Origin of the sequence: Cerasicoccus sp. TK19100, from assembly GCF_027257155.1 — a bacterium.
Taxonomy (GTDB): Bacteria; Verrucomicrobiota; Verrucomicrobiia; order Opitutales; family Cerasicoccaceae; genus Cerasicoccus; species Cerasicoccus fimbriatus.
This window is the reverse complement of record NZ_JAPWDU010000005.1, coordinates 401,658-567,657: the sequence shown is the minus strand read 5'-3', so window position 1 is coordinate 567,657 and position 166,000 is coordinate 401,658. Positions and strand designations below refer to the sequence as shown.

Here is a 166,000-nt window from a genome sequence, read left to right as displayed (position 1 = left end):
CCAGGATGCATTGACAGTTTCGCCACGGGAAGTGGTGCGTTTTTTTTGAGTTACTTGGCGGAAGAGCGCGAACTGGCGCCCAGTGCGCAGGATCAGGCATTTAATGCGTTGTTGTTCTTTTTCCGTCATGTGCGGGGCGAGGAGTCGGTGGACTTCAGCGGGGCCGTGCGCTTTCGCAAGCGCCAGCGGACGCCCACGGTTTTGTCGGTTCAGGAAACCGAGCCCTTGCTGACGGAGCTTTCGGGCGTGTTCGGTTTAATGGCCCGCCAGCAGTATGGCGCCGGGCTGCGGTCGACTGAGTTGATTCGGCTGCGAGTGAAGGATCTCGATTTCGACCGCAGGCAGCTGTGTGTGCGGGCGGGCAAAGGGGATAAGGACCGGGTGAGCGTCCTGCCTCAATTTTGGGCAATGCCTTGCAAGACCAGGTTGAGCGGGTGCGCGCGCGCGCTCATGCCGCGGACGTGGCGGCGGGGTTTACTGGCGCGAGCATGCCGACGGCTTTGGCGCGTAAGTATAGCGGTGCGCGCGCGCAACTGAGCTGGCAGTATGTTTTTCCCGCGAAAGAGCTGGGCACGGATCCCCGTAGCCCGGGCACCAATCCCCTAACCCGCCCTGCTTTCTTCTCAAAACCGCCCCTTTGTCTTCCCGAATTCAGGCGTATGTTTCCCCGGAACGTCTTCGGATGCCTCCCTCTACGCCCCGGGGCGTAGCACCCTTACGTCCGGGGGCGGAGGGAAGTTACGTCCCGGGACGTAGAAGGGTTACGTCCATGGACGTAGCGTGCGACATAGCCGAAGGTTTGGGCTTAGGCAACGGCTTGCTGGGAGGAAGGAGATGCCTGGGTTTGTAACAACATTGGAGCGGGTGCCACGCCCACCGTCACCGTGGTGTTGTCCCGCAGGCGGGAGCGGACTTCGATCTGATACTCGCCGGGCGGCAGGTCGTAGGGTGTTTGGAAGATGACCCATTGCGGCTCGTTGACGACGACTTCGTCCATGCGGATGCCCTGGGCGTGGAACTGCCCCGGTGGAACGAGGAAAACGCCCTCGTCCGGCGCGGCGTGGTTAAACTTGAGTCGTGCGCCGTAGAGCTTGAGGTTCGCCCCGGGCGAGACGGCGGTCGGCTTTCCCTGGCGCGCATTGAACACGGCGATCACGTTCGGGCGCAGCCGGTCCAGCGGACGCTCGACGCGCTCCCAATGCAGTTGGCGATTGATGTCGCGGTTGAGCTTCGGTGCCAGGCGGACGCCGACCTTGACCTGGTGGCGCTTGGGGTCGACGCGATCGTCGTAATCACGGAACAGCCCCTTGATCCCGGGCATAAACTGAGCCAGCCCTTGCAGGTTGACGCGCTCGCCCTGGCGGAGGCTGTCGCGGACTTCTTCTTTCAGCGCCTCCAGCACGGCGGCGACTTCGTGTTCGCGTAGCCCGGTGCGCTGCGCGAGGCGTTGATGCAGACGCTTGCCCTGCACGGTTTTGCCGCCCTCGGCTCGGGCCACAAGGGCGTGCTTCGAGCGGGCGTTCGGGTCGATGGATTGGATGGTTTCCAGGTAATATTTCAGCATGACGACAGTGTGGTTTAGGATTAAAATGTTCAGTGAACATTATTGCCCCATTAACCCCAACAGCAAACACTAATTGTGCGTCAATCGGCAAAGTTCCCGATGCCAAGGCGAACAGCCATTCAACTTTCAAATAATTGCCCCAACGGGGCTACGCATCAATAGCCCAGGGTTGGCTTGAGGCCGCAGAGCGGCTGAACGCCTACCCTGGGAATACAGATACGTAAATTACCTATCCCAACGGGATTGCGCAAAACGACATCTTGCGCAGCCCCGTTGGGGCAGGGAGATAACAGCATCCGGTTTCCCAGCGTAGCGCTTCCCGCAAGCGGTTCGCTTTACCCCCTGGGCTATTGTTGCGCAGCCCCGTTGGGGCAGTGTTTGCAGCAATGAAGATACACAATGAATCAATCTAAGCTGTCATGTTATAACCCCTTGAAGATGAGCACCAAGGGTGCGATCATATACTAGCCTAGGGTCAGCGCAAGTTGCAGAGCGACTGGAGCGCAGCCCTAGGAACTGGGCCATCACAAGTAGTTGGAACCCTGAAAGGGTGGCCTCAACAAGCACCAATGAGGCCGTGCTTTCAGCACTCCAACGACACAATATTGATTATTCCTAGGGCTGCGCTTCGTCGCTACGCAACTCGCTGACCCTAGGCTATGATGAGCCCGCGCCTTTGGCGCTCAAAATGAATGTCCGTTGGCCGTAGAGCACAAATACTCAGACTAATCCCCTGCCCCTATCGAAAGCTCGCGCCTAAGCCCCGTCCGGTGCTTTCTCGATGATCACGGCGTCGTTCGCCGCGCCCTCTGGCGGGAGGATCAACTTCGCGCCCAGCACGTTGCAGTTAAAGAGAACGCGGCCGGCCCAATCTTTCGTGATGTAGGCGTTGCTCCCGGGCTTTTCCAGTGGCGATACGACGACATCGTTCTTCAAGTCAAAGAGCTCCACGTGATGCAGTTCACTGCGCCAGGTATCGATGTCGCCCAAGTCATCATCGGAAGTAAAATGCACGAGGTGCTGCCCGCTCTCCCAATAAATCCAGACCTCATTGATCACGGGTGAAACCGGCGCGAGGTATACTATCTGTGGCTCATCCAGGCGCACGAGATCGGGGCGCTCTTCGCCGACTTCCTCGCGCACTTCATCGCGAATCATCGTGAGCAATTCCTGGTTGGGAAACAGGATGTCGTTACGCGTTTCGTGCAGCCAGTCGAAGACTTCATCGATCGTAAAAACCTGCACGAGGTAGTCCTCATGGTCCCATTCGAGGTCGGGATCGAAGATTACATTGACCACATTAAAACGTTGGTTTTTCACTTCCAGACCCAACTCTTCGATGGAGTAATCGGCCTGCTTTAGCATGACCCGGGTGCGCGCGATCGGGACGATGATTTCGGCAAATCGGCTGTTGTCCGATTCATCCGTTACCGGGTGCAGCTCGCGATAGGCGATGACCACGCTATCGACCGCGTCGAGATCCTCAGCCAGCATCGCGGCATCGATGTGCCAGCGATACAGGTAGCGCAGCAGCGAAAAAAGGTAATCGCGGTCCGGCGCGGTTTCGGGATCGATCCGGGCTTCCAGCTCCACCTCGGGCACCGTGTCGGCGGGTGCCTCGACCAACTCAACAGTCGGCTGGCCCGCCCCGATGCTGACCGTTTGCCCGGCGTCATCGGCAATGGCAGGCGCTGCCAAGAGCAACGCCGAAAGCCAAACCAATGCCGGGCGCATCCTCATTTTTCGACGCGCATTTGCAGGCTGCGTCCGTGGGCATCGAGCTGCTCCATTTCGGCGAACGCCTTGACCACCGGCCAAGCAAGCTGCGCGGCCTTGGGGTTGTATTGCACGATGCTGGTGCGGCGCATGTAGTCCGTCACCTGCATACCACCAAAGAAGCGGCCCGTGCGGTCGGTGGGCAGCGTGTGGCTCGGCCCGGCGGTGAAGTCACCCAACACCGTGGGCGTGTCGCCGCCCAGAAGCATCGCACCGGCGGCGGTAATCTTTTTGGCGAGCACCTTTTGCGTCGCGGGCTTCACGTGGATTTCCAAGTGCTCAGGGGCAATGTAGTTCGCTATCTCGACGGTCTGCTCGACGCTCTTGGTGATCACGCACAAGCCGTGGTTTTTCAGCACACCGAGTGCGGCGTCCTTGTGGGAAAGCGTCTCGGCTTGCTTGGTGATTTCTTCCGCAATCGCGTCGTATTGCTTACGGCTGCCGACCATCAGGTAAACCTTTTCCTTGCCCGTGCCGTGCTCGGCCTGTGCCAACAAGTCGGCGGCAATGTAGGCCGGGTTGGAAGTCGAATCGCCAATGATCAGCACCTCACTCGGGCCAGGTAGCAGGTCCACACCAACTTGGCCAAACAGCGCGCGCTTGGCCTCCATCACGTAGGCGTTGCCAGGGCCGAAAACTTTGTCCACCGCCGGCACGGACTTCGTGCCAATGGCCATCGCGGCGATGGCCTGAACGCCACCGATTTTATAAACTTCGTCCACGCCGCAAAGCTTTAGCGCGGCCAGCAAACCGGGGTTCACCGAGCCGTCTTTTTGTGGCGGCGTGCAAACCACCACCTCCGGGCAACCGGCGAGTTTGGCCAGCACTGCGCTCATGATGACGGTCGACACGAGCGGCACCTGACCACCAGGCACGTAGAGGCCCACACGCTGGATCGGGAAAAACTCCTCGCCTACGGTCGCGCCATGCGGATTCTTAGCGCGCCAGCCTTTGGGCAGCGTCTTCTTGTGGAAATCCTTAACGCACTTAATCGACTCACGAATCGCCTTGCGCTGCGCGGCGGTCAGTGTCTTGGGCGCAGCGTCGAGCTCTTCCTGCTTCACGCGCAGGGTGCGAGGTGTCAGCTTGGCACCGTCAAATTTTTCAGTGTAGCGGAAGACGGCTTTGTTGCCCTCTTTTTCCACATCGGCAATCACCGTGCGGACCGTGGCGGCTACATCTTCGCTGGCGCGAAACGAGGGGCACGCGCGCTTGAGTTGGGTCGCAAAGCCTTTCTGGCCATACTCTAGGATTTTCATGCCCGAAACCTATGAGCATGCTTCCCCCGCGCGCAACCGGTAATTTAAGAAAGCGCTACTTCGGAAAGTCGAAGGCGGTCGGTGGGATCTTCTCGTTGACCTTCACCTGAGTGAACACGACGGAGCGCAGCAGCTTGCCGGTTTCGTCGTAGGTGTCGACGGTCTTGGGGAACTTAATGCCGTTGGCTTCCAAAGATTCTTTTTCCACCATGGTCAGGCCGTCGCTGCTAACGGTCGCAATCAGCTTACCCGTATCCGGCTCAAAATAACGGACGTAATAAAGCTCAAGCGGGTATTGAAACTTGATCTTACGCGCCTTCTTGCCGTTGTATTCGGTAACGCCTTCGTCGATGATTTCGGCACCACGCATGTGCTCAGGACCGGTGAAAAAATTCAGGTTTTCAACCGCGTTGGCCATGAGTCGCTTGACCTGAAGCGGGCGCAGCACCTGGATGACCCGACTGCTTGGGTTGGCGGTGTCCATGCTCATCACATAGCCCTCGAAGCCGTTAACCGCAGTCTGGTTAACTTTGTCTCCGCGGGTTTCCTTTAGCTTCTGGCAGTTCGGCTTTTCAAAAATCAGCTCCAGGTCAGACATCTTTTGGCCCTCGGCAGAGGTCACCTCACCGATGTATTGGATGGACTCGACATTCTCCAAGGCTTTCTCGGGGCCAAGCTGCGCCCGGGCCTTTTTAAGGAAGTCATCCAGCGAGTCTGCCTGCAAGAGGCTGCCGGTAATGAAGAGAAAGGATGCGAGGAGTGTGCGCTGAAATTTCATGTCGTGTATTCTGGTCAACGAGTGCTAAAGGGGCCCAAAGTAAGGGCGATGGCGCAAAAGTGAAGCATCTATTTAGCGCTTCTGCGCAATCCAGAAGCGGGTATCATCTGAGAACTCACGGACCTCGGCGGGTTCCATACAAATTTCGGAGCGCAGCGCGGATACATCCACCCGAAAGCCCGCCTGCTCCAGATCGGCCTGCACCTCGGCCGAATCCGCCGCGTGGATATACATCCAGTAGCCTTCGTCGGCCTCGTAGTAAAGATCGCCAAATTCCTCGATCATCGGGTTTTGCCTACCTTTGACCCACAACTTGTGCTCTTCTTTCCAAAAGCTCTTGCGGCCGTGGCGATTACGATCATGTCCGGTGAAGACAAACCACGAGCCCGGCTTAATAACGCGGGCAATCTCAAACATCGCCCGCTGGCGATTCGAGCGACCGGGGATCTGCATCAGGCCGTTAAAGCCGAAGATAGCGCCGTCGAATTGCTCGTCATCAAAGGGCAAATGGGTGGCATCGGCCTGCTGGAAGGGAACGCCGTATTCGAGCACTTGGTTGATGCGGCGGGCCTCGGCGACCATCTCCGGGCAATAATCCGTGCCGAGCACGTGACGGTAATTCAACTCCCACAGGCCAATGGCAATCCGGCCGGCACCGCAGCCCAGCTCCAGCAGGCTTTGCTCGGGCTGAAAAAGGCGCTGAAAGATCTTTTCCTCGCTATTCCACAGGCCGACGCGCGCCACGGCGCGGGAATAGTGGTCGACCACGGTGGTTTGACGAAAATAGGTCTGGGCTTCGGCGATTTCCATGATGCAAACCCCATGAAATAAGCCGCATCGGCACTCGCTGACAAGCCTGACCATGCAGTTTCCCCAAAGAATTCATCTGGAATAAACACCCCAGGCCGACGTTCTCATAAACATGCAACCTAGAACACTGCCTGCCTTCGCCGCCTTGTCGGCGCTATTGTCCCCGCCCCTTTACGCCCAACCGGCCAGTGAGATTCGCCCCGCGGTCGATGTCACGTTCCAAACGGAAGCCGGCAAATACTATCAACTACAAACCTCGACCAATCTCGCCGGAGACAACTGGGAAGACGTCGGCCTGGCCGTCGAGGGAACCGGCGAGTCCCTTTCGGAGCTCTTTCCGGTAAATGCGCAAAAGCAGTTTTACCGCGTCGTCGAGCTACAGGACCAATGGGCGCTGGTCTGGGCAGACGAATTTGACGGCGACGAGCTGGACCTCTCCAAGTGGGGCAAGGAAGAGAACAACTACGGCGGCGGCAATAACGAGCACCAGCACTACAGCGTGAACGAGAAATACGCCTACGTCGAAGACGGCAAGCTGCACATCGCCGTGTATCGCGACCCCTACACCAGCAACGACGGCAAAACCCAGCCCTACTCCTCCGCCCGCCTGCGCACCCTGCAGCGCGGCGACTGGAAATACGGGCGCTTCGAGTTCAGCGCCAAAGTCCCCGGCGGCGAAGGCATCTGGCCAGCGATTTGGATGATGCCCTCGGAGAATGTTTACGGCATTTGGGCGGCCAGCGGGGAAATTGACATCCTCGAATCCAAGGGCAACTACACCGACCGCACCTACGGCACCATCCACTTCGGCGAGTCCTGGCCCAACAACACCTACACCGGCACAGAATATTACCTGCCCGAAGGCACCTTTGACGACGGCTTCCACACCTACGCCATCGAATGGTGGCCCGACCGCATCGAATGGCATGTGGATGATGTTAAATACCAGACACTTACCAAAGACCAATGGTATAGCGCCGCCGCCCCCGGCTCCGAAACCGCGCCCTTCGACGAGTATTTTCACCTGATCATCAATGTGGCCGTTAATGGCGGATTCTTTAACGGCACCGGCCAAAACGCCAACAATTTGCCCGATTCGGCCTTTCCTCAAGTTTTCGAGGTGGACTACGCCCGGGTTTATCAGTGGGCTGAGTGATGAATTATTGGGATACGCATGAACCTCGACCAACTCAGAGATAGATTAATATTAGCGATACACTCTGACAAATCGGCGGATGACTACTTTAGAACGCATCTGGATGATCCCGAGATGTTACTTTCGCTTTGTGTTATATGCGCGCCATACAACAAATATAGCAATGATTGTCGGATGCAAGCGGCACACTATTTATCTTTGGCCCCAAGCAAACTACTTGGTCAAATCATTCCAGTACTTTGCGTGCTGGTCAGTATTCCAGACGAAGGTGGTGAGGATATGAACGGCAACATTGCTTGTCCCCTACTTACAGCGATTGAACGCGGTAAACCTTTTTTTGAGGGAATCATCTATCATGACCTTGAGGATTTGAAAAAACGATATGCCTGCTAAGGCAACAGCTAGAATTAACCAGGGGCGATGGAAATCCCGCTCTTCCCGATCTTTCTGTTAAAAAACTACGCATTTCTTACAAAAATCCTTGCGTTGGGGCTGTAATCCGCTTTTTTAGGCGGTTTTCCCATTTTCCAAAATGAAAGCAACCATTGAAACTCAAGGCCGCCAATTCATCGTCACCGAAGGTGATGTGATCTTCGTGAACCGTTATAAGGACACGCAAGCTGGCGACACCGTCACCCTCGACAAAGTACTTTGCGTGGGCGAAGGAGCGGAAACCAAGTTTGGCGCACCCTACGTGGACGGCGCCAGCGCTACGGCCACCATCCTCGAAAACAAGCGCGACAAGAAAGTGATTATCCACAAGATGCACCGCCGGATGGGCTACCGCCGCACCCGTGGTCACCGCCAGGAGCTTTCGGTCATCAAGATTGAATCCATCAACGCCTAATACGTCATGGCTCATAAAAAAGGACAAGGAACTTCCAAGAACGGACGCGACAGCGAAAGCAAGCGCCTCGGCATCAAGAAGTTCGGTGGCGAAAAAGTTCGCGCCGGCAACATTCTGATCCGTCAGCGTGGCACTCGCTTCCACCCCGGCACCAACGTCGGCAAGGGCAGAGACTTCACCCTCTTTGCCCTCGAAGACGGCGTCGTCGAGTGGGACAAGCTTCACCGCAAGGTGCAAGTCGTTCCGCACGCTGTCGAAGCCTAAGCGGCTAACGCAGAACGCTTTACAGGCGCCTTTCCATTTCGGAAGGCGCCTTTTTATTGCTCGCCTCAAACGGGCTAATTCGCAGTATCGACAACTGACTCTACGAGCAACATGTCCTTCGACCTGAACGAATTACGCGCCCAGCGCGAAAAAATGCGCGAGCACCTTGCCTGGCTTGACCGCCAGATTGCGCAGTTGGAGGGCCAGCCTGCGCCCACACCGTCTAAGCCAAACGAATCACTCTCTACCCCCGAGCCGACCAAGACCGACACCAAGCCAGAGCCAGCGGTGGCAATTGCCGCGGCTCAATCCGCTCCCCCATCCCCCGCACCTGCCAACGACGCTCCCGAAGCGGTAATCTCCAATGATTTTAAACCCGGCGGGTTTGACGGATCATCGAAGCTTGGTTGCATTTTGGCAGCCATCTTTCTGGCCGGCCTGATCATTTTCCTTCTCTTCGGCCTGCCACAATTGCTCTATCCAGACGCGCCACAATAATTTTCTGACCGCACCTATGCTTCGCCAACTGCGCAACGCCTTCATCGCTGGGCTCGTTATCATTACGCCAATGGGTGTGACGATATTTGTCGTCAACTTCATGCTGACCAAAATTGGCGCGCCCGCTAGCGATGCTATTTTCAAGTTCGTCTCGGAAGACTTCAAGAATCTGCCCGGCATTGACCTGCTGCTCAAAATCGCGGCGATCCTAATCGTCTTGTTCGTGATCACCGTAGTGGGTTTTCTATCGCGGTATTTCATCGGCCGCATTTTTATCAATCTCGGTGAGCGCATGATCGAGGCCCTGCCGTTCATCAATGCCGTTTACAAAACGGTCAAGCAGATCGTCGACACTTTTAGCAAGCAACAGAAGGCCGTGTTTCAAAAGGTCGTGCTGACCGAATACCCACGCAAAGGCGTCTATGTCCTCGGCTTCCTGACGAGCGACGCCAAAGGCGAGGTCCAACACAAGACCGGTGCCGAGGTGGTGAACATCTTCGTACCAACGACGCCCAATCCCACCAGCGGCTTCCTGCTAATGGTGCCCAAGGATGAAATCATTCCAATGGAAATGTCGGTCACCGACGGCATGAAATTGATCGTGTCGGGCGGTGCGGTTTCCCCGCCCTACCCGCTGCCCCAAAGCAAGCACGTCAAGGCTCCGCCCGAGGAGCTAACCACCGAAGAACCTGCCTCCCGCGCCTAGGCCATGCCCGCGCGCGAGCTGCAGACCAGCGGCGTGGTCCTCGCCGCCACCGTTTCCGGCGAACGCTTTCTACGCCTGCACGCCCTCAGCGCCGAGGATGGCCGACTCGTCATCATGTGGCGGCGCTCCAGCAAAACCACTGGTGGCCCGGACATTTTTGACCGCGCGACGTTTCACCTCGAAAGCTCGTCAACGACGGGTGCCTGGTTTCTGAAAGAATACAGCCTGGAGCACCGACATACCGGCATTGCGCGGCGCTACCGCTCACTCCAGCTTGCCACCCGTTTGGGCGAGCTGATCTGGCGCAACCTGCAGCACACCGAATTTTTTGCACCAACCACCCAACTGGCAGTCGATGCGCTCTCGGCCTTTGAGGACTCGCCGCTGCCACACTGCGTTTACCTGAAGTCCCTCTACCGCTACGCCGCCGACGAAGGCTACGCCGTTCGCCAGCAGTGGCTGCGCAACCTGACCAAGAGCGAGCAGGATCGCGCCAAGGAAATCATCGGCAACCCCCTGGCCGAGTTGGAGCCCTGTCGCGAGGAAGTCGCCGCGCAACTCATTGAGAAAATGGAGCGCTGGCTGCGCGCGGACACGGATATTATAGTTCCGTAAAAATCATCATTGGCCGGTTATCCGAGATTGTCGCCGCGTGGTTACGCGTTCATGATTAAGGCCATGAAATTCCTCGTTTCCCTTTTGCTGGCGTTGATGCTCACTGCCATGGCACATGGCCAGGAAGCCGATTCCTACCAGACCAACGACCAACAGGAAGATCAACTGCGCGAGCCCCTGCCGGAGAAATCCGACCCCATCGCCGAGCAGTTATTTGCCACCTCGGTTAAGGCCATGGGCGGACCGGACGCGATTACCTACGACTCACTATCGTCTAAAATCCTCCTAAGCCGAGGCCCCCATCGCGTCAACATGGACTACTACTATAAGCGCCCCAACAAGGCGCTAATGAACGTTTGGAAAAAGGCCGATATCGGCAACGAAATGTTCAAGGTTTCCACGGGCTATGATGGCACCACCGCTTGGACTTTTGATGAATCAGAGGAAAAGCCATTCCCGCAAAAAATCGGCGGCGAGAAGGAAAAAGAAATCAAGGAGATGGCGAGTGCCGACGACCTTCTGCTCACCTACAAGGAGAAGGGCTGCGTCCTCGAATACCTCGGTGCCGTCAACAACCGCAAACAGAAGAACTACCTCGTTAAGCTCTATCACCCCGATGGCAGAACGGAGTATTTTTATTTTCACCCGAAGAATTACCTCATCACCCGCCGCGGCAACAAGCAGATGCAGATGGGCACCCCTGTCAATGTCGACACCTACGTTGTTAAATACGACAAGATCGACAATAAGTGGGTGCCTGTGAAATACGAAATTGCCTACGAAGACGAAGTCGTGATGACGATGGAGTTCTCCAACATCAAGCTCAACCCACCGCTGAATGACGCGATGTTCGAGATGCCCAAAGTTAAGGAAGTCTGGCTAAAGGGAAAAAACGCTCAGTAAAAACGCACCGGCGAGAAGATCAGGTCGATCGTGCTGTCGAAATATTGATCCACGTATTTCCGGACAAAAAGCACGTAAACCAGCGCCCCGAGCGATAGCCACGGGCCAAACGGAATGGCCGAGCCAATGCCGAGCTGTTCTTCTTCTTCGCCTGAAGACTGCTTGTCGGCATCAGTAGCGGAGGACTCTATGGCAGAATCAGATGTCTGGTCACCCTTATCCACTTCCTCATCTTCATCAATGTGTCCCGTCTTGCCTGGACGCACATTTTTGCCAGTGAGCGTGTTAAACATCAACAGTGGCAGTACCACCAGCGAACCGAGTAGTGAACCTCCAAAGATGGCAAATACGGCACCTTTCCAACCAACGAAAGCGCCGATACAACCCATCAGTACGACGTCCCCGTACCCCATCGTGTCTTTTCGCAAAATTTTCCCCGATACTTCGGCAATCCAGACAATCAGACCAGATCCAACCAGCGCTCCGGTCACACTAAGCGCGATACTACGAAGACGCTCGAGCATGATCGGATCGCCGCTGCCGCCCATTTGATGCAGATCTGGGTAAAGTGCGGAAAGCACCACACCGATCATCATTCCCCAGACCGTAAAGGCGTCGTGAAGATATTGCGTATCGTAGTCAATGAATGCGTTGCAGATCATCAGTGCGATGAAGATCCAGATCGCCACCACGACGCCCAGATGCTGGCTGTAAACCAGCCACGCAGTCATGTAAAAGAGCCCCGTCATCGCCTCGATAATCGCATAGCGCACGGAGAACGGCGCACCACAGCAGCGGGCCTTGCCCCGAAGAATGCACCAGCTCAGGATCGGCAGATTGTCATACCACTTGATCGGTGTGTTGCAGGCGTAGCAGTGCGAACCGGGCTTAACCACCGACTTTCCTGCTGGCACGCGGTAGATGACCACGTTGTAAAAGCTACCCCAGCAGGCACCAAAGACAAACGCCCAAAATGCGAAAAACCACGGATACGCGGCGTTGATTGCGTGAAATTCGTCGAGGCTCATGAGATTTATAAAGGAGCAATTACCAACACTTTCCCGCTAGGACAATAGTTGATTGATCCAAGGCTCGGTTGACTGGCGGATTAGTTGCTGCAACTCGGTGTCCATGTAGCGGTAGTCATCCGGGATATCCAGGCACTCAATCGGCGGCAGTTCCCCACCGCGAAACTGCTCACGGATGCGCTGCTTGTGCTCGGGCGCCATGACGAGGATCAAGTCGGCCCAGTCAATATCCACCGTGCTGATCACATGCCGTGCCGACGCACTTACCCCGGCCAACCGCACCTCCAGGCGCGAGTCATTGCGATAAACGGCCTCTGCCGTCGGGCTGCGCCACTGGTTCCGGCTACAGACAAAGAGAATGCGTGGCCTCATGCACGGCGGGGTTCATAGCCCTTGGCGTGACAGGCACCGTCCATCATCGCCTGCGCAGGCACCTGCGCACCGGTCCAGATTTCCAGGCTCCGCACGCCCTGCCACACGAGCATGGACAAGCCGTCCGCATACGCCATCTGGTAATGCTTTGCCGAACGCGCCAAGGCGTTTTCGACGCCATAGGTCATGTCGTAAACTTTCGTCTCCGGTGCAAAGCGGGCCAGATCGATTGGCGCGGGGTCTTCGTCCTTCAGGCCAAGTGAGGTCGCGTTGACAATCACCGCCTGCCGGGGCAATTCCGCAGGCGGCTCGCTGAGGTCGAATCCACGTACGCGCTCGCTGCCGGGGGCCTCTTGCAAGAGCTCGATCAACCCGCCCAAGCGCTCCTGGTTCCGGTTACCGATCCACAGCTCGGCCACGCCCGATTGCAGGCATTGCACTGCGGCTGCCCGGGCCGCTCCGCCAGCACCAAGCAAGATCACCGTTGCGTCCTTTAAGTCCACGCCAAGCTCGCGTCGCAAAGCCTGCTCCATACCGTAGCCGTCGGAGTTATAGCCGGCCCAGCCATTGGCTCGACGATGGAGCGTATTGACCGCGCCGGACAGTTTGGCACCGGGATCGATTTCCACGACAAGATCCACCGCCTGCACCTTGTGCGGGATGGTTAGATTAATCCCCTGAAAGCCCGCCGCGTGCAGTTGCTCCAAAGCGCGGGGCAAAATCTCCGGCGGTGTATCGAACTTGAAATAGCGCCAATCGAGAAAGAGCTGCTGAGTCTGGCCCATCAGGTTGAGCGCGGCATTGTGCATGGCCGGGCTCACGCTGTGGGCGATGGGGCTGCCGAGCACGGCGAGCGCCGTTCCCGGGTAATTCCACTGCTTCAGCTCATCCAGCGAGCGCACGCGATCGGGGTCGTCAAATTGCATGCCGCGAGCATGCCACGCACCCGTGTCTCGACAAGCCCTATTCGTCGTTGAGCCGGTATGCCGCCTCAAACTCGTTCACGTAGTCCGTAAACAGACGCGCCCGTTCGCGATCGCCGCAGCGGTTGTATTGGTTGACCAAATTACGGCAGCAGCGCGCCAGCACCTCGCCCACCGGGCACGGGGCAAAAATCGCGGGCTCGATCTCAATATCGTAGGGCTCGAGCATTTGCTCGATTTCCTCGATCGTCCGGAAAACGCCCCCTTCGAACACGTCGATGTAGAACGGCTCGGAGTCGAGGAAGCACCCCACCATAAAGCGACCGGGAAACGCCACGGGCGACAGCTCCAGATTACAGCGATCCGCCACGAGCAGATACAAAATCGACAAGCTGATCGGGATGCCACGGCGGCGGTCCACCACGTCACTCAGGAAGCTGTTGCGCGGGTCGTAGAAATTATCCGAATCGCCGCAAAAGCCGTATTCGCCAAAGATCACGCGGTTAAGCACGCGGCACTTTTCCCACGCCGTGCTTGGGTGGAGCATCAGCTCGCGGCAGCGGTCGGAAACCTCGGCCAAAAAGCGCTCGTAGTCGGCCATACCCACCTCGGGATTCGACACACGGTCGAGCAGCAAGACACCGGTCTCCAGCTCATAATTAAAGGAACGGATAAAGTCGCGAAAAACGCGCTCGGGCTTGCCGCCGGTCAGTGCGTCGAGCAGGTCACGCGCGGCGCAGCCGATGCTGGCGTCTTCATGGTGGGTGGCCTCGCGCAGCAAGGCAATGCCTGACGGGCCGAGTCGCTCCAGTTCCGCGCGAACAGCGCTGCGGACGGAGCTTGTGGTGTCGTCCAACAGCCCCAGCAACGCGCGTTTTCGCGAAGCCTTGATCGGTGCTGGTTTGTTTTCTTTCACGACTTTCACCATAGGATTTCAGGACGTGTTCGCAACGGAAAAGCATAGCGCAGGCCAACTTGTTTTGCCCGCGCCCAAATTGCCCAGACAGAAAATGCGCGCCGGGCGCTTGGGCTTGACGCCGTCACGAGAGCCACACAACTTTTTCCCATGAGCGATTCCGTCGACCAAGAAATTCTGCAAATTTTCCGCGATTCCGGGGCCCTGCTGGAGGGCCACTTCATCCTCCGCTCGGGCCTGCGCTCGGGCCACTTTTTCCAATGCGCACGCGTGTGTGAGCACATGGATAAAGTAACCCGCCTGGCGGAATTGCTTCTGGAAAAAATCGACGTGAGCAGCTTCGACACCGTCGTCGCCCCCGCAATGGGCGGTCTGGTAATCGGACAGGAAGTCGCCCGTCAGGCTGGCAAGCGTTTCCTCTTCGTAGAGAAGGTCGATGACAAGCTCGCACTGCGCCGCAATTTCAAGATTGCCGACGGTGAGACCATCCTAATCGTCGAAGACGTCATCACCCGCGGTGGCCGAGTCAATGAAGCGCTGGACATCGTCGAGGCCGAAGGCGGCAACGCCGTTGGTGTAGCAGTGCTGGTTGATCGCTCCGAGGGCAAGGCTAGCTTCCGCACACCCCTGACCTCGCTATTGGAATTTTCCTTCCCAACCTATGATCCTGAAAAACTCCCCCCTGAGCTCGCGGCGATTCCGGCGGTCAAGCCGGGGAGTTAAGAGAGGAAAAAGGAAAAAGATTAAAGGAAAAAGTTGGGTTGAAAACTGAAGCCGACTGCGCGACCCTATCAACCTAGAACCTTTAAACTTTAATCTTTTTCCTTTAATCTTCCACCATGCCCATCACCTTCGACCACACTCGTATCCGCGTTAGCGACCTGGAAAAGTCCATCAACTGGTATTGCCTGACCTGCGGCTTTGAAGTGCTCAAGCGCACGGACAAGTCCCCCTCCGGCAATCAGCTCGCGCACCTGCAGATTCCCGGTAGCGCTCACAAGCTGGAGCTGACCTACTCGCCCGATTACAAGGTGGAGTTCCCCGAGGACCTCGTCCACACCTGCATCCGCGTCGACGACATCGTCGAACACTGCGACAAGCTCGAAAAGGCAGGCGTCGAAATCTGGCCCGAAGGCTGGAAGGAGAAGTTTACCTCCGGCGGCAATAAGATGGCCTTCATCACCGACCCCGACGGCTACGAAGTCGAGATTCTCGAGCACTAATTGCCCGTTCGCTGAGCGAAACTTTGCGTCATGCCCTACTCGGCGACTAATCTTCGGCGCATGTCGTGGCTCCCGGCCACATTGCTCCTCGCGTTGATCATCGCCGTGCTGGTTGGCGGTTGGCTGCTCTGGCAGCGGTTCGAGTTTAACCGCGCCTACGAAGCCCACACCGCCGGCCAACACCAGGAAGCCATCCAACGCGCCGATCGCCTGATTGCCTTTGGCTGGCCCAAAGAACGCGCCCGCGAACTGCGCGCGTTGGCCCTCATCAAGCTCTCGCCAGACGACGCCGCGCAAGGCCTCGCCTTTGATGACCAATCAGCCATGCCCGTCAGCGTCGGCATGGAATACCTGCGCAACAGCCAGCAGCGCCGTTCCTACGAGCGCGTCGACGAAGTCTATGACGCGCTTGGCCCGACCCAAGGTGGCGAACCGGACTTCCTCATGCTGCAGGCCGAGATCGAGTTCGCGCGTAACCACCCGGCACGCGCCATGGAAGCCCTGGATCGCCTGCTCACAATCGACCCCAAGCACAACGAAGCCCTGCTGCTCAAGGGCACGTATCTACTCAGCCAGCCCTCACCGCTCAGCGCCGTGCAGGCAAAGTCCATCCTGCGCCGCGCAGCTCAGGGCAATTCACAAACGGCGTTTCACGCCCTCCTCCTGCTTGGCTCGCGCTTCGAAATACCGCTCTTTGAAAACGACCGACAGTGGCTGCTCTCCACCTTGGAGAAGCACCCGCAATCGACACCGATGAGCCAGTTAATCATCGCCACGCAGCAGATACTTCTCGAGCCCGCCAAGCGGGATGCGCTCATCCAAGCCGCCGTACAGGCCAATGGTGCGGAAGCGCCGCAGTTGACGGCCAATTGGCTGCTCAGCATCGGTGCCTACGAACCGCTGATCGCCTTCTTAAACAGCCCGGCTGCGGGCGGTATTCAGTCGGATCAACGCTGGGTCGCCCAGATGCAGGCGCTGCTGCAACAAGGTTCTTTGACCGAGGCTATCCAGTTGGTCGAGCAAGACGAAACCGCGCTCGACGCCCTCCGCCGCGCAACGCTGCTCGCCCACATCGAGGCCAATCAGGCGGCTGGCACGGAACCGAACGACAACTGGCGCCTCGCCTACGCAATGGCCAGCGAGCAGCAAGCATTCGCCGAGCTGCTTTCCCTTGCCAACCTGGCCCAACAAAAGGGCTGGCACAGCATCGCCAAGGACGCCTACCAGACTGCCATTGACGTCGCCCCAACCGATGCCGACAAGAGCCGTGCGCTGACCAATCTCTTCATTGCTCAGGTCAGCGAAGGCCAGACCGGTGAAGGCCTGCAAACGCTTCGCCAATACCTCGCAATCAATCCGGACAGCCACACCATGATCAACAACGCCTGCTACCTGGAGGCCTTGTTGGGCGCACCGAGCCCGGAAAGCATGAGCACGATGCACGACCTCGTCGCGCAAATGCCCAACAGTATTTACCCCTCCACCTATGCCTTCATGCTGTGGAAATCCGGTGACTACGAGGCCGCCGCACGCGAACTAAAAGGGCTGAACCGCCGTTACCTTGCTGTGCCCAGCTGTCGCCTTTCTGCGGCCCTCGTGGCCCTTGAGCAAAATGACGCTACCACCGCCAAAGAGATGCTCCAGCAAGTCGACGCCAAGCGACTTCTACCCGAAGAACTCACCCTTTATCAGGACGCCGTTCAAAAGACATCGGGCTAACCTTCGCCGCTGTTTTGAATGCGGCCGCGGCGTATGGTTTCCTGCTCAAGCGGCAGGGGAAACTCCTGGTCGCCGAGCAAATTCCAATCGCCCATGATCGCGGCGTAGCATAGCGCGAGGTAGGCATTTTGCTCACGCAAACTGACATTAACCGGGATGCTTGAGCCGATCTTTCGAGCCTCAGCTTCCGCACCGGATTGCAGGTAAACGTAAGCCAGCAAAATGTAATTATCCGGCCGGTCCGGGAACCGCGAAACCAGCTCCTCCGCGTAGTAGCGACACAACGGGAGGTCCTGCCCATAGAGCGCCTTCAGGTAGATCACCGGAGCTTGCAGGTAAGGTGCCTTCGACAAGGCTTCGAGCGAAATCTGTGGCAACACCTTGGCCAACGTCTCGCCCTGGCCCTGTTGGTACAGCTCCTGAATGTAGCCGTTGATAATCTGCGGCGCATGCGGATAGTGCCGCATGGACTCCCGGTAAAACTCTGCCCGCCATTGCTCGCCGAGCGCGAACTTTGCAGCGCGTTGCAGGCGGGGCCAATCCGTCACTTCAGAAAACTCCAGCGCACGCACTAAATTTTCCTGAAAGCCATCGGCATCGCCCTCCTTGGCACTCATGACAGACAGCCAAAACGCGCGATTCATCGGCGCAAGTTGTATTGATTGATTTTCACCGGACAGCAGCTCGGCCAGCTTTTCATATTTACCATTGGCCGCGAGCCCTTCGAGATAGAGCTCTGTCAACTGCTCATCACGCGCCATGGCGGACTGCAAATCCGCGTTATCCAGAATCTCGTAAAGACCGAACGCGCTGATGATTTCGTAGGCATCCTCCCAGCTATCTTCACTGCTCCAATCGATCGCGCCATACACGCCCTGCACCGCCTCCTCGCGGCTAATACCGCCGAGCTCATACGCGCGGCAATAGTGCATCGCGACTTCGGTCGGTGTCAGCTTAGGATGGGCTTTGGCCGCAGCTAGCAGGCGGGCTGCATCCATGCCCTCGCCCTCTAGCGGTGCCGGTTTGGCCAACGCCATGCCCAAAATGCCTTGGCTGATCTCATCGTTGCGCTCCAGGTTTTCGTCAATGTATTGGATCAGCTGCGGGCGGTTCTCGGGGTCCACATCCGTCCACATCAATTGCAGCACCAGTTGGTGAACGGCGGGTGATTGATTTCCAGCGGCAAAGGCGTCCTGCGCCAGGTGATAAGCCTCAGCCTCACGCCCCTGCGCCATCAGCAATCGAACGCGCGAATCCACCAGCAGCTCGTGCTCTGGGAACTGCTGTGCGAACATCTGGTAGAAACGCGCGGCCACACGAATCCGGCGGTATAGGCAGGCATTTTCGATCAGCTCGGCCAGCGATTCCGCGTCATAGCCATTGGCCTTGGCAGCCTGCTCACTCCACCAGACAAGCTCCGGGTTGCGCGCCTCTTTGGCCAGCTCGGTGGTCATGGCCAGCAGCTCGGCATTGTCGCGGTTGAGCAGTGCGGCAGCGCGGGCTTTCGTGTAGGCCTCGACAGTCCGGCCATCGTCTTGCAACTGCTTGGCTTCGGCAAAAATAACATCACTGCGGTAGCCCTTGGCGGCCTTGATCCCCCACGGCAAAGATGCCGCGCCGACCAGCCCGCACAAGATCACCAACACACTGATTACGCGCAGCCAAAGTGGCGCAGTGAGCCAGCGGAAAAACAATCCCTGCAAGCGGTTTAGCAGCCAAGCAATCAGGCCACGGTAGCCGTACCAAATCTCCAGGCACGCCTCCTTGAAAGACAGCTGACGCAGGTGGTTCAGCTTGCGAAACAGCCATCGCAGAAAACGCACCGGCGAGGTAACCACTGCCACCACCCATTCGCCAAACTCCTTAAAAGTGAGCTTCGTGCGGTCCTTGGCATTGGCGCGCGCGGCCCAGCGCTCGCGCTTGGCAGTTTTCTTGCGCGCCTCAGCACTCTGCCGCCACTCGTTGTATTCTTTACCTTGATAAGCAGCAAATCCCTTCAGCGAGCGAAAGCGGTTCTTGAGCCGATGGCGCAGAAAATAGCGCACGTCGGCCAGCTTTTCACTAACGAGAAACGAGATGTGCTTAACGAAATTTTTCACCTACGAAAGAGCAGCTAAACGCTTCCGCTGGCCGGTGCAATCGGTTTTCGCTCGGCCAATCAAATTCGCCACTATTCGCGCTCGTAGAGTAGCGGATTCATCGGCGTGTCGATGACCTCGCCGATCCTGGCACCCGGCATCCAGTTGTTCCAATCGCTTTGCTGGTTTTGGTTGCGCGGCTCGGCCAGGCGCATCTCGGAATCCATGTAAATGATCGTCATTACCTCGCGCGGTTGATCAGTGGTATTCGGGCCGGCGCGGTGGAACGTATAGCCGTAGTGGAAGCTAACTTCGCCGAGATCGAACGGACCGCTGTCCACGGGGCGATCCTGTAGCTTCAAATGCCGGTCGATGGCCTTTTCGCTGTCGTCACTGATGACCATGTCGCGGCCAAACTTAATCTCCTGACTGCCCACTGAAAACTCCAGTGGACCCATTTCCTGCGTGATTGCCTTGAGCGGAATCCACGCGGTGACGGTGTTGTTGTTCGAGAGCGGCCAGTAAACCTGGTCCACGTGCCACGGGGTAAAGCCGCCACCGGGCTCCTTGTAAAGTGCCTGATCATGATAAAGCCGCACACCTTTTGTACCGAGCAGCTCCGCAGCAATGCGCGCCAAACGACGTCCGAAGACAAAGTTTTTCACGTCCTCGCTGTGCTTCCACAGATTCATGATTTGCAGGAACGCCTTCGCGTAAGTGTCGCGCGTGGCCATCGGGCGGTCCTCCCGATTGAGCTCTTTCACCTTCTGCGTGATGAGCGGCCCGAAGTGCTCCAGGACCTCCACATCAAGCACGTCCTTAAGCTTGATATAGCCGTCGCGGCGGAACTTTTCAATTTGCCCCGGGGCAAGCGTGAACGGGGCATTAAGGGAGTCGGTCAGCGATGTCGTCTTCATGGGTATTAGTTTTTATAGACGCCATTGTAAGCATTCCTGAACGAATTTACTTTGCCCTATTCACCGAAAACCGATACTTTTTAGACATCAATCTAAACAATCGGACAACTACTTGGAAAATAAAGCAAAGTTCGAGCACATCGTTCATCGGGAGCATGAGTCTTTCCGTTGCTTTGAAATTGCGACTGACCGCTTTCAGCACCCCTACCATTACCACCCGGAAATCGAGCTCACGCTGATTGCCGAGAGCTCCGGCATGCGACTGGTGGGCGACTGCCTGGCCCCGTTTGCCGCCGGTGATCTGTGCCTGCTCGGCAAGAACCTACCGCACCTGTATTACAACTCCCAGCCGACCGATACCCACACCACCGCGCGCGCCTTCGTGTTGCAGTTTCGCCGGGATTGCTGCGGGGGCATCATCGATGCCGCCGTCGAGCTTGCGCCCATCGCCGAGCTAACCGATCGCGCCAATCGAGGCCTGCATTTCAACGGCGTGGCCAGCGCGGCGTTGTTGGAACGTTTTCAGAGCTTGCTCAAGGCCGAGCGCCACGAGCGCATCAGCCAGTTCATTGGAATTCTGGGCCTATTGTCCACGGCCGCCGCCCAGCCACTAACCAGTGTAGGTTATCGCCCCACCCTGCTCGACCATCGCTCTGAACGCATCAACCAGGCCTGCCGCTATATCTTTGAGAATTCTCACCAGGAGCTAAGCCAAGCCGACGTAGCCCGGCACATTGGGCTGTCGACGTCGGCCTTCAGTAAGTTTTTCCAGCGCGCGACCAACCAGAGCTACCAGCAATTTCTAAAGGAAGTCCGCCTCGGCCACGCCAGCCAACTGCTGCTCGAAACCGATTGGAGCGTTGCCGAGATTTCCGAAACCGCCGGCTTCGGCAACCTGTCCAATTTTAACCGCCGCTTCCGACAGCAGTATGGCCTCTCCCCGCGCGAATTTCGCCAACATGCCGAACAAGTCCACGCCACTGCCGGCAGCCCGCAGTTCACCTCTACCGCCACGTGGCGCAAAGATGCCCTCAAGCACCAGCTCGCCGCGATTCGGTCGGGCGGCTGAATGACGAAACCATGCCTTAGCATGAAGGGCAAAGCACGACTCGATCCTCAAGGTGGCGGCCGATATCAAGCAATGGTAGCGCAGGCACGTCCCGCGCCGCACCCCAATGCTGAATGGATATCCAGATGGTTTAAAACAACTCCAATGGGGTGCGGCGCGAGGACGCGCCTGCGCTACCTCAATTGGAAACTCAACTTCAACATTACTAATTCGCTCAACACCTGAGCGTTGACAACGCATAGATCTCCGCTGGCGACAAGGCGCGACGATAGACTGCCAGGCCCGCCATCAGGCCCGTGAAAAAGTTGCCCATCTCGCCGCTACGGTCGACCGCGCCAACGGTGAAATTCGAGCCGGTTGGGCCGCCATCGTGCAGACCACCCGCGAGGCTGTAGGGGTTGAGGCCCGGGCGCACATCCAGCGCGCCGTTGAGCCACGCAAAGCCCTGCGATCCATCGTAGCTCATCGCGACGACCGACCATTCACCACAGCTAACGTGCTGAGTGCCCACCGGGCCATCGATGCAGTATTTGAAGCCCGGTGTCGGGCCGCCGACGTTCGACAAGTGACCGGTCACCTGGTGATGCTCGCGCCAGACGGAAATATTGAGAAACAGGCCATACTGCCGGCCAAGGTTGGTCTCGTTCCACTGCCCGGCAATGAACTCGCAGCCGCCGTGTTTGGTCGGCTCGCGTTTGATCCAGGCGATCACGGTCAACTGCCCCCCTGCCCCGTGAATGTCCAGCATTGGGCAGGCCGCGCGCGGACAGTTCAGCCATTGGCCTTCATCAATCCGCAGCGCCTTACCGCCAAAGGGCGACCCTGCGTCTGCGACTACCGACATCGCATCTGCACCGGGGGTCAGCGTGTAGGCCTCACCCTGGCTAGCCTCGTAGCCGTCGGCAGTTTCATCAAATTGCCAATACGCCGCCAAGCCGGGAAAATCGGCGGGCTGACGCGGGATTAACATGTGTTCGTGGGGAGCTTCAGACATGGCGTTCGATTGGGTTTCCATCGCGATCAGTGTGGCCTAAGGTGTAAAACGGATCGTCATTGGCGAGCATCCATTTCTCCAGCGCGCCCAGCAAGGCACCTTTCACATCGGCATGGCCGGGGTTCGCGGCGAGATTGTTCATTTCGCCGGGGTCGGCGTCGAAGTCGTAAAGTTCCTCTTCGCCACTGAGGTAGCGATTGTATTTGTAACGCTCGCCGACGACGGTGCGAATCGGGTTCACCCACTGCTGCTTGGAGTAATATTGCGCAAAGACAAACTCCCGTGTGGGCGGCTCGCCCTGGCCCGTGAGCAAGGGCAGCAGCGACACGCCATCGACCGCGCCAATCACCGCCCCCGCAACCTCGGCCAGTGTTGGCACGAGGTCCACGTTGACACTTGGGAACGCACACTCGCGGCGGGCCGTTTGCCCGGGAAGCTTGATCATCAGCGGCACCCGCAGCGTGTAGTCATACATGAAGGGGCCTTTGAAAATCAGCCGCTGCTGGGTGTCCTGATCGCCATGATCCGAGGTGAAGACGATCAAGGTATTTTCGGCGCGCCCGGTCTGCTCCAAGGCATCGAGCACCTCGCCGATGCGGCCATCGACCAGCGCCACTTTTTCACGATAGTATTCACGGTAACGCAGCCAGCTCTGCTCAGGCTCATCGACAATGACTTTGCCTTGGTCTTCGCGCATAAATTGGCCCTGCGCCTTGGCGGTCTTCGCGTGGTCTTTGCTCCAGCTCGTAGGCAGCGGCGCTTCGCCGCTTGGCGGCTCATGCATGACCTTGGGAATATGGTAAATATCATGCGGGTCGTTCAGCGAGACATACAGCGCAAAGGGTTTATCCTCCGGAGCCGTTTGCAGGAACTCGACCGAGCGCTGCGTCGTGTTTGGATCGTTAAAGGCCTCCCCCAAGCCCGGCCCATCGGCGACATCCCAACCGGCTTGCGCGATGGCTTCGCTGCCCAGGTGCCACTTGCCAAAGTAGCCGGTATAATAACCAGCTCGTTGCAAGGCAGGCGCGATGGTCTGCATCCTCAGCGGCTCGCCGCCCTTGGCACCGACGTTGCCCATGACGCCGGTCTTCGAGGGATACAGCCCCGTCATGATCGACGACCGGCTGGGCGAGCATTGCGGCGTGGGGCAATACGCACGGCTAAAGACCGTGCTCACCGCAGACAGTCGGTCCAGGTTCGGCGTGCGAAACGTGACATCGCGCTCGCTGATTGCCTGCCAGTGCTGCTGGTCCGTGAAGATGAAGAGAATATTCGGCGGCGGGGGCATCCCTCAAATCAACTGAGCGATTGCTTACCCGTCAACTGCGTATGCACCTTGGGCACATCGCTGCCAGCCTTTCCGGGCAGGACCACCGTCGCCTCCACGCCTGCGGGTAATTCCAGCTCGACGCGCATCGGTTTGCCCGCGCGGTTATCTACCTCCATGTGGATCGGCCCAAATGGTGTGGGGTGCTTGATGCGCGCCCGATGCAGCGCACCCATGCGCGGCTGGATCATCACCTGGCGAAAACCCTTCTTCGGTTGAATGCCCATCAGCCAACGCGGAATGATATTTGCGGGCGCAGCACCCCAGGCGTGGTTCCAGTCGAGGTTGTTCTTATACTTCCAGTCCCAGGCCTCCCAGGTCATCGTGCTGCCAGCCTTAATCATATTCAGCCAGCCGCGATCATGGTCAGCCGTCATCAGCGCCAGAGCCTCATCTGCCCGCCTGGCGCGAAACAATGCCTCCAGCAAAAACTGCGCGCCATAAACGCTGCAAGCCATCCCGCGCGAGGCCACAAAAGCCGCCACACTTTCGACGCGCTCCGGCGGCACCAGATTAAGCGCCAGCATAAACATGTTACTGTGCAAGGAGGCGTGCTCGCTGCCCTCGCCATCAACATAGACACCGCGATCGGCGTCCCACATTTTTTCGTTCAGCGATTTGCGAATCTGAATCTCGCGCTGCGTAAACACCATCATGCCGGACGAGTCGCCAATGACGGCCTCCATGCTCGCCATGGCGCGGCAGGCAGCGGCATGTAATGCATTGACCACGGTGTTAATCGGCAGCATTTCGTGGTTGTCGCGCTCGCCGGTTCCGCCCTCCGTGAAGGAGCCTGGAGGCCAGTCAACGAGATCGCGCAGGCCATGCTCGAAGATGTATTTCTCGTTCCACAGATTGAGCGATCTCTCGAACTCACGGCTGACGTTTTCCGTGCTGATGAGGCCATCCTCACGCTGCAGCGCGATCAGCGTTTTGCGTTTGAGCAGCCCACGGAACTGACGGATCGATTCCTTCTCGCCGGTGTAGCAAAAGTCCTCCCAGGCCATGAGCACCGAGTAGAGCTGCCAGTCCGTTGGCCAGGTGGGGTATTGCAGCAGATACTCGTGCGAGTAGCGCGCCATGGCGTACTCGGCATCCGTGCAATAATGGCCAAGCTGGTTGATGTAGGCATCGCCTTCGTAGGGAATGCGCTCGCGGTCGCCGTCCACATAAACCCCGCAAAAGGTCGTGGCCTTGATCGTGTATTTGCACAGTTCCCAGACGTCATTGAGCCTCTGGTCGGAGCACTCGAAATGCGCGGCGCTGTCGTCAAAGGGGTAATGCGCGGCAAGTTGCTTTACCTGGGTCGCGTCAAAGCCTGGCGCAGCCTCGATCTCCGCATAGCGAAACGGGAAAACTTCGCCCACGTGCGCGGGCATCGGGATCGCGCCTTTGCCGGTGTTGCGCTTGTCGGCAGGGATGACCAACCGCGGGCCGCTGCGGGCCGTGTCGTGCTCGATCCGGCAATAGCGGATGCAGCCCGGTGGCTCACGGTCGATGCGGCCCTGGCCGGTTAATTTCTCACCGAGGTGAACCGTCAAACGACCGGCGTTGTCGGGTAGTTGCAGGCTGGCGAAGGCCGCCTTGCCAAAGTCGAGGAACCAGCAGTTATCGCCCACTTCGCGCACCTCGACAGGGGCGATGGGAGAGACAACAATTGGCTTGGGCTGAACGGTAAACTTGGGGGCACTCATGAGGGTCACGCGATCGCGGAACCCTCAGTCTCGACGACAGGATGCAGTCCAAGCAAGTCCATTTCCAGCGCGGCTTTGTTTGCTGGATCGGTTACGCGGGATGCCGCCTTCTTCGCCTTGGCCAGTGCCTCGACACCGAGGTTGGTCATGCCGGCGAGGAAGTAACCGCGCGCCGCCGACTCCCAGGCATAGCCGAGGTGGAAGTCGTTCAGCTTGTGCTTGCGGGCAGTCTCGATGCCTCTCTGGGCGTATTCGATGGCAGTGCTCGCATCGCCCGCCATGGCATAAACGCGAGAGAGCTGCCAATAGCCCACAGCATCGTTGTTTGGCTTACGCCCGGAGGCGTGCTGCCAATGCCAGAAAGAGGCCTCGGCAAGGCGAATCATTTCGCGTGTTTCATCAGGGGCTCGCTCCTGGAGATGCATGATCTCCCAACAGCGGTTGAAGGCTTCAGCCGCAAAATGGCGGTGAGCTTTCGCAGTCGATAGCTTATCCATAGCAGGGGGAATGTAGGGGTTAGCAGGGTAAGCGTGTGATATGCCATCCGAGCGCATTTGCGTCAAGATTAGCCGTGCCGTTCGCCCGAAAAAAGTAACGTAAACATATGCAGCGAAGCAGGTTAATTGATTAATCCAGCTCTTAAACCCAGGTCATCCGTACCCATTCAGTGCGCCCGCTGTTAACCGAATCGTCACATTCTGGCTCGCGAAATTATCTGGCCAGCGTAAATCGCATACATTATTCCACAGCAGACTCTATAAACTGCTATGATTAAAACGACGCTGACTCTGTCCCTCGCCTTTGCCATCACGCCTTTCATCGCTGCTGCCGATGACGTTGCCGCAATGGATGGCCCCGAGCTCATCGAACAATATGTAGCCACTCAAGCAGTGGACTCCGAGCTCGCCTTCATTGAACTGAAGACCTTTGAAACCGAGACGCCGACCGACGAAATCATAAAGAAGCGTTTCCTGGCCCTTACCGAAAAAACCAGTGACGGCTCCTACGATTATCTGATCCGCATGGTGCGCCCCACCGACGTGGAAGGCGTCAGCGTGTTGACCAACGTCGATGGCGAATCGATTGACCAATACCTGTTCCTGCCCGCCCAAGGCAAACCGCTCAAGCTGAGCACCGCCGGCTCGGGCAACTTCCTCGGGTCGGACTTTGCTTACGAGGACCTCGTTCGCGAAACGCCGGGCAACTACGTTTACACCCGCATGCCCGATGGCGTCGCCCAAGGGGAAATTTGCGCGGTCGTCCAGGCCCGCCCCGCTGAAGACACCGATAGCCAATACGCCTACCGCAACATCTTCCTGGACCCCACGACTTTTGAGGTGCGCAAAATCGAGTTCTACGACGACGAAGGCGACGACCTGCCAGCCAAAGAACTGCAAGCCTACGAATATGAGTCCGTCAACATCGATGGCAAAACCGTGCGCCCACGCTTTGCCGTAATGACCAATCTCGATACCGGCACAATCTCCGTCTTCAAGGTGCTCAAGAGCCGCCTGAACATCGACATCGAAGACCAACTATTCGAAGCCGACAACTTGGCGAACATTACACCCGCGGACGTCGACGGCCTACTGGTCGAGATCGACGCGATTGGCAAGTAGCGCCCCTTAACCCTTGGCGCTCAGGAGCGCTTCGCGGGCTTCGAGGCGGAGTTGCCATTTGCGAAGGCTTTCCTCGCGCTGGGCTAGCTCGTTCTCGGTCTCGTAGTGAGACTGGGCGATCTCCGAAAGCTTGTTTTCGCTCTCTTCGATGTAAGATTCGCGGGTGCGCAATTCCGCCTCGCGCTGATCCAGCTCGGCTTCGCGCCCGCGGATCATCTGCCAGGCTTCATCGGCATCCCGGGCTTCCATGGCGCGCATACGCTCCTGCTCTTTGGCCTCATGCATGCGGCGCTGCTCCTGCGCCACTTGGCGCGTGGCTTCGGCAACCACCCCTTCGCGGGCAGCCTGCTCCAGGGCCAGACACTTTACATAGCCGATGGCGCGCAGGCCGTCCAGAACGAGATCCATGACTTCGTCCAACGAGCAATAGTCAAGATCGGGACCAACGGAAAGAATCGCCTTTTCGCCCATTCGTTTCTTCCCGAATACGACGAGGTAATGCACGGCGGTATTGCCCCAGAGCTCACGAATTCCTTCGTGATGCTCAGGTTTTGATTCACTTAACAGTTCGTATAATGAATACTCACGAAATGCTGATCTCCGTCCTAACATACCATCAAAATTTCAAATAGAAAATAAAGCAGTCTCCTTACCCACCAAGTTGAATCATCCGATTCCAAAGTCGACAGCTTTTCGAGTATACAGCGGACATTTAACGCATTCGGAACATTGCTTTACTGATTGGTTACGAGTAAGTTACGAACGCGTAAAACGAGTATTATCCGAGTGCTGAATAGGGCTGCACGACTTTTCCACTACGGAGAATCTTGTAGAGAAAACGCGGCGCATTGAGTCGGAAAAGTTACGAATGTCAAAGTTCGGTGAAGCACTTCGTTTGTATTGGACTCTGCCGCGACAGGGCGGTTTCGCTTACTCGGATTTATGGGTAAGTTATCTGTCAACGAGAGCCAGATTCTGCGCAAACTTCGGTCCAAGACCGGCATGCGTAGTATGGTCGAGTTGCGTATCGATGGCGCGGTCGCCGCAACCCGGGGAGCACCCGATAGCGACTTAACATCCGCCACCGCAGACTTTGTGCGCATTGGCAAAATGCTCGGGCAAAGCCTGGGCCTGGACCAGATGCAGGACATGCATGTCATCCAACCGAAGGACGCCGTTTCATTCGCCGAATGCAGTGACCGCCGTATCGGCGTGATACACCAGGACTCTCTGGAGCGCCTACTGGATCTCAACAATGGAGCTTAACTACATACGCGACACCATTGGGAAGACCAAGGGGGTCGATGGATACGTGGTGATGGACGTCAACGGTGCCGTCATGTCGCAGGATCTGGGCCCCTACGCCAACCGCATCAAGCGCACGGAGTTCGCTACCTGGATTCTCAATTGTTTTTACGCCATCGACAGTTACTACCCGCAATCCTTTTGCGTATTGCTGCGCTATGCGTCGGGCCACCTCTACCTCACGCGGACCGACAACCGCCTAATCACCGTCATGTGCCGACAAGGCGCGGATATTCTTTCAATCGAAAACGCTTTCAGCAAACACCGACAATCCATGGCTAAATCAGACACTTCCGGAATCGTCCGGGAAAAATCAAAAAAGGGCGAAACCGTCTTTCTTAAAATTAGCGAAACCGGCGAAGGCGCAACCGCGAGCCCCATTCCGCAGAAAAAGTCCGGCCCGCCCGTCGGCGCGATTATCGCCATCGTCATTGTGCTCATTTTGGTGGGTGCCGGCGTCGCGTTCACCCTGGGTGGCGGCAAGGAAGAAACCACGCCAGCGCCCGCGATAGCTGAGGCCAAGCCAGCCTCAGAAACCACACCAGCAGCCGCCCCTGCCAAGCCGACGGAGAAGCAAACAGCCAGCTCTGCCGAGATCACGGAAGCTACGGCAGAAATCGCCCGCGACCGTGCCGAGGCATTGGCCAAAATCGCCAACCAACAAAACGCGGACAACCTGGACGCCATGAATATGGCGCGTGCCCTGGCCAATAAACAATCTGCTCTGCAGGCCTTTAACGCTGGCAATTACGAGCAGGCCAACGAGCTCTGGAATGAGTCCGCCATCTCCTACGGCAAGGCAGCCGTCACCGCGAGCCAAACGAACTTTAATGACGCCATTGCTCAAGCGGGCCTGGAAGACATCCGCAACTACCCGACGCAGCAGTGGATCAACATTGAGAACGAAATCAAGCAGGCGAAACAGGAAGCCGCCAACGGCAACTACAGCACCGCGGTCCAGTCCATCAGCAGCCAGAAGAGCAAAATCCCGCAAATCAAAAGCGACCTGCTCAGCCAATTAAACAGCCTGGCCAGTAAAGCCGCGGACAACAACAACGTCCCGGCAGCGCTTGAGTATTACCAGAAGGTTTTGCAGATCGATCCTGCCAGCACCACGGCGCAGCAATACATTTACCAAAATCGTTTCAAGCCAGGCGAAGTTATGACCAACGCCCTCGGCATGAAGCTCGCCTACGCGCCTCCGGGTAAGTTCAACCGCGGCTCGCCCGAGAACGAAGCCTTCCGCGACAACGACGAAACGCAGACCGCTGTCACCATTACGAAGGGTTACTTCATTGCCACGACCGAAGTCACTCAGGAGCAATGGCAAAAAGTGATGGGCAACCGCGCCAAGCTGGACGGCGTAGACGCCGAGCTGGTAGGAGCGACCCTACCGATGCACAGCATTACCTGGGAGCAGGCCAACGAATTTTGCGAGCGCCTGAGCGCCATGGACAATCAAACCTACCGCCTTCCCACCGAAGCTGAGTGGGAATACGCCGCGCGGGCTGGAACCACCACGCCTTACAACAACGGCTCGAACCGCCTGACCAGCCGCGACGCCAACATCTACGACCCCACCGGTGAAGGCCTGGACGCCATTGCCGCCGTGGGCTCCGTGGGCAACCCCAACGAATGGGGTCTCTATGACATGCACGGCAACGTCGCCGAGTGGACCGCCGACTGGAGCGCGCCCTACCCGGCCGGCCCCCAGACCGACCCGGCTGGCCCATCCGAGACCGAAGGCCGCGTCGATCTGGCCATGAAAATTGTCCGCGGCGGATCCTTTATTGACGACGCCCCCCTGGCCCGCAGCGCCAACCGCAGCGAAGCCTCCCCCGTCGTGAGCACCGAATACATCGGCTTCCGCCCGGTGCTCGTCGTCAGCGATTTGTAACCAGCAAACCCAACGAGAAAAATTCATGAAAAACAATCCGATCACACGCATCGTTCAGACAGCCTTGCTGAGCGCCTTCGGCAGCCTGTTCATCGCCGGTTGCACCGAAAGCACCTCCAATAACTCCTCGGCATCCTCGGCACCTGCTTCCGAGCCGATGCAGACCCAAACCGCCTACGCGACCACCACGTCCACGCCTTCCAAGTCTTACTTCGACGAGTCGGCACCGAGCACCACCGTGCGCACGACCAGCGTGCAGCCCGTGGCACCGGTTTACCCGTCCCTCCCGCATTACGCGCCGGAAGACGCTGTTCGCGGCCGCTTGCGCTCCATCGGTTCGGACACCATGGACGGCATCGTCGCCGACTGGGAAAAGGACTTCAAAAACTACCACCCGGGCATCCGCGTGATTCACGAGGGTAAGGGCTCCTCCACCGCGATTCCTGCTCTAGTTGAAGGCCGTTCGGACTTTGGCCCAATGAGCCGCGCCGTCAAGCCAGCCGAAGCAGAGAAGTTTCAGCAAAAGTTCGGCTATGCGCCGACCTCCATGCCCGTCGCCATTGACGCGCTCGCCGTCTATGTCCACCCGGACAACCCGATCAAGGACCGCGGCCTGTCGATGTCTGAGCTCGATGCGATCTTCTCCTCCACCCGTCGCCGTGGCTACAGTCAGGACATCAAGACTTGGGGTGACCTCGGCCTGACCGGCTCCTGGGCCAACAAGCCGATCAATGTTTACAGCCGCAACAGCGCCTCCGGCACCTACGGCTTCTTCAAGGACGAAGTCCTCAAGAAGGGCGACTTCAAGTCCAGCAATCGTGAGCTGGCCGGCTCCGAAGAAGTGGTTCGCTCCGTGGAAAATGACCCCTACGGCATCGGCTACAGCGGCTTTGGCTACAAGACGCCAAACGTCGCCGTGGCTCCGCTGTCCGACGGCGGTTCCTACGTCGCTGCCAACCAGACCAACGCGGTCAACGGCACCTATCCGCTTTCGCGCAATCTCTTCCTCACCTTCAACCACCGCCCCGGCTCCGAGCCCAAAACGCTGCACGCCGAGTTCATTCGCTACGTTTACAGCGATCAGGGCCAGGACAAAGTCGAGAAGAACGGTTACTTCCCCGTCAGCTCAGCCACGGCGAAAGAGCAACTGGCGTCACTTGGCCTCTAGGCAGGCAAAATACATCACATAAAACAAAAGCGGCCCGGGATTCCTCCGAGCCGCTTTTTTGTAAATCGAATTTCGTTCGAGCGCTTACAAATCGCCGAACAAGCCAGTGCTCAAGGAGCCGTATTTGCGCTCGATGTAACTCTCGATACGCGTCACCGCTTCCTGACCATAAACGGCCTTCACGTCTGCCATCATCTGCTGGCGCAACTGCTTGCACTCGGCGTCGACATCCGCGGGAAAGGTGCGGCCCTCAAAGCTATCGCCGGACAGCTCTTCCACGCGGTTGGCGATCGGGCGCAGCTTCTGGCTAATCGTCATCAGCTTCTGGCTGTCTGGATAAAACGCAGCCAAGTATCCGAGCGTCTCCACAACCGGAACACGGTACTGCACATTGAGCGTGACGCGCTCAGGGGCATTGAAACGATTATCCGCAATTTCAATGCGATCTAATCGACGGCGCTCAAGAAAACCGCCGGATGCCCCGGCAAACAAATCTGCGTTAACTACGATAAGTAGGCTAAAGACGGCAATACGGCATGCTTTATTCATGCGCACACTACACGCCTTAGCCACTTGGGCGTCAAGTCAGATGGAGCAGAGAACGCTCCTTAAGCGTTGTTCTTCTGAGTGTAGAAATTGTTGATTTTGTCCGCCACGTCACGATAGCCGATGTCGTTGGAGTAGATGATCTTGTACTCTGCGATCGCCTTTTCCATGTCACCGTTTTCCTCGTGGGCGCTGGCCAGCTCGTAGATGACTTCCTTCTTGGTTTCATCCATGAGCTTCAGCTCCTTCTTGGCTTCCTCAAACTGCTGAACGGCCATATCGTAAATGCCCTTGGCGGCCATCGAACGGCCAAGCATCATGATCGCCTTCACGCGGACCTTTGGGTTGCGAGTGGCCTTCTGGAACTCACCCATCGCCTTGTCGTAATTGCCCTCTTCGAAGAACAAGAGGCCCAGATCGTAGCGTGCGCCATAATCGTTTGGATACTTCTCCACGATGCGCAAGGCGTTCTCCAGCTTGAACTTGTGCTCCTGGGCCTTGAGCTCGACCAGCTCCGCCTGAATGGCTTCGTTGTCCGGCTCGGCTTCGAGCTTCTGCTCCAGCGCTTCAACTTCGCTGCGCTTGATGGAGAGATTCATGTCGATCTCCATGCGCTCAAGCGTCGGATCACTCGAGCCGGCGGATGTGGTGCGGGCCTTGCGAATGTAATCCAGTGCTTTGGTGTAGTTGCCGATCGTGCGGTAGCCGTTGATTATTTCGCGGTAAAGCGTGAGGTTTTCCGGCTCGGCTTCGAGGAGCTTGAGGTTCTTGCCAACGAGCTTTTCGACCGTGTCTTCGTCGTTAACCACACGGGCCTGCTGCTCCAGCTCGATCGCCTTTTCTTCGTCGGCCAGCTTGTCGCGGAAGCCGCCCTCTTCTTCCCACTTGCCTCGGTCCATCGACTCGGCGACGGATGCACGGCGCACCAGCTCCTGCGCCGCTTCACAGGCGGCATTGGCGTGGAGAATGCGGTCACCGATCAAAATGGCTTCCTTCGGGCGCTTGGCATGGATCAACGCATTGGCGAGCATGATTTGGTTTTCCTCAGTCTTGTCGACTTCGACCAATTTCTCGTAAGCGAAAACTGCGGTTTCCCAAAGCTCCAGCTTCTCGGCAGCCTGGCCTAGCAGACGGTGTCCCAACGGCAGGCTCGGGTTGTCGGTAATGCTCTTCTCGGCCTGTGTCATCACGGCGACCGGGTCTTTTTCGATGCCCTTCTTCGCCTTTTGGGCAAAGGGTGCGCTGGTTACCTTACCGATAAACTTGCTCATACCGCTGGTCTTGCCAGACTTGGCGCGCTCCTGCGCTTGGCGCAAAAGCTTGCGCAGATCCAGGCAGCCGGGGTGGCGTTCCAGAATGTTCATGCAAACCGTGATGACGATCGACGGGTTTTTGCTCAAATTCTTACGGGCGCCTTCGATTTGCTTGCGCAGGCGTGGATCAAGTTGGTTGATGGATTCTTCGGTAAGGGTGTCGCTCATATCGAATAGGTAGAAAATTCTAAAGGTAGACTTATCACCTAGGGCGTCAACTTTCAAACGCCCACGGTGCCGGAATTATTTTGTTACGTTAGCATTATCAGGGGTTTCCGGTATTTCGGGACTGTCTTCTGCCGGGACAACATCCAGCTGATGAGGAGATTTCCCTACGCTCACGCCCAGGTTCGAAATGACCTGCACCGCGTAGTCATCCCAAAACTCAACCATGTGCAGGTCTTTCGCATGCGTGCACTCCACATAGTCCAAGCCATGCGCATCCAGCCAGGCGCGGACCTCGGCAGCGCCCTCTTCGGTGAAGCAGCGCGGCGTTAACACCTTGACCTTGATACGCTTATACTTCACCCAGTCGCGCACGCGGGCCTTCATATCCGGGATCAGCGGGCCGATTTCGCCCTGAATCCCGGCCTCGGTTCGCTCGGCCAATACGCCATCCAGCCCCACGCCGAGCCAGGAGTTGGTGTCGCGCTCGTCGCGGGCATAGACGCGCTCATCTTCGCCCTCTTCGGAATCGTCACCCTGGACTTCCTCCTCGGGCGTTTCCGGCTTGGGATCGCGCTTAAACAGCTGACTGAGCTTGGTTAACATAGCTAAAAAGGTAACAATGACGGCGGCGGCGTCAACTCGTTGAAAAACAACGGCGAATGCCATTTTGGACATCCGCCGTTGAAATTTGTAACGAGAAACGCGCTTACTTGGCCTTGCCCTGGTTGGCGACGGCTTCCATCGCGGCCTTCACCGCTTCCGGATCGCCCAGATAGTAGAACTTCTGGGTCTCGAAGTTTTCATCGAGCTCGAAAACCAGCGGCATGCCCGTAGGGATGTTGACGCCGATAATGTCGTCGTCGGACACCTTGGCAAGGTGCTTGTAAAGGGCGCGGAGGCTGTTGCCGTGCGCGGCGATGACTACGCTCTTGCCAGCGGCGACCTGCGGCTTGATCTCAACTTCCCAGTAAGGCAGGAAGCGCTCCACGGTGTCCTTGAGGCACTCGGTGGCGGGCTTGTCGTCCTTGGGCAGGTCGGCGTATTGCGGCTCGTTGGCCGGGTGGCGCTCGTCGGACTCTTCCAGCGGTGGCGGCGGAATGTCGTAGCTGCGGCGCCAGATCTTGACCTGGTCTTCGCCGTGCTTGGCGGCGGTCTCAGCCTTGTCGAGGCCCTGCAGGGCACCGTAGTGACGCTCGTTCAGGCGCCAGTGCTTGATCACGGGAATGTAATTGAGGCCCATTTCCTCCAGAGCGAGGTTGAGCGTGCGGATCGCGCGGGTGAGCACCGACGTGTAGGCCACGTCGAACTTAAAGCCCTCCTTCTTGAGGACTTCGCCAGCGGCGCGCGCCTGCTTTTCGCCTTCAGCCGTCAGGTTGACGTCCGTCCAGCCCGTGAAGCGGTTTTCCAGATTCCATTGGCTTTCGCCATGGCGCAGCAAAACAATCTTATACATGTCTTGGTCTTGTGTTGTGGTGAATAGGAACGGCCACATTGGCGGGGAACCGCCGAAGGTTAAAGGTTAAAGTTCGGCCAAGCTCCAGCCACCCCCGACAGTAGAAAACATTATGACACCGATCGCCCCGAATGCATCCGGAAAACCACCCGACTCACCTCCCCCGCAAAAATTGCCCCACCGCTATAGAGTGCGGCAGCCCTCTGCCGCTTTAGCATTTTCAACGCAGCTCACGACCTGAAACCAATACCAATCACTGCGAGCCGCAAATCCTCACCCCGCCCGCAAAATCCTAAAGCGCCAGAGGGCTGGCGCACTCCATAAACCTCAACGACACCCAGCATGCAAAAACAGCCAATAAATCAACAACAGCCCCGCATCGATGCTTGCGAAACCACCCCATCCCTGACACATTAAACGCGGTGAAAAGTCGCGCATCCACAGGTAAAAAGAGTAGCCGAAGTATCGCCGACTGTGCGACCAAGCGTCGCCGACTGTAGCTCGAAGTGTCGCCGACACTTCCCCGGAGCGTCGCCGACGCTTCAGTCAGAACAAGTGCGTGTGTTGGTCTGACTCGGGGGCGTAAGTTGGTGTAACACAAGGGCTTGTTTTATGTAACTCCAGGCCGTCATTCTTTCCAAAGCACTACCCGCTTTGCCCTGAATACGGAATCTTGGCACTTGACCAACAAGCCTCTCGGAGAGTGATCGAAAGTTCACACCTTTAGGCTTATCACGTTTTATTGGATTCGTTCAAAAGCGCTTTACTATACGAGTGCGTAAGCCTAACCTCTCGTTCATACGCCAACTTCCTCCAGCAGTGCGTATCTGCTCTCGGCCTATTGTCTCTAAGCAACACAACAACATCATTTTGTTCTGTGACGTTTTCGTCGCTTTAAAAATGCTGTTGGGTAAGAAACGAATGAAAGAAAACCACCACTACTTCCGAATATTCGGTAGCCGCGTGCTTTTCTTCATGTTGGCACCTTGGTTAATCATCTGCATCTTCTTATTTCCTTATATCACCACAGTTAGCACACCCGAAGACAAAACTGCTGCTTATTTAATGGCGGTAGTCTTTTCAGCATGCTGCTTGTCTGGGCTTCTAGTTGGAATTGACTCTAAGCGCTTTGGGAAAGCGATACTCGTTATCACGGTAAGTGTCCCTGCCGCCTACCTATGGTATTTTATCGACACGTTCTTCTTAGAAGGCATGGAGCTTACTCCCAGCCAAAGGAAGTCAGATGCGACTCCTTGGAACGCAATACTGGGATTCTGCGCATTCGGCATCCCATCTATTCTAGCAACAATTGGCATATTGAAAGGAAAGAAATGGAATACAGCTGAAGAACAGCATGGCGAGTATGCATTCTGCACACACTTTTTCATATCATGCTCAACAGAAAGAGAATTCGACGAAACTGATGCGAAAATAGTCGAAGGCATTTGCAAAGAACTAAATGAATTCTTGGTAAGGGAAGAATTTGGAGAAATCCCAGTGGTCGAGTATAACGAAGATCAAATAGAGATTTACATTAATTCGTCAGACGAGTCCCGACTCGAGGGCTATATCTCTCAATCTATAAAGCCTCACAGCAGATTGAAATACGAATTGCGAAAAGACCCAACCAGTCGGTAGTCGCAATTCAGTTACGCGCTCCACTGAATCGAGACACCTTTACGTTCGGCGAATAGTATTGAAAAAAGAGAATTTTCGACGAAACTACCATCATGCCCGTCATATCAATGTTTTACGGTATTATCGTGGCTCTGTATTTCTTCGATACTGGGAAGCATAACCGTCCTCATATCCACGTTAAGTATCAGGGTGAGGAGGCGGTTGTCGGGATTCCCGATGGTGAGATCATCGAAGGCGGCATTCAGAAAAGCCGCATGAAATTAGTTCAGGCATGGATCGAAATTCATCGTGATGAGCTGATGGCCGACTGGGAATTGGCCGTAAACGGACAGGAAGTCTTCAAAATCGAACCACTAAAATAAAATGAATCCACGCGTCACAAAAGTCATCCCTGAAGAGAATTACTGCCTGTTGTTGGAATTCACCAACGGCGAGCGGAGAGAATTCGATGTATCGCCTTACTTAGACAAAGGTATCTTCACTCAGTTGAAAGAGAAATCCTATTTTCAGCAAGCGCGGGTGAGCATGGGAACGGTCGAGTGGCCTAAGGGACAGGATTTTTGCCCCGATACCCTTTTCGAGCAGTCGAGAGTGATTGCCTGATCGGTTGGCCCATCCAGTCGCAGCTATCAACGCATTTCGCTTGCGCAATGGTTTGATTATGGCGTAATTTGCCTGAGTCATGTCTCAGGAATCCCCTGTTACTCCCGGCATGAAGCGCCGGGATTTTTTGAAGTTTGGCCCCGCTGCGGCGGCGGCTTCCATGGGCCTAAGCGCGTCGGCGAATGCCGCGACCGGCACGGCCAGCGCGACCAGCGACACCGCCTCCACCATGTTTAAAAAACGCCCTAACATCGTCTTTGTCTTTAGCGACGAGCATCGCTGGCAGAGCCTCCCCTTCACCGAGATGCCCGAGTGCGTCGCGCCGAATATGACCAAGCTCGCGCAGCAAGGCACGCGCTTTGACAACACCTGCGCGACCTCGCCCGTGTGCACGCCGTTTCGCGGCATTTTGCTGACCGGTCAATGGCCACACCAGAGCGGCTACATCAGCAACGACACCGTCACCCGCACGGACGCTATCGGCGTCAGCACGCCCACCATCGCGCACATGTTTAAGGACGCCGGTTACCAGACGGGCTACGTCGGCAAGTGGCACCTGATGAACGAAACCTGCCAGCACGCCGGCTTCGACACGTTCAAGCATTGGCTTTACGGCGACAACCACTGGGAAACCGAGGTGCGCGACATCCCCTCGGGCGAGGCGTTTAAAACCGTGACCGGCTACAATGCCGTGGGCATGACCGATCAGGCCATCGACTTCGTCAACGAGAACGCGGGCGGCGACAAGCCCTTCATGCTGATGCTCTCGCTCAACCCGCCGCACTGGCGCTGGGACGACTCCCCCGAAGAATTTTACGCGCTCTACCCGGACGACAACCTGCCCTACCGCCCCAACGTCGAGGATAAGCAGCGAAACACGCCCAAGCAGCACGAGTTTTACCGCCACTACCACGGCCACATCAGCGCCGTCGACCGCGAGCTGGGCCGCATGATGGACGCCCTCGACGCCGCCGGCATTGCCGACGACACCATCCTCATTTACACGAGCGACCACGGCAGTTCCTTCGGCTCCAACGGCGTTTACAACAAGGGCAACCCCTACGATGAGGCCGTTCGCGTGCCGTTCATCGTCCGCTGGCCGGGCAAGGTGCCCGCTGGCGCGATTGCCGAGCACAACCTGGGCACCATCGACCTCGTGCCCACACTCTGCGGCCTGGCGGGCTTTGAGGCGCCTGCGCACTGCACTGGGCAGGGCTTCACCAAGGCTTTCCTCGGCCAGCCCGGCGCTCCCGACCCGGAGTCGCAGTTTTTGATAATCAACAACTTCAAGCGCAACTACTACCGCTCGCGGCTCATGGACGATGAGCGCAGCGATTTCAACCCCTTCCGCGCCGTCCGTGGCAAGCGCTACACCTACGCCGTGGACCGCTTTGGCGACTGGTTTCTCTACGACAACAAGGCGGACCCGTTCCAAATGAAGAACCTCGCGAATGATCCGGCTCACGCCAAAATTCGCGACAAGATGGCGGCCGAGCTCGACGCCTGGCTCGCCAAGGCTGAAGACCCCTTTATCGACGAATCCCTGCGCAGTAGCGACTACGGCCAGCGCGTCCGCATCCAGAATGAATACTACTCGCTAGAGGACTCCTTCGGACAGTGGGAGCAGCTGAAAAACGACGCCCTCCAGCCCTACCTGGCCCGCGCCAATGCCGCGCAAAAGCAGCAGTTCGAAGCCCTCGGCAGTGATATCTTCGACCTCAACTGGTTCGGCGAATGGAAGGCGCTCGATTACGAGCTGACCACCAAGCGCCGCAGCACGAATCTCTCGAAAGAGGAGCTGCAGACCAAACAGGATGCGCTAAATTTGCAGACGAACGAAAAGCTCACCGCCGGGGCTGAAAAAATTCTGGCCGCCTAGCTATGCCGCATGCTCCTTCCTTTGCGCGGCACGGCAGCGAAAAGATGATCTACGACATCCGGATGGGGCCGCAGTGCATCCACCATGAGGGCGAGTATTTCGCGGCTTATCAGGCCAATCCCAAGGGCGGCAAAGCGCTGCCGCATATCATCAAGCGTGGCCGCGATGGACAGTGGTCTGAGCCGGTGGTGCTGGGCGATGTGAAGACCTACGATCACCACCTGGCACCGGTCATCTGGCTGGATGCCGAGCTGCGTATCCATGCCCTTTACCATTGCCACATTACGGCGCACGAGTCGGTGCATGTGGTGTCCAAGGCTCCGCTCGACATTACCCAATGGGAGCCCGCGCCGCCGGTCGCCCCGTCGATCAGCTACCCCAGCGTGTTCCCACTGCGCGACGGGCGTGTCCTGCTGTTTCACCGTCCCCTCGGGCACATGGGCTACTGGACTTATCAAGTTTCGAGCGATGGCGGTTTCTCTTGGCGGCATCCGGCGAGGCCGCTGGTTGACTTTGACCGCGATCCGAAAATCCCGGGCGACGACTGGGCGGGCAGTTACCACAGCGCAGCGATCAGCCCGGATGGGCAACGCCTTTGCCTGGCCTTCGTCTACTGGGATGAACGCCTGTGGCCGCACCCACGCTACGGTCGCTCGATGGGGCACCGCAACCGGTGTCACCTCTATTATGCTGAGTTAGAGCTCGCGAGCGGTGAGCTGCGCAACATCGACGGCGAGCTGTTGCCCCGCCCACTCAACCGCAAGCAGGCCGAGCAGTGCCTCGTGTGGGATACGGGCGACCGGCTCACCAATATGCCAGCGATCAGCTTCGACGCCGAGGACAGCCCTTGCCTCGCGGTTCCCCTTTCGGAAAGCAGCCCGCAGGATTGCGCGTTCTGGTTTATCCGGCGCGAGAGTGGACAATGGCGTCGCACGAAAATCACCGACACTAACGATACCTGGAACGCCGCCCATCTGGAGCGCCCGGATGACAAGTCATTCACTGCTTGGCTGGTGGTTAATGACGCGGTGACTGCCCTGCCCTACGGCGGCGGTGAATTGCAGGAATGGCGCTCAGCCGATAAGGGCGAGACGTGGGCACGACAAGCGAGCATCAGCCCGTCTGACAACTACCTTTGCAATAACCCGCGACCCGTAATCGACCGCTTCGGTCAACCGCTGCCGCGCACGCTGCTGTTCTTCGGTTGGCCGGGACCTCACGGCATTTGCCAAGCGCCGGACGGCACGCTGGCCGAAGGCACCTTTACCGGCGAAGCGTTTTTGTGGCGCGAGGGGCAGTGGTTGTAGCCTTTACTCGAACTGCCGACGAAACTCGGCGAACTGCGCTTCCAGCTCGGCAACGCGGGCTTGCAGGGCCTCCAGCTCGGCGCGCAACTCGGAATCATCGGCCGTGGGTTGTGGCTTGGGAGCGGATACTGCTTCAACGGGCTCCTCACCTACCAGTGAAGGCTCGGCGGCTGGTGCCCAAGTGTGTTCGTAGCGGCCTTCTTTCTGGCCGGTTCGACGAGTCTGTAGACGCACCAGCGGGCCGTCTTCAAAGTTGATCAGCCGTTGCAGCGTTTCCTCGACGGCATCGATGGAGGCAAAGCCATACATGCGGTCGCTGCGGCTGCGCAGCTCACCCACGGTTTGCGGTCCACGCAGAAAGAGCAGCGCGAGCAGGGTCAGCTCGTCGGGCTGGAGGTTTAGCTTATCCGTGGCGTCGTGGCGGTATTTGGTTACCCGGGCACCGCTCTGGCGAACGTAGAACACCAGCCCGCGGTCCCGCAAGGCCTCCAGTGCCAGCGTCACCTCGTCTTCATCGTAGTCGACAATGGGATCGCGGCTGGTCTTCTGGTTGCACGCCAGGCGGAGGGCATTGAGCGAAAGTGGATACTGCTCCGGCGTGGTGCGCTCCTTTTCAATGAGGCAGCCGAGCACGCGGAGTTCTTCAGGGCTAAAATCGGGTTCCATCAGCCGATTCGATAGCCATCCACGCCCTGCCCGCAAGCGCGAAAAAAACGAAGCCCTCGCTGATTAGCAAGGGCCTCGAAAAAGGAGATATACGACGAAAGTCTTACTCGCTCGGCTTGGTTTTACGCAGACCGGTTACGCGGTCGCCTTCTTCCCAATGTCCACGGGACTTGAGGATGTCGACACGTTCAAAACGCTTGAGCACGCTGCGCTTACGGAGAGCAGCGGCGGCGCCTTTCTTAAAACTTGGATGCTGAGACATGATTCTCTGTGTGTTGGAATTTGAAAAAACGGCTGATATTTGCGCTTAGCGCCGAACTGGCAAGGAAAAAATGTGCATTATTACTCGAAAAGCCGCTATCAGGACACCTGTCGGTCGGCGGCACGGGGCTTGCCGGAATCCGAGATCAGCTCCTTAAGCGAAACGCGTCCAGGGTGATCATCGGCCATGTCGAGCAAGAGGTCCTGGTATTGCTGCACGATGGGGTCGGCGTCGATGAGAAGGCGCAGGGCCTCGTTATTACCCTTTAACTCAAGGCGGTCTTTAAACGCCGACAGCGTAACGGAATCCACCGGTCGGCCCGGCTGGTAACGCACTGTGTCGTGCTGGCTGTCGGGCTCGACTACGCTAAGCAGCCCCACTTCGATCAAATCAGAAATGGTGTGGTTGAGCGTATTGATCGGCACGCGAATGCGCTCACTAAGCTCGTCTACCGAGAGTGGCGGCTCGCAATTCTCGAAGCGGCGGGCAATGATCGTGTAAACGGCGATGGCGAGCAGCTCGCGCGTGCGACGGCTGTTGTTTTCCCAAGCACGCTGGTGCGTCAGGCGGTTGGCGTTCTGGATCGCATACGTAACTTGCCCCCCCAGCAGCAGAAACAGCCAAAAGATAAACAGCCCAAAGAGCAGCACCGGCAGGATGCCCACCGCGCCAAAGAGACTCTTTTGGCGAACCACAAAACCTATGTAGAGGAAGCCGACGGATTGGTTCAGGTAAAGCAGGCCCGCGACAACCAAAGCCCCCAGGATGGCGGGTTTCCAGTTTACCGTCGCATTGGGCATGAAGCGGATAAACAGCGTCAACAGCAGCACCGTGAGGATGAAAATGAAAACCGGCGTCAGCGCCAAAAAGGATTCCTGGAAGAGATTACCCAAGGGTAAACTGTCGAAGGTTGAGGCGATTTTTCCGTATAAGCCGAACGTCAAGGCCACGGCCACGACCGCGCCCAACGAGATAATCGCCCAGTAAAAGACAAACTGCTGAATCAACGACCTGCCCTGCTTCACGCCCCAGATCGAATTGAAGGTTTTCTCGATGGTTGAGAGCAACTGAATGCTGATAAAGATCAGCATCACCGAGCCTAATATCCCGATCGTGCTGGATCGCGAATTATCGACCAAGTAATCAATGACCGCCTCGATATCGTCCTCCGCCTCTTGTTTTTCGAGCGTCTCGCCCTCGGCAACCTCGCCCGGCTTGGCGTCGTCCTCGGGCACGGTGATCACATTTGTATCCCCAGCCTGATTCGCCGAAGGGACGACGAAATACACCGCCTCGGTGATTTTATCCGCAATCTTGTCGCGCCCGCCATCCGGCATGACGAATCCGGAGATCATGATGCCAATAGCGATCAGCGGTCCCAGCGCGATGAGTGTGTAGTAGCTGAGCGCTGCCGCCTGGCTCGGAATGCGGTTGTTCAGGATGCCATCCCAAGTCAGCGCAAACACGCGCAGAAAGGCAAAAAACTTGGCCTTGTTCGAGCTGTCTTCCAGGTGTCCCGTGTGCCAGATTTCATCACGCACCAAGCCAGGCAACGCGTTAACTTCATCCTGCGCGCGGCGCCACCATGGTTGTGATTTGGACTTATCGCTGTCCATAAAAATTGCGGCCGGGCCGCGACAAATACCCTAGCCTAACACCGTCATTATCGCAACCGTGCCCATGCCAAAGATGCCGATGATGGCGCAGGAAACCATGGTGTAGAGGTTTAGCGTGATCGTGCTCAGCCAGGCGGCAAAAGAGCCCAAGGCAACAGCGATCATCATCGTCGTATCGCCCCATGACCAAAATATATACGTGAAGTAGCCAAGCCCCAGCATCATGCGGAACCGGATTATCGGGAAGGCATCAGTGACCGACAGAATACAACACAGCGTCAAAAACAGGTCCGCAATGCCCACGATCAGTAACGGATGCTTCAGCAGGAGAGCGTAGTCGCCCTCTTCCTGAATCGCGGTAATCGCGCCCACATTTGGCCAGATATCGGTGATTGCAGCCAACAGCATGATGACCGCCAAAACGGGCAAACAAATCGCGGCAGCGCGCTCGGCCTCGCGGTGCTTTTTCTTCAGGTGGCGGGTCTCGTCGGTGTTGCCCTCGGCGGCGGCGAGCATTTCGTCCACTTTCATCGCGGGAAGCAGCTCGTCCTCGCGGTTCAAGGAGGTTTCATCCACTTCCTTGGGGCGCAGGCTGAGCGACTTAGCGGTGGGATTCACGGCTTCGCGAATCTCAGGGCACTCCATCAGGGGCAGCCAATCTTCGCGGTCCTCATCGTAGTAGAGAGTCTCTTCGCTGGCCTTGCCGGCTTCAATCAGATCAGCAATCCGCCCGGGATCATAAGGTCCCTTGGCTTCGTCCGAGCCTGGCTCCTGGATGTAATATTCGCCCATTCTTGCGTGCCGATTTTTCCTAAAACGTGTTACTGAGCAAGCCTAAAGGAATTTCGGCACGAGAGTTTTTTGAGGGTAAAAAGTCCGTAAATCCTTGTCAGCTAGTGCCTTTAACACGAGGCGCAACTGAGTGGGCAACGCCACTCTCTAGCACCGTTCACCGCCCCAATTGAGCTTTTGGCGCAGGATGCTGAAATACGAGTAACCGTGTGGCAGCAAGAGCGGCAGCTCGCGGCGGGAGATGTAAATCTTGAGCGGGAAGCACTCCTCGCCGTCGAAGCGCTGCGCCCCATCGAGGGTGACCTGGGCCTTGGCGTTTTCCATCACACCGACCGTCAGCGCGGTGTCGCGCGTCAGCACGAGGCTGCGGTTGGAGAGACTGTGCGGGCAAATGGGCGTCATGACCAACACCTCGGCACCGGGCATGATGATCGGGCCGCCCGCCGATAAATTATACGCCGTCGAACCCGTTGGCGTGCTGAAGATAAGGCCATCGCTGAAATATTCCGTAACGAGGGTATCTTCGCACCAGACTTGCAGGCCTATCAGGCGACGGCCATCGGCGCTTTTGATCACGGCGTCGTTCAAGGCCAGAGAATGCTGACCGTCGGCCGTCACACAGTGCAGGACAGAGCGCTTCTGGATGTCGAACTTACCATGCAAGACGTCCTGAAACGCCTCGCGAATGGTGTCCGGCGAATACGTGGCCAGAAAGCCCAGCTTGCCTTGGTTGACACCAAATACCGGCACACCGGAGCGCATAGACTCCGGTGCCGCCGATAAAATCGTGCCATCGCCGCCGAGCACGCAACAGGCGTCCGCCGCATCGAGGTAGCCCTCGGCGATCGGGTAATCACTGCTGCGAACCGAATCCACACCGTGCTCTTTGCACACGCCTTGCAGAAAGTCAGCCAGCTCACCAGCAAGCGGCTTCTGACTGTTTACAACGAATGCAATGCGCTTGAGCATGGGAGGTTAATTATGAATGCAGAATTATGAATGATGAAAGGGCAAACCTTTGCGAATGCTTTGTTTCATACTTCATAATTCATACTTCATAATTTGTCTTCTAGACCTTCAGCTTGCTGAGCTGCTTGATGGCGCGGGCGCGCAGGCGCAGACCCTGCAAGCGGATGAAGCCACTGGCGTCGTCCGGATTGTAGTCGCTGGCCACGCCTTCCATCGAAGCGATGTGCTCGTCGTAAAGGGACAGCTCGCTCTTACGGCCTACGGTAGTAATGCTGCCCTTGTAAAGCTTGAGGCGAGCCACGCCGGAGACGTGCTTCTGGCTGTCGTCAAAGAAGGCCTGCAGCGCTTCACGCTCGGGCGCATACCAGAAGCCGTTGTAAACGAGCTCGGCATACTTCGGCACGAGGCTATCGCGCAGGTGCATGAGGTCGCGGTCCATGGTGATGGTCTCCACCTGGCGGTGGCCGTGCATCAGGATCGTGCCACCCGGGGTCTCATAGACGCCACGGCTCTTCATGCCGACAAAACGGTTTTCCACAATATCCACGCGGCCGATGCCGTGCTTGCCCGCGAGCTTGTTCAGCTTCTTGAGGACGCCGGCCGGGGTTAGCTCCTCGCCGTTGACCGCGATGCAGTCGCCGCGCTCGTAGGTGAGCTCGACATACTCAGGTTCATCGGGAGCATCTTCCGGGTCGACGGTCAGTTTGTACATCGACTTGTTGTCCGGCGTGGTCGGGTCGAACCAGGTGTCTTCCAGAATGCCGGCTTCGTAGGAAATGTGCAGGAGGTTGCGGTCCATCGAATACGGCTTCGATGCGCTGGCCTCAACGTTGACATTGTTTTCGCGGCACCACTCGATCATCTCCTTGCGACCCGGGAAAGCCTTGCGGAACACGTCCATGCGCCAAGGGGAAATGATCTTCAGCTCGGGGGCGAGCGCAGCAAAGGTCAGCTCGAAGCGGACCTGGTCATTGCCCTTACCCGTCGCGCCGTGGGCAACGGCGTCGCAACCCTCTTTTTGCGCGATTTCGATCTGCGCCTTGGCGATAAGCGGGCGGGCAATCGAGGTGCCGAGGTAATACTGGCTCTCGTAAATGGCGTTGGCGCGCATCATCGGGTAGATGAAGTCGCTCGCGAACTCGTCCACCAAGTCCAGCGTGTAGTGCGCGGAAGCGCCGGTAGCCTTGGCCTTTTCCTCCAAGCCGTCGAGCTCCTCTTCCTGGCCGACGTCGGCGGCGTAGGTGACGATTTCTGCGTCGTAATGATTCTTGAGCCAGCGAACAAGCACTGACGTGTCGAGACCTCCTGAATATGCGAGAGCGATTTTCATAGCTTTGAAGCTCGCGACTTAAACGTGAGATGCCCTCCCCGCCAAGAATAAACGGCAGGCGTCCCAAAGCTTGCCCATTGAGCGGGCTTCCTCTCCACCCGTCGATCGAGGCTAGAGGCTAATCTTCAACCGGGCGAACAGCGAATCAAGATCCGAAGCGTTAAACTTCGTGCGCACACGCACCTTTTCCGTGCCGTCGCCGTTATTTATAACTTCCACGATTTCGACAAAGGGCTCGCCGCTGAGCCATGCGTCCAATCCGGAAGAGATTTCCACCGAGTAGCCAACCCCTTGACTGGATTGCGGGCGCTGGAACGTAATTTCCAAACGGCCCTCGGCGTCTTCCCTCACACTTACACCCGCGCCATCGGGATGATTCGGGTCGAGCCCCAGGGCAAACTCAACAATGTTTGGTACGCCGTCGCCATCCGGGTCGGCCAACAGCCCTGACTCAGCTGGCGCCCCCGGGAACTCCGCATTACGCCAAGCGGTGATGGCGTCTTCGCCAAAGCTAAAGTTGTCCGACCGCACTTCCCCCTCGAAGAAAACCGGCGTCGGCAAACCATAGGGTTTGGTCAGCGTGGCGAACACATGGCTCACATCGCTAACCTCATAACTGAAGCCGCCGCTGAAGCCAGTTGTCCCCAGATAATCGCCGATAACCAGATAATGGTAGGTACGGCCATCGAGCAGGGACTGCGGCTCGAAGCCCAGTGTGAAGACGTTTGCCATTTCCGGATCAACCGTCGCCAGCGCGCTAATCACCGGCTCGTCGGCACCCGCAATGCCATCCATATTGTAATCGCGCACCAGGCGCAAGTTTGTCAATTGGGTCACGAGGTCCAAACCACCCGTCACGGTAAACGCAATGCCGTAGAGCGAGGAGTCGGCGTTGACCGGGCGAAACTCCAGCGCCATCAGCAACGCGTTTTGCGCGTCGGAATTCAGGGCAATCGAAACGGGATCATTGCCCGATTCGCTGCTCACGAATAGGCCCAACTTGGGGCCATCAAGCGGCGGTGGCGGATTAAAGCGAAAGGAACCCCCAAACTCCGAGGTGTCGCCCGTGGCATCGGAGGTCACCGTGGCGTTGAGGTTGAGATAGGGTGGCGGAAACACAGCCGGGGTAATCGTGAAGCCGCCATCGACGCGGACCACGCCCTCCCCGATCAGCACTTCGCCCTCGTCCGTGTTGGCGTCGGAGAACAATTGCACAACGCTCCCGGCTGGCGCTTCAGTGGTGTTGGTAACCGTGCCATGGAAGGCGCCCGCGCTGTAAGTTATCTCATTAGGCGGGCTGATTTGATTATTGCCGCTGCCAATCAAATCGATGCCGTCTAGCGTGTTGTGCGTGATGCTGTTGTTGAGGATCGACACGCCGACGGTGTCATCCACCTGCACGCCATGAATACCATTGTGCCAAATGTAATTGCCCGTGCTTTTCGTCACCCGCGTGCCGCCCAGTAGAAAAGTCACTTCGCCGCCGACGGTGCTATTGTCCGCGCCGCCAGCAATGCGGATGCCGTTCAAGCCGTTGCCCATCGCTTTGCTGCGAGAGCGGTCCGTGCCGATGATGTTGCTGGCAATGTGAGTATCGCCCGAGCCAGAACCGATCACCAGAATGCCGTTACCAGTGTTATGGGAAATTAGATTGCCGAGCGACGGATCGCGCCCACCGATGGTGTTGCCATTAGAGTCCTTGATCAGGACGCCGTGGCCATCGTTACCTCGGTTTTGCGTCGGGTCGTCGTTCGTGCCGATTAAGTTATTCGCAATGGCGTTATCTCCGCCATCAACCACGATAATGCCGCCCTCTTCTTCACCGCCCTGGCCATTACCGTATAAGAAATTGCTCTGGCTCGCATCACGCCCACCGATCTCCGAGGAGATCTCATTGCGCATGATGATGCCAGCCACGAGGTTATCGTCGATCTGGTTGCCGTGGATGTAATTCTGCTCGCCGTTGACCAGATAAATACCGACCTGATTCTCGCTGATGCGGTTCGAGGTCAACGCGGCCTCGCCAAAGAAAAAGCCTTCGGAATTTTCGATCAGCACGCCGATGCCCTGCGGGGTCTGCGTGAGTGGTGCGGGAGCCGGGGCGCCGGAGATTTCGCTGCCGCTAGCAATGATGTCATTATTGAAGAAATAAGTCCGCCGCTCGTCGGGATTGCCGTCAGCGAATACGACGCCCTTAACCGCAATGCCGGCCTCCGTGTTGTGCATGATCTTGTTGCCCGAGCCGAAATTCTCGTTGCCGAAACGATTGCCCGCGGTCGCCCCCGTGATGAGCACGCCGTATTTATTCGGCTGCGGCGATTGCGGGGCCGTGAAGCCAAGGAACTCAGTCTGCCCGGCGCCAATGTGATTATTGACGAATTCGTTGGGCGGGTCGGCGTGGTCAAACGAAGAGCCCGAGGTGACTTGCCGCCCTTCGATGTAGATGCCCGCCTCGGTGCAATTGCCGATGTAATTCGTCATCTGGTAATGCTCCGGAATGAAGTCGAATTCGTTCTCCGGAAACGGCAGCGCATTGCGCTCGGTGTAGGTGTGCTCCCCGTTGAAGCCAATCAGATTCCCCGTCGGATTGTTGCGCAAATGGATGCCGTATTTCAGCGCACTGAAGCTGTAAAACGGATCAAGCCCGCCGCCATGCACGGTGCCGATATGGCAGCCGACGACCACGTTACTGTGCGCGTCGTCGATGAGGATCCCGGCACCGTTGGGCGCGCTGCCGAGGTGAAGATCGCGCAGCGGCAGGTGGTTGCCGATGATGTTATCCGAAGCGTCATTCATGATCGCGATAGCGTGGCCGCCGTTGATCAAATTCAAAATATTGCCGTTCGAGTCGGTGATAAATTCGTCACCCGTGCTCAGGTGGTTGACCACGTTTCGGCTGGTGCCCTCCCCGCTAATCATCACGCCGCTGCCTTCGTTATTGATGATCAAGCTGCGCTCACCAAAGCCCCACCTGATGGAAGTTTCCTCGCCGATTAAGTTGTTGTTCGCGCCCTCCAGCAGGTGAATGCCGTGCCCGGTATTTTTCAGGCTTTCAACCGCGCCAAACGGGCTCACCGTGTAAACGCCGTCCACGCGGTTGTCTTTACAATTGGCACCTTCGAGGCGGAAGCCGTCACCGTCGTTGCCCGCCGCGGTAATGAACTTCACCAAGTTATTTTCGACATTGAGCAAATGCACGCCGTGGCCGCCGCAATTGGTAATTAAGCCAAAGACCGGCAGCACGTCATCGTTTTCGCCGATCACATTAAATTCCGTCCCCTCGCCTTGCAGCAGGACGCCCCCCATCGCCATGTTGTCGATCTCGCCGGGCAACAGCTGGTTCAACGAGCCTCCTTCAATTAAGATGCCGTAGCCACCGCCGTTCTTAAAACCAACGCCTTCGATCCGGTTCTTGGACGGGAAGAAATCTTCGCCGCTGGAGGAAATGGCCTTCAGGTAAAGGCCGTTGCCAGTGAAGTTCTGAAGCGTGAAATCCTTGAGGAACACATTCGAAACACCGTTTAGCAGCAAGGCGTCGCGCGAGGCCCCCTGCAGGTCGAGCGTCAGCCCGCGCAAGTCCCAGCTGTCGCCGCCAGTCGGGGTCGGCAGATCGTCACCAATGTTGACCACCACGCTGCTCGCCTCGGAAAAAGAAATCGTCGGGTGCATGCCGATATGGTTGCGGAAGGCCGGCCCGACGCCGCCCTCACTGACGAAGTCAGACTCGTATTTGCCGCCCTCCACGCCGTCAGGACGCTGCTGCACGCCGCGGCCCTCGTAAATAATGCGGAAGGCTTCGAGGACCGTGATGTCGCCATCGCCAATGTTATCCGTGGCGTCCAGTTTGGTAATGGCTACCGAGGCCCCCTCCTGCGCGCCCTGTTGATTGGGCAATACGTTGGACACCGCGAAATTCAGCGCGTTCGAAGTCTGGTCCCCCACCCGAATCGCGATGGTATGCGGGCCGTTATCGAGGCCCTCTGGTACGCGCATTAATATGCGTTCGTCGGACGTAATTTGGATCAGTCCGGACAGCTCGGTGGCGGGAGAGCCGTCGAGGATCACCACGAACGGCTGGCCCTTTTCCCCGCGCAAGCTCTCGCCCGTCAACGTGACCAGCTGATTCGCCTGTACTGTGGTCGGCTCCATGCTTTCGAGCACCGGCGGCCCGAGGATGTCGATGTAGCGAAACAGGGCGGGATTGCCCGTCGTCGAGGTCCGGCGACCGTCACCCCGCTCAATGGTCAGCGCCACGCGATCACTCGCGGCCAGCGTCGCCAGCGTGGCGTCATCGATATCGGCGGGCAGGTCGGCGTTGATAAAGTTTTCGCGAATCGCGGTAACCTCCAACGGCACGTCGACTTCCAGCTCGATCTCGGTTTCGGCGGTGACGGTGGTATTCTTGACGATGCTCAGGAAGACCTTCGTTTCCTCGCCTTCGCTGGTGAAGTTGAACCCGCCAATCGCGAGCGGATCGCCCTCGCGCGCCTCCTGTGGAAAGAAGTTGCGAATACGCGGCGCAAAGGGGCTGCCCACGACCAGTATCCCGCGCTCGACCGCCAGCGTCTGCAGCCCGATGACGCCGTTTAAGCGTTCAAGCGCCTGGAGGCCGGAAGAAAGTTTACCAAGGACATCGAGCCCGCTGGCGGCAGACTTCGCAGCAATTGTTAAGGACTCTTTAATACCGGTTTCCAACACGGCCGAGATAAGCCCCTCGACGCTTCCTTCAATCGCCTTGCGAATGAGGCCGAGCAAGGCCGCGCGGTTAAATGTTCCCGAAAAGGCTAACGCAGAGAGTTCTTTGGACACATCGGCAAAGAGAGAACTCATCACCTTTTCAACCGCTTTACTGCTGGTGAATTCATCAAAGGGAATAATGATGCTAATCCCATCAATGACGATATTAGTAAAATTGACAAACGAGGCCTGGAGCCACGGCGCATTGCCTTGGATGTTATCGATCAGGGCTCCCTGACGTTCATCGGGCAGGCCATAATACAAGTTTCCGGTATAGGCATGAATGGCGTAAACCGCGCTCTTATCGGCCGGAATCATGAAGACTTCAGTGGATGGACCGGCTGAAAAAATGCCGGTCAGCAAATCAACGCCCTTCATTGTGTAAGTGGCGATCATCTCCAGCGCATCCAGCTTAGCCGTCGCCAAATCCGCGGTCTTGTAGCCGGAGTATTCCGCCGTGTCGTTGACATAAAAGTAGCTGTCCGAGCTCGGCGTCATCGCCGCGATTTCGGAGCGCCCGCCGGGAATCGAAGCGGGGTTAATCTCACGAATTTCCAGAACATAGTCGGCCTGTAGCACCAGAAATGCTTTTATGGTTTTGTCGAAAGACACCTTGTAATCAGTGATTACAAGTTCGTCTTCGGGCGCGGTCGGATCTTCATAAATCGGCGTGATGTCGATGCGCAGATTATCCGGATCCGTCAGCCCGGTCGCTTCCAGTTCTCGAAAGTAAAATGGCGAGTCCTTGCTGTCTTGAAACCTCGCCTTCGCAGTCTTGCTCACCGCGCTATTAAGCTCCGCCGCCTGCAGCGCCTCAATGGCATCGGCGACCGCCGGAAGCGCGGCATCCAGTGCATTGCCGAGCAGTTCATCATAGCGCGGATCGTCGAGATACTGCACGCCAGCCAAGGTGCGGTTCTGAATGTAGTCGGCAAGGGCTGCGGTTTCACTCAGGCCTGCAATTGCGCTGAGCGCCGTTTCGAGGTAGGGTTCCGGCATGCTCGTCAGCATCGGATTGATGAAGATCATGGCGACAGCGGTCGACTCCGCATCAAGCCTGACACTGGTATCGCCTCCCAGCGCAACTGCCGCCAGCGCGGGGTCCTCCACCGTCAAGGTCGCCCAAACGAAGGTCATCCCGTCCTGTCGAATCGGCGTCGCAAAGGTGCCATCCGCCGCGATAGGCCGCATCTCGCTGCCCAGCGAATAGACTTTGTAGCCCGCCGGATTAAACCCGGACGGAAAATCCACCACGCCCGCCACGGTCCGATCAATACGAAAAGCGATGGGGAAAAACGCGACTCGCTCGCCGTCTCCCAATATTTCAATGGTGCCCGAGCTTGCCCCTGGCTGCACGGTGAAAGTCAAGTTGTCGCCCGCGATGCCAACGGCCCCCTGGTCCACCCCATTGAGCGTGATCGTGTAAATAACGCCGCTATCCAGGCCCTCGGTGACAATGGTCACCTCGGTCCCGATTGGACCATATGCCGGCGAGACAGAGTCGAGGCTAAGCGCATTTGCCCGCGAACTTGAGCCCAAAATACAAACAGCAAGCAGCAGGTAGAACGAGGCGAAGTGCAGATACTTCATGGCGAGATTTCCTCCGTTGAGCAGTAGTAGTAAAGAGAGTTACCCACACATAATGCCAGACTAGCTCTAGCGCGGCAAGCCAGTATATCGTAGCATTCCGGAGTCATTACCCCTACGAGCCGCTCTACCGCTCGATTATTCCCCGGCTGGGTGCGAAACTACCCCTTGTCAGCAGCTTTGGGCAGCGTCTTGGCTTTTCCCTTTTTCCCCTTGGCCTTATCCAGCTCCAGATATTCAGCCTGCACGACATCCTGGCCAAACTTGCGCTCCAGACGGCGCATGATGAAGTGCCCCAGCGCCATATCCTGATAAAATCCAGTGAAATACGTGTTCACAATCGCGCCGCCTACCGCGCCAATGGCAGGCACCATCACGGCGGCCGCCTTTTCCGTAACCGTTATGCTGAAGCGCTCCGCGACCTTGGCCACAAAACGGGTCAGCGGTGGCGACGCCGCGTCGAGCACGCCTTTTTGCGCTGCATACTGCGCGGCTTCAGTCACCCGCTGGGCGAGCAACGCGCGGATCGCAATATAACTCGCGTCGGAGCCTTCCTGTTTGGTTTTATTGCCCAGCGCAAAGACCTCAATGCACGCCAGTCGCGCCTCGGGTTGTTTTAAATCCTCGCCCTGACTGCGAGCCACGTCCGCAATCGAGCGCAACATAATCGTCGTGGAAATCGGCAGTTCGACCGGCAGTGATGCCCAACCGAACGCGCCCCCCACCCCGCCAGTCGTCGCGGTCGCGAGCTTGTGGATGGTATTCCTGGCGGCGGCGATGCGGTCTTTCTCCAGAGTTTTGAGTGCCACTTCGAGCGCTGCGCGCAGGGCCTTATCCGTCGCGCCAATGATGACGCCGTGAGCCTTGTCGGGCAACAGCTCAAGGCCTTTCTCGATCGGCGCGCCGAGCATGTTCACCACCTGATTCGCAAAACTGCTGCGCTCCAGAATGCGATGCGCCATCTGCAAATCAGCGTGATCCTGCTCGCTCCACACGGGAGCGTCCATCGGTAGTGGCGGCGGCTTGCTCATGAAGGCAAAGACAATAACACGCTCGTTAATGTTCCGGCAACGTGATTTGCGCGGATAATTTTAATCCGCCTTCTCGCCGCTGGCCATAACTGTCTCAAAGCCCGGATCGCCCTCCTCACGGGAGACGACGTTGACCTTCACCCCGCCAAATCCGGCATCCTTTAGCCAGTGGTAAAGCGTATTCTCCGGGAAGCCCAGCCAGCGGTCCGCATAGAGCTCACGGGCTTTTTCAAACTGGTGCTCCTTCAGGTCGAGGATCACGAGCTTTCCGCCGGGCTTCAAGATACGGTGGGCTTCGGCAATCGCCTTCGCCGGCTTCTCCGCGTGGTGCAGCGCCTGGCTCAACAGCGCCAGCTCGATGCTCTCGTTTTCCAGCGGAACGTTCTCGATGTCGCCCAGCTTGTAGTAAAGATTGTCGATGTTGTTCTTCGCGGCCAACTCCGTCCCGACCTCCACCATGCGCGGCGAATTATCGATGCAGTAGACCGTCTTGGCCCGCTGGGCAAGTAGCTGAGACAACACCCCTTCGCCCGCCCCGAGGTCCGCGATGTTGATGTGCGGCGTCAGGTGCAGCAGGAAGTGGCCAATCGCTTCCCACGAACGCCCCGGACAATAGTTACGCCCGAGACGACCGGCGACTTGGTTAAAGTATTCCTCCGAAGCGCGGCGGCGCCGATCCAGCACACGCTCGAGGTTTTTCTCGTCTTCGGCAAATTCCGGTTCCTCTTGCGCCGCCTCATAACAGGCGTCCACCAGGCGCATCGTCGTTTCGCCGATTGCTTCGCTGAGTGAGTAAAACGTCTTCTTGCCCTCTTTGCGGTCGGTCAGCAGCCCGCCCTGCCGCAGCAGAGCCAGGTGCGACGAAATCCGCGACTGCCCCATGTCGAGCAACTCCTGCAGCTCGGCCACCGACAGCTCCTCCTGGCGCAGCAGTTGTATCAACCGCAGGCGCGTCGGATCGGCAAGTAGCTTAAGGGTGTCCCAAGAAGGCATAGTCAATTATCAAGATTCAGTTTCCAGTTATCAATTTTCAATGGATTAGCAACTGATAATGGAAAACTGAAAATCGATAATTGATAACTACCAACGGCTTACAGCTTGCGGCCGGACTCGACCCAGCGTTCGAGGCCTTCGATGGTCCACTGGACGGAGTTGCCGTCGATCTCGGTGGTGACCGTCGTGCCCACGCCCTTGCCCAGCAGGGCTTGGCCCAGCGGAGTCTTGTAGGAGAGGATATTCTGCTCCGGCATGGAGTCGAACGCGCCGAGGATGGCGTATTCTTCCGAGGCCCCTTCGCTGTTGCTCAGCTTGACAATCGAGCCAACGCCCACGGTGTCCGTGCCAGCGTCGGTGAAGTCCGTGACACGTGCGCGGCCGAGGTCGCGCTCGAGGTTGGCCTTGCGGGCCATGAGCGTGTCCTGGTCCTGGCGGGCCATCTTGTATTCGGAGTTTTCCTTCAAGTCGCCGTGTTCGCGGGCAACCGCGATGGCTTCCTTGTTCTCCGGAATCTTCTTCTCGATGAGGTCGCGCAGTTCGGCGTTGAGCGCATCGTAGCTCTTTTGCGAAACGATGAGGTCTTCCACCTTCTCGGGCTGCGAGCCGGAAATAAGCGTCTGAATGCTCGGGAAGGACTTGATGAAGCGCGCCAGCAGCGACTTCTTGGTCAAGTCTTCGAAGCCCTGGTTGAGCAGGAGGCCTTGCGCCAAGTCGCGTGCTTCTTCTTCGCTGGCGTCGGCAAGCATATCGGTGATCAGCTCCTTGTCGTCGGACAGAATGTCACCCAGCGGGATGCGGCGGGTGCCGGTGTTTTGCAGCGCTTCGAGGTCGATCGCGTAAAGGACGTTGTTCAAGAAACGCGGGCCGATGAGGCCGTCCACGAGCTTGCGGAACTTGCGGCTGTTGCGGTTCTTAATGATCCACAACAGGACGGGGCCGCGCAGATTCTGCTCGCGGAGCCAGCGCTTGAAGTGGTCGGCGACGAGCTGCTCGCATTCGCGGTCCACAAGGAACGAAATGCTTTCGCTGGTCATCTTACCCTCGGAGTTACGCAGGATGTCGATGGCGACGGTCTGCCAGTTGTCCGGGTAAGTGCGGGAAATCAGGTCGAGGAAGCGCTTCTGGTAGCCGGTGGGGATTTCCGAAGCGAGCTCGTTAAGGTCGTCGGTTTCCATGATGAGCGACTTCGAGGTCGGCTCGATGGTTTCCGGGTCGGCGGCGAGGTGGCGGGCCAGGTCATTGCGGACCCAGACGCCGTGCAGACGCTCAGCTTGGCTGAGGCCGTGGGCCTTTTTAACGGCTTCCGTGAGGTGCTCGAAAATGTTCGGCAGATCGGACTCGACCTCGTTGACGTTCTCCGAGATCTGGTAAAGTTTTTCGGCGAGGAGGATCTTCTTCTTAGGCTGCTTGAGCACGTAGAAGTCTTCCAGAATTTCCTGCTCGGGCTTGAGCGGCTCGTCGCGCAAAATATACGGGTCGATCTTGCGGGACGGCGTTTGCACGCGCGGGTCCTTAACGAGGACTTTCTTGGTCTGCGTCCACCACTTCTTGAACTTGGTGGGGCCCAGCAGACGGGACAGCAGCAGCTCGAGCTCGGTCGGGCTGGCTTCCTGGTCAGGCAGGCGGGAAAGGATTTCAACAATCAGATCGCCCGGACGCTTCTTAATCATCTCCTCAATGACGTCGGGCTCGGTGCGGCGGCGCACGAGGATGTTCTCCGGCTCAAGGATTTCCAGCTTATCGACACAGAATGCCGGGGCCATCAGGTGGCCTTCCTTACCGTCTTCGAAGTCGATAATCAGCTTAGCTTCGGCTTCATCATAGCCTTTGATAATGCCAAAGCCGAAGGAGCGATGCATGCAGTACGCGCCGGCTTGCATTGCTTCCAGCTTGTCACGTGAGCCAGCCAACTTGGGCTGCTTTTGAATGAGCAAATCGATTGCTTCTTGGTTCATGGGTTTATTAAGTGATCTGAAATGAGGCCCACTTCCAACTCTTCAAACCTCCCAGATAACTCCGGTCAGTCGAAAAAGAAACACGGCGCGTCCGCGGATGGCTGGGCCTTGGCGGTCGCGCTGTGCGAGAAGTTTGCCTCGCGCCCCAACCAGAAGGCTGATGCGCTGTTGAATGGTTTGTCCGCTTCTATTCCGTCTGAGGAAAGGCGCCGTTGTCAACGCTTGTTTTACGGCGCGATGCGACATAATCGCTTGATTAGCTACCTCTTGGACACCTTGATCGAGCGCCCGCCCCGCCCCCAACTGCGTGCCATGCTAGCCATTGCCCTCGCCGAGTGGCTGGAAAATATCGCCGCCGGGGCCCACATCCCCAAGGCCAAGAAGTCGAAAAAAGACGACGACGGCCAACCCTCGGCCATCTTTTTCCCCGGCCTCGAAGCCGACGAATCCCTCCCCAAGATTGCCGACTTCACCGTGGAGCGCGTCAAAAAAGCCCTTACCCCCGGCGAGGCAAAGTTCACCAACGCCATCCTCCGCCGCTGCCGTGGGCTAATGGAGGAAGTTGCCGAAAGCGGCTCACTCGGCCTGCGCACCAGCCACCCGGACTGGCTCGTACGCCGCTGGATCGCCGAACGTGGCTCCGATTGGACTGAGAAGGCCCTGCTTTATAATCAGGGTGCGGCCGAGCCGCTGCTACGCTGGCGCGCGGCCGGGACGCCTCCGCCCGCTGGCTGGCTACCGTTGCAGATCGACTCCCTCACTGAGGCCATCGAGTCGGACAATCCGCTAAAGTCCACCACCGCCCTACCCTGGTTTTACCAATTGGGCCCCGACGCCAAATGGACCGATGCGCTGGAACATCTCAATTCCGGCCAGGCCTACGCGCAGGACCCCGCCACCTGGCTCGCGCCCGCGCTGGCCGATGTCCAACCCGGCGAAGCCGTCTTCGACCTGTGCGCCGCACCCGGCGGCAAGGCCAGCTACCTGATCGAGGCCCTCGGCGACGTCCCTACCGGCACCCTCGTGATGCTCGACGCACCCGGCCCCCGCATCGACCAGCTTGACGAAAACCTGCGCAAATGGGCCAACGACGACGACGGCCCCGAACTGCACCTGGTCGCGCTGGACTTGCTCGAAGCGCAGCCCGACGAATTTGGTGCCTACCACGCTGTGCTTCTCGACGCCCCGTGCTCGAACACCGGCGTCATCCGCCGACGCCCCGACGTTAAATCCCGCCTGCTGCCCAAGGACCTCACCAACTGCGCCGAGCTCCAACTAAAGCTCCTCACCAAGGCCGCCGAATTCGTCGCCGACGGTGGCCGCCTGATCTACAGCACCTGCTCCCTCGAACCCGAGGAAAACAGCGGCGTCGTGGAGGCCTTCCTCGAAGCCAATCCGGAGTGGACCGTCACGGCCACCGCCGAATCCACCCCACCCGCCACCGGCTTCGACGGTGCCACGGTGTTCAGGCTGGAGCGGGAGTGATTGGCTAACTAGTGACCTTTAGGTAAGTTTCGCGATCGACTATCTCCAAGTTCGATTCGTCATCACTTCCACCTAGATATAACGGAATCTTGTAGCCTAAACATTCCGATAATTCCAAATCTCGCTCAGCAATATTCCGCCATGCTTTGAAATATGAAAGCGCCAGAGTATTCTCTGGATCATCTACCAATTCCTGATTGTGAAAATTCACAACAGATAGGGGAACCTCGTACACGACTCTTTCATCTGATTCCACCATAAGAACCAAAGGCAAACCATCTTCCATGCGATCAGCATCTATCGCAAAATAGCGCCCCAGCCAATCACAACCAAAAGCTGTAGCGCGGTCACGAGACTTTGGGATGATTTCCCAAAGAATCGAAGTTTCCTTCAGAACGCCTTCTTCGTCGAAAACTTGATAGAGCCCATAGTTATAAGATTTACCGCCTAAGAGAGCGATGCATTCCATAAAATGCTGATCCACCGCCGGTAATTTGGTGATATCCTGCTTAATAAAGGCTTTGCTTTTAAAGACTGAGTAATGTTGGTTAAATGATTCGAACATATATGACTCTGCTAAAATAAATAGCATTATTTCCACTCACAGAGAAGCAGATAAGCAATATTATAAATGTGATAGTCTGGCTATTCAGTTTCGACCTCCCTGCTCTCCGCGTCCTCCGCGGTTAAAGAAAAACGCTGCCTCTCAGCCTTCGTGCTCTTCGTGTCCTTCGTGTCCTTCGTGGTTAAATAAATTGCGCATCATGGTTTACTACACTTACAGTATGCCAACTAACCATGCCCCATCCTCAGCCAGTCCTTTTCCTCAACGGCACTTCCAGCGCCGGAAAGACGACGATGGCCAAGGAGTTTCAGCGGCAATGGGGCGAGCCCACGCTTTATGCTTCGATTGATAGCTTCATTTTCATGTTTCCGCAACATGTGTTGGACGACGACGAAGTCCGCAAGCAAGTGCTCTGGCCGCTGATCGGTGCGTTCAACAAATCATTGCCCAATATTGTCGAATGTGGCTTCCCGGTCATCATCGATTATGTGATGGAAAGCCACGTGTGGCTGGAGCAATGCCTCGATTCACTCGCGGGCTTCGACGTGTATTTCGTCGGAGTGGAATGCCCGCTCGAAGAACTGGAACGAAGGGAAAAACAGCGCGGCGACCGGCAAGTCGGCTTTGCCCGCTGGCAATACGACCGCGTGCATCAATATGGTGACTACGATCTTGTCATCGACACCGGCACCCTCACCCCCGATGCCTGCGCATCCAAGCTCTGTAATCTCCTAAAGTCTGGCATTAAGCCTAAAGCATTTGAGCGCCTGAGGCAGGAGCAGACGAAGGCTAAGCCAGACAATACTACCTCGCATCGCAAATAACCTGCATGCTAGTGGCCGAAATAAACCCCATAAGGCTTTTCAAAAACAACGGCACTTGTGTTGCTCCAACAACAGTGGCTATGTCGGCGCAACAACACTACTGTTGTTGGACAAACAACACTAGCGGCTTTTCCAAAACAAAGCATAGGGCTTTTTAAAAAAGCAGCAGTAGGCTTTTTCAAAACAACAGTATAGGCTTTCTTATTTTGGCTCAGTTGCTTCGGTTGGCCGAATATGAGTTTTCGCAACCGTTTCATCGGGCTGTAGGGCTCGTGCTCGCGCGATGCCGCAATAGGTGGCGCGAGCGAATGCGGCGTCGCGCAAGCGCGAGCCCTACATGACTCAGCTGCCTCGGTAAGCGTGCTGACAACTTTGATGACCGAAAGTTATCAAGTCTACTTCAGCGCGACATGCGACGCGATGCGCCCATTTAAAATCAAGCGATGCGGCTACTTGGGTAGCGGCACCATGCGCTGGGCGTCGACGTCCCAGACGGCCAGTTTCAGGCAACGCAAGATTTCGACTGGGTGCAGGCTGGAGCTCTTGGGCTGCTGCAGCTCGGGCATAGCGTTCATCGCCTCAGGCAGCCGGTAGAACGGAATCTTGGCGTTGAGGTGATGAATGTGATGGTAGCCGATATTGCCCGTGAACCAATGCATGATCCGGGGCAAACGGAGAAAGCTGGATGAATCCAGCGCTGCGCCCTCATAGGTCCAGCCCTTGCGATCACGGAAGAGAACATCGGGGAAATTGTGCTGCACGTAAAACAGGTAAGTGCCCAGGGCCATCGCGATCGAATACGGGATCAGCATCGTGAGTAACACTGCGCTAAATCCGCCGAAAAGAAACAGTGTTCCCATCAGGGCAATGTGGAGGAGTATCGCCAAAAGTCCGTCCAAATGCTTCTTCGGGTCTTCTAAAAAAGGTAGCACCGACATCCCCATGAGAAACACGGTAAGATAACCGCATAGCATCGTAATCGGGTGGCGCATGAAGCGGTATTCGAAGCGCGTCTTGAAGTTAGCGCGATCGTAGTGGTCACGCGTCATGATGGGGAACGAGCCGATGCGGGCGCTCTTGAGCTTCGAATTGTTGTTGTGATGGTAGTTGTGTGAGCTCTTCCAGATGCTGCTGGGCGTCAGTGCAAGAATACCCACCAGGCGCATTAAAAAATCCGCCACACGTGAGCGGTCTAAAATAGCGTGGTGCTGGTGATCATGAAAAATAACAAACATGCGCACCATCAGCAAACCGCACAAGACACTGCAAATCAGCCGCGCCGGCCAAGCCCAGGGCGCTATCGTTCCGTAGACGCACACCCCAAAATAGGCAAGCGTCGACAGAAACACCCACCAGCTCTTAGCGCGGTTTTCATGGGCAAACTCCTTACTGGCCAGAATCAGCGCTTTGCCTTTAAGTGGGACCGGCTTGCCATCGCACCCGGAATCCACCGGATGCGACACACAAGCTTGTGGCTGGTCGGGTTTAGTAGCGATCACGACCGCGTGATCCCCCACCACCGCCACCACTGCGACGGAATTTATCACCACCGCCTTGGCGAGGGCCTTGTTCACGCTCGCGCGCCTGATTCACATTGATCTGGCGACCGCCGAGCTCCTGGCCGTCCATGGCTTTAATTGCCGCTTGGGCTTCCTTAAAATCATCCATGGTCACAAACGCAATGCCACGTGAGCGGCCGGTTTCACGGTCCAGCAAGAGCTTGACGCGGTTGACAGTTCCATGAGCGGCGAAGGCTTCTTCAATACCACTCTCTTCAATATCGTAGGGCAGATTCCCGACAAATATATCCATTACTTTACTTTCTGCGGCATTGGGTGTGTGTTCGGCAATGCCGGGCACAATGACGCAAAGCCCAGAATTGCAGGCCTACAGATATCATTACCCTTGGGCGAAAAAAATACGCTCAACAAAGAGTTCCACCAGCGGTAAAACTCGAGCGCGTAAATTGAGTTCAGAAAATATATGAGAAGTGCGATTATCGACGAGGGAAGATGAACCCTGGCAATACTCTCATCGATTCTAGGCCAGACAGGGCTTGGTTACCGCACAAATATTTCTGACCGGCATCCTGCAGTGAAAAACTGCTAATGAGGCCGCAATCTGGCAGAATACGCACGACAAGCAAGCACAATAAATACCTGTCTGAAATCTATTTCCGGATGCTCGCCAAGCATCTATCGAGTGCGGTCTCATCAGCAGCGCCGGAACCGCTCCATAAAAAAGCGCGGGCACCACACTGGGTGCCCGCGCCAGTCTCTCACGAGATTGACACGCTTAATTTTGCAGGGTGATGCTGTCGATGCGCAGCGAACCGGTGTCGGCCGCGGTGACGTATTTGCGCCAGATGCGCAGCACGTCCGAGCCATCGCCGTCGAGTGTGATGTCCGCCGGGAGTGTGATCTCCTGGAAGGTGTTCCAGCTACCCGTCACGGGGAAATCGACATCGGTCGCCACGGTGTTCACTTCGAGCGCTTTGGTGACCGTCGCGCTGCCGCCGTTGGCGTAGCGGATGGTGAGCGTAGCGTTGCCAGCCGGAACGTTATTGCCGAGGTTGAATTCCACCCCGGTGAATGACTTGTTCAAGCCATCGACATACGCGCCGCCATTGGCGTTGGCATGCGTGCCGATGGTGGCGTCGCCCACGAGGGTCGTGTAGGCATCACTGCCGAACACAGTGGTCGCCTCGGCTTCAACGGTCAAGTTGAGCGACGCGACAGGCGCGCTGCCCGGTAGTTGCACATCGAGCACGTCAAACTTCACGGCACCGCCGCCATCGTTGGCCAAACGGCCTATCCAGATCGTGTTGGCTCCGGTATTGAGCGCTACAGTCGCAGTGGCCACACCGGTGAAGCCCGGGTTATCGCCATCGAGCGTGAGGTCGGCAACCTCGGTTCCATTAACGATAAAGGAACGCGTCGTCGTATTGCCCGCGCTATCGTAAGCATAGGTGAGCGAGAGCGTGGCGTCGCCTGCGCTGGCTGCAGTAACCGACCACTCTACGGCCGAGTCGATGCTCCAGAGACCATTGACGAAATAACCGCCCGAGGCGCCGGCGTCGCTGCCCTGGAATGCGCCGCCGATCAGCGTGCCGTCCTCGGCTTCGAGGGTAACGGTTTCACCGCCGGAGCTGCAGCAGTTGCACACCGGAGCTGGCAAGTCGATCTCGGACGCGAGGGCAATCCAGTCGATGCGGATTTCCTCGTTGGAGCTGCCATCGGAAACGATGTCGAGCGTGTTGCTCGTGCTATTGGCCGTAAGCATGCCAGCGGGGATATCGACCGTGACATAGCGGTAGTAAGAGCGCTCGTAGCCCTTCTCGTAAAGGGTGTTGTCGGGCTGAAGCGTGAGCAACAGATCGCTGCCGCCATCCTGCACAAAGGCGTTATTGACGCGCACCTTGAGGAACGGCGTATTGCTGCCGTTATCCACCACGGAATAGCGGATGAGCAACTTGGCTGCCTCGCCATCCCAGCCGGGTAGATTCGCGAACCGCGCTTCACCGGCATTGTTGAAGTTGGTCAGGTAACCGTCGCCTCTAGAGATCGATCCAGTGAGCGTTGCCGTCTCGGCTTCGCGGGAGTCGATGACGTTGCCCAGGTAGTCAAACTGCAGACCGTCGACGTAGGTTTCCAAGTCGATGTAGGTGGTAGTGGAGGAATCAACTTCCACCAAAACATCGCTGTTGGTTAGCGCTTGGATATTCATTATCGTAGGACAGAAAATACCCACCGGTACCGGCAAAGCATGGCGACGAATTTTGCCTGCTCCGCTCTGTGTGCTGGCATCAATGATGATTGAGCCGAGGCCGTCGTGGTCTGCCGAGAAAAGCAAGCTCGTACGCGCTTTTCCGTCTTCTTTGCTCGTCGGGTAATCGATGGCCGGGTTACCCGCATCGACGGAGACCGCGTAGTAGCCGGGTGCCCCGGGAGTCACGGTGTATTCGACCCACTCGCGCGCTTCGAAATCCTGGATGTAGTAATCACCGCTACCGAAGTCCGCGATGTCGATTTGCGGTGTGTGCGCCTCGCGCTCAGCTTGCGTGAAGACGGCGTCCGGGCCGGAATCGTAGCGATCCATAAAGGCGATGCCCTGCCCGCCATTGTCGTAATTCTCAGCGTTAATAAACGTGGAGGCACCCAGAACGTTGGGCTGCGCCGGAGTCTGGATCGCCTGCAGACTTTTCATCTCATACACGCGCACGCTGTCGACGACCATCTTGGTGTTGGCGGGATCACCCTGCGGGCCGAGTTCATACAGCGGACCGACCCAATTGTCCTGTGGACCAAAGTTGGGATCGCGCACTTCGACCGACAGGATCAAATGCTGCAGCGCCTGGCTGATTGCCTTTTCGTCGGAAGCTTCGTAGTTGCTTTTCGGGCGTCCACTTTTGGGGTAGGTATACGTAATGAGCTTTGCATCGTTGGAATTCTTTTCGGAGCTCAGCCAGCCCTCATCGAAGTCCGGCGTTGAGGTGTCATCCGCACGCGGTATGCGGAGAATTTCCACACCGTCGTAATAGAGCACGTACTCATCCGGCGTCCACAACAAGCCATAGGTGTGGAACAATCCATCGAACAGAGTATTGTCATCGCCGTTGGGTTGCAGGGTAGCCCAGATGGAATTTTGGTTCGAGGAATAGCCATCCCAGTGCACGCCGAAGTTCAGGTCGTCGGATAAATCGTAGATTCTGTCGTGTAGCTTAGCATTATACTCCGATGGTGCGATGTCGACGATATCGCCGGTAGCTCTGTTGATGAAGTGGATGTAGCCATTGGGATGTAAGACCGGATCGTAGGGGCTTGCATCGTCCGTCCAAAAGCCGCCAGCGCGGCGACCACGGATTTCGATGACGTCGATTTCGACACCTGCCTCGGGCGAGTTGGGCGTCGACGCAGGCATCACCAGAAGGCCGCCGCGGTTCCGCTGGCGATGTTCTCCCACTTAATCGTCGCCTCCCAGTAGCCGTAGTTCGCGTGGAACTTTTCCTTCGAGGTCAGCACGCCATTGCGCAGTTCGCCATTGGGATCTTTCGAAGTATCTTCGTCGCGATAAGCCGAGAGCACGACCGTACCGTCGGGCATCACCTGCACCGCCTCGGGGTGCGGGAAGGCGCCACGCTTGGTGGCGGGGCTCGTCTGTTCGCGCAGCTCGGCCGTCCAGTAGTAGGTATCAAGTATGGGGTCGCCGTTGCTATTGGTCAGGTCGAACTCGTCTTCGAAGACCATCTCGAAGTCGGAGAAGTTGAGCGCGGGCGGGAACGCCTGTTCGGGCGTGAGTTGATCCTGCGTTTGCGCAGAGGAGATCGTCGTGCCTGAGAACAATGCGGCGGCCAAGGAAAGCCGCACCACAGGCGTGCGTTTATTCAGCATAGAGATTAGGGGATTAGGGGTTCGGGAACGTCAATGCGCGGGGTGATGAGTTGCGCATTGCTGGTTGCGATTCCTACTTTACGCGATTAGCCGAATCAATGGCTGCAGGCTGAAACCATATCCTAAATTACCCCCGCCATTCTACCGCCAAGACGCGACCATCATTTATTTCAAAAAAACTTGAAGAAAACGCAGTTCTGCCGATGATAGTCTCTTAAATGGATGACCATGCGGCAGTTAAGGAGCTTACCGAACTGGAGGCGGAAACCGTCGCAATGTTCGTTCGGCTCGTGCAAGTGCTGGGTTTGCCCAAATCGATTGGCCAGATTTACGGGCTGGTTTACATCTCGCCGGAGCCGGTTTCGATGGACGACATTACCTCGCGCCTGGGTATTAGCCTGGGCTCAGCCAGCCAAGGCCTACGTCAACTGCGGGCGCTCAAGGCGATTCGCGTCGCTTACATTCCCGGACAACGTAAGGATCATTACCTGCCGGAAACTGAGTTTCGTAAGCTGATCTCCAATTTTATCGACGACCAACTGCGCCCGCATATCGAAGTCGGCCAGCAAGCGATCGACCACATGGAGGAATTATCCTCTAAAGCCCCTGCCGAACACGCCGAGCATTACCGCACCCGCATCGACAAGCTGCGCCGCCTGCACAACATCGCCGGGCGCGTCACCCCAGCCATCGCCAAGTTTATCAATTTCTAAAGCATGCCTTTAATTCCACCCAGTTGCGAAACGCCCTTCTGGTTCTGCGTGAAGACGCAACCACGGCGCGAACGGGCCGCCTACAAAACCCTGCTGACGCTTCCCGAAGTCGAAGCCATCCTCCCTATGGCGCGCTACCCGAAGCAAAACAGCAAGGGCAAGCGGATGACCAGTGAAGCGATTTTTCCCGGCTATCTGTTTTGCCGTTTCTCGCCGGTCAACTCCAGCCGCGCCGTGCAATATTCGCAAGGCGTGGCCTACATCATCAAGCGCGGCGACAAGCTCGTCTCACTGCGCGATGAACTGATCGAAGAGATTCGCGAACTCGCGCCCGAAGGTGTGCTTGAGCTGGAGCCCAAGCCCCTGATGCCCGGTGAACGCGTGCGGCTGATCCAAGGCATTTTCTCGGGCAGCGAGGCAGAAGTCGTCGGGCTGGCCCCGTCCGCCGAGCGCGTGAAAGTGCTGCTCGAAATCCTTGGCCGCGAACAGGAGATCACCCTCCCCCTGGAAGAAATCGAGCGCATGTTTGAGAACCCGTTTTCCGATTAACTGAATGGCGCAGCATTAGCGCCCCACCCGCCCAATGGGCGAAACCCACAACCCAGCATCGCAGCGATTGGCTTTGCGCCACAGCGCATCCGGCCAAGGGCGGCAGCGTGCCCGCGCCCCACGCTAACATGGCCAAAACGGCAGACATATCCACACAACACACCGCACGCGTGCTCGGGATCAACTTCTTCCAGGGCACGCCCGAAGAAGCGGTTGAGCAAGTGCTGCAAGGCGGACTGACCGTGGCCCCCTCGGGCCCCAATCTGGCTGATATGGACCGCATGCCAGCATACCGCCAAGCAGTGCTGTCGGCTGATACCGCTGTCCTCGATAGCGGGTTTCTCGTCCTGTGCTGGAAGACGCTGCACGGCGAACAACTCTCACGCCTCTCCGGCCTGCTGTTACTCGAAACCATGCTGGCCAATGTCACGCAGTTAAAGCGAATGAGCCAGCTATGGGTCATGCCCACCGAAGAGTCTCTGCAACGCACCAAAGACTATCTGGCCCGGCTCGGGCTCGAGGTGAGCGACGAGCAATTCTACGTGGCACCACACTACGCCGAAGGGGCGGTAAGTGACGAAGCTTTGCAACGCAAAGTTGAAGCACAGCGGCCGGACTTGATCATGGTCAATGTGGCCGGCGGCAAACAAGAAGTGCTGGGGCATTGGCTTCTCCAGCAGCTCAATTACCGCCCTGCGGTCATCTGCACCGGTGCCGCCATTGCCTTTAAAACCGGTGAGCAGGCCAACATTCCCAAGTGGGGCGATCGTCTGTTTCTGGGTTGGCTCTTGCGAATTATTAGCGACCCAAGTCGCTACCTCGGGCGCTACTGGCGCGCGCGGCGTTTATGGAAACTGATCAAGCGATACGGTGCTGAACCCCCTCCGGAAAACGCATAGCGATGTCACTCATTAAGAACAAGCAGCGCCTCCGCGCGGACTCCGCCACAGCCGAAGCCGAGGAAACCAAGCCCACGGCAAGGAAGGCGGTGAAGAAGGCCAAGGCGTCCGGCCTTCGCAAACAAATCAAGTACCTGGTTTGGATTTATGTGCTGCTGCTCGTCTTTGACGGTGCCTTGCGCAAGTGGTTTCTTCCCGGGCTCTCGGACTTACTGCTGGTTTCCCGCGTTCCCGTCATTGGGCTCATCTACATGCTATCCATCCCTGCCCGTGCCTATACGATCAATGGTTACGTGGCGGTGGCAGGAATCTTAACGATTGTCAGCCTGCCGCTGGCTCTTGTGACGCATGGCAATATCCCCGTCGCCGTCTATGGTGTGCTGGTCAACTTTTTCGCCATCCCGCTGATCTTCGTCATCCCCAAGGTGTTGGATTACGATGACACGGTGCGCATCGGCCAGTTTTTGCTCATCCTCGTCATCCCAATGACAGTGTTGATCGGCATGCAGTTTTACGCGCCGCAAAGCGCGTGGGTTAACCGAACGGTTGGCGGCTTGGAGGGTGTTGGCTTTACCGGTGCGCTCGGGCGCTATCGTCCCCCGGGCACCTTCAGCTTTATCTCCGGAGTGGCACAGTTCTATACTTTGGCTTTTGCCTTTTTTATGGCGGAGTTCATTAACCGCCGCACCTTGCCACTATGGCTGCTGGTGCCCACCGGCGCGGCATTCCTGATGGCCATCTACGGCTCGATCAGCCGTCTGTTGGCACTCTCGGTTGTTATGGTATTTGTCTTTGCTGTAGCGGGCCTCGTCATCAACGGGCAAAAGCTGCACAATACGTTTAAAATCATTTTATCGACACTGGTATTCTTCGTCATAGCCTCGCAGTTCACTTATTTTTCGGACGGGGTAGAAACGTTTATGGTCCGCTGGGAGCAGGCTAAAGGCGGCGAAGAAGGCTCCGCAAAGGAAGCAGTGTTTGGCAGAACACTGGGGAACATGATCAGCCCGTTTTTAACGTATGACTACGACAACCTTGTCGGCGAAGGCATCGGCCTGGGCACTAATGTCGGCGCTAAACTTTCCACCGGCACACGCGCATTCCTGGCCGGTGAGAGCGAGTGGGAACGCCTGCTTATCGAGATGGGGCCCATACTAGGCATCACCTATATTATCCTACGCATTTCGATAACCGGTATGCTGGCGGTACGCTCCTTCTGGCTACTGCGATCAGGCAATCTGTTACCCTGGCTGATCTTTTCATCCTGCATATTCCTCGTCTTAAATGGGCAATGGGGGCAGCAGACCACACTCGGCTTCGCCATTTTATCAGCCGGTTTGGTCCTCTCGGCAGGACAGGTAAAACGTGATGAAATGAATACCCGCACCACCGCAAAATGAGCACCCAAACGGAAATCATCATTAAACCCTCCGGACGGGCTTCCTACTTTAATTGGAAAGAGATCATCGACTACCGAGATCTGCTCTTCCTAATGATCCGTCGCGATTTCGTCTCGCGCTACAAGCAGACCATTCTAGGGCCGGCCTGGGCGATTATTCAGCCAGTCATGACGGCTCTGGTCTTTACGGTGATCTTTGGCAAAGTCGCAAAGATTTCCACCGATGGCGCACCGCCCTTTCTATTCTACCTGACGGGCATGCTTTTCTGGCAGATGTTTTCGACATCAATCCTGGCCGGTGGCAACTCGCTGCAGGCCAACGCCAGTTTATTCAGCAAGGTTTACTTCCCGCGCATCATCCCCTCTCTGGCCACCCAGATAACTCAACTGATACCGTTTACGATCCAGTTCATCATCTTCGGTGTATTTTACACTTGGTATCAACTCAGCAGCGATGCCGCCACCGTCCACTGGCTGCGCTTACTTTGGCTGCCCTTTCTTATAATCCTGGTGATGCTGACGTCGCTTAGCATCAGTTTGCTCTACTCCGCACTGACAGCCAAATACCGCGACCTCCAGCACGCCCTCGGGTTCATTGTTCAATTGGGGCTCTATGCCACCCCGGTTATTTATCCGGTATCGTCCATCAACGCTGAATGGCGATGGCTGGTATGGGCTAATCCACTGGCCGCCCCCATTAGCTGCACCAAATGGATTTTTCTGGATGCAGGCGCGCCCCCTGGGTGGCCTTTGGTTTTATCGGCCGTCTTCACCCTGCTCATCTTTCTAATCGCAGTGGTCTTCTTTCAACGCGTGCAACGCACATTCATTGACACCGTGTAGGGAGCCCTTTTCAGCTAATGTCCAAGCCCGCAATTCAAGTTTCCAACATTACCAAGCGCTATAAACTCGGCGGTATTGGTGCCGGCAGTTTACGCGATGATCTCGTAAACTTTTGGAACAAGATCAGCCAACGCCGTTCAGCCACTTCCGCCAATACCTTTACTGCGCTGGACGACATCAGCTTCGAAGTGCAGCCAGGCGAAATCCTTGGCATAATCGGCCACAATGGTGCCGGCAAATCAACCCTGCTAAAGATACTTTCACGAATCACCGAGCCAACCTCCGGCGAGGCCGTTATTCATGGGCGCGTTAGCTCGCTACTGGAAGTCGGCACCGGTTTCCATCCGGAGCTAAGCGGACGGGATAACATCTACCTCTCCGGCGCAGTCCTCGGAATGTCCAAAGCGGAAATTGCCTCGAAGTTCGATCAGATCGTCGCCTTCTCCGAACTGGAGAAATTCATCGATACGCCCATTAAGCGCTATTCATCTGGTATGACGGTGCGCCTTGGCTTTGCCGTGGCGGCGCATCTGGACTCGGATATCATGATCGTCGACGAAGTCCTGGCCGTGGGCGATGCCCGTTTCCAGCACAAGTGCCTGAACATGATTCGTGACATACAAAGACGCGGCCGCACGATTCTCTTTGTCAGCCACAACAGCCTCGCAATCGAAAGCCTGTGCACACGGACAATCCTGCTCAAAGCAGGCAAAATCATCAAGGATGGGGAACCGCATGAAGTCATGCGCGAATATCTCCAGAGTGACACCTTCAACGTAGAGGGGCGCATCCTCGCCAACAGTGGCAGCCTGAACCTTACATCGTTTTCCGCGCAGTATGAATTCCTGAGTCCAGAACAATGCCGCATTACGTGTGATGTCGAGTTGAGCGACATCGACTGCCCGGAAGATTTTTACATGGACCTGGAGCTGGACACAAACGCGGGAACCCGAATCTTGCAGCTCGTCACCCTTCCCCGTGATTACGTCCTGCATAAGCGCAATGGCGGCCCGATAAAGGCTCGCTACGAGATACTCTGCTCCGTCCTCGCGCCGGGTGATTACAAGGTAAACCTCTATGCCTACAATCCGGCCAAGGGCGTGCTACTGCACTTTACCGATATCGCGGCCTTTACCGTGAGCGCCGAAGGTGCCTACTCGGAAACCCGAAACGACTCGTATAAAGCGGTGCTCTGCACACCGTTCAATTTTAAGCAAATAGACGAGTAAGCGATCCCACCTCTCGCCAATGAGCGCATCATTCACCGTGTTGATTCCAGTCCTCAACGGCATGCCGTATATCGAGGAGTGCCTGCTTAGCCTGGAGCAGCAGACCAGAAAGGATTTCAGCGTGTATGTGTGGGATAACGGCTCGACGGATGGAACGCGCGAATGCCTGGAAGCCTGGGTGCCCAAACGCCTGCCCGGTAAATTGTTTTTCGATCAGCCGTTGCCCCTGGGCGATTGCCGCGCGGCTTTGATCAATGCCAGCCCAACCGAATGCTGCGCGCTGCTGGATGCCGATGACCGCTGCTACCCCAATCGCTTTGAAGCGCAACTACAGTTTTGGGATAAGCGGCCAGAACTCGCCATGTTTGGCACCCATATCCAATGCATCGATGCTGATGGCAATCAGATCAACCAAGCAAGCGAACTACCGCTCTCCGCGTTGGATATTCGTTGCCATCAACTTCGGGCAAATGCCTTTCGCCAGAGCACGATGATGCTATCAAAAGCGGCCTGCCAAGCTGTGGGCAATTTTCGCAACTTGAAATGCGAAGACTACGAAATCCAGCTTCGCATTGCGGCGAAATATGAGTCTGCCAACATGGAAGACACTCTCTTGGAATACCGCGTTCACCACAATAGCACCAGCGCGGGTTATGGCGTGGACCCTGGCAATATGGATTTTGCCATCAACGCGCTTTCCCAAAATGCGCCCACTGCGTATGGCATCTCGGCGGAGGCGATGACCGGCCTAAGGACAAAGAAAATTCCGTATGCCTATCCTCTGTTAAAAGAAATTGCCAAGACGATTGCGGGCCAAAGCAAATGCCAGGAGAAGGATGTTTTTGAGAACAAATTTTTCCGCGCTGCCTGCTCTTGGATGATCCGCTCTGACGACTGGAAAACGCAGCTACAGCTCCTTCGCCAAGAGCCTTTCGATCTCAACACACTCAGGAGAGTAAAGCAAATCGCGGTGAATGCCACTGCGTCCGATTGAGCGTGCCGTTGAATTACACAGTCGCTATCTGCACCTATCGTCGCGCTGAGATTCTTAAGCGTGTGCTGGACCACTGGTTTGACGTGTATCCGAAGGAGTCGGTTCAGTTTATCATTATCAACAACGGCATGGATGAGGCCACGCGCCGCCTCGCTGAAGAGCATGCATTTGCCCACGCTATCGAGCATGTGTTTGAAGATCGGGCCGGTGTATCCCATGCCCGCAATAAGGCTATCGAGTGCGCCAAGGGCGATGTGCTGATTTACCTCGATGACGACTGCCTCGTTGATCCCAGCTGGCTGCCCAGCGTGAGGCAGCATTTCGAATCGGACACACGCAAGCAGATCGGCATGCTTGGCGGCGCAATCAAATTACAATGGGACTTTGAACCACCCTCCTGGTATCACCCGCAATTCATCAGCTCCTTTAGCGGAACAGATTATCCGCCCGGAGATTATGAAGTGACATCGGCCGAGCAATGGCTGGGCGAAGGTAATAGCGCCTATTGGAAGAGCCACTTAGTTGAAGTGGGCCGCTTTAGCACGGATCTGGGCCGCGTCAAAGATTGTCTGCTGTCCAATGAAGGGAACGAGTTGAGAGTTCGACTCGAAACTAAGGGCTATCAAACTTGGTATAGTTCAACGATGTCCGTATCTCACATTGTTTTTGAAGAAAGACTGCGGTCGCCAAAGTGGCTGCTTAAGCGAAACTTTTGGGGAGGTGTATCGCATAAAATTCAAGAGATGCGGCATAACGGTGTCGCAAACTGCGGCAAAGAACTACGCTATTTAATCAAGTATGCGCTCCTGCGAGATGTGCCACATCTATGCCCGGGCAGTTCACCTTCATACGAAAAACTATCGCGCGCCTGCCAAGCCTATTTCCGCGTCGGCTTGCTGTATGCAATCGTCCGATACCGCCATAAGTTTTGAAGCGCTTACTCATAGTCTCGCCCGTTCCTACGCATCCCGAAGGCTTTGGGAACGCACAGCGCATCCTAACGCTAGCCAAGGCAATTGAGGCCATGGGTATTGAGGTTCACTTCTGCCATATCCCTTTTCAATCCGGTGATGAAAAGGCAATGCATTCATACTGGAGAGAGCGGTTGCACGTGACGCCATACGATAAGCCCTGGAAGAAAATCCGCATTGCCGGCATTCCCATGCCAGACAAAATCACGAGCCCGCTGGCCGCGCATGGGCTTGGCGTCATGCCGATAGATTATTTTTTCAACGACGCCCTACTGCCTCACTTACGGGAAATCAACCAACGCATTAAGCCCGATGCAGTTATGGTAGAATACGTGTTCTTTTCCAAAGCATTTGAAGCGTTTCCCGCTAGCACTCATCGCGTCATCGATACCCACGATCTGTTTTCCAATCGGCATAAGAAGTTCATTAAAGCCGGCCTGCATGCCGAGTGGTTTTTTACCAACGAGGCGCAAGAGCGCAAAGGCCTGCAACGCGCACAATCGATTATCGCCATTCAGGAGCACGAACGTGAATCGCTAGAGCGAATCGCTGGGCAGCAAGTTCCGGTTCATACGGTGCAACATTTAGCCACCCCTACGCCTTTACCTCCCCCAATGACTTTAAAGACATTGCTTTACATTGGCGGAAGAAACACGATCAACGAGCAGGCACTCGCGTGGTTTCTCGAGCAAGTGTGGCCAATACTTTTGCGCAAAGCTCCAGAATTGCAGTTGAACTTGGCCGGTTCCATTTGTCAGTTGGAACTTAGCGCTCTCAACGTAAAACGATTGGGCCACGTGGAGTCTCTCCGTGATGCCTATGAGGCATCGGACTTGGTCATCAATCCAGCTCGCGCCGGTTCGGGATTGAGTATTAAGTCCGCTGAAGCGCTGTGCTTTGCCCGCCCCTTGATCACGACACAACACGGAGCACAAGGGCTGCCGCAAACTACCGACAACCAGGCTTTCATCACCGTGGATTCATCAACTGAAATGGCAGATGCGATCATCCGTTTATTTGAGACCCCAGGCAAGCTGGCTACGCTATCTCTCGCGGCGAAGAGCCTCTACCAAAGCACCATCGATTCGAGCATGGCATCACTTAAACAAGCCATAACGCCAATACTCAATTGAAGCACAAACCGAAACTCGATAGCCTGCGAGCATTCGCCGTAACAGGTGTATTGATTGACCACTACCTGCCCGGCAGTGCGATCGCCCATTTGTTGCCACTGGGGAGCCTTGGCGTGCAGTGTTTTTTTGTGATCAGCGGTTACCTGATTACTGCCATACTTCTCCAAGCCAAGGACGCGCATACATCGTCAGGAAAGGTTTTGAAGTCATTCTTTGCCCGTCGGTTTTTGCGCATATTTCCTCCTTATTACGCGATGCTGATCGTGTGCCTCATACTGGGGGTCGGTTTTTCAGCGGAGGCGCTGATCAGTTCCATTTTCTATGTCTTCAATATTGTCGAAGCAGCAAACCCGCAGGCTAGCTATGATTATTTAGGACACCTATGGAGCCTATGCATTGAGGAGCAGTTTTACCTCATCTGGCCATGGATCGTCATTCTGATTCCGTCAGGCAAATTATTCAAAATAAGCCTTGGGCTTATTGTATTTGCAGTAGTCTCGCGCTGGCTGCTTCTCAATGCTGGATGGGACTATATCTCCGTGCGAAATTTACCTACCAGCCAATTTGATGCGCTGATCGGTGGAGCGCTACTCGCTCAAATTGAGTTTAACCAGCAGCAGAAACTTGGAAACTGGCTGAACAGGAATTATCGTGTGCTGATACTAGCCGGGGTCACACTTTACGCCTTCAGTAAACTCGCACCCGTAATCCCCCACCAACTGGGCACACTAGGCTACTGGGCTACAAGCGTCGTGTTCATGGGTGTGGTTTTTTGGGCTGCACAACCTACGGAAAAACCATCGCTGCTCTCCAAAGTCTTCCAATGGAAACCCCTGATGTATGTAGGTAAAATTAGCTACGGCATATACCTCTACCAGTTCATGTCCCTGCTGTTTCTCTACAAGTTCATTTCGATGACTGGCATACAGGAGAGCATTGCCGACTCCTGGCTATTCGTCGCCCTGTGGACATGTTTCACTTTGGCGATCGCGGCCATATCGTGGCATTGCTTTGAGCGTCCGATACTTCGACTCAAAGCGCGATTCAGCTACTAAGTCATCAATGCGATTTTTACTGGCAGTATCTCCCCAGCAGCCAACCGGCGTGGACTCAGTCCATTACTTTTTGGCCAACGGATTAAAGACGCTGGGCCACGATTGCGAGTTCATCACATTTGACCGCCAAATCTCGCCAGAAGCGCAAGCATTCTTTGCGCCATGTAAAACGATACCGCACCTGCCCAATTTTTTTCGCGTGCTCTTCCCCCGGGGCCGTGACTGGTCACGCATCCAGCTCGCCTACCAAGAGCGCAAACTGCGCACCTTGCTGAACTCGGAGGCACCGGTCAATTATCTGTGCGGGCATCTCACATTGCTACAACCGCAGATGCTTCCGGCAGTCACTCAAGTAGGCGTGATTCACGCCCCCGATGAGTCCAATCGTACTCGCTGGCTGGCCTACAAAGATGTTTGGTGCCCAACCATTGCTGTAAGCCAACAATCGCGCGAATTTTGCTTTGGCACGGAGAATCAGACCACTCCCGTCATCACCAACGGGGTGACGGTGCCAGAAAGATCACCAAAAAAGTCTCTCTCCGCTCCCCTTAAACTTATTTGGTGCGGACGTCTGGAAGACAAACAGAAGCGCGCTAGTGATCTAATTGAAATTGCGAATCGGCTATTGGATCAAGGCGTCGATTTTACGCTAAAGATTGTCGGCGAAGGTCCGCTTGCGGATAAGTTGACTCGCGAACTCTGCACTGCAAAGTCACGAGTCGAGATCACTGGCCCCTTGCCTCGAGGCGAAGTGTGGAAGCTGATGGACGAATCTCACGCCATCCTAATGACTTCAAATTACGAAGGCATGCCAATGTCTTTACTTGAGGCAATGAGTCGCGGTTGTATACCGGTCGTATATCCCGGTATTGGCGATGCCTTGGGTTTCGTTCAAGAGCATGCGCCTGATTTAATCACCGATAAAGCTGCACCTATTCAGTTAACTAAGATCCTTCTCCGACTTTCCCAATCCGTGGAAGCCCTGCCTCAGCGCGCTGAAAGCATTCACCGAGCCATGCAGGCCAGCCCCTACACGGACGTAAGTATGGCCAAGCAATACATCACCGCGATTGAAGCGGTATAGGGTAATAAATGAAGGCCTTATTCATTAACCATACGCGGACCGGTGGAGGCGGCGCTACCATCGCCGCCGAGCGCCTGGCCGATGGCTTGAGGACATTGAATATTGATGTAAACTGGCTAATCAAAACCGCACCCGACCAAGTGCGGCTAGATGACTACCAAGTGGTTTCCAGTCCTACCATCGATCGGCTGCTGGAACGTCCCTTGAAGGACCGCATGACCATTGGTGCCGGTCGCCTCAGCACATTCTCACAGATCAGCGGTGAGTTCGCCCAGCAGGCAGATGTCATACATATGCACAACCTGCATCCGGCTTATTTCAATTTTCTGGCGCTGCCCAAGCTTTGCAATGCAAAGCCAGTCGTGTGGACCCTGCATGACATGTGGCCATTTACCGGACATTGTGCATTCAGCATGGACTGCGGTCGCTGGCAAACCGGTTGCGGTGCCTGCCCCCACCTCGGCGTCTATCCTGGAGTGAAGCATGATTGGACTGCTATCGAGTGGAAACTAAAACGCTGGTCGCTTTCGCGAGCCAGGTTACACATCATTACCCCCAGTCAATGGCTCGCAGATTGCGTGCAGAAAAGCATTGCCAAACACATTCCGGTTTCGGTTCTACCATACGGAATTAATACCAATACCTATGCGCCCGCCGATCAGAATCATGCCCGCCAAGCGCTTGGCATTGAGGCTAGCCGCATTGTCTTTTTACTCAGCAGCGCCAATCTGGATGATCCGCGCAAACCGCAGACGATCATCTGTGATGCACTCAATCGCTTATCGGATGAACTAATGGCGCAGATACAAGTCATCACCTTCGGCGGCGGTGATATACGGCCTAAGCTGAACCAGCAGATTCCCGTTAAGGCACTAGGCCTCCTGACCAGCGATGACGCAAAGGTGCAAGCCTATCGCGCTGCCGACGCCCTACTGTTTGCATCACGCGCAGACAACCTACCATTAACCATTCAAGAAAGCCTTGCATGCGGGACACCCGTCATCGCCAATCCCGTGGGCGGTGTCACCGAGATGGTCATTAATAATCGCACTGGCTTGCTCACCGACGACCTCTCAGCCGAAGCTTATCAACGTAAGATTGAGAACTTTATTGGCACGCGAAAGGAAGAACGTATCGAGCTCAAGCAACATGCACGTGATCATGCTGAGGCGCATTTCGACCTGAGCAAACATGCACGTCAAACCATCGAGATTTACCGCGAAATGATGAACTGATATGGCAACTGACATCCCAGTTTTTTCTCAACGAAATGCTTGGCCATTTAGTTGCCCAGTCAGCGTTGAGTCCGCGGCTTCAGCCCAGCCGGATGTTTCGGTGATCATACCCAGCTATAACCAAGGCGAGTTTCTCGAGGCAGCCATACGCTCAGTGTTGTGCCAAACTCATCCTTCCGTCGAGTGCATCGTCTTAGACGCAGGCAGCACAGACCAATCTCGAGACATCATCGACCACTATAGCGGTGCGCTCGCGCATTGGCGCAGCCACCCGGACGATGGGCAGTCGGCCGCCATCAACGAAGGAGCTTCCGTTGCCAGAGGGCGCTATGTTTCCTTCCTGAACAGCGATGACATGCTCGCCCCCGACGCGGCATCGAATGCAGTTCAGTCGCTCAATCATGATGCAAATCTAATGCTGGTTCACGGGCATCGTATATTGATCGACGCCCATGATCGGATAGCTGGCTGGACTTGCAGCCGAGCCTTCGACCCCGAAAAGAATGTCTACACCATTAACTCCGAAACCGCCTTCTGGCGGCGAGAAGTTTTTTATGAATTAGGGGGCTTCAATGCCGGGCTTAAGTTCGCACTGGATCTCGATTTCTTTTGCCGCATTTATCAAAAACATCCCATTAAGCTGCTTAACCGATTTATGGGCTACTATCGTTTTCATCCGCAATCCAAGTCGGAAACGCTGAACGATATTTGTCAGGACGAAACGAAAGCCTGCTGGCTGAATATTTTTGGTAAAGAATACCTGCCACACCAAGCACCAACGCCAACAATGCGCGATAAGGTCCGGCATTTCTCATTGGGCATTCAGAACCCGGGCATGGTTTTGATTCCCTATATTAAGGACAAATTGATCAGGTGAGCCTACGCTCTAAAACGACGATTGTTTTCATCTGCGGATGCTTGGAGCCTGGCAAAGATGGCGTCGGAGATTACACCAGAGTGTTGGCTACCGAGCTACAGCAGCGCGGGGCCAATTGCCGAATGTTTGCATTGTTTGATCAACATGTCGGCGATATCCAAGATGAGCTGCAAAGCGGCATACAGACTCTGCGGTTGTGCGCCACGATGCCAACAAAAGACAAAGCGGTGTTTCTGCAAAGAACTTTACAAGGCCTCGGCTCATATCAAGTAGTTTTGCAATATGTCCCCTTTGCTTATCATCACAAGGGACTGCCCTTTGATCTGCTGCGCCATTTGGAAAGCACTTTCAACCGGCAAAAAATCCACTGGATGTGCCATGAGATCTGGTGCGGTCTTAGCATAGAAAGTAAGTTCAAAGAGCGCGTTCTTGGCTGGTTACAAATGAGATTGCTCGCAAAGCATCTTCGTCGCGCAGCATCCGTTGCGACCAGCAACCCTGACTACCAGGAGCGCCTCCATCGACTCACGGGGAAAACGATCGAACCCTTGCCGCTCTTTGGGAACATTCCATTCAATCGAAGCGAACGTCAGATGCCCTCCCGAGGAGCTCAAGATAGACCGATAAACATCGTTTTGTTTGGTAGAATCGCAACAGACTTCCCAGCCGAGCGCGCATTGCGGGCAATCAATGGTGCACTTTGTAACGCAAAGCGAAGTTGCGTCATTACGTCGATTGGGCGCATCGACCGTGGCGAATCTGCGTGGAAAAATTTTACCAGGCATGAGTTCCCGTGCATTTCATTCAGCAGACGTGGGGAATTACCGCCTGAAGAGATTGATCGCGCAATTCAATTAGCCGACTTCGGCTTGTCCACAACGCCACTGGAAGGCATTGGCAAGAGTGGCACATCAATCGCCATCCTTGAACGCGGCGTGCCTATCATTGGTTGTCTCCAGCGGGGCGGCCCAATCGGAGTTTTTCCGAACTTGTTTCCACAGAATCAAATTCTAACGATCGACTGTGTATCCGCCAATGACTTCAAAGAACCATCGGTCTTTGAACCAAGGTCAATGCTGACCGAAGTCGCCAACCGACAACTCGCTATCCTCGGTCTCTGATGAACGCCTATTCGCTAATCTGCCATCGCGATGTTGGGCAGGCCTTGAAATGCCTTGGGTCCTTTGTTCAAATGTCGCGAGACGACATCGACCTGCATCTGTTCGACGACGGTTCCTTAACCGCCGAAGATTGCGACGTGCTGTGTGAGCGTTTAAAAATCGAAACAAGCGCCATCCATCGCATTAGTAATATTCCCGCGCTAGATGGCTACCCAAATTTGCAGCGTGCTCGCGAGCAGTTTGTCATGTGCCGCAAGCTGTTAGACATCCCCCTACTGGACGATCAGCCAAAGCTCATACTAGACACCGACATTCTCTTTCTCCGACCGTTTAGCGGCATCGTGAGCGCATCACAACAAAGCCAGTTTGTTTGCATGCGCGATCAACAAAGCGCTTACTCACCCAGCTTGTTGAATCGCATGCGCCTGCGCATTGGCGGGCATCCCTTGATCAGCCATGCCAACGCCGGTATACTACTTGCCGATCCGGCAATCATCGATCTGGATTTGTTGGATTACTTTTTTTCACAACCACAGCACCTACGCTTTCCCGCACTCGTCGAGCAGACCGCATGGGCATTACTCGGCAGCAAGGCGGAAAAGCCCAGCTACTGGTCACCCGCCGCCGTTGATTTTCCACCGCAGGATTTGAAAGCTACACCCGGAAGCATTGTCTGGCATTTTGCCTCGGACTACCGACACCTCCTCGCGGAAGCCGAATGCATGAACGCCGATACCGCTGTAGTTTCGCTAACCACCCAGCCGGCCAAAGCCATTTCTTTGACCGAGGAATTAGTTCGCGCAAAGCGGAATGCGCAAGCCAAGCTATCCAAGCCATGACGCACATCCTTATAGCTTCGCCCACCATGGGAAGTTATGGCGGCATCGAAGCCTTCTGCCTGGAGCTGGCCAAATATGTCAGCTCCATCGATGGTTTTACGACAACACTTGCGCTAAAGCTCGTCCGTGGACATGAGGTAGATCAACGTTTGAAAGGTATTCTCGACGATGCACAGATTCCCTATCGTATCGTCGCCAAATCGTCCGGCGATTTATTGAAACTCATTCGTGCCTCGGACCTCGTTCACGCACAGAATGCTTCTCCAGACATCGCAGTCATGACAAAGCTTTGCAGTGCAAAGTTAGTCCAGACTATACATAATCATCTTTACGACCGCCCCTTCGCCCGCACGCTCTCATGGAAATTCGGTGCGCTGCTGGCTGACATGCGTTTATATAATTCCAATTTTGTTCAGCAGTCCTGGGGATATCGCGACGAGGTAAAAGACCGAGTCATGCCGACGGTCTCAAGGCTGGAAATGAACTTCTCGCCCATTGAGAAGCGGCGTGGCTTTGTCTTCATTTCGCGACTAATCGCCAACAAAGGTGCCGACACACTTATCGAAGCCTATGCCCGTGCATCGCTCAATCGCGCCGAGCATCCGCTACGTATAGTTGGCGACGGCCCAATGCGTGAAGCTCTGCAAACTCTCGCTCAGCGGTTGGGTATCGAGGTCGACTTCAAAGGCTTTGTCGATGAAGACACAAAGCGCCGCTTAACTCGCGAAGCGCGCTGGCTTGCTGCGCCCGCAAACACCCGGGAAGACATGGGCCTAACTCCGCTGGAGGCACGCGCCAACGGCATCCCGGTCATCGCTACACGCGATGGCGGGCTTCCGGAGTCCGCAGGCCCTGGTGCCTTACTCTGCACTCCAGGCAATGTCGATGAGCTGGCACGATTATTGGAGCAGGCTGCCGCAATGGACAGCGATGAATACCAGCGTTTATCGAAGCTCGGCTACAGCACACTCGAAGCTCACCTGACGCCGATGGATTTCTATCCGACGCTTTACCGTAAACTTCTCGCAAAGTGAACACGCTACTAGCGCATCCAACTGGCAATAATTTCGCTCGTGAAGCAGCAGTGGCCCTGCACCAGGCACAAGCACTCGGTGGGCTGCATCTCAGTATTGCGTCATGCGGCAGCAACGCGTTTCAACGCCTCTCACAACTACCAGGCATGGGAGAAATCAGCCGGCGGCGATACCCTGAACAGCTTCGCCCGTTCCTCAGACTGCACCCCACCCGTGAGATCGTGAGACTCATAGCCCAACGCCTCAACATTGAGTCATTGACTCGCCATGAAACCGGTTGGGCAAGCCTCGATGCGTGTTACCGCTACTTCGATAATGAAGTGGCAGCTGGCTTGAATAGAGGCAGCGAAGTCGATCGCGTTTATGCTTATGAAGATGGGGCGCTTGCCACATTTCGGCGCGCCAAGGAGCTTGGTTGGAAATGCATTTACGATCTGCCCATCGCCCACTGGCAGACCTCGAAACGCATCATGGAGGAAGAGTCTGAGCGTATGCCTTCCTGGCGCGATACGCTGACTGCGGTGCACGACTCGCCAGCCAAGCATCGGCGCAAGGACGAGGAACTGGCACTTGCTGATGCCGTTATCTGCCCGAGCCAATTCGTAGCAGATTCCATCCCCGAAAGCATCCGCGCAGTGAAGCCCGTCCATGTCATTCCCTTTGGCTCGCCCACCCCACCTAAGCCAACTGCGTCAGCAAAAGCGTCATCCAAACTGCGTGTCCTGTTCGCCGGTTCGATGAGCCAGCGCAAGGGACTCGGTGATCTAATGGCCGCCATGCACCTGCTCGACCCGAACCATTTTGAGCTGCATGTGCTGGGCAGTCCCTTGGCACCGATGACATTTTATCAGCAGCAGCTTCCGGGCTTCATTCACCACCCGCCACGCCCGCATGATGAGGTATTAAAGCTCATGCAAAGCTGCGATGTGTTTGCCCTGCCCTCGCTCGTTGAAGGGCGCGCCCTGGTGCAACAGGAAGCACTCGCTTGCGGGCTGCCAATCATCGTTACCGCCAATGCCGGAGCCGAGGATTTAGTCGCCGACGAGAAGGCCGGATTTCTGGTCCCAATTCGCTCGCCAGAGGCAATTGCAGAAAAGCTGCAGTACCTGCGTGATCACCCCGCGCAACTTCAAGCGATGCAAGCCGTCGCACCGCAAAAGGCCGCGGAAGTCACTTGGGAAAACTACCGTAAGGCGATTGTCCAAGCAGTTAGTTCCATATGAAGATCCTGCTGATTGGCAACTACCAGCAAGATCGGCAGCACAGCATGCTCGCCTTCATGCACATGATGAAGCGCGGGCTGGAAGCCGCTGGCCACAGCGTAGAGCAGTTTCAACCAGCGGTAACATTCGGACGTGCGCGCAGTACGGAGAGCGGCTTTGGCAAGTGGCTCGGTTACATCGATAAATACATCCTTGCTCCCCGCGCACTCCAAAAAACACTCACAACGGTCCAGCCCGACATCGTCCATATTTGCGACCACGCCAACGCGATCTACCTGCCACATATTCGACCACACCCCAGCATAGTGACCTGCCATGACTTGTTTGCAATCAAGAGCTGGAAGGGGCTTATCGACGGTCAGCAAAAGTCTCTCATCGGGCAGCAGCAACAACGCTGGATCTTTCACCACCTTCGCAATGCACCCGCCATTGCTTGCGTATCCGAGCCAACCAGGCAAGACCTCGCAAAGCTCGCTCCGGAGACAAAAGAGACTGCACGCGTCATACTCTCCGGCCTGCCCCATGCCTATCGACCGCTATCCATTGAAGAGGTCGAGGCGCGTCTGCAATCCGCCAGCCTTAAGACAACATCCGGCGCTCCTCTCTCATCGCGCTACCTGCTCCACGTTGGCGGAAACGGCTGGTATAAAAACCGCGCAGGGGCCATGCGTATCGCAGCCAAAATTTTCGAGCTACAACCAGACCTGCAGATGGTTTTTGCCGGTCCGCCGCCATCGGAAGACCTGCTGAACGTAATTCAGGGATATGAAGATAGAGTCGTCGTCATCGAACTTCCCAGCAATGACTTGCTTCAAGCTTTGTATTGCAAAGCTACTTGCTTTATTTTCCCGTCAATCGCCGAGGGCTTTGGTTGGCCGCCGTTGGAGGCGCAGGCCTGCGGTTGCCCTGTCGCCGTGAGTGATATCGAGCCACTCCGTTCCAATTGCCAATCCGCGCTGTTTTTCGATCCAGCCAACGAGCACCAGGCAGCTGCTTTGATCAACGAAGCTTTATGTGCTCCGGAGACATTGGACAGTTTGGTGCGCGATGGTTTGGAAAACGCGCAGCGCTTTACAACCGACGCCATGATCGATGCCTACGTGAACCTTTACCAATCGGCAATCATCACCCAGCAACCATGAAGCTGCTGCAAGTCATACACTCGGCCGATCCCCTTCGTGGCGGCGTTAGCGCAGGTGTTAGCCTGTCGTCGGAGTTTATGGTCAAGGCGGGCCACGAGGTTACGCACGTCACCGTTGATGATCCCGCAGCCGTCGCCGATATCCAACTACCCGGCGACTTCATCGCGGTCGGCCCTGGTAAAAGTGGCTACGGCTACTGCCCTGCTTTGGATGATTGGCTAGCCAACCATCTCAGCCAGTTCGACGCCGCCATTGTCAATGGCGTCTGGCAATACCCGAGCTTTGCGGTTTGGCGTCAGGCACGCAAGCTGGGCGCGAGCGCGCCACCGTATTTCGTCTTTACCCACGGGATGATGGACCCCTGGTTTAAGCGCACCTACCCGCTCAAGCATTTCAAGAAATGGCTCTATTGGCCATGGGCTGAGTACCGCGTGCTGCGCGACGCGCGGGCGGTGCTATTCACTTGCGAAGAGGAGAAAATTCTAGCCCGTCAATCGTTCTGGCTCTATCGAGCGCGAGAGCAAGTGGTCGGCTACGGGACACAATTGCCCGACTACAGCACTGACGAAATGAACGATGCCTGGCATAAACTTTGTCCTGCAAAGCAAGGCCAGCCCTATCTGCTTTACCTAGGCCGACTGCATGAAAAAAAAGGCGCGGACCTACTCGTCAAAGCTTACTGCGAGCTAAAGAAAAACGGACAGTGTATGCCCGACTTAATCTTAGCTGGCCCCGAACAAGATGCTAGTTTCACGAACCAGCTTCGGCAGCTCGCCGCGAGCGATCCACATATTCACTTTGCCGGCATGATAACCGGTGCCGCTAAGTGGGGCGCACTCGCTCATGCCGAAGCCATGGTGCTGCCTTCGCATCAAGAGAACTTCGGCATTGTCGTAGCCGAGGCCTTGGCGATGGGCACGCCCGCGCTAATCAGCAACAAGGTAAACATCTGGCGCGAGGTCGAGCAAAGCGGCGCAGGCATTGTTACCAACGATGACCTTGATGGCGTTCGCTCACTACTCCAGCAATTTTTATCGCTCAGCCCGGAGGAGAAATCGCAGATGAAACGCAGCGCCAAGCTTTGCTTCGCAGAGTATTTTCTGATGGAGAAGAATACCAACGATCTGCTGGCGTTTATTCAGCAAGAACTTGCCACGGCGAATGAACGATGAACGTCTCGGTAATCATCCTTACCTATAATGAAGAGCAGGACCTGCCTGCTTGCTTGGCGGCGCTAACGGAGTTTGAAGACGTCCACGTGCTCGATTCCGGCAGCCGTGACCAAACTAAGGCTATTGCGCGCAAGGCTGGTTGTCATGTCAGCGAAAATCCTTTTCAGTCCTTCGGCCAGCAGCGGAACTACGCACTTGAAAACTTGCCGCTCAAACATGACTGGATTCTATTTCTCGATGCTGATGAGATCGCCACGCCCGCTTTTCGTCAGGCATTACACAAAGCAATTGATAGCGCGCCTGAGGATGTGGCTGGCTTTTACTGTTGCTGGAAGACGATGCTTGATGGGCGCTGGTTGAAGCGCTGCGACTCGTTTCCAAAGTGGCAGTTTCGACTATTGCGCCAAGGCCGCGCCGACTTCACCGACTTCGGTCATGGCCAAAAGGAAGGTCGGGTAGATGGCCGTTTGGAATATTTACACGAGCCCTACGAGCACTACGCGTTTTCGAAGGGCTGGGAGCAATGGTTCGAAAAGCATGATCGCTACGCCAAGGTCGAGGCCCGCGCGCGCATGCAGGGCAGCGCGAGCTGGGGTGACCTTTTCTCGGGCAATGGCTCCCGGCGCAACCAGGCAATCAAGATCAAGCTTGGGCGCAGTTGGGTATTTCCCTGGCTGCGTTTCTTGGTGCCCTACGTGCTGAAGTTTGGGTTTCTGGAAGGAAAACCCGGCTTTACCTATTGCCGGAATATCGCGATCTACGAGCGTACGGTGTATCGGGAAGTTGAGCGATTACGCAGGGAGTAAAAGATCCTATCCGACGAAGCGGACGCCGCGGAAAGACGTCCCTACCCTTTCACAAAACAGCCCGTTCATCGCGAACGGGCTGTTTCGTTTTAAAAGGCCTTTTGCGCAATGCGCAAATCCATTGATCCAACGGGACGTTGGCCTAGTTGTCGGACCAGAAGTCGGTCTTGGATTCGTTGACGGCTTTGACGTAGCCTGCGCGAATGGTGAAGTCCCCAAAGCGCTCGCCTTCGTTGCGCTCCTTGGCGTAGCGCAAGAGGATTGGCTTCAACTCGTCAATCACTTGCTGGTGCGTGATGCTGTCGCGGTAAAGCTTGTTCACGCGCTCACCGGTAAAGCTCGCCCCGAGGTAGAGATTGTATTTACCGGGGCTGCGGCCCACGAAGCCAATTTCGGCGAGGAACGGACGAGCGCAGCCGTTCGGGCAACCCGTCATGCGGATAACAATTTCGTCTTCGCGCAAACCCGCTTCGTCGAGAATCTTTTCGATGTCGGTAATCAGGTCCGGCAGGTAACGCTCGGACTCCGCCAAGGCGAGGCCACAGGTCGGCAACGCCACGCAAGCCATCGAATTGAGGCGCATGCCGCTGGTATTGAGGCGGTCCATGAGGCCGTGCTCGTTAAGAATCGCTTCGATCGCGGGCTTGGCCTTGTCATCTACGGCTCCGATGACGAGGTTTTGATTTGCGCTCAGGCGGAAGTCGCCAGTGTGAATCTTGGCCACTTCGCGGAGGGCAGTCTTCATCGCGTAGTCCGGCGTGTCGAGGACGCGGCCATTTTGGATGAAGAGCGTCAGGTGCCACTTGTTGTCGATGCCCTTGACCCAGCCGTAGCGGTCACCCATGTGCTCGAATTTGAAATCGCGGGCGGGCTCGATGTCCACCCCACTGCGCTTGGCGACTTCGGCGCGGAAATTATCCAGCCCCATGTCCTCAACGGTATATTTCAGGCGCGCGTGCTTGCGGTCGCTACGGTCGCCGTTGTCACGCTGCGTGGTCACGACGGCTTCAGCAATCTTGATCGCGTCGACCGGCTTAATGAAGCCCAGCATCTGCGCAACGCGCGGGTAAGTCGCCTGGTTGTTGTGAGTCATGCCCATGCCTCCGCCAACGGTCACATTGTAGCCAACGAGCTTGTCGTCTTCCACAATGGCGATGTAGCCAAGGTCGTGCGCGAAGATGTCCACGTCGTTGCTCGGCGGGACGGCGATCACGGTTTTAAATTTGCGCGGCAGGTAAGTCTTGCCGTAGATGGGCTCCTCGGTCTCGGTTGTCTCGACCTTCTCACCGTCGAGCCAGATCTCGTGATAGGCGCGGGTCTGCGGAGTCAGGTGCGTGTTAATGTCCTCCGCCAGCTTTTGCACCTCGGCATGGACGGCGCTCTGGTAAGGATTCGGGTTGCACATGACGTTGCGGTTCACGTCGCCGCAGGCCGCAATGGTATCGAGGCACGCGTGGTTAATTTCCGCGATCGTGCGCTTGAGGTTGCTCTTGATGATGCCATGAAACTGGAACGCCTGCCGTGTGGTGAGCTTCAGTGTGCCGTTGGCAAACTGATCGGACAGGCGGTCCATCTCCAGCCATTGCTTCGGCGTGCAAACACCACCCGGCACACGCACACGCGCCATGAAGCTGTAAGCCTTGTCGAGCTTCTGCTTGCGGCGCTCGTTGCGCACATCGCGGTCGTCCTGCTGGTAAATGCCGTGAAACTTCGTCAGTTGGCCATCGTCGTCGGACAAGGCACCGGTGCTGACATCGGCCAACCCTTCCAGGATCGTGCCCCGGAGAAAGTTACTGTTCTCCTTGATCGTTTCGTTCTTCGACAACTTCTTAACGTTAGTTTCGGCCATAATCTCTATAATAGTTGGGCGAGTTTTGACTTCCTGACAACAAAATTAACTATCTTAGGTAAAATAGTCAAGATAGTGAAATAGGCTAGCAGCTAAGCTAATGCAAGCGGCACCGAAGGATCAAATGTCATTTCTCCAATCAGCTGCTCCGGGGCCTCTGGGTCCACCCACCCAGCGAAGGCGATCATCGCGGCGTTGTCCCCCGTGTGTTTGCGCTGAGCCATGAGCAGCGGCAGGCGCTTCTTTCGTGCCAGGTTTTCCATCTCATTGCGCAGCAGGGTGTTATTAGCTACACCGCCAGAAAGCCCCACGCTCGCCACCTTGTTTTTCGCCAAGACGTGGCGCGTTTTATTCACGAGCTGGCGGACGATGGCAGCCTGATAATCGGCGCAAATATCCGACATTGCCGAAGCAAGTTCATCATCGCTCATCGCTTCCAATTGATAGCGCAAGCTGGTCTTGAGCCCGGAAAAACTGAACCGGAAATCCGTGCTTTTTGCGATACCAGTGGGAAAATCAAAGCGGCCGGTTTGGCCCTCAGCCGCCGTTTTTTCAATCTGAATACCGCCAGGGTATGGCATGCCGAGCAGCTTGGCCCCCTTGTCGATCGCTTCGCCTGCCGCGTCGTCGACGGTCTGCGCCAGCAAGCGAATGCGTCGGTCTTCACCGATTAAAAATAGCACCGTGTTCCCCCCCGAGACCAGCAGGCCCAGGTGCGGGAGCCGTTTTTGCAAGTTCGCTTCGAAGTCCGCCGGGGCCTCCTCATGCAGCGCGATGAACGGCGAAAACGCATGCCCGCGCAGGTGGTTGACCGCGATTAGCGGCGCGCCCCAGGCCAGCGAGAGCGACTTGGCCACGGCAATGCCCACCGCCAAACAGCCAGCGAGCCCCGGGCCGGTGGTGACGGCGATTGTGTCCACCGGTTCCAGCGCCACATCGGCCTGCGCTTTGGCAAGCAACGGGCCGAAATTATTCACGTGCTCGCGGCTGGCCAGGTCGGGCACCACACCGCCGTATTCACCATGCAGCGCGATTTGCGAATGCACCCACTCGCCGAGCAGGCCGCGGTCGCTGTCAAACAACGCCAAGGCCGACTCGTCACACGAACTCTCTATTGCCAAGTATCTCATTGCAAAAACTCTCGCGCCAATGCTTGCGCAAAAGCCCATCAGGAACAATTCTGCGCGCCGTGGCAACCCGTGAAACACCATCCGCCCCACTCCTTTCCGCCCTCCGCGAGGCCGCCGACGCCTCTGGCCGGCTGAACTATGCCGACTTTTCGCGCCTCGCGCTCTACCACCCCACCGAGGGCTACTACCGCCGCGAGCGCACACGCGTAGGCAAAACTCAGGGTGCCGATTTCTACACTTCGGTGTCCGTCGGTAGCGTGTTTGGCCGCGTCATTGCGGAAGCCGCACGCCAGTTGGTCACCCCCGGTAACCCGGCCGATTTCACCCTGGCCGAGATCGGTGCCGAGCCGGAAGGCGGCATGTTCGCTGGCATCGAAACCGGGTTTGGCGAGTTGAAATCGTTCCCTCTGGGTACTGATTTTCAGCCCGACGAACACACCGTGCTCGTCGCGAATGAAATCCTCGACGCCCAGCCCTTTCACCGGCTGGAGTTTCACGACGGTGCCTGGCGCGAATGGGGGGTCGCGGTCGATGGCGATATGCTGCGCGAAGTCCTGCTTGATGCACTCAGCGCGCCCGTTAAGGCGCAGCTCGCCGACGTTTTACCCGAGCAATCGCTCCCCGGCTACCGGCTCGATATCGCGCTGGAGGCGGAGTCGTTGGTCAGGCAATGGGCGGCGGGCAATTGGTCCGGCGCAATGATTCTGATCGATTACGGCAAAACCTGGCCCGAGCTGACCACCGTCACCCCGCAAGGCACCGCGCGCGCCTACTACCGCCACCAACAGCACAACGAGCTACTTGCCCTGCCCGGCCACCAGGACCTTACGACCCACGTTTGCTGGGACCGCATTGAGTCCGCGCTATCGGCAACCGGGTTTGCCCCGCAGCCCCTACAGCGCCAAGAGGCGTTTATCGTCAAGCGCAGTTGGGCCGAGATCGAGCGCCTGAGCGCGGACGCCGACGCCCGACGTGAATTGCAATCACTGATCCACCCGAGCGGCTTTGGTTCGAAGTTCCAGGTGCTGGCAGCAACGCGCTAGCCGCCTGCTTCGCCAAGCGGATGCGGCAGGCACTGGAACCAGCACTGGAATTACTTTGCGTCTTAAAATGGCACGTATCGGTGACAGGTCGCTGGCGGAACGTGAACCTCTGTGTTCGCATCGTGTCATGCTGGCGGAACTCAGGTTCCCAGTTCTGCTTCTGATCCAACACACTCTTTAGACGGTAGAAAAGGCAGACTGATTGTAGGCAAATGTGGAAATTTGCGATCCGCCATCCAGGCGTGGTGCGAACACAGAGGTTCGCGTTCCTTTAGGCACCACTCGATAAGCAAAAAAGCCACCGGAAAACTCCGGCGGCTTCGTGGTAAAAACACCTGACAAGACGCTTACTTCTTCTTGGAGGTCTTGGAAGCCTTCTTGATCGTCGACTTCTTCTCAACGGCCTTCTTTGCAGCCTTCTTGGCGGCGGGCTTAGGCTCTTCCTTCTTGGGTTCGGCCTTGGCTGGCGTTGCCTTAACGGGTGCTGCTGCCTTGGTTTCCACTTTCTTAGCTTCGACCTTCTTGGGCTCCTCCTTAGCGGCGGGCTTGGCGGCTTCCTTCTTGGCGGCAGGAGCGGCGGCCTTCTTCGCTGGAGCAACCTTCTTCTCCTGCGTGGGGCCATCCTTGAGGGCGGCCTTGGCGAGAGTCGGCTCTTGCACGGAGACCTTGGCGGTCACTTGAGCAAGCGGTGCATTGAAGGCGTCGGCCACGGCACCACCTTGCGGAGGCAGCTCGATTGCGTTTTCGCCGACGATGCGGTCGCGGACGAGGTAGCCGGCGGGGGTCCACTCACGCAGAACCACGGCTGGGAAGAACTTGCCCGTCGGGTAGTTCGGGTAGCCGTTGAACTCGATCGCAGAAGAAACTTCGCCGCCCGCAGCGGAGATGTATTCGACGCCACCGAGGTGAAAATCGTTACCCGTAAAGCCACCTGCGTTGGCCAGCGCCCAGAGCTCGATCACGAGGGAGCCACTGGTGGTGCCGGAAGTGCGCGGGTTACTGACGCCAGCCACTGCAGCGGAGAAACCATCGCTGCTGAGCTTAGCGGCGGCGGGCTGGATGAGCTGCGGGTGGTAGAAGTCTACCAGGTCGGGCATCACTACGATATCGTCGTAGGAGCCGGACTCGCCAGCACGCGTTACGACGAGCGCGATCGTGTAAAGGCCGCGAACGCTGTCCACCAGGGCCGCGTCGAGGGAAATGAATTCGAGATAGTAGCCACCGTAGAGGGTCTGCGTTTCAGCCTCAGCCAGGAGCACGCCGTCGATTTCCTCACCGGAGGGGGCACCATAGAGGGCCCACACCTGGAGGCGCGGAGTGCTGGCTTCGCCGTAGTTGTCCAGACGGCCAACATAGATGGAAGCGTTGTCACCATTGATGACTACGCTGCTGTGGCCACCGAACTGGAAGCCACTTTCTTGGGATTTTCTGCTGCTTGTGATCATTATCGTTTGGGTTTCTGATAGGCTGAGACTGCGTTTAACCCTTAGTATCGTTCAATGATGGTTGAGTGAGGATCAGCCTAAGAAGTTGTTGGAGAGTCTTTTTTTTAACCACGAAGAGCACAGAGAACACGAAGTTGAAAACTGAATAACAGGAGTCTGTGTCTCCGATAAAAAGTCTTCGTGAGCTTCGTGGTTAATTCTATAATTCGTTAAAAGTGCGTGGTTGGCGGAGGTCGAGCGTCATCGGGTAGTCCGCGGAGTGCTTGTCGCGGCGCTGCATCGGCTGCTGCCCCGGTGTGTGGCCAATGGCCTCAAAGCGGCTCAGGCGACGGCTTTCGGCGGCCAGCGCATTGACCGGAAAATCGTCGTAGCCACGGCCCCCTGGGTGGGTAACGTGGTAACGGCAACCGCCAAGGGATTGGTCATTCCAGAGGTCGACGACGTCGAAGGTCAGCGGGCTGTCGATGGTGATCGTCGGGTGCAGCGCCGACGGCGGCTGCCAGGCGCGGAAACGCACCCCGGCGACGAACTCTCCTTCTACGCCGGTCGAAGTGAGCGGCACACGGTAGCCGTTGCAATAAACGGCGTAGCGCTCGGGAATGAAGTTTTCCACTTTCACTTGCACGCGCTCGACGGAGCTATCCACATAACGCGCGGTGCCCTGCCCCGTAGCTTCTTCGCCAAGAGTCAGCCAGCATTCGAGGGCCTCGCGGATCTCAATGCGCATGCCCTTGAAGTGCGCCTCGCCATACTTCGGGAAGCGGAACTCAAAGTGCGGCGCGAACCACTCGATGTCGAACTCCATGCCCCAAGACTTGAGGTCAGCAAGCACGTCGTTGAAGTCGGCAAAGTTCCAGTGCGGAAGCATCCAGCGGTCGTGCAGCTGGGTGCCCCAGCGGACAAGGCGCTCGGGCTCAAACGGCTTGTCCCAGAAACGGGCGATCAAGGCGCGCAGGAGCAGGTGCTGCGTCAGCGACATACGGGCGTGCGGCGGCATTTCGAAGCCACGCATTTCCAGCAGGCCGAGGCGGCCCGTGTAACTGTCGGGCGAGTAAAGCTTGTCGATGCAGAACTCGGCGCGGTGGGTGTTGCCGGTAAGGTCCGTCAGCAAGTGGCGGAAAATGCGGTCGACCAGCCAAGGCGGGCACTGCTTGTAATTATCGATCTGCGCATCGAGCTCGCGGAAGGCGATCTCCATCTCGTAAAGCGAGTCGTTGCGCGCTTCGTCGATACGGGGTGCCTGCGAAGTCGGGCCAATGAACTTACCCGAGAATACGTAGCTGAGCGACGGGTGCTGGTGCCAGTAAGCGATGAGCGACTTGAGCAAGGTCGGGTTGCGCAGCATCGGCGAGTCCTTGGGGATGTCGCCACCGCAGACGATGTGGTTGCCCCCGCCCGTGCCGGAGTGCTTGCCATCCTGATCGAACTTGTTCGCGCCCAGGCGGCATTGCTTGGCGGCTTCGTAAAGGAACTCAGTCTTCTCAACAAGGTGCGCCCAGGAGCTCGAGGGCTGCACGTTGACCTCCACCACGCCTGGGTCCGGGGTGATCTTAATCGTTTCCAGGCGGCGGTCCAGCGGCGGCAGGTAGCCTTCCAAAATAACCGGCATGTTGAGTTCACCTGCGGTCGCCTCAATGGCGGCTAACAGGTCAATGTAGTCCTCGACCGACGGTGTCGGCGGCATGAAAATGAACAGGTTGCCTTCGCGGGCCTCCACGCAAAGCGCGGTGCGGATGATCCAAGGCGCAGTGGTGTTGTCCAGCGGCGTCGTGTCCGGGCGCTGCATCGACTCGGGGCGCGGACGCATGTGGACGGGAATTTGCCAGGTGCCGGGCGTTTGGCCAAACGACTTCCCGGGGCCAAAGCGGCGCATGTAGTCCTCCCACGGGTCAAAGCGATCCGTGAGCGGCACGTCCTGCAGACCACCGGCGCGGGCATGCGGCCCCGAGAGGTTGCTGGGGTCCGAACCGGCGCGGCGGTATTGGCTGGCCAACGCATCGTAGTCCGGCAGCGGCGGCGCGTCTTCGGGCATCGGCGCTTCACCGAGGAATCGGTAATCTGTCGGGGCCTGCCAAGGCATGGAGTCCAGCGGCAGGCGCAGGCCCATCGGCGAGTCACCGGGGAATAAAAACAGCGTTTCCTGGCGCATGAACCACGGACCCGTCAGCCACGCGTAACGGCCATTGACCCAGCCGCGCTCGATCGGCAACGCGCAGCCAATGACCTTTTTCAAGCCCTGCTCGAAGACTTTGGCCAGGCGCGTACGCTCCTCCTTGTCTTCGATTTTATTTTGAAGCGGGTTGACGTTGGTCGGCAGGCGACGCTCGCGCCACATGTAATACCAGGCGTCCTCATAGCCGTCCATGGCCATGTTGGGATCGAGGTTCAGCTTCTCGCAGAGGAGATTCATGAACTTGCGCGACTCGACCTCAGTGAAGCCATAGTCCTTGCGCAGATCGCCCAGCAGTGCGGGGTCTTTCCAAAGCGTTTGGCCGTCCTTACGCCAGATGCAGCTGTAGGACCAGCGCGGCAGGGATTCGCTTGGATACCACTTGCCCTGACCGTAGTGCAGGAAACCGCCCTTACCGTATTTGCCGAAAAGTCGCTTCAGCAAATCCTCAGACTTGTTACGCTTGTCCATGCCGACCGCGGAGATGGTCCACTCCGGGCTTTCAAAGTCATCAATCGAGACAAAAGTCGGCTCGCCACCCATGGTCAGGCGGACGTCTTTCTCGACCATTTCTTTGTCGATCTCGGCACCGAGCTGGACGATGTTTTTCCACTGCTCGTCGTTGTAAGGATAGGTCACGCGCGGCGTTTCGTGCACGCGCTGGATCCACATCTCGTGCTCGAACTCGTCCTTGACCTTGCCCTCTGCCGCGAAGCCACCGGTGATCGGCGCGGCAGTGCGGGGATCGGGCGTCGCCGCAAGTGGGATGTGGCCCTCACCGCAGAACAGGCCGGAGGTCGAATCGAGGCCAACCCAGCCAGCGCCCGGCAGGTAGACTTCCGTCCACGCGTGCAGGTCGCAAATGTCCTCTTCCACACCGGAGGGACCGTCGATGGCTTTCTCGTCCGCTTTGAGTTGAATCGAGTAACCGGATACGAAGCGCGCAGCAATGCCCAGGTGACGCAAGATGTTGACGAACAACCACGTAAAGTCACGACAGGAGCCAATGCCCAGCTCCAGCGTTTCCTCGGGCTCCTGGACGCCGGGGTCCATCCGAAGCGTGTATTTCAGCTCGTTGTTGACGCGCTGGTTCAGCTCGACGAGGAAATCGATGGTCGGCTTTTTACCGCGGTCCACGGAGTCGACCCACTTCTGGAGTAAAGGGCCGGGCTTCTCCGTTTTCAGGTATGGCTTCAGGTCATGCTCAGTCGCGTCGCTATACTCGATCGGATAATGCTCGGCATGGGTGTCCAGGAAGAAATCGAACGGGTTGAAGGCAACCATGCGAATCGTCAAATCGACGATCACCTCGAACCGGTCGGTCTTTTCCGGGAAGGCGACGCGCGCCAGATAGTTGCTGAAAGGGTCCTGCTGCCAGTTGATCCACTGGCCCTCGGGCTCAATGCGCATCGAGTAGGAAACAATCTCGGAGCGGCAGTGGGGCGCTGGGCGCAGGCGGACAACTTGGGGCCCCATCGTCACCAGTTGGTCGTAGCGATAGGAGGTCCGGTGGAAGAGTTTGACGTCGATAGCCATATGGCGGTGTCAAAAGCAGTTATTGGCCCAAGTAACATTCCGAAGCGGAACGAAGCTTGTGCTTAGTGCAGGTGGGATTTGGAAATTAAAATTCAGAGGGTTTCTAATAGCGACTTGTTCGTATGCCTTCGCTTTGATCAAGCCACCTAAAAAAGGCGCGTAACGTGAATTTCACACGGCCATTTCGTCAACATCAAATTTTGCACAAACTCCTGAATATTAGCAGTATGAAAATTTTTCATACTTAAGCGGCATTCTATAGTTTTTAAGTATGAATAAAAACTATGGTGAAGTAATTCGCAATCCTCACAGATGCGAAACCGCTTGATCATCGTTGATCAAAAACAAACCTTCAATGATAATATTTCACAAGGAGCTGATTGCGTGCTATTTACCAAAATACCTCAGGCACTCACCGTGCTCGGAGCCATGCCCATCACTTTGCGGAAAACGCGGGAAAAATGCAGCGGATCCTGAAAGCCAACCTGCTCCGCGATATCCATGACGCGCAGCCGCCCTTCCTTTAGCAGACGGAATGCCTCGTTCATTTTCATGCGCAAAAGCGTCTGGTAAGGCGACTCATTGTGGTAGCGCTTGAAAACGCGGCATAGGTATTCCGCGCCGTAGCCGGTGCGATCAGCGAGCTCAGCCAGGGAGTTTATTTCGCAAAAATTCTCGTGCAGCACCTGCATGACGAGGTCATAGACCTGAGCCGGGCCATCCTTCGGCGTGCGAGCCTGCTGGGAATCGCGCCGAATGCCGGTCGTTACAATCAACTCTAGCGCACTAAGCACGGTCGCCTTCTCCACGTAGCCATGCACGCCCTCGTGGATCAATTGGTCCAGCACATCGCCTTGCATGGGTGGCATGGCCAACGTCCGCGCCGATCCCGGACTGAGCCCTACCTGCCTCCATCGCTCCGGGAAGGCGGTGTCGTTACGACAGAAAAAGTATTTATGAAAGGGGCGGTCGGCGTGGTTGTAAAAATGGATTGGAATGCCGGGCCCATAGCAAATGACCGATCCGCTTCTCAACAAATGCTTCTTACCCCGCACACGGACCTCGCCCTCCCCCTCGTCTATATATTCTAGAATCCAGAATGGAAAAGATTGCCGGTCGATCAGGTAGTCAGGGGCACATACCTCAAACCCGGCAAAGAACACGCCCGGGGCCCGTGGCCTGCGTGTAAGCGACAAGTAGCGCGATTCCTTTACCTGCGGAGACAGTTCGATCGAGAGTTTACTCACCCTCAAATGGTTAGCAAAAATATCCATGGAGTGCTACCTATTTTCTCTCCCAAAGTGCGCTCAAGTGGCGGAGAAATCACGCGAATGAAAACTTTTTTCAAAAAATTAAATTTTTCCCTTGCGCGATTCATACTTCACCTGTTTGTTTCTCGGCTTTCCTCGATGCAGGGTGGAGCAGCCCGGTAGCTCGTCAGGCTCATAACCTGAAGGTCATCAGTTCAAATCTGGTCCCTGCACCCAATTTACAAAGCCCGCTAAGACAACTACTTAGCGGGCTTTGTATTTCAGTGATCCGAAAGAACGTCGGCAAGCAATGCGGGAGGATTTGTTCTCGTCTTGCGACGGCAATTTCACAAGCTGTCTTCACAGGAAAATGAAGCTCAAGGAAATCGCTAGAAAAGTTTTAGAGGAGTGCCAGGTGCTTGATAAGCGCACGCCGGCTGACCAGCTCCCGGCTCCTGAGCCTGGCGTCGCCAATCGACAAGCTCAGGGCCCAAAGCTGATCGCGATACACGGCATCCAGCAGCGATCAGGCACAGTATTTCTGGGCGAGCTCATCCGCCTGCATCCGCAGGTTGAGGCGTTTCCCAAAGACATTTGGGAGGCACCCCTGCTCCCCAACATTCACCACATCGAGCACTTCGAAAACGACTTCTTCCAGCAGTATGAGCAAAACCGCGACAAGCTGCCTAAGCATTTCTTTTCTCAGTTGATGGGACGCGCATTCTTGGAGCAGATCCAGGAAACGCCCGGAAAAACCATCCTACTAAAGGTGCCCTCCGTGCAGCACTTGCAGTATTTCCCGGTCATGTTCCCCGGCCAGAAGCTCGTCATCATTATTCGCGATGGCCGGGACAATGTCGCCTCGACGATCAAGACCTGGCCCGACACCCCGTTCCAGGCCGCCTGTGAGCGATGGAACCAAAGCGCACGCGAAATTCTGGCTTTTCGTGAGGCCTACGGCGATCAGTCCTTTTATACGCTCGTCCGCTTCGAGGATCTCCTTGATCAGCAAGAGATTACGCTCAAATCGCTACTCGAGAGGCTGGAGCTTCCGCGATCAGAGTACCCCTTTAATTCCACGGACGAGATCGAGGTCATTGGGTCATCAGACACCGCAGACCAAGGCACGCCTAACTGGGATGGCGTAAAAAAACCGGCCAATTTCTCGCCCACGAAACGCTGGGCGGACTGGTCCAGCGAGCAACTGGATCAGTTCAACACGATCGCCGGAGAATCCATGCGCGCACTTGGCTACACAGATTAGCCATTTGAGGGCCGGCGAAAAGTAATTCACAAAAATAGCGAATTCCGGCTTGCCAGCGGGAATCCGCAGCCTAGTCTTCCGCCCTTCATCTTTAGCTGCGGCGGCTTCCCGGGCCTACTCAGCGTTAAAATGAAAACAACCCGAATCGGCACGTTCAACTACGAACAAGCCACCCATTATCCAAGGTTCGCCCAACGCCGGGACTGGCGCGAATACGGAGCACAGAAAAACTCAAATGAACATCACTGTAAAAGACCTCCTGGACGCAGGCGTCCACTTTGGCCACCAGACTCGTCGCTGGAATCCGAAATCGAAACCTTACGTTTTCGACCACCGCCACGGCATTTCCATCATCAATTTGGAAAAGACCTACGCCCTCCTCGAAAAGGCCTATGCCTTCATCGAAGAGCTCGTCGCCAGCGGCGAAGACATCATGTTTGTTGGCACCAAGCGCCAGGCTCAGGAAATCCTGCGTGAAGCCGCCACCACCTGCGGCATGCCTTTCGCAGTAAACCGCTGGATGGGCGGTGCGCTGACCAACTGGACCACGTCCAAGGCCAGCCTCGAAAAGTACAAGCGCTACCTGCGCATGGAAGCCGATGGCTCCCTGCAAAAGCTGCCCGGTAAGGAGCAAGCCGCGATCCGCCGCGAAATGGCCCGCATGCACCGCAACTTTGAAGGCATGCTCGAAATTAAGGGCATCCCGAAGGCTTTGTTCATCGTCGACGTGAAGAACGAAAACATCGCCGTCAACGAAGCTCGCCGCCTCAAGATCCCGGTCATTGCTCTGGTTGACACCAATTCCGACCCGACCATCGTCGACCTCCCGATCCCGGGCAACGACGACGCCGTGAAGTCCATCCGCCTCGTCACCGAGGTCATCATGGAAGCGATCCAAAACGGTCTGGCCCGCCGCACCGAAGTGCGCAACGCACCGCAGCAAGGCGTTCAGCCGATCGTTCGCACCGACTTCGCCGAAAACGAGCCGGAAGTGACCTTCGCCGACGACATCGTCCTGGACGAGCCGAAGAAGCCAGCCGCAACCGAAGAAACTCCCGCTGAGCCAGCCGCCGAAGAAGCGCCTGCCGCAGAAAAGGAATAAGTTTCCCACCGATTAAAAACCCGAACGAAACAACTACCATGTCAGCAATTACCGCAAGTATGGTCAACGAGCTCCGTCAACGCACGGGCCTCGGTTTGATGGACTGCAAAAAGGCTCTCGTCGAATCCGGCGGCGACCAGGAAGCCGCCATCGATCACCTGAAGAAGAACGGCGCGATCAAGGCAGCCAAGAAGGCCGGCCGCGAAGCCAGCGAAGGCACCGTCGCCAGCTACATCCACATGGGTGGCAAGGTCGGCGTGATGCTTGAGCTCAATTGCGAGTCCGACTTCGTTGCCAAGAACGAAGACTTCCAAAATCTCGCCCGCGACATCGCCATGCACATCGCTGCTGCTGCGCCTGTCGCTGTGAGCCGTGAAGACGTTCCTGCCGATCTCATCGCCAAGGAGCGCGAAGTTGCCGAAGCCCAGGCTGAAGGCAAGCCCGCTCAAGCCATCGAAAAGATCGTCGAAGGCAAGGTAAACAAGTTCCTCTCCACCGTAACGCTGCTCGACCAGCCTTACGTGAAGAACACCGACCAGACCGTTGGCGAACTCCTCACCGAGTCCATCCAGCGCATCGGTGAAAACATCAAGGTTCGCCGCTTCGCACGTTTCGCCATCGGCGAATAATCATGCGTCGCTTGATCGACTAATTTGCAGGCCTTCGCTCCTCTGGAGCGGAGGCTTTTTCTTTGAATGAGCGACACGCCCCCACCCCACATCATCGTTGTCGGCGCGGACCCGGCGGGGGTCTTTGCTGCGATCAGCGCGGCGACGAATAACCCCGAGGCGAAAGTTACGCTGCTGGCGGAAGATACGCTCCTGCCCACCTGGCGCAACAGCGAGCCCTTCTGCTGCGGCTTGACGCGCGAGATCTGGGACCCCGCCGAGTTGGTTTCCCACTTGGTCGCAGGCGAAAAGGAAATGATCGGCCCGTTCACCCGCTACGGGCCGGGCGACTTTGAAACCTGGCTCGAAGAGAACGGCCAAGCCCTCGACATCGATGCCGAGGGCCGTGCCCACATTAGCGGTGCCAATACCCAGGACATCGAGTCATTTTTCGTGGCTCAGCTCAAGGCCTGTAGCGTCGAAATCAAGGAGCAAGCGCCTTTGCGCGCAGTGGACGTCAAATCGACCGGCGGCTTCTGGATCACCCTGGCTGACGAGCGCACCTTACAAGCCGACCGACTGATCATCGCGGGCGGTGGCTTGATCAGCAGTCCGTTGCGGCGCGTCATCACCACCGACTTCAAGCACGACATCACCGAGTGCTTCCCTGCGTTGACCGGCTTTCAAACCGTCGACGACCCGCGACTACGCGGCATTACCGGTGCCCTTCCCGGCCAGCGGGAGCTACGCATCGGCGAAACGGATCGCGCTGCCACGGGCCGCATCACGCTGGAGCCATGGGGCGTCAGCGGACCCGCCACATGGGAGCTCTCCGCCCGCCAAACTGAATACCTGCACAAACTGCAGAATCGCTTCCCGCTGCGCATTAGCTGGCTGCCCGGTGGATCGCGCGCGGCGGCAAAACTGATCGACGAGCAACTCCGCCAATTCCCCAATGGCAAGATCGGTGCCCTGGAGCATGAGCGCTTGCCAAGCCGTTTATGGCATAACCTGCTCAACGCCGCCAAACTGGATACCGAGCAATCCTGGGATTCCCTGACTCCACCACAACGCTCGGCCCTCGTGCGCGAGCTGGCCAGCGGTGATTATGAAGTCGTCAAAAAGAAGAACGTGCGCGGCGTCAGCAGTGTGTTAGGCGGGGTCGCCAGCGAGCAGATCGACTTCCGGACCCTCGCCAGCCGACTCGTGCCAGATTTATATTTCGCCGGCGATGTGCTCAATGCGACCGCCGTTTCCCCGGAGTTGAATCTCCAGATCGACTGGACTACTGGCTGGATCGCGGGTGCCCAGGCGGCTGGTGACAATCAATAATCTCGGCCACAATGATGAGGCGCAAGTGCCTCCCAAAGGAAAAGGACGCCCACTGCTGAGCGCCCTCTTCCTTTTTAACCACTGCTTTCGCTTACGCGAAATTGTTCGTCAGGCAATCGCCTCCAACAAGTCGTCCTGCTTGTCGTCCGCAGTGTGGACGGCGGCAGCTTGCGAGGCACCGGTCATGTGCAGCATCAGCTTCATGGCGTTGACCACATCCTGCCCGGTGAAACGCTGCATCTCCATGGTGCGGGTCACCTTCTCGGCGATGGTGTAAGGCTTGGCCCAGTGGCGCAGCCAGTATTCTTCCAGATAGTGGGCGGAGGTCTTGCCGCGCTCGACCATCTCTTCGGAAAGGTCCTCGATCGGGTTGCCATCAAGGTTGATCGCGTCAAACGGAATACCGTGATCCGGCATGTCGCGAAGGATCGCTCTACGCACCTGATAATAGTGAGTGAAGCGGTTGCCCGACAAATTCAGGCGGAAACGGCGGGCACGGCGCACCACGAAGTAGATTTCTGGCGGGAGGCTTTCGAGCTGGAGGTTCGACAAGTCGACCTCGTAGTTGTCGTAGCGGGAGGCGTCGGTAATAATTTCCTGTAATCGGTATTTGGCGACCAGGTAGTCGCGCTGACGCTCCTGGTCCCAAGACGTGAAGGCATCGATCTCTACGAGATGAGTCTTGGCCGAGGGCGTTTTGAGAATTTCCAGAATCAGCGATTTGGGGGCTTGAGCCAGATAAAGCAGCTCGTCGACGGTCAGGTAGCGTTTTTTGTGTTTCATGATTCGATAAGGGGGATCGATAGTGAGATTAGATATTGGAGATCATTCAGCCTCCTCCGATGAAACTACCCTATCAAATCCCCCGAAAATCACGAAGTTTTATCCTGCTGAAGAAAACGTAAAACTCCAGTGACCAAGGGATATAAACCCCAATAAAGCCAGCGATATACAGTAGTTTTCCCAGAACGGCTCATTGAGCCTCGCCTAAGGACTCCAAATGGCCCTATTGCCATTTACAGCCTAACAGGCCTAACAGAGCAGCAGTGGGCAGCACATACCAGCGTTCTAGCTGGTTTTTACCGATTGCTGGCAATACGGAAGCGTTTTAAGCGCAAACATTTAGCGTAAAAAAGCTTGAACTTCGTCGCAAAATGCTGATTTTCTCTCGGCTTGCGTTAGAAGCCAGGCTACTTGCCGTAGTCTCGCTTCCACGAATCCAGCCACAACATATCGGCTGTTAACGGCACCTCCGGCGCGTCGCGGGAAGTGCGATTCCGAGCAATTTCGGAGTCCCGGCGTTCGTGAGAAACAATACACATACAATGGCTAGTTCCACCGCAATCGATAAAGACAAGATCATCGCTGAATACAAGACCCACGAGGGCGACACCGGTTCGCCCGAGGTGCAGATCGCGCTGCTGACCGCACGCATCGTCCACCTCACCGAGCACCTCCGCTCGCATCGTAAGGACTTCCACACCCGCCGCGGTCTGATTCAGATGACCAACAAGCGCCGCAAGCTGCTCAACTACTTGCGCCAGAACGATCTCGAGCGCTACAAGAACATCATTCAGCGCCTCGGCCTCCGCCGCTAAGGCAGCGTGCCGCTGCACCCAGAGTTTGGGCTACGCCCAATTGACTCATGGCTCACTGCCCTTTTCTAGATCGATCATCTTTTTAACCGCAATAGCGGGCCGGGTAACTCCGCGCCCGCTTTTTTATTGAACCCTCAATCCCCTCCCCAATGGAATTCGTAGCCATGCTCATTACTGCCCTCTGGGTTTTGTTTTGGCTAGGCATGGCTGCTTTAAACATCTGGCTCGGTTTATATGTCCTCCTCGACGCCAAAGCTTATGACGTTCGCAATGGACTTTTCCTCGCCAGCCCGTTCCTCTGGGGCTTCATTGTCTTGCTGACTGGAATAGTTGGTCTTGCCCTCTACTGGCTCGTTCACTACTCCACGCTGCGAAGATTTTCTGAAAAAACCCGATACTAAACACGTCTGCGACCGCGTCCGATCCGCCCGCCGACTCATCTAATAATAGATACATGAAACAAGAACATAGCGTATATATCGAATCGCTCGACATCACCATTGCGTCGGGCACCATCGCAAAACAGGCCAACGGGGCTGTTACCATCACTAAGGGCGAGACCACCTTGTTCGTCTCCGCCACTGCTGCCAACTCCCTGCGTTCTCCCGACCAGGACTTTTTCCCGCTCACCGTGGACTACCGCGAGCGCTTCGCCGCCGCCGGTCGCTTCCCGGGTGGTTACTTCAAGCGCGAAGGCCGCCCCTCCGAGAAGGAAATCCTCACCTCGCGCCTTTGCGACCGTCCGCTGCGCCCGCTCTTCCCGAAGGGCTTCCTCTTCGAAGTGCAGGTCATCGGCATCCTCATGAGCACCGACTTGGTCAACGATCCGGACGTGCTGATGGTCAACGCCGCTTCCGCCGCCTGCTTGTGCTCGGACATCCCGTGGCACGGCCCGATCGGCTGCATCCGCCTGGGTGAGATCGACGGCGAGTTCGTCGTCAATCCGACCCACGAAGAGATGTTCGAGTCTACTCTCGACCTGATCTACGTCGGTAACGAAAAGGAAATGATGATGATCGAAGGTTCCGCGGACCAGCTTCCGGAATCCCGCTTCATCGAAGCTCTGGAATACGCGCAAAACGCTATCCAGCCGCTCATCGCCGCTCAAAAGGAACTTGCTAGCAAGGTCGGCAAGAAGAAGAAGGACTTCGACCTCATCAAGGTGCAGGACGACGTGCTCGCGCTTTGCCGCGAAACCGTTGGCGAAAAGATGCAGAGTGCTGTTTTCCAGGACTCCAAGGTCGAACGCGGCAATGCCGTTTCCGCCCTCAAGGACGAAGCCGTCGCTGCCGTCAAGTCAGCTGGCCTCGTCGAGGAAGACATGGTTGGCCCGCAGATCAACATGGCTTTCGAAGTTCTCCAGGAAGAGCTTTACCGCGAGAATATCCTCGTGAACAAGAAGCGCGTTGACGGCCGCGGCCCGGACGACCTACGCAGCATCCACTGCGAAACCGACGTCCTCCCTCGCGTGCACGGCTCCTCGCTGTTCCAGCGTGGTGAGACTCAGGGCATCGTTTCCCTGACCCTCGGCACCAGCAAGGACTCACAGGACCTCGACGCCCTCACCGGCGGCGTGAAGAGCAAGAGCTTCATTCTTCACTACAACTTCCCTCCGTTCTCCGTGGGCGAATGCGGCCGTTTCACCGGCCCGGGTCGCCGCGAAATCGGTCACGGCGCACTCGCCGAGCGTTCCTTGCTCGCCGTTCTGCCTGGTGAAGATGAGTTCCCTTACTCGATCCGTCTGGTTTCCGACATCTTCGAGTCCAATGGCTCCACCTCGATGGCTTCCGTCTGTGGCGGCACCCTGTCCCTCATGGACGCTGGTGTTCCGATCACTGCCCCGGTTGCCGGCATCTCCGTGGGTCTCGTGACCCGTGGTGCCGAGGAAGGCAACATCACCGAAAGCGTCATCCTGACCGACATCATCGGCGCGGAAGACCACTTTGGCGACATGGACTTCAAGATCTGCGGCACCAAGGAAGGCATCACTGGCTTCCAGCTCGACCTGAAGATCAAGGGCATCCCGATGGAACTCGCCAAGCAGGCTATCTACCAGAACAAGATCGCCCGCGACAAGATCCTCGACATCATGACCGCTTCCATCGAAGCGCCGAAGCCCGAGCTCAAGCCTTACGCTCCTCAGATCGAGCAAGTGCAAATCGATCCGGAAAAGATCGGTGCCCTCATCGGCCCCGGCGGCAAGAACATCAAGCGCATCACCGAAATCACCGGCGCGCAGATCGACATCAACGAAGACAACTCTGGCCGCGTGCTCATCTTCGCCAACAACAGCGAGTCCATGCAGCGTGCGATCAACGAGATTGAACTCGTCACCGCCGAGATCGAACCGGGCAAGACCTACAAGGGCATCGTCCGCGCGATCAAGGAATTCGGCTGCTTCGTCGAATGCCTCCCCGGCAAGGAAGGCCTCGTCCACGTTTCCGAACTGGCTGAGTTCCGCGTCGAGAAGGTGGAAGACGTCTGCAAGCTGGGCGACGAAATCCTCGTCAAGTGCGTCGGCATCGACGACAAGGGCCGCGTGCGCCTATCGCGCCTCGCAGCTCTCTGCGAAGCCCAGGGCAAGCCTTACGAGCCGAAGGGCCGTGACAGCGGCGGTGGCGGTCGTGACCGTGGTGGTCGTGACGGTGGCCGAGGCGGTCGTGGTGGCCGTGACGGCGGCCGTGGTGGTCGCGGTGGTCGTGACGGTGGTGGCCGTGGTCGTCGTCGTGACGATAACGACGGTGACTCCGGAGACGACAACAAGCGCGAAGAAGCTTCCTCCGAAGCGTAAGCGCCTGCCTCCAGATACTTTCAAACCGCGTCCTTTACGGGACGCGGTTTTTTATTTGCCAAAGACCCTTTATAAAAATAAATTTTAATTAATTAAATCAGCACTAAGACATTCCATACGACACATGAAAATCACCCATAACGTCGCTTTAGTCATCGCTGGCACCTTACTCATCGCGCTCCCGATACTGCATACGATGTTTCTTGAATACCAGTTGGTATCCCTAATGAAGCAGACCCAACAACCAGCAAATTTGAATTCAAGCTTATCGAGTACTTACGGCTGGTGGTGCCTTGGCATTGGCGCGAGCATGATCGGCGTAACTCTGCTTCCGCTGCTTGCACAATCCGAGGCGCAAGGCGCGGGAAACAGACAAGTCACAGGGAGCAGCTGAATAAACTCAGGGCCTGGCAATCATCACCCCTAAACTCGGCTAAAGTTCCTTTCGCCGCGGTATCGAATCCGACGCACCTACCCGTGTCACCGCGATTCCGGCTGCGTGGCAAGCGATAGTCAGCGCCGATTGCGCTTCGCTACCGGCTAGTATTTCAGCCAAAAAGTAGCCAATAAAGGTGTCGCCCGCCGCCGTGGTGTCTACGACGTCAACTGGCTCCGCCACTTGGCGAATGACTTCGGCGCCACGAAGCAGTTGCGCGCCTTCGGCACCAAGTGTCAACAGGATGTCTGCCCCCGGGTAGCGCTTGCGCAGCGCAGTGCCGACGTCAGCAACGCCTGCCCCGGCCAGCGCCTCCGCCTCAGTCTCGTTGAGGATAAACAAGTCCACCAATTCCAGAGGGAACCCGTGAACGGCGTCAGTCATTGGAGCTGGATTGAAGGCAATTTTCAGCCCGCGCGCTTTGGCCAGGCACATCGTTTCGCCGACGGCGTTGGTCTCATTTTGCGTCAAAAGCCAGTCGCCGGCCCCATAGCCCTGTAAGGCCAATTCGATGGCAGCCTTACTGATGCCATGGTTCGCCCCCGCGTGTAAAACAATGGCATTTTCGCCGCCGCTCGATATCTGAATCATGGCATGGCCGGTCGCCTCGGAGCCAACGCTCACGTGCTCGGTGCTCGCACCATCGCCCGCGAGCTGCTTGAGCAGCCATTCGCCGTCCTGGCCGATACAGCCCAAATGCGCGACCGGCGCACCCGCCCTGGCTAGCGCGATCGACTGGTTGAACCCCTTGCCACCCGCAAAAATCTGATAGTGCCTACTGGCCAGCGTTTCGCCTGGGCGGACGAAATGATCCACTGCATAAACGTGGTCTATGTTAATCGAGCCGAGGTTGAGGATACGAGACATACCCGTAGTTTGCGCACACATTTTACGACTGGCGAACCAGAATCTGCGCAATTGCTGAACGTATAAACTTAACGCGTTCAGTAATTTCACCCGAGAAAGTATTTTACGTTGGAGCCAACATCGCGATGCTTAACTACCATGAACCCCGAACTCCCATTAGAAGAACATCAGGCCGATATCTGCGTCGTCGGTGGCGGCATGGCCGGCCTGATCGCCGCCGTTTCCGCCGCCCGTCGTGGCAGCTCCGTAATCCTCGTCCATGACCGCCCCGTGCTCGGCGGCAACGCGTCATCCGAGGTCCGCATGTGGATTTGTGGCGCGCACGGTGCCAACATGAAGGAGACGGGTCTTCTGGAAGAAATTCAACTGCGCAACCGGCGTCGCAATCCGCAGGGTCTTTACAATGCGTGGGATTCCGTTCTTTTTGAATACGCCAAGATGACCCCCGGGCTGACCACCTTCCTGAACTGCACGTGCAATAACGGCATCATGGAAAACGGTCAGCTGCGCTCCATCGACGCCTGGGAAATGCCGTCGCAAACCTGGCGACGCATCACTGCCAAGCTTTTCATCGACTGCTCGGGTGACTCGATTCTGGCTCCGCTCTCGGGTGCCGAAACCCGCACCGGCCGCGAAGCCCGAGAGGAGTTTAACGAGTCCCTCGCCCCCCTACGCAGCGACTTGAAAACCATGGGCAACACCATCCTGATGCAGTTGGAGGAGACGCCCGAGCCGCAGCCTTTCAGCCCGCCGAACTGGGCCTACTATTTCGGCGACGATTCCAACCTGCCCTCACGCCTCGGCAGTGGTCTGGGCAACAATTTCTGGTGGCTCGAACTCGGTGGCCTCAAGGACACCATCGCCGATTCCGAAAACATCCGCGACGAGCTGATCAAGGTCACTTGGGGCGTCTGGGACTACATGAAGAACCGCGGTCCGCAGGCCGAGAAGCTCACCAACTGGCGACTCCGCTGGATGGGAGCCCTACCCGGCAAACGCGAGAATCGCCGCTATATGGGCGAGCATGTGCTCACGCAAAACGACATTTCCGCCGAAGGAAAATTTGATGATATCGTGGCCTACGGCGGCTGGTCGATGGACGACCACCACCCGGCTGGCCTCTATTATCCGGGCAAGCCTACGCTGTTTCACCACGCGCCGAGTCCATATGGCATTCCGTTCCGTTCACTCTACTCGCGTAACGTACCAAACTTGCTCTGTGCTGGCCGAAACATCTCTGCCACACACTGTGCGATGTCTTCTACCCGCGTCATGGCCACGTGTTCGATCATGGGGCAAGCCGTTGGTACTGCAGCCGCACTTTGCGCGACAAAATCCGTCCTGCCACGCGACATCAAGGGCCAACTGCTCAGTGAGCTCCAGCGTCAACTTACCGAAGATGACTGCTGGCTCCCCGGCCACGCCAAGCCATTGCCCGAAGCCATGAACAGCGCCAGCATCACCGCCTCCAACGGGGCCGCGACCGATGCCCTCCGCGATGGCCACGAGCGCATCATACAAGGTGAAGACCACGCTTGGGAAGGCGCGGCGGGCGATTCTATTTCCATCGAGTGGAGCGCCGCAACCGACATCGATTGCGTGCGACTGGTCTTTGACAGCGACCTGAACGATCCCAAGAAAATGCCGGTGCTCTACCCGCATGGCCGTGCCCTCGAAACCATGCCCAAGCAGTTGGTCAAGGCGTTCCGCATTGAGGCGCAAACCGCCGATGGTCAGTGGGAGACCTTGCACACCACGGAGGACAACCAGCGCCGCCTCGTCGTGCTACCCGTCAAGCAAAGCGTCCGCGCGCTGCGCTTTACCGGAGATGCTGCCTGGGGCGATTCGCCGATTCGCGTGTTCAGCTTTGAAGCTTCGTCGGTCGCAATCCCACTCAGCACCGATCCTGCGGATGGCAAGAGCTGGCGCGAAGTGATGGACAGCATCAATCCGGATGACATGAAGGAGCCCGATCACGGCCTGGAAAATGCCTCACGCGGCCAAAGCCGGGTCGGCGCTTAATTGCGCGACGGAGACTTAAACGGCTTGCCCGTCACGGAATCGATCTGAATCGAGAGCTCCTCGATTTGGATACCGGTAAAATTTTCCACCTGCCGGATGATGTAGTCGCGCAGGTCGGCACAGGTTTGAATGGCTTCCTGCCCAAAAGGCAGGGAGACCTTCATCTGGATGCGAAAGCCTTCGGGCGTCTCCTTGATCTTGATTTTGCGGGCGGTCAGCTCGGGGGCCTCCTCCAGCATGCAGTGGAGGATCATTTGCGTGAGCGCCGTTTCTGAAATCGTAATGGAGCCCTTCGGGTTAAAGCGCGGGCGGACAACGGTTTTGTCGTAAGACTTGTTCTGCGTCAGCTTGCACATGCCGCGCTCAAACCACACCTTGAGCGAGCGTGCCCAAAGCTTGGGGTAAGCCTGCTGAATCTCAATCACCGGGATGGGGATCACGTGTTTGCCCGAGCTGCGTTCGCGCTGCGCGGTCTCGATCTCATCGCGAGTCGCAATGTCCTCAATGCGCAGGATTTCGCAGGGCTCCGGCAGGCCGAGGGTCAGGCAGTTACGGCGGACCATTTTTTCGCTCGTTCCCAGCAGCAGCACGCCATCAGCCTTCAATTCACGCAGGGCAACTTTCATCGCATCACGGTGCTTCACGTCGTGAAACATCGCCGTTTTAACGGCTGCCATATATGTGCTCTCCCGCTTGGCGGAATGACCGGCGATGATCTTACCGCGGTGGATCAGCAATCCGTCGTCAATGATCGCACCAATGCGGCGCGAGTCAGCGATCAGCCGAGCGCGGAAGCTTTTACCGGTCCCGGCCTTGCCCACCAGCGCATAGACCTTCATGCCGCGCAGTCGCCACTTGGTCTGATCCAGGGCGCGCTGAAGCTGAGTGACGAAACCACTTTTTCGCATTTCCTGAAGTTTGCCGCTGAAAGTCTTTTTGTCCACTTAGTGTTAAAAGTATCAGATACGTTGATCGACATCAATCGCAGTTCCAATAATATGTTTTCGCAAATCATCTGACATGCATCCGGGGGCAATTTCAATCCGCCCCCGCTTTATCTCCGAGTGATTGCACTTAATCAGCCCCTAATTTCCTTCTCACGCTGATCAATTTGCCCACCGCGTCGACCTATGATACGCCACCTCCAGCCGGTGATGCCCTTTGAGTAACGCCGCTCCTTGTGAACGCCCAATAACGCAAGGCAACCGCCTTTACGGGTTGCCAAGCGCTTCGCGTTGTTGCCCGACACCGTCTACTATCTCATCGAGAAGCAGACGGCGCGGATAAAGACATTAATGAGGAATCACGATGAAGCAGACGCTCATGATCAGCGTCGGGATCAGCGCGCCCAGCAGCAAGCCCATCGGGTTGATGCCTCCATCGAAATACTTGTTGAGGATGCTTTGACCAGCTGGATTCGGCGCATTCGCAATCACCGTCAGACCACCGCCGGTCACCGCGCCAGCAAGCACCGCGTATTGCAGGCTTTGCGCGTAGGCCAAATCGGCCCCTTCCTTGACGGTTTGCACCCCATGGTGGATTTCCACCGGGCTGAACGCCGGCACCTGTGAGGCCAGGAAGGTAATCGCGGCATTGTCGTTAAACGCAGTCAGGACCGTGGCCATGCAGAAGAGCGCAGTCTCACCCATGCTGGAGAGCACCGGCGCGATCCACCAACCCTGCAACCCGCCATGGATCACGAGGCCCGCAAGGAAGAAACCCACTAGCATCGGGCTCTTGATGTTCAAATCATACTGGTGGTGCTCGGTCGCCTTAGTGAAACCGAGGAAGAACAGGAATGCGCCCACGAAAAATGGCGGATGGTGCAGCGTAATCACCGTCCAGGCCAGGAAGCCGAGGTGCACCAGAATGACCCAAGCCGGTACGGGCTCTTCGACTTCCTCATCGCCCTCTGCAACAATGCCATGACGCAGTGCGCTGAGTTCCTTGCGGAAAATCATGAAGTAGAGCGAATTCGCAATGAGGATACCGAGGATCGCACGCCAGCCAAAGTGCGTGAACATAAAGGGCATGTCATAGCCCCACGGCACGGCGACCATCAGCACCGGCGGCGCGGCAAAGTGCGTCAACGTGCCCCCCACGGAGATGTTGACGAAGAGCAAACCGAGCGTTGCGTAGCAAAGTTTCTTGGAGGGCTTGAGCTTGTAAAACTGTTGGCCGAGCAACATCGCAGCAATCGTCATCGCGGCAGGCTCCGTAATAAAGGAGCCAAGCAATGGAGCCACGGTCATGATGGACAACCACCAGGCCAGCGGCGTGCCCTTGCCGAGATTCGCAAAAATGCGCAGGCAGGATTCGGCGAACTTCACCACCGGACGCGTCGAGGCGATCGCCATAATCACGACCACGAAAATCGGCTCCACGTAGTTACGCGAATCAATGTAGGCCACCGCGTCGCTCCAGCCGTGCGCCGGGGCAAAAACAATCGCCAGAAACAGCGGCACCACCCAGATACCAAAGATCGCCTCCACTTCTCCGAGGAAGTGAAACAGTGTGGCCTTGAACGAAACCGGCTCCTTGCCAGCGGGGTAATGCTTACCCTCTTTCTTGAGCTTTTCCTGATGCTCGTGCTCGTAGTGGTGCGCCATCTTGTTGAACTTCGCGCACATGAAGGTATGCGCGACGGCGAGCAGGAAGATCACCGTTGCCACGACGTTGAAGGGGTTCTCCTTGGCGCGGTGCATCAGGGTTTCGCCAAGGGTTAGCTGCTCCACGCCTTTCTCGGCGGCCATCTCCTCCTCCTGGTCCATGTAGGTGGAGAGTGGCGTGGGGAAATTGCTCGGTTCAGCGCCTTGGCCACCGCCTCCTGCCGCCAAGGCGGCTGGGGCTGCGAACAGTCCCATGAATGCAAAAAGTAAGAATGTAGCTAAGCGTCGCGTATTGGTCATTTCTAAATCAAGTTTGGGGTAGGAAAGCATATTCCGGGGCAATGTCCAGACTGACCGGCGAAAATCGACCCCGACGCACAATCGGGGGCATTTTTCTCAAAATATCAGGCAATGAATGCCTCGCAGGGTGGGCAAAGTCCCGATTTTTGCAAAAGCCTTGTTCTGGATTTGGCAAAATCAGGTAAAACCGGGCCCGCTAAAGTTTTGCCATTTGACCCTATATCCTTCTATATTAATCTGCCGTTTAGTTACATCGAACTATGCAGACGAGGCGCTCAGCTAACATACCGTGCAACCTACACAGGGGTCTGACCCTGACGGAAGTCATGATTGCCATGGTAATCTTTGTCATCCTGGCGGGTGGCATCATCGGGGCTGTGTTCACCGTGCGCGCCGATGCGGAAAACAATCTCTACGAGTCGGCCGCGCTCAATGTGGCGATCAGCTTTCTGGAGCAGCTAAAAAGCATCGAAACGGAGGCACTGCTCAACCCGCCGGTGAATGGCGAAGGTGAGAAATACCACACGTTCTTGATCGGCTTTGGCGAGAACTTCAACCTGCCGCTGTCCAAAGACACCGCGGTGCTGGTGCCGATTATTTCCAATGCCGACGGCACGGCCAAGAAAGAGCTCGAAGTCATCATCAATATGCAGGTGGACGAAGCCACGGATTTCGACGGTTTCTGGTTTGAGGTGGACTACACCTGGAAACACCCGACCACGAAGAAAGAATACTCCGGCGAAGTGCGCAGCTTTAACTGCGAAAAAGTCTCCACCTACTAGGGGCCATCATGAACACGCAGATGCAACACACCACACGTTCCAAGGCGCGCCAGGGATTTACGCTCACGGAAATCATCTTTTCCGTGCTGCTGGTCGCGCTGTTGTCCGTCGGCATGATGACGTTCATGCTCGACGTCGCGCGGGGGGTATTCTGGGGCACGGAAAAATCCGAGATCTCCGAGGATGTCCGCAGCTTTACCATGCGCCTGGCCGCTGAGACCCGCTCCTCCAACGCCGCCATTATTTACTCGAGCTTTGCCACGGAAGACCGCAACTCCGGCGGTGATCGCCGCGACGACGGCCAAAGCGGCGACTGCCTGGTGCTCGCCACGCTTCAGCCCCACCCCAATGCGGACGACCCGGAGCACTACACCAGCGTGATTGTTTACTTCCGCAAAGCATCCGATGACGAAGAGGACGGTGCCGGGCCGGTGTATCGTCTGGCTTGGTCGGCCGAGGATTCGAGCGACTATGTAAATGCCAGCGATACCTCCATCGAACAAATGCTGACCAAGCTGGCCGCAGATGATTCGGGTGATTACCCAATCGTGATTGAGCTTTCACGCGGCATCGCCAACGGCCGCTTATTTACCAACTACCAGCAAGGCAAGGTCACCGTGGTCAACGGAGAAATCCTGCATGGCAATAATGCTCAGGAAGTGACCAACACCTATAACCTGTCCATTTCACCGAGAGGATAAAGCTATGAAAACCAATCGCCGCCCTGGTAACACCATTATGCTGGTGTTGATCATCGCCACCGCGCTGGGAGCCGTTGTGTTCGCAGCCCTGCGCCTGGTCCGCCACGAGTCCAGCCTCAACAAGCGCGCCAGCATGTATCACGAGGCACGCCTGGCTGCGGAAACGTTGTTGCAGGCCAGCTTTGCCGACCTGCAGGAGCGCTTCGACAACCGCGTGGCATTCCCGGTCGATGAGCTATCGCCCAAGAAGAATCCCCTCGGCGTGCCAGCGGAATTCATCACCCGCTACGTGGGGGATGTCAATGCGCCCAACACCAATTTGCTCAACCCATCAGTCACCACCTATGCCACCATGGACGCCTACAACAGCGAGCCGGTCGAGGTCATCGGCGGGCCCGTCCAGCAAGGCACCTGGCGCTTCATCGACCCACGGATTCCCGGCAACGAAAACGACCCGCTCGCCGGCACAATGACCTTTATCCGCGCCGTGGAAATCCTGGCCAAGGCCACCGTCAACCGCAAGGGCTGGACCGATGAAAACGGCTCCACGGCCTACACCCGCCAGCTGCTTGAGGTCCGCGACGCCCCCCTCTTTGCCCATGCCATTTTCTACAACTTGCCGATGGAAATCGCCCCGGGGCCGACCATGAATATTTATGGCAACGTCCACTCCAATGGCGACATGTTCATCCAGTCCAACAGCGGGCTCACGTTCCACAACAAAGTGACAGCTGCGGGTGACATCTTCCACGGTCGCCGTGGCGAGTCCGGCCAGGGCAACAGCAACGGCGACGTGAAGTTTACCAACCGCGACGGCAAGCTGATTTCCATGAAGGAAGACAGCACTTGGGAAAAAGAAGCCCGGGATTTGCACAGTGGCGATTGGCTGATCAGCACCGCGAACAACTGGGCCTCCATTGCCAGCCAACTCTTTGATGGCAACCTGCTCAACAAAGCGCACGGCATCAGCGCGCAGAACCCGGTTGGCGTCATGGATTACGTGGAAGATACCAACTCCGGCACCTCGGCCAAGGAGTCGCTCAACTACGCTTACCAGCTCATTCAGCCAACACTGAAAAAAGCCGACCTCGCCATCCCCGACAAAGTCACCAACCCCACTGGCTATCAGGCCGCGATCGAGCGCAACGAAGTGGAGAAGCAAAAGTTTTCTTACAAGGCCGGGCTCACCGTCTCCGTCAGTGCCACGGGGAACGTCAGCATGTATAGCTACCAGCGCGATGGCGACGGCAACCTCACCTACGATGCCGCCGGCAATCCGAAAAAGACTGTCATTGAACCCAAAACTAGCTTTGTTTCCGTAAAGAAATTTGCGAGCACCGGCAGCGGTAGCAGCGAGACCGTCACTTCCGGCCTGCACGACAAGCGCGAAGGCGCGGATCTGAATATTGTCGATGTCGACGTCGGTCAGCTGCGCACCATCGTGCACAACAACGACAGTAGCGATTGGTCGAGCGGTGGTCAGCCCGCCAGTTGGTGGAACGGCGTAGTTTACGTCGAGTTCCCCCAGCAAAACGCCACCACCACCCGCAAAGACAATGTTAACCCCGCCATCGAAGGCTGGGGCGTGAAGCTGACCAACGCCAAGGAAATCCCCAACCCGAGCTATGGCCAAAGCAAGGGCGTCTATGGCACCAGCTTTGCCACCAACCAAGCAATGTACGTGCAGGGGCACTACAATGCGGATGGTAATGCCAGCACCGGCTCGCCCACCGAGCCGGACTCATCCAGTAATTTTGCCAAAACCAACGGCGAGGCACCCTCTGCCCTCATTGCCGACGCAGTCACCTTCCTGAGCACCAATTGGTCGGACGCCAACAGCGCCAAAGGCCAGTCCAGCCGTAACGCGTCGAGCTTTACCGAAGTCTCCGCCGCCGTGCTGACCGGTCTGGTGCCATCGGGCAAAACCGGTTCGAAATCCTACAGTGGCGGGGTGGAAAACTTCCCGCGCTTCCTGGAAAACTGGGGCGGCAAAACGTTCCGCATCCGCGGCTCACTCGTCGCCCTGTTCGAGAGCGAAGTCGCCAACGAGCGCTGGGGCAAAGGCGATGTTTACAGTGCCCCCAACCGCAACTGGGGCTTTCACGAAAAGCTGGGCGAAGGCTTCTACCCTCCCGGCACGCCGAGTACACGCACCTACCGTGGCCGTGATTACCGCGACTTGACTGCGGCTGAATACGAGAGCGCCATTGCGAAGATTAAGTCTGAAATGCCTTCCAGCAGCTAGTATGAATCGACTGTTCGCCCTCACATCTCTGGCCCTGTTCACGGCGCTGCCGATCAGCTTGCCCGCTGCCCCGGTTTACCCGATGACGGCGAAGATCGTTACCGAAAAACTGGAGGCCGTCGAGCTGCCGCGCATCCGACTTTCCGGCAAGCAGGACATCCAGATGGACTATTACGACGCCTTGGAAATCGCCAAGCCAAGTAACGAGTCGATGCTGCTCAAGCATCGCTTTTTGCCGAATCAGGAAATCTCGTTGACCATCTTTAACGGCTCAGAATTGCAAGGCGGCGTAAGCGTGGAGAGCGTCGCCCGCTACCTGCGCCGCAAAAGCGAGGAGGCCGCGCGCAACAAGCAGTTTTTCGAAATCATCACGCAGCCTGAAGGCGGTGAAGGCCCAGCCAAAATCCGCTTCCTCGGGGCCAAGCCCATTACCATCGAGTACGCCCTCACCCGCGATATTGATGGCAAAGTCGTTCGCTGTATCATCCTCGAAAGCTGGGCACAAATGGACGGCCAGACCTACCTGCTGCGCATTGAAGCACCGGAAGATCGCTACCAGCAATTCTTCGGCCTCAGCAAAAGCCTCGCTGGCAGCATGTATTTCGTCGAGTAGGCTAACGGGCCGCCAGTTCCGCGGCGAGTCGGCCACTGGTCAGCACCAGCGGCATGCCACCTCCTGGATGCGCCGAACCACCGGCAAAGTATAAGCCCTTCGCCGGGCCACGGATGCCCAGACGCAAAAACGCCGAGCGCCGGTCATTCGACGCTGGCCCGTAAATCGCGCCACGCCAGGCACCGTATTCGTCGCGCAAAAATGTGGGCGGCAAACTCTCGCGCCATAGCACGCGCTCTTCGCGGAACCACGGTAAGCGCCCGGCAAGCGTTGCGCGCACTTGTGCATCGTAGTCCTCCGGCCAATCGGGCGAGCGCTGGGTGTCCGGCGCATTGACCAAGACAAACCACGCCTCCTTCCCCGCAGGTGCCTGGCTAGGATCAATCTTGCACGGCGCGGCGATATAAATCGTTGGATCGCGCAGCGGCTGCGGGGCGTCAAAGAGATCGGTGAACTCCTGCCGGTAATCCTCGTTGAAGAAGATATTGTGGCAGGCCAGCGCCTCACATTCGCCATCGATGGCCAGCAGTTGCACGCCCCCGCTGCTGGAGGCCTCACGCGGCTCCCATTGCGCCCGCCATTTCGGCGAATTCGGATGCTCGCGGAACAGATTACCCGTCAGCGCCCCCACCCCGTCGGCGTTAATCACGACCCGGCTGGCGGCCAGGGTTTCGCCATCAGCCAGGCGCACACCGTTGGCGCGACCGTCGTTAAACAAAACCGTGTCGACCGGCGCATTGGTTCGCAGCTCCACGCCGAGCTCGCCAGCGAGCTTGGCCAGCGCCTGCACCAGTTGGTAAATGCCCCCCTGAATGTGCCACGAGCCAAAGGCCATCTCCACGTAGCTGATCACGTTAAACGTCGCTGGCGTGCGCCAAGGGTCCGATCCGTTGTAGGTCGCGTAGCGGGAAAACAGCTGCCTGAGCTCTGGCGCGTTAAAGTAGTGCTCCACCGCCTGTCGCAGCGTCCAAGGCCGCATCGCCGCCAGGCCCGCCAAGGCGTGTTTGGGCCGGATTTGCAAAGCCAGAGACGGCTCCAGCCGGTTGAAAAGAAACAGCGGCCCGCTGACCTCCCACAGGTCGCGGCAATACTTCATGAAGCGGTCAAAGCCGTCCACGTCGGTCGGGAAATCCTGCGCCACCGCATCGCGAAAGCTTTCCAGGGAGCCCGGCGCGTCGAAGGTCCGCCCATTGGCAAAGAAGTACCGACAGGCCGGTGTTACCCGGGTAAACTCCAGGTAGTCCTCACGGCGCTTGCCGACCTTGGCAAACAGCTCGTCGATGACGAAGGGCATCGTGAGCAGCGAGGGCCCGGTGTCGAACTGAAAGCCCTTCCATTCGCGCAAGTTGCACTTGCCCCCGAGGCGCTCGTTTTTCTCCAACAGGATGACGCGCCTGCCCGCGTGCGCCAGGTGGATCGCGGCGCTCAGGCCGCCCAAGCCACCACCGACCACGATTACCGGATCGGCCATGGCTTACTCGATGTTTTGCACCTGCTCGCGAATGCGCTCCAGCTCATTCTTGCACTCGATGACCAACCGGGTGATTTCCAAATTGTTCGCCTTGCTGCCGATGGTGTTTACCTCGCGGTTGATCTCCTGGCACATGAAGTCCAGCTTGCGGCCAATGGGCTCGCCGCTCTTCATCGTTTCGTGGAACTGCGTCAAATGGCTGGCCAATCGGGTAAGCTCCTCCTCCACGTCGCAGCGGTCGGCAAAGATGGAAATTTCCTTGAGCACGCGCTCGTCTTCCAACTCCAGTTCGAGGCCCGCTTTTTTCAAACGCTCCATCAAAGTCTCGCGGTAGTATTCGACGCTCTTGACGGCCAGGCCGGAGATTTCCGTGCGCCAATTTTCCATCTGCTCCAGACGTTGGCGAATGTCCTCAGCCATCGCTTCGCCTTCGGCGGCCCGCATTTGCGCCAGGGAGTCCAGCGCCTCGCTCAACGTGCCGGCAATGACATTCCACGCGTCTTCCCAGTCGATATCGACCTGGTTTTCCTGCGTGTAGGCGGCCAATCGCAGCCAAAAGCTGGCATCAGCCTGCAGATTGCCACCCGCGATCTTTTGCAGTTCCTTAAAGCGCTCTTGGATGATTTTGGCATCCCACTCCGTCTCGGGGCCGCTCAGGGCGCGCAGTTGTAGCTGGATGTGGAATTTGCCTCGGCTAAAGCGGCCGCGCACCTGCTCAGCGATTACGCGCTCCATGCCCTGCCATTCGCGCGGCAGTGAGGAGGTCAGCTCCAGGTTCCGGCGGTTGACGGAGGAAATCTCCAGCGAGGCAAGTCGGCCCAGGCATTCCACCTGAGCGCGCCCATATCCAGTCATCGAGTTCATGAGCAGGACGCTAATGCCTCGCGCCCGCAGCGCAAGGAGGAACGCGCATTTTGCATTGCCAGCTTGGCGCGATTTGCTAGAACGTTACCATGCCTAACAACAATGCTATTTGCCGGTTGCTCAAAATCGTGCTGTGCTTGTCGTGTGCTTCTCCCGCGTTCGCTCTCTATAATAATGGCTGCTTGATCGCCTGTCCCGGAGAAAAAGATTTAGCGGACACCTGGCTCGTGCAGGTAATACCGCCGCTTGAGATCAGGCAGCCAGAAGCGCCCAAGGAAACACAGTCAACGAAAGCTCCTGAGATCGATGCCTTCACCGGCGAGATACGCTTCCCTAGCCTGAATGCTCAGGATACGACCTTTGACGTGCCAGAAACCGATTTTTCCCATTATGGAAAAGCTTTTGGTTCCGATAAATAAACATACCCCTCCCTGTTTCGGATTTTCCAAAGGCGCACTGTAGAAGTTTCTCAACCTATTTCCCAACCCTATGATCAAAAAAGAACTTTCCTTCGCGGTCGCCAAAGTCCTCATTGCCGCAGCTTGGGTGGACGGCGTCGTACAGCCCGAGGAAGACCGTTTCCTGCGCGACTTCATTACGCGCATGCCCGGTATCGATGATGACGCCTGGGAGCAGCTTACCCCCCTGCTGGAGCGCCCGATCTACGAAGCCGAGCGCATTCGCATGTTGCGCGACATGCGCCTGCTGATCGCCGACCAAAAGGACCGCCGCTTTGCCATCCAGGCCATCAATCAGCTCTTTATTTCCGATGGCGAAATCGCCCCCGAGGAAGAAGCCGCCGTCCAGCAAATGGTCAGCATCATCAACGGTGACGAGACCGCCGTTTACCAAGAAATGCTGAAGATGATTCAGCGCCTGGCCTCGTAGTTTTTAGTAGCCCGGCCCCAGAAGGTCGACTTTGCCCGCGGGCCACTTAGCGCTAGCGGGATAAACGATCACATGGTCATTCCACCATGGATTTTGCTCCGGCTCCTCCGCGTGGGAGTTGACGAATACATTGCCCACCGTGCAAGCGCCCAGGCGGCAATAGAAGTCCGGCACCCCCGTTTGATAGAGGGATAGCTCGTAGCGCCCGTCGTCGACCGGAGCCAAGGCCAGCCGCACAATATCCGCGCCCATGCCACTACCACGCAGATCGGGGTCCACACAAACGCCAGCCAAGGCCAGCACTATGCGCTCCTCCCCATCGATGCTCACCTTACGCGCAAAGGTCTGCGCCGACGCTACGGCCCGTTCGCCCTGCCAGATCACGTAGATCGTCCAATCCGGCTTGAGCGGGTCCGAGCCACGCAGGCGCTCAACCATTTCACGAGGTTCGCCAACATTCTCTGGCCAAACGCGCTTGAGGAGATGCGCGATGGCAAGCCTCTGTTCGTCGGTCAGCGTTTCGGGGGCATGGGGCGTGATTTCTGGCATGGTAAATTAAGCACGAGTTGCAAGATGAGGTGCCAGTTGAGCAATCAACTCACGGGCGACATCGGTCTTGCTCGCCGGACCGATTCGCACCAGCGAGCCGTCTTTTCCGATGAGCGCGATTTCGTTGTGGTCGGATTCAAAAGCACCGCCGGCGGCGACGGAGTTCGCGCAGATAAAATCGAGGTTCTTCGCGGCCAGCTTTTTACGCGCGTAGTTTTCCACGTCCTGCGTCTCTGCCGCAAAGCCGACCACCACTTGGCCCGGTTGCTTGGTCGCGGCAACGGTCTTTAAAATATCCGGCGTCGGTTCGAACTCAACGGTCCAGCTAATGGCGTCTTTCTTCACCTTGTGCGCGGCGGCCTGCTTGGGGCGCATGTCGCAAACGGCGGCAGTCTTGATCAATACATCGCACTTTGGAAAACGACGCTGCACCGCGGCCAACATCTCCTCGCCGGTCACGACCTTTTCCAGCTCGACGTCTTCGGGTGCTGCCAACGCCACGGGGCCACTGACCAGCTCCACCGTCCAACCAAGGGCGCGCGCGGCTTCCGCGATTGCGTAACCCATTTTGCCGCTGGAGGGGTTGGTAATGAAGCGCACCGGGTCGAGCCACTCCCGCGTGGGACCAGCAGTAATCAGGCATCGAATGGGCCGCGCGTCACTCATGCCACTCACGATTGACGCCCTTCGCCGCTTGGCAATGCCTATTTGAGGATTGACTACGTTGCTTGTCGGGGCGATCACCCTCCGCATGCCGCAGCCACAGCGCGAAAACCTTCTGGCCAACATTGGCTTCAACCTGATTCTGCCCGTGTTGATCCTCAACAAGGGGAGCAAGTGGCTGCCTTCGCTGGACCCGGCCCTGATCATGGTGCTGGCACTGGTCTTCCCGGTGGGCTATTTCATCTTCGACTACCAGAGGCGCAAAAAGGCCAACCTGGTCTCGATCCTGGGCGCGGTCGGCGTGCTGCTAACCGGCGGCATTAGCCTGATGAAGCTCAACCCGATGGTCTTTGCCATCAAGGAAACCCTGATGCCTCTCCTGATCGGTGTGGCCGTAGTCGTCTCCACGAAAACGAAGAATCCGCTCATCCACGCGCTGCTCTACAACCCGGAAATCTTCGACATTGAGAAGATCGAAAACCGCCTCGACACCACCGAGAAAAAGACCGCAATGCAGAAGCTGATGCTTGGCTGCACATGGATCATTGCGGCATCGTTTTTGATCAGCGCAGCGCTGAACTTCTTCCTCACGCGCATCGTGGTAAAAACCGATCCACGCATCGACCAAGCCGCCTACAATGCAGAAGTAGGCACCCAGTATTGGATGAGCATTGTCGTGATCGGTGCCTGCACCCTCCCCATCACCCTCTACGCGATGTGGAAGCTCTTCAAAGGCATCGAAAAACTGACTGGCCTCAAGGTCGAGGAGGTCATGCACGGTGCCGAGCAGCCCAAAGACAAAGCCGAAGAAAACGACGTCAAGTAAGCGCGGTTACATTACCGTAATGGATTAAGTTCCAGTGGCTCAACACAGCGCTGAACGTTTTTAGCAAACGATTGCCAAGGTATCTTTAGACGGATAAGGCGCACTTTATCTTTGCATAAGGTCAGCGGAGAGGCATATCCATTTCCCATGCCTGATACCGCCCCGAATCTCGTCATTGTTATCAACCACTGGACCATGTGGAACCAGCTAAACGCCGACGGCGAGCCCTGGTCGGCCGAGGAGCGCATGGACGCCGTCGCCAAGGCCGGTTTTGAGGCCTTCACCTGCCCGTCGGACATCCCCGGTCTCCAGGCATCGCTCAACCAACATGGCCTGCGCTTCGCGGCAGCCTTTGACTGCACCCGTGTGGAGGAATTCGAGCCCAAGATCGCGGCCGGCCTCGCCATCGACGATGGCCCAATCAACGTCCAACTAGGCAACCACGACACGCCGATTGAGGACGCGATCCAGCTAACCATTGCCCTCATGGAAACCGCCGAACGCCTCGGCGCGGATGTCCATCTGGAGATGCACCGCGACACCTGCACCGAGACCCCGGAAAAGGCCTACGCCATCGCCGAGGGCTACAAGGCGATCAAGGGCGTTTACCCAAAGATCAATTTCGACTTCTCGCATCCGGCCTCCGTCAAGCACCTTGGCCCGCACAACTACATCGAACGTCTGTTTGAGAACGTGCCGCTTTTCCAGCAATCGACGCTCTGGCACATGCGTCCGTTTAACGGCCACCACTGCCAAGTTCCCGTCACCGATGGCCAGGGCAATTTTTCGCCGGAATACGAGGACATGCGCCCGTTCATCAAGCAGGCCTTCGCGCATTGGCTGGCCGGCCCGCAACCACGCGGCGAGCTGTGGGTCTGCCCCGAGCTGGGCCCCAAAATCGGCTACGGCCTCAGTTGCTTCCCCGACAGCTGGGAAGACTCCATTGTTTTGGGCAATGACATTCGCAAAATTTGGAATGAGTGCCTTAATACTTAGGTTATAAAACGCATCACCAATTAATTCCCCATTATGAAGGACAAGAAAATCGGATTCGTCGGCCTCGGCCGCATGGGCGGCAACATGGCCCGCTGCCTCAACGACAAAGGCTACAACGTAGCCGAAGTCTTTGACATCAATGCCGATGTCGCGCGCGAAATCAGCGAAGAAGTCGGCGCGAATGCCTCGGCTAAACTGGCCGACGTTACCGCCGGGTCGGACATCATCATCACCGTCGTCACCAACGACGCCGCGATGGACGCGATTTTCTACGGCGAAGACAACCTCTTCACCAACGCCAAGGGCAAGGTCTTTATCAACTGCGCCACGCTGACACCCGCCGTGCAGCAAAAGCTGGCCAACGCCGCGCAGCATGTCGGCGCACAGTGCCTGGAAGCCTGCATGGCCTCCTCCATTCCGCAGGCGCGCAACGGCGAGCTGTTCCTCATGATCGGTGGCGATGAGGCCCTCTTCAACGCCAACAAGCCGCTGCTCGACGACATCAGCAAGGCGCTACACTACGTCGGCCCGGCGGGCAAGGCCTCCGAGGTCAAGGCGCTCGTCAACATGGTCATGAACATTAACACCGCCGCCCTCGCCGAAGGCCTGGGCATCGGCCAGGCGCTCGGGCTCGACCTCGAAATGCTCTGCAATGTCTTCAGCCAAACCGGCGCTAACTCACGCGTTCTCGAAACCGACTCTGAGGACATGATTAAGCGCGACCACGACTGCTTCTTTTCCGCCGCGCACGCCGCGAAGGACTCCGGCATTGCGCTCGCTCTGGCCGAGGCAAACGGCATCGCTGCCCCGCTGGCCAAGGCCACGCTCGATCAATACACCAAGATGACCGAAATGGGCCTTGGTGAGCTGGATAAATCCGGCATCGCCGAATTGACGTTCAAGGGCCGCGCCTTAGGTTAACCCATGAACGAAACGATCAAGAATTCTGCTGGCGAGCAGTTGGACTATCTGTTCACGGCCGGCCAAGGTGAGAAAGTTGCCGGCTGGATCGTCGTGCTGGGCCACGGCGTCACCGGTAACCGCGAGCGCCCCGTCATCGCCGACACCGCTACCGCGTTGAACGAAGCTGGCTTCGATACCCTCGCCTTTTCCTTTGCCGGCAACGGCACCTCGGAGGGAGACTTCCGCGACGCCACGATCACCAAGGAAGTTGGCGACCTAACGAGTGTCCTAGACGCCGTCTCCGGCAGCTACGCAAACATATGTTATGTCGGGCACAGCATGGGTGGCGCTGTCGGCGTCATCCAGGCCGCAAAGGATGATCGCATCAAGGCATTGGTCTCTCTCGCGGGTATGGTCGACACCAAGGCATTTGCCGAAACCGAGTTCGGCGAAGAGACTCCCGATGAGGGATTGATGTGGGAGGATGAAGACTGCCCGCTCTCATCCGCCTACATGCAGGATTTGTGCGAAACGGTGGTCAGCGTCCTGCCGCAAGCTCAGCAGGTATCGGCCCCTTGGCTGCTTTTGCATGGGACGGCGGACGACGTTGTCCTGCACCGTGACACGGAGTCCATCGTCGCAGCGAAGGGCAACGCTGTGAAAGCAGTTTTCATCGACGGTGCCGACCACAGTTTCAACGAACCGGCACACAAGCAACTAGCGACTAAATCCGTGGCCAGTTGGCTGCGCGAAGTAGTAAAATAATCAGAGCCCAACAAATCGCGAAATACACTTATCCGCGATTAAGCTGTCCAAAAATCGGAATTAATGGTGTTATCGCGGTGGGTGATCCGATATTAGCTGGTTAGCCTAGTCTAAAGGCGGCAAGATGAATTAACTCGACTAAATCACACTAGTGATTGATAATCGACGCTTAGTCAAACGCTTGCCCCATGAAAAAACCACGGAAACACCATACCCCGGGTCGCCGACCAGGCTTTGCGCTAATCATTGCCCTAAGTCTGATGGCGCTGATGGTCCTGCTCACCGTCAGCCTGTCGACCATGGTCCAGGTGGAGCTCTCGACGACTAGTCATCAAATTGGAGTGGAAAGAGCTCGTCAGAACGCAATGTTCGGGATGCAGGTCGCACTTGGCCAATTGCAAAAGCATGCGGGTCCGGACCAACGAGCCACCGCCACCGCCGATGTCTACTACTCCGACCCGGATAACGTGGATCTGGATACCGCCGTCTGGTCAGACTTCAAGGAGCACCTGCGCTCTAAAATGAAGGATGCGGTGGATCTTTCGCGCGACACCTATCACTACCAAAATCCCACTTACATGACGCAGAACGAACGCAAAGTGTTCGTGGATTCAATTAATGCCGAATGGAATAACAATCCCGACCTCCAACCTCGCTGGGTTGGCGTTTGGGATACCAGCATCCGATACAACGGAACTGACAGCGATACCGTCACGGATTCCGGATATCATATTCGCGACCGTGTCCTGGATGAACACCAACCCGTCTGGCTGGTGAGCGGATTTGATGATGAAAACCGTAAGCTGGTAACGCCAGTCAATCTAAGCGGCGTAAGCGAAACGGTGACGATTGTAGACACCCAAAGCGTACCAGACCCCAATGACACCTCACCCAACGGAGGCATGGCAGCAGATGGTTTAAGTGGCATCGTCAAGGTTCCCAAGGTGGGAATATATGATGCCAATGGCGTAGCGTCGGGCGCATACGCCTATTTCGTGAGTGATGAAAGTCAGAAGATCAACGTGACACTCCGGGATCAGTTTTCCGGTGCAACTCCCGGTGGTGAAGAATATGTGCGACGTTTAATTTCGCCCCAGCGCAGCGGCTTAGAGGGAATGAGCTATTTCGACACCGCATTCGATGATACCCCGTGGGATGTGCATGACGACCAGTTTGACACGATGGCCTCACTCTTTCAGTTGCCGCTCATCTCGCCGGATTCCAGCACTCAAAAGAACATTTCTGATTCATTGAAGCGGCAATTCCATTCGATCTCCACCAACTCCATTGGTATCTTTACCGATTCAGCTAGAGGCGGGCTTAAAAAGGACCTGACTCATTATTTTCAGACCGGAAATGGACTGAATGATAACGACCCGATCGCCGATCCTACTCTCTACGAAAATGACAGCCGTATTGGTGCCAGCGATGGCGGGTTTCCAGCAAGTGACTTGAACATCCCGCAGTGGGGACAGTTAAAAGAATGGGTAAACAATGTATCGGACAACTCCAGTGATCCAGTCCAAGTGACTGCGGACACTCGCCCGATGTTGATGCAATTTCGATTATTCTACGGCTTTTCCAGAAGCGGCGCGACGGTGAAGCTCCACGTATTACCAATCCTGGTGCTGTGGAATCAATTCGATGCGCCACTAGAGGCGGCGACATACCGCGTGCAACTGAAGACGCGCTATGTCATGGACAACGTTCGTGTGGCGACAAAGCTAAAAGTCAAAGCAGGAGCGACTGAGCCCTACAAGCATGATGATTTCATCGATCTGGATGCTAATCCGGAAGACAACACGGACGGTTTTACATTATACATCCCGGCGACTTCAGCAGACTACCACGGTGCATTACCCCCCAAAGGCGCTGTCATTAACGAAACAGATGATAAGGAGCCGAACTACTTGCGCTTTCGGGAGGCATTTTTCATTCGATCGCTCAATCCTCAGGATCTGGACGCAAACCAATTCCTGTCCAAGGATAATCAGAGAATACAGGGCGTCACGCTGAATGACCACGACAACGATCCCCTGACTCCGCTGGCACTGACATACGACTACATCGATAATGTGCCCACCTATATGTACACCCCGTTTCCCCTGGATGAAGACAATGAGCCCGTTGCCCTGGAATTTGTTTTTACCACAAGCTTTGAGGCCGGAGAGCATTTGATATTCACCCCCGTCGCTGACCAAAATTTGGACATTTCGGATAACCCGATTCAAATCGATCTGGAAAACGAATTTCTCAGCACGGGACCTGATGGCCAGGCCACCATTGATTTGTTTACCATCAATGGCCCCGCAACGGGTCCCGACGAGCGGATGAAAATCCATCAAGACCTCCTCACGGGTAGCTTATCCGGTGAAGCCAGAAATACCTTCGTCAAGGGCAGCAATGCCAACTTCGTTTTTAGCATGCTTGCCGACGATGAACTCATCCTTGCGGAGTCAGAGTATGGCTCCATGACACTTGGCGGCATTCGAGGTCATTTTTCAATACACGGAGGGCGGCCAAGGGCGAGTGAGGGCACACTCAATACCGACTTGAATGCAGATGGCGATACGAAGGACACTGTCGACGTTGCCACCTATCCGGCGACTAGCGGCAACGTGACTGAAGCCATCGAAAGCTATCCCTACTTCTGGCGATGGCTATATCACGACTATGGGATTGGTGTCCTTATCAATGAGTCCTATGAAGATCAACTCGCAGCGACTTCCATCCCCGGCGCAATTAATGATCCATCCATTGGCTCGAACGCCGCAGACATGGATAACCCGAATAACCCAAATTCGCCCATCGTCGCAGCGGCCATCTTCAAGATGGAACCCATTGCCCAGGATGCGAAGTGGAATAACGATGGCAAAGGATCCCTATCGAACTTCTATCGCGCTTTTGGCATCTATAACCTTTCGGCGAAGCAGTTGCAGGTCAATTCAGACATCGAGTTCTCTCGCGGCCAGTTTGGCAGCAACAACGAAGACGGTTTTGAACGCCCCACTGTTTTCCAGGCAGTTTCCATTCATAGCGGAGGCTACGGACCGGATATGAGGAGCGTAGGCGGTGCCAACAGTCCTTATGGCAGCATGCCGCCGTGGGACGATGAAATTTCCGACAACTCTTCAGGCAGAGCGCGCGCATTTAGCCTGATTGAGAATAAATTCCAGCCCGGTGGTAAATACAAAGCCCACTCGATTATGCCATTGCGCGCGGTGAACCGAAATCCGGATGATGTGCTCTCCATCGCCCAGCTCGCCCAGGCAAACATTGCACCCTACTTCTGGCAGCCGTCATTCGTCATTGGAAATTCCGAAGCATCCCCATACGTAAGCCGCAGCTCTATCACCGGCATTCATCGAACCATTTGGGATGATAAGGGTGGCTCCAACAACAAAGGCGAATGGGTCAGTGGAGTAAATAACCATGGTGGCTTCACCAAATACCTCGGAACTGATCGCGAGATCGATGTCCCGGCAAACACCATGGTCGATTTATCATATTTGATGAACGATGCCCTGTGGGATAGCTACTTCCTCTCTTCCATCCCGCAAACTGGCGACATATCAGCCGAAATAAGTGGACTCGAATCGCTACCACATAGCACTTATAAATTCCGGGATGATATCCTGGTCACAGAAGACAGAGTCCGAGATTTCGATGGCGCCGCTCGCTACTTATATAACTTGGGAAGCTTCAATGTGAATACGACCTCGGTCGATGCATGGAAGGCATTCCTAACGGCCTTCCGTGGCCTAACGCTTGAAGGCCAAGATAGCGCGTATGACAATCTAGGCAACATGACAAATCCAGCGGATACGTCACCCGTGGCCCACTCAACGACCCCATTGGCGGGTCCTGTTCATTTCGATCCCGAAAACCCAGACTTATCAACGTTTGGTGCCGTAAATTCCGAGCGTGACTACATACGTATTTTGGGAGGCTTCCGTTACTTGAGCGATCCCATGATCGAGGCACTGGCCGAGCGCATTGTTGATGAAATTCGTTTTCGAGGTCCCTTCATGAGTTTGTCTGATTTCGTGAATCGCCGTTTAGTCGAGCCAGATGGCTTTAACCGCACTGGCAGCGCTTACATGGTCGCGCGCACTCAATCAGACTCATCTGCTAATGGCGCTGGTACCAACGGATTTATGCCAAACACCTACGACCCATGGCCTGGGCTGACTGGTATCAACGGTGCCCTGCAGCGCGCGATTAACCTGTCCGGCATCAATGGCGGTCATAACTACATCGACGGCGTCGAGACTGACCAGGGGAATACCGAAAACGGCTTGGACTGGGTGTATCGAGCCCTCCCTGAGAAAGCTTTTGATTCTTCGACGGGTAAGTATAACGAATCAAATGGCACTGCTTTTACCCAGTATGGTGCACTACGCTGGTTTCTGGACACAGAGCACATGGCCGGAGCGCCGGCTGGGGAACAAGGCCATTACTTCTCGCATTCACCGGGCTTCATCAGCCAAGCTGACATTCTGTCGATGATTGGCTCGAAGCTTACTGCACGGGGTGACACATTTAAGATCCGGTCATATGGCGAAGCGAAGAATCAACTAACCGGAGAAGTCATTGCAACCTGCTGGCTAGAAGCACTCGTGCAAAGACTTCCCGATCCGGTCCACGACGCAGATGGAGACTGGGAGCCTGATGATGATTTCGGGCGTAAATTCAAGATTGTTGGATTTCGCTGGTTAACCGATGAACAGATCTAACCCCTTTCAATACCGAATCCGAATATGACCTTTATGGAATCTCTCCGAACGCTCTTTGCAACCTTCCTGCTTTACTCAGTCTGCTGCCTTTCAGTTTGGGCCCAGGACATCGTTCCTGAAGAAATGACGCGGCCAGAGAAAGAGTTGCCCACCGTTCGCTTGCAGCCAATTTTATTTTTCAACCACGAGCTTCCCGAAATGTATTATTTGGACGGCTATAATCAGTTCAAAAAACTATCGGTTAGCAAGAACCGGCCAGGTGCCCAGCAAAAAGTTCAGTTAGACGGCGGAGGATTCAGCCTGTATCGTAAGCAGGTTATCGAAGGCGTGACGAAGATGAGTAGAATCATCACGTTCCCCTATTCATCGAAGGCCGGGTCTGCGTATTTATTCTTTTATGCCGATGAGAATGGTGGCCTGAAATACCAGGTAGTGGAAGACTCAGCGGGTAAACATCCAGCTCAAACGGTTCGTTTTATCAATCTGACCGACAATGACATTATCGCCTTGGTCAACGATAAGACATATTCCCTTTCTCCGGGGGATGACAAAACGTCGCCTGAAGTGGGTGAGAACAACTTCCGCTTTCGCCTTTCCTATGCAATGAATGAAGGGGGCAAGTTCTTACAATATACTCCGGTGAAATTGTATAAATTCATCACCCCGAATTCGCGCGCGCTTATGGTCGTTTCCTACCAAATGGATGAAAAGGAAAATGACGGTAGCGGTCGCAGAGAAAAATACTGGCGCCCTTACATGATGAGCGCGATTACAAGGGTCCCCGAGAATAGCAATTGATCTCTGCCCAGCGGCGAGCCTGACAACAGGCAAGCCTTGGCAATAGAAACATAAAGGCTTGGTAATTCGATTACCAAGCCTTGCTAAATGTGAACGACCACAGGAACGCGGCAGGCTAGATGCACTACCGCGCCTGGCGATCAATAAAAGTCGTTACTATTTCTCCAGCGTCGGCCAGTCGTCCGTGCGAAACGGTGTGACCGGCAGACCATTACGATCCTGAAGATTGACCACTGGGTTCATTGCCCAGCCGTAGCGCACCGCCACCGGTTCGGCAACTTCATCACTCCAGACGCGGACCTGGTTTTTGCCGATGATCTCGGCATCGGCCCATACCCACTGCTGGTCTTCACCCGCGATGGCGAATCCATCGATTTCATTTTTGTCGAAGCTGTAAAGACCGGCATCGGATACATAGTCAAAGGTCAGCAGCGCAGCCTTCGGCGGCGTCTTAGTGTCCTCTGCGCCATCGACCTCGATTACCTCCATCTCGGCAAATTCGGGGCTGCGGTAGTGGATGTCGTAGCCATAGTCGTTCGCCAGCGCCCACAGCACCAGGCGGTTCGCCACGGTCTGCTTGTCGCGCGGGTGGATGTCGCGGCCTTCGCCAACGTCAATGATTACCGCTTGGCCGGAATTTGCCAGCGACTCTACAGTCTTGGTCTGCGCCTCACGCAGGCGTGCCCAATTGCTGTCGCCGGGGTTATCCTGCTCAGCTAGGTAGTCTGCGAGCTGCACGAAGTAAAATGGGAAATCGCCCTGCCCCCACTGCTCACGGAAATTGGTGACCATGATGTTGATCAATTCCTCGTAAGTCTCATGGCGTGCGGCATTGCTTTCACCCTGATACCAGATCATGCCGCGAATACCGTAACTCAGGAGTGGGAAGACGCCGCCGTTGTAAATATTTCCAGTGCGGTGCTGGTTGTAACGTGGGTCACCCGGCCAACGTGGTGACCGCCCCTTCTTACCATTGGCTTCCCACTCAGCGCGCTCCGCATGGTATTTCTCCACGTTCTGCTTCTGAATTTCATCCGAGTGCTCGCTGGCCTTCTCCTCCCAATACTTGGTGTGGTTACTGTGCTGATCGTATTGATCCAACAATTCGCGCGGCACCCATGCTTCGGCTGACGAGCCGCCCCAGGCATTGTGGATCAAGCCCACCGGCACATCGAGTGTCTGATTCAAACGACGGCCAAAGAAGTAACCCACGGCCGAAAAGCCACCGACCGTTTCCGGCGAGCAAACCTCCCATGTGCCCTCCTGATCCTCCTGTGGCTCTTGCGTGCCTTTGCGCGGGACATTCAGCAGGCGGATGTTGGGAAAATTGGCTGATGCTTTTTCCAGCTCGGCATCGTTGCTCTGGTTCACGGACCACTGCATATTCGACTGGCCAGAGCAGACCCAGACCTCGCCAATCAGGATGTCTTTGATGACCACCTCGTTGTTGCCTTTGATCGTCATGTCGAACGGACCTCCGGCTTCCATCGGGGCCAACTCCACGCGCCATTTGCCATCGCCGTCGGCAACGGTTTCCAGCGTTTGGCCGTTGAAGCTGACGGTGACTTTCTCACCCGGATCGGCGTTACCCCAAACGGGGTCGGCTAATTCGCGCTGAAGCACCATGTGGTCGCTAAACAGGTTCGGCATCGACACATCGGCCGACAGCACGGGCATTAATGATAACAAGGAGAGGGTTGTGAGGGCTGATACTTTCATGAGGGATATTAGCAAAGGGGGGATAGTGTGAAGCTACTCCGAGAAAAGCTAGAGAAATCTGCCCGTCAACGATTCCTCGCAATTTATTAGCCCCGCTGGCTTGCCCTCGTAGACCAGCTTGCCGCCGTTGACGCCGCCACCCGGCCCAAGCTCGACCACCCAGTCCGCCAGGCGAATCACGTCGCTGTGGTGCTCGATCAGGATGATCGTGTTGCCCGCCTCGCGCAGTTGGAACAGCAGATCGAGCAGCTTTTGCACGTCTTCCCAATGCAGGCCCGTGGTTGGCTCGTCGAGCAGGTAAAGCGTCTCGCCTTGCTGACGCTTGGCCAGCTCGAGCGACAGCTTGATGCGCTGCGCCTCGCCGCCAGACAGCGTGTTCGCCGACTGCCCGAGCTTCACGTAGCCCAAACCCACGGCGGACAGCGTTTGCAAGCGCTCATGAATCTTCGGGATGTTTTTAAAGAGCGCCATCGCCTCATCGACGGTCATTTCCAGCGCCTCGGCAATGTTCACGCCTTTGAAGCGCACTTCCAGCGTCTCGCGGTTGTAGCGCTGGCCGTGGCAGCTCGGGCATTCCACAAACACGTCGCCGAGGAACTGCATATCCAGCTTGATCTGGCCATCGCCCTGACAACGCTCGCAGCGCCCGCCGCGCACATTAAAGCTGAACCGACTCGCCTTGTAGCCACGCACTTTCGAGAGCGGCGCTTTGGAATACAAGTCGCGCAGATGGTCAAAGATCTTGGTGTAGGTCGCGGGATTCGAACGCGGGCTGCGGCCAATTGGCGACTGGTCCACGCGAATCACGCTCTTGAAATTATCCAGCCCGTCGATGCCGTCATGCGCACCGGGAATTTGCTTCGCGCCGTTCAATTTCCACGATGCCGCCTTGGCGAGAATGTCATTCACCAGCGTGCTCTTGCCCGAGCCCGACACGCCGCAAACCACGGTCAACAGCTTCAGCGGAAAGCCGACATTGAGCCCCTGTAAATTATGCTCCCGCGCATTGAGCACAGTCAGGCGCCCGTAGTCCGCATTGCGGTCTTTGACGTCCTTCATCAGCTTGCGCTGACCTGACAAATACGGGCCGGTGCGCGACTTCGGGTGCGACTCGCAATCCTTCGGCGTGCCTTCAAAAATGATCTCGCCGCCATGCGCGCCGGCGCCGGGCCCGAGCTCGATCAACCAATCCGCTTCGCGCATCGTCGCCTCATCGTGCTCGACGACGACGACTGCATTGCCGCGGTTGCGCATGTCGAGCATGGTCTGGATCAGCTTTTCGTTGTCGTAGGGATGCAGGCCGATGCTTGGCTCATCCAGCACGTAGCAAACGCCCACCAGGCCCATGCCGAGCTGCGTCGCCAAGCGCACGCGTTGCGCCTCACCGCCGGACAAGGTCGCGTAGGATCGGTCCAGCGTCATGTAGTTAAGCCCGACTTCTTCGAGAAAGCCCAGCCGCTGCTCCAAGCCGATCAAGGCTTCACGCGCGGCAGTCAAACGTTCATTGCCGAGCAAGCTTTGCGATACAAAGTCATGCGCGTCCTTGATGCTTTGCGATAGAAAGTCCGTGAAGCGTTTGCCACTCACGAGCACATTGCGCGCACGGGCATTGAGCCGCTGGCCATGGCAGCTCGGGCACTCGGACGCTACTTGATACGCGAGCAAACGCGCACGCAGGCCGTCGCTGGAAGTCTCGCGGCGAATGTCGTCCAGCAGGTCCATGACGCCATTCCACGGCAAAGCTTCGGGCGAGGCGTTGCCCTTTTTCAGCTTAAAGCTAAACAACCGGTCGCCGGTCCCGCCGAGAATTTCGTCGCGCGTTTCGTGCGGCAGTTCTTCCCATGCGATATTCGGGTCGAAGGGCATTTGCTCGGCCAGCTGCTTGAGGATCGCGTTGTGCTTAATGATCATCGCCTTCGAGCCAAGGCGCAGCGGCTTGATCGCGCCTTTCTTCACGGACTTCGAGGGGTCCGGCACGAGGAGTTGCTCATTAAACTGGCGCGTCTGCCCCACCCCACCGCAAGTTTCGCAAGCGCCCTCGGGATGGTTCCACGAGAAGTGACGCGGCGTCAGGGGATCGTAAACCACGCCCGACTTCGAGCCCGCCAGTGCACGACTCAAGCGAATCTCTTTCCACGGCGCATCGCGGTTCTCCTGCGCCAACACTAGCGCGCGGTCCTTGCCCTCGTGGAACGTCAGCTCTAGCGAGTCAGCGATGCGCGAACGCTGGTCTTCGCGAAGGACGATGCGGTCGACGATGACCTCCAGCTCCAGCTCGCCGGGCTGGCTGGGAAACTTCTCCGCGTCGTTGAGCTCGTAAACGGTGCCCGCAATGCGCACGCGCTGGAAGCCCTTTTGCCGCAAATGGGGAATCTCTTCGCGGATCACTGACGCGCGGGCCGTCATCAGCGGCGCGAGCAGCATGAGGCGCGAATTATCCGGCTCCTGATAGACACGGCGGATGCAGTCATCGAGTGAACGGCGTTCGATTTTGCCGCCGTCGATGGGGTCAAATTGTTCGCCGCAAACGGACCACAACAGGCGCGCATAGTCGGCAATTTCGGTGACGGTCGCGACCGTGCTGCGGGGGTTCGCACCGGCGGCTGCGCGTTGTTCGATGGCCACCACGGGCGACAGGCCATGAATGAAGTCCACCTCCGGCCGCTTCACCTGCTCCAGCAGTTGGCGGGCGCGCGTGGAGAGGCTTTCCACATACTTGCGGTAGCCCTCGGCGTAGAGCGTATCGAAGGCCAGCGAAGACTTGCCCGAGCCGCTCACGCCGGTGATCACCACCAGCTTGTCGCGCGGAATTCGCACCTCCAAATTGCGGAGATTGTGTTCGCGCGCGCCTTTGATGTGGATGTCCATAAGCCGTTCATCGTTGGGGCTCGCGGCGGCCTTGTCGAGCGTTTGCGTTCGAGGAAAGCGGGGGCGAAAATGTCCGATTAGGGTTGCCAGCCAAGGGTTTGCGGGATTGACTATTACTTAAGAATGAAACCCATCATATACATCAAACCAGGCTGCCCCTGGTGCAATGAGGCACTCGCTTACTTTCAACAACACGGTGTCGACTTGGATGTGCGCGATGTAACCCGCAGCCGCAGCAATATGCAGCGGATGATCGAAATCAGCGGCCAATCGCTCACGCCGACCTTCGAATACGGCGACTTCGTGGTGGCGGATTTCAGCGTGGATGAATTCCTCGATGAGCTGGCGGAAGAGCCACAAGTGCGCCGCGACCTCGGCCTCAGCGACCACTTGGAAGACGATTGAGCCGTCCGCGGCGCGCCTTACAATCGCAACGCCATCTTGTAATGGCGATGGGACGACTTGCCAGCTATTATCAGCATCCGACCAAAGAATCGTGCTCTGTGCAGCCCGTAACCACACTTCGGAAATGGGCTCGCCACGGTTATTGAATCACTTTCTAATCCGGATACTGTATGGCTGACAACGCTCCACTTAAGCGACTGCTCTCTCCCACTCAACGCAACATCGTCGGCGCGGGGCTCACCGTGCTGGCGGGCGTGATTGTGCTCGGCGCGATCTACGGGCTATTTCTGCTGCTGCGCAGCTTTGTCAACACCTTCAGCGATGTGCTGCTGCCCGTGGCGTTGGCGGCGATCCTGGCCACCCTGCTCCGGCCCATCGTGACGTTTTTCGAAACCAAGCTCAAGCTCAGCCGCGTGAAGAGCATTGGCCTGCTTTTTGCCCTCGTGCTCCTCGCCCTGGCGGCCCTCGCCTCCTATGCCGCGCCGCTGATCTTCAAGCAAAGCATTGAGCTGATCGACAGCGCCCCCAAGCTCGCGGGCAACGTCGTCAACTTCGCTTCCGAAAAGGCACCCTGGCTCAAGGACTGGATTGCGGAAAAAACCGGCGGCGAGCCCATTGATGTGCTGATCAAGAACTTCGTATCCGAGCACAGCTCCAGCATCAAAACCGCCGTCGAGCAAACGCTGAAAACCCTCGGCACCGCTGGTGGAATTCTGATGTCTTTGTTCGCCAAAATCGCGGCCTACGCCGTCGTGCCCGTCTACCTATTTTACCTCCTCGACAACCAGCGCGACAAGTGGCGCGACATCGACTCGCAGCTCTCGTTCATCGATAAGAAATGGCGCGACGACATCATGTTTCTGATCAAGCAGTTCGTGGACATCCTGGTGTCGTTTTTCCGCGGACAAATCCTGATCGGGCTGATCTTGTCCGTGATGTTCGCCGTTGGCTTTGGCCTGAGCGGGTTGAAGTTTGCGATCCTGCTCGGCATCATGGTTGGCCTTGGCAACATCGTCCCCTACCTCGGCACCATCCTTGGTGTGACGGTGGTGCTGCCGCTGGCGTTCTTTCAAACTGGCGGCGGCTGGCCGACCGTCGGCTTCTGCCTGCTGACTTTCGCCGTGGTGCAAGTCATCCAAGACTACGTGCTGACGCCGAAAATCATGGGCGACAAAACCGGCATGGGCCCGATGCTGATCATCTTCTCGATCTTCTTCTGGGGCACCGCGCTCGGCGGCATCCTCGGCATGATCATGGCCATCCCGCTCACGGCGTTCTTCCTCGTCTTCTGGCGCCTCGCCCGAGAGAAGTATCTGCCGAAGCTGATGAATTCGCTCAAGGCGGATGAGGAAGCGGCAGAGGCGTAGCAAGATAATTGCTATCGCCTAATTGTATCAAGTAGTCGGCGGTGCGCTTGGTTCCCAGAGGGGAACCGAAGCCAAGATGTCGGTTTTCACCTCTCCAGGGTACACCGCATAGATAGGAAAACTCGGCGATAAGCTTGCTGCCTGAGCCAGAATCGCTGCATCAATTTCTTCTTTAGAGTAACGCGCTGAAAAATGAATCAGTATTAGCGCCTCCAACTGAAGTTGCGAGGCCGCGCGAAGCACTTGAGGCAGATTGGAATGGGAATTACGTGCGGTTTCAGTCTCTAAGAACGTCGCCTCGTGTATTAATATCCGAACGCCTTCCCAGTGTTTCGGCTCCAGTTCCGGCGCATCACCAGAATATCCGATGAGCTTCTCCGTTCGCATCTCTGTTATTGCTTCTTCACCATTAGCTTCACGCAAAGCCGCTATTTCCTTTCCGGGAAGATCTCGATAGTCAGCCTTCAATGTTCGACGTGATGAGCAGATCGTATAATCTAACGCTTTGCATAAATCACCAGATACTACATGCAATGATGTTCTCGCTTCGACGAAAAGCTCTCCTTTCAATTTTATGCTCTCACCAGCTTGGAGTCCAGTCCATGTAGCGACTCCCGATTGCGGATCGAACTTCGAAAAAAACTCTTTCAGAGCGGGAAAAGAACCGCAGTCCTTCGGGAAGTAAATTGCTGGTATGCCGTCACGCGCATTTAGCTGATTGAGCTGCAACAAACCACAGATGTGATCACGGTCCGCATGCGTCACGAACACATGCCGGACTTTTCGGCTCTTCTGACCCAAGGATGCGCTAACTCCGTCTCCAGCATCCAACAAGACACCGAAATTCTCAATAAAAACCCACGTCGAAAAGAGCGCGGTTGAAGAGGCTGTAATATTTGGACGCATGTATTAATTAAACATGCATTTTCGCTCAACTGGCAAAGGAAACTTTTAGGAAGCACTTTGTCCCATTAAAAGAACCGAAGACTTAGACAAATCCTTAACCGGGTGGCTACAGCCACTTCACGACTGGCAGCTGACCTCCTAACACCTGCCCCGCGAGAAGTATCTGCCCAAGCTGATGAATTCGCTCAAGGCGGATGAGGAAGCGGCGGCCTAGGGTTAGTGCAAACATTGGCTTATGTTGCCTCAAACCAGCCCGTGTGTCTGACCAACCTTAGGTCATGACTCGGAGGAAGTGTCGGCGACACTCTGTCGAAGCGTCGGCGACGCTTCGGGTAACAGTCGGCGACGCTTGGTCGCTCAGTCGGCGATACTTAAGATGCTCTCGAGGCTTGGAGCTCGCCAACTTTTCATGTTGAAAGTATGGCGGAATGCGGGCTTGAAGGCAAGATTCTTGGCGGCCATTTATGGAAAAAAACTTGCAAAAAGGTAGCGCGGAGCGTCCCCGCTACGCCAGCAGCGCTGACGAGTAAAATCAGTTCTTGGAAGCTGTATGGGCGCAAACAGCGTCGTTTGAACCTTCGATTTTTCGACCTCAATCCTTGCGGAGCGGGGACGCTCCGCGCTACCTCAGTTAGATCGATTTAACAGCCACGCTAAGGGACGTTTGCGAGGCGAGACAGAGGCCGATTAGTCCTTCACCGGATAGCTGCCGAGCCACTTGACCAGTGGGCAGCTGGCCTTGAGTTCCGTAACGGCGGCTTGAACGGATTCGTCGCGCCAGTGGCCGTCGATGTCGATGTAGAACAGGTAGTCCCAAGCTTTGCGACGACTGGGGCGCGACTCGATCTTGGTCATATTCAGCCCACGTGAGCTGAATGGGCGAATCGCTTTTTCCAGCGCGCCGGGCTCATCGTTGATTGAAAGGATCAGGCTGGTGCGGTCATGGCCCGTGCTGTCGCCGACCGGTTCGCGGCCAAGCACGAGGAAACGCGTCACGTTGTTACTGACGTCTTGGATGTTGCGTTTAATGACGGGCACGCCGTATTTGACCGCCGCGAGCTCGCTGGCAATCGCGGCGACACCAGACTGTTCACCGGCCAGTTTCACCGCCTGGGCCGTGCTGTCGGCGTCGACCTGGCGGGCATGCGGCAAATGACGCGCCAGCCAATCACGACACTGCGTCAGGGCTTGGTCTTTAGAGTGCACTTCCTTGATCGCTTCCAGCGAGGAATTGGAGATCAGGCAGTGCTCGATGGACAGATAAATCTGGTTGATGATCGTCAGGTTCGTCTCTGCGAGCATGTCGATCGAGTGGATAACGACACCACCAGTGGAGTTCTCAATCGGGATCACACCATGGTGCGCCTCGCCCTTTTCGACGGCGGCAAACACATCAGGGATAGTCGCCATGGGCACATAGCGTGGCTGGGCCCCGAAGTTTTTACGCGCAGCCTGTTCGGTGTAGGTCGCCTCCGGCCCGAGATAGGCAATGGTCAACGGTTCTTCGAGACTGATCATTGCGGAAATAATTTCACGGTAAATGGCGCGGATCCCGGCCTCGTTGAGCGGACCATCGTTGATCTCCGTCAACTTACGCATGAGCGCCTCTTCGCGCCCGGGATGGTAAATGGGCAACCCCGCCTCGGCCTTGACGCGCGCCACCTCATGCGCCAGGCGGAAGCGCTCGTTCAGCTTGGCGATGATTTCGCGGTCGATGGCATCAATTTTATCACGGACGGGATTCAAATCCATGCCGGAACGATAAGGGGTCCGCGCCAATGGGAAAGGGAAAAATGACGACCTCGCAAGAAGCCGTTATTTGGCGCGCGAGCTTTCTTGCTCTGCCTGGATTTCTGCCAGCCATTTTTTCGCGGTGGGATACTCAATCTGGTCATGGGAATACTTTGCGTAAACCTCAAGCGGTTCAACCGCCTCAGCCCGCTTCCCCTGTTGATAAAGCGCCCGACCAAGCCGCCAGTGGAATTCATAGAAAGTCGGCAAACGCTCAAGAATGGCGCGAGCACACTGCTCCGCTTTGGGCCAATCCTTTTCACTCTCGGCCACTCGCAGCTCAAACATCAGCTTACTAATGCCAATAGTATTGGCCGCCATGTGCGTCTTCCAATCCTCGGGCAGCAACTCAGGCTGCTCCAAGACCTCGGCCATCGACATCGCCCAACTGGCCGTACTGCTGTCATCCGTTGCCCACGAATTGAGCACGGACAGGTAGACCTCCCGCTGCGCATCTTCCGAGGCCAGTTCGCGCTCGTCATCCATCGCGGCGAGCTCAAACGCCTGTAACGTCAGTTCCAACATAGAGGGCGACATGAGCTCATCCGTGCTGAGTGATTTGATGTAGCTGACGAGCTTCGCCTTCTCCTGCTGTTGCAAATAATACTGCATGATGCGCTGATGCGCCCAGTTGGAATTGTATGGGTGATCAACCGCACTGGCCCGGTTCTCAATGTCTTCCACGTCGCCACCGCGTATAGCAACATCCACCTCGTGTGCTTTGATCAGGCCGCTGCTCATCGGGCTGCCCACATCATCTCGCCAAGGAGCAACAATCTGGCTACTCCGCTCACGAATAGCGGGCTCATCATAGTCGGCAGAACTATACATTATGCTGATCAAATCCGCGCGATCCGAGTCATTCTCCGCAGCAGCGATTGCCTCCGCCAACACGGTCATCACCTCCACATCGTCGATGGAAGGCTGATAAGCACAGAGTCCATAAAAGAGGTGCCAGAACCATAAGCTGTCCCGCGGATAGTTATCGGTGGCCACCAAATAAGATAAGATGGCAAAGGCCTCTTCCATGCCCATCCTGTCATATTCACTCAAGGACTCGTGGCGGTAGAGATTACGTGGTTTCTCCATGTCCTTATCTGGCAACAGCTCCAGTGCGCCACGGCGGAGGATGTCGTGGAGCGCCGCGTATCCCTCGCAAGCCTTGATGGTACGCAGCAGCTCAAGGCGCCAGGATACCAGTGTTTGACTGGCGTCTCCCCCAAACGCCAATGACTTGGTCTGCTGATACAGCCTTCGGGCAGCCTCGTATTGGCCCAGATTTAGCAACCAATCGATAACGACCAAAAAGTTAGTCGCTTCAATCGAGTTGAGCGTCCCCTTCTCCAGCAGCTCTTCCTCATAAGCAATCAAGGCGTCAGCATCCGCGTGATCCAAAGTCGCGAGTTGCTTTAAACCGGTAAGGTATTCCTTTTGCAGGCTATTCAATTGAGACACTTCCGGGCGCTCATACAGAATCTGAAAATCAGCGGCATCACCACGGTGTGCCGCGTAATACAGCCCCATAAAAGTCCAGAAAAGGCGCACCTGATCCGGGAAGCGTTCATCGTCGAGAATGTCTATGATCATCTGACGATATTGGGCCGGTTCAGCGGTGTAATTTATCCGATAGATGACCGCGTCATTAAAGAAGCCAAGCCGTTGCTCCAATTCCAGCTCTTCAGCCTCGGCAACCAGCATCTTGAGTTTGAAAACCTCGTGTTCGTTAAAAACGGTGTAAGGATTATCCATGACGCGGGGCAGGTTCCGCAACCGGAAATCTTTGAGCGATTTGGGCTCCGCGTATTCATACCAAACTGGTTGGTGCACGGCCATCCAATCATCAACGGCGCTCTGAAAATCCGCGTTTGTCTTGCCCGCCAGCAACATTGTCTTCTGCCGGTCTTTCAGGCGCTCATACCACTTGCCTGAGGCTTTAACATCTGCGTTTTCCAATTCAGCGGTGAGCAGCTCCTTCTCCTTCTCAGAATCGCCCAAGCGGCGATAAATATTCGCCAAACCGATGACTGAATTCGCGCGTAAATGAGTGTCGTCGAGCGTTAAGTCCTGCTCAAGTCGGCTGGCGGCATCTTCCAGGTTATCATTGAGCTGCAAGCTGAGGATGCCGTAAAGCCGGTTCATAATGTGGTCCGCTGGCTCTTCCCCCTGATAATCTGCGTAGAACTGCTGGGCGGTGGCGAGTGCTTCTTCCTGGCGACCAAGGTCTATCTGGTTGATCATGCACCACACCAGGCTGCTTTTCGCGAGGGCCTCATCATAATCCAGCGGCATGCTCGCGTGCATCGCCAAGGCGAGTTCCCGCCATTCGGCAGCCTGCTCCGGAAAGGTGCTGCTGAATAAACTGCCGTAGGAGGTAATGGCCGCATTGCCCTCGGGCTGCCAGCGAGCGGCGCGCATTGCGCGGTCGAAGCTGCGGAGAAAGGCGGCCTTGTCCGAACCGGCTTCTTTGGCCAAATTACTATATAGGCTGTCGCCGTTGATCATGGTCGGCGGCAGGAGTCCACCGTCCAAAGCAGTTCTCTCCGGCAGCTTGGCCTTCAGCGCCTCCCACTGCGGCCACCATGCCGCGGTCGCCTCCCAATAATCATCCATACCCTGCCCGTCCTGATACGTCATCAGCTTTTGCAGATTCTCCATCTGCGTGCTGTAGCTCGACTCAGACCAGACATCCTGTTCGTAGGCTTGCACACTATTGAGAATCGACTTGGCCTCATCGAGTTTGCCCAGTTCCAGATAAATCAAAACCGCGCGATTGATCTGCTCCATCGGGTCGGCATCATCGACCAGTTGCGGCATTAAACGCACGTAAGTCTCGGCGGCCTGCTCATGCTGCCCCAGCTTCTCCTGCGCAATGGCCTTTCGGGTAAAAAGCGCCTTGTGCCAGGCTTCGGAAAGTTCCATGGCTTCGATTTGCTCGTAAACTTCCACCTCCTTGGCAAACTCCTCGCGGTTACGGTAGTAGAACGCGCGGTTGAAGATTATGTTGTTATAATCATCGGTGTCCGGCGGAAGCATTTCGCCCAGCGAAAGGAGTTTATCAGTGAGCTCTGTGTCGGTAATTTCATTTTCGCGGTCTCTCCATTCCAAGTAATTACATGCACGCCACATGTAGTATGGGAAACTCGCATTCGGCTCAAAACGGAGCACATTCTCGATCGCGTGCCGGGCAGCGCGATCCCTGTCCCAAGCAGCCTCGAAATGCTTCACTGCCTCGATAAAATCTTCGCGGGTTTCCAAGTCCGCAGCGGGCGTGGTCGCAGCCCAGAAGCTTGGTTCATTCTCGGCGATGTAGTCTGCGAGCGTCTGCTGTAGTACACGGTATTTCGTTTGTTCAGCCGCTGTAGCTTCGAGGTTTTCGAGCTTCTGCATTACTTGAGCGCCACCGGCCTCACCGGCGTTTACATTTCTCAAGACAACCAGTAACGGCGGGACGAGACTTGCATTTTCATTGGCCGACCACTTTTCAGCGGTCTCAGTAATGGCGATCAGCAAAGTCTCGTTGTAGTCCGGGTAGTCCTGGAAAAACTCTTTGAAGATCGCCTCCAGTCGCGCACCGTCGCCCTGCTCCAGCAAGACCTCGGCAAGTTTCTCAAAATGGTAAGTTTCATCCCCGGTATCAAACATCACTGCCCGGTAAAAGCAGTCTATCGCCTCCTGAGGATTGTCTTCTTCCAGCATGAGCCCGAGCTCATACTCGGCCCAGCCACGTCGAAACTCGTAAAACTTCTCGTTGTCGGCAATCTGGCGAAGTACCGCCAATGCCTCCTCATCCCGGCCAAGATCCCTCAGGCACAGTGCTTCCAAATAGCGCCCCCATCCGATGTCTCCCTGATCGAGTACGTTCTGGTAAGTCGTCAGTAACTCGCGAATGTCTCGCAAGGCTTTTTCCTCTCGCTCATTGGACCAGTCGACCCAACCCAGGCGAATCTTCGCACGGAAAACGGTGACGCCGTCATTGGGAAAATATTGGATAACGCGCTCCAGCGCTTGGCAGTAGAGGTCCTCATCGCGGTTGCGTGGGTATTTCTCCAGTGCCAGCTTTATCTGGCCCTCGCCCGTGGGCATGACCGGGAAATTGCCCAGCGTTGGCGCATCATCCTGGCTTTCGCTCGCCTCGAACTCACCTGGTGCCACAATTACCGGAGTGGCTAACCAAGCGGACATGCTTTTCACGGCGTTATAAAATGGCGTAAACTCCGCCGGCGTAATGCGGCTCTCCAGAAATTCGCCACTCATCATCAGCGTCACCACACTGGGTGTCTTTTCGTAGCTGGCGCGGGCGTCGATACCATGGGCCTCGACACTAATCGGTTTGGGCAAAGCGTTTGCGGTCCAGCCATTGGGTAAGGTGATGCGTGCCTTGATGTCGATCTCGTCCGTCCAGACAAATACATCACGGCTCACTTCACTGCGACGGCCCAGATAAGGGAACAGCCAATCGACTTTGGGAAAGGTCACTGAATTGGCCTGCTGCGGCCCCAGCGGCGTCCCCTGGTTGATCAAATAAACGCGCAACTCGAACCGTGTGGGAGACTCCTCGTATGACGACAACTCGAAATCGACAATCTCCGCGTCGGGGTAATAGCGCCGCACCTGTGAGCGCACATCGTCTCCCAGAGCGATGCGGTCCTCACTACGAAAACGGTGATAACTGCCCGATGCATAAAAGCCCTCCGTGACGAAGGTCAACCAACCACTCAGCGCACCGTCGGTTTCCAGCGTCAGGTCGAAATCCAGTTGATAAAGCCCGGCACTGACCTTGGGTGTCCGCGCCCAAATACCCCGCTGCTGCTCCGCATCGACAATCATGACCGCGCGGTTCGACGAACGTGGCGAGAGATACCCCGGCTGGCCATACGAAATCGTCGGGTCGCAGAACAAATAACCGCCCTCCTCGTCATCGATGGCCACGATGGCGTGGTCAAAATACCGATAGTCTGGCGAACGCGGGTCCACCAAACCCAACTGATCCGTATTCAGCAATGTCAGGTGCGCCTCGATCCCTTCTTCTGCCAGCAGCAAGCGCAGGAAATTCGACTTGTCTTTGCAGTCTCCATATTTGTTTTTCCACAAGCTTTCGCAGGACTGCGGGACAATGCCGCCGTTGTTGAAATTTATGCTCGTATAGCGAATGTCCTGCGCCGCCTTTTCGAAGAGAATGCGGATAATCTCCTCACGGGAGTCCACGCCCTCAGTCCACTCCTGCACGAGCGCCTTCACCTCGGGCGTCAGCGTATTGGCCTCATCCAATAGGCCCGCATACCACGCGGCAAACTCATCCCAATCAGCCAGAGTAGACAAACGCAGGTAGGGCCCGACATCGAAAGCGTAGCCTCCGAGCTCCTCCCAACGGCGGATCGGGATGTCGTCTGTTTCCCAAACCAACCGCACGCGCCCTTCTTCTTCCACGTCTATTTCGCGCATTTCGGGAATCGGCCCTTTCGTTGCGGATTTGAGTCGCCCGGCCCACTCTTCCGGGAGATCGACGACCACGCGCTGACGCTTGCGCGGCCAAGAACTAGCCCAGCTAGAACCATCGGTAAAGTGCCCTGGAATACGCCCGTCTTGTTCGATTAACACAATGCTGTGGGTCACCGAGCCGCGCTTAATCTCCGGGTAAATCAGCTTCATCTCCTTGGTGCCGGAGTAAATCTTGCTGTCGGCCTCACGCTCGGGCGTCTGGACAAAGATGCCAGCATCGTCGATTTCCACCTCGGTCCCATCCTCCAGCACCGAGGCCGCTTTGATCAGATAAATCTTCTCACCGCGTAGTGGACGATACGTGTGCACCTCTTCCGAAATATCATCTACCTCAGCGTCAGTCACCGCCACGTAAGAGCGCTGCCGCAATTGGTATTGCTTGCCGGATTCATCAATGTAGAAGACATCCTCCAGCAGGAGAAATGCGCCATCAGACTGCTCAGGGTCAAAGCTGTCCCTCGCCTCCAGCAGCTCTTCTATCGGCGTCATGAGCGGCACCAGTTTCTCCTCATAGATCGCTGGCGGTTCCCGCAACACGGCATCCATTTGCGCCTGCAAAGACGCAATACCCAACAGGCTAAACATGAAAACCAAGACGAGCGGGACACGCAAATGGTACAGCATGCGCGAGAGTCGATGGGCTCAAACCCAAGAAGTCAATAGTCTCGTGGAATTTTATGACATAATAATATCAACCGAGGTCAAAGCCACGCCCCAGAAGAATTTTTCATAAAGGAATCCCGAAATTAGCGAGGCAAGGCCAATGCGTCCCTAACCTGCCAACGCCTGGCCGAGCAGTTCCCGGCCTCGGTGGGAGTAGCTGAGGTTGCCAGCGGCAGCGAGGCCGGCTTCGCTCATCTTGGCGGCTGACTTGCGGAGAATGTCGATCACCTTGTCCGCCTCATACTTCGCAATAATGCCCTCGTACTGAAACTGGAGAAAGACGAGGCAAAGCCCGTCTTCGAGGGTTTGGCAGTCGGCGTTGCGCTTGATGTTTTTCTTTAAATTCAGCTCGCGCACGGCCTCGATCGTTTCCGCGTCGTAGCCGAATTCTTCAAGAATTTTGGCCGTCTCGTCGGCGTGGAAGACTTTCAGGTCGGCGCGCCACTTTAGATACCCCGCACGCCCCTCCGGGTATTCGCTGCGGGGGCGCTCCCAGCGGCGCAGATGCTGCGAACGGCTGGCCAATAGCAATGGTTCCGAGGCCTCGGGGGCGAGCTGGATGACCCGGTAGCAGAGCGCCTGAGCGAGGAGAAACTCCGCCGGATGTGTCTCCCCTTCAAAGGTGATTTGTGCCGGGTCCTCGCGGTTGATGGCGTCAAAGCGCGCGACGGTCTGGTCAAAGCGCTCGCGGTTGGCAATGTCAGTATCGGGGATGGAAATTTGAAACATGCCCATCATTTAAAGAATAGCTCCGGTGCCTGTCGACGCCGGAGCTTGGCTTTTCAGATTTTTGAACTGAACCTCAAGTGCGACGTCAACAATCATACCCACGCCTAAGACACCTTGATATACTGGACGCTGCCATCAGGCATGACCTCCGCCGTGTGCCCCTTGGGCTCGGCGAGAAAGACCGACGCGCCCAGCGCCAGCAGCGAGAAAAAGCCGATCACCATGAAAAAAGTCGAGGCATCGACGAAGCTGTAAATCGTGAGGAAGCAGACCGCGCCGACGTTGCCATAGGCACCCGTCATCCCGGCGATCTGCCCTGTCATGCGGCGCTTGACGAGCGGCACCATCGCAAAGACCGCACCCTCGCCCGACTGCACGAAAAAGGAACACATCATCGTGGCCGTCACGGCGGCAAACACCGGCCACGAGCTGTTGACCTGGCTCAGCGCAAGGTAGCCCACCGCGAGGCCCAGAATGAGCACGATCATGCTCTTGCGGCGGCCGAATTTATCACTGACCAAGCCGCCCGTCGGCCGCGCCACCAGGTTCATAAACGCGAAGCCCGAGGCCAGCAGACCGGCCTTAACGGGGCTCAGCCCAAAGGTGTCGATGAAGAACGCCGGCAGCATGGAAACCACCGCCAACTCCGAGCCGAAGGTGACGAAGTAGCTCACGTTGAGGATCGCCACCTGTTTGAATTCGTAGTGGTGAATCTCGTCCACGCCATCGCGCAGCATGTCCTTGTTCACGCGGTAAATTTGCGAGGCCTGGTAGGCGTAGAGCGCCAAGAGCCCGGCGTAGATCGCATACACCGCTCCTTGGCTCAGCAAGCCAACGCCCGTGGGCGAGAGACGCCACGCCAGCACGCCCAGCGCAAGATACATCGGTACATTCATGCCGAGCAGGAAGTAGAAATCCTTGCGGCTGGTGACCTCCAAACCACCACTTTTCTTCGGCTTAAAATACGTGGAGCCCTTCGGCGTGTTGCGGGCGAATTTAAAGAAGATAATGCCGTAAACCACAGAGATCGTACCGGTGGACAGCACCGCAAGGCGCCAGCCGTTTTCCCCGCCATAGATCAGCGCCAGCGTAGGCAGTGTCATCGCGGCGGCCGCAGAGCCAAAGTTGCCCCAACCACCGTAGATGCCCTCGGCCAGACCGACTTGTTTGGCCGGAAACCACTCACCCACCAACCGAATGCCGATCACGAAGCCCGCCCCAACAAAGCCCATTAAAAAGCGCGCCAATGCCAGTTGATTATAGCTCTGCGCCAGGGCGAAAAACGCGCACAGCAAGCCCGCGATTACCAACAGCAAGCTAAAGACATGGCGCGGCCCAAAGCGGTCCACCAGGATGCCAATAATCACCCGTGCGGGAATCGTCATGGCGACATTCAGCATGAGTAGCGCCTTCCACTGCGCGTCGGACAGATCAAACGCGGTACGGATCGCGATCACCAGGGGTGCGTGGTTAAACCACATGACAAAAGTCAGGAAAAACGCAAACCACGCCATGTGCAGCGTGCGAATGCCGGCGTCGTTCAGATTCAATAAGTTTAGCTTGTTCGGCATGGGCACCCACCTTTAGCCAATGGCATGCCAACAGCTTACGCTTACAAAATCAGCTTATCGCTTCCGATTCTTACATGAATACGCCTCATAAGCAAAACCCAATGAACGACTCCTAATACTACGGAACCAACGCAAACTTGACATTCAAGCCACCCGGGCCACCTGACACCCAACCCACCATCAAGCTTGCCATACCACATTCTTCCCGCACGGTTACCGCATGTCTTCGTATGACGCAATTATCGTTGGTTCCGGGCACAACGGCATGATCTGCGCCGCCTACCTTGCGCAGGCTGGTAAGAAGGTCGCCGTGTTTGAGCGGCGCGGGACCGTCGGCGGTGCGGTTTGCACCGACACCACGAAGATTCCCGGCTACAAGATCGACGTCGGCAGCTCCGCCCACGTGATGATCCACCAGACGCCAGTCCTCGCCGATCTCGAGCTCGCAAAGTATGGCCTCGAATACCTGGAGATGGACCCCTGGGCCTACTACCCCCTCCCCGGCCAGCCCGGCAAGGGCATTGCCTTTTACCGCGACGTCGAAAAGACCTGCCAAAGCATTGCCGAGATCAGTCCCAAGGACGCCGAGGCCTACCGCACCTTTGTCGACGCCTGGGGCAAGCTCAACGAGGGCGTGTTCGACGCCTTTCTCAAGCCGCCGACGCCGTGGAACCTCGTCAGCACGATGTTCGGGCGCTCTCTCAAGGGCAGCGACCACATGAACATGATCCGCAAGCTGATGGGCCCCTACGGCCAGCTTGTCCTGGAAACCTTCGAGCACGAGGCTCTGCGCACGGCCATCATCTGGCTCGCCGCGCAGAGCGGCCCCCCGCCCTCGGAGGCGGCCTCGGGCGACTTTGCCGGCTGGCATTCCATGTATCACCAGTCGGGGATGAAGCGGGCTAAGGGCGGCAGCGGCGCGTTGACCCAGGCGCTCAAAAAGCGCATCATCGCCGACGGTGGCGACGTCTTTGAAGACGCGCCCGTGAAGCGCATCATCACCAGCAATGGCCGCGCAACCGGCATCGAGCTGGAAAACGGCGACCGCCATGAGGCGAAGGCCGTCGTCGCCGCAACGCACATTAAGACGACACTGGACAACTTCCTCGCCGACTGCCCCGACTTGCCCGATGAAATTCGTCAGCGCTCGCAGTCGCTCCGCGTCGGCAACGGCTTTGGCATGATCGTCCGCTGCGCCATGGAGAGTCTGCCCGACTACCCGGGCTTCCAAGTCGACGACAAGGGCGTGGGCGAAATGCACCGCGGGCTGCAGCTCCTTTGCCCATCCCGCGAGGCGCTCGACGCGGCTTATGGCGACTACCTGGCGGGCCGCCCGCCCGAGAAGCCTATCCCGCTCGTGATGACGTTTTCCAGCCTCGACGACACCCTTGCCCCCGAGGGAAAACACGTCATGTTTGTCTGGGGCCAATATCACCCCTACGAGCTGCGCAACGGCGAGCATTGGGACGACATTGCCGACCGCGAGGCCGACAAGCTCCTGGCCGCCGTCGATGAATACGCCCCGGGCACGTCGGCCAAGGTCATCGATCGCTACATCCAGACCCCGCTTGAGATCGAGCGCCTCCACGGCATGCTGCGCGCCAACGTCATGCACCTGGAAATGTCGTTCGACCAAATGTTCTGCTTCCGCCCGATGCCCGAGCTTTCCAGCTACAAGATCCCCGCGATCAAGGGCCTCTACCTGACCGGTGCCAGCACCCACCCCGGTGGCGGCGTCTGGGGCGCCAGCGGCCACAACACGGCGAAGCTGATGCTCAAGGAACAGAAACGCTGGCTAAGGTAGGGCGCAGTCTCCAGACAAGCCGCAACGTCTGAGTCAGCCTTTGCGCAAGTAATAATGGGGTGGCGGCCGGTGTCCCCACCGGCCAGAATATGCAACCTCAAGTCATGGTTTGAAGAGGAACACTCACGTGGGAATCACCCATCACGGACTTATTCAATCAATTCATCTTCGCCTCTGGCCGATAGGGATATCGGCCGCCACCTGTTTAACCGACTCATCCCCCACGCTAAGTCTTGCCAACTACCCACCCCTGCGGCTTGGCTAGCGGCGTGAACCAACTCCGCGCCAAGACGCTGCTACCAGCGGCCATTTTTATCTGGGTGATCTCGGCAAGCTTTTACTGGCTGTGGCAGGCACCTGCGCCAGTGGAGACGCCCCTGCTGCCGCCGCTGTCTTTCGGGCAACGCCTACTCAGCGCGCCGCACCTGATTCTCGAACAGCTCGGCTTTTGGCTGTGGCCCATGGGGCGCGAACCGCTGACTTTTACCATCGCCCCGGACGCCGTGATGCGCGAAGGCCTGTTCTTTTGTCTGATCCTCGTTCTGTTCATCCGCTTCGGCTGGCGACTGCGACGCGTTGAGCCATGGATCTTTTACGGGCCCCTGATCGCAGTGCTGGCGATGCTGCCTTTTAGCGGCATTTACCCGGCGTTGGTGCGGCCATTCAGCTCGTTCCCACTGTTCGTCGCAGGGTTCGGACTGGCAATGACGCTCGCGGCGCTGCTTCTGCGCGGCCTCCCCTCTTGGCGCGACAAGCAACGCGGCCGCCAGGCGATGATTCGCCGCCACGGTTGGCGCGCAACGAGCCTGCTGGTCATCGCGTGGATCACACTGATGAGCGTCAACCTGATCGCCGTGATGGGCCGCAGTTGGGAGGACCGCATTAACGCACAAATTACACCCGCGCCGGAGCTGGTTATCGCCGTGGAAATTGCCCGCCAATACGGCCAGGAAGGCAAGGCCGCTGAGGCCGAGGCACTTATTATCCGCTGTGGCCAGGCCGCGCCTTGGTATGCAGAGGTATCCGTGGTGAAGGCTGAGCTGCTCCTTGCCCAGAATATGCCCGAGGCCGCCCGAGTTCATTTGAATAAAGCCTTGGAACTGGCTCCAAGCCATCAACGCGCCCGTGAACTGCGCAAAAGTATTTCCGGCTAAACCTAGCCTTCGGTAAATTTATCTTATAGTATAGTTGACTTGCATTAGTATTTCGAAATTATCGATTTTAACCGTGGCATAAAGCGGCGGCAGCCAGCTTTGTCACGAATAACGCTTGCAAAGGGTCGGTTTCGGGCTTTCTTTCGCCCTTCCACACCACTCTGCACGGAGTTTTTTCAACCAGAACCAACAAAAACCAGATATCATGGCAGTAAAAGTAGGTATCAACGGCTTCGGCCGTATCGGACGCCTCGTGTTCCGCGCTCTTGTCGACAAGGGTTTGCTCGGCACGGAAATTGAAGTCGTTGCAATCAACGACCTCGTCCCCGCGGACAACTTGGCTTACCTCCTCAAATACGACTCCATTCAGGGCCGCTTCAACGGCACGGTGGAAGCGCCCGACGCCGACACACTCGTCGTCAATGGCCACACAATCAAGAGCCTTTCCGTGCGCGAAGGTCCGGCCGCTCTCCCTTGGGGTGAGCTTGGCGTAGACATCGTCATCGAGTCCACCGGCCTCTTCGTCGAAGACAAGAAGGCACAAGGCCACATCGACGCCGGCGCTAAGAAGGTCATCATCTCCGCTCCCGGCAAGGGTGACGGCGTGAAGACCGTCGTTCTCGGCGTTAACTGCGAGTCCCTGACCGCGGATGACAACATCATTTCCAACGCAAGCTGCACCACCAACTGCCTCGCTCCGATGACCAAGGTCATCCTCGACGAGTTCGGCATCGTTGAAGGCCTCATGACCACGGTCCACAGCTACACCGCCACCCAAAAGACAGTGGACGGCCCAAGCATGAAGGACTGGAAGGGCGGCCGCAGCGCAGCGATCAACATCATCCCATCCACCACCGGTGCTGCTAAGGCTGTTGGCCTCGTGCTGCCGGAAGTTAAGGGCAAGCTCACTGGTATGGCCTTCCGCGTTCCGACCCCGACCGTTTCGGTTGTGGACCTGACCGTGAAGACCGAAAAGAAGACCTCCTACGAGGAAATCTGCCAGAAGATGAAGGCTGCCTCCGAAGGCTCCCTCAAGGGCATTCTCGGCTACACCGAAGACGAAGTGGTCTCCAGTGACTTCATTCACTGCGAGCTCAGCTCGATCTTCGACGCCGGCTCCGGTCTCGGCCTCAGCGACGACTTCTTCAAGCTCGTCAGCTGGTACGACAACGAATGGGGCTACTCCAACCGTTGCGTCGAGCTCATCCAAAAGGTTTCCGGCCTGCTCTAAGCAGACCCGTAAACCTTACGGTAAATTTTCAACCGCCTCCAGCAATGGAGGCGGTTTTTCTGTGCCCCTCGGCAGGTAGGGACGCATCTCCGAGGCGTCCGCTGCAAGAGGTCAACGGCCGGAATTGCTCTGATCGGTCGGCTTGTTGCGCTCGATTAAATCAATGACCTCGACGTGGCCTAACACAACACGCCAAAACTCGTCACGCCAATCCATCGGCTCAAGTGTGGACCGGCTGGGTTGCTTTTCACGCACCCCTTCAAAGCCCGACGACTCGATCAGCGCCATCAGCTGTCGGCGGCGCTCGGCTCGATCAGCAATCATTAGAATGGGCTCCAATTTTTTCAATTGTGCATCGTTCCAAGCCTTCTCACGTGCAATGCGTTCCTTTTCCAAGCGCTCTTTCTCGGCGCAAATGCGATCGTAGATAATCCGCAAATCGCCTTCGTAGCCACCTTCCTTCCATACGCGCAAAGCCTGTAGCTCCTCGGTTCGATAGCGCAAATCGGCGTAACCATAGATCGAAACGCTGTATTGATTATCCACATCCGTCTTTTTCGCCATGAACAGCGCTACTGAATCTTTGTGATAACGGATGTCAGACCGATAGCCGAGCCCAAGCCCAAAGGTGCTGATCCCAAAGAGCTCGACCACCTCGCTTTCGAAACCCGGCGTGAAAGATTCGACAACTTCCAGATCGATCAAGGTCACGTCATTGAGACTCATCGCCTGCCCATACTGCCTGAACGTGTAGTTCTCGATATGGCGTGCATTCACCATTTTTCCAATAAAGACAACATCCGCCAACGCCGCCTCCCCGGGAAAATGATACGGTGCTGGACTAAGCCCGAACGCAGCGGTTATGCCTGATGCCAGTAGGCCGAAAGCCACGATGAGGCCTTTCAACGAGTTAATTAACCGACCAAGCATACCATATCCCTCTCGCTTCACCGATGCGTCGACACAAACTCTTTGGGGTTATCCGTGATCGTGTAAATCCCCACCCGGCCAATGACCTCGGTCGGTTTGGCGTCAACGGGCATGGTGATCTTTCCGTCGCCATCGAGATCGACCACCACCACGATATTGGGGTTACCGTAGGCATCGGTGATCGTCGGCTTGCTCCTGCCTTCCGGCGTGTGCCATTCGCTTGATCCGAACGAGTAGAACGGTATGCACTTGCGGTTCCCTTGCTGCTGAACGGCCTCGATGTTGCGTGAGCCATCCGTATCTCGGCCACTCAATACGATAACGAAACGCTCGGCATTCAGCCCCTTGGCTAGATTTACGCTACCGGTCTTCTGAAACATTTTCGGGAACTCACCGTATTCATTGTGGAATGCTTCAAGTGCAGTGCTATACCCAGAAAATTGTGCGCGAGACTTTGCACTAGGCGCGCTCCCGCCACGACATCCAACACGTGGCACAAAGATGCCCCACAGAATGAGCCCCAAACCGCCATACATGAAGATGCGTAAAATCCACTTCACGCATAGTTAATATCACATCCCATCAACCCGCTGCACGGCCGCCGTCTAAGTGCTCGTATCGGTCGCGTCCCACTCCACACCGGGCGACAGCGCCCAGGTCAACGCTTCGCGTTTTTCGTGAATCACACCACCATTGCGCACCGGGTGAAACTTTTCCGGGACCTGCTCAGCGTGGCCCAACTGCGCGGAGCGAACCGCATTGTGCGCGCAGTAAAAGGTGTCTTCGAGCTGGAGCACGTCCGCCTCGCTGCGGGGAGATAGAGTCTTGGCGAACGCCTCGGGCCCTTGCCAAGACTCACCAATGAACTCCATCAGCGCGTCGCGACGCTTACCGCCGATCATTTTGCCGTCGAGCGCGGGCTGTTCGTCGTAGCCGAGCATCCACGCCAGCGCCTCCATATTTTCGAGGTTCCAGCCGATGGTGTCCATATGCTCTTTGCGCGCCTGCTCGCGGGGCTTGGTAATGATCAATGCCTCATCACGGGTAAATTCGTCAGGCAAATCATACACTGAGAGCAGCGCGCCGATGTCGTCCTTGGACACCGTTTTTTCGTCGTATACTACGTAAAGATAAACCGCATAACTGACGAGCAAGCGCTTCTGAATCTCGTTCGCCGGGCGCAACTTCCCCGGGACCCCAGCGCGACGGTTCAGCGTCGGCAGGGAAGAGGAAAAGCGAAAACCCGCCGCGTCTAATATCTCCTTAGAGCGAGCCCGAAGCGCCTCGCCCTGCGGGTCGGGCTGATCCGCGTTCTTCACTGTCGGATCACCGCCCATCTCATCGAGAGAGGCGGTCTTAAGCGGCTCCACATAGACGGGCCCAGTCGGGCCATTATCCGCACTCAAGCAAACCGCCACCCCAAGTGCGACCAAGAAAATCATTATGCGATGCATCGTCATTCCCGCGCATCCCAACGACTCTCCGCCGCCTTGTAAATGCTAGATGACTTCCACGCCGCCAAACCAAAGCAGCGCATTGACTTACACCCAACCCCGCTGCAAAGTTTCACCTTCATCTACTCAATTCTGCATTCCGCAATCCGAAATCCGCAATTCAAACCCTCCCCCTTCGCGATTCGCCATCCGCATTTCGCTCTTCGATAAATTATCATGAAACTGAAACGCAAACTCCGCTATGGAATGATTGGCGGTGGCCGTAACGCCTTTATTGGCGCGGTGCACCGCATGGCCGCCAACCTCGATGGCCAGATGGAACTCGTTGCCGGTTGCTTCTCCAGCGACCCCGGCCGCTCGCGTCTGTCCGCTGAAGACCTCTACGTGGCCCCCGAACGCGCCTACGCTTCGTATGAAGAAATGGCCAAGGCCGAGGCCGCGATGCCCGAGGACCAGCGCCTCGACTTCGTGTCGATCGTTACCCCGAACTACATGCATTTTCCCGTGGCCAAGTGCTTCCTCGAAGCGGGCTTCAACGTGATTTGCGACAAGCCGATGACCTTCGATCTCAAGGAAGCCAAGCAGCTTAAAAAGATCGTCGAGAAGTCCGGCAAAGTCTTTGCCCTCACGCATAATTACACCGGCTACCCGATGGTCAAAGAAGCCCGCGAGCTCGTGAAAAAAGGCAAGCTCGGCGACATCATGAAAATCGTCGCCGAATACCCGCAGGACTGGCTGCTCTCCGCCCTCGAAGCCGAGGACCAAAAGCAGGCCGCCTGGCGCACCGACCCCAAGCGCTCCGGAGCCAGCTGCGCGGTGGGCGACATCGGCACCCACGCTGAAAACCTCGCCCGCTACATCACCGGCCTCGACATTGACTCGATCTGTGCCGAGTTCACGAGCTTCGTCCCCGGCCGCCCGCTCGAAGACGACGGCAACATGCTCATCCGCTTCAAAGGCGGCGCCAAGGGCATCCTCTACGCTTCGCAGATTTCCGCGGGCGAGGAGAACAACCTCAACATTCGCGTCTACGGCACGAAGGGCTCGCTGGAGTGGCATCAGGAAAACCCGATGGAGCTGATCGTTAAATACCCGGACAAGCCCCGTGAAGTGCTTAAGCGCGGCCAGGGTTATTTGTCCAAGGCCTCCCAGGATGCCGCCCGCATCCCCCCCGGCCACCCCGAGGCCTTCCTCGAAGCCTTTGCGAACATTTACATGAGCGCCGCCGAGGCGATCAGCGACGAAGTCCAGGGCAAGTATCCCCGCAAAAAGGGTTACGACTTCCCCGACGTCGACGACGGTGTTTACGGCATGGCCTTCATCGAAACCTGCGTCAAGTCCTCCAAGGCCAAGGCCAAGTGGACGAAGTTCCCGAAGCTGTAGCCAGATTTTAAAAGGTAGGGCGCAGTCTCCAGACAAGCCGCCACGCCACGCTGGCAAAAACGAAAGTTACGCGAAACCACTCCGCCAACGGCTTGTCTAGAGATTGCGCCCTACCCTAAATCATCGCCATGCGCCTCGCCGCCATCATCTCATTATGCATTCTGATCCCGCTCTATGCCCTAGCGCAGGAAGCTGCCGCTGAGCCGCAAAACATCGACGCCACGCCTGAGTTCGTCTTCGAGGGCGACGTGGACTACGTCGACCCAGTGCTGCGCGATGACATCGGCCCGCCACGCGTGTTGTCGGGGACGATGACAACAATTTCACATACAGATGAGAGACCCGCTGTTGTTAGAGGTAAAATAGTCCCTGATGTCTCACTTGTCACTAATGCTGAATTTACCTTAGATAGAAATTATGTGATCTCCTATCAGGCGACTACCGATAAGGGCGCAGTCCAAGTCGTTTTAGGCGAAGCCAAAGAGGAAGATGATGTAATCAGTATAGTTTGTGCGTTTGAATCTGCGACGCCTCTAAGCAGCGGCTACACGATTCAGTATCTAGTCATCTTCATGAAAGATGATGACGGCGAAATGATTGAAGAAGCCATACACTTCTACACTGCGCCTACCTACCAAGAAGCCACGTTCGAGCTCACTTTCATCAATCCCGAAACCGGCGAAACCGCCAAGGCTACCGGCGAGATCACCATGTTCGCCAACCTCGATTCCGATGTGACGCCCGAGGAAGATTATCAACAACTTGAAAAACAAATCCTTGAGCTCGACACGATGCTGCAGGCCAAGCAGGCGCAAGCTGCCGAGCTGCAACAGCTGATCGATGCGCAGATCCGCGAGCTGAACCGGCACGATGCGATCATTGCCGAAATGAAGGCCCAGCAGGAACAGCTCGCGCGCGAAAACGAGCAACTGCGCTCCGGCGAGGCCTACCAGGCCATGGCCGAAGCCAATGCCGCCCTCCGCGAACGCCACGAGCAGAACACCGATGCGCGGCAGTTCTCCGCCGCCACCGTTGCCCAAATGACCGTGCGGCAGGAGTCGCTGGCCAAAGACAATGCCGACCTCGCCCGAAGCAACGCCGATCTCCGCGAGCAGCTCGCCGAGGCGTTGACCGAGATCAGCGCGATTCGCGGCAAGCAGGAATTGCTCAGCCGCCAGTCGGACAAAGAATTCGACTACAGCCTCCCCCCCGCGCCGGAACCCGCCCCCAAACCGAACAATCTTCCGCGTGCCAGCATCACCACGGTGACGCCGGTCACCAACGCGACACCTCCCGTCAACGAATCCCTTTCCGCCATGGCGCTCGCCGCCGTGGATGAGCCATCCACCGCCGACACACAGCCCGGCCCCGGCGAAGCCATCACGCCCAACGCCGACAAGATGCCACCGGGCACGATCACCGGCGTCCGCGAGCCCAGTGCCGTTGTTAACCCCGAGCAGGCTCAAGGCCAGTGGCGTTTCCCGCTACCGATGTCGGCCACGATCGACTCTGCACCGCAAAGTAATGCGACACCCGCTCCGCAAAGTGGCGAATCCGATGAGGACTCCAGCCACGTAAATCGCCGCGGACCGCGGCGGTAATTTTCTGTAACTACCCTGCGGCCTCCGCCTTCTTTTGGGCAGCTTCTTCTTTCGCTTTTTGGTGCGCCTCCTGATCGATGCTTTCCTGGAGCAGCCAGGCGGCCAGCCCACCAATCGCGGCGCACACTGGCAGCATCGCCATCGCGCGGCGATAGGCATTGATTGAATAATGGCCGTCATCGCCGAGTGCTTCGGAGCCCGCCGACCAATCCAGCAGCCCGCCAAAAAGCGCCATGCCAAGACCACCAAGCAGCATGACCATCATGTTAGTAACGGCGATCGAGGTGCCGCTAAACTTGCGCTCGTTGTGCTCCACGGCCGCCACAAAACCGATCACCTGCGGGCTCGACACCAGGCCGATCAGGAGCATCAGCACATAAACGCCCCACAAATCCATCGACTTAAAGAGCAGCAGCAGTGAGGTGCCGCCAACGGTCAGCAACGATGAGGCCGCCAGCAACAAACGCCGGTGCCCGATGTGCTCAGACAACCAGCCTGCGAAAGGACTTCCAACCAGCCAGCCCACGTAAAGCATCGACACCGCGCCCGAGGCCTCGACCTTCGTTTCTCCGGTTAGCGCCATAATATATTGCACACCCCATAAGGCACCGATCACCGATAGCGGCAGATACAGCGTGGAGGTCACCACGCCAGCGAGCCAGGTCTGCGGATTAAGCAAAACCTTCTTCAAGCCGAGCAGCATTTTGCTGAGTTTTTCGGGTGCCTTGGTCTGCTTGTGCGGAGGGCGGTGCGGAATGATAAACAGAATCAGCACCATGACGAATAAGCCGAAGTAACCGGCGTCCTTCATCGTAATACGCCAACCGAAATCGGACACCGCCGCCGCAATGCCGGCGTTGCCCACGATGGCACCGAGCATACCCAGCGAAGTGGTGAGGCCGGAGAGCAGCGCAAGCCGACGCCGGGGGAACCACTGTGTCGCCAAATACATGGTCCCGACAAAGGCAAACGACGAGCCAAAGCCCTGGCAAAGTCGCGCCAGTCCCAAGGTGTAACTTTGATGACCGGACATGACGAAAATGCAGCCAACGGCGCACAGAAAACAAGCCGGAACGAGGATCGTTTTCGCGCTAAAGCGGTCCAACGCCGGCCCCACAAAAAGCTGCATCGGCGCGTAAATATAAAAGTAAATGCCGAGCACCCCGCCCAGCGCGCCCGCGGTCAGGCCGAACGAGGCCTGCAGCTCCGGCTCCATCACCGAGGGGGCCACGCGAACAAAAAACTCGTAGAGATAGAACAACGAGGCCACGCCCCAAATCATCCACGCCCGAAATCCCCCGGGGCCTTCTACGTGCGAGTCCGTTTCAGCAATAGCACCCATGAAATAAGCCTAATCCAATCAGCTACTTACGCCAGCACGAACCGCGCCACCGGCAATGTTTTCTCCTGATTCAGAGCCATTACCACAATGAGTTCGACATGAGCCTCTCACGGCTGCAGGGCTCGTGCTTATTGCGCGATGCCGTCATTGCCTCTCCGCCATCAGGGTGCTGCATCGCGCAAGCGCGAGCTCTACAGCAATACCCCAGTAATAAAAACTACAGCCCGAGGATGTTAAACAGCACCGCAAAGACCGCGTCGGCCACAATGATCAGCGTGATACCGGTCACCACGGCGGACGTCGTTGCCTGGCCGACCGCAGCGGAGCTGCTGCCACACTGCATGCCCCGCATACAACCGGAACCTGCCACGATGAAGCCAATCACAATCGCTTTGATGATGCCGGTTGAGAAATTGGCCAGATCGATGGCACCGATGGTGCGATTAACAAACTGCGAAACGGTGACATCCAGCATCGAGGTGCCGATTATCATACCGCCCAGTATGCCAATGAAATCCGCAAACAGCACCAGCATCGGCATCATGATACACAGGGCGAGCATCCGCGGCAGAACCAGAAAATCCATTGGCGAGAGGCCGAGTGTTTTGAGCGCGTCAATTTCCTCGGACACCTTCATGCTGCCGAGCGAGGCGGCAAAGGCAGCCCCCGTGCGGCCACACATGATAATCCCCGTCATGATGGCACCCATTTCGCGCACCATCGCCAGGCCCACCAGATCGGCTACGTAGATATCCGCACCAAATTTCTGGAGCTGCACCGCGCCGACGAAGGCCAAAATCACGCCGACCAAAAAGTTAATGAGCAATACGATGGGTAGCGCTTCAGCGCCGGTCTGCTGCACAATGACCCAAAGATCCGTCCAGCGGAAGCGCGCCTTGCCCTTGAAAAACCGCAACAGCGACAACGTGCACTCGCCAATAAATTCGATAGTCTCGCTGAGCTCTTTGCCGAAAGCAATGGTGGCGTTACCGACCTTAGTGAAAAAACCTTCGTGCTTCTGGTCGCGGCCGGTGCCCTCTTTTTTCGGCACTGCGGTCGCTAGCTTGAGGAGGCCCTCGGCTCCGTTAGGCAAGCCGGATAGATCCATGTCGGTCTTGGTCAGCTTGGCCAAGTCGCCGACTTTTTGCAGAAAGGTCATCAGCGCGGTATCCCAACCGGTGACCTTGCTGGACTCAAAGGCGAGCTTCGACGGCGGCTTGCCTTCGCCGAACTGCGACTCCACTTGAGAAAAATCCGGAATCGCGGCACCAAACTTCCACTCGCCCGCCAGTTCCAACACCAGTGAGTCGCCCGCCCGCTGGACATCCAGTTCCGCTGTAGCCTGAGTCTGCGCCATGTTAAGGAGCGATCTTGTTGCTAACTCGGCATTTGCCAATCACTTTTGTGCTTCGCCCAACAATTTGAAGCGGGCACAAAAAACCCCGCTGGCGCAAACCAGCGGGGTTCGAAAACTGATGTTCGTGCAAGGCGGCCCTTAGAGGGAGCCTTCGCCCTTTTCGTCAGTGCGGATGCGGACGGACTCTTCGATCGGAATGACGAAGATCTTGCCGTCACCAATTTTGCCGGTTTTGGCGGCCTTGGCGATGGTTTCAACCGTCTTTTCTGCGATGTCGGAAGGCACGGCGATGTCGACCATGACCTTCGGGAGGAAGTCCACGGTGTATTCGCTGCCGCGATAGATTTCGGTGTGGCCTTTTTGGCGACCAAAACCCTTTACCTCAGTTACGGTCATACCTTCGATGCCGATCTCCGAGAGAGCTTCCTTCACTTCTTCGAGTTTGAAGGGCTTAATAATGGCTTTTACGAGTTTCATAACTAATTCGTATAGATTGATTATTCTGTTTCAGGCAATGAATCAAGAAGAGACTCAAACCATTACTTGGTGTCAGGAGCAAACTGCGGGTAAGCTTCCTGCCCGTGTTCGCCGATGTCGAGGCCTTCTGCTTCCTCTTCTTCGCTGACGCGGATACCGATGGTAACCTTCAGGATGCCGAAGAAGATAATGGAGAAGATGAAGGCGAATGCGGAAATCGAGAGCGTTCCGATGAGCTGAGTCATGAAGCTGAAGCCGGCACCTTCCTGCTGGAAGATAGCTACAGCGAGCGTGCCCCAAACACCACAAATACCATGCACGGAAACCGCGCCGACCGGGTCGTCGATCTTGATCTTGTCGAAGAATAGGATGGAAACAACTACCAGAGCACCAGCGATCAGGCCGATGAGGACCGAGCCAAGGAGCGTGACGGAGTCAGCGCCAGCGGTGATACCAACCAGACCGGCCAGGATACCGTTAAGGGCCATGGAGAGGTCAGGCTTCTTGAGAAGCGCCCAGGATACTGCGATGGCAGCCAGACCACCAGCGGCAGCGGCCATTGCTGTCGTCACGAAGACGAAAGAAACCAGTTCCGCGTCAGCGGAAAGAACCGAACCACCGTTAAATCCGAACCAACCGAGGAACAGAAGGAAGACGCCAATCGTGGCGAGCGGCATCGAGTGACCGAGGATCGGCTTGATCTTGCCGTTCTCGAGATACTTGCCCTTACGAGCGCCAAGCAAGATCACACAGGCCAGGGCAGCGAAACCACCGAAGGCATGCACAAGTGAAGAACCTGCGAAGTCATAGAAGCCCATGCCGTCGAGCCAGCCACCGCCCCATTTCCAGGAGCCAGTTACAGGATAGGCAAAAGATACCAAAAGCGTGGCGAAAATCATGAAGCTGGGAAGCTTCACACGTTCAGCAACAGCACCGGACACAATCGTAGCCGCAGTCGCTGCGAACATCGCTTGGAAGATAAAGTCCGTCCAACCAGTCATGCAGAGACCTGTGCCGCCGTATTCAATGAACGTGCCACCATAGTCAGCCATGGTAACTGCACCGTTAAGCGCGTAAACACCTTTTATAATCCAAGCATCCACAGGATACATTGAGTTGAATCCAACCAAAAGGTAGGAGATCAATCCCATGCAGATGATAAAGACATTCTTAAATAGAACGTTGACCGTATTCTTACTTTGCGAAAGACCGGACTCAAGCGTTGCGAAACCGAGGTGCATCAAGAACACCAAAGCTGCTGCAATAAGAATCCAGAGGTTACTTATTGTGAAAAACGGCGCAACTTCGTAGCGTTGGAAATATCCTTTCACCGCTGCTTGCTGCTCAGGCGTCAGATCACTCATCTGCCCACCGGTTTGCGTGAATTCATAGAGCAGCACCGCTTTCGCGTCTAATGCTAACTCATCGTAGTCCTCACCCTCGGTGTCCAGCTCTACAGCCGTAACCTGGAGGTCTTCCGACGTTGGGTCAACATCCTGAGCAAAAGTCCAAGACGCGCTACCTATCGCGAGTCCGAACATAAGCATCAAGAATTTCAGGAGTCTGAGTTTCATGATCATAGATATAGTTTGTTGGATTGAGAATTTTTCCGTTGGATAACCGGAGTTTTACTGAGAGGCGCCTTAAAAGCACCCATCGTGCCAATTTCCCAATTTTGACTTCTCAAACTATCTGCCATGATCTCGGTTCACGCATAAACCCTATGAACGGAACCAACTAGAATTCATGAAATCCATTCATCCAAAACCGGAACTCGTGGACAAATTTGATCGGTAACCGTGTTTCTTTTGCGCAACCAGCAAGCAAACTGAGCATGTGCATACAGCACGAACTGGCTGAATTTGCCCCGCTTCTGTGTCTATATTACGCAAAATGCTGCATAATTTTAACCAGATACGTGGGGCAAAAGCACTTACCCAGACATATTCTGGCCCATTTACTTGCTGCGCAGCGCCTTAAGCTTCTCGTAGGATTGCAAGGCTCGGTTGCGCCCCTGCTTATGGTCGATGATCGGTGCCGGATAGTCACGACCGATGACCACTCCGCCTAGCTGATCCAGGTCAGCCTCCCAAGGCTGATGAATCACCTTGGTGTCCAGTGGCCGCAGCTCGGGAACCCATTCGCGGACATAGTCGCCGTTGGGGTCAAATTTCTCGCCCTGCAGGATAGGGTTAAACACGCGAAAATACGGGGCGGCGTCCGCCCCACAGCCCGCGCTCCACTGCCAGCCCTGGGTATTGTTGGCCAAATCTGCGTCGACCAGCGTATCCCAGAACCAACGGGCACCCTCCTGCCACGGGATTTGCAAGTGCTTGACCAGCAACGATGCCACGATCATGCGCACGCGATTGTGCATCCAGCCGGTCGCCCAAAGCTGACGCATGCCGGCATCAACGATCGGGTAACCGGTTTCGCCCTTTTGCCAAGCCTGGAGATAGGCCTCATCCATCTCCCACGGGAAGTGGTTAAACTCCTCACGCAGCGGCTCCGTGGGCGTGTGCGGAAAGTGAAACAGCAGGTGGTGCGAGAACTCGCGCCAGCCGATCTCGGACAAAAATTTACGCGCGCCCTTGGTCCCGTCGGAGTCGTGCTTGTCGAAGGCAGCAAAGACCTCGCGCGGGCCGATCTGGCCAAAGTGCAGGTACGGCGACAGGCGCGAGGTGCCGTCCATATCCGGACGATCACGGTTCTTAGTGTAGCCAGAGGCGTTGCTGGCGGCCAGCTTGCCCAGCCGCTGGCGCGCGGCGGCGGTCGTGGGGGTCCAGGCATCGTAGAAGCCGGTATCCCAGCCAATGTCCGGCAAGAGCGCCAACTCTTCCACAGCCAGCGAATCGGGCCATTGTTTGGGTGCCTTGGCCTGTTGGTGGTCCACACTAACCGGCGGGGCGATTTTCTGCTGCATGCAGTGCTTCCAATACGGCGTAAAGACCTGAAATGGCTTGCCGGATTTGTTTTTGATTTCCCACGGCTCAAAGACTAGGGACGCATTAAAACTCTTAGCCTCAAAGCCCTCGCTGGTAAGGCTTTCCTTGATCAGCTTGTCCCGCTTGATCACGTCCGGCTCGTAACGGCGGTTCCAGAAAACCGCCTCTGCGCCAGAGTCCTTGAGCAAGCGCTTCAGCTCTTCACCGGACTTGCCCCGGCGGATGATCAGACGCAGGCCATAGTCGTCCAGTTGGCTGGATAGATCGTTGAGCGCATGGTGTAGCCACCACTTGCTCGCGCCGCCGAAGCCCCACTTGCCCTCCCCTTTTTCGTCGTAAATGAAGACCGGCACGACGGGGCCACCACGCTCGATAGCAGTTTGTAAGGCGGGGTTATCGTGAATGCGTAGATCCTGGCGAAACCAGATGATACTTGGAGCTTGGTTAGCGGACACGGCTTAGTATGGGTGACTCCCCCGCAGAGCGCAAATGGACGGGCTAAAAACTCAAAGGATTTTACCAATCCAAATTGCCCAGGCAGCAACCAGCCCCAAGGCAATCCCTCCGATGGTCAATACCAGCGGTATTTTGCTTTTTCGTTCCTTACGAACACGCCGGACATTGGTCCGCTCATACTTTGCGCTTCTCACTAAGGTTAAGCTATGAAATTGGTTACCCCGAGCAAATAAAAAAGCCTCCCAAAAATGAGAGGCTGATATTATAAGTAGCTGCACTGCACAACTTTCGCCCCTATCATAGCACAGCCAGCAGCCCCGGCACCAGACGAAACACCAGAGCAGATCAACGCGTACCCTTACCTGCAATATCTCCACCGACCTAACGCTCGATTAAATCACCCGGGAACCACTCTCCCTCGATGAGCACGGTCTTAGGCTTGGCTGGGATACCCCGCTCGTTGCGCAAGAGCTGGCCGACCACGAGGTCCACCGTTGCCGCGCCAATCGCACCCCAGTCCCGCTCAATGTATGCACCCGGCGGCTTATCCGCCATCAGCGTGACCAAACCAATGTCTTCCGGCACCCGGCGTCCGCAGTGCTGCAACAAGCTGAGCACCTGATTGCCAAAAGCGGTGATCAGCGCGTCGAGCTGATGCTCGTCCAGCCAGCGGTTTAGCTCGTCCGGCGTAATCAGTTCCGTCCGCAAAACCGGGATCGCCGCTTCGTTCTGGTTCAGGATCGCGCAACCGGCGTCAAAAGCAAAGTCCACGCGCGCATTGGTATACTCTGAGTAAATCACGCCGACCCGCTGATAGCCCAGCGCCTTCAACTCCTGCCATGCCCGGGGAATGGTGTGCGTAAAATAAGTCGCCGCGCGGTGTAGCTGCGGCTCGCGCAACGAAGCACCCATGGCCGCCATTGGATACCGGCTCCAGTCAATCGGCAACTGCCCCCGAAACCCGATTGGCCCGATGATCAGCCCCAGCACGCTGCGGCTGCGGAGAATGTGTGTCATGCGGTCCACACTTAGCCCCGGCTCCGCGCCCCAAACCGGCGTCAGGTTGTAGCCCATCTCGTTGGCCCGTTGCTCGGCACCCTCAAACAGCTTGCGATAATACAAATGGCAACGCCAGATATCGGGGTCCTCAAAGCTGTGAACGAAGCCCAAGTTCGCGGACTTTGCGGAGCCATGCGATTGGCGCAGGCTTTGCATAAGTGCCGATACCATCGGGTTGGGCCGATAGCCAATCTCCTCGGCAATACGACGGATTTTCTCCTGCGTTTTCTTCGAAATGCGCGGATCGGCGCGCAGTGCGCAGGAGACGGTGTTACGGGAGACCCCTGCAATATCGGCAATGGTTTGGAGAGTCGGGTTTCTACGGGGCATTACGGGTAATGCTGCGCATTTTCTGGCAAAGCGGCAAGCATAGGCAAGCGTTTAACCATCGGCCAACAATACCTTGCCCAGCGCTATTGCCCTACCGCCCCGCGGCGGCAACCACTCGCCGAACGAAGCTGAGTTCGCTATCGAAACGAATCCCGATAGTGCTAGCGGACAGACCGATCTAAATGAAAACGCCGGAGTTTCCCCCGGCGCTTGATCGAATATTCTACTTACTAGACCTCAGCAAGATGTCCCAAAGACTGCCTTACTTGCGGCGGCGCAGTAGCGCGACGCCCAGGGCACCCATTGCGGCAAACATCGCGTAAGTCGTGGGCTCCGGAACTGCGGCCACGGTCAGGATACCGTCGGATTCCCACAGGGTGGTGTCCCAGGCAATGACGCCATCCATGATGACATTGCTTGCGTCACTAATGACGTTCACCGTGCCCCCAACCTCATCAAAGAGGTTGAAGGTGTCATTCACGCCGGGGGTGTAACCACCCTGGCCAACGAGGCGAATCGTCGATCCAATGATCGACAGGTCAGTGGTGGCACTGGCAACCGAAAAGCTCTCGCTGTCGTTGTTGCCGAAAACATCAAATTGCAGTTCACCGCCGCTGAGCAGGTTGAAGGTACTGGTGACGGCAATGACATTCGCCGATGCGGAATTATAAGGCTGGTAAAGGCCGCTCACGTTGATGGTCGATTGCAACTGCTGAAAGCCAACGAGCGTACCGCCGGCCGCCACTGTCGTGGGCACACGTAGTCGGGCAACACCGCCCTCTGTTGCCGGATCGTTAATGAACGCACCACCGCTGTTGATCGTGATGCTACTCAACCCCCAGGCGGCGTGGTGGCCGCCGTCATTGGTCAGGCTGCCACCGCTGTTGATCACAATGCTGCCGCCGGTATCAGGCGCTCCCGTATCAAAATCCTTGTAAGCCTGTGTGTCGGTGACCACGACTTGAAAACCACCGAGCGATATCTCGTCGTTAGCATCCGGCACACCGTTATCCCAGTTAGCCGGGTCATTCCAATTACCCCCATCCGGGCCGATGAAGGTGGTAAAAGCAACGCCAAAGGCCGCGCTCGTACTAAGCGCTAGACCAGCGACGGTTAGCGGGACAAAGCGCAGGGATCGAAGGGTAGGTATTTGCATATGAGTAGTCTGTTGAGTGTGGGGCGAAACGTTGAAAACGCTGAGATAGCGTTAAATGTATACGTTTGATTAACCGAACACGTTATTTCTGTCAATGGGTTTCCCGATCCACTAGATTTGATTACTCGTGTAAGTTAAAAAAAACTTCTGAGAGCAGACAAAAAAAAGCCAAGGAGCGTTTATCGCATCCTTGGCTTAAAAAATTAGTGTTAGCGAACGATTACTCGTCGCCGTCGTCGCCAATCGCCTCGACCGGGCAACCTTCGAGGGCCTCCATGCACAAGTCGATGTCGTCCTGAGACTCAGGCTGCTTGATCACGTAGGAGTATCCGCCGTCATCGCTGCGCGCAAAATAGTCAGGCGCGGTCTCGCGGCAGAGATCGCAATCGATGCACTGTTCATCCACATAAAATTTACCGGCAACATTCTCCGGCCACTTGTCATTGATATCAGCCATAAACGAGAAAAATGTGCGCGAGGCCCGCCTTCTGTCAAGCGGGTTGTTGCATTGACGGCCTACAAATCATCAATTGCGCCAATGCCACCGAGGTGCGAAGCATCGCCCCAAGTGTGCAACAGCCAGCGACCGTCCTCGAAGGAGAACTCGTTGTAGGCCGCATTGATGAACTTATACGCCCGCGCCTGCTCCACCGGAATCCCGATGGCGTGCCGGAGAAACATCCCCAAAATGCCACCATGCGTGACGATGCAGAGTGTCTGCCCCTGGTAGCGCTCGGCAATGGCGTCAAAGGTATTGCCCGCGCGGTGAAAGACATCTCTTAGGCTCTCGCCGCCTGGTATAATGTAATCCGCGCCGCCGTGGAGGTACCCCTCCTCTTCGTTGGGAAACTTCTCAGCGGCCTCTGCCCGGGTGTAGCCAGCCAGCGCACCGAAATTTCGCTCACGCAGACCGCTATCTTGATCCCAAGGCGTCGATTCGTGGTGTTGGGCAATCGCGCGGCAGGTATCCACCGCGCGGCCCAAATCACTGGATATAATCCGGTCGAACTGATAGCTCTTCAACCGTTCGCCAATGGCCTCGGCCTGCTGACGACCTTTCGCAGTCAACGGCGAGTCCAGCTGCCCCTGGTAGCGATGCTGAACATTCCATTCAGTCTCGCCGTGGCGGATGACGATAAGTCGCATAGCTCTTGAAGATTAAAGTGAACAAATTAAAAATTAAAGTGGATAACGGCATCAACTCCTGAGCCCCAACAACTTTAATTTGCTCACTTTAATATGTTCACTCCCTAAATATGAATCGCCTCGTTGTGGGTCGCGGCGGCGGCTTCCATCAGCGCTTCAGACAAGGTCGGGTGCGCGTGGATGGTGCCGTGGATTTCTTCCCAGGTCGCTTCCAGCTCCATGCCCAAGGCATATTCCGCGATGAGCTCGGTGGCCTCGGCACCGGTGATGTGCGCGCCCAAAATTTCGCCTTCCGGCTCGGAGACGATCAGCTTGACGAAGCCGTCCGATTCCTTGGCGGCAACTGCCTTGCCGGAAGCTGTGAACGGGAACTTGCCCACCTTGTATTTGATACCCTTCTCCTTCACGTCGCGCTCGGTCAGGCCGATGCTCGCCACCTGAGGTTGGCAGTAGGTGCACCCGGGGAAGCGCTCGTAAGGACGTGGCTCACCGTGGCTGAACATGCCATTGACTGCTTGCACGGCCTCGTAGGTAGCCACGTGCGCCAGCCAAGGCGGCCCGATGATATCGCCGGCGGCGTAGATGCCCTCGACGTTGGTCTTATAGTGCTCGTCGACCTTGATGTAATTCTTGAACATTTCCAGCTTCAC

142 protein-coding genes and 1 tRNA gene (1 of these 143 running past the window's edge) are annotated in these 166,000 nt (G+C 56.8%); 74 read left to right on the top strand and 69 right to left on the bottom strand.

Going from position 1 to position 166,000, the window contains the following annotated elements; all coding sequences use genetic code 11:
* Window positions 1-537, top strand: a 537-nt coding sequence (locus O3S85_RS14895; RefSeq protein ID WP_269541400.1) for a phage integrase N-terminal SAM-like domain-containing protein, incomplete at its 5' end; no start/stop codon positions are given.
* Window positions 538-805: 268 nt separating this feature from the next.
* Here O3S85_RS14895 and O3S85_RS14890 read toward each other — a convergent pair.
* The 5 genes from O3S85_RS14890 to O3S85_RS14870 form a co-directional block, all read right to left on the bottom strand.
* A complete protein-coding gene (locus tag O3S85_RS14890; RefSeq protein ID WP_269541399.1) occupies window positions 806-1,564 on the bottom strand; it encodes an HU family DNA-binding protein in 759 nt (252 codons plus the stop codon).
* 756 nt (window positions 1,565-2,320) lie between these two features.
* Window positions 2,321-3,262, bottom strand: coding sequence for a hypothetical protein (locus O3S85_RS14885; protein WP_269541397.1), 942 nt, complete (start codon window positions 3,260-3,262; stop codon window positions 2,321-2,323).
* A 38-nt stretch (window positions 3,263-3,300) separates the two neighbouring features.
* Window positions 3,301-4,599 carry a histidinol dehydrogenase gene (hisD, locus tag O3S85_RS14880; protein ID WP_269541396.1) on the bottom strand — a complete coding sequence of 433 codons (1,299 nt, stop codon included), beginning with the start codon at window positions 4,597-4,599 and terminating at the stop codon, window positions 3,301-3,303.
* A 55-nt stretch (window positions 4,600-4,654) separates the two neighbouring features.
* Entirely contained in the window at window positions 4,655-5,377 is a 723-nt protein-coding gene (locus O3S85_RS14875; protein WP_269541395.1) for a hypothetical protein, read from the bottom strand.
* 72 nt (window positions 5,378-5,449) lie between these two features.
* Window positions 5,450-6,187: a class I SAM-dependent methyltransferase gene (locus O3S85_RS14870; RefSeq protein WP_269541394.1), complete on the bottom strand. Its 738-nt coding sequence runs from the start codon at window positions 6,185-6,187 to the stop codon at window positions 5,450-5,452.
* 112 nt (window positions 6,188-6,299) lie between these two features.
* Between O3S85_RS14870 and O3S85_RS14865 the strand changes: the two genes are divergently transcribed.
* The 8 genes from O3S85_RS14865 (at window position 6,300) to O3S85_RS14830 (ending at window position 11,176) form a co-directional block, all read left to right on the top strand.
* Window positions 6,300-7,343, top strand: a complete 1,044-nt coding sequence (locus tag O3S85_RS14865; RefSeq protein WP_269541393.1) for a glycoside hydrolase family 16 protein — start codon at window positions 6,300-6,302, stop codon at window positions 7,341-7,343.
* Window positions 7,344-7,361: 18 nt separating this feature from the next.
* Window positions 7,362-7,736 carry a hypothetical protein gene (locus tag O3S85_RS14860; RefSeq protein WP_269541392.1) on the top strand — a complete coding sequence of 125 codons (375 nt, stop codon included), beginning with the start codon at window positions 7,362-7,364 and terminating at the stop codon, window positions 7,734-7,736.
* A 139-nt stretch (window positions 7,737-7,875) separates the two neighbouring features.
* Window positions 7,876-8,190 (top strand): 50S ribosomal protein L21, encoded by a 315-nt coding sequence (rplU, locus tag O3S85_RS14855; protein ID WP_269541391.1) that lies wholly within the window; start codon window positions 7,876-7,878, stop codon window positions 8,188-8,190.
* A gap of 6 nt (window positions 8,191-8,196) precedes the next feature.
* Window positions 8,197-8,454: a 50S ribosomal protein L27 gene (gene rpmA / locus O3S85_RS14850; protein ID WP_269541390.1), complete on the top strand. Its 258-nt coding sequence runs from the start codon at window positions 8,197-8,199 to the stop codon at window positions 8,452-8,454.
* Window positions 8,455-8,565: 111 nt separating this feature from the next.
* Window positions 8,566-8,952: a hypothetical protein gene (locus O3S85_RS14845; protein WP_269541389.1), complete on the top strand. Its 387-nt coding sequence runs from the start codon at window positions 8,566-8,568 to the stop codon at window positions 8,950-8,952.
* A gap of 16 nt (window positions 8,953-8,968) precedes the next feature.
* The gene (locus O3S85_RS14840; RefSeq protein ID WP_269541388.1) at window positions 8,969-9,658 is read left to right on the top strand and encodes a DUF502 domain-containing protein; all 690 of its coding nucleotides are present in this window, start codon (window positions 8,969-8,971) and stop codon (window positions 9,656-9,658) included.
* 3 nt (window positions 9,659-9,661) lie between these two features.
* Window positions 9,662-10,273 (top strand): hypothetical protein, encoded by a 612-nt coding sequence (locus tag O3S85_RS14835; protein ID WP_269541387.1) that lies wholly within the window; start codon window positions 9,662-9,664, stop codon window positions 10,271-10,273.
* A 63-nt stretch (window positions 10,274-10,336) separates the two neighbouring features.
* The gene (locus tag O3S85_RS14830; RefSeq protein ID WP_269541386.1) at window positions 10,337-11,176 is read left to right on the top strand and encodes a LolA family protein; all 840 of its coding nucleotides are present in this window, start codon (window positions 10,337-10,339) and stop codon (window positions 11,174-11,176) included.
* Here the strand turns inward: O3S85_RS14830 and O3S85_RS14825 are convergent.
* The 4 genes from O3S85_RS14825 to O3S85_RS14810 are packed head-to-tail and all read right to left on the bottom strand — an operon-like array spanning window position 11,170 to window position 14,415.
* Complete coding sequence (locus O3S85_RS14825) at window positions 11,170-12,204, bottom strand: prepilin peptidase (RefSeq protein WP_269541385.1); 1,035 nt, start codon at window positions 12,202-12,204, stop codon at window positions 11,170-11,172. The genes O3S85_RS14830 and O3S85_RS14825 overlap by 7 nt on opposite strands.
* A 36-nt stretch (window positions 12,205-12,240) precedes the next feature.
* Window positions 12,241-12,576, bottom strand: a complete 336-nt coding sequence (locus tag O3S85_RS14820; RefSeq protein ID WP_269541384.1) for a low molecular weight protein tyrosine phosphatase family protein — start codon at window positions 12,574-12,576, stop codon at window positions 12,241-12,243.
* Window positions 12,573-13,502: a shikimate dehydrogenase family protein gene (locus O3S85_RS14815; protein WP_269541383.1), complete on the bottom strand. Its 930-nt coding sequence runs from the start codon at window positions 13,500-13,502 to the stop codon at window positions 12,573-12,575. Before O3S85_RS14815 ends, O3S85_RS14820 begins: the two co-directional genes overlap by 4 nt.
* A gap of 37 nt (window positions 13,503-13,539) precedes the next feature.
* The gene (locus tag O3S85_RS14810) at window positions 13,540-14,415 is read right to left on the bottom strand and encodes a transglutaminase-like domain-containing protein (RefSeq protein ID WP_269541382.1); all 876 of its coding nucleotides are present in this window, start codon (window positions 14,413-14,415) and stop codon (window positions 13,540-13,542) included.
* A 150-nt stretch (window positions 14,416-14,565) separates the two neighbouring features.
* Here O3S85_RS14810 and pyrE point away from each other — a divergent pair, with 150 nt between their 5' ends.
* The 3 genes from pyrE to O3S85_RS14795 all read left to right on the top strand — a co-directional run bounded on the left by pyrE (window position 14,566) and on the right by O3S85_RS14795 (window position 17,357).
* Window positions 14,566-15,138 carry an orotate phosphoribosyltransferase gene (gene pyrE / locus O3S85_RS14805; RefSeq protein WP_269541380.1) on the top strand — a complete coding sequence of 191 codons (573 nt, stop codon included), beginning with the start codon at window positions 14,566-14,568 and terminating at the stop codon, window positions 15,136-15,138.
* 116 nt (window positions 15,139-15,254) lie between these two features.
* Window positions 15,255-15,638, top strand: a complete 384-nt coding sequence (locus tag O3S85_RS14800) for a VOC family protein (protein ID WP_269541378.1) — start codon at window positions 15,255-15,257, stop codon at window positions 15,636-15,638.
* Window positions 15,639-15,698: 60 nt separating this feature from the next.
* The gene (locus O3S85_RS14795; RefSeq protein ID WP_269541377.1) at window positions 15,699-17,357 is read left to right on the top strand and encodes a tetratricopeptide repeat protein; all 1,659 of its coding nucleotides are present in this window, start codon (window positions 15,699-15,701) and stop codon (window positions 17,355-17,357) included.
* Here the strand turns inward: O3S85_RS14795 and O3S85_RS14790 are convergent.
* On the bottom strand, window positions 17,354-19,456 hold the full coding sequence (locus tag O3S85_RS14790) for a tetratricopeptide repeat protein (RefSeq protein WP_269541376.1): 2,103 nt from the start codon (window positions 19,454-19,456) through the stop codon (window positions 17,354-17,356). The two genes, O3S85_RS14795 and O3S85_RS14790, sit on opposite strands and share 4 nt — an antisense overlap.
* A 71-nt stretch (window positions 19,457-19,527) precedes the next feature.
* Complete coding sequence (locus tag O3S85_RS14785; RefSeq protein ID WP_269541375.1) at window positions 19,528-20,352, bottom strand: phytanoyl-CoA dioxygenase family protein; 825 nt, start codon at window positions 20,350-20,352, stop codon at window positions 19,528-19,530.
* Window positions 20,353-20,464: 112 nt separating this feature from the next.
* On the opposite strand from O3S85_RS14785, the gene O3S85_RS14780 reads away from it, so the two are divergent.
* Complete coding sequence (locus O3S85_RS14780; protein WP_269541374.1) at window positions 20,465-21,421, top strand: AraC family transcriptional regulator; 957 nt, start codon at window positions 20,465-20,467, stop codon at window positions 21,419-21,421.
* 214 nt (window positions 21,422-21,635) lie between these two features.
* On the opposite strand, the gene O3S85_RS14775 is transcribed toward O3S85_RS14780, so the two are convergent.
* Genes O3S85_RS14775 through O3S85_RS14760 form a run of 4 tightly spaced genes read right to left on the bottom strand, consistent with a single transcriptional unit; the run spans window position 21,636 to window position 25,933 of the window.
* Window positions 21,636-22,415 carry a LamG-like jellyroll fold domain-containing protein gene (locus O3S85_RS14775; protein ID WP_269541372.1) on the bottom strand — a complete coding sequence of 260 codons (780 nt, stop codon included), beginning with the start codon at window positions 22,413-22,415 and terminating at the stop codon, window positions 21,636-21,638.
* The gene (locus O3S85_RS14770; RefSeq protein WP_269541371.1) at window positions 22,408-23,703 is read right to left on the bottom strand and encodes a sulfatase family protein; all 1,296 of its coding nucleotides are present in this window, start codon (window positions 23,701-23,703) and stop codon (window positions 22,408-22,410) included. The genes O3S85_RS14775 and O3S85_RS14770 overlap by 8 nt, the downstream gene beginning before the upstream one ends.
* A gap of 8 nt (window positions 23,704-23,711) precedes the next feature.
* Window positions 23,712-25,436: an alpha-L-rhamnosidase-related protein gene (locus O3S85_RS14765; RefSeq protein ID WP_269541370.1), complete on the bottom strand. Its 1,725-nt coding sequence runs from the start codon at window positions 25,434-25,436 to the stop codon at window positions 23,712-23,714.
* Between the two features lie 5 nt (window positions 25,437-25,441).
* Window positions 25,442-25,933 carry a hypothetical protein gene (locus O3S85_RS14760; RefSeq protein WP_269541369.1) on the bottom strand — a complete coding sequence of 164 codons (492 nt, stop codon included), beginning with the start codon at window positions 25,931-25,933 and terminating at the stop codon, window positions 25,442-25,444.
* A gap of 270 nt (window positions 25,934-26,203) precedes the next feature.
* Between O3S85_RS14760 and O3S85_RS14755 the strand changes: the two genes are divergently transcribed.
* Window positions 26,204-27,055, top strand: a complete 852-nt coding sequence (locus O3S85_RS14755) for an outer membrane lipoprotein-sorting protein (RefSeq protein ID WP_269541366.1) — start codon at window positions 26,204-26,206, stop codon at window positions 27,053-27,055.
* A gap of 6 nt (window positions 27,056-27,061) precedes the next feature.
* Here the strand turns inward: O3S85_RS14755 and O3S85_RS14750 are convergent, their stop codons facing one another.
* A complete protein-coding gene (locus O3S85_RS14750) occupies window positions 27,062-27,559 on the bottom strand; it encodes a hypothetical protein (protein WP_269541364.1) in 498 nt (165 codons plus the stop codon).
* Window positions 27,560-27,997: 438 nt separating this feature from the next.
* Here O3S85_RS14750 and O3S85_RS14745 point away from each other — a divergent pair, with 438 nt between their 5' ends.
* Genes O3S85_RS14745 through O3S85_RS14735 form a run of 3 tightly spaced genes read left to right on the top strand, consistent with a single transcriptional unit; the run spans window position 27,998 to window position 31,425 of the window.
* Window positions 27,998-28,321, top strand: coding sequence for a hypothetical protein (locus O3S85_RS14745; protein ID WP_269541362.1), 324 nt, complete (start codon window positions 27,998-28,000; stop codon window positions 28,319-28,321).
* Window positions 28,311-30,257 carry an SUMF1/EgtB/PvdO family nonheme iron enzyme gene (locus O3S85_RS14740; protein ID WP_269541361.1) on the top strand — a complete coding sequence of 649 codons (1,947 nt, stop codon included), beginning with the start codon at window positions 28,311-28,313 and terminating at the stop codon, window positions 30,255-30,257. Before O3S85_RS14745 ends, O3S85_RS14740 begins: the two co-directional genes overlap by 11 nt.
* A gap of 25 nt (window positions 30,258-30,282) precedes the next feature.
* A complete protein-coding gene (locus tag O3S85_RS14735) occupies window positions 30,283-31,425 on the top strand; it encodes a PstS family phosphate ABC transporter substrate-binding protein (RefSeq protein ID WP_269541360.1) in 1,143 nt (380 codons plus the stop codon).
* A gap of 84 nt (window positions 31,426-31,509) precedes the next feature.
* Here O3S85_RS14735 and O3S85_RS14730 read toward each other — a convergent pair whose 3' ends face one another.
* From O3S85_RS14730 to gpmA, 4 genes are all read right to left on the bottom strand, one after another.
* Complete coding sequence (locus O3S85_RS14730) at window positions 31,510-31,974, bottom strand: hypothetical protein (RefSeq protein ID WP_269541359.1); 465 nt, start codon at window positions 31,972-31,974, stop codon at window positions 31,510-31,512.
* A 59-nt stretch (window positions 31,975-32,033) separates the two neighbouring features.
* A complete protein-coding gene (locus O3S85_RS14725) occupies window positions 32,034-33,452 on the bottom strand; it encodes a tetratricopeptide repeat protein (RefSeq protein WP_269541358.1) in 1,419 nt (472 codons plus the stop codon).
* Window positions 33,453-33,527: 75 nt separating this feature from the next.
* Window positions 33,528-34,055: a hypothetical protein gene (locus O3S85_RS14720; protein ID WP_269541357.1), complete on the bottom strand. Its 528-nt coding sequence runs from the start codon at window positions 34,053-34,055 to the stop codon at window positions 33,528-33,530.
* 103 nt (window positions 34,056-34,158) lie between these two features.
* Window positions 34,159-34,905, bottom strand: coding sequence for a 2,3-diphosphoglycerate-dependent phosphoglycerate mutase (gene gpmA, locus O3S85_RS14715; protein WP_269541356.1), 747 nt, complete (start codon window positions 34,903-34,905; stop codon window positions 34,159-34,161).
* A 921-nt stretch (window positions 34,906-35,826) separates the two neighbouring features.
* Here gpmA and O3S85_RS14710 point away from each other — a divergent pair.
* The 5 genes from O3S85_RS14710 to O3S85_RS14690 all read left to right on the top strand — a co-directional run bounded on the left by O3S85_RS14710 (window position 35,827) and on the right by O3S85_RS14690 (window position 40,332).
* Window positions 35,827-36,543: an MFS transporter gene (locus O3S85_RS14710; protein ID WP_269541355.1), complete on the top strand. Its 717-nt coding sequence runs from the start codon at window positions 35,827-35,829 to the stop codon at window positions 36,541-36,543.
* Between the two features lie 92 nt (window positions 36,544-36,635).
* Complete coding sequence (locus O3S85_RS14705; RefSeq protein ID WP_269541353.1) at window positions 36,636-36,905, top strand: DUF4160 domain-containing protein; 270 nt, start codon at window positions 36,636-36,638, stop codon at window positions 36,903-36,905.
* 1 nt (window position 36,906) lies between these two features.
* Window positions 36,907-37,146, top strand: coding sequence for a DUF2442 domain-containing protein (locus O3S85_RS14700; protein ID WP_269541351.1), 240 nt, complete (start codon window positions 36,907-36,909; stop codon window positions 37,144-37,146).
* Window positions 37,147-37,225: 79 nt separating this feature from the next.
* On the top strand, window positions 37,226-39,025 hold the full coding sequence (locus tag O3S85_RS14695) for a sulfatase family protein (protein WP_269541349.1): 1,800 nt from the start codon (window positions 37,226-37,228) through the stop codon (window positions 39,023-39,025).
* Between the two features lie 2 nt (window positions 39,026-39,027).
* Window positions 39,028-40,332 (top strand): BNR-4 repeat-containing protein, encoded by a 1,305-nt coding sequence (locus O3S85_RS14690; RefSeq protein ID WP_269541347.1) that lies wholly within the window; start codon window positions 39,028-39,030, stop codon window positions 40,330-40,332.
* Between the two features lie 3 nt (window positions 40,333-40,335).
* Here O3S85_RS14690 and O3S85_RS14685 read toward each other — a convergent pair whose 3' ends face one another.
* The 10 genes from O3S85_RS14685 to O3S85_RS14640 form a co-directional block, all read right to left on the bottom strand.
* Window positions 40,336-40,998: a YceH family protein gene (locus O3S85_RS14685; protein ID WP_269541345.1), complete on the bottom strand. Its 663-nt coding sequence runs from the start codon at window positions 40,996-40,998 to the stop codon at window positions 40,336-40,338.
* Window positions 40,999-41,101: 103 nt separating this feature from the next.
* On the bottom strand, window positions 41,102-41,260 hold the full coding sequence (locus O3S85_RS14680; protein WP_269541343.1) for a small basic protein: 159 nt from the start codon (window positions 41,258-41,260) through the stop codon (window positions 41,102-41,104).
* A 98-nt stretch (window positions 41,261-41,358) separates the two neighbouring features.
* Window positions 41,359-42,876 (bottom strand): YhjD/YihY/BrkB family envelope integrity protein, encoded by a 1,518-nt coding sequence (locus tag O3S85_RS14675; protein WP_269541342.1) that lies wholly within the window; start codon window positions 42,874-42,876, stop codon window positions 41,359-41,361.
* A 30-nt stretch (window positions 42,877-42,906) separates the two neighbouring features.
* Window positions 42,907-43,668: a hypothetical protein gene (locus tag O3S85_RS14670; protein ID WP_269541341.1), complete on the bottom strand. Its 762-nt coding sequence runs from the start codon at window positions 43,666-43,668 to the stop codon at window positions 42,907-42,909.
* Window positions 43,669-43,815: 147 nt separating this feature from the next.
* Complete coding sequence (locus tag O3S85_RS14665; protein ID WP_269541340.1) at window positions 43,816-44,637, bottom strand: NAD(+)/NADH kinase; 822 nt, start codon at window positions 44,635-44,637, stop codon at window positions 43,816-43,818.
* A 100-nt stretch (window positions 44,638-44,737) separates the two neighbouring features.
* Window positions 44,738-45,967 carry an argininosuccinate synthase gene (locus O3S85_RS14660; RefSeq protein WP_269541339.1) on the bottom strand — a complete coding sequence of 410 codons (1,230 nt, stop codon included), beginning with the start codon at window positions 45,965-45,967 and terminating at the stop codon, window positions 44,738-44,740.
* A 111-nt stretch (window positions 45,968-46,078) separates the two neighbouring features.
* Window positions 46,079-52,294 carry a right-handed parallel beta-helix repeat-containing protein gene (locus O3S85_RS14655; protein ID WP_269541338.1) on the bottom strand — a complete coding sequence of 2,072 codons (6,216 nt, stop codon included), beginning with the start codon at window positions 52,292-52,294 and terminating at the stop codon, window positions 46,079-46,081.
* Between the two features lie 158 nt (window positions 52,295-52,452).
* Complete coding sequence (locus O3S85_RS14650) at window positions 52,453-53,322, bottom strand: EcsC family protein (RefSeq protein ID WP_269541336.1); 870 nt, start codon at window positions 53,320-53,322, stop codon at window positions 52,453-52,455.
* Between the two features lie 60 nt (window positions 53,323-53,382).
* Window positions 53,383-54,315: an ArsR/SmtB family transcription factor gene (locus tag O3S85_RS14645; protein WP_269541335.1), complete on the bottom strand. Its 933-nt coding sequence runs from the start codon at window positions 54,313-54,315 to the stop codon at window positions 53,383-53,385.
* 98 nt (window positions 54,316-54,413) lie between these two features.
* A complete protein-coding gene (locus O3S85_RS14640; RefSeq protein WP_269541333.1) occupies window positions 54,414-56,273 on the bottom strand; it encodes a GreA/GreB family elongation factor in 1,860 nt (619 codons plus the stop codon).
* Between the two features lie 21 nt (window positions 56,274-56,294).
* Here O3S85_RS14640 and O3S85_RS14635 point away from each other — a divergent pair, with 21 nt between their 5' ends.
* Window positions 56,295-57,758, top strand: a complete 1,464-nt coding sequence (locus O3S85_RS14635) for an RsmB/NOP family class I SAM-dependent RNA methyltransferase (protein WP_269541331.1) — start codon at window positions 56,295-56,297, stop codon at window positions 57,756-57,758.
* 4 nt (window positions 57,759-57,762) lie between these two features.
* Here O3S85_RS14635 and O3S85_RS14630 read toward each other — a convergent pair whose 3' ends face one another.
* On the bottom strand, window positions 57,763-58,350 hold the full coding sequence (locus tag O3S85_RS14630; protein ID WP_269541330.1) for a hypothetical protein: 588 nt from the start codon (window positions 58,348-58,350) through the stop codon (window positions 57,763-57,765).
* A 206-nt stretch (window positions 58,351-58,556) separates the two neighbouring features.
* Between O3S85_RS14630 and O3S85_RS14625 the strand changes: the two genes are divergently transcribed.
* The gene (locus tag O3S85_RS14625; RefSeq protein ID WP_269541328.1) at window positions 58,557-59,147 is read left to right on the top strand and encodes a chloramphenicol phosphotransferase CPT family protein; all 591 of its coding nucleotides are present in this window, start codon (window positions 58,557-58,559) and stop codon (window positions 59,145-59,147) included.
* A gap of 8 nt (window positions 59,148-59,155) precedes the next feature.
* Here the strand turns inward: O3S85_RS14625 and O3S85_RS14620 are convergent, their stop codons facing one another.
* The 5 genes from O3S85_RS14620 to O3S85_RS14600 form a co-directional block, all read right to left on the bottom strand.
* Entirely contained in the window at window positions 59,156-59,404 is a 249-nt protein-coding gene (locus O3S85_RS14620) for a hypothetical protein (RefSeq protein ID WP_269541327.1), read from the bottom strand.
* A gap of 192 nt (window positions 59,405-59,596) precedes the next feature.
* A complete protein-coding gene (locus tag O3S85_RS14615) occupies window positions 59,597-60,721 on the bottom strand; it encodes a fatty acid desaturase (RefSeq protein WP_269541326.1) in 1,125 nt (374 codons plus the stop codon).
* Window positions 60,633-60,959, bottom strand: coding sequence for an RNA recognition motif domain-containing protein (locus O3S85_RS14610; RefSeq protein WP_269541324.1), 327 nt, complete (start codon window positions 60,957-60,959; stop codon window positions 60,633-60,635). The genes O3S85_RS14615 and O3S85_RS14610 overlap by 89 nt, the downstream gene beginning before the upstream one ends.
* Before the next feature lie 483 nt (window positions 60,960-61,442).
* Window positions 61,443-64,067: a CBM35 domain-containing protein gene (locus O3S85_RS14605; RefSeq protein WP_269541322.1), complete on the bottom strand. Its 2,625-nt coding sequence runs from the start codon at window positions 64,065-64,067 to the stop codon at window positions 61,443-61,445.
* Window positions 64,067-64,537, bottom strand: coding sequence for a LamG domain-containing protein (locus O3S85_RS14600; protein WP_269541321.1), 471 nt, complete (start codon window positions 64,535-64,537; stop codon window positions 64,067-64,069). Before O3S85_RS14600 ends, O3S85_RS14605 begins: the two co-directional genes overlap by 1 nt.
* 218 nt (window positions 64,538-64,755) lie before the next feature.
* On the opposite strand from O3S85_RS14600, the gene O3S85_RS14595 reads away from it, so the two are divergent.
* The 20 genes from O3S85_RS14595 to O3S85_RS14500 all read left to right on the top strand — a co-directional run bounded on the left by O3S85_RS14595 (window position 64,756) and on the right by O3S85_RS14500 (window position 84,855).
* Window positions 64,756-65,250 carry a GbsR/MarR family transcriptional regulator gene (locus tag O3S85_RS14595; RefSeq protein ID WP_269541320.1) on the top strand — a complete coding sequence of 165 codons (495 nt, stop codon included), beginning with the start codon at window positions 64,756-64,758 and terminating at the stop codon, window positions 65,248-65,250.
* A gap of 3 nt (window positions 65,251-65,253) precedes the next feature.
* Entirely contained in the window at window positions 65,254-65,799 is a 546-nt protein-coding gene (gene nusG, locus O3S85_RS14590; RefSeq protein ID WP_269541318.1) for a transcription termination/antitermination protein NusG, read from the top strand.
* Between the two features lie 128 nt (window positions 65,800-65,927).
* Window positions 65,928-66,698: a WecB/TagA/CpsF family glycosyltransferase gene (locus tag O3S85_RS14585; protein ID WP_269541316.1), complete on the top strand. Its 771-nt coding sequence runs from the start codon at window positions 65,928-65,930 to the stop codon at window positions 66,696-66,698.
* 2 nt (window positions 66,699-66,700) lie between these two features.
* A complete protein-coding gene (locus O3S85_RS14580) occupies window positions 66,701-68,098 on the top strand; it encodes a hypothetical protein (RefSeq protein WP_269541314.1) in 1,398 nt (465 codons plus the stop codon).
* Window positions 68,095-68,940 carry an ABC transporter permease gene (locus tag O3S85_RS14575; RefSeq protein ID WP_269541312.1) on the top strand — a complete coding sequence of 282 codons (846 nt, stop codon included), beginning with the start codon at window positions 68,095-68,097 and terminating at the stop codon, window positions 68,938-68,940. The genes O3S85_RS14580 and O3S85_RS14575 overlap by 4 nt, the downstream gene beginning before the upstream one ends.
* Window positions 68,941-68,957: 17 nt before the next feature.
* Window positions 68,958-70,169, top strand: a complete 1,212-nt coding sequence (locus tag O3S85_RS14570; protein ID WP_269541311.1) for an ABC transporter ATP-binding protein — start codon at window positions 68,958-68,960, stop codon at window positions 70,167-70,169.
* A 19-nt stretch (window positions 70,170-70,188) separates the two neighbouring features.
* Window positions 70,189-71,163 (top strand): glycosyltransferase, encoded by a 975-nt coding sequence (locus O3S85_RS14565; RefSeq protein WP_269541309.1) that lies wholly within the window; start codon window positions 70,189-70,191, stop codon window positions 71,161-71,163.
* A gap of 2 nt (window positions 71,164-71,165) precedes the next feature.
* Window positions 71,166-72,095 (top strand): glycosyltransferase family 2 protein, encoded by a 930-nt coding sequence (locus O3S85_RS14560; protein ID WP_269541307.1) that lies wholly within the window; start codon window positions 71,166-71,168, stop codon window positions 72,093-72,095.
* Window positions 72,096-72,187: 92 nt separating this feature from the next.
* Window positions 72,188-73,267: a glycosyltransferase gene (locus O3S85_RS14555; RefSeq protein ID WP_269541305.1), complete on the top strand. Its 1,080-nt coding sequence runs from the start codon at window positions 72,188-72,190 to the stop codon at window positions 73,265-73,267.
* Complete coding sequence (locus tag O3S85_RS14550) at window positions 73,264-74,322, top strand: acyltransferase family protein (protein ID WP_269541303.1); 1,059 nt, start codon at window positions 73,264-73,266, stop codon at window positions 74,320-74,322. The genes O3S85_RS14555 and O3S85_RS14550 overlap by 4 nt, the downstream gene beginning before the upstream one ends.
* A 7-nt stretch (window positions 74,323-74,329) precedes the next feature.
* Window positions 74,330-75,406: a glycosyltransferase family 4 protein gene (locus O3S85_RS14545; protein WP_269541302.1), complete on the top strand. Its 1,077-nt coding sequence runs from the start codon at window positions 74,330-74,332 to the stop codon at window positions 75,404-75,406.
* Window positions 75,407-75,414: 8 nt separating this feature from the next.
* Window positions 75,415-76,641, top strand: a complete 1,227-nt coding sequence (locus O3S85_RS14540; protein ID WP_269541300.1) for a glycosyltransferase — start codon at window positions 75,415-75,417, stop codon at window positions 76,639-76,641.
* A gap of 1 nt (window position 76,642) precedes the next feature.
* Window positions 76,643-77,518 carry a glycosyltransferase family 2 protein gene (locus tag O3S85_RS14535; protein ID WP_269541299.1) on the top strand — a complete coding sequence of 292 codons (876 nt, stop codon included), beginning with the start codon at window positions 76,643-76,645 and terminating at the stop codon, window positions 77,516-77,518.
* A 122-nt stretch (window positions 77,519-77,640) separates the two neighbouring features.
* Window positions 77,641-78,639, top strand: coding sequence for a glycosyltransferase family protein (locus tag O3S85_RS14530; protein WP_269541296.1), 999 nt, complete (start codon window positions 77,641-77,643; stop codon window positions 78,637-78,639).
* 71 nt (window positions 78,640-78,710) lie between these two features.
* Window positions 78,711-79,478 (top strand): hypothetical protein, encoded by a 768-nt coding sequence (locus O3S85_RS14525; protein WP_269541294.1) that lies wholly within the window; start codon window positions 78,711-78,713, stop codon window positions 79,476-79,478.
* Window positions 79,475-80,512 carry a glycosyltransferase family 4 protein gene (locus O3S85_RS14520; RefSeq protein ID WP_269541292.1) on the top strand — a complete coding sequence of 346 codons (1,038 nt, stop codon included), beginning with the start codon at window positions 79,475-79,477 and terminating at the stop codon, window positions 80,510-80,512. The genes O3S85_RS14525 and O3S85_RS14520 overlap by 4 nt, the downstream gene beginning before the upstream one ends.
* Window positions 80,513-80,733: 221 nt before the next feature.
* On the top strand, window positions 80,734-81,735 hold the full coding sequence (locus O3S85_RS14515; protein ID WP_269541289.1) for a glycosyltransferase family 4 protein: 1,002 nt from the start codon (window positions 80,734-80,736) through the stop codon (window positions 81,733-81,735).
* The gene (locus O3S85_RS14510; RefSeq protein WP_269541287.1) at window positions 81,732-82,877 is read left to right on the top strand and encodes a glycosyltransferase family 4 protein; all 1,146 of its coding nucleotides are present in this window, start codon (window positions 81,732-81,734) and stop codon (window positions 82,875-82,877) included. The genes O3S85_RS14515 and O3S85_RS14510 overlap by 4 nt, the downstream gene beginning before the upstream one ends.
* Window positions 82,874-84,049, top strand: a complete 1,176-nt coding sequence (locus O3S85_RS14505) for a glycosyltransferase (protein WP_269541286.1) — start codon at window positions 82,874-82,876, stop codon at window positions 84,047-84,049. The genes O3S85_RS14510 and O3S85_RS14505 overlap by 4 nt, the downstream gene beginning before the upstream one ends.
* Entirely contained in the window at window positions 84,046-84,855 is an 810-nt protein-coding gene (locus O3S85_RS14500; RefSeq protein ID WP_269541285.1) for a glycosyltransferase family 2 protein, read from the top strand. Before O3S85_RS14505 ends, O3S85_RS14500 begins: the two co-directional genes overlap by 4 nt.
* A gap of 142 nt (window positions 84,856-84,997) precedes the next feature.
* On the opposite strand, the gene O3S85_RS14495 is transcribed toward O3S85_RS14500, so the two are convergent.
* The gene (locus O3S85_RS14495) at window positions 84,998-86,704 is read right to left on the bottom strand and encodes an NADPH-dependent assimilatory sulfite reductase hemoprotein subunit (RefSeq protein ID WP_269541283.1); all 1,707 of its coding nucleotides are present in this window, start codon (window positions 86,702-86,704) and stop codon (window positions 84,998-85,000) included.
* A 92-nt stretch (window positions 86,705-86,796) separates the two neighbouring features.
* A complete protein-coding gene (tsaD, locus tag O3S85_RS14490; RefSeq protein ID WP_269541280.1) occupies window positions 86,797-87,834 on the bottom strand; it encodes a tRNA (adenosine(37)-N6)-threonylcarbamoyltransferase complex transferase subunit TsaD in 1,038 nt (345 codons plus the stop codon).
* Between the two features lie 59 nt (window positions 87,835-87,893).
* Between tsaD and O3S85_RS14485 the strand changes: the two genes are divergently transcribed.
* Window positions 87,894-88,877: an SAM-dependent methyltransferase gene (locus O3S85_RS14485; protein ID WP_269541278.1), complete on the top strand. Its 984-nt coding sequence runs from the start codon at window positions 87,894-87,896 to the stop codon at window positions 88,875-88,877.
* A 347-nt stretch (window positions 88,878-89,224) separates the two neighbouring features.
* On the opposite strand, the gene O3S85_RS14480 is transcribed toward O3S85_RS14485, so the two are convergent.
* The 3 genes from O3S85_RS14480 to O3S85_RS14470 all read right to left on the bottom strand — a co-directional run bounded on the left by O3S85_RS14480 (window position 89,225) and on the right by O3S85_RS14470 (window position 95,275).
* Window positions 89,225-90,322, bottom strand: coding sequence for a hypothetical protein (locus O3S85_RS14480; protein WP_269541275.1), 1,098 nt, complete (start codon window positions 90,320-90,322; stop codon window positions 89,225-89,227).
* A 199-nt stretch (window positions 90,323-90,521) separates the two neighbouring features.
* Window positions 90,522-94,028 (bottom strand): transglutaminase family protein, encoded by a 3,507-nt coding sequence (locus O3S85_RS14475; RefSeq protein ID WP_269541274.1) that lies wholly within the window; start codon window positions 94,026-94,028, stop codon window positions 90,522-90,524.
* A 404-nt stretch (window positions 94,029-94,432) separates the two neighbouring features.
* The gene (locus O3S85_RS14470) at window positions 94,433-95,275 is read right to left on the bottom strand and encodes a helix-turn-helix transcriptional regulator (protein ID WP_269541272.1); all 843 of its coding nucleotides are present in this window, start codon (window positions 95,273-95,275) and stop codon (window positions 94,433-94,435) included.
* A 163-nt stretch (window positions 95,276-95,438) separates the two neighbouring features.
* On the opposite strand from O3S85_RS14470, the gene O3S85_RS14465 reads away from it, so the two are divergent.
* The 5 genes from O3S85_RS14465 to O3S85_RS14445 all read left to right on the top strand — a co-directional run bounded on the left by O3S85_RS14465 (window position 95,439) and on the right by O3S85_RS14445 (window position 99,584).
* A tRNA-Met gene (locus O3S85_RS14465) sits at window positions 95,439-95,515 on the top strand.
* Window positions 95,516-95,648: 133 nt separating this feature from the next.
* Window positions 95,649-96,542: a sulfotransferase family protein gene (locus tag O3S85_RS14460; protein ID WP_269541270.1), complete on the top strand. Its 894-nt coding sequence runs from the start codon at window positions 95,649-95,651 to the stop codon at window positions 96,540-96,542.
* Window positions 96,543-96,777: 235 nt separating this feature from the next.
* A complete protein-coding gene (gene rpsB / locus O3S85_RS14455; RefSeq protein ID WP_269541267.1) occupies window positions 96,778-97,644 on the top strand; it encodes a 30S ribosomal protein S2 in 867 nt (288 codons plus the stop codon).
* A gap of 38 nt (window positions 97,645-97,682) precedes the next feature.
* Complete coding sequence (gene tsf / locus O3S85_RS14450; protein WP_269541264.1) at window positions 97,683-98,273, top strand: translation elongation factor Ts; 591 nt, start codon at window positions 97,683-97,685, stop codon at window positions 98,271-98,273.
* 66 nt (window positions 98,274-98,339) lie between these two features.
* Window positions 98,340-99,584 carry an aminoacetone oxidase family FAD-binding enzyme gene (locus O3S85_RS14445; RefSeq protein WP_269541261.1) on the top strand — a complete coding sequence of 415 codons (1,245 nt, stop codon included), beginning with the start codon at window positions 98,340-98,342 and terminating at the stop codon, window positions 99,582-99,584.
* 108 nt (window positions 99,585-99,692) lie between these two features.
* On the opposite strand, the gene O3S85_RS14440 is transcribed toward O3S85_RS14445, so the two are convergent.
* Window positions 99,693-100,367, bottom strand: coding sequence for a hypothetical protein (locus O3S85_RS14440; protein WP_269541258.1), 675 nt, complete (start codon window positions 100,365-100,367; stop codon window positions 99,693-99,695).
* 560 nt (window positions 100,368-100,927) lie between these two features.
* Here O3S85_RS14440 and rpsO point away from each other — a divergent pair.
* The 4 genes from rpsO (at window position 100,928) to O3S85_RS14420 (ending at window position 104,367) form a co-directional block, all read left to right on the top strand.
* Window positions 100,928-101,182 carry a 30S ribosomal protein S15 gene (rpsO, locus tag O3S85_RS14435; RefSeq protein ID WP_343218953.1) on the top strand — a complete coding sequence of 85 codons (255 nt, stop codon included), beginning with the start codon at window positions 100,928-100,930 and terminating at the stop codon, window positions 101,180-101,182.
* A gap of 149 nt (window positions 101,183-101,331) precedes the next feature.
* Window positions 101,332-101,583, top strand: a complete 252-nt coding sequence (locus O3S85_RS14430; protein WP_269541252.1) for a hypothetical protein — start codon at window positions 101,332-101,334, stop codon at window positions 101,581-101,583.
* Between the two features lie 53 nt (window positions 101,584-101,636).
* A complete protein-coding gene (locus tag O3S85_RS14425) occupies window positions 101,637-103,973 on the top strand; it encodes a polyribonucleotide nucleotidyltransferase (protein ID WP_269541250.1) in 2,337 nt (778 codons plus the stop codon).
* A gap of 124 nt (window positions 103,974-104,097) precedes the next feature.
* Window positions 104,098-104,367 (top strand): hypothetical protein, encoded by a 270-nt coding sequence (locus O3S85_RS14420; RefSeq protein WP_269541247.1) that lies wholly within the window; start codon window positions 104,098-104,100, stop codon window positions 104,365-104,367.
* Window positions 104,368-104,406: 39 nt separating this feature from the next.
* Here O3S85_RS14420 and O3S85_RS14415 read toward each other — a convergent pair whose 3' ends face one another.
* Window positions 104,407-105,276, bottom strand: coding sequence for a ribokinase (locus O3S85_RS14415; protein WP_269541245.1), 870 nt, complete (start codon window positions 105,274-105,276; stop codon window positions 104,407-104,409).
* Between the two features lie 138 nt (window positions 105,277-105,414).
* Between O3S85_RS14415 and O3S85_RS14410 the strand changes: the two genes are divergently transcribed.
* Window positions 105,415-107,298 carry an FAD-dependent oxidoreductase gene (locus tag O3S85_RS14410; protein WP_269541242.1) on the top strand — a complete coding sequence of 628 codons (1,884 nt, stop codon included), beginning with the start codon at window positions 105,415-105,417 and terminating at the stop codon, window positions 107,296-107,298.
* Here O3S85_RS14410 and O3S85_RS14405 read toward each other — a convergent pair.
* A complete protein-coding gene (locus tag O3S85_RS14405) occupies window positions 107,295-108,242 on the bottom strand; it encodes a hypothetical protein (protein WP_269541239.1) in 948 nt (315 codons plus the stop codon). The two genes, O3S85_RS14410 and O3S85_RS14405, sit on opposite strands and share 4 nt — an antisense overlap.
* 348 nt (window positions 108,243-108,590) lie before the next feature.
* Entirely contained in the window at window positions 108,591-110,162 is a 1,572-nt protein-coding gene (locus tag O3S85_RS14400) for a putative Na+/H+ antiporter (RefSeq protein ID WP_269541236.1), read from the bottom strand.
* Between the two features lie 305 nt (window positions 110,163-110,467).
* Here O3S85_RS14400 and O3S85_RS14395 point away from each other — a divergent pair, with 305 nt between their 5' ends.
* Genes O3S85_RS14395 through O3S85_RS14380 form a run of 4 tightly spaced genes read left to right on the top strand, consistent with a single transcriptional unit; the run spans window position 110,468 to window position 114,548 of the window.
* Window positions 110,468-110,989, top strand: a complete 522-nt coding sequence (locus tag O3S85_RS14395) for a type IV pilus modification PilV family protein (RefSeq protein WP_269541233.1) — start codon at window positions 110,468-110,470, stop codon at window positions 110,987-110,989.
* 8 nt (window positions 110,990-110,997) lie between these two features.
* The gene (locus O3S85_RS14390; protein ID WP_269541231.1) at window positions 110,998-111,690 is read left to right on the top strand and encodes a PulJ/GspJ family protein; all 693 of its coding nucleotides are present in this window, start codon (window positions 110,998-111,000) and stop codon (window positions 111,688-111,690) included.
* A 4-nt stretch (window positions 111,691-111,694) separates the two neighbouring features.
* Window positions 111,695-113,935, top strand: coding sequence for a hypothetical protein (locus tag O3S85_RS14385; RefSeq protein WP_269541230.1), 2,241 nt, complete (start codon window positions 111,695-111,697; stop codon window positions 113,933-113,935).
* 1 nt (window position 113,936) lies between these two features.
* Window positions 113,937-114,548 carry a hypothetical protein gene (locus O3S85_RS14380; protein ID WP_269541227.1) on the top strand — a complete coding sequence of 204 codons (612 nt, stop codon included), beginning with the start codon at window positions 113,937-113,939 and terminating at the stop codon, window positions 114,546-114,548.
* 1 nt (window position 114,549) lies between these two features.
* Here the strand turns inward: O3S85_RS14380 and O3S85_RS14375 are convergent, their stop codons facing one another.
* Together O3S85_RS14375 and O3S85_RS14370 are read right to left on the bottom strand one after the other, a co-directional pair.
* Entirely contained in the window at window positions 114,550-116,019 is a 1,470-nt protein-coding gene (locus tag O3S85_RS14375; RefSeq protein ID WP_269541225.1) for a phytoene desaturase family protein, read from the bottom strand.
* A gap of 3 nt (window positions 116,020-116,022) precedes the next feature.
* Entirely contained in the window at window positions 116,023-116,883 is an 861-nt protein-coding gene (locus tag O3S85_RS14370; RefSeq protein ID WP_269541222.1) for a YicC/YloC family endoribonuclease, read from the bottom strand.
* Window positions 116,884-116,972: 89 nt separating this feature from the next.
* Between O3S85_RS14370 and O3S85_RS14365 the strand changes: the two genes are divergently transcribed.
* Together O3S85_RS14365 and O3S85_RS14360 are read left to right on the top strand one after the other, a co-directional pair.
* Complete coding sequence (locus tag O3S85_RS14365; RefSeq protein ID WP_269541220.1) at window positions 116,973-117,302, top strand: hypothetical protein; 330 nt, start codon at window positions 116,973-116,975, stop codon at window positions 117,300-117,302.
* Window positions 117,303-117,372: 70 nt separating this feature from the next.
* Complete coding sequence (locus O3S85_RS14360) at window positions 117,373-117,771, top strand: tellurite resistance TerB family protein (RefSeq protein WP_269541217.1); 399 nt, start codon at window positions 117,373-117,375, stop codon at window positions 117,769-117,771.
* A 3-nt stretch (window positions 117,772-117,774) separates the two neighbouring features.
* Here O3S85_RS14360 and O3S85_RS14355 read toward each other — a convergent pair whose 3' ends face one another.
* On the bottom strand, window positions 117,775-118,320 hold the full coding sequence (locus O3S85_RS14355) for a GNAT family N-acetyltransferase (protein ID WP_269541214.1): 546 nt from the start codon (window positions 118,318-118,320) through the stop codon (window positions 117,775-117,777).
* A 6-nt stretch (window positions 118,321-118,326) separates the two neighbouring features.
* Entirely contained in the window at window positions 118,327-118,986 is a 660-nt protein-coding gene (locus tag O3S85_RS14350) for a phosphopantothenoylcysteine decarboxylase domain-containing protein (protein WP_269541213.1), read from the bottom strand.
* A gap of 85 nt (window positions 118,987-119,071) precedes the next feature.
* Here O3S85_RS14350 and O3S85_RS14345 point away from each other — a divergent pair, with 85 nt between their 5' ends.
* The 6 genes from O3S85_RS14345 (at window position 119,072) to O3S85_RS14320 (ending at window position 128,007) form a co-directional block, all read left to right on the top strand.
* The gene (locus O3S85_RS14345) at window positions 119,072-119,809 is read left to right on the top strand and encodes a VC0807 family protein (protein WP_269541211.1); all 738 of its coding nucleotides are present in this window, start codon (window positions 119,072-119,074) and stop codon (window positions 119,807-119,809) included.
* A 147-nt stretch (window positions 119,810-119,956) separates the two neighbouring features.
* Window positions 119,957-120,805 carry a hypothetical protein gene (locus tag O3S85_RS14340; protein WP_269541208.1) on the top strand — a complete coding sequence of 283 codons (849 nt, stop codon included), beginning with the start codon at window positions 119,957-119,959 and terminating at the stop codon, window positions 120,803-120,805.
* Between the two features lie 33 nt (window positions 120,806-120,838).
* A complete protein-coding gene (locus O3S85_RS14335) occupies window positions 120,839-121,726 on the top strand; it encodes an NAD(P)-dependent oxidoreductase (RefSeq protein WP_269541206.1) in 888 nt (295 codons plus the stop codon).
* A 3-nt stretch (window positions 121,727-121,729) separates the two neighbouring features.
* A complete protein-coding gene (locus tag O3S85_RS14330) occupies window positions 121,730-122,473 on the top strand; it encodes an alpha/beta hydrolase family protein (RefSeq protein ID WP_269541205.1) in 744 nt (247 codons plus the stop codon).
* 188 nt (window positions 122,474-122,661) lie between these two features.
* Complete coding sequence (locus tag O3S85_RS14325) at window positions 122,662-127,209, top strand: hypothetical protein (protein ID WP_269541203.1); 4,548 nt, start codon at window positions 122,662-122,664, stop codon at window positions 127,207-127,209.
* Between the two features lie 33 nt (window positions 127,210-127,242).
* A complete protein-coding gene (locus O3S85_RS14320; protein ID WP_269541202.1) occupies window positions 127,243-128,007 on the top strand; it encodes a hypothetical protein in 765 nt (254 codons plus the stop codon).
* 156 nt (window positions 128,008-128,163) lie between these two features.
* On the opposite strand, the gene O3S85_RS14315 is transcribed toward O3S85_RS14320, so the two are convergent.
* The gene (locus O3S85_RS14315; RefSeq protein WP_269541201.1) at window positions 128,164-129,726 is read right to left on the bottom strand and encodes a sialate O-acetylesterase; all 1,563 of its coding nucleotides are present in this window, start codon (window positions 129,724-129,726) and stop codon (window positions 128,164-128,166) included.
* Window positions 129,727-129,774: 48 nt separating this feature from the next.
* Entirely contained in the window at window positions 129,775-132,594 is a 2,820-nt protein-coding gene (uvrA, locus tag O3S85_RS14310; RefSeq protein WP_269541200.1) for an excinuclease ABC subunit UvrA, read from the bottom strand.
* A 123-nt stretch (window positions 132,595-132,717) separates the two neighbouring features.
* Here uvrA and O3S85_RS14305 point away from each other — a divergent pair, with 123 nt between their 5' ends.
* Both O3S85_RS14305 and O3S85_RS14300 read left to right on the top strand, forming a co-directional pair.
* Window positions 132,718-132,999 (top strand): glutaredoxin family protein, encoded by a 282-nt coding sequence (locus tag O3S85_RS14305; RefSeq protein ID WP_269541199.1) that lies wholly within the window; start codon window positions 132,718-132,720, stop codon window positions 132,997-132,999.
* Between the two features lie 170 nt (window positions 133,000-133,169).
* Complete coding sequence (locus O3S85_RS14300) at window positions 133,170-134,366, top strand: AI-2E family transporter (protein WP_269541197.1); 1,197 nt, start codon at window positions 133,170-133,172, stop codon at window positions 134,364-134,366.
* A 27-nt stretch (window positions 134,367-134,393) separates the two neighbouring features.
* Here O3S85_RS14300 and O3S85_RS14295 read toward each other — a convergent pair whose 3' ends face one another.
* The 5 genes from O3S85_RS14295 to O3S85_RS14275 form a co-directional block, all read right to left on the bottom strand.
* A complete protein-coding gene (locus tag O3S85_RS14295; RefSeq protein WP_269541195.1) occupies window positions 134,394-135,272 on the bottom strand; it encodes an MBL fold metallo-hydrolase in 879 nt (292 codons plus the stop codon).
* 687 nt (window positions 135,273-135,959) lie between these two features.
* A complete protein-coding gene (gene pheA / locus O3S85_RS14290; protein WP_269541194.1) occupies window positions 135,960-137,024 on the bottom strand; it encodes a prephenate dehydratase in 1,065 nt (354 codons plus the stop codon).
* A gap of 63 nt (window positions 137,025-137,087) precedes the next feature.
* On the bottom strand, window positions 137,088-143,186 hold the full coding sequence (locus O3S85_RS14285; protein WP_269541192.1) for a transglutaminase family protein: 6,099 nt from the start codon (window positions 143,184-143,186) through the stop codon (window positions 137,088-137,090).
* A 147-nt stretch (window positions 143,187-143,333) separates the two neighbouring features.
* Window positions 143,334-143,954 (bottom strand): DUF4202 domain-containing protein, encoded by a 621-nt coding sequence (locus tag O3S85_RS14280; protein ID WP_269541191.1) that lies wholly within the window; start codon window positions 143,952-143,954, stop codon window positions 143,334-143,336.
* Window positions 143,955-144,058: 104 nt separating this feature from the next.
* On the bottom strand, window positions 144,059-145,525 hold the full coding sequence (locus O3S85_RS14275) for a NarK family nitrate/nitrite MFS transporter (protein ID WP_269541189.1): 1,467 nt from the start codon (window positions 145,523-145,525) through the stop codon (window positions 144,059-144,061).
* 220 nt (window positions 145,526-145,745) lie between these two features.
* Between O3S85_RS14275 and O3S85_RS14270 the strand changes: the two genes are divergently transcribed.
* From O3S85_RS14270 to gap, 3 genes are all read left to right on the top strand, one after another.
* A complete protein-coding gene (locus tag O3S85_RS14270) occupies window positions 145,746-147,329 on the top strand; it encodes a phytoene desaturase family protein (RefSeq protein WP_269541188.1) in 1,584 nt (527 codons plus the stop codon).
* Between the two features lie 233 nt (window positions 147,330-147,562).
* A complete protein-coding gene (locus O3S85_RS14265; protein ID WP_269541187.1) occupies window positions 147,563-148,483 on the top strand; it encodes a tetratricopeptide repeat protein in 921 nt (306 codons plus the stop codon).
* Window positions 148,484-148,688: 205 nt separating this feature from the next.
* Window positions 148,689-149,714: a type I glyceraldehyde-3-phosphate dehydrogenase gene (gap, locus tag O3S85_RS14260; protein WP_269541186.1), complete on the top strand. Its 1,026-nt coding sequence runs from the start codon at window positions 148,689-148,691 to the stop codon at window positions 149,712-149,714.
* 111 nt (window positions 149,715-149,825) lie between these two features.
* On the opposite strand, the gene O3S85_RS14255 is transcribed toward gap, so the two are convergent.
* The 3 genes from O3S85_RS14255 to O3S85_RS14245 form a co-directional block, all read right to left on the bottom strand.
* Window positions 149,826-150,605 carry a hypothetical protein gene (locus O3S85_RS14255; RefSeq protein ID WP_269541185.1) on the bottom strand — a complete coding sequence of 260 codons (780 nt, stop codon included), beginning with the start codon at window positions 150,603-150,605 and terminating at the stop codon, window positions 149,826-149,828.
* A gap of 56 nt (window positions 150,606-150,661) precedes the next feature.
* On the bottom strand, window positions 150,662-151,024 hold the full coding sequence (locus O3S85_RS14250; RefSeq protein WP_269541184.1) for a hypothetical protein: 363 nt from the start codon (window positions 151,022-151,024) through the stop codon (window positions 150,662-150,664).
* Between the two features lie 225 nt (window positions 151,025-151,249).
* Window positions 151,250-152,086 (bottom strand): DUF4272 domain-containing protein, encoded by an 837-nt coding sequence (locus tag O3S85_RS14245; protein ID WP_269541183.1) that lies wholly within the window; start codon window positions 152,084-152,086, stop codon window positions 151,250-151,252.
* Window positions 152,087-152,314: 228 nt separating this feature from the next.
* Between O3S85_RS14245 and O3S85_RS14240 the strand changes: the two genes are divergently transcribed.
* Both O3S85_RS14240 and O3S85_RS14235 read left to right on the top strand, forming a co-directional pair.
* Window positions 152,315-153,481: a Gfo/Idh/MocA family protein gene (locus O3S85_RS14240; protein ID WP_269541182.1), complete on the top strand. Its 1,167-nt coding sequence runs from the start codon at window positions 152,315-152,317 to the stop codon at window positions 153,479-153,481.
* Between the two features lie 128 nt (window positions 153,482-153,609).
* Window positions 153,610-155,082 (top strand): AAA family ATPase, encoded by a 1,473-nt coding sequence (locus tag O3S85_RS14235; protein WP_269541181.1) that lies wholly within the window; start codon window positions 153,610-153,612, stop codon window positions 155,080-155,082.
* 10 nt (window positions 155,083-155,092) lie between these two features.
* Here O3S85_RS14235 and O3S85_RS14230 read toward each other — a convergent pair whose 3' ends face one another.
* From O3S85_RS14230 to lpdA, 10 genes are all read right to left on the bottom strand, one after another.
* A complete protein-coding gene (locus O3S85_RS14230; protein WP_269541180.1) occupies window positions 155,093-156,424 on the bottom strand; it encodes an MFS transporter in 1,332 nt (443 codons plus the stop codon).
* A gap of 217 nt (window positions 156,425-156,641) precedes the next feature.
* Window positions 156,642-157,781, bottom strand: coding sequence for an MlaE family ABC transporter permease (locus O3S85_RS14225; protein ID WP_269541179.1), 1,140 nt, complete (start codon window positions 157,779-157,781; stop codon window positions 156,642-156,644).
* Window positions 157,782-157,919: 138 nt separating this feature from the next.
* Entirely contained in the window at window positions 157,920-158,258 is a 339-nt protein-coding gene (locus O3S85_RS14220) for a P-II family nitrogen regulator (protein WP_269541177.1), read from the bottom strand.
* Window positions 158,259-158,320: 62 nt separating this feature from the next.
* Window positions 158,321-159,832, bottom strand: a complete 1,512-nt coding sequence (locus O3S85_RS14215) for an ammonium transporter (protein WP_269541176.1) — start codon at window positions 159,830-159,832, stop codon at window positions 158,321-158,323.
* 383 nt (window positions 159,833-160,215) lie between these two features.
* The gene (locus tag O3S85_RS14210; RefSeq protein ID WP_269541175.1) at window positions 160,216-161,658 is read right to left on the bottom strand and encodes a cryptochrome/photolyase family protein; all 1,443 of its coding nucleotides are present in this window, start codon (window positions 161,656-161,658) and stop codon (window positions 160,216-160,218) included.
* 382 nt (window positions 161,659-162,040) lie between these two features.
* Complete coding sequence (locus tag O3S85_RS14205; RefSeq protein ID WP_269541174.1) at window positions 162,041-163,048, bottom strand: LacI family DNA-binding transcriptional regulator; 1,008 nt, start codon at window positions 163,046-163,048, stop codon at window positions 162,041-162,043.
* A gap of 262 nt (window positions 163,049-163,310) precedes the next feature.
* A complete protein-coding gene (locus O3S85_RS14200) occupies window positions 163,311-164,204 on the bottom strand; it encodes a PEP-CTERM sorting domain-containing protein (protein WP_269541173.1) in 894 nt (297 codons plus the stop codon).
* Between the two features lie 220 nt (window positions 164,205-164,424).
* A complete protein-coding gene (locus O3S85_RS14195; RefSeq protein ID WP_269541172.1) occupies window positions 164,425-164,661 on the bottom strand; it encodes a ferredoxin in 237 nt (78 codons plus the stop codon).
* A 59-nt stretch (window positions 164,662-164,720) separates the two neighbouring features.
* Window positions 164,721-165,350: a histidine phosphatase family protein gene (locus O3S85_RS14190; RefSeq protein ID WP_269541170.1), complete on the bottom strand. Its 630-nt coding sequence runs from the start codon at window positions 165,348-165,350 to the stop codon at window positions 164,721-164,723.
* A 104-nt stretch (window positions 165,351-165,454) separates the two neighbouring features.
* Window positions 165,455-166,000, bottom strand: the final stretch of a protein-coding gene (gene lpdA / locus O3S85_RS14185) for a dihydrolipoyl dehydrogenase (RefSeq protein WP_269541168.1). It continues 852 nt past the right edge of the window; only the last 546 of its 1,398 coding nucleotides appear in the window; the start codon falls outside the window, past its right edge; its stop codon occupies window positions 165,455-165,457.

Excerpts from the sequence above, each read along its gene's own strand:
- O3S85_RS14540 (WP_269541300.1), top strand. The coding sequence starts at position 75,415 with ATGAAGGCCTTATTCATTAACCATACGCGGACCGGTGGAGGCGGCGCT.
- O3S85_RS14420 (WP_269541247.1), top strand. The coding sequence starts at position 104,098 with ATGAAAATCACCCATAACGTCGCTTTAGTCATCGCTGGCACCTTACTC.
- O3S85_RS14890 (WP_269541399.1), bottom strand. The coding sequence starts at position 1,564 with ATGCTGAAATATTACCTGGAAACCATCCAATCCATCGACCCGAACGCC.
- O3S85_RS14440 (WP_269541258.1), bottom strand. The coding sequence starts at position 100,367 with ATGAAACACAAAAAACGCTACCTGACCGTCGACGAGCTGCTTTATCTG.
- O3S85_RS14620 (WP_269541327.1), bottom strand. The coding sequence starts at position 59,404 with ATGAAACGGTTGCGAAAACTCATATTCGGCCAACCGAAGCAACTGAGC.
- O3S85_RS14875 (WP_269541395.1), bottom strand. The coding sequence starts at position 5,377 with ATGAAATTTCAGCGCACACTCCTCGCATCCTTTCTCTTCATTACCGGC.
- O3S85_RS14700 (WP_269541351.1), top strand. The coding sequence starts at position 36,907 with ATGAATCCACGCGTCACAAAAGTCATCCCTGAAGAGAATTACTGCCTG.
- O3S85_RS14735 (WP_269541360.1), top strand. The coding sequence starts at position 30,283 with ATGAAAAACAATCCGATCACACGCATCGTTCAGACAGCCTTGCTGAGC.
- O3S85_RS14330 (WP_269541205.1), top strand. The coding sequence starts at position 121,730 with ATGAACGAAACGATCAAGAATTCTGCTGGCGAGCAGTTGGACTATCTG.
- O3S85_RS14445 (WP_269541261.1), top strand. The coding sequence starts at position 98,340 with ATGAGCGACACGCCCCCACCCCACATCATCGTTGTCGGCGCGGACCCG.
- O3S85_RS14610 (WP_269541324.1), bottom strand. The coding sequence starts at position 60,959 with ATGGATATATTTGTCGGGAATCTGCCCTACGATATTGAAGAGAGTGGT.
- rpmA (WP_269541390.1), top strand. The coding sequence starts at position 8,197 with ATGGCTCATAAAAAAGGACAAGGAACTTCCAAGAACGGACGCGACAGC.
- O3S85_RS14475 (WP_269541274.1), bottom strand. The coding sequence starts at position 94,028 with ATGGCTATCGACGTCAAACTCTTCCACCGGACCTCCTATCGCTACGAC.
- gpmA (WP_269541356.1), bottom strand. The coding sequence starts at position 34,905 with ATGTATAAGATTGTTTTGCTGCGCCATGGCGAAAGCCAATGGAATCTG.
- uvrA (WP_269541200.1), bottom strand. The coding sequence starts at position 132,594 with ATGGACATCCACATCAAAGGCGCGCGCGAACACAATCTCCGCAATTTG.
- O3S85_RS14235 (WP_269541181.1), top strand. The coding sequence starts at position 153,610 with ATGCGCCTCGCCGCCATCATCTCATTATGCATTCTGATCCCGCTCTAT.
- O3S85_RS14820 (WP_269541384.1), bottom strand. The coding sequence starts at position 12,576 with ATGAGGCCACGCATTCTCTTTGTCTGTAGCCGGAACCAGTGGCGCAGC.
- O3S85_RS14525 (WP_269541294.1), top strand. The coding sequence starts at position 78,711 with ATGTCGCGAGACGACATCGACCTGCATCTGTTCGACGACGGTTCCTTA.
- O3S85_RS14270 (WP_269541188.1), top strand. The coding sequence starts at position 145,746 with ATGTCTTCGTATGACGCAATTATCGTTGGTTCCGGGCACAACGGCATG.
- O3S85_RS14375 (WP_269541225.1), bottom strand. The coding sequence starts at position 116,019 with ATGGCCGATCCGGTAATCGTGGTCGGTGGTGGCTTGGGCGGCCTGAGC.
- O3S85_RS14595 (WP_269541320.1), top strand. The coding sequence starts at position 64,756 with ATGGATGACCATGCGGCAGTTAAGGAGCTTACCGAACTGGAGGCGGAA.
- O3S85_RS14740 (WP_269541361.1), top strand. The coding sequence starts at position 28,311 with ATGGAGCTTAACTACATACGCGACACCATTGGGAAGACCAAGGGGGTC.
- O3S85_RS14415 (WP_269541245.1), bottom strand. The coding sequence starts at position 105,276 with ATGTCTCGTATCCTCAACCTCGGCTCGATTAACATAGACCACGTTTAT.
- O3S85_RS14625 (WP_269541328.1), top strand. The coding sequence starts at position 58,557 with ATGCCCCATCCTCAGCCAGTCCTTTTCCTCAACGGCACTTCCAGCGCC.
- O3S85_RS14600 (WP_269541321.1), bottom strand. The coding sequence starts at position 64,537 with ATGCTGAATAAACGCACGCCTGTGGTGCGGCTTTCCTTGGCCGCCGCA.
- O3S85_RS14325 (WP_269541203.1), top strand. The coding sequence starts at position 122,662 with ATGAAAAAACCACGGAAACACCATACCCCGGGTCGCCGACCAGGCTTT.
- O3S85_RS14770 (WP_269541371.1), bottom strand. The coding sequence starts at position 23,703 with ATGCCCCCGCCGCCGAATATTCTCTTCATCTTCACGGACCAGCAGCAC.
- O3S85_RS14530 (WP_269541296.1), top strand. The coding sequence starts at position 77,641 with ATGTTTGCATTGTTTGATCAACATGTCGGCGATATCCAAGATGAGCTG.
- O3S85_RS14315 (WP_269541201.1), bottom strand. The coding sequence starts at position 129,726 with ATGAAAGTATCAGCCCTCACAACCCTCTCCTTGTTATCATTAATGCCC.
- O3S85_RS14570 (WP_269541311.1), top strand. The coding sequence starts at position 68,958 with ATGTCCAAGCCCGCAATTCAAGTTTCCAACATTACCAAGCGCTATAAA.
- O3S85_RS14815 (WP_269541383.1), bottom strand. The coding sequence starts at position 13,502 with ATGCAATTTGACGACCCCGATCGCGTGCGCTCGCTGGATGAGCTGAAG.
- O3S85_RS14510 (WP_269541287.1), top strand. The coding sequence starts at position 81,732 with ATGAAGATCCTGCTGATTGGCAACTACCAGCAAGATCGGCAGCACAGC.
- O3S85_RS14295 (WP_269541195.1), bottom strand. The coding sequence starts at position 135,272 with ATGCGTCCAAATATTACAGCCTCTTCAACCGCGCTCTTTTCGACGTGG.
- O3S85_RS14200 (WP_269541173.1), bottom strand. The coding sequence starts at position 164,204 with ATGCAAATACCTACCCTTCGATCCCTGCGCTTTGTCCCGCTAACCGTC.
- O3S85_RS14320 (WP_269541202.1), top strand. The coding sequence starts at position 127,243 with ATGGAATCTCTCCGAACGCTCTTTGCAACCTTCCTGCTTTACTCAGTC.
- O3S85_RS14355 (WP_269541214.1), bottom strand. The coding sequence starts at position 118,320 with ATGCCAGAAATCACGCCCCATGCCCCCGAAACGCTGACCGACGAACAG.
- O3S85_RS14195 (WP_269541172.1), bottom strand. The coding sequence starts at position 164,661 with ATGGCTGATATCAATGACAAGTGGCCGGAGAATGTTGCCGGTAAATTT.
- O3S85_RS14575 (WP_269541312.1), top strand. The coding sequence starts at position 68,095 with ATGAGCACCCAAACGGAAATCATCATTAAACCCTCCGGACGGGCTTCC.
- O3S85_RS14480 (WP_269541275.1), bottom strand. The coding sequence starts at position 90,322 with ATGATCACAAGCAGCAGAAAATCCCAAGAAAGTGGCTTCCAGTTCGGT.
- O3S85_RS14230 (WP_269541180.1), bottom strand. The coding sequence starts at position 156,424 with ATGGGTGCTATTGCTGAAACGGACTCGCACGTAGAAGGCCCCGGGGGA.
- rplU (WP_269541391.1), top strand. The coding sequence starts at position 7,876 with ATGAAAGCAACCATTGAAACTCAAGGCCGCCAATTCATCGTCACCGAA.
- O3S85_RS14340 (WP_269541208.1), top strand. The coding sequence starts at position 119,957 with ATGCCTGATACCGCCCCGAATCTCGTCATTGTTATCAACCACTGGACC.
- O3S85_RS14395 (WP_269541233.1), top strand. The coding sequence starts at position 110,468 with ATGCAGACGAGGCGCTCAGCTAACATACCGTGCAACCTACACAGGGGT.
- O3S85_RS14365 (WP_269541220.1), top strand. The coding sequence starts at position 116,973 with ATGCCTAACAACAATGCTATTTGCCGGTTGCTCAAAATCGTGCTGTGC.
- O3S85_RS14345 (WP_269541211.1), top strand. The coding sequence starts at position 119,072 with ATGCCGCAGCCACAGCGCGAAAACCTTCTGGCCAACATTGGCTTCAAC.
- O3S85_RS14865 (WP_269541393.1), top strand. The coding sequence starts at position 6,300 with ATGCAACCTAGAACACTGCCTGCCTTCGCCGCCTTGTCGGCGCTATTG.
- O3S85_RS14390 (WP_269541231.1), top strand. The coding sequence starts at position 110,998 with ATGAACACGCAGATGCAACACACCACACGTTCCAAGGCGCGCCAGGGA.
- gap (WP_269541186.1), top strand. The coding sequence starts at position 148,689 with ATGGCAGTAAAAGTAGGTATCAACGGCTTCGGCCGTATCGGACGCCTC.
- O3S85_RS14630 (WP_269541330.1), bottom strand. The coding sequence starts at position 58,350 with ATGCTATTTATTTTAGCAGAGTCATATATGTTCGAATCATTTAACCAA.
- O3S85_RS14605 (WP_269541322.1), bottom strand. The coding sequence starts at position 64,067 with ATGCCTGCGTCGACGCCCAACTCGCCCGAGGCAGGTGTCGAAATCGAC.
- O3S85_RS14545 (WP_269541302.1), top strand. The coding sequence starts at position 74,330 with ATGCGATTTTTACTGGCAGTATCTCCCCAGCAGCCAACCGGCGTGGAC.
- O3S85_RS14360 (WP_269541217.1), top strand. The coding sequence starts at position 117,373 with ATGATCAAAAAAGAACTTTCCTTCGCGGTCGCCAAAGTCCTCATTGCC.
- O3S85_RS14370 (WP_269541222.1), bottom strand. The coding sequence starts at position 116,883 with ATGAACTCGATGACTGGATATGGGCGCGCTCAGGTGGAATGCCTGGGC.
- O3S85_RS14535 (WP_269541299.1), top strand. The coding sequence starts at position 76,643 with ATGGCAACTGACATCCCAGTTTTTTCTCAACGAAATGCTTGGCCATTT.
- O3S85_RS14840 (WP_269541388.1), top strand. The coding sequence starts at position 8,969 with ATGCTTCGCCAACTGCGCAACGCCTTCATCGCTGGGCTCGTTATCATT.
- O3S85_RS14690 (WP_269541347.1), top strand. The coding sequence starts at position 39,028 with ATGCCGCATGCTCCTTCCTTTGCGCGGCACGGCAGCGAAAAGATGATC.
- O3S85_RS14425 (WP_269541250.1), top strand. The coding sequence starts at position 101,637 with ATGAAACAAGAACATAGCGTATATATCGAATCGCTCGACATCACCATT.
- O3S85_RS14285 (WP_269541192.1), bottom strand. The coding sequence starts at position 143,186 with ATGCTGTACCATTTGCGTGTCCCGCTCGTCTTGGTTTTCATGTTTAGC.
- O3S85_RS14280 (WP_269541191.1), bottom strand. The coding sequence starts at position 143,954 with ATGTTTCAAATTTCCATCCCCGATACTGACATTGCCAACCGCGAGCGC.
- hisD (WP_269541396.1), bottom strand. The coding sequence starts at position 4,599 with ATGAAAATCCTAGAGTATGGCCAGAAAGGCTTTGCGACCCAACTCAAG.
- O3S85_RS14350 (WP_269541213.1), bottom strand. The coding sequence starts at position 118,986 with ATGAGTGACGCGCGGCCCATTCGATGCCTGATTACTGCTGGTCCCACG.
- O3S85_RS14215 (WP_269541176.1), bottom strand. The coding sequence starts at position 159,832 with ATGAAACTCAGACTCCTGAAATTCTTGATGCTTATGTTCGGACTCGCG.
- O3S85_RS14240 (WP_269541182.1), top strand. The coding sequence starts at position 152,315 with ATGAAACTGAAACGCAAACTCCGCTATGGAATGATTGGCGGTGGCCGT.
- O3S85_RS14565 (WP_269541309.1), top strand. The coding sequence starts at position 70,189 with ATGAGCGCATCATTCACCGTGTTGATTCCAGTCCTCAACGGCATGCCG.
- O3S85_RS14685 (WP_269541345.1), bottom strand. The coding sequence starts at position 40,998 with ATGGAACCCGATTTTAGCCCTGAAGAACTCCGCGTGCTCGGCTGCCTC.
- O3S85_RS14660 (WP_269541339.1), bottom strand. The coding sequence starts at position 45,967 with ATGAAAATCGCTCTCGCATATTCAGGAGGTCTCGACACGTCAGTGCTT.
- O3S85_RS14650 (WP_269541336.1), bottom strand. The coding sequence starts at position 53,322 with ATGAGCAAGCCGCCGCCACTACCGATGGACGCTCCCGTGTGGAGCGAG.
- O3S85_RS14305 (WP_269541199.1), top strand. The coding sequence starts at position 132,718 with ATGAAACCCATCATATACATCAAACCAGGCTGCCCCTGGTGCAATGAG.
- O3S85_RS14380 (WP_269541227.1), top strand. The coding sequence starts at position 113,937 with ATGAATCGACTGTTCGCCCTCACATCTCTGGCCCTGTTCACGGCGCTG.
- O3S85_RS14670 (WP_269541341.1), bottom strand. The coding sequence starts at position 43,668 with ATGGGCGAATATTACATCCAGGAGCCAGGCTCGGACGAAGCCAAGGGA.
- O3S85_RS14335 (WP_269541206.1), top strand. The coding sequence starts at position 120,839 with ATGAAGGACAAGAAAATCGGATTCGTCGGCCTCGGCCGCATGGGCGGC.
- O3S85_RS14400 (WP_269541236.1), bottom strand. The coding sequence starts at position 110,162 with ATGGGACTGTTCGCAGCCCCAGCCGCCTTGGCGGCAGGAGGCGGTGGC.
- O3S85_RS14775 (WP_269541372.1), bottom strand. The coding sequence starts at position 22,415 with ATGTCTGAAGCTCCCCACGAACACATGTTAATCCCGCGTCAGCCCGCC.
- O3S85_RS14275 (WP_269541189.1), bottom strand. The coding sequence starts at position 145,525 with ATGCCGAACAAGCTAAACTTATTGAATCTGAACGACGCCGGCATTCGC.
- O3S85_RS14505 (WP_269541286.1), top strand. The coding sequence starts at position 82,874 with ATGAAGCTGCTGCAAGTCATACACTCGGCCGATCCCCTTCGTGGCGGC.
- pheA (WP_269541194.1), bottom strand. The coding sequence starts at position 137,024 with ATGGATTTGAATCCCGTCCGTGATAAAATTGATGCCATCGACCGCGAA.
- O3S85_RS14555 (WP_269541305.1), top strand. The coding sequence starts at position 72,188 with ATGGGTATTGAGGTTCACTTCTGCCATATCCCTTTTCAATCCGGTGAT.
- O3S85_RS14755 (WP_269541366.1), top strand. The coding sequence starts at position 26,204 with ATGATTAAAACGACGCTGACTCTGTCCCTCGCCTTTGCCATCACGCCT.
- O3S85_RS14205 (WP_269541174.1), bottom strand. The coding sequence starts at position 163,048 with ATGCCCCGTAGAAACCCGACTCTCCAAACCATTGCCGATATTGCAGGG.
- O3S85_RS14225 (WP_269541179.1), bottom strand. The coding sequence starts at position 157,781 with ATGGCGCAGACTCAGGCTACAGCGGAACTGGATGTCCAGCGGGCGGGC.
- O3S85_RS14635 (WP_269541331.1), top strand. The coding sequence starts at position 56,295 with ATGAGGCCCACTTCCAACTCTTCAAACCTCCCAGATAACTCCGGTCAG.
- O3S85_RS14835 (WP_269541387.1), top strand. The coding sequence starts at position 9,662 with ATGCCCGCGCGCGAGCTGCAGACCAGCGGCGTGGTCCTCGCCGCCACC.
- O3S85_RS14585 (WP_269541316.1), top strand. The coding sequence starts at position 65,928 with ATGGCCAAAACGGCAGACATATCCACACAACACACCGCACGCGTGCTC.
- O3S85_RS14220 (WP_269541177.1), bottom strand. The coding sequence starts at position 158,258 with ATGAAACTCGTAAAAGCCATTATTAAGCCCTTCAAACTCGAAGAAGTG.
- O3S85_RS14645 (WP_269541335.1), bottom strand. The coding sequence starts at position 54,315 with ATGCCTTCTTGGGACACCCTTAAGCTACTTGCCGATCCGACGCGCCTG.
- nusG (WP_269541318.1), top strand. The coding sequence starts at position 65,254 with ATGCCTTTAATTCCACCCAGTTGCGAAACGCCCTTCTGGTTCTGCGTG.
- O3S85_RS14430 (WP_269541252.1), top strand. The coding sequence starts at position 101,332 with ATGGAATTCGTAGCCATGCTCATTACTGCCCTCTGGGTTTTGTTTTGG.
- O3S85_RS14745 (WP_269541362.1), top strand. The coding sequence starts at position 27,998 with ATGGGTAAGTTATCTGTCAACGAGAGCCAGATTCTGCGCAAACTTCGG.
- tsf (WP_269541264.1), top strand. The coding sequence starts at position 97,683 with ATGTCAGCAATTACCGCAAGTATGGTCAACGAGCTCCGTCAACGCACG.
- O3S85_RS14655 (WP_269541338.1), bottom strand. The coding sequence starts at position 52,294 with ATGAAGTATCTGCACTTCGCCTCGTTCTACCTGCTGCTTGCTGTTTGT.
- O3S85_RS14410 (WP_269541242.1), top strand. The coding sequence starts at position 105,415 with ATGAACCCCGAACTCCCATTAGAAGAACATCAGGCCGATATCTGCGTC.
- O3S85_RS14710 (WP_269541355.1), top strand. The coding sequence starts at position 35,827 with ATGAAAGAAAACCACCACTACTTCCGAATATTCGGTAGCCGCGTGCTT.
- O3S85_RS14640 (WP_269541333.1), bottom strand. The coding sequence starts at position 56,273 with ATGAACCAAGAAGCAATCGATTTGCTCATTCAAAAGCAGCCCAAGTTG.
- rpsB (WP_269541267.1), top strand. The coding sequence starts at position 96,778 with ATGAACATCACTGTAAAAGACCTCCTGGACGCAGGCGTCCACTTTGGC.
- O3S85_RS14765 (WP_269541370.1), bottom strand. The coding sequence starts at position 25,436 with ATGAGTGCCCCCAAGTTTACCGTTCAGCCCAAGCCAATTGTTGTCTCT.
- O3S85_RS14725 (WP_269541358.1), bottom strand. The coding sequence starts at position 33,452 with ATGAGCGACACCCTTACCGAAGAATCCATCAACCAACTTGATCCACGC.
- O3S85_RS14190 (WP_269541170.1), bottom strand. The coding sequence starts at position 165,350 with ATGCGACTTATCGTCATCCGCCACGGCGAGACTGAATGGAATGTTCAG.
- O3S85_RS14300 (WP_269541197.1), top strand. The coding sequence starts at position 133,170 with ATGGCTGACAACGCTCCACTTAAGCGACTGCTCTCTCCCACTCAACGC.
- O3S85_RS14730 (WP_269541359.1), bottom strand. The coding sequence starts at position 31,974 with ATGAATAAAGCATGCCGTATTGCCGTCTTTAGCCTACTTATCGTAGTT.
- O3S85_RS14520 (WP_269541292.1), top strand. The coding sequence starts at position 79,475 with ATGACGCACATCCTTATAGCTTCGCCCACCATGGGAAGTTATGGCGGC.
- O3S85_RS14800 (WP_269541378.1), top strand. The coding sequence starts at position 15,255 with ATGCCCATCACCTTCGACCACACTCGTATCCGCGTTAGCGACCTGGAA.
- O3S85_RS14675 (WP_269541342.1), bottom strand. The coding sequence starts at position 42,876 with ATGGACAGCGATAAGTCCAAATCACAACCATGGTGGCGCCGCGCGCAG.
- O3S85_RS14870 (WP_269541394.1), bottom strand. The coding sequence starts at position 6,187 with ATGGAAATCGCCGAAGCCCAGACCTATTTTCGTCAAACCACCGTGGTC.
- O3S85_RS14250 (WP_269541184.1), bottom strand. The coding sequence starts at position 151,024 with ATGTTTCAGAAGACCGGTAGCGTAAATCTAGCCAAGGGGCTGAATGCC.
- O3S85_RS14795 (WP_269541377.1), top strand. The coding sequence starts at position 15,699 with ATGTCGTGGCTCCCGGCCACATTGCTCCTCGCGTTGATCATCGCCGTG.
- O3S85_RS14785 (WP_269541375.1), bottom strand. The coding sequence starts at position 20,352 with ATGAAGACGACATCGCTGACCGACTCCCTTAATGCCCCGTTCACGCTT.
- O3S85_RS14580 (WP_269541314.1), top strand. The coding sequence starts at position 66,701 with ATGTCACTCATTAAGAACAAGCAGCGCCTCCGCGCGGACTCCGCCACA.
- O3S85_RS14825 (WP_269541385.1), bottom strand. The coding sequence starts at position 12,204 with ATGAGCCTCGACGAATTTCACGCAATCAACGCCGCGTATCCGTGGTTT.
- O3S85_RS14495 (WP_269541283.1), bottom strand. The coding sequence starts at position 86,704 with ATGGCCGAAACTAACGTTAAGAAGTTGTCGAAGAACGAAACGATCAAG.
- O3S85_RS14860 (WP_269541392.1), top strand. The coding sequence starts at position 7,362 with ATGAACCTCGACCAACTCAGAGATAGATTAATATTAGCGATACACTCT.
- O3S85_RS14830 (WP_269541386.1), top strand. The coding sequence starts at position 10,337 with ATGAAATTCCTCGTTTCCCTTTTGCTGGCGTTGATGCTCACTGCCATG.
- O3S85_RS14760 (WP_269541369.1), bottom strand. The coding sequence starts at position 25,933 with ATGGATAAGCTATCGACTGCGAAAGCTCACCGCCATTTTGCGGCTGAA.
- pyrE (WP_269541380.1), top strand. The coding sequence starts at position 14,566 with ATGAGCGATTCCGTCGACCAAGAAATTCTGCAAATTTTCCGCGATTCC.
- O3S85_RS14695 (WP_269541349.1), top strand. The coding sequence starts at position 37,226 with ATGTCTCAGGAATCCCCTGTTACTCCCGGCATGAAGCGCCGGGATTTT.
- O3S85_RS14665 (WP_269541340.1), bottom strand. The coding sequence starts at position 44,637 with ATGCTCAAGCGCATTGCATTCGTTGTAAACAGTCAGAAGCCGCTTGCT.
- O3S85_RS14385 (WP_269541230.1), top strand. The coding sequence starts at position 111,695 with ATGAAAACCAATCGCCGCCCTGGTAACACCATTATGCTGGTGTTGATC.
- O3S85_RS14845 (WP_269541389.1), top strand. The coding sequence starts at position 8,566 with ATGTCCTTCGACCTGAACGAATTACGCGCCCAGCGCGAAAAAATGCGC.
- O3S85_RS14245 (WP_269541183.1), bottom strand. The coding sequence starts at position 152,086 with ATGATTTTCTTGGTCGCACTTGGGGTGGCGGTTTGCTTGAGTGCGGAT.
- tsaD (WP_269541280.1), bottom strand. The coding sequence starts at position 87,834 with ATGAGATACTTGGCAATAGAGAGTTCGTGTGACGAGTCGGCCTTGGCG.
- O3S85_RS14500 (WP_269541285.1), top strand. The coding sequence starts at position 84,046 with ATGAACGTCTCGGTAATCATCCTTACCTATAATGAAGAGCAGGACCTG.
- O3S85_RS14680 (WP_269541343.1), bottom strand. The coding sequence starts at position 41,260 with ATGTCTCAGCATCCAAGTTTTAAGAAAGGCGCCGCCGCTGCTCTCCGT.
- O3S85_RS14460 (WP_269541270.1), top strand. The coding sequence starts at position 95,649 with ATGAAGCTCAAGGAAATCGCTAGAAAAGTTTTAGAGGAGTGCCAGGTG.
- O3S85_RS14705 (WP_269541353.1), top strand. The coding sequence starts at position 36,636 with ATGCCCGTCATATCAATGTTTTACGGTATTATCGTGGCTCTGTATTTC.
- O3S85_RS14720 (WP_269541357.1), bottom strand. The coding sequence starts at position 34,055 with ATGTTAACCAAGCTCAGTCAGCTGTTTAAGCGCGATCCCAAGCCGGAA.